The following is a 230,686-nucleotide window of genomic DNA, read 5'->3' on the forward strand; positions in this document are numbered from 1 at the left end:
TACCACCGTAATCCGTTATGAGCGATGGGGTGACGCAGTAGGGTAGTGACGCGGACGGATGGATGTCCGTCTAAGCAGTGAGGCTGGTGTGTAGGCAAATCCGCACATCGTTAAGGCTGGGCTGTGATGGGGAGCGAAAATTATAGTAGCGAAGGTCATGATCTCAGACTGCCAAGAAAAGCCTCTAGCCAGGAGAAGGTGCCCGTACCGCAAACCGACACAGGTAGGCGAGAAGAGAATTCTAAGGCGCGCGGAAGAACTCTCGTTAAGGAACTCGGCAAAATGACCCCGTAACTTCGGGAGAAGGGGTGCCTCGGTAGGGTGAATAGCCCGAGGGGGCCGCAGTGAAAAGGCCCAAGCGACTGTTTAGCAAAAACACAGGTCTGTGCGAAGCCGCAAGGCGAAGTATACGGGCTGACGCCTGCCCGGTGCTGGAAGGTTAAGGGGAGTGGTAAGCTCGCAAGAGCGAAGCTATGAACCGAAGCCCCAGTAAACGGCGGCCGTAACTATAACGGTCCTAAGGTAGCGAAATTCCTTGTCAGGTAAATTCTGACCCGCACGAATGGCGTAACGACTTGGGCGCTGTCTCAACGAGAGATCCGGTGAAATTTTAATACCTGTGAAGATGCAGGTTACCCGCGACAAGACGGAAAGACCCCATGGAGCTTTACTGCAGCTTGATATTGAATTTGGGTACGATCTGTACAGGATAGGTGGGAGCCGTCGAACTTTGAGCGCCAGCTTGAAGGGAGGCATCCTTGGGATACCACCCTGATCGTATCTAGGTTCTAACTTGGTACCGTAATCCGGTGCGAGGACAGTGTCAGGTGGGCAGTTTGACTGGGGCGGTCGCCTCCTAAAGAGTAACGGAGGCGCCCCAAGGTTCCCTCAGAATGGTTGGAAATCATTCGAAGAGTGCAAAGGCAGAAGGGAGCTTGACTGCGAGACCTACAAGTCGAGCAGGGACGAAAGTCGGGCTTAGTGATCCGGTGGTACCGCATGGAAGGGCCATCGCTCAACGGATAAAAGCTACCCTGGGGATAACAGGCTTATCTCCCCCAAGAGTCCACATCGACGGGGAGGTTTGGCACCTCGATGTCGGCTCATCGCATCCTGGGGCTGAAGTAGGTCCCAAGGGTTGGGCTGTTCGCCCATTAAAGCGGTACGCGAGCTGGGTTCAGAACGTCGTGAGACAGTTCGGTCCCTATCTGTCGTGGGCGTAGGAAATTTGAGAGGAGCTGTCCTTAGTACGAGAGGACCGGGATGGACGTACCGCTGGTGTACCAGTTGTTCCGCCAGGAGCACCGCTGGGTAGCTATGTACGGAAGGGATAAGCGCTGAAAGCATCTAAGCGTGAAGCCCCCCTCAAGATGAGATTTCCCAGTATGTAAGACCCCTTGAAGACGACGAGGTAGATAGGTTGGGGGTGGAAGTGCAGTAATGCATGGAGCTGACCAATACTAATCGGTCGAGGGCTTATCCTAAGATAAGACGCAAATGAGTTTCGGATCCAGTTTTCAGGGTGTAACCTTGAAATTGCGCTTGATATTCCAAATCACTTTGTTGAGATACAGAATAACTTGCGGAGTTTTGCTAAGTGAGTCCATTTATATGGAGAGATACCCAAGTGGCTATAAGGGGACCCTCTGCTAAGGGGTTAGACTGCGAAAGTGGTGCGAGGGTTCGAATCCCTCTCTCTCCGCCATTTAGGACAAGCTAGCGAAATATTATGTTATGGCGGTGTAGCTCAGCTGGCTAGAGCGTACGGTTCATACCCGTGAGGTCGGGGGTTCGATCCCCTCCGCCGCTACCATACATACCCAGGAGGCTTAGCTCAGCTGGGAGAGCATCTGCCTTACAAGCAGAGGGTCGGGGGTTCGATCCCCTCAGCCTCCACCATTGTGCCGGTGTAGCTCAACTGGTAGAGCAACTGACTTGTAATCAGTAGGTTGGGGGTTCAAGTCCTCTCGCCGGCACCATTTTTGAATTTTGAAAAATCCAGGGAACTGTGGTGTAGAGGCCTAACATGCCTGCCTGTCACGCAGGAGATCGCGGGTTCGAATCCCGTCAGTTCCGCCATTTTTCAATTCAATAGTTTTACCGTACTAAAGTGGGAAGGGGTATCCCTCCGCACTTTATTTTTTTGTTAATGGATATGGCTCGGTAGCTCAGTCGGTAGAGCAGAGGACTGAAAATCCTCGTGTCGGCGGTTCGATTCCGTCCCGAGCCACCTTTATATGGAGGATTAGCGAAGTGGCCAAACGCATCAGACTGTAAATCTGCTCCCTTACGGGTTCGGTGGTTCGAATCCATCATCCTCCACCAGTTTTACGAGCCATTAGCTCAGTTGGTAGAGCACCTGACTTTTAATCAGGGTGTCGAAGGTTCGAGTCCTTCATGGCTCATCAGAAGTCATCAACTATAGGTTGATGGCTTTTTTTGTATTGTTTTAAGTTATGTTTTTATATAGCTTTTTTATTTTACGGTATCGACAGGTTATAATGAGTTCATTATGTTCGCTTAGTGCTTATTCTATATTCTAAAAAAAAGTGAAGTGGTGATCGCGTGACTCTGGATACAGAATGGATTCAGCAACAGCTTCAGAATATTATTCAAGCGCCTTTTACCATAGTGCCTTGGTGCCCGGAAATGATGGCAGAGGGAGGGACAGCCGATTCAGTTATTCCGGATAGATCGTTTGTCCGTGACAACAAGTTATATTTTCCATTTCGTGCGTCGGCAGGTGAACTGGCTGCATTTGTGGTAGAGGCCAGATATTTGACGGATCGAGAACGGAAACTGGTAGAAGCGCTATTGGGGAACATGGAGCAGGTCTGGCAGAACGGTCCACAATTGTCGGATAACCCGGTTTATAGCGAGGAAGAGCGCATGAATCGTTATGGACAATGGCTTATACAGCAGGCTGCCAATCTAAACAAGGAAGAAGAGGTTCCAGATGAATTGCAGCTTCGTGATTCGCTATCAGCGTGTATGGTTCCGATTTTACTGAATGGCGAGGGAACACAGGAGGGGGCTATTACTTATACCCAGCTCCATCGATTGTTCGCGAGCTATTTTGGAGGGGATGTGCTGCTTACTCCATTGGACAAACAGTCTTGGCTGATTATGGCTAAAAAGGAGCTTTTATTAGGAGCGGACGATGAACGGGATAAAGACACTGAGTCCAGGGATGCAGATTTTACGGAATCGTTGGAGGAGGTTCTCACGGCTTTTAGCTTGGGTCTATATGAGCTTATTGCGAATGAGTGGGTGGGTGTATTCCATTTGGCGGTTTCTAAGCCTTCAATCCCTTTGCAAAGTCTTCCCCAAGAGCTGAATTTGTTATGGGAGACCATACATTTGGGCAAGATTTTTCATGTAACAGAGCACATCCACTTTTCATGGGAGCTTCATTTGGAAAGGCTGTTAAACCGCATTTCCAAGGAACAACGCGTATTATTTTTAGAGCAGGTAATGAAGTCATCTGTCATACTAGAAGACTCAGAAACGATGGCCACATTAGACATCTTTTTTCAACTGGATTGTAATGTGAGTGAGACAGCTAAGCGTCTATATGTGCATCGAAATACGTTGATTTACCGTTTGGACAAGATCAAACAGGAGACTGGATTGGACGTGCGGACGTTTAATGATGCGGTTTTAGTCAAGCTCTATCTTCTATTGTACAAAGTGACAAAAAGGAAATAGCATTTTTGTGCAGTTTGCGAATAGCCATGCTACGGGGACTAGGGTAAGATACAAGTAAGAAATGTATTCGATTTCATAACTTGATCTTAGGGAGGCAAAAGCTATGGCTGGTGTACGTTTAGAGCATATTTTCAAAAAATATCCGGGTGCAGATAAAGCTACGGTTGTTGATGTCAATTTGGACATTCAAGATAAAGAGTTTCTCGTGTTGGTTGGTCCTTCCGGTTGTGGTAAATCTACTACGCTCCGTATGATCGCTGGTCTAGAGGAAATTTCAGACGGTAAATTGTACATTGGAGATCGTGTTGTGAACGACGTGGCTCCAAAGGACCGCGATATCGCGATGGTATTCCAATCCTATGCCTTGTATCCGCATATGAATGTATATCAAAACATGGCTTTTGGTCTGAAACTCCGTAAGGTGAAGAAAGAAGAAATTGACAAACGTGTACGTGAAGCGGCTAAAATCCTTGATATTGAGCATCTGCTGGACCGCAAGCCGAAAGCGTTATCAGGTGGTCAACGCCAGCGTGTTGCCTTGGGACGTGCGATTGTGCGTGACCCGCAAGTGTTCTTGATGGATGAGCCACTGTCCAACTTGGATGCCAAGCTGCGTGGTCAGATGCGTGCGGAAATCACGAAGCTGGCTAAGCGTCTGGAAACGACTGTTATCTACGTAACCCATGACCAGGTCGAAGCCATGACGATGGGTGACCGGATTGTAGTTATGAAGGATGGTATTATCCAACAAGCTGCATCCCCAGATGAACTGTACAACCGTCCAGTGAATCTGTTCGTAGCTGGTTTTATCGGCTCTCCTACGATGAACTTTATCACAGGTAAGCTGGTTGAAAAAGAAGGTGCATTGCATTTTGCTGCGCCGGGTCTGGATCTGTTTGTACCAGAAGGTAAAGGACAGATTTTAAAAGCGAAGGGCTATATCGGGAAAGAAGTGATCTTGGGTATCCGTCCTGAGGATATTCATGAAGAGCCTGTATTCTTGGAGGCTTCTCCGAATACGATCTTTACATCCACTGTGGATGTAACGGAAAACCTCGGTCATGAAATGCTGTTGTACCTGAGCGGTGCTGGAAATGATACGATTATTGCCCGTGTAGACGGACGCTCCAATACTCGTGATGGTGTCAAAGCGAAGTTGGCTGTTGATATGAACAAGGTTCATATTTTTGATAAGGAATCGGAATTGAGTGTTCTGGTTGGCGAATAAAATTTGCCTCTGGAAGAGAGTCGCAGTTTTCCCCGAGCGGAGAACTGCGACTCTTTTTATATATCGCATACGGCTACTAGCTTCGGCATTGCATTCATTGGAAAATTCCGATACGATGGGTACAATGGACAGGTCTAGATGTAGGTTCGTTGGCAGGAGTCCTAGATGGGATCAACCCAGCTGGCGGAATGGAGCTAGCCTGGAACCATATGTTAAATCAAGTGGAGTGTGCATTGGCGCAGGATAGACTGGCGTTGGGGTGTATGGTTAATAGGGTAAAGCTACATAAATCAAGTGACGTATAGAATCTGGTTTTGCAGATGAAGGGGAGAATAAAATGGCTAAACAGGTAAAGGTATCCGAGCTTGTACAGCAGTTTCAAATGGAAGTTATTTCCGGTGAAAAAGGTCTGCGAAGACTGATCACAGTGGACGATTTAAATCGCCCAGGTCTGGAGATGGCCGGGTATTTTGAATATCATACACAAGAGCGGGTACAGCTTCTGGGAAGGTCTGAGTTGGCTTTTCTGGGAATGCTTCCTCCTGAGGAACGCCGGGATCGGATGGAGCGTCTGTGTACAGAGCTGACTCCATGCATTATCGTCACACGTGGTCTAGAGGTACCGGCTGAGTTAGTGGAGGCGAGCGCAGAGCGAGATATTCCTGTACTGCGCACTAATATGGCGACGACGATTTTATCAAGCCGCATCACAGGCTTTCTCGAAAGAAAGCTGGCTCCTACAGCAACTATTCATGGTGTACTGTGTGACGTGTATGGCGTGGGAATGCTTATCACAGGAAGTAGTGGAATTGGTAAAAGTGAAACGGCACTGGAACTGGTTAAACGTGGACATCGCTTGGTAGCAGATGACGCGGTAGAAATTCGGCAAACGTCCGATTTTCAGCTGCATGGTACAGCACCTGAGCTGATCCGTCACCTGTTGGAAATTCGTGGCGTGGGCATTATTAATGTGATGACGCTGTTTGGGGCCGGTGCAGTTCGTAATAACAAACGGATTACATTGGTTGTTCGTCTGGAGGCATGGCAGCAGGACAAGCAGTATGACCGTCTTGGTCTCGATGAGGAAACGACACGCATTATTGATACAGATGTTCCACTGGTTACGATTCCAGTTCGTCCGGGCCGAAACTTGGCTGTTATTATCGAGGTGGCGGCGATGAACTATCGTTTGAAACAAATGGGTGTTAATGCAGCCCTGCAATTTACAAACAAGCTGACTGCTACAATTTCCGAAGATATGGAAGAGATGGATTAAGGTTTGTTCGTTTGTAAGGAAGAACGAGGAGTGAGAGAAACATATGTCAACGGCAACATTACTGCTGAATCCGATCGCTTTTTCAATCGGGGCAATCAAGGTCCACTGGTATGGGCTTATTTTGGGGCTGGCGGCGCTTGTGGGTTTATATCTTGCCATCCGTGAAGGAAAAAGATTCGGTATTTCGCAGGACTTTTTTATGGATATGCTGCTTCTGGGTGTTCCCTCAGCTATTATTGGAGCGCGTATTTATTATGTAGCCTTCAAATGGGAAGACTACCGAGATAATCTATGGGATGTTTTTAAAATTTGGAATGGCGGTATTGCGATATACGGTGCCTTGATCGGGGCCATTATATGTGCGGTCATTTATTTCCGGTATAAAGGGTATAACTTCTGGCGTATCGCTGATATTTGTGCACCAGGCCTACTGATCGGTCAAGCGATTGGACGCTGGGGTAATTTTGTCAATCAGGAAGCCTACGGTGGACCGACGGAAGAGATATTTTTGCGGAATCAGCTGCATCTGCCGGATTTCATTGTGAATCAGATGAACGTTAACGGGGTGTTCCATCACCCTACATTTTTATATGAATCACTGTGGAGTATTGTAGGTGTGATTTTGCTGCTCGTCATTCGTCGTATGAAATTTGTGCGTGCAGGCGAAATGTTTGCATTTTACTTCATTTGGTACTCAATTGGCCGTTTCTTCATCGAGCGTGTACGGACGGACAGTTTGGCTTTTCAGGGACCGGATTGGCTGGCTTCCTTTGTGAATGCTTTGTGGTCTCCTATGGTATGGCTAGGGTTTGAACCAGGGCATCTGGACCCGAGTTACGGTAATGTACGGATCTCGCAATTGCTGCCTATCTTTATTGTTGTAGCTGCCGTGATTTTCATTTTGGTTCGTCGCCGGAAGGGTACATCTGTTGCTCGATATAGCGATCCGATTATCTCCAGCAAAGCGGGGATTGATCAGGTACCTGACGTGATGCCAGAGCAGGTATCCCGTCCAGGACAGGACGCGGTTCCTCCAACAGCTACGGCGGATAAGCTACCTAAGGAAGACACGGACGAGGACAAGAAGGAGCATCTATGATAAATACGATTTTGTTTGATTTAGACGGCACCATCATGGATACGAATGAGCTGATCATCAGCACATTTCTACACATTTTGAATCATCCAGATGCTGATCCGCTGACGCGGGAGCATATTATTCCTCATATGGGTGGAACGCTGGACGATCAACTCCGTACTTTTTCGGGATTAACGGATGTATCTAGGCTGGTTAAGGACTACCGTGCTTATAATCAGATTCATCATGACCAAATGGTGAAGCCATTTCCATATGTCATTGAGGTCATTCAGGAGTTGCGTGCGAGAGGGATTAAGCTGGGGGTTGTGACAACCAAAATACGACCATCCACGATACGTGTACTTAATCTGTTCAATCTGACTTCCTCAATGGACTATATTGTAACGGTAGACGATGTGGAACATCCAAAGCCACACGCTGAACCAGTGCTCAAGGCCTTGACAGGTTTGAATGCTGAAGCAAAGCATACATTGATGGTCGGAGACAGTTCTTTTGATATTTTGTCAGCTCAGGCAGCAGGTGTGAAATCGGCTGGTGTAGCTTGGTCGCTCAAGGGCGAGGAAACTCTGCGCGGATATGGGCCTGACTACATGTTGCATGATATGCGGGATTTGCTGAAGCTGGAGCTTCAAGGTGTCAATGTATCGTGAGAAGGGTGAACCGCTATCCTGTAGAAGGTCCCAATGCGTTGTGGCAGATTTATCGGACGGTGAGCCGCTGGAAAGGCATTAAGAACTTTATTTTTATACAGATTGCCCGGTATTGTCCTGTGCTTTCTCTGAAAAACGTCATTTACCGCAGAGTGCTGGGGATGAAGGTGGGGCAACATGCGGCCTTCGGCCTGATGGTGATGGTGGATGTTTTTTTTCCGGAGCATATTACGATAGGGAACAATTCGGTCATTGGATATAACACAACGATACTGGCTCACGAATACCTCATACAAGAGTATCGTATCGGTAAAGTGGTGATTGGTGATCATGTGCTGATCGGCGCCAACACAACCATTTTGCCGGGTGTCACCATCGGTGACGGAGCTATCGTAGCAGCCGGAGCGGTCGTGCATAAAGACGTGCCCGCAGGTGCATTTGTAGGTGGCAATCCGTTGCGTGATTTAAGACGCTCTGGTGTGGATGAGTAGGAAATAGCACAATAAGGAAGACCCCTTATGTATTAAGGGGTCTTCCTTATTGTTGTTTTTCTGTATAATAAGTGGGGTAATGCATGTTAATTATGTTTAAAAATTGATAACAGACATATTTGCAAAGCGATATGGGAGCGTGTTGATTTGGTCAAAAAAGAACGTATACCAGAGCTTGATGTTTACCGGGGAATATTAATTGCAGCCGTTGTTACCATTCATGCGACTTCAATGGCTTTAATTGATGCGCGCCATTCTCTATTGTTTTACCCTTTTCTATTTTTAAATATGTTTAGTAGCTTTGCGGTGCCAGTATTTATTTTTGTGAGCGGGTTTGTTTTATTTTACAATTATGTCGATAGGCCGCTTCGTGGTAAGAATATGCTTATATTCTTCCGAAAAAGACTGATGTTTATTGTGTTGCCGTACGTTTTGTTTTCTCTTGTGTATTATTTGACCTTGGTAACACGCGGGTTGATGCCGCTCAGTGATCTTCCGCTCGTGCTGTTAACGGGAAAGGCGTACACGCATTTGTATTATGTCATCATCATCATCCAATTTTATTTGGTCTTCCCACTGTTGTTGTGGGGAGTGCAGCGCTTATGTCATTGGATATCGAGTCCACGGAGAGCAGCCTGTATCATTTTGGCAGTAGGGTTAGTCATTCAATGGGGGTTTGTATTGCTGAACAAATATGTTTGGCAAGAGGAAAGAGGAAGTCTCGCGATTACGTATATCAGTTATTTTGCCTTGGGCGCAGCTGTAGCGATTGGATATGAAGGGTTTAAAAAGTGGCTTTTTCCGGTGTCAGGTACAGTAATTAGACGCGGACAGTTGATCAGTTGGTGGGGCTTGTGGGTGGCTTGGCTACTCCTGGGTATAGCATATGTACAAATATGGTTTGTAGCATATCGCGAAGCCATCTATGCAGACTCGCTGATCTATGAACTGCTCCATAATGCATATGCCCTCGTCTCAGCGCTGGTGCTGTTTCAGTTCTCGGTTTTATTATATCGTCATGCTAACGATAGGCTGCGAATGTTAATCAGCTGGCTGGGCTCATGCTCATTCGGCATTTATTTACTTCACCCGGCGTTATTGAGAGTATATCGCAAGCTGGATTTGCACGGAACGCCAGTAGAATATATCTTCTCTGTTACGGGTGGATGGTTGTTGGCGTTGTTTGGCTCATGGTTGATTGTGACGTTGTGTTTTCGATATGTACCATTTGCATGGATCGGTTTGGGCACGGTTCCGAAGTTTCCTTCCCGGAGTAAAGATGAACAAATGAATAGCTAAATATTTTGATTGATTGGACTGTTGGCTTAGGGCTGGCAGTCTTTTTTTTAGGATTCGTGTATTTTGCATTGGATAAAATATAGAAAGGGGCAGCGGCTTGGCGAATCTGTAAAAAAGGGCTGCTCCGTTCGGTTGACGTTCACAAGTAGAGCATGATAATATATCGAATATACTTTAGTTTGTTAGCACTTTACCATGATAAAGATATTGTGAAATCATGAGGTGATAGAGATGTCTAAGCCAAAAGGATTCGAAATCCCTGTAGGGGTTCGAGATTATCTTCCACGTGCAGTGTCGAAGCTGCGGGCCATTGAACTGAATGTACTCGAATGCATGGAGCGCTGGGGTTACCGCCAGATTATGACGCCTACGATGGAATACTACGATACGGTGGGAGTGGCTAGTTCTACTTCCGATCGAAAGCTGTTTAAATTACTCAATAACCGGGGAACCACGTTGGTGCTGCGATCGGATATGACCGCTCCCATTGCGCGGGTGGTATCTTCGCTGCTAAAGGAAGAGGAAGTACCACTCCGACTTTCCTACCACGCAAATGTATTTCGGGCGATTGAGGAAGAGGCAGGAAGAGAAGCGGAGTTTTTTCAGACAGGTGTGGAGCTGGTAGGTGATGATTCGCCTGAGGCTGATGCAGAAGTTGTAGCATTGGCTATTGCATCATTACAGGCGGCAGGAGTGGCCTCTTTTAAAATTGCCATGGGACATGTGGGATTTCTGAACGGCTTATTTGAGGAAATCATTCCAGGCCGTCAGGCTGAACAACAAGCGCTAAAGGAACTGTTGCTCAGTCGTGATGTAGTGGGCTACCGAACAGCGATTGAAGCTTTGGGCTTGGCTCCCGAACATCGGGATAAGCTGGAAGCTATTCTTCGGTTGCGCGGTGGAAAAGAAATTTGTGACCAGGCTACCCGTCTTAGTGTGGAGCAGCAGACGATTCGATCCATTGCACATTTGTGCGAGGTGTGGGAAGTACTGGAGGCATACGGCGTATCTGAGCATGTGTTAATCGACCTTACCATGATCGGGGATTTTTCATATTATACAGGAATGACTTTTGAGGGCTATGCGGCGGAGATTGGGTTCCCGGTATGCAACGGGGGTCGCTATGACAATCTGCTTCAGCAGTTTGGTCGATCCGTACCTGCAACGGGATTTGCATTGAAGACAAACCGGATCGTCGATGGTGTGGATGGTATCCAAATGGAGACGAAGCTTCCTGTACTTATCCGTTATGACGAACAGGGACGCCAAGAGGCGTTATCTGCAGCGGCACAGCTACGCGCAACAGGTCTTACTGTAGTAACAGGGCTCACGGGCGGACCGGAAGATCGACGTCGTGAGCAGCAGGGGCTGTACGCAGAGGTATACAGCTATACAGCCGAAGGAAGAGAGCCAGTACAAGGGGGGAACTGCCATGACAGAAACATTGAAAGTAGCCATGCCCAAGGGAAGGATTTATAAGCAGGCTTCCGAGCTGTTTCGCCAGGCGGGGGTTCCAATTCCACTGGATGTGGACGAAACGCGCAAGCTGGTCATTCCACTGCCTGAGCTAGGCATGGAATTTATTATGGCGAAGCCCGTCGATGTTCCTACGTATGTGGAGTACGGGGCGGCGGACATCGGCATTGTGGGCAAGGATGTTTTGCTGGAAGAAAACAAGGATGTGTATGAACTGCTGGATCTGGGGATTGCCCGTTGTCGGATGTCAGTGATTGCTTTACCAGATTGGCAGCCAGGTATTCGTCAGCGGGTCGCTACAAAGTATCCGAATGTGGCTTCCCAGTATTTTCGGGAGCAAGGCCAACAGGTGGAGGTTATTAAGCTGAATGGCTCCATTGAGCTGGCGCCGTTAATTGGCCTGGCAGACCGCATTGTTGATATGGTAGAGACGGGGCAGACCTTGCGGGAGAATGGATTGGTCGAGCAGATCAGCATACTGGATATTACCAGTCGTCTGATTGCGAATCGGGTCAGCTACCGGATGAAAAACAGCTCGATTCAGGCTTTGTGTGATCGATTGCATCAGGTGATTCCCAATGCGGTGGCACCCCGGGAGTAAATCAACTAAAGGAATAAGCCAAGGGTTAAAGGAGCATTCTGCAAGCTGCAAGTAAGGGGGAATGGACAAATGAAGATTGTATCAGCCCGTGATTTCAGTCTCCAACGGGAGGTGGATTACGGCACACCTGAGCAAAATGAGGCTGTGCGTACCATTATTCAGTCGGTACGCCAAGAGGGGGATGAGGCTGTCCTGCGGTATACGCAATCGTTTGATGGTGTATCACTGATCGCAGAGCAACTTCGTGTGACGGAGGAAGAATTGAAGGCGGCATATGACAAGGTAGAGCCTTCTTTTTTACAGGCGATTCGAGAAGCGGCGGATAATATCCGTGCTTTTCACATGAAGCAAAAACGTAATTCGTGGATGGATTTACAGCCAGACGGTAGCTTGCTCGGCCAAATTATCCGACCGTTGAAACGTGTAGGCGTGTATGTTCCGGGCGGTAAAGCGGCCTATCCATCCTCTGTGCTGATGAATGTCATTCCCGCTCAGGTGGCTGGTGTACCTGAGATTGTCATGGTGACACCCCCGGCGACAGGCGGCAAGGCAGGGATAGATCCATATACACTGGTAGCTGCGGCAGAGGCTGGTGTAACGGAAATATATAGGGTTGGCGGAGCGCAAGCGATTGCTTCCCTCGCTTACGGAACACATAGCATTGAACCAGTCGATAAAATTTGCGGTCCCGGTAACATTTATGTAGCGCTGGCGAAGCGCGAGGTGTACGGCGCGGTGGATATCGACAGTATAGCTGGACCAAGTGAAATTGTCGTGTTGGCTGACGACACGGCGAATGCCTCATATGTAGCGGCTGACCTGCTTTCACAGGCGGAACATGACGAGATGGCCTCAGCCATACTGGTTACGCCCTCGCAACGCTTGGCCGAAGAAGTATCAGCTGAAGTACAGCGCCAATTGGCAGAGCTACCGCGCAGAGATATTGCTGCTGCATCGGTGGAGGCATACGGGGCTATCATTGTCGTCGACACTTTGGAAGAGGGCATCCATATTGTAAACCGACTGGCACCAGAACATTTGGAAATTATGACAGAGCAGCCGATGGAGCATGTAGGTCTGATCGAAAACGCGGGAGCTATTTTCCTGGGAGCGTACAGCTCGGAGCCAGTAGGCGATTATTTTGCCGGACCTAACCACATTATTCCGACGAATGGAACGGCACGTTTTTCCTCGCCAGTGGATGTTGATGATTTTATCAAGAAGTCGAGTATGATCTATTACAGCAAAGAAGCGCTACTGCGCAATGGTGAGACGATTATGCAGCTTGCCCGCCATGAAGGACTGGAAGGTCACGCACGGGCGATACAAGTTCGATTGGACAATGAAAAGAAGGCGGTGGATGGCGATGGGGAACGAAAATAACGTAGCAGGACGTACAGGCAGCGTCAGCCGAAAGACGAACGAAACGGACATTCAGCTATCTTTTGCAGTAGACGGCACAGGGCAAGCTGAGATTGAAACGGATGTTCCTTTTCTGAATCACATGCTGGACTTGTTCACCAAGCACGGACACTTTGATCTGAATGTGCAGGCCAGAGGGGATGTGGATATCGACGATCATCATACCGTAGAGGATATTGGTATTTGTCTGGGACAGACCTTGCTGGAAGCATTGGGTGATAAAAAAGGAATTAAGCGCTATGCCAGCGTCTTTGTACCAATGGATGAGGCGCTCGCACAGGTTGTCATTGATCTGAGTAACCGACCTCATTTTGAGTATCGTGCGGAGTATCCATCACAGCAGGTAGGGAGCTTTTCGACAGAGCTGGTGCATGAATTTCTGTGGAAATTTGCGTTGGAGGCTCGCATGACGCTACACGTCATCGTTCACTACGGGCAAAATACCCACCATATGATTGAGGCGGTGTTCAAAGCGCTGGGACGTGCACTGGATGAAGCGACATCCATTGATCCACGGGTGACGGGAGTGCCTTCAACGAAGGGAGTGCTGTAGCCCATGTCCATTGCCATTGTGGATTACGGCAGAGGCAATCTGCATAGTGTGAGCAAGGCAGTTGAGCGTCTTGGCTATGAGGCTGTAGTAACGGGAGATGCCCAAGTGATTCGTTCCTCCAGCGGTGTGATTTTGCCGGGTGTAGGGGCATTCGGGGATGCTATGGAGCATTTACGTTCCAGCGGATTGGATCGGGTGATTCAGGAGGTTGCAAGCGCTGGACAACCACTGCTCGGTGTTTGTCTAGGAATGCAACTGTTGTTCACTCGTGGTGAAGAATACGGCAGTCACGAAGGGCTTAATATCTTACCAGGTGAGGTCGTTCGGTTTGCTCCTGATCTGGGGGTTAAAGTGCCGCATATGGGCTGGAATCGTCTGCGTATGACTCAGCCGAACCACCCGTTGTTACAGGGCTTGGAGGAAGGACATGTGTATTTCGTACATTCCTATCATGCGAAGCCGGAGGCCGAAAGTGACCTACTGGCGGTGACTGACTACGGTGGGCCCGTAACGGCTATCGTGGGCAGAGGCCATGTATATGGCATGCAGTTCCACCCGGAGAAAAGCGGGGAAATGGGGATGCGGTTGCTTCGACAGTTTTTGGAACTGGCGGAAGCGGAAAAGCGAGCGTAACGATTCATGTGTCTATAGTTGAGGGTACGCCAACTTTGGTCGTTGATGGATGTAAAGGCATATAGATGTTGAATAGCTCACAAGGGGGTCATACTTTGTTCACGATATACCCAGCGATTGATATTCGCGATGGCAAATGTGTACGACTGGTACAAGGAGATTATAGCCAGGAGACGATATACAACGAAAACCCAGTGGAGGTTGCCCAAGAATGGGAGCGTATGGGCGGCTCCTACATTCACTTGGTTGATTTGGACGGTGCTAAAGCAGGCCAACCGGTGAACGATGAGCTCATTGGGCGCATCGCTTCTGCGGTGCAAGTGCCTGTACAAGTGGGTGGCGGCTTGCGTACGCGTGAACATGTGGAGCGGCTGTTGTCGTTGGGAGTGAGCCGTGTGATCTTGGGTACGGCAGCGATTGAGGACCGTGCTTTTACGGAAGCGGTATTGGGTACCTACGGTGATCGGATCGCCATTGGTCTGGATGCACGGAATGGCTATGTGGCCACGCGCGGATGGCTTGAAACCTCGGAGGTTCGAGCGGACGAATTGGCTGCTGAGTTGGCCTCCAAGGGAGCGGAAACGTTCATTTTCACAGACATTTCCCGCGACGGAATGATGCAAGGCCCGAATGTCGAGGCGGTCGTAGCGCTTGCGAAAAGCAGTGGACGAACCGTGATCGCTTCCGGCGGTGTCAGTAAGATGGAAGATCTAATCACGCTGAGCACCTATGCGAAGGAGGGTGTAGGTGGTGCTATTGTGGGTAAAGCATTGTATACAGGGAGCATTGATTTGCAGGTTGCCATACAAGCTGTAGCAAAGGCATAGGGGGAGTAGGCATGCTGGCTAAACGTATTATTCCCTGCTTGGATGTAAAGGATGGCAGGGTGGTTAAGGGCGTTAATTTTGTGAACCTACGCGATGCAGGTGATCCGGTGGAATTGGCGGCGCTTTATGACCGGGAAGGGGCAGATGAAATCGTATTTCTGGATATTTCTGCTTCAGTTGAAGGGCGTGCCACCATGGAAGAAGTAGTTCGTCAGACAGCCGGGGAAATTGCCATTCCTTTCACCGTAGGTGGCGGGATATCTCATGTCGATGATATGAAACGCATTTTGCGTGCAGGGGCTGATAAAATCGGCGTAAATACGGCGGCTGTCCGTAATCCTCAGCTGATTGCGGAGGGGGCGCGCAGCTTTGGCTCACAATGTATCGTTGTTGCCATTGATGCCAAGTATAACGAGGCGTGGGGCGAGTGGGAAGTATATACCCACGGAGGCCGCACGCCATCTGGTATTCGCGCCTTGGCCTGGGCCAAGGAAGCTGAACAGTTGGGAGCCGGTGAGATTCTGCTGACCAGCATGAATGCGGACGGAACCAAGGACGGCTTTGACCTGCCGCTGACTTCTGCGGTATCGGATACCGTCGGAATTCCAGTTATTGCTTCTGGCGGAGCAGGCAAACAGGAGCATTTCTATGACGTGTTTACGGCGGGCAGAGCGGATGCTGGATTAGCAGCAACGATTTTTCACTATAAAGAAATAGGAATCCCTGACCTAAAACGGGATTTGAAGCGCAGAGGAGTGGAGATACGATGAGCAACGAATTGAACCAACAGCTATCTCTGGAGCAGATACTGGATAATGTCCGCTGGAATGAGGTGGGTCTTGTCTCGGCGATTGTGCAGGATGATGCCACCCTTCAGGTGCTTACGCTGGCCTACATGAACCGCGAGTCGCTGAAACTGTCTTTGGAGTCGGGAGAGACCTGGTTCTGGTCTCGTTCCAGACAGGAGCTGTGGCACAAGGGGGCTACTTCAGGGAATACGCAAAAAATCACTTCCATCCAGTTGGATTGTGACGGTGATGCTCTGTTGATACGTGTCATTCCGAACGGTCCTGCCTGTCATACAGGAGCAACGAGCTGCTTTTTCCGTGATATTTCCGCGCCAGGGACGGCTGTAGCACCTGTTGCAGGAAATGCAGGAGACCACACGCTGGTAAATCAAACCGATGATATTTCCAATGCTTCAGCAGACCGCTTTGAGGTACTTGCCCAGCTGGAGGCGATTATTAAGGAGCGCGAAGAGACACGTCCTGAAGGGGCCTATACGACCTATCTTTTTGATAAAGGTGTAGACAAAATCTTGAAAAAGGTTGGCGAAGAAGCATCCGAGACGATCATTGCCGCCAAAAATAAAGATAATGATGAACTGCGCCTGGAGGTTAGCGACCTGATTTATCACCTGCTGGTGCTGTTGCAGGAGCGCAAGCTACCGCTAGATCACGTGCTGGCTGAGCTGAATCGCCGTCATGAACGACCTCGTCGTGATTAGTACGATTTGTTGTAGTGTTGAAAGAGGGAGGATCGCATGAAAATTGACTATCATACGCATCACGCCCGCTGTGGGCATGCCATAGGGAGTCTGGAAGAGTATGTACAGCAGGGAATTCGGCTGGGGCTGGATCAGCTCGGCTTGTCCGATCACATGCCACTACTGCATGTAAAACCGGCTGACTATTACCCGGAAATGGCGATGCCTATGGAGGAGCTGCCCCGATACGTGGAAGAATGTTTGGAACTGAAGGAACGTTTTAAAGAGCAAATTGATATTCGTGTTGGCTTGGAAGGCGACTACATTGAGGGCTGGGAACGAGAAATCGAAGATATCATCACCGCGTATCCCTGGGATTATGTGATTGGTTCCGTCCATTTTCTAGGTGAATGGGATATCACGGACTTCCGTCAGGTACACCATTGGGAAGGCAAAAATGTGCTTGAGGTGTACCGCACGTATTATAATGCAGTTTCTAAGGCGGCAGCTACCGGTTTGTATGACATCATGGGGCATTTGGATGTCATTAAGCGCTTCGGCTATCATCCGAAGCCGGAGGAAATGGAGGAGCTGCGTGAACTGGAGCGCTCCGCACTCTCAGCCGTTGCCCGCAGCGGTCGGGCGATGGAACTGAATGCATCAGGGCTTTCGAAGCCCTGTGCTGAGATGTTCCCGAGCCGCCGCATGCTGGACGAAGCTTTTTCGCTAGGCATCCCGCTGACCGTAGGATCGGATGCCCATGATCCGGCGAAGCTGTCCGAGCACTTGGAGAAGGCACGCGCGCTTCTATATGAAGTCGGCTATCGCGAGCTTGCCGTATTTCAGCATCGCGAGCGCTCGCCGGTGCCGCTGACGCTTTAATTATTACGTTTATTGGGTCTAAGTATCATATCCAGTGGCTAGCCGAACGCTCCCTATGTATACAGGGAAAAGCGCTCGGCTATTTAGCGTATTCTTGTATATATATCTATTGTATACGAGCATATATCCGTTTTTTGGAATGAGGTAGGATCGACTGTCAAGTCGTTTTGAAGTTGTGGTATACTGAAGGGTATGAACATGTCAGTTACTTTTAAAGGAGGTGCCTTGGTTATTTATGAAAGGGAAACATCTGCGAGTATCGGAACCTAGCCCTAAGATTATTGCTTTGCGTTTCGACGCATCTTTCTTTTTTGAGAAAGCTGTGCGCTCGCTTGATCGCAATCATTATGACAAGGCATTGAAATATTTTCGCAAAGCCGTTGAATATGAACCGGATAATCCGGTGAATCATTGCAATATGGCGGGTATATTATCAGAGATGGGGGATTATGCAGGTTCGAATGAGATCCTGTCCTCTGTTCTGAGTGACGTAGACTCGTCGATGACAGAGTGTTATTTCTATATGGCGAATAATTACGCTAATATGGAGCAGTTTGAAGAAGCGGAGAAAGCATTGGTCACGTACCTGGAGGAGGACGAAGAAGGCCAGTTTCTTGATGAAGCGGAGGAAATGATGGAGCTGCTCTATTATGAGCTGGACCGTCCAACGAAGCTGAACCGCATTAAGGCCCGGCAGGGAGTAGTAGAGCATGATCAGGCTCGTGTCCTGCTGGAGGAGGGGAAATTTGCTCAGGCAGCCCAGTTGCTCAAGCAAATTTCAGAGGAACAACCGGATATGTTCGCTGCGCGAAATAATCTGGCGTTAGCGTATTACTACATGGGATTGTTCCAAAATGCTAAGGCTACCATTATTCAAGTGTTGGAGGATGAGCCGGGGAATTTACACGCATTGTGCAACTTGGCGATCTTTTATCAGCACGAGGGCGGCGGCCCGGAATTGGATCGTCTGGTGCAGACTTTGGCGGTCACTATACCGTTTCAGGAGGAGCAGGTATTCAAGCTGGCGACCACTATGGGCATTCTCGGACGCCATGAGGAGGCCTACAGACATTTCCGCAGGTTGCTTCATGGCGATGGAGAGAACAATGCGGACGCTTCTTTGTACCATTACACGGCGGTAGCTGCCAGCAATACGGGAAGATATGCGGAAGCACGGCGGTTGTGGAGTCATTTGCAAAAGCAGGATGCTTCCTCGGAAGTTCCGCGGTTTTTCCTGTCCCGACTGGAGGAACTCCAGCAGGAGGGTACACCGCTGCAAGTGCTCAGCTATCATTATCATCTCCCGTTTGAGGAGCAATTCCGCATGTGGGAGAAGTTTGGTGCTGACCAGGTGCCTGACAGCATGAAGAAGGACCCGCTAATCCGGTCATCCTTCTTCTGGGCCTTGCGCCACGGGGACCGGGCGACTCAGCTTCAGGTCATTCAGGCGTTAAGCTTGATCGGTGATGATGAGGTGCGTCAGGCACTGGAGTCCTTCGTAGAAGACCCGGACCAGGAGGATGAGCTGAAACGCCGTGCCTTGCAAGTATTGCAAGAGCTGACGGAGCAGGGTGAGCAGAAAATGTACCCGGAAACGGAACGTTCTGATCAGTTGGAGGTTGAGAACGATCCTCATACAATTGAAGGTGATGTATCTGCCTCCCCGGTTGATCCACAATGGCAGGCAGTGCTGGATAAGGTACTGACCGTTATGAGCAAGCCATCCGATCCGGTCATGCAGCACGACTTGAGATCGCTGTGGCTGGAGTATTTGGATCGGCTTGCCCCGGAAGTTCCGATGGTTCAGCATACTGAGGGATGGGCAGCGGCGCTGGAATATTTGACTGCCAAAATGCATCATCATTCAGTCACCTATCAGGAAGTAGCCGATCGCTATGGTATTTCCGTATCGACCGTAAGCCGCTATGCACGCCAGATTGACAGCGTGTGTGGTATCAAACAGAAGCTGAAGCAGCCGCTCTCCACGTTTAAAAAGCAGGTCTGAGACCTGCTCCAAACATCACTTAAAGGAGGCAACAAACGTATGTATAAATCCATAATTATTGGTACAGGTCCTGCAGGCTACACAGCGGCTATTTATTTGGCACGTGCTAACATGAATCCGCTGATCATTGAAGGGATGCAGCCCGGTGGGCAGCTTACTACAACGACCGAAATTGAAAATTTTCCGGGTTTTGAGCAAGGTATCCTCGGGCCTGAACTGATGGATAATATGCGCAAGCAGGCTGAACGTTTTGGCGCTGAATTTACTTCCGGTTGGGTAGAGGAAGTGGATTTTAGCAAACGTCCTTTTAAAGTGAAGGTAGAGGGTAAAGGCATCATTGAGGCGGAGTCGGTCATTATTGCTACAGGTGCGTCCGCCAAATATCTTGGTATTCCGGGTGAGCAGGACAATGTAGGTCGCGGAGTCAGCACTTGCGCAACTTGCGATGGCTTCTTTTTCCGCGGGAAAAAGATTGTCGTGGTTGGCGGTGGCGATTCAGCCATGGAGGAAGCGAGCTTCTTGACCCGTTTTGCTTCCAGTGTAACCTTGGTCCATCGTCGCGATGAGTTGCGGGCATCCAAAATTATGCAAGATCGCGCGCGTGAGAACGAAAAAGTACATTGGGCATTAAACCGGACTCCTCTGGAAGTTGTGACGGGAGAATCTGGTTTAAAGGGTTTGAAGGTACACAATAATGAGACCAATCAGGATGAGCTGATTGAGGTAGATGGCGTGTTCGTAGCCATCGGGCATACACCGAATACAGGTTTCCTGAACGGACAAATCCATACGGATGAACACGGCTATATTGTAGTGAAGCCAGGCACAACGGAAACGAACATCCCCGGAGTTTTTGCCTGTGGGGACGTACAGGATAATCGTTACCGTCAAGCGATTACGGCTGCGGGAACGGGCTGTATGGCGGCTATGGACTGCGAGAAATATCTCGAAGGCAGTGCTGTTCACGACTGGAGCGAAACACTGGATCAATAAAAGCGTGTCTATAGTACACAAAAAGGCTAACGGGAGAGCGAAGGAAACCTCTGTTATGCCACATCTTTTGTTCAGGAAGAGAAAGCCTGCTGCGTTTGCACGGGCTTTCTCCTTTTTATGGGTGCATAAGGTTAAAAGTTCCTCTAATCGTACACTTTTCAACAAGGAAGTGTCCTTGACCGTAACGAGGGCTTCAATTATAGTTGGAACGTAGGATTACTATTATGAAGTAGGAATTATAAGCATATATTTCATACCAGGTTTTTAAGTAAACATAAAGGTGGCTTGGAACATGTCTGAAAGTATCTATGTGGGTGTCGATTTGGGCGGTACAGCGATTAAAGTAGGCATTTGTAATGAGAACGGACAGCTTTTGCACACATACGAGGGACCAACCGAAACCGATAAAGGTGTAGATGTTGTCATTGGTAATATCGAAAAATATGTGCGGCACATTGTTGAGGAATCTCCTTATGAGTGGGATCAACTCAAGGGTGTCGGTGCAGGCGTTGCAGGTTTTACGAATGTTCGTGATGGTATTATTGTCCTCGCTCCTAATATTGGCTTTCGTGACGTACCGATCCGTGCGCTCCTAGAGAACCGGATTGGCAAGCCTGTGAAAATAGACAATGATGCGAATGTTGCTGCGCTAGGTGAGGCTTGGGCTGGTGCAGGCAAAGGCATCGAAAACTGCGTATGCTATACCCTGGGAACAGGAGTAGGTGGCGGTATTATTATAAACGGTAGAATATACCAAGGTTCTTCAGGCATGGCCGGGGAAATTGGTCATATCAGCGTCGTACCTGATCTGGAGGCAATTCAGTGTGGATGCGGCAAAATGGGTTGCTTGGAAACTGTATCTTCTGCAACAGGCATCATTCGTATGGCCAAGGATGCTGTGGAACGTGGCGACCGGACCTCTCTGGCGCTGGAGGATCAAATTGCCGCCAAGGAAGTATTTGATGCTGCTAAAGCCGGGGATGAAGTCGCACTGCGTATCGTGAACCGGGCTGCCTTTTATTTGGGGAAATCCATGGCAGCGGTTGCCGCTGTGCTTAATCCAGAGTTGTTTATTATAGGCGGCGGTGTTTCTAAAGCAGGCGACTTTTTGTTTGAAGAGATGCGTCGCGTATACTCCAAGCTGGCACCTGAACCGCTTCAAAAAGGTGTATATATCGTACCAGCGGTGTTAGGCAATGACGCGGGTGTTGTAGGGGCTGCAGGGTTGCTGCTACGCTCCTGACCACAGGTTACTGATAATACGGGTACTGGCATAGAGCGAAGAAGCAAAAGGAGAGGGAAGTCCATATGACAGATAACCTAAAAAATGCTGCGCCGTGGGCAACGCTCATTATTATTACGGGGATGTCAGGCGCAGGGAAGACCATTGCGGTTCAGAGCCTGGAAGACTTGGGCTTCTTCTGTGTTGATAATTTGCCCCCTGTACTGATTCCCAAATTTGCAGAGTTGATTGAGCAGTCTAATGGTAAAATAGGCAAGGTTGCACTCGTCATTGATTTACGCGGACGAGAATTTTTCACTGCCTTGTCGGAATCGTTGAATTATATTAAAGATCATTTTACGATTCATTGTGAAATTTTATTCTTAAATGCGAATGATGGCGTTCTCGTACAGCGGTATAAGGAAAGTCGTAGACGTCATCCGCTGGCTCCAGACGGTATGCCTTTGGATGGGATTCGGTTGGAGCGCAAGATGTTGGAAGAACTAAAAAGCTCGGCTACACAGGTTATTGACACAAGTGTGATGAAGCCTGCAACTTTAAAGGCAAGGATTATTTCACGATTTTCTCATCTGGAGAGCAGTATGCTTTCCGTGAACATTACTTCTTTTGGCTTCAAGTATGGTATTCCCATTGATGCCGATCTTATATTCGATGTGCGCTTCCTGCCTAATCCCCACTATGTGGATCAACTACGTCCCCACACTGGACAGGATAGCGATGTATATGATTATGTCATGAAATGGCCCGAGACTCAGGCATTCTTGACCAAGTTGCTGGATATGTTACACTTTTTGATTCCGCAATATCGCAAAGAAGGCAAAAGCCAGGTCATTATCGGCATTGGCTGTACTGGCGGTAAGCATCGTTCTGTTGCAATATCGGAGTATTTAGGAAAAATGCTGGGTGCCAGCGAGACAGAATCTGTTTCTGTTTCGCATCGGGATGCTGATCGGGACCGGCATTAATGAGGTGAAATCATGAAAGAGACCGGATCACAACGGGAGCGCCCACGTATAGTTGTTATGGGCGGCGGAACCGGCTTGTCCGTCATGCTGCGGGGCTTAAAGCAAAAGCCGCTAGATATTACGGCTATTGTTACAGTCGCTGACGATGGCGGAAGTTCCGGGATTTTGCGCAGTGAGCTGCAGATGCCCCCCCCAGGGGATATTCGCAATGTGCTGACTGCCTTGGCTGACGTGGAACCAGTGATGTCAGATATGCTGAAATACCGTTTCGGTGCGGGATCAGGATTGTCAGGCCATAGTCTGGGCAATCTGATTTTAGCAGCGATGACCGATATATCGGGAGATTTTGTAACGGCGGTGCGTGAGCTTAGCCGTGTATTTGCTGTCCGGGGACGTGTGCTGCCAGCAGCCGAGGAAGGCGTTGTGCTAAGCGCCGAAATGGAGGATGGCACGGTGATTACCGGAGAGTCCAAGATCCCAGAAGCGGGCGGACGAATCAAACGCGTCTTTCTTGAACCGACTCACGTGGAGCCGTTGCCTGAGGCTGTAGAGGCCATTAATGAAGCTGATGCGATTTTGATTGGCCCCGGCAGTCTATATACCAGCATATTACCGAATTTGCTTGTACCTAAACTCGCTGAAGCTGTAGTGAAATCAGACGCTATCAAAATATTTGTCTGTAACGTTATGACCCAGCCTGGTGAAACCGATGGCTATACAGTAGGAGACCATCTGCAAGCTATTTTTGAGCATGTAGGGCATCATCTCTTCGACTATGTCATTGTAAATAACGGAGAAATTCCACCCCAAGTACAGGAAATGTATGCCGAGCAGGGAGCCAAGCCAGTTCAAGTAGACATGGGCGAGCTGACCGACCGGGGATATAAAGTGGTGGCAGATACATTAGTTCTGTTCCGCACGTATTTACGGCATGATGCAGACAAATTGAGCCAGCATATTTACCAATTGGTACAAAACTGGATATTAAGAAGGAGGTGAGTCCCTTGTCCTTTGCGGCACAAACGAAAAAAGAGCTTACGATGATTGAAAGCCAGTCCTGCTGTGAGAAAGCGGAACTATCTGCGCTCATACGTATGCTCGGATCCGTACAACTGTCGAATAAAAGGGTGATATTGGACGTGTCCACAGAAAATGCCGCGATTGCAAGGCGGATTTACTCCTTGATCAAGAAGCATTTTCAACTTCATATCGAACTGCTTGTACGGAAAAAAATGCGCTTGAAAAAAAATAATGTGTACATTGTCCGTATTCCTAATGATGTGCAACAACTGCTAAAGGATCTTTATATCGTCTCAGAAGGTTTCTTGTTCACTGACGGGATTAATCGGGATATTGTTCGGAAAAACTGTTGTAAGAGAGCTTATTTACGGGGCGCCTTTATGGCAGGTGGCTCTGTCAACAATCCTGAAGGATCATCTTACCACCTTGAAATTTCTTCGATGTATGAGGAGCATTGTCAGGCACTCGTTGATCTTGCGAATGAGTTTCATCTAAATGCTCGCTGTATTGAGCGAAAAAAGGGTTTTATTCTCTACATCAAGGAAGGCGAGAAGATCATTGAGCTGCTTAGCATCATTGGGGCGCATCAAGCCTTGTTCAAATTTGAAGATGTACGCATTATGCGCGATATGCGCAATTCCGTGAATCGTATTGTCAATTGTGAAACGGCTAATTTGAACAAGACAATTGGAGCTGCTGTCCGGCAAATTGAGAATATTAAGTTGCTGGAGAGAGAAGTTGGCTTGGAGACCTTGCCGGATAAACTGCGTGAAGTGGCAGAAGTTCGGCTCGCTCATCCCGATTTGAATTTGAAAGAAGTCGGGGAAATGCTCAAAGGGGTCGTGAGTAAATCGGGTGTAAATCATCGGCTTCGCAAAATTGATGAGATGGCTGACAAAATCAGGGGCGAAAATGGCCTGATTCCGTAAAAAGAATGTTGGTGGGGCTTTTAGCCCCAGTTTTTTTAGTTTTTTTTCTAGTGTCTGTCCCGGGTTAATGTTATAATGTGATAAATAAAATGGAGTAAGTAGTGTCCAGATTTATTTGATGAGGGGGTAAGCTGACATGTCAAAACATCCGGTAGTCGTACGTTTGAAAACAGGACTGCACGCCAGACCTGCTGCGTTGTTCGTACAGGAAGCGAATAAATATTCATCTGAGATTTTTGTGGAAAAAGATGACAAAAAGGTTAATGCCAAGAGCATCATGGGTATTATGAGTCTTGCCATCAGCACAGGTACTGAAATCAATATTAGTGCTGAAGGTGCGGATGCCGAACAGGCTGTAAACGCTTTAGTAAGTCTGGTTAGTAAGGTAGAGCTGGAAAATCAATAAACAAAGAATTGCTTGTAATATAGTGTATGATCTTAGTGAAAAGCCCCTTTGGGGCTTTTTTTATATCCAGAAAAAAATCCTTCGAACACTCCTCAGCTAACTGTTTTATTGTGGATTTATTGGATATAGAGGCCGTATTAAGTTCAAACTATAAATAATGAAAATCCTCGTGGTCATGCTCTGTTTCGGAAATTTGTACGCTTGGCTGCAACCTTTTTCCGTCTTTTCCGTCTGGAAGGTACAAACATTTACTAGAAAGAGGCTGAATTCAATGAGACTTTGGACAAAAACAGTAGCCACAGCAGTTCTCACAGGTGCATTAATAGCAGGGGGAGTAGCAGGAGGATTATGGACAGGGGCAGAGCGTGCTTATGCTGCGTCAACAGCTTCGACGGTAAACGGTGTAATTAATGTGATTGGAAGCGGGGAAGTATTGGCAAAGCCCAATATTGCTTATCTCTCTATCGGTGTACAATCGGAAGGGAATACGGCAGCCGCTGCTCAAAAAGCTAATGCTACAAAATTGAACAAGGTTACACAACTGCTGAAAGAAAAGTGGAGCATCAGCGGAGATGACATTCAGACCAGCCAGTTTTATGTACAGCCTAACTACACCTATAACGAAAAAGAAGGGCAGAAGCTCAAAGGCTACACTGCCAACCATACACTTTCCGTTAAATACCGCGATTTGGATAAAATAGGTCAGTTGTTGGATGAGGCGACCAAGTCCGGAGCCAATAACGTAGATAATGTTCGTTTTTCGGTGGAAGATCCTTCGACTTATGAGGAAGAAGCCATTACTAAAGCATTGGGAAGCGCACAATCTAAAGCCAGTGCTGTAGCTAAAGCGGCCAAACGCGGATTAGGTGCTCTTGTGAATGTGACGGTAGATGGCGGAGAAGCACAAGTCTTTACACAACGTGAAAATGCCATGTCAAAATCGCTCATGGATTTAGCAGGTAGCGGGACAGACATACAATCGGGGCAAGTAACAGTGAAAGTTCAGGTGTCGGCTCAATACGAAATGAACTAATATTAGATCATCAAACGAAGCCACAAGCGGCCTGCATCATGCGCAGGCTGGCTTGCTGGCTTTTTTTGTATACCGAAACCTTTTTGTAATGAGTCTGTCATAGCTAAGGGTTATTAGGTGTACAGATTGAAATCGGGGAGTGTACAGATTGTAAACTACATACAATGGGGTATAGATATAATAAGTAAAGTGATTATTTACACATAGACAATACAGAAATAATAACAGGAGGAATACTTAATATGAATAAGCATACGAAAAAATGGGGTTCAGCACTGCTGGCAGCAGGGATTTTAGCAGGAGTTGCAGCTGTTCCCGTTTCATATATCCAGGCAGCATCGATTAAACAGCAGCAAGCGGCAACACAGCAACCAGGAATCACTATCCAATGGAATGGTAAAACGTTGCCCGCTAAAGGTGTTCAAGTGAACGGGAGTACAATGATTCCGGTGGCCGCACTGCGTGACAGCTTGGGGATTCCAGTAAGCTATGATGCGAAAGCAACGACCTATACCGTAGGTAGCGGGTACAATAAACTTTACATTATGGCTTCTTCCTCGGATGCCTACGTCAACGTCAATGGAATCAATACACGTAGTATGGATGCCAAGATCGCTGGGAAGCTATACATTCCTATGAGTCTGTTGAAAGACTATCTAGGCATAGATGCTCAATGGAACGCAGCTCAGAAGACAGTAACGCTAAGTAAAAGTCAGCTAAACCCGATCACAATTGCGTCTCAAACACTTCCAGCTTCGAGTAATGCGAAGGTATCTTACAAAGTTAAGTATCCGCAAATCAGCGGCAGCCAGCTGAATCCTGAGGCAGAGCAGGCCATTAACCATGTGCTTAAAAAGCATGCAGAGGGTATATTGGCAGCAGGCAAAAAGATGGTGGCTGAGGGAGAGGCTACAACAGAAAGACCATATGATTTCGAAAATGATTTTGCAATTGCCTATAACAAGGACGGTATTCTAAGTGTGATTATGCAGGATTACTCGTATATGGGTGGCGCACATGGAATGACGGTACGTAAAGGATATACGTTCTCGCTCGCTGATGGTAAACTGCTGCAGTTGTCTGACGTATTGAAGGCGAATCCAAATTACAAAAAGTTCCTCAATGCTGATTTGAAGAAAAAAATCGATGCGCTTCAGGCTGGTGAAGGATTCGGTAAATTTAAAGAGTTGGCGGCAGATCAGAATTTTTATGTGACGAACAGTGGAGTAACAATCGTGTTTGATTTGTATGATTATGCGCCATACGCGTATGGAATTCCGGAGTTTACCTACTCGTTCGGTCAACTGCTGCCTCAAGGCGGAAAGCCTTTTGCGGGACAGATTTAATAGTAGAAATGAGTAAGTTGGACTGTCTATACTCTAAAAAACAATAAAGCAAAAAAGCTGCCTACCGGATAATAACATCCGGAGCAGCTTTTTCATTTACCAGCTATCGAGAGGCAAATTTTTTCTCTTATACACCTTCTGGAGAGGAGCTAGTTAGCACTTTATCAATAATACCGTATTCTTTGGCATCATCAGCAGACATGAAGTAGTCACGGTCTGTATCTTTTTCAATACGTTCCAGTGGTTGGCCTGTGCGATCTGCGAGAATGCGGTTCAGTTTATCACGCATTTTCAGAATGCGGCGTGCGCGGATTTCGATATCCGTTGCCTGGCCTTGTGCACCACCCAGAGGTTGGTGAATCATAATTTCACTGTTTGGCAAAGCGAAACGTTTACCTTTGGCGCCTGCATTCAGCAAGAACGCGCCCATGGAAGCCGCCATACCTACACAAATCGTAGATACATCAGGTTTAATGTATTGCATCGTATCGAAAATGGCCATACCAGCTGTAATGGAACCGCCAGGACTGTTAATATACAAGTGAATATCTTTTTCAGGATCTTCGGCAGCCAAAAACAGCATTTGCGCAATTATAGAGTTGGCTACAACGTCATTGACGTCCGAGCCTAACAAAATAATGCGATCCTTTAACAGTCTGGAATAAATGTCATAGGCGCGTTCGCCGCGGTTACTTTGTTCTACTACCATAGGAACATAGCTCACGTCAAAAAACCTCCCTTAAATATCGTTAGTGGATTTGGTGGACATGCCGAGTACACGTCCCTTATTTATAAACTGTTACCGTATTAACCACATGATAAACAATTTCAAACAAAAAGTCAAAGAAAGTCAAACTAATGATTAAAAAAAAGAGCCCTCAGCGCTCTTATTGGTTAAAACATTATATAGAAGCATTTAAGCGTTCATTTAAAATGGCGCGCCCGCGAGGAATCGAACCTCGATCTCAGGCTCCGGAGGCCTACGTCATATCCGTTGGACCACGGGCGCATAGTTGATTCAATGCAAACAACTAACTAATTAAACAGCTAATTGGAAACAAAGATGATTATATGATATACAGCAGTGAATTGCAAGCTTTTATTAAATGCGCATATTCAGACAAATGGTTGAGAAATATAGGTTCAGATAGACTTGCATATGGAGCAAATATTGGTTAAGATATACGTGGGACTTAAAAAGTTATCCCGGGACGTTTTAAGACCAGTTAGAGACAGAACTTAGAAGTGTGCGGGAGTGGAAAGCATGCGAAAGATATTAGAAATACAGAAGCAGCTTCTGCCCGACCTCATGGATGTTTTGAAAAAAAGGTACACGATCCTGCATCAGATTATGCTGTCCGATGTTGTTGGACGCAGAACACTGGCAGCTTCACTGAACATGACCGAGCGCGTGTTGCGCGCCGAAACCGATCTTCTTAAAGCTCAGGGGCTAATTGAGATTGAGAGTGTAGGCATGAAGGTGAGCAAAGCAGGACTGGATCTGCTGGAACAGCTGGAGCCGATTGCGAATAACTTGTTCGGCCTGTCCCAATTGGAGGACCAGATTCGTCAAGCCTATGGTTTGAGGAAGGTGGTTGTCGTTCCAGGGGATTCGGATGTTTCTCCGTTAACAAAGCAGGAGCTGGGGCGCGCTGGAGCAAAAGCGTTGCTAAGTGTTATGGACGACGAGGATGTGGTCGCTGTAACAGGTGGCACGACGATTGCAGACGTGGCGGAACAACTGGCATTGCCTTCTAATGGCCCCCTTAAGGGTGGGTGGTTTGTACCGGCACGCGGGGGTTTGGGAGAAAGCATGGAAATGCAGGCCAACACAATTGCTTCCACAATGGCTCGCAAGGTCGGCGCTCAATACCGTCTGCTCCATGTACCGGATTTGCTCAGCAATCATGCTTACAACTCCTTGCTTGAAGATACGAACATTCAGGATATATTGAGCCTGATTCGCGAGAGTCGTATCATCATTCACGGGATAGGCAACGCCATAGCGATGGCACATAGACGTAAACTTGATCCCGAAACCTTTGCCCAGATCAGCAGTGAAGGGGCGGTAGCCGAATCGTTTGGTTATTATTTTAACGAAGATGGCGTCGTTGTTCACAGAATGCTGACGCTTGGACTCCGATTGGAGGACATTAGGCGTACCGATACGGTTCTAGGTGTAGCTGGAGGCAAGAACAAGGCGGCCGCTATTCATGCGGTACTGCGTTTCGGGCAAGAAGACATTCTGGTCACCGACGAAGGCGCTGCTGTTGAGATTGTAAGTCGTTATTTAAATGATTAATATAGGATTTATGAATCGTGTTGTCTTGACAGGCTTTCGGGTCTGTCTTGAATATATAAAACTAAACTAAACGAACTTTGGGAGGAACTCACTCATGACAGTTAAAGTTGGTATTAATGGTTTCGGACGTATTGGACGCCTTGCTTTCCGTCGGATTCAAAACGTGGAAGGTATTGAAGTAGTAGCAATCAATGACTTGACAGATTCCAAAATGTTGGCACATTTGTTGAAATATGATACAACACAAGGTAATTTCCAAGGACAAGTAGAAGTACATGATGGCTTCTTCAAAGTAAACGGTAAAGAAGTTAAAGTTTTGGCTAACCGCAACCCTGAAGAACTGCCTTGGGGAGACCTGGGTGTAGACATCGTTCTGGAATGCACAGGTTTCTTCACAACTAAAGAAGCTGCTGAGAAACATTTGAAAGGCGGCGCTAAAAAAGTTGTTATCTCCGCTCCAGCTACTGGCGACATGAAAACTGTCGTTTACAACGTAAACCATGAAATTCTGGATGGAACTGAAACTGTAATCTCTGGTGCTTCTTGCACAACGAACTGCCTGGCTCCTATGGCTAAAACACTGCAAGATAAATTTGGTATCGTTGAAGGTTTGATGACTACAATTCATGCTTACACTGGCGACCAAAACACTTTGGATGCTCCACATGCTAAAGGTGACTTCCGTCGTGCTCGTGCAGCAGCTGAAAACATCATTCCTAACACAACTGGTGCTGCTAAAGCAATCGGTTTGGTTATCCCTGAGTTGAAAGGTAAATTGGATGGCGCGGCTCAACGTGTTCCAGTACCTACAGGTTCCCTGACTGAGTTGGTAACAGTTCTGGAGAAAAACGTAACTGCTGAAGAAATCAACGCAGCGATGAAAGAAGCTTCCGATCCTGAAACTTATGGATACACTGAAGATCAAATCGTTTCTTCCGACATCAAAGGCCTCACTTTCGGTTCTTTGTTCGATGCAACTCAAACTAAAGTTCTGACTGTCGGCGACAAACAACTGGTGAAAACTGTAGCTTGGTATGACAACGAAATGTCCTACACTGCACAATTGATCCGCACGTTGGAATACTTCGCTAAACTGGCTAAATAATAAGAACTTTCTTATTAGCAACATCATAGAGCGGAAACAGGTTATTGTTTCCGCTCTTTATATATCAAAATGTGCCTTAAATTCCTGTTTCGTAAAATTATAAGGGTGCGGAGGAATATGGAGATGAACAAAAAGAGCGTACGTGATATAGAACTGAATGGAAAACGGGTGTTTGTTCGTGTAGATTTTAACGTTCCGGTTGAAGACGGTAAAATTACAGATGACAAGCGTATTCGTGAAACCTTGCCAACCATTAACTACCTGATTGAAAAAGGTGCAAAAGTTATTTTGGCGAGTCACTTTGGACGTCCAAAAGGTCAGGTTGTTGAATCCATGCGTCTGACTCCTGTTGGCGTACGTTTGTCTGAACTGCTGAAAAAGCCAGTAGTTAAAGTGGACGAAGCGGTAGGCGAAGCTGTTAAAGCGAAAGTGGCTGAACTGCAAAACGGCGACGTGCTGTTGCTTGAAAATGTACGTTTCTATGCAGGAGAAGAAAAGAATGATCCTGAGTTGGCGAAGCAATTTGCTGAATTGGCTGACGTTTTCGTGAATGACGCATTCGGCGCAGCACACCGTGCTCATGCTTCCACTGAAGGTATCGCTCATATTCTTCCGGCTGTTTCCGGCCTGCTGATGGAAAAAGAATTGTCTGTTATTGGTAAAGCTCTGTCGAATCCAGATCGTCCTTTTACAGCCATTATCGGCGGTTCCAAAGTAAAAGACAAAATCGACGTGATCGACAACCTGCTGAACATTGCAGATAACGTAATCATTGGTGGCGGTTTGACTTATACATTCTTCAAAGCTCAAGGTTATGAAGTGGGTCAATCTTTGCTGGATGAATCCAAACTGGACGTAGCTCTTGGATTTATCGAAAAAGCGAAGAAACTCGGCAAAAACTTCTATCTTCCGGTAGATATTGTTGTGTCTGACGATTTCAGCGCTACGGCGAACACAGACATTGTGGATATCGACGGCATTCCTGCAGCTTGGGAAGGCGTGGACATTGGACCGAAAACACGTAAAATCTATGCAGATGTAATCAAAAACTCCAAACTGGTTGTATGGAACGGACCAATGGGCGTATTTGAAATCGAGCCTTTCGCTGGTGGTACTCGTGAAGTAGCGGAAGCTTGCGCAACAACTGAAGCATACACCATCATTGGTGGCGGTGATTCTGCGGCTGCGGCTGAAAAATTCCACTTGGCTGACAAGATGGATCATATTTCCACTGGCGGCGGCGCATCTCTGGAATTTATGGAAGGCAAAGCACTTCCGGGTGTTGTTGCACTGAACGATAAATAATCAAACGCACTATGCGTGAATAAAGCTTTAGGGCACCTAATAGTTAGGAGTTGAAACCATTGAGAACACCGATTATCGCGGGTAACTGGAAGATGTTTAAAACCGTACCAGAAGCTAAAACTTTCATCGAAGAGATCAAAGGCAAAGCAGAGGTTGCAGGAGTGGAAAGCGTGATTTGCGCACCATTTACGAATCTTCCTGCTCTGGTTGAAGCAGTAAAAGGCACGTCTATTAAAATTGGCGCACAAAACCTGCACTTTGCAGAAGATGGTGCATTTACAGGTGAAATTAGCGGCGGAATGCTGAAAGATCTGGGCGTAGACTACGTTGTGATCGGACACTCCGAACGTCGTGAATATTTTAATGAAACAGACGAAACGGTGAACAAAAAGGTTCATGCGGCATTCCGTCATGACCTGACTCCAATCGTATGTGTAGGCGAAAAGCTGGAAGATCGTGAAGCTGGACAAACCAAAGAAGTTGTAAAAGTGCAAACTGTAGCAGCTTTTGCTGGTTTGGCTAAGGATCAGGCTGCACAAGTAGTTGTTGCTTATGAGCCAATCTGGGCCATCGGAACAGGCAAATCCTCCACTTCGCAGGATGCGAATGAAGTGATTTCCTATATCCGCAGTCTGATTAAAGAGCTGTATGATGAAAATACAGCAAATGCTGTACGTATTCAGTATGGTGGTAGTGTAAAACCTGAAAATGTTACTGAGTACCTGGGTCAAAGCGATATCGACGGCGCGCTCGTGGGCGGTGCCAGTCTTCAACCGGCGTCGTACATCGCGCTTGTTGAGGGGGCGAAGTAAGATGACAGCACCAAAACCGGTAGCTTTAATTATTATGGACGGGTTCGGACTGCGTGACACCGTGGAAGGCAATGCGGTTGCACAGGCCAACAAACCGAATTACGACCGGTATTTACAACAGTATCCTCATACGACGCTGACGGCTTCTGGCGAAGCAGTAGGTTTGCCGGAAGGACAAATGGGTAACTCTGAAGTGGGTCACTTGAACATCGGCGCAGGCCGTATCGTATATCAAGACTTGACTCGTATTTCGAAGTCCATCCGTGAAGGTGAATTCTACGACAATGAAACACTGGTTAAAGCAGTGCAACATGCCAAGAAGAACAACACGAAACTTCACCTGTACGGACTTCTGTCCGACGGCGGCGTGCATAGCCATATCAGCCATCTGTTCGCTATGCTGGACTTGGCGAAAAAAGAAGGCCTAACAGAAGTGTACATTCATGCTTTCATGGATGGACGCGACGTTATGCCAGACAGCGGCGTAGGCTTCATGCAGCAGCTGATCGCTAAAATTCAAGAAGTGGGCGTAGGTAAAATTGCGACTGTACAAGGACGCTATTATGCTATGGACCGCGACAAACGTTGGGAACGTGTAGAGAAATCTTACCGTGCAATCGTATACGGAGAAGGACCTCAATACACAGATCCAATGGAAGCATTGAAAGAATCGTATGAAAAATCAGTGTTCGACGAATTTGTGGAGCCAACTGTTATTGTGAAGGCTGACGGAAGTCCTGTAGGGCTGGTCGAAAGCAATGACTCTGTTATCTTCCTCAACTTCCGTCCTGACCGTGCGATTCAACTGTCTCAGGTATTTACAAACGCGGACTTCCGTGGTTTTGACCGTGGCCCGAAATGGCCTAAAGATTTGCACTTTGTTTGCCTGACGTTGTTCAGCGAAACGGTTGAGGGCTTTGTAGCTTACGAACCGAAAAATCTGGATAACACGTTTGGTGAAGTGTTGGTTCAAAACAACAAGAAGCAATTGCGTATTGCTGAGACTGAAAAATATCCGCACGTTACTTTCTTTTTCAGTGGCGGACGTGATGTGGAGCTTCCTGGCGAAACTCGTATTTTGATCAACTCGCCTAAAGTGGCTACATATGACTTGCAGCCGGAAATGAGTGCGTATGAAGTAGCGGATGCTGCTGTTAAGGAAATCGAAGCCGACAAGCATGATGCGATTATCCTGAACTTTGCCAATCCGGATATGGTTGGACACTCCGGTATGCTGGAGCCAACGATTAAGGCGGTAGAGACGACGGATGAATGTGTTGGACGTGTTGTAGATGCGGTTAAAGCCAAAGGTGGCGTGGTTATTATCATTGCCGACCATGGTAACGCGGATATGGAAATTGATGAGCAGGGACGTCCGTTCACAGCTCACACAACGAATCCGGTTCCGTTCATTTTGACTGACGAAAATATCGTTTTGCGTGAGCATGGAATATTGGCTGACGTAGCTCCAACGCTTCTGGATTTGATGCAACTTCCGCAACCTGCGGAAATGACAGGAAAATCTATGATTGCATCCCGCAAGTAAGCTTGATTTAATAAGTATAGGCTTGACCAATAAATCATGATTCACAAAGGAGATTAAGTACAAATGACTATTATTTCTGACGTGTACGCTCGCGAAGTCCTCGACTCCCGTGGTAACCCTACGGTTGAAGTTGAAGTATATCTGGAATCCGGTGCTATCGGTAGTGCTATCGTTCCTTCCGGTGCCTCCACAGGCGCTCACGAAGCTGTAGAACTTCGTGATAACGACAAATCCCGTTACCTGGGTAAAGGCGTTCTGCAAGCTGTTAAAAACGTGAACGAAATTATTGCTCCTGAAGTAATCGGCTTGGATGCTGTGAACCAAGTAGAAATCGACACGCTGATGATCAAATTGGATGGTACACATAACAAAGGTAAATTGGGTGCAAACGCAATTCTGGCAGTATCCATGGCTGTAGCTCGCGCTGCTGCTGAAGCTCTGGGCTTGCCACTGTACACTTACCTAGGCGGATTCAATGCTAAACAGTTGCCAGTACCAATGATGAACATCGTTAACGGTGGCGCTCATGCCGACAATAACGTTGACGTACAAGAGTTCATGGTTCTGCCTGTAGGCGCTCCTACATTTAAAGAAGCTCTGCGTGTAGGCGCAGAAATCTTCCACAACCTGAAATCCGTACTGAACTCCAAAGGTTTGAACACAGCTGTTGGTGATGAAGGTGGTTTTGCTCCTAACTTCAAATCTAACGAAGAAGCTCTGTCCACTATTATCGAAGCGATCGAAAAAGCTGGTTACAAACCAGGTGTTGACGTATTCCTCGGTATGGACGTTGCCTCCACTGAGTTCTTCAAAGATGGAAAATATACTTTGGAAGGCGAAGGCAAATCCTTCACTTCTGCTGAGTTCGTTGACCTGCTTGCTTCTTGGGTTGATAAATACCCAATCATCACTATTGAAGATGGTTGCTCCGAAGATGACTGGGAAGGTTGGAAATTGCTCACTGAAAAATTGGGCAACAAAATCCAATTGGTTGGTGACGACCTGTTCGTAACAAACACAGAGCGTCTGGCTAAAGGTATCGATGAAAACATCGGTAACTCCATCCTGATCAAAGTAAACCAAATCGGTACGCTGACTGAAACATTCGATGCTATCGAATTGGCTAAACGTGCAGGATACACAGCTGTTATCTCTCACCGTTCCGGTGAATCCGAAGACAGCACAATCGCTGATATCGCTGTTGCAACAAATGCAGGCCAAATTAAAACAGGTGCTCCTTCCCGTACTGACCGTATTGCGAAGTACAACCAATTGCTCCGCATTGAGGATCAACTGGGTGAACTGGCTCAATACCACGGCCTGAAATCTTTCTACAACCTGAAAAAATAATATTGCGCAAAAATGCTGATGGCGTCTCTTGACTCATGGTTTATGATCACGAAGTCTGAACGCTCAAAGCTTTTACGCATGAATAAAACAGGCCTACTCGCCACCGCGAGCAGGTCTGTTTTTTGTTATTATGGATGTGTATGAGAATTTATAACTTTGCAAAGGCTTAATGGCTGAGTGACTTGCTATAGCTGTTGTTATCTACTGGAAGCTGTGGTAGAATAAAAATAGTGTTTTGCGTTAATTTCCGGCTATTTATAACATGATATGTACATGTTTTCATAAAAGAGGCTGTGTTGTTTTGCAAAACAGATGTATAAGCTCAGGAGGTGGGATTTTTCATGGAAATCTTTTTGAAAGTGCTGCTCGTTGTGTTCTCGATTGCTGTTATTGCGGTTGTTTTACTGCAAAAGGGGAAAAGCGCAGGTTTGTCCGGTGCCATCTCTGGCGGTGCTGAGCATCTGTTCGGCAAGACAAAAGCTCGCGGTATGGATTTGATTTTACAACGCGCAACTGCTGTTTTGGGTGCGGGTTTCATGATCGTTTCTGTTTTAGTTGCATTTTTTGCAAAATAAGATAAATATGTACCTTAAGCCTTCGTTTCGCGGGAAACGGGGGCTTTTTTTAGATTTTGGACAGGCAGGGATGCCGTCGATTAAATTCGTGTATACTAGGGTATGAGTATATTAAGAGCCTTGTATCAGGAGCAAGGAACAAGGACATGCGGATTTTATTACTGAAAATTAAAGGTCACCCGAGGTGGACAATATTATGATAACAGAGCAACAACTACTCGATTTTATGCGCGAGACCGCATACAAACCCATGACTTACCAGGAGCTGGAGCAGCACTTTGATATTAAGGATGCCGAAGATTTCCGTGAATTTCTTAAGCTTTTGAATGCCTTGGAGGAAGAGGGGGAAATTCTGCTGACCCGCACAAACCGTTATGGCGTGCCGGAACGGATGGATTTGCAGCGTGGGCGTTTGCAGGCTCATGCCAAGGGATTTGCTTTTTTGATTCCAGAGGACCGGGAGCACCCGGATGTATATATTCATGCTAACGACTTAAAGAGTGCGATGAATGGAGATACGGTACTGGTAAGAGTGACGTCGAAGGGACCTGCGGGTGGCCGATTAGAAGGCGAAGTTGTGCGGATCGTGAAGCGCGCAGTACTTCAAGTAGTAGGCGTGTTTCAGAGCCACGAAGCATACGGTTTTGTTTTGCCGGATGATAAGCGCATTAACCGGGATATTTTCATTCCAAAGGATAGCTTCAACGGAGCTGTGAACGGGCAAAAGGTCGTTGTGCGCATTGTGAGCTATCCAGAAGGACGAGCTGCGGCAGAAGGCGAAGTGTTGGAGGTTTTGGGTCATAAGGATGATCCAGGCGTTGACATTTTGTCCGTTATTCGCAAGCATCAGCTTCCGGAAGCTTTTCCAGATGAAGTGACAGAGGAAGCCGAGAATGCTCCCGACGCGATTACGGAAGAAGAGATTGTACGTCAGGGGCGGCGCGATCTGCGTGATAAGATCATTGTTACCATTGATGGTGAGGATGCCAAAGACCTGGATGATGCTGTAAATGTAGAGCGCTTGCCGAACGGAAATTACCGTCTGGGCGTTCATATTGCCGACGTAGGGTATTATGTGCGTGAGAACTCCAAGCTGGATCAGGAGGCATATAACCGCGGTTGTAGCGTGTATTTGGTTGACCGTGTCATTCCTATGCTTCCACATCGACTTTCAAACGGAATATGTTCTTTGAATCCACAGGTGGATCGACTGACTTTATCCTGTGAGATGGAATTCAATGAGCATATGAAGGTTGTAAAGCATGATATTTTCACCAGTGTAATTAAAACGAAGGAACGGATGACGTACACTAACGTTCGCAAAATCCTCGAAGAGGAAGATGCTGAACTGATGGAACGGTACAAGGATCTGGTTGATGTATTCGGCACGATGAAGGAATTGGCATTGAAGCTGCGTGCTAATCGAATGCGCCGAGGTGCAGTTGATTTTGATTTTGATGAAGCCAAAGTGATTGTTGATGATGAAGGTAAAGCTGTCGATATTGTGAAGAGGGATCGTACGATAGCTGAACAAATTATTGAAGAGTTTATGTTGGCGGCCAATGAAACGGTAGCTGAACATTTCCATTGGCTCAAAGTACCTTTCTTGTACCGGATTCATGAGGACCCAGATCCAGAGAAGCTGCAAAACTTTATGGCTTTCGCAGCTAATTTTGGGCATCAGATCAAAGGTAGAGGGAATTCCATTCATCCGCGTGCACTGCAAACGTTGCTGGAAGACATTCAGGGTACGAAGGAGCAAACCGTGCTTAGCACCATGATGCTGCGTTCGATGAAGCAGGCAAAGTATGATGCGGAGTCGACAGGTCATTTTGGACTAGCAGCGGAATATTACTCTCATTTTACATCGCCGATTCGTCGTTACCCTGACTTGGTGATTCACCGTGTCATTCGTGAGGTATTGGAGAATGGCGGGGCTTTAACAGCCGAACGTCAGGAATATTTGACTGCACGTATGCCTGATATTGCGCAGCAATCTTCCGAGCGTGAGCGTGTAGCTGTGGATGCAGAGCGTGATACAGAGCAGATGAAAAAGGCTGAGTACATGCTGGATAAGGTCGGCGAGGAATTCGAGGGAATCATCAGCAGTGTAACCAGCTTCGGAATGTTCATTGAGCTCGACAATACAGTGGAGGGTCTGACGCGTCTGAGTGCGCTTACGGACGACTATTATCATTTTGACGAGCAGCATATGGCGTTGATCGGCGAACGCACCTCCAAGGTGTTCCGCATTGGAGATGAGGTTAAGGTTCGGGTCGCGCGTGTAAATATGGAAGATTACACAATTGACTTTGAACTTGTCGATATGAAGCAACGGCAACGCCGTGAACGGACTGGCGGTACAGGACAGGGCGGAGGCTTTGCGCGTGGCGAGAGCAGTGGTAAAGGCAAAGGCCGAGAAGGGCGTGACCGCAAGGGCGGCAAGGATAAGACTGGCAAAGAGGGTAAAGGCAGTCGTGATGTTACCGGGAAGCCAAAAGAGGCTGGCGCAGGTAACGGAGGCATTAGCACCGCAGGCCGTTCAGGGCGCGGCGGTGGGAACGGGGCAGGAGCTGGTTCAGCTAGCAGCTTCGGCTTTGGCAGTGGCAAGGGCGGGTATAACTCGCCAGCATCCGGGGCAAGCAAGCGACGGAAGAAGACGTCTGCCAGCGGTATTTTCATCGGCGGAGCAGCTACACCAGGAAGTGATGCCAGACCAAACGGTGAAGGCGCAGCACGACGCAAACGGAAGAATAAGGGCGGAAGTGGCGGCAATAGCACCGCTGGCTTTGTGCGGAAAAAGAAGAAGTAGGTGGCTATACTTGCTTGCTAGAAGGCAGGAGTCTTCTTTCGTGGCAGGGTATGAAACTAATCATGCGACTTAGGTATAAAGGCGGTTTCTGTCTGCAGTAACGGATAGAAGCCGCCTTGTTTTAAGTGTGATGTTAGTGTTAGTTAGAAATGTAGAAGGCTTGCCCCTTCTTGCTTTTACCATCTGAAATTTGTTACAATATATTTCTAGGTGGCTCTATGTAGCCAGATTTTGATGCCTGGATTTCAAGAGTGAATTACGTTATTCATAAGGAGTGGTATTCATGGGTAAGAAGGCAGACGGGAAAGTGCTCGCCCAGAACAAAAAAGCTTCCCATGACTATTTTATTGAGGACACCTACGAGGCGGGCATGGTATTAACGGGAACGGAAATTAAGTCTCTGCGAAATGGTCGTTCCAATATAAGTGATGCATTTGCTACGATCCGTAATGGCGAAATTCATATTCACAATATGCACATCAGTCCCTTTGAGCAAGGTAATCGTAATAATCCTACCGATCCGACGCGTACGCGTAAGCTGCTGTTGCATAAAGAGCAGATTCGCAAGCTTATCGGTCTGTCCAAACAGGAAGGTTACACGATTGTTCCGTTAAAGATTTATGTTCGCAATGGTTATGCCAAGCTTTTGCTCGGACTGGGTAGAGGTAAAAAGCAGTATGATAAACGTGATGCTGCCGCTAAACGCGATGCACAACGTGATATCCAACGTGCTTTACGTGAGAAGCAGAAAATTGCGAGATAAGTTATTGTATTATTAGTTATGGTACAAATTACGTGGAGAAGTTACTTGTTCCTCTAATGGTGCTATTTTATAAGGCTTAAATGGCTTCATTTCGTTTCGTAATGACCTGTAATATGGTATACTAACGAAGTAGTCAGTTTTAAAGCTTTTAACTTTGTTCGAGTGTTGAATCTTAGAATTCAGCTTTTGGTATTATGCATGCTTATGCTCCGGTATTTCCGGATTTATCCGTGGAGCCCTTTTATAATAAGGGGGCGTTTATGGATTCGACGGGGATAGTTCGAGCATGGGTAGCGGGTAGTGGGGACGCGTCCGCTTCATCAACGCTAAAGCCTATTAAACGGCAAACAACAAAACAACTACGCTTTCGCAGCCTAAGAAACTGTGTGCGTGCTTCTACTCTGCATCGCCCATGTGACAGGGATAGGGGCTAACAAATAGTGGGATACGCTGTCTCATCTCCGCCTGCGGTGAGCTGAAGAAGATAATCAGGCTGACCCAACGTATAGCCGGTTACGGGGCGATACTCGGGTGACATCAAAACTGTGACTACACCCGTAGAAGCTTATGTGTCGTTATCTTCGGACAGGGGTTCGACTCCCCTCGCCTCCATACGTAGTATCAGTAACGGACACCATTCGGTGTCCGTTTTTTCTCGTGGACTCGAAAAGGGAGGACCACTTCGGCTCGATGGCTTCTATTTTCTCTGCCATCGAATACGATAGATTCAGATATAAGGTGATATAGCTAGGACGACAAAATATTTTGACAGAATATTTATCGTGTGGGAATATTGGGGTATCTGATTTTGTAGTGAAGAGGTGTTGCCATTACCGACTAAGTAGTAGTAACCGTTAAATTAATTCATAACTGAGTTGCACAATCTACTAAAAGGGGTCTGAGAGAGATGTCTAACCTGTTTGAAAAATTTAGATTGATAACCATGGTACTTTTAATGTTATTTATGATGACTTCTAATAACTCAGGTTTTGTCTATGCTTCGTCCAACGAAATATCTGCATCTAATCCTTCACATCAGTTCATTAATGTTGCAGCTGACTCCCTCAGGTCATATGCAGTTAAATCAGACGGAACTGTATGGGGTTGGGGATCAGGGTTGAACGAAAGAGGCGAGTTGGTTGGTTACCCTAACTTTGTTGAAATTCCAGTGAAGATTCCAAATGTGAGTGAAATAACGAAAGTTGTTGGTGGGATGAATAGTTTTCAGCTTGCCTTGAAATCAGACGGAACTGTATGGTCCTGGGGATATAACAGCGAAGGTCAGCTAGGCGACGGAACAAATACTTACAGATCGAAACCTGTAATGATACATAATCTACATGATGTAATTTCTATATCAGCTGGAAGTCATCATTCACTGGCTTTAAAATCAGATGGAACAGTATGGACTTGGGGCTATAACGCATATGGAATTTTGGGGGATGGATCTTATGTTGATCAATATACTCCAGTTCAAGTGAAAAATTTGTCAAATGTCATTTCTATCACAGGTAGTTATGAAAAATCAAAAGCTGTCAAATCAGATGGGACTGTGTGGGAGTGGGGATACTTAGTTAATGGTTCAAATTATCAGACCACACCAACACAAATTTTAGGAATAGAAAATGTAAAAGCACTCGCTAATATTTCTACATTAGCTACACTGGCACTTAAAGCGGATGGGACTGTCTGGGTTTGGGATGACTATAGATCAACTCCTACACAAGTTGAAAATCTAGATAACATTGTAGCTATATCAAATGGAATGGCATTGAAGTCAGATGGGAAAGTTGTATTAATTAAAGAAGACATATTCACTAATCAAATTGAAGTAACTCCAGTTGAATTAACAGATGTCACTCAAATATCTAAAACATACGCCCAATACCCCGGTCATCAACTAGCAATAAAAAAAGATGGATCGGTCTGGGCTTGGGGCGGCAACGATTATGGACAGTTAGGTGATGGTACACTTGATGATAAGCTCATACCAGTTGAGGTGAATTTCCCTGGTGATGAACTTGTCCACAGTGTTACAGGTTCCGTATACGGTATTGAGGGTATGCCAGTGGAGTATGCTACCGTAACAGCTAGCACGTATAACCAATCTTGGACGGTGACTACGGATGTGTATGGGAAATACACACTATTACTTCCTTCAGAAATTTATACATTAAGCGTTTATGCAGATGGCTATGTAGATAATTCAAAATCAAATGTAAGTGTGACTTCAAGTGCGTATGATACATTTGATTTTAACTTGGTGGGGTATGGTGGATTTGTTAAATTAGTATTTAAAGATACTGATGGCAAAGCATTAATAAATCCAATGATATCTATAAAAAGAATGGATAATAGCACCGTCTACTCAGGAGTAATTTATGGGAAAGACGAATGGGTTTATCCTTTAGGTGTTGGGACATATAACGTTACAATTGGTGAAGTCACTCGTCTTGTTGATGTTGAACTAAATAAATTATACATTTTTGACCCAATGAACTCTAAAGCTGGAAGTGTAATAAAAGGTAAGGTGAGTGGAGTTGATGGCTATCCAGTGGAGCAAGCTACGGTAATTGCTAGTACGTACAATCAATTATGGACAGCTACGACCGATGTATATGGGGAATATACTCTCTCGGTTCCTTCCGGAAAATATACGTTGAATGCCTTTGCCAATGGGTATATTAAAAGTTCCAAATCAGATGTGAGTGTTACTTCTAGTGTTTATGAAACAGCTGATTTTAACCTGGTTGGCTACGGTGGATTTGTTAAATTCGTATTCAAAGATGCTGAGGGTAAACCCTTGTCAAATCCATATCTGTCCATAAGAAGAGCAGACAATACCTTTACCTACTCGGGAATCGTCTATGGAAAAGATGAGTGGATATATCCACTAAGTGTTGGAGAATATGATATCACGATTGGTGAAGTTACTCGACGCATTAATGTAAAGCTTAATGAACTATTAATACTTAATCCAGCTGACCCAAATTAAGCCGGTTACGGGGCGATACTCGGGTGACATCAAAACTGTGACTACACCCGTAGAAGCTTATGTGTCGTTATCTTCGGACAGGGGTTCGACTCCCCTCGCCTCCATTTGAGTAAGACAAGAAAGCCATCAGCCCGTGATTCTGGTTGGTGGCTTTTTATTATGGCTCTAGTAATTGAGTTGAAAGGTTTTACACAACTTGTAGCTTAAAGGTGTCTCTAAGTGATCTGGCTGCTTTTCTTTTCGAAAAAGTATTGACACGGATAGAAAAGTATTATATCTTTATATCGAGATAAATAAATTAAAGATAAAAGTGATCATAAATTTTGAATAGGGAGGTATATACATGATTACCATTTTAGAAAGAATTAATCAGCTTGCAAAAAAAGCGAAAGAAGTTGGGTTGACTGAAATTGAAAAAATGGAACAAACGGATCTTCGTAAAGAATACCTTCAAATCTTTCGGGGCTCTGTACAAAGCATTCTCTTGAATGCTACGATTTATGATCCGAATGGAGACGATGTTACGCCTGAAAAACTGAAAAAGGAACAGGCTCAAATCGCTAAACAATAAGTTTAATTTCGTCTAATATCTCTAAATTAAATATCTTAGAATAATATAATGTGGAGAGTGATTTTTATGTTGGCAAGTGGATTGTTATTGATACGTTTGGTGGTTGGATTGTTATTGGTGGGGCATGGAGCGCAGAAGCTTTTTGGGTGGTTTGGCGGCTATGGTCCAAAGGGTACGGGCGGTTGGATGGAATCGATTGGCATTAAGCCCGGGGTGTTCATGGCAGTGGCTGCTGGGTTGATGGAATTGTTGGGAGGAGCTCTATTTGCTGTAGGACTGCTCACTCCACTGGCTGCATTTTTGATTACGGCGACTATGCTCGGAGCAATTTTCAAGGTACATGGCCAAAACGGGATCTGGGCAACGGCTAATGGCTATGAATATCCGCTAGTTCTTATTGCAGTTGTAATCGGTATTGCGTTGACAGGAGCAGGTTCATATTCCATTGATGCAATACTTAGATAAAACATGATGGTTAGGTCATTAAAAGTCATCATCAACAAAAAATAAAGGTTTCTACGATTAAAGGAGGGTTTCATATGTCGCTTCAAACTACAGGTATCCATCATATTACGGCTTTTGCTGGTAATCCGCAGGCAAATGTCGATTTCTATGCAAGTATTCTTGGACTTCGGTTAGTGAAGAAAACAATCAACTTCGATGCTCCTGAGGTTTACCACTTGTACTTTGGCAACGATGCAGGGAGTCCTGGAACGATCATTACTTTTTTTCCTGCACCAGGAACTCCCAAAGGGCGAATCGGAGGTGGTCAGGTGGGCATAACCTCGTATGTGGTACCCCCAGGTTCACTTGATTTTTGGCAGCATCGTTTGCAAAGCTTTGATATTCAAGTTACGAAAACGAGCCGTTTTTCTGAACAATATCTTCAATTTGAGGATAATGAGGGCTTACGTCTTGAGCTTGTTGAACGTGAAGAGGGAGCGAATAGTACTTGGTCTTACGGTGGCATTTCAGCCGATAAAGCAATTAAGGGGTTTGGAGGTGCCGTGCTATTTAGTGTCAATCCACAGAGAACGATGGATGCATTGGAGAGCATACTCGGATTTACGAAAATCGCTGAAAACGCCGAATATGCGCGTTATCAGTCCGTAGGAGAAATCGGCAACATCGTGGATGTCCCACTCGCCAAAATAGGTCTAGGCTTTGGTGGAGCAGGCACGGTACATCACATTGCATGGCGTGCAAAAGACTTCGAACAACATGAAGAATGGAGAAGCGCAGTCCAGCATTATGGCTATCAGCCGACCACAATCATAGACCGCCAATATTTTAATGCTATATATTTCAGAGAAGCGGGTGGCATATTATTTGAAATTGCTACAGATCCACCGGGATTTGCTAACGATGAACCTGCTGAATCTATGGGGCAGAAATTAATGCTGCCAGAGTGGTATGAACCGCAGCGGGCTCAAATCGAGGCGAATCTGCATCCTATTAAAGTGAGAACATTAACGGAAAAACAAAAGTAAGTAAAAGTTGCATACGACTCTTCCATAAGATAGCTTGCCGAGTTTGGCCTGCTCTCATATGGAGGAGTCTTTTTATTTCGGGAAAAATTCATGTGTCTCGGGACCTTCCGGCCTCTTGCTATTCCACCAGCTTTTCAGACTTCACCAGCATCTCTCGTAATACGTGAGCGACTCGACTTTTCCGGTTCGCTGCTTTCCTTTTTATCAAGTGTAATGATTTTTTGTATGCATGAGTATGGCCTTGGTCGTAGAACTGTTTGGCTGCAATGTGTAGTGTTCTTCTTAATAACAGTGCTGATGAGCGTGTTAACCTAGAGCGGAATCCCCTGCGCAATACCCGCAACGTATTTTTGTAGGTCTCAAAATCCTCGGATGGAGGGATAAGGGCAAATAAATTTAACGAGGAGTCATTGAATCCGTAGGTTTCATACATGATTCTCAGATTTTCCGTATTTAACACGTTACCTCTAAGATAGGTGGGATGTTCCTGATGGTATCCGACCACTTCTTTGATGCAATAAAAAGGGATCTTCAAGCGATGCAGTCTATAGCCAAGGTCCCAGTCCTCGAGTCCATAGAGCACAAACCGTTCATTGAAACCTCCAATACGAATCAAGTGACTGCGTCTGATGGCTACACAACGGGTAACCAGCAGCATCCAGGGGGCTACGTCCGTTGAGGCAAATTGTTTCTGCGTATGAGGAGGAACCCTTGTGGGACTAACTACTTTAGACAGTGCACCCGTTTGGTGAAGGATATCTTCTGGGGTTATGATCGGAGTAATTTCGTTTGCTGCTTCATAGTCAGCATTCCATAAGTTGGACTGCGTAAGTATGTTGCGACATTGTTCTTTTTCTTCAGGAGAAAAGTCAGGGTAATAATGGGTAAAAGCATCGTCCCACGAGTGAGGAATGCCTGAAAGCACGGACTTGGGATATTTACGGTGATAACGGCTCACGATCCTAATAAATTCCGGTAATACTACAAAGTCAGCGTCGCAGAAGATGATGTATAGCCCTCTTGCACGGCGCAGTCCCAAATTTCGAACGGCAGATCGACCGCGTTGTTCCTGATGTGACACATAGATAAGAGGATAGGATGCTTTGAAGCCTTCGACCATTTCTCTCGTTCCGTCTGTAGAACCGTCATCAGCTACAATGACTTCGAATAGTTGCTTTGGATAGGTTTGTGTCTCAAATGAAGCGAGTGTGAGCAACAATTGCTGGGCTCGATTATAGGTTGGAATGATGACGCTGTAGCGGATTGCCAATGTGATCCCCCCCCACCATTCTTATTAGAAAACGTTTGAACAAGATAAATAATAACAATGTATTCAAGGATTTTAGCCTGGTCTAGTCAAACATCCCTCAAGGTTCGAAACAGGCTTGGTCTTATTACCGATATTAAGGTGAGGGGTTCTGTATTTTCTACTGTTTTGCAGGTGCGTTCCGTGGTGTTATGTATGTGTAATCATGGTATTATGCATAGAGATGTAAAGTAAAAGCGAGGGCGCTTCTCATCCGCTGAAAGCTCACTCTGCATATAGAAACAAACATGAGATGAAATGGGCAAGTTATGGTAAACTAAATAGAGTTATAGAAGACCTGAAAGAGGAGTACTATATGACACAATTTGTCTATAAGCAAATTATTGACGATCTCAAGATGAAAATCTTTGCGGGAAAGTTTGCAGATATGAGATTGCCAGATGAACGTAGTCTTAGTGAGACTTACCAGGTTAGTCGTAGTTCAATTAAACGTGCTCTGACTAAAATGGAGAGTGTCGGAATTATTTTCAAAAAACAAGGTTCCGGGACATTTATTAATCCATTATACATAAGAAATGAATCTATCTTTAACTACGAAGGCTCTAATCTAGGGGTCACTGATAATTTTCAAATGCATGGTAAAAAGCCTAAGATCAAAGTATTGAGTTTTGAGGTCATTCCGCCAACAGAAGAATTACAGCGCGATTTGTTCTTGGAGACTCATGATTTTGTTTACAAAATTGTCCGCTTACGTCTGTTTGATGATGATCCTTTTATGATTGAAACGGGCTATATTCCCATTAAAATTGTCCAGAATTTAAATCAGACCATTATCGAGGGGTCCATTTTTAATTATTTGGAGGACTCGCGGAACTTGGCCGTCACCAAATCTTTTTTATCCATTTTTGCAGAACCGTCTCAAGAGAATGATCAAAAGCTGCTACATTTAAATGAAAATGAGCCTGTAGGTATTATGGAAGGTGTGTTCTTTTTAGATAACGGTACGCCATTTGAGTTTTCTCATATGCGATTTCATTACAAATATTTAAAATTTAATACCTTTGTATCGGTTCACTAATGATAAGACTGGAGAATTCTCCGGTCTTTTTTTATAATTTTGAGAAAAGGATTGGAGCCTGCGATTGCAACGTTTATTACAAATTTTATTGGTTTATACTTCTATATATTTTAATGTAAGAGCTTTTTTACTGTCTTTTTAATTTATATTTCATAGTATGTTCAAAATTTCACAAAATTGGACCGTATCACTTGTGAAAAAGGTTGAATTTAATCGGCGCGGCGTTATGATGTACATGTAGATGAAATTTCCGGAAATAAATTACAAACAATACTACTTAGGGAGTGGACACCATGTCATTATCACCCGTGTTAGCAGATTATTCATCTAAAACATATTTAGAAAAACTTGATGCATATTGGCGTGCAACGAACTACATTTCGGTAGGTCAGCTTTATTTAAAAGATAATCCTTTGTTGAGAGAGCCTTTAAAAGATTCAGATGTGAAGGTTAAGCCTATTGGACACTGGGGCACAATTCCAGGACAAAACTTTATTTATGCACATCTAAATCGTGTTATTAATAAATATGATTTGAACATGCTTTACATTGAGGGCCCTGGTCACGGCGGTCAGGTTATGGTTTCAAATTCATATCTGGATGGAAGTTACACCGAAATCTATCCGCAAATTACGCAAGATATCCCAGGTATGAAGAAATTGTTCAAACAATTCTCTTTCCCTGGCGGTATTGCTTCACATGCTGCTCCTGAAACGCCTGGATCTATCCATGAAGGTGGAGAATTAGGCTACTCCCTTTCTCATGGTGTAGGTGCTATTCTGGATAATCCTGATCTGATTTCGGCTGTTGTTATTGGTGATGGCGAAGCTGAAACGGGTCCATTAGCCGCTTCGTGGTTCTCTAACAGATTTATCAACCCGATCACGGATGGTGCAGTGCTGCCAATCTTGCACTTGAATGGCTTTAAGATTAGTAACCCAACGATTATGTCTCGTCAATCGAAAGAAGAATTGACCTCATACTTTAAAGGTTTGGGCTGGGAGCCATTCTTTGTTGAAGGTGAAAATCCGGATCACATGCATCCAGAAATGGCGAAAGTATTGGATACGGCCATCGAGAAAATTGAAGCTATTCAAAAGAATGCGCGTGAAAATAATGATCTTACTCGTCCAGCGTGGCCGATGATTGTATTCCGTTCACCTAAAGGCTGGACGGGTCCAAAGGAATGGGACAACGTGCCGAATACAAATTCATTCCGTGCCCATCAGGTTCCAATTCCGGTTGATCAAAAAAATATGCAGCACGCACCTGCTTTGTTAGAATGGTTGAATAGCTACAGACCAGAGGAATTGTTCGACGAAAACGGTCGTTTAAACTCTGAGCTTGCTGAAATTCTGCCCACAGGCGATAAACGTATGGGAATGAACCCTGTTGCGAATGCGGGGAACCTCATTAAAGACTTGAAATTGCCGGATTTCCGTAACTATGCGCTGGATAATTCCGTACCTGGTAAAGTGATTGCGCAAGATATGTCGGTTTTAGGGAAATACGTTAAAGATGTGGTTGTCTTAAATGAACAAAATCGTAATTTCAGAATCTTCGGACCGGATGAAACAATGTCTAATCGCTTGGCTCCTGTTTTTGAAGTAACCAAACGCCAATGGATGGACCAAATTATTGAACCTAATGATGAATTTTTGTCGTCCTATGGCCGCGTAATTGACTCCCAATTATCCGAACACCAAGCTGAAGGATTGCTGGAAGGTTATGTGTTAACTGGTCGTCATGGTTTCTTTGCAAGTTACGAAGCTTTCCTGCGTGTGGTTGACTCAATGATCACCCAACACTTTAAGTGGCTGCGTAAAGCAACGGATCAAGGATGGCGTGCAGATATCCCATCATTGAATGTCGTAGCAACTTCAACGGTGTTCCAACAGGATCATAATGGGTATACACACCAAGATCCAGGTTTGTTAGGTCATTTGGCTGATAAAAAACCGGAATTTATTCGGGAGTATCTGCCAGCGGATGCCAATTCCTTGTTGGCTGTTTTCGACACTATTTTAAACGACCGTCAAAAGATCAATTTGATTGTTTCGTCCAAACACCCACGTCCACAATGGTTTAGTGCTGATGAAGCGAAAGAATTGGTGGATAAAGGGTTGAAGATCATTGACTGGGCAAGTACAGATCAAGGTGGAGAACCTGACCTTGTCATTGCTTCTGCTGGCACAGAACCAACGATTGAAAGTTTAGCTGCAATTTCTATTTTGCATGAAAAACTGCCTGAATTGAAGATTCGGTACATCAACGTGGTAGATTTGCTGAAACTGAGAAGTCAAAAGCTAGACCCGCGTGGATTATCTGACGCCGAGTTTGATCATTTTTTCACAAAGGATAAACCAGTAGTTTTCGCTTTCCATGGTTACGAAGGTCTGATCAAAGATTTGTTCTTTGATCGTCACAATCATAATTTACGTGTACATGGTTACCGTGAGAACGGCGATATTACGACACCATTTGATATGCGTGTATTGAATCAAATGGATCGTTTTGACTTAGTGAAGGAAGCTGTTCTAAACTTACCTGACGCTGGGAAGTACACAAATATTGTGGATGAAATGGATGCTACGGTTAAGAAACATCATCAATTCATTCGCGAAGAGGGTATTGACTTGCCAGAGGTAGAGAACTGGGTATGGAAAGGCTTGAAATAAAAATTAAGACGCTTCAACTTTGTGTTGGACAACCAAGCAATTCAGCATGAAGTGGATTATATGATTTGGTAGTGGTATACAAGTGCCTGACTCCTTGACTTCAAGTATGATTTCAACGGGGATCAGGCACTTTTTGATGTAGCATACAGAGAATTTAATAGGAAAGTCACGAACTGGTGGGTAATAAGTATAGGAGGAACCGAGTCATTCGCTGTATTTTTCTGAGCATTAAAGGCGTTACGGTATAAGAGAATAGTAAGGGAGGCTGTTAATATGAACCAACAAATTCCGGAGAAGGTATTGAATGATGGGACTAAAGTGCCCGTCATTGGATTTGGGACTGCTGGATTGAAGGGTGCAGACGGAGTGAGGGCGATTACCAGCGCGGTTGATGCAGGTTACCGTCTGATCGACACAGCGTTCAACTATGAAAATGAGGGGGCTGTTGGGAAAGCGGTCCAGCAGAGCTCTGTGCCCAGAGAAGAATTGTTGGTTTGCTCCAAACTACCAGGTCGCCGACATGCTTACCAAGAAGCCATTGTAACGATCGAAGAGTCATTATATAGAGGAGGTCTGGACTATTATGATCTGTACCTAATCCATTGGCCGAATCCCCAAATTGATCGATATGTTGAAGCATGGCAGGCGTTAATTGAGGCGAAGAAAAGGGGCTATATCCGTTCCATTGGGGTGTGCAATTTCTTGCCCGAGCATAATGAACGTTTAATTCGGGAAACAGGTGTCACGCCGAGCTTAAATCAAGTTGAATTGCACCCATTATTTAATCAGGAACATCAGCGTGCAAAAGATGCTGAACAGGGCATCGTGACGGAATCGTGGAGCCCCTTGGGTCGTGGTCACAGTATGCTGGAGAATGAAGAGATTGGGAAAATTGCTGCTGCTCATGGTAAAACGACTACACAAGCGATTTTACGTTGGCATATCCAACTTGGAGCAATCCCGATCCCGAAGGCCTCTTCTTTAAATCACCAAACGGAGAATTTGGATATTTTTGATTTTGAGTTGTCTCCAGAGGAAATGAACATGATTTCGGCATTTAGCAGTGAGGATGGACGGATATGGGGGCAGGACCCCAAGTCCTATGAAGAACTATAATCAAGACAATAAAATAAAAGGGTTCAAAAATCTGTAGCGGGTTTTTGGACCCTTTGCTTTTATCATAAAACGAACACACATCCGAAAGTGATCAGTGGGTCAGTATATAGAGCTATAATGAACATTTTTTACTGGATTTGATGTATGATATGGTGGAATGTAGTCCTTTCGAAGGAGGTCATCATGGGAATTTTGTCGAGGTTTAGGGATATTATGAAAATGAATGTTAACGCCTTAATGGATAAGGTGGGAGATCCGGAGAAAACCATTGACGATTATATGCGGAATTTGAACAGTGATCTAGGCAAGGTGAAAGCGGAGACGGTATCAGTATTGGCTGATGAGAGAAGGGCGAAAAGAGCACTGGATGAATGCAAAGCCGGGATCAAAAAGCTCCAGCATTATGCCAGTAAGTCTGTGGAAGCTGGTAATGAAGAGGAAGCTCGAAAGTTTCTGGAGAGAAAAGGTTTGCAAGCGGAGAAATTGGAACAATTACAAACGTCCTATGATGTAGCTTCGACAAACGCCGTAAATATGAAGATAATGCAGGAGAAGTTGGTGTCCGATATGGGGCAACTAGAAGCGCGGCACGCTGAACTTAAAGGGAAGATGGCGGTTGCCAAAGCACAGCAAACCTTGAATTCTATCGGCAACGGGAATTCTGCTTTTGAGGTTATGGAAGAGCAGGTGAACAGAGCGTATGATGAGGCGATGGCTATAGCCGAGCTTCGGGCAGGGACGAAGGACGACCTGGATGCTTTATTTGCACAATACAAGAAGAGTACGAATGCAGAAGATGAATAACAGTATCTACATGAAGAGGTGAGCAGATGCCGGTTATCGAATACAAATGCCCCAACTGCGGCAGCGGTATGGTCTTTGACAGTGAGACAGGGAGGTTATCCTGTCATAGTTGCGGAAGAGAGGACAATATCGAATCTATTCCTGATCCTCTGATAAATCGTATTTTTTCAGAAGATGAGGCTCATGAGTATCATTGTAATAACTGCGGAGCGGTGATTATGACCGAAGTGGAGACGAGTGCAACGGTGTGCAGCTTTTGTGGTTCTGCCGTGGTTCTCGGGGATCGACTGACTGGGAAGCTGGCTCCAGCGCAGGTTATTCCTTTTTCAATCAGTAAGGAAGAAGCCATAGCTGCTTTCAAAAAATGGTGCAAGAATGGCCGTCTGACGCCGAATCGGTTCATGATAGCAGACCGAATCAAGGGAATAACCGGGATGTATGTGCCTTTCTGGTTATATGAATTACATAATAAAATTGAGGTTCAAGGTGAAGGTACCCAAGTGCGAACCTATACGAGTGGAGACTACGAATATACGGAAACGAAGCATTTTGATGTATATCGGAAAATCCGTTTGAATTATGTAAAGGTTCCGATTGATGCTGCGGAGAAAATGAACGACGAGCTGATGGATAAATTGGAGCCATTTCCATACGATCAGCTAAAACCCTTTAAAATGCCATATCTAGCAGGTTATATTGCAGAGAAATACAGTTATAACGAAGAAGAGCTTTTCCCGCGAGTGAAAGAAAAAGTGAAGGAATATATTGATGCTTATATTCATTCTACGGTGTCAGAGTATACGGCCGTAAGTTATACGGAAAAGCAAATTGATACTACATTAAAACAAGCGGATTATGTTCTGCTCCCGGTATGGGTCATACACTATGACTATAATCAATTGGAGCATACGTTTGCTATGAACGGACAGACGGGCAAGGTAGTTGGTAAGCCTCCGATTAGCAAGTTCAAGGTGACGGCTTGGTTTGCAGGCATTTTCGGCATTACTCTCTTTTCATTAAGGTTAATCACTTGGTTGATGATGGGAGGAGAATTCTATTGAAAAGACATAGAGCCATTGTAGCCGTTTTGTTGTTCTTTGCTGTTTTTCTGTCGCTTCCTATGGAAATGAAGGGCGAACCAGCAACGACAGAAATGAAGCCATTGATATATGACGAAGCGGGTCTGCTCAATCAGGAAGAGTATGATGTGTTGAACACGATGGCTAATCAATACGGGGCTGAAAGAGAAACGGACATTATTATTTATACTACCCTCAATCCCGACAATATGGATGTTATGAAAATGACGCAGGATTTTTATGATGACCATGGCCCTGGGTATGACAGAGCTCATGGGAACGCGGTTATTTTAACGATGGATATGAGAAATAGAGAGGTATACTTAGCCGGATTTTATAAGGCGGAACGGTATCTGGATGATGACAGGCTTACTAAAATACGCCACGAGATTAGCCCGGATCTGACGAACGGCAACTATGGGCTGGCATTTCAAAAGTATATTCTAGGCGCGCACAAATATTTGGCGATCCGTCCAGGGGTGAACCCAGACAGTATATTTTTTAAAGGCTGGCTTCATTTGGCGATTGCACTGGGATTGGCGGCGATGATCGTGGGCAAGATGGTTTCCAATTCTGGCGGTCGGGTTACGGTAAATCGACAGACCTACGAGGATGCGAACGCTTCAGGAGTTCTGGAGCATCGAGATCAGTATCTTCACACAACGACAACGAAACGGAAGATTGAAAAGAGCAGCAGTAGCAGTAGCTCAGGCGGTGGTGGCGGAACTACCAGCGGCGGTCATTCGCATAGCGGCAGCAGAGGATCATTTTAACTGAGGATTTTGCAAAAATCCTAAACGGAAAGGATGGATACAGTATGGGATTCTTCAGAAATCAATTTGCAAATGTTGTAGAATGGGAAGAATTTAGAGATGATATGATTTTCTGGAAGTGGAGTAATTGTGAAATTAAAAAAGGAAGTAAGTTAATTATCCGCTCCGGTCAAGACGCGATTTTTGTAAATAACGGCAAAATAGAGGGTGTTTTTGAGAATGAAGGGTCATATAACATGGACTCTGACATTATTCCATTTCTATCCACCTTAAAAGGGTTTAAATTTGGTTTTAACAGTGGCATGAGGGTAGAGGTCTTATTCGTTAATACGAAGGAGTTTACTGTCAAATGGGGGACGCAGAATCCAGTGCTGATCCCGACTCCCCAGCTGCCAGGCGGGATGCCGATCCGTGCCAATGGCACATTTAATTTTAAAGTGAACGATTATGTTACGCTCATCGATAAGATTGCCGGAGTGAAGGACAGTTATCTCGTTGAGGATGTTAAAATACGCATTACTTCAGTATTGGATCAGTTATTGATGAAGTGGATCAGCAGAGAAGGAAAGGACATGTTCAATCTGCAGGCGAATGCTTCTGACATTTCAAAAGGTATTCAAGAAGATCTGGATATGCAAGTGATGGACAACGGTATGACGATTACTGGCTTTCATGTGATGAGTTTCAATTATCCTCAAGAGATTCAAGATATGATTACGAAGACAGCCTCTCATGAAATGATCGGTAATCTGCAAAAGTACCAACAAGTGACGATGACGGACGGGATTGCATCGGGTAATGTAAAAGGCGGCGGTGCTGCTTCAGATATGGCGAGTATGATGATGGGGATGAATATAGCAAATGAAATGATGAAGAATTTGAACCCGAATCCAAAGCCTTCGGCTGAGACTCAGCCTACACCTGCTGCCCCCTCTCCATCTGGAGACGGGAATAAGCCCAATTTTTGTCCGAATTGCGGTACAAAAAACGAAGGGGCTAACTTCTGTCCGAATTGTGGACAAAAACTGAACGGGTAACATAGCTACGGTCAAGCTTCTTTATAAGCATAAGGGCAGTTATCGCAGAGTATCTTCTGTGATGGCTGCCTTTTTATGTAGCTCGTTCAAGGAATTTCTTCATAAATCCGATTTATTGGATTGAAAAAGGTACTCAGGATAAGGTACTATAGCTATATAGTATGTATTTATATTAACTAATTAGTCATTACGTTAATAAACTATAGGTATAGGAGCAACGAATATGACCAAATTCCAAGATCAAATCATTGCGCGTTACAAGTTTGATGATGCAGAGAACGTCGGCAAAGATAGCTCAGGGCAAGGTAACGATGGGGTTGCTTCAGGCACAGTAACACCCACAATTTCCCATGCTACCGGTAGAGCGGCATTGACGCTTGAGGGAGGCCCCAACGGTACCTCGTATATCCAGCTTCCTTCCGATCTATTCAAAGATGTAAGCGATAACACCGGTGTGACGGTTACTGCTTGGGTCAACTTCGGCAGATTCACAGATATGTGGGAACGTGTTTTTGATTTTGGTAAAGCCCATACAGGGCCATATATGTTCATGACACGGAATCTGCGCGGAACCCTTTTCACCGAGGCGGATTTGTCCGTAGACCCGGGAAGAGGTTTTGTCAGGGATGAGTGGATGCACATAGCCTTGTCCGTAATCGGTACAGAAGGCGGCACATTAAGCAGTGCGGGTCCGGTGGTATATGTCAATGGTGAGGTGGTAGCGGACGGTTCCATCAGTCAAACTTCCAGCGGTAACTATGCCAAGCTGCGTAAATGGTTCGAAACGTTTACAGACTCGTCCAACTACAGCAACAATTTTATTGGTCGCTCTCAGCATGCGGCGGATGTAGACTTTGCCGGCTCCGTTTCAGACTTTCGAATTTATAAAGCAGGCTTGTCGGCAGATGAAGTCATTGAGGTCATGTGCGATTCGTTGACAGATGAAGAGATCGTGAAGCTTGCCAGAGATAAATATTTGTCCTTTCCGACGACGATTGTGACCAAGGACTTATCTCTGCCAACCGTTCTGATGGGTGGAAGAGTAGAAGTGACCTGGAAATCCAGCCAACCTGGTATACTCTCTGACAATGGTCAGGTGCAGGCGATTACCTCCGCACAAGGGGTTACCGTCACAGCTTTATTGACGAAGGGCCTAAGCCAGATTGAAGAAAGCTTTGAAGTATCCGTTCTTCCTGAACAGCTGCCTCCGTACACGCTGACCATTCATGGAAATAAGGAAGTGCTGGATGTCAGCGAAGTGATGTACGGCTTGTTCTATGAAGATATCAATAACGCAGCAGATGGCGGGATATATGCGGAACTCGTTCAGAATCGCTCTTTTGAATCTTTCGAGTTTGATACGTATTCCCATGCTTCCGGTGAATGCGGCTGCTCTACAGGACGGAACCGCAACCCGTTGTTCGCCTGGTCTGGTGATACGGACAAGATGACTCCACAACATAGCGGTGGATTAAATGAGTTCTTAGGTGCAAAAGACAAAGAAGTGAACTCCTATTATGTGACGGTAGCGGATGGTGCAACGATTCGGAACAAGGGCTTTTCGGATTCTAATCAGAATTGTGCCATGTCCATCCAAGAGGGTGATAAATATGAGTTTACCATCTGGGCGAAGGCCGATTCAGCGGGCACAATCACATTGCAACTGCAAGACTCGAATGAAAAGGCCATTAGTGATTCAATTACGATACAGGTGGAAGGCGGCAACACGTGGAAGAAGTACGGCATCGATTCCAGGCTTGTGCTGATAGGCTCAGCTACGGTTCTTGGACAGCTGGCGCTTACATTTGAAGGGGACATTTCGGTTGATATGGTCTCCTTATTCCCACAAGATGTATGGGGTGCAGGAGAGGAAGAGCAATCTTCATCGGCACACGCCAACTATCAGGGTAATCCTAACTACCGATTGAGAAAAGATCTGGTGAACGCGCTGGTCGGCATGCATCCGAAGTTTTTGCGTTTTCCGGGTGGTTGCATTTCCGAGGGTTCGTTTATATGGGAAAACGTATACGATTGGAAGGAATCGATTGGGGATATCGAGCTGCGCAAGGAAAACTTTAATGTATGGGGCTATATGATGACCATGGGACTTGGTTATATGGAATATTTCCAGTTGGCAGAAGACCTGAATGCAGCTCCGCTTCCGGTTATGGCCTGCGGCGTGCTCTGCCAAGCCCGCTCGGATTATGCTCATCCCGCTGGAGGCGCATTAAGAGAATACTATATTAAGAACTTTACGGATCTGATCGACTTTGCGATTAGTGTGGATTTTGAACATAATGAATGGGCTGCTATGCGTAAAAAAATGGGCCATGAAGCTCCATTCGATCTGCGTTATTTGGGTGTGGGTAACGAGAACTGGGGCACAGAGTTCTTTGCCAACTTTGAAGTGTTCAAAACGTCGATTGATGAATATATGGAGAAAAACTATCCGGGTCATGAGCTGCATATCATCTCCACAGTTGGCGCTCAAGCAGACGACGATGCATATCAGCAGGGCTGGAAGTTCTTAAGCGGTAATATGACCGGTTCGGCTAAGGTTGCTTTTGCAGATGGTAACCAGGTGACGGAAGAAACGGTAACCTGGTATGAGAAGCAAAAGGACTATATGGACACCATTGCAGACGAGCACTACTATCGTTCTAACGAATATCTGCTGAATAACGCGGACCGCTATAACTACTACTACAGAGCTTACAACGGGGACGGCAGTATTAACTGGAACGCGACATCAAAGGTTTTTGTCGGGGAGTACGCCTCAACGGATAAAAATACATTGGCAGGCGCTGTAGCAGAGGCTGCGGTGATGACGGGCTTCGAAAATAATGCCGATGTCGTTCGGTTGGCTGCCTATGCGCCGTTGTTTAACAAAGTCCTGACAGATGGAACCTACAGATGGACGCCAGACTGCATCTGGTTCGATGACGAAACGGTGTGGTTTACGCCGAACTACTATGTACAGCAAATGTATGCTAAATATTTGGGCAATAAAGTATTGAGCACTTCTTTCTCTACTTACAAACATGGCAAGCCAACGGATCTCATTCCTCAGGGTGGAATTGAAATCGCGACAGGCAATGCCGACGTTATGATTAAGCGTGTCACCGTTACCTCTAACCAGGACGGCAGTGTGCTGCTGGATCAAGATTTCGCCCAGGAATTAAATTCGGCCTGGCAGGTCATTCCTGGTTCCGTGGGCTACACAGTGGAGGAAGGCAAGGGGCTTGTGCTCAAAGCTCAGGATAGCGGTCTGAATGGTCTGTACATCTTGAACGACAGCTGGAGCAATTACAAGGTAGAGGTGATCGCCTCCCGCATTTCCGGCACGGACGGTTTTTATGTGGGTGCGGGTCTCACGGATATTTCTGCGGAGAAAAAGGACGTTGTCGAATACGCGATCGGCTATGGCGGCAAGGCTACCGGCGTGAAGGTTTACAAGCAAGGCATAGAAGGCTACACATTGGGTGACTACTCTTCCAGTACAGCCGCAGGTAACTTGAGAGCGGCCAGCTATGAAGAGTTGGCCGACAACACGGACTACACCATAACAGTGAACTATGGCGGTGAAACAGGCAGCAACCTGATTTGCTCATATACCGACGGCGTGACAAACAGTAAAGTGCTGGATTATAAGCTGGAGGCTTACAACAGAGACGTGTTCAACTCGGTAACCCAAGATGCTGAGCATGTATATGTGAAGCTGGTGAATGCCGACAGCGTGGATAAGGTAACACAGCTGAATCTACAAGATTTGAGTGTTGAGTCCAACGCTAAGCTGATTACACTAACCGGCGATTCCTCGCTTGTTCATGTACCTAACGTGAACAAGAAGAATGATGAGAAGATAGTGCCTACCGAACAGCAGATCACGCTTCATACGGATTCTGTCCTCTTAGACTTACCAGCCAACTCGGTAAATGTGCTGGTGCTGGATCTTAAACCTTTTTCCGCTTAAAAACAAAAAGGGGTGTCCCAAGCAGCCGTTTTATGGCTTTTAGGACACCCCTTTTTTCTATGAATAGAGTCGGAATGTTGAGTCAATTTCCCCTGGCAGGCATTACTGCGTGCTTCTGTTTACCAATTCACGCGGGTTGATGCCATCGTCTATCGTTAGCGGGGTAGGGGCTCCCGTAGCGATTCGCTCCCAAGGCACCATTTTAAAGTTCTGATTTAACTTTTTGTCGTTTTGAAGATTTTCGTCATCTTGTGCAACGAAGATACCATGAGGAAAATTCTTGCCTAATCCGTAGCCAAGAACATCAATACCGTCTGTGACAGACGTACCGTCAACGGTAGGGCTCGCGCTGATCGTAAAGTTGCTTATATATGCATTGTCGCCTTGTCGTTCATAGATCGCATAGCTACTGTTTCCTTGACTGGAGGCCATGAGATATCCCTTGCCATCTTTACCGTAATACAATGTAAGTCCCTCTATGTCATCGTGAAGTCTGCGCCCATCTGCAATATCCACACGTCGCAGTGGCTCGGAAGAACCGTCTGGCTCGGCACTATACTTCCAAATGGCGTGATCCTCTTCAGCGATGTAGATCGTACCATATTCATCATCAGCAACCATGCCTTCGGATTGCGTAGCCAGCTTGAACTGGCGGACAAGCTTACCTGCAATTTTGCCGCTTCCGTCATCAGTCAGCTCATATTGTTCAAATTCACCCTCTTTGCCCAATACGAGCGCGTAAAATTTATCTGTCTTGAGGCTATGGTATAGGCTGAATCCGTATACTTCTTTCATAGATGCTTTAATGGGTTTGCCAACCACGTTGGTCAGCTTTCCTGAAGCACCATCAATGGCAAAGATATCGATCGTGTTGTTGGTTCGATTGGTTGCGCCTGCGATATCGATTTTTTTGCCGCCCAAGGTGAAACCGTAACGAAGATCCACGTTGTTCATTTTTCCGACCTTCATGTTTTGCAGTTGCTTGCCTTCCAGATCATAGACTAAAATCCCGCCGCCTTTATTAGTTGCTAAAATTCTACTTTTTTCTGGATCGACCGGGTTGAGCCAGATGGCAGGGTCGTCGGCTGCGTCTTCTCCATCCTCCACAGCTTCTGTTTCGGCAGAGGGAATCACTTTATAGGTGGGAACTGCGTCCTTAGGATCTGCATATTTGTTGTTCTCTGCTTCAAGCGCTGTAAGAAGTTTTGTAGGAAGATATACATTTCCATTCATCATCTTAATTTCCTGGTCCGCTTTTCCGGTTAGTCCAGCTAGACGATATTCCTTCTCACCAACTGTAAAGGTTCCGACAATGCCATTTTTCAGTTTGACCAAAACAGACTGGTCATCACTATCCCATGTAATGGTCGCCCCCATTTTATCTGCCTGTGTTCGTAGTGGTGCATACCCGGACGGCTGAATGTTTGCCGCATGGGTCAGTTCTGGTGATATCAGAACCCCCGTTAACATGGCTAATAATGCTAGTTTAGTTGACTTCATATGTATGCCCCTTTTCTGAAGTGCAAATGATATAACCGACTCAGTATAAAGCGAGAATATCAAAAGAAAACAATGAAAATGTAAAGGGAATATAAAGATGATGTAAGCAATCAGTGAACTGGTTTCCAGTATTGCTGTCTGTAATTCTTCGGAGACATTCCGAATTTTTCTTTAAAGCATTTGGAGAAATAGCTTGCTTGGGAGAAACCCGTTTCCTCGGTAATTTGTTGGACAGACCAGTCGGTTTGTAGCAAAAGACTACGCCCTTGATCCAGTCGATAATCCATTAAATATTCAAGCGGTGTGCGCTGGAAGGCGACCTTCATACATCTAGCGAGATAGTTCTGATGTACGTGAAAATGGGTCTCCAAATCTTTATTGGTGATTGTATTTTTGTAATTCTGTTTTAGGTATATTTCGATCTGTTCCGCCAACTTAGAGGAGCTGTCTTTATTATTCTGATCATACTCCAAACTCTGAAAAACATTCACAAACGTCTGTTGGGCCTCCCAGAGTGCCAGTTTTCTAGGTTTTAAAGTAGAGGCTAGTAAATAGTCTAATTTCGAAAATAGCTCATGTGGATTCACCACTTTTTGAATTTTAGGCAAATGAATGGTCGTATGTTCTGAATGAAAATGCAGCTCGGGAATGGGAGTGCTGGGTATAATAGGATTGGACGAGGATTGTGCGCACCACATGCTATTGGTTTGAAAATGGAACCAGTAAAAGGAGGTTTGTTCTGTACATGCCTCAATGGGAAAATGATGTTTATCCGGTTCAAGAATGAGAGCGTAATTTTCAGTTACCTTCCACACTTCGTCCTCTTCACCAATGTGCAGCAATCCTTCTTTAATGATTATTACGTCAAAATAACCCAGATTATACCTATTCGGGTGCCAATCCCCTTTTTGATATGTAGTAAAATTCCCCTCAATGAAATAAGGCAGTGGAGGAACAAGGAATGATAGAAAGTCTGTTTTGCTCATGGAAGCCAGCTCCTTTGTGTGTGAAATCGTATAAGTTTTAGTTAAAGATCGCGATTTTTTTTATAAATTCAGGTTGATAAAATAAGGACTGTAGCAAGGGGAACTCAGGTTAGCTTGTACGATATTATCAATACTTTATCCTTATTTTTCAAAAAATGAAAGCGTTCTATTTACAGGAAGGGATGTTTATCCAATGAAAACGGCAAAGCCAGTTAAGCATGTCATCGTTGACGATTTATTTTGGAAAAAGTATAAGCAGGTTGTGGCGGAAGAGGTTATTCCTTATCAGTGGAAAGCATTAAATGATGAATTACCAGATACAGAACCCAGTCATGCGATTGAAAACTTTAGGATTGCAGCCGGGGAATCCAGTGGGGAGTATTATGGGACCGTTTTCCAGGATAGTGATATTGCCAAATGGCTGGAGACGGTTGCCTTTAGCTTAAGGGATCATCCGAATTCTGCGCTTGAAGAGCGGGCTGATGAAGTGATTGAATTGTTGGGAAGAGCTCAAGCTGAGGATGGGTATCTGAATACGTACTATCTGCTTAAGGAACCCAATAATCGCTGGACGAACCTAAGAGATAATCATGAGCTGTATTGTGCAGGGCATTTTATAGAAGCGGCTGTTGCTTATTACGAAACGACGGGCAAAACGAAGTTTCTTCACATTATGGAGAAATACGTAGACCTGATTCAGCAGATTTTTGGTACGGAAGAAGGGAAACGGAAAGGCTACCCTGGGCATGAAGAAATTGAGTTGGCCTTGATCAAATTATACGACGTAACTGCAAAGGATCAATATCTCAAATTAGCGCAATATTTTATTGAACAGCGGGGACAGCATCCTATTTACTTTGCAGAGGAACAAGAAAAGAGAAAACATATTCAAACAGAGCCCACCTGGAATGATGATAACAACATTAATTTTGGCTTAGGCTTCGAATACCAGCAAGCTCACCAACCTGTGAGGGAACAAAAAGAGGCAGTCGGCCATGCGGTAAGAGCGGTATATCTGTATATTGCGATGGCGGACTTGGCCGCGAAAACAGGGGATACTTCCCTGTTACAAGCCTGTGAAACGCTGTGGGATGATGTAACGAATCACAAAATGTACATCACCGCAGGGATCGGTTCTACTGTAAACGCGGAAGCGTTCACTTGCCATCACGATCTTCCTAATGACAGCATGTACTGTGAGACTTGCGCCTCTGTAGGGCTGGCCTTTTGGGCCAATCGTATGTTGCGCTTAGCGCCGAACCGGAAATATGCCGATGTGCTGGAGCGTGCGCTATACAACGGGACGATTAGTGGGATGGACCTGGACGGGAAACGATTTTTCTACGTGAATCCGTTGGAGGTTAATCCCTTTCAAAAATCCAGAAAAGATCAAGAGCATGTAAAAACAGAACGGCAAAAATGGTTTTTCTGCGCCTGCTGTCCGCCCAATTTGGCACGAATGATTGCATCGGTTGAGGACAATATGTACACCCAAACGGACGATACGTTGTATACGCATCTGTACATTGCCAGCAAGGTGAACATGACTTTATCTGGTCATGAGGTTGAAATTACACAAACTCATCATTATCCATGGGACGCGGATCTAACCTTTTCGATCCATGTAACAGAGCCAACTCCCTTTAAATGGGCACTGCGAATTCCAGGGTGGTGCAAGCAGGCAGAGGTAAAGGTGAATGGGGAAACCATATCATTAGATCGTCTGGAAAAAGGCTATATCGAGATTCAGCGTACTTGGAAGGACGGAGATGTGGTAACTCTGCATTTGGCTATGCCAGTTGAGCGCATTCGGAGCAATCCGCTGGTCTCCATGAACCAGCAGCAAATTGCTCTCCAACGCGGACCAGTCGTGTTTTGCCTGGAAGAAGTGGATAATGGAGCGAATTTGGCAGGATTAAGATTGACGAAGGATAGTCTTATTACGGAAGAGTTCAGCGGAAACCTGCTGGGTGGCATTGTAAAGCTGACCATAGAGGGACACCGGGTAAAAAATTCGAATGCATTATACAGCTCGGAGCCCCCTGAATTTGTTCCTCAACAAATTACCGCCATTCCTTACTACGCCTGGTGCAATCGGGCTAAAGGGGAAATGCGTGTATGGGTTTATGAATCATAATTCATTCGCATGGGGAGAGGAAAGATCATGAGTACGAGAATTGTGAGTACAGAACCACCGGAAAAGGCAACCAGTACCGTTCCTTTTCATCGTAAAATCAGCTATTCATTAACGGATACGGCCGGCAATCTGTTGTACTGTGTCATTTCCAGTTATCTATTATATTTTTATACAGATGTATTCGGTCTTTCTATCGGGATTGCCGGGACATTACTATTTATCACCCGTTTTATTGATGCTATTGATGCCCCGATTTGGGGCATCCTGATTGATCGAACGAAGTCAAAATACGGCCAGAGCAGACCCTATTTTCTATGGTTAGCAATCCCGTTCGCTGTGTTCATGGTCCTTACGTTTACGACGCCCAATTGGAGTGAGTCGGGCAAAATTGCATATGCCGCCATTACGTATATCATAGCCGGCATCCTGTACACAGGAATTAGTACGCCGATTACGTCTATTCTGCCTAACCTGAGCACCAATTCTAATGAACGCGTCGTCTTGAACTCCTTCCGCATGGTAGGGGGGAATGTGGGCTTCTTCATCGCCACGACGTTTACGTTACCTTTGGTTGCTTTCTTTGGACAGGGGAATGATCAAAAAGGATTTTCCTTAACGCTTGTTTTATTTGGAATCATGGCGATTATTATGTTTTTCATAGCGTTTGCCGATTTGCGAGAAAATGCAGCAGTGAAAACGAAGTCCGTTCCCATTGCTAAAAGCTTCACAGCGATCAAACGAAACTGGCCCTGGATGCTCGTTGTAGCTGCCAACTTGTGTTACTGGATCGGTTTGAATATTCGTTCAGCAACGCTCATCTTTTATCTGCAATACAATCTGGACAGTAAGGACTTAGTACCTTTAATCAATGGACTGACCTCCTTACAGTTGATCTCGATGGTTCTGATTCCGTTTTTTGCCAGAAAATTAAGTAAAAATGCGATTATGATTATCGGATTGATATTAGCTGCGCTGGGTCAAGTCGTGATTTTAATGGGAAGTACAGACTTAACTCTCATTATTATCGGCTGGATTATTGGTGCGTTAGGATCAGGCTTTGCATGTTCTATGCCGTTTGCGATGTTGTCAGATACAGTCGATTATGGGGAATGGAAAAATGGTATTCGGGCAAGTGGCTTCCTGACCTCTATTGGAAGCGCATTCTGTATTAAAGCGGGTAGCGGAATTGGCGGATTATTGCCAGCATGGATTATGGGCAGCACCGGTTACATCGCTGGGCAAGTTCAAACCCCTACGGCGTTGTCTGGCATTCAGTTCAGCTTTATCTGGCTGCCATTTATCATCTTCTTGATCGGGATCATTCCTATGTTTTTTTATAAAAAATTCGAAAAGAATGAAGCTTCTATTCAACAAGATTTGATTGCGAGAAGATCATAGCCATTCTTTTAACAAGGTTTTAATGACATATTAAGGCATTATAATACTGCTGCAAAACCTGTTCACTGAGCTGAGCAGGTTTTTCTGTTATTTTCTATTCAAATGTGAGCAAGACCATTGACAGGATTTTCTTTTGGAGCAATACTTCTATGTAGAGAAAAGTGTACAGAATCAAGAACTAGACACATCTAGCCTTGCAACTTTATACATTTTTTCGCCATGAAGGCTCTTCTGTTGAAGGGTTTTTTTCAATTTGAGAAAAAGAATGTGATGATATGAGTCAACTGAGTGTAAGGATGAGAACACATGGCTTTCTGAATAAGCATTTTTCAGGAGAGTCTATTGATTATCGACAGATGATTGCGCTGTTTATCCCGCTGCTGATTGATCAGGCTTTTATCGTGGGTCTTAATTTGGTGAACACGGCCATGATTAGCTCGTCGGGGATGGCGGCAGTCAGTGCCGTAAATATGATTGATTCTTTGAATATTTTTCTGATTAATGTGTTTGTCGCAGTGTCTACCGGGGGAACGGTTGTCGTGGCACAGTATAAGGGGAGCGGTAACGACCTCATGGTTTCTAAAGCCGCATCCGGTACCATTTCCTCCGTTTCCTTGCTGGCCTTATGTATCAGTTTGTTTATGATCGTGTTGTACAATCCGATTTTGAGTGTTCTGTTTGGTTCCGCCTCGCCTGATGTATTAGCTAACGGTAAGGTATATCTACTGGGAAGTTGTATGTCTTTTGTGGGGATTGCAATCGTTGAGGCGGTGTGTGGAGCGCTGAGGGGGATCGGGAAGACGAGGGCATCGCTGGCTCTTTCTCTCATCATGAACCTCTCGTACGTGCTCCTCAATGTGGTATTCATTAATGTATTGGATATGGGTGTGCTGGGCATGACGATTGCCGTCAATGTGTCCAGATATGCAGGAGCAGTGTGCGCGCTGATCTATTTGGTCAGGGTAGATGATGACTTGCGTGTTCAGCTTAGAGATATGCTTTACTTTAATCTGGCCATGCTTAAAAAGATTTTGTTTATCGGGCTTCCCTTTGCAGCGGAGCAGATGTTTTTTAATGGGGGGAAAATTTTAACCCAAATTTTCATTGTGAGTCTGGGAACCAATGCGTTGGCGACGAATGCCATTTGCTCATCCCTAGCTAACGTGTTCCAAATCCCTGCGAATGCTTTGGCTCTTACGATTGTAACCGTGGTCGGTCAATGCATGGGACGTCGAAATGTCGAGGATGCACGCAAGTTTACCAAATCGTTTATTTGGCTGTCGTCTTGTTCGTTTATTGTAATGGGATTAATCCTGATGCCTTTGTTTGAGCCGATGGTGGGGCTGTTTCATCCGCCTGCCGAAATCGTAGATGACATATTTGTTGTCATACTGATTAATACGTTGGCCCAGATTCCGCTCTGGTCCATTGCCTTTATCACACCCTCTGCACTAAGGGCAGCAGGTGATTCAAAATTTACGTCCCTCACCTCAATGCTGTCCATGTGGTTGTGTCGGGTGGTGCTCGGGTATATTTTGGGCATTGTGTTCAACTTGGGGATTGTTGGTGTCTGGTTGGCTATGGATATTGAATGGGGCGTGCGGGGACTCGTTTTCCTTTGGCGCTTCCGGGGCAACAAATGGGTCCAGCATCGTTTGATCGACTAAATAGGTCCACTACCATAAAATTGACTTCTGGATGAAGGCATTTTACGGTAGTGGATTTTTTTCCATTCCTATACTTCGTTCAGACTCCTTACTCTATCCTGATTCCTATATTGCCTAACTGCGCTCCCTGCTGCATACGGTGGAAGGCTTTTGCTGTGTCTTGTAGAGGAAATACGCTATCTATAATCGGATGGAGTGCATGGCGCTCCATGAACTGAAGCATAGCTGCGAATTCCTCGCCACTGCCCATAGAGGTGCCGATGATACTGATTTGAGGAAAAAATATAGACCGCAGTGGAATCTCTACTTGATCTCCTGAGCTTGCGCCAAATGTAACAATCCGACCGTTTGGCTTGAGGACATCCAAATATTTATCGAACGTAGCAGGACCGATACTGTCAAGGACCAGATCTACGGTGTCTCCGTTCATATTTTCTTTCCATCCGCTATGGCTGTCGAATGCATGATTAGCGCCATGGGCGAGGGCAGCCTGCCTCTTTGCTTCGCTGCGTGATGTGACGCTGACCCGTGCACCTGCCGCTAAAGCCATAAGCATGGCGTACGTGGCTACACCACCGCCAATACCGGGAATGAGGACGTGCTCACCCTCCTGCAATTGGCCTCTTGTGAAGAGCGCGCGGTAAGCGGTCAAAGCAGACAAAGGCAGTACCCCTGCTTCTTCCCATGAAAGGTATGCTGGTTTACTGACGGCATTTTGGACGGGGATGATAATCGATTCAGCGAATGTCCCATCCGAAGGTCCGCCCAGAATGGCTGGAACCAAGGGAACATGATACGTATTTTCCCATCCGATACAGGGATTGATCATTACATCGGTGCCTACCAGCGAGGTTGGGACGCCAGCACCCACAGCCTCGATCACACCTGCTCCATCGGATCCGAGAATGAGTGGAGCATCGTTGGCAGCTCGATCTGCCATGAGGAATAAGTCTCGATGGTTCAAGCCTGCGGCTTTGAGTTTTACCCTCACCTCATCGTTCCCTGGCTGTCTGTCCGTAACGTCTGTATACATCAGACCCTCAGGGCCGTTTTTGCTGGCATGTATCACGGCTTTCATTTTAAAACCTCCCGTGGTGCGAATTTAGATGCAATTGCATGTATATTGAATTGTACAGAGCGGCAAGCATCCGGTAAAATGAACAAAATCGAACGTGAGTATCACAAATGATCATACCAAGCAGGTGACGTATACATGGAAAGCAGTGATTTGAAAATTTTTCGGGCCGTCGCTCGCGAGGGCAGTATCACGAAGGCTGCGCAAGTTTTGAATTATGTACAGTCCAATGTGACTTCGCGGATTCAGCAGCTTGAGGCACAATTGAACGTACCGCTATTTCGCCGATCTAACCGGGGAATGACGTTAACGCCAGCAGGAGAGAATCTGCTGAAATATGCGGATACCATACTGACCTTGCTGGACGAGGCTGTAAAGTCCACTCAATATTCAGACCAGCCCGCGGGACCTTTGCGACTGGGCTCGATTGAGACGGCGGCGGTTACGCATCTGACCTCTTTATTGATGGAATATCACGCTCAATATCCTGATGTCCATCTATCGCTTATGACAGGCAGCACCCATGATCTCGTACAAAAGGTATTAAATTACGAATTAGATGGAGCGTTCGTCTATGGCCCCGTCGATGATCCGCATATAGAGCATGTTGCGGCGTTTGAAGAGGAGTTGGTGCTTATTTCGGAACCGGGAGAAAGTGATATGAGCAAGTTGCTTGCCAAGCCTATGCTGTTCTTCGATGTAGGCTGCACACATCGGGCAAGAGCGGAAAGTTTTCTGAGCGATGCAGGTGTGGATGCGTATCAGATTATGGAATTCGGAACCTTGGAAGTCATTTTGGGTGGAGTAGCCTCTGGTTTGGGAGTGTCCATGTTGCCACAATCGTCGATTGCAAAGGCAGAGGAGGCGGGAAGTATTGCTTCTCATCGTTTACCTGAGGAATATCGTAAATTAGAGGTGTGGTTTGTTCATCGGCGGGATTCGGTTTACTCCAGTGCACTGTCAGGCTTGCTCCATTGGATGAAAAAGGATGCTATACTTAACTAGGATTAAATTGACATCAGGGGTGTATCATTTGGAAGAACCTAATTTATTGAAAAATCCATCTACAGTAGCTCCGGGAGAATTTGTGAGGAATGGCGGTTATCAGCGACGAGAACCGGATAAGATGGCAGTATTATCAGAAACATACGGTGCCTCTATCTTTTTCAGAAGATGGGCGGCTTGGATGATTGACTTCATTCTTATCGTCTTTGGGTACGGAGGGCTGGTATATTTTACAACGGAAAAAGTAGCTGAAGCGGAAACCCCAAATATGGGTATGGTAGTGATGCTCTTCCTGATCGGCTCCTTCTGCTATTATCTGTTACTGGAAGGACTTACAGGCTATACGCTGGGCAAGTTTGTACTTCGTATTCAGGTTGTGAATGGAGAAGGAAGGCCGCCAGGCATGGTTAAATCCTTGATCCGCACTCTCATACATCTGGTGGATACGAATCCGCTGCTTTTCATGGGACTGCCCGCCGGTATATGTGTGCTGGTGACACCTCGGAAACAACGGATTGGAGATATGGCTGCGAATACATATGTGGTTAAGGTAAGGGATTTGGGAAAGGTGGGCAGAAAGAAAACCGGGATTATTGCAGGAGCAATCATCCTGACGACGATCATTTCAATGGTTTTTGCTGTATCTTTAATTTCTATGCTCATTACGCAAATCATGAAGCCTGAGGTATTTACCAGTAAGGATAGCCAGTTTGCGGTTACGGCTCCCTGGAATTGGTCACGAGATAATAGGATTAATGAGGATGCGGACATCGCCATTAAAAATGAATTTACCGAAAGATATCTGATTGTATTGTCTGAACCGAAAAGCGATTTTGACAGCAGTATGACTCTTCAAGAATATAAAGGAATCATTGAGGATCATTTGGTGTCAGGAATTACGGACCCTGAATTGGGGACCGCTTCAGATATGGTGGTGAACGGATATCCTGCCATTGAGTTTACCCTAAAAGGAGAAATAGATGGGAATCTGGCCATGTATAACGTGACCACGATTGAAACACCTTCGCATTATCATCAAGTGCTTGCTTGGACCTACGCTTCCCGCTATGGTCGAGCACAGCAAGAGCTGCGCAAGATTAGAGACAGTTTCCGCGAAATGAACATGCTGTGAAGTGAACATGAAGCAATGACGAGGAATCGAAGTTATAAGGAAGTAAGTGGAACAAGCAGACAGCTTATAGAAGCGTCTGCTTGTTGTTTTATAAACTTCCTTTAAAAAAACGAACATCAAAACGCAGTAGGCGGAATAGTAGATTTATATAGATAATTGATCATACAATAGAGTGTCTAATCACTCGTAATCCAGCTACTTTCGCCACTTTGCCTTGTGGATGGGCCTTGAATTGAATCGTAACTTCATTCTTGTGGTTCGTCACAGATAGAGGAAGCTCATAGACGAACGTTTCGAATTTATTCATTTCCTCAGACTCCAGCTTGCCTTCCCCTAAAATCAGGCCATCCGCAGTGATATCAAAGTCACTATGGGGACGGCTCAAGTCCTTCAAATAAGTAACCGCCAATTGGACAGGCTCATCCGGAAGCACCTTCATGACAAAAGAGAACCAGCCCCCAGGCCAGGTATCGCGATATTTGCGGTTATAGATGGACCCTAGACCTACATGCTCTCCAGTAAAGGCATGATCCCGTTCAGGCTGCATTTCGGCAGGCTGCACAACGTCCACTGTAAGTCGTTCCAGCTCTAGCTGATACGCTAACGCGGTACGATATTCTGCCTCGGTTGCTGTCCATTCGTCCTTGGAAAAGAGATCCCAATAGACGGTATATGAACGATCATACATCTGATAAAACGGACGAAGCTGCAAGTCTCCGATATAGCCTAAGTCGGTCATATGGAATGTATTAGGCTCGTTCCCGTCAGCAATCAGCTTCGTTGTCAGGGAATCGGTCGATTCGATCAGAACAGACGCAAGCAGACGTTCCTCGTTGGACTCCTGTTCAACAGGGCCAAGGTCCCCAGCCAGTACAAGCGGGCCGTACATAAAAGCAATTCGGTGTGGATTATCCGGCATTTCCTCGACTCTCACGGTCATAGGAATATCGTACTCGATCGTATCCCCATTGCTCCATTCCCGTTCCATTACAACGTAGCTGGTAGGACAGGCCTCTGTGACGTACTCTTCCCCGTTGATTTTAATCAGCATCCCTTGCTCCGCCCAGTGCGGGCATCTTAGCTTGATTGCGAAGGATTTGGGCTGCTTGCTGATAACGCGCAGCGTTCCCCGTCCATTTTGCGGAAAGAGAGTGTCTTGTTTGAGCTGTACGCCCATCTCGTCCCATGTCACAGTAGAAGGGACATATTGATTGACATAGATCGCTTCTGGCGTGTGAAAATAAATTGCAGTGCCGTACATGGAGTGACTTTCCATACCGGACCCGACACAGCATGTGAAATCCTCATATTGAGAATTAAAGGACTTGTGTCCTCCCATTTCCAGCGATACAAAATAGCACACACGTCCATCTACAGGCTGCTGTGAAGCTAGAATATGATTGAACATCGCTCGTTCATAGTAGTCGGCATAGGCTGCATAGGCGTCCCACTCGAACATATGTCTTGTTAATTTCAGCATATTGTAGGTGTTACAAGTTTCACAGGTACCTTCGCCCAAACGGTCATTCAGCTTCCCAGGTTCACCAAAATGTTCATTATAACTATTGCCGCCGATCACGTAGGAATGCTTGTGAACCACCCGATCCCAGAAAAAGCGAGATAGGTCCGCATATTGCGGTTTCCCCGTCATTTCAAATTGCCGTGCAGCGCCAATGATTTTGGGGATTTGCGTATTGGCATGTCGCCCTGCCAACGTATCTTGGCTATCTGCGAGATCATTTAACACCTCTCCGTGATAAAAGCGTTCCGCCAGACTCAAAAAGCGTTCTTCTCCCGAATGTTCCGCCAGATCCGTTAGAACCTCATTCATACCGCCAAACTCGCAATGCAGCACCTGCTGCACCTGATCATCGTCCAGTCCTTGAAGTACATCCTCCAGCCAGTTGCCGAGTTTGATTTCTATAGACAGGGCCTTGGGATGATGCGCCAGCAGATGTGCATCACGCAAGCCCGCAAAAAGTTTGTGCATGGTATATAGTGGCACCCAACCACCGTTCAGATCAAAGCCCTGGGAGCGGATATCTCCGGCTTTTACCTCCTCAAAAATCTCTTTCCCACGTGGAATGCCGGAAATGTATCCGTTTCCATGACTGTTTTGGCATATTTCCAGTTCGTCGACTACATAGTTCACGCGTTCCAACAGTCTTTCGTCGCCTGTGGAGGCAAACATCAGTGCACAGCCGGACAGGTAGTGGCCGAGTGTATGTCCGCTGATGCCACGCGCTTCCCAGCCTTCATAGTGAGCCGCTTTGGGCTCCAGTCCCGCATATTCACGAAAGCGCGATAATAAACGATCGGGTTCCAAACTCAGCAGGTAGGCCGTATTCAATTCCATCGCATGTAAAAGTGGGCCGGAATCAATTCTTACTTTATGCAAGTCAAAAGCTTTAGCTTTCAAAATCATCGCTCCTTAGCTAAGATGAAAGTGTATATTTCTCCACTACATTAGCATTGGAATCGCGGTATGTCAGTAGCTTAACCATACAATGGGTGGACAAATCCGAACATGAATCTAAAGAGGCGATAACATGACCTATCTAAAAGTAAATGTAGATGCTCCGATCCAACTGATCTCGGCAGGCGAGTTTGTTTCCGAGGTGCCTTGGAAGCATATGAGTCGCTCCATTGATAATTTTGAGCTGATCCTGGGTGTCCAAGAGACGGTATATATACGAGAGGAACGGGATGACTTTGAAGTAGGCGAGGGAGATATTCTATTGCTTTACCCCGGTCGTACGCATAAAGGATACCGGGAATCGTTGCCGGGCGTGAAATTTTATTGGTTTCATTTCGATGTTCCCATGATCCCGAATGTACTATCTAATGAGGAAATGAAGCAGGAAGCAAGTGCTTTGGATGGGCTTTTGCAGCGTCACGGTGTGATGCGTGATATCTATTTACCGCAAAGTGTACAGGCAGACAACGGAGATCGGATTCATATTATCGTCAATCAGATTTTGCATGTAGCCAACTCACATTATCTTACGTATCACAGTGCAAATTATTTGTTCACCTCGCTGCTGATCGAGATATCTGAACTGGCGCTCAGCCGCTTACTTTCCAATCCTGTCCATTCACAGGGGAATGTGAGTTTTAACAAAATTATTGAGTGGACCCGTATTCATGCCGAAGAACCATTGACCGTGACGGATTTAGCTCGAAAATTCAATTACAACAAGGATTATATCTCTCGTTTATTCAAGCAAAATACAGGCATGCGTCCCCTGGAGTTCATTCACAGTATTCGTATCAACAAAGCCAAAGAGTTGATTTCCCGTACAGATATGAGCATTAAGCAGGTTGCCGAAGAGGCAGGCTATACCGATGAGAAGTATTTTATGCGTTTGTTCAAAAGGAGAGCCCACATGACTCCTTCCCAATACCGGAATGCCTATCACAAAACATTTATGAACAATGTCTAGTGCATTTCTACTAAAAGTTGGGTGCCACCGTCCATAGGAGGCAACTGGTGCAGTATTTGGTCAATTGACGGAGTCACTTAATATGGTAATCTGAGGGAAGGGTTTAAATGGTAGCAGGCTATGTTATTACTTGATGAAAAAGGGGCGAGCGAGATGCTACAACCACCATTAAAGGATGAACTGACTCGAATACTGGAAGGGTATTCACTGGATGAAGAGTTAAAAGAAGAGATTCATCAGGAAGCTCAAGCTGCTATACAATTTCATGTGGAGCATGAGGAAAACTACGAACACATTGGAAATAGTCGGATCGCCGGCTATCCAGATCTGCCACCCACGATAGAGTGGCCTTGTAATTTAGACGGGGAATATTATACGTTTATTGCTCAAATTAATTTGAGTGAGCTGCCTTTTTCACCATTTGAGGGATTGCCTCATCAGGGCATACTATACTTTTTTCTTGGGCTGGATGAGCCCGCCTATGATATTGACCATAAAATCTTTTACTATAACGGTGACAGCAGCGCTTTGCAGAAAACATTACCGCCCGCTGGGTGCGTAGAGGTTTCGGCAGAGCAACGAGATTTCACCGCCTATGCGATTTCCTTTCAGCCGATTATTACCATTCGGTCGGAGGGTGAGCTAGGAGATATTCTTGTAGATCAGTACGAAGAGCTGTATGAGCTTGTATGTGAACAAAGTGACACGGTGTGGGGGCAGCATCAATCTTTTGCAGGGAACACCCGGCGGGATGCTTATCTACGCCGAAACGGGCTTGAGGGTCTTCTGTTTAACTGGCATAAGAGTGAGAGTCAGATTCATAAGGAAATCGAGCAAGCTACGCATAGGGGGAGTACGGATTATGCGGAGCATTTACGATCCGAAGTGCTGCCTCAGCTACAAGAATATCAAACGAATCGGGAAAAGCACGATCAGGCTTCGGAAAATTGGCATGTTCTGCTCTCGGTCTCTTCTTTGGACGAGGTTGGTATGTGCTGGTGGGACGCGGGGTATTTGGAGTTTTTTATAGATCAAAGGGACTTGAAGAACCTTGATTTCACGCGAACGTATGTCAATCTGGCTACGAGCTAGCTAAAGTTCTAGACTGGGAAAATAAAGTATTAGACGGACGTTGCTTCATTCAGCTCACGGGCAGGTTAGTTTAACTCTAGAAATAAGAAAAGGGAACAAGCGTTCTTTACATGTGTTATATATGAGTATATAATCAAAACGAACCGGAGATCTGTTTTTTTTGATAAAACAATGTAGATTCTTCTTTGGTGTAAGAATTTTATAAATAACTCAATTTTGGAGGGTCTGTATGCCATATTGTAAAGTCAAGAATGCCAATATATATTACGAGGAAATTGGTAAAGGCAAACCGATTATAATGATTCATGGTTTTACACCAGACCATCGGTTAATGAGTGGGTGCATGGAACCGATATTTGAAGGTAATTCCGATTGGCGTCGTATCTATCTTGACCTGCCTGGAATGGGACAAACAAAGGATTACGATCAAATATGTAATTCAGATGATATGCTAGAAGCAGTTATAAATTTTATTGAAACTCTTGTCCCAAACGAGGATTATCTCATAGCAGGCGAATCGTACGGTGGATATATTACAAGGGGAATAATTAATAGACATAAAGATCGTATTGGTGGAGCTGCTCTGATTTGTCCATTAATTATTCCTGAACACAAAAGAAGAATACTGCCCGAGCATTTTGTTGTTCATTGTGATCGCGAGTTTATGGGCACCTTAAGTGAAGAGCAAATAAGTGATTTTAGCGCAAATCAAGTCGTTCTCAATGAATATAATTGGAAAAGGTATTCTGAAGAGATCGTGGCAGGTTGTAAGATCGCTGACTACGGTTTTCTTAGCAAGATTCAAAGAAACTATGGGTTTTCCACCAATATAGATAAATTAGTTTTTGATAAACCAACAGTATTTACTCTTGGGCGACAAGATGCAGTCGTTGGTTACATAGATGCTTTTAGAATTTTAGATAATTATCCTAGAGCAACCTTCGCCGTTTTAGATCGAGCAGGGCATAATCTTCAGATTGAACAGGCTCTATTATTTGAGTCACTTATGCGTGAGTGGCTTGAAAGAGTAACAGAGTTTGGATTTTAGTTGTATATTAATCCATGAACTAACGGGAAACGTTGATTCAATGAAACAACGACAACCTAGGACTTTATTTTCTGCTGACAGTATGATTGGAATGATAAAATACAAAGGCCCTTCTGGCTTTCCATCAGGGAAGCAGCGGAAGGGCTTTTGTTATATATACTTGCCTATACGGGGAGTTTATTTATATCCGCTGCACGGTGAACTCGAATTCCAGCATTTGATCGGCTGTAATTTGGTATTCTTCATGTACCGGGGCTCCCCAGCTATCGTCGCCGCCTACGCCCATTTGCTTGCCAGCTACGGTGACAACGGTATAGTACACGTTGGGCAGCTCATACAGATGGTATGCACTTTCCAACTCGAACGCTGTATACGGCGAAATGTTGCATTCCACTGGTGCGGTAGCAGGTGCAGTAATGCGAATGCCCCGCTGGGAATCATCAGTAATATCGACACGGCGCACGCCTGTACGATTGCCGGATTCCTGCGGCACGACATACCCGGATACGTTATCCGCAGCTTCGTTGCGGAATACGCCTAGTCTCGCGCCAAAGGCACGGTCGATGTAATTCTCTTCCGGTCCCATCGCGTACCAGTCCAGATGGCGGTAGTCTGCCGGAACCTTGAACGAAAGGGCAAAGATCGGCAGGTTAGGCAGTCCTGAGACGCCTTCATAAGTCGATTTTACGTTCAGACTGCCATCTGCCAAGACGGTGTAGGCTACCGTTACCTGTGCGTCCGTATGAATGCTCAGCGTGTAGCGGAATGCAACAGTTACACGGTCTGTCTGCTCTTCCGTGACCTCGATGCCCACGCATTTACGTGTCAGACTTGCAGCGAACCAGCCACCGGCTTCAAAGCCCAGTGCGGTTCCCCGATCATTGTCTGTGGTCGCCCGCCAGAACAATGGAGCAGGAGGTGTAGCGATCATCTCACGTCCGGCGTAGCGAAGTGAAGTCAGGCTACCTGCTCCTTTGGAGAACATGATACTGAAATCTGCACCGTGAACGCCAATATTTACATCGCCATGCACCACTCGTAAGGCACCGACCGTAGGGAGCTGCAGCGGATTTGGATCTTCCACGATGAAAATATGCTGTCCGAAGGCCACTTCGTGTCCAGCCTCAGCCCAGAGCGTCGCTTCCTTCAAAACCAGAGCGGTGTGAATGACGTACTCACCGGGCTTCTCGTCTGTGCTTGGGAACGTCAGTGGAATATACGCTTCGGTCTGAGCCGCCACATCCACATGAATGGCATTACGTGCGATCTCTTGGCCCTCATGCAGCAGGCTGTATACAAGCTCGTAGTCCCCCGTTCCTTCGAACAGGTTTTCATTGCGAATGGTTACACCGCTGCGATCCGGGGTGAGCTTCAGATTTTGATACAGGAATTTGACCTCCTGCATCTTCGGCGAAACCTTCCGATCTGCATAGACAATTCCGTCCGTACAGAAGCCATAGTCTGTAGCACGGTCGTCAAAGTCGCCGCCGATCGCGAGGTACTCGCGTCCATAGCGATCTTTTTTCATAACAGCCTGATCAATATAATCCCAAATAAAACCGCCCTGATATAGCTCGTATTTGTTTTCCAGCTCGGTATACTTGTGCATGCCGCCTACGGAATTGCCCATCGCATGCATATATTCGCAACTGATATACGGCTTTTGTGGATTGTCGTTCAGATATTGCTCGATATCTGCGGGTTTGGCGTACATCCGGCTCTCCATATCGCTGGTATCATCGTACGTACGGTTGTGAAACACGCCTTCGTAGTGCACCAAACGGCTCGGGTCGGTGGTTCGGAAATAGTTGGCTACATTGCGCAGCACTTCACCTGCATACGACTCATTGCCGCAGGACCAGATCAGAATGGACGCGTGGTTTTTGTCCCGTTCCAGCATGGAAATGGCGCGATCCATGACGATATCTTGCCACTCAGGCAGATTGGCAGGAATATTCCACGATGGCTCGACGGCACCGAGTTTTTGCCAGGAACCGTGTGTTTCCAAGTTCATTTCATCAATTACATAGACTCCGTACTCATCGCATAGCTCATACCACAGAGTCTGGTTTGGATAATGAGAGGTGCGGACAGCGTTCATATTATTCTGCTTGAGCGTCCGAATATCCCACAGCATATCTTCACGGGAAATCGCACGTCCGGTGCGAGCGTTAAATTCATGGCGGTTCACACCTTTAAAGACGATACGTTTGCCGTTCAAATGCATGACCTTGTTGATCAGCTCAAATTTACGGAAGCCGATTTTTTGTGGAATGACTTCCACGAGCGATCCACTGGCATCATAAATTTGAATGAACAACGTGTACAAATAGGGTTTTTCCGCGCTCCACCGCTGCACTTGCTCCAAGGTTGCTGACAGTGAAGCCGTGCCATCCGTAAAGTCAGCTTTCAAAGAAGCTACAACATGACCGGTAGCATCTTTCACATCGACAGTTGCATAGGCCGTTGCCGGCTTTTCCAAGGTCAATTTCAGTTCCAGAAGGCCCTGCGTGTAGGAAGCATCCAGATCTGCCTTGGCATGCAGGTCACGTACGTGAAGCGTAGGGATGGTATAGAGGTACACATCTCTGAAAATACCGGAAAAACGCCAAAAGTCCTGATCCTCCAGCCACGCCCCCGTACTTCTTTGATAAACCTCTACCGCCAGCTTGTTTTCGCCTGCTTGCAGGAACGGTGTCAGTTCAAAATCAGATGGTGTAAAGCTGTCCTCGCTATAACCGACAAATTGTCCGTTCAACCATACATAGAAAGCCGACTCAACACCTTGGAAAGAAATGAACACAGGCTGCGCGTCGGAAGCCATATTTTCCGGTAAAACAAAGCTTTTGATATAGCTCCCGACCGGGTTGTGATCCTCCGGAATATGGGGTGGGCGAACGTCCGAATGTCCGTCCCATGGATACATCGTGTTCACGTACTGCATTTGGCCAAAGCCTTGCGTCTGAATGTGACCCGGTACCTGAATATCGCTCCAGCCGCCGTACTCAAAGCCAGGCGCATAGAACTCTACTGGACGACTGGCTGGATTCGTTGCATAGTTAAATTTCCAGCTCCCATTCAGGCTATGGCGCCAAGCCATATCAGCTTGCTGCTCCGCTTCCTGAAGCGTAGCGTAATATTTGTGATCGGAATAGGCGGGCAGCCGATGTACAGCAAATTTGGTTACGTCGGTCAGCCAGTCCAGACTAGGGGGTTGGATGGTCAAGGCGAACACTCCTTATTTTTAAAATTGAAATGAAGAACGTACACAGAAATCTGCTATTTTACCGAACCCACCATGCCCGCTACAAAGTGTTTCTGCATCAGGAAAAATACCAGTGCAGTCGGAAGTGTGGACAGGACAATGGCGATCATGATGACACCGTAATCCGGTGCATAGCTGGAGCCGAGGTTCGAGATCAACAGCGGAATCGTTTGATTTTCCGGCGTTTGCAGCACAATCAGAGGCCAGAGGTAGTTGTTCCAACTGGACATGAATGTGATGATCGCGGCAGCGGCATAGGTTGTTTTCATTGTAGGCATGTATACCCGGAAGAACAGACCCAGCTCGGACAATCCATCCATACGACCTGCCTCCAGTAGATCTTTGGGAAACATCTTGGTGCTTTGACGGAAAAAGAAGATCAGGAACGCCGTAGTTACGGTCGGAATGACGACAGAAGAGAGCGTATCAATACCGATCCACGGTATGACATTAGAAATGCTGCCGAACATCCGGTAGAGCGGGATCATGATCGCCGCAAACGGAATCATCATAGACATCAGCAGGATATTGAAGACAACGTCTTTCGCTTTACTTCTGTAAATTTCAAAGCCATAACCAGCCAATGACGCGATTAGCATAGCCAGCAGCGTAGTTGAGATGGAGACTTTTGCAGAGTTACTGAGTGCGGTAACGATGTCCACTTTTTCAAGCAAATTGTGCATGTTATCCATCAGATGGGAGCCAGGCAGCAGCTTGCCCTTGGTCACATCGACCGACAGGTTCGTGGCGCTGGATAGCATCCACAGGAACGGGAAAATCGAAACGAACGACACAAGGATCAGAAAGGCGTACGTAAATGCTCTTTTTGTTTTCATCATTTTTTCTCACCTGCCACTTTGAACTGGATAATCGACAAGATAATGATCATAATGACGATGGAATAAGATACGGTCGCCGCATAACCAAAGTCGGATGAATACTTGAAGGACAGATTGTAAATATATTGCGAAATTGAAGATGTCGCGTTCCCTGGCCCACCTTTGGTAATATTCATAATTTCATCGAAGAGTTGGAGTGTACCAATCGTTGATGTAATCGAAGTGAACAGGATAATCGGCTTAAGCAGTGGAACCGTAATGCTGAAGAACTGTCGGATCGGGGAAGCTCCGTCAATACGGGCCGCTTCGTAGATGGAACTGTCAATGTTCTGAAGACCGGACAGGTAAAAGATCATATTATAACCAGTCCAGCGCCATGTGATCGCGATAATAATCGTAACCTTGGCCCAGAAAGGATCTGTAATCCATTGGATGGGCGTGCCAATCACGTGCAGATTCAGCAATAAGGAGTTTACCAGACCGTCGGACGAGAACAGGTACTTGAAGACAACGGAATAGGCTACAAGGGATGTGATACACGGCAAGAAGATAGCGGTGCGGAAAAAGCCCTTGAATTTCAGGTTTTTATCATTCAACAATACCGAAATGAACAGAGCCAGAATGACCATCAAAGGCACCTGGAAAATTAAATAGATAAACGTATTCTTCACGGCGGTTATAAACATTTTATCGGTGAAGAGTCGCTTGTAGTTATCAATGCCGTTAAAGCTCAGATTAGACCCTGTACCTGTCTTAAAGGACAAGATAAGCGCCTGAATCATCGGATAGAAATAAAAAGCGGCGATCATGATCACTGCGATGGATATGAACAACCATCCTGTCATACCTGCTTTGAGACGTGTTGTAGTTATTTTGGGCGCGGCTGTCTTCATACCATGTCAACTCCCTGTGCAGCAATAAAACCTTGAACTCGCAAGCCCAAGGTTTTAAGTGCTTTTCGTTTTATTATTTAGCCTTGGCTAGATGGACTGTCTTATTTAAGCTGTGCTTCCGCTTGTCCTTGAGCATCTTTCAGAACTGCGTCTACATCTTTTCCGTTCAGATAGTTTTGAATTTCAACGGTCATGATATCCTCAATGGCATACGTATGCAGGCCATAATTGACTTTTGGAACTTGTTTAGTCCATTCTGCAAATTTCTTGTATACTTTGTCGCCTCCGAAGTACGGATCTTCCACGTCATAAGCTTTACCGCTGGAAGCTGCGTTCAATGAACCGACAATTCCAATTTTGCTCAGCATATCTTGATACAGATCTGTATCTGTTCCGAATGTCTCTTTCAGGAAATCAGCAGCGGTATCTTGACCGTCCGAGTTAAGGACATACCAGGAACTGCCGCCGAGGCTGGAAGCATTCACGGATTCAGGTATATTTTTCAGCTTAGGGAAAGGAACAACAGCCCATTTACCGGATTGCGAAGCTTCTGCTTTGATCGAAGGTGTAATCCAGTTACCTGTAGGTACGGAAGCAACTGCACCGCTGTTGAATGCGGCCAAGAACTGACTCCAGTCGGCATTCATTTTAACAATGTTAGCGTCGAACAAGGATTTGTACGTCAAGAGAGCTTCTTTCAGAGCTGGATTACCAGCCAGGTTTGGTGTTTTACCGTCTTCTTTCAGGTACCATGAACCTGCGGTTTGGATCATACCGCGGATCAGACCGAGGTCATTCGGATCTTGAGTCAGCATTTCTTTGCCTGTTTTTTGTTTTACAGCTTTACCAATTTCAATAAATTTGTCCCAATCAATATTGGTTAGGTCCGCTACTTTGTATCCGGCTTGTTCCAGATAGTCCGTTCTTACATACAGTCCCATAACACCGGAGTCGAATGGAACACCGTACTGCTTGCCGTTGTAGCTAGTCGGTCCAATTTTATAATCAGCAAAGTCGGATGCTTTGATCGTGCTGCTCATATCATGGAAGGAATCGGGATAGGCTTGCAGGAAGTTCTGTGCCCGATAATCCTCGATCAGAACCACGTTCGGCAATCCTTTGGTAGAACCGGAGTTAAGGCCGGCATTCATTTTTTGTACGATATCGTTTTGAGCATATTCAACAATGTTTACGGTTACATCTGGATGTTTGGCAACGTAGCGATCTTTTGCCAGCTTCAGGGCTGCGATATTAAAGTTCGGGTCCCAAGCCCAGACGGTGATTTCTTTTTTGCCTGAATCTGTGGTTGTAGCTGCTTTCTCGGAATTGCTGGAGCATGCGGATAGCAAGATCAAGCTTGCAATCAGCAGAAGGAAAGTCATTTTTTTCATTTTGTTCAACCCCTACTCTTTTTTTATATGTTGCTTGCCAGTTCTAAATCTCTTGAATGAAAGCGGTTACCTTGTTTGTAAATCTAGTGTACCATCCATACTTTGTCGGTGTTAGGAATATCTTTATACGGATTGGTCTTATTATTATGATTTATGAAAAAAGGTACCGCTTACATTTGTGTTTTATTTTGATTTAGGTATTTTTTTTAGGTTGAACTAAAGTTGTTCACTAAGCGCCACTGCGCGGCCGGATGGTGCTTCCCATCGCTGTTGCTTGTACAGCACCATTCCGCCCACTCCGTTCTTGTTCCACCTTCTTTGTTTAGTTCAGCCTATTTTTTTATGGGGTAGGTGGGGTGGGTTTTACGATCAGTGGGAGGGTCATTCTCACTTTGGTGCCCTCGCCTTTTTTACTGGAGATGGTCACGCCGTATTCTTCTCCATATAAAAGGGTAATGCGGTTGTGCACATTCTGGATGCCGATGCCTGTGAACAGTTGGCGCTTGCTCTTGGGATTCGGCAGTCCGTCTTGCGCCGTATGCCCGTCCAAATCCATACCGTCCCCATCATCGACCACCTCACAGATCAATGTATCCTCCGTTTTGGACACCAATATATAGATGTGGCCTACATTTTTTTCATTAAACGCATGGAAAAAAGAGTTTTCGATAAAAGGCTGAATGATGAGCTTGGGCACATGGTACTCCAGACAATCGGGTGATACAAAATAATTCACTTGTACCCGCTGCCCGTAGCGCACATGGTTAATGAACACATAATTTTGCATGTTGGCCATTTCCTGCTCGATGGTGATTGTTTCACTCACATTGCTGATTGTATTTTGCAGTAAGGAAATGAGCGCATTGATCGTTTCGGCGGCTGTTTCCTTGTTTCCTTTGAGTACCAGCATTTTGATCGAAGCCAGTGTATTGTACAGAAAATGCGGATTGATCTGCCGTTGTAGTGCAGCAAGCTCTGCGTTTCGTTGGCCTTTTTGCGTCTCTAAAAGCTTACGGATATAGTCATTTAGTTCATCCAACATGTAGTTGTAAGCATGACTTAATTGTCTAACCTCATAGCTGCCTGTTACCGGGATATAATTATCAAAATTTTTCTCACGTATGGTCGACATTTGCTTCACCAGTCGAGTCAGGGAACGAATTAGTCGACGGGATATCAGAAAAACGATCACCAAAGCAATCAGTACGATGGCAATGCAGATCCAGACAACGGATTTAACGTCAATAATTTGCCCAATCGCGGCTTGTCTGTCGATCATGTTCACCAGATAAAAATCAAATGAAGGGATATAGTTGGAAAGGAGGATACTCTCCTTATTCATCACATCCGCATTAATGTAGTTCAATCCCTGTTCATTGATTTTTGTGGCATAGCCTAGCAGCTCACTGGAGCGTTGTCCGATCAGGTCCTGGCGGTTGCTTGATACAATTAATCCCGACTTGTCCAAAATAAGCACATCATTGCCGTTGCTCGTGAAATTGTTGTAGAAACGGCGAAATTCAGGCTCTCGGATAGCGATGTAGATCATGCCGTACAGGGTGCCACTGGTCCGCTCCATAAATGGTTTGGAGGCGATGATATAGGGTGTTGGCTTTTGCGCGGTGGTATTCATTTGTTGCTGAAATAATTCAGTATCCAATTGATACATAAGCTGTGCCGGTCGTGCTACACTTTGGGCTGTAATCGCACTGCTTTTAAGCTCTTCCGCAGTTACAGGCCAATAGGATGAGTCAGAGTAAAAGCTCCGACCGTTCAGACCAGTTACAGCGACACCAACATCATAGGCATCGACGTTCGATTTAATTTGCTTCATTTGCTGTGCCATTCCGAAGTAAGTCCTCGCCGAGTTAATCGAGTCAGATTGACCGCCAGTCAGATAGTTCTTGACCGTTCCATTTTCCGAAGCATGGGTTACGGCATTCACGATGGAATCATTGAAGGATTCAAAGCTGGATTGAATCTGGCTGAGTACCTTGGCATTTGTAATACTGAATGTCTCCGCAAAAAGTCGTTCAGACATTCGAATCGTCACCAAAGAGGTCAGCAAGGACACCGCAGTGATGCTGACCACCATAACAATAAAGATTTTGAAGAACAGACCTTGATATTTGATCTTATGGATATATCTTTTCATATGCAATCTCTTTTCTACTGGCAGATGTGGCTTACTCCCTAATAGAGATGCTCCCGGCGGTACTGACTGGGCGAGCAACCCTTCACCTTTTTGAACACTTTGGTAAAATAGCTGGGGTCCGAATAGCCTACCGTGCTGCTAATATCCGAAATGGACATCGTCCCCGACCGTAGTAACTCCGCGGCTTTTTCAACCCGAATTTTGTTCAGATACTCGCTAAAACCTTCTGTATGATGTGCCGTAAAATAACTGGACAAGTAGGAAGGGTTAAAGTGAAAATATTGCCCAAGTGTCGTCAAATTGAGCGTTTCAGCATGATGCTCCTCAATATACTCCAGCAGTTTTTTCATGCTTGCGCTACTTCCTTGCTGTGTTTTAGCCATGATCTGTCTGTTCGCTTCCTCCAAAAAAGTCTCCAGAAGGCGCACGGCTTCATGTACATGAGGGGCATCATTAATTGTTTTGAAATAGGAATATTTCGCCGCATCCAGCTCCTTCATATCATACCCCTGATTCCCGAGCAAAATCGTAATGTTGAACACGATATTTCCGAGAAGCGATTTGAATTCAAAAGCGGTAGAGGTATAGTTACCGGACATGGCGGCTACATAGGATCTCAAATCCTGAAAGGCTGTATCAAAATGCTCACGCTTCATCTCTTCTGTAAACTGTTTTAAGTTGAACGAGCTGTTCACCTGTACAGGCTGAGGAAGTTCGTCTTCTATGAGCAGCGCTGTTCCTGGGAAATAAAAGCGGTAACTCAGCAGTTTTGGCAGTTCATCCTGATAGACGTCACTAATCTGATTGAACTCATCAAATAAATGGCTAACTGCCCAGCCTGTCTGTGGATCGACTCGCTTTGTCTCCTGAGCAACTTCCCTAACCGCAGCCATCCAGGCGTCTACTTCCCGTGGATCAAGATTGGCTAAAAACACAGCCGCATAGCCATCAGATGGCAGTTGTCGCAGTACGATGTACTCACAGGCAGAGGATACTCGATCTGTAAGCTTGGAAAATAGGTCCGAGGCAGAGATGGAGCGCCCTTTATCCTGCTGTGCCAGCTGTTCTATACCTATGAGCGCAAAACGGGCATAAGGAAATGCTTGCTTCAGCAGCTCGGCGTCATAGTCCATGCTATACCCGGAGATCAGCTTTTCGATCACATGATCTATCGTAATTTGACTATTCCCGGCATCTGCTTGATATTGAATGGATGGAATTTTGCGAGCGGTTCTCTGGAGCACTTGGAGCAACTCATCCGTGTCTAGCTTAGGCTTTAAAATATAGTCAGCAACCCCTTGCTGAAAGGTGGATCGCACGTAATTAAACTCGCCGTAACTGCTAAGTACAATGACTTCGATATCTGGATAGTTCTGTCTGACTATGCGCGTCAGCTCCTCGCCATCCATGATCGGCATTACGATATCTGTAATGACAATATGAGGGCGCAAGGTTTCAATCAGCTCCAATGCTTCTTTCCCGTTAGAAGCTTCACCTACAATTCGAAATCCATACTGTTCCCACGATAAATGGTGTTTAATTCCTTGCCGTACCAATATCTCATCATCCACAATCAAAATGTTGCATAGCTCATTCATGGCAGCACTCTCCGTAATTATACCTATTCGAGGATTTTGCAAAAATCCTGATTCAAAAAAGACCTCCATCACGTGGACGTCATATCATCTGAGGCACATATTTGATAACGCTTCCAACTTAGCTTGAATCTAAAGCATTTAACCTTTACATGCTAACATAAACCACACGGGGATTCCAAAAAAAATAGTCCGAATGGCATATAAAACACAAAAAAGGCAGCCGAGAAAACCTCGACAGCCTTAAACAACCGGGATTACCTTATACAGTACCCCAAGTCCGATCTCCTGCCAAATATTTTTCAGTCAAAATAGACAGCAGTTGAATGCCAACCTCATTGTGTCCTCCCTCAGGAAGGATCAGGTCAGCGTATTTCTTGGAAGGCTCAATAAATGCCTCATGCATCGGCTTAACCGTAGTCAGATAGTGATCGTGGATCGAATGGATGGTGCGGCCGCGTTCCTCAATATCGCGAAGAACCCGACGGAGAATACGCACATCAGGGTCCGTATCCACAAATACTTTGATGTCAAGCAGGCTGCGGAGCTTTTCGTCTGACAGTACGTGCAGACCCTCCAACATAACGATATGATTTGGCAGAAGCTCTACCGTCTCGTCCGTGGAGCGGGCATGAACCGTAAAATCATACACGGGCGCTTGTGTCGCTTGTCCTTTTTTCAGACATTGGAGATGCTCAATAAGCAATTCGTTGTCAAAGGCAAACGGATGATCATAATTGACCAAAGCACGTTCATCATAGCTCAGATGTGAATGGTCTTTATAATAGTTATCCTGAGATATGAAAGTCACTTTATTAGATCCCAGACGCTCAACGACGGCGCGTGCTACCGTCGATTTACCGGAACCTGTACCGCCGGCAATACCAATAATAAGCATGGCGTTTCACTTACCCTTCCCTAAATGTATCCCGATACAACTCAAGTATTGTAGCACAATGCACACTTTTTTTCATCACTGTTGAACTTTGTATTTCTTCCATTTCCGTATCTTGGCTCTGAATGTTTTAAACGGTGCCACCGAGTTGATGTGAATCCATCTTGCCATGGGCCAGTTTGGATTCGTACCCGTCCAATTGTGAACGCCTTGAGTGAAGAGCTCTTCGTGGCTAAGTGTGTCGATCCAATCCAGCCACTTTTGCTCAGTCAACTTGAACATATCGCGTAATTCGCGTAAAGATTGGTGGGAGTAAGTCTTGTAAAATGATTGATATAGTTCGCCTAGTCTGTTCCATTTATAATTGGGGGCGGGCATGATGACGGTTTTTCCTTCCCGTTCGTCTCTGTCCCATGTCATGACAAGATGAAGCCATCCGAGCTGGTAGGCAATCATCTCTGCGGGTGTTTTATCTACTTCAGGGATACGAATATCTTTTTGGCTCTCGTCGATCTCCTGAAACTCACCGTCAAATCGTAAATAGGAGGCATGAATGGCTTCCTTTAACTCCGATTTGGAAGCGTAGTCGTAGCTGGACATCTCATCGCTCCTTTAAATGATATGATGATACTCACCCCTTTATATGTACCATTCCCAATATGACAACTGTATGTCTTATTCAAAAATAAAAAAATATCGTTTTTTGTGATTTTATGAAACAGAATTTGGCGTGTTCACGAAACAGGATGCAAAATTAATTGAAAAATTAAGACAAAAGATAAGTAATTAGACATATTTTAATATATATTTAAATGCCTATAATTATTGGAGTATAGCGTTTGAGGGCCCTCATTGGTGTTGGGATATTATTCTCTTCATCAGTACGTTATATACCGTTGGGGCAGGTCATGTCCGATGAACGGTGCAACCTTTGCTTTAGTATTCATGAATCTAACCAAGAAGGGGATTGTTATATGAAATCGAGTTTGCTAAGAAAATGTGCAAGTGTAATGTTAAGCAGTACGTTGGTACTGTCTTTATCATTACCGTTGCTAGGTCATGCACATGCGGATGGGAATTTACAGATAAGTGATGATTTCGAACAAGGAAAAGCTCAAGGCTGGACCGCGGATTCGGGGAACTGGTCTGTGGTCAAGGATGGGAATGGCTCTACATACCAGCAATCTAGTCGAAGCGAAAGCCATTCCGTTAAGGGTAATGCCTCATGGACGAACTATAGCGTGCAAGCAGATGTATATGTAAATGATTTTAATGGCTCCAATCGAGTCTACGTTGCAGGTAGATACACAGATTCCAACAACTTCTACGCAGCATCGTTGTACAACAAGAATGACGGAGCGCTTGAGATTCGAAAAAAAGTCAAAGGCTCTATGAAGACACTGGCTACCAATAAAAAATACAAACTGGACACGAATACATGGTACAGAGTTAAGCTGGAACTATCCGGTTCGGAAATCAAAATGTATGTCAATGATCAACTGGAGCTGTCCGCAACAGACACCAGCCTCACTGCTGGAGCCATTGGTTTGGTGACCTCCAAAGCAGCTGCCGAATTCGATAATGTGATTGTATCCGGTGCTTCTTCTGAGGTAGATCCAGGAACACCGCCTGTGAATCCAACACCAGGTACAGAAAAACCGACTCCTGGAGTGGACCCTGATGTAACCTCTAAAAGTAACTATAATTTGACTGGCTTTTCGTATGGTAATACAGGTGGTGGCAACATTGCGGATACAGATGCCAACTACAAAAAAGTTTACAACGCTGTAGATCTCAACGAAGCACTGAAGAAAGGCAGCAAAGTCAAAGTGATTGAGATTATGAACGATCTTGATCTCGGTTGGAATGAAATTCCTAGTGCTGCCAAAGTAATGCCTTTTAGTGCCAACAATCCTGTACAAACACATCCTGTTCTGAAAAAGACAGGTGTGAGCAAAGTCTATATCGAAAATATGAATGGGGTTACGATTTTCTCGGCCAATGGTGCGAAAATCAAACATGCCGGCTTTGTTATCAAAAGAAGCTCCAATTTGATTTTCCGTAACCTCGAATTTGATGAACTTTGGGAGTGGGATGAAGCAACCAAAGGGAACTATGACAAGAATGACTGGGACTATATTACTGTCGAAGGTGCAAGCTCCAAGGTATGGATCGACCATTGCACATTTAACAAAGCCTATGATGGTCTGGTAGATGTGAAAAAAGGGAGTAACGGAGTTACGATTTCCTGGTCCTTGTTCAAAGGAGATGACCGCAGCTCCAACAGCTGGGTAACCCAACAAGTCAACGCGATGGAAGCAGACAAGTCTTCCTATCCTATGTACGCTTATCTGAGAAGCAATGCAGTAGGCATGAGTAAAGAAGATATCATTGATATTGCAGCAGGACAAAAGAAGGCGCATCTGATCGGTGCTACGGAAATGGCTTCCGACAATCCAGATTTGGAAGTGACGCTGCATCATAATTACTATCTGGATATTCAGGACCGTATGCCACGTTTGCGTGGTGGTAATGCTCATGCATATAACATCGTTATGGACGATGCCGGATTGGCCAGAGCCAAAAAAAGAATTACTTCTGACATGGCTAAAGCAATTGCCGCCAAGGGATACCATTTTGATGTCGTGGGTAATGGTGCAATTTCAACAGAAAACGGCGCGGTATTGCTAGAAAAGTCTTATTTAATTGATGTGTTTTCTCCAGTGCGTAATAATCAAAAAGATCCTAACAAAGCAGATTATACAGGTAAAATCAAAGCCGAAGACGTTATCTTTTCCGACAATGGTACCGTATTCAGAGGAGGCAGTGAAGCTGCGAATAGCCCGTTAGCCCCTTATCCTGCGAAGGCCAAGGGCTTCTCTTGGAATGGGTTCACAACGTTGCCATACAGCTATACTGCCGAAGACCCTGCTAACCTGGTTGCTCAATTGCAGGCCAAGGATGGAGCGGGTGCAGGCAAGCTGAACTGGTCGAGTGAAAACTGGCTCAAAACGGTGTACAATACAGCCGCTACGAAAGATGCAATAGTGGAAGAAGATTCCGAATAGGTAGGCATATAAAAAAGCAGCCAGGACAGATATGCTCTGTTTCTGGTTGCTTTTTTGGTTACCCACGTTTAGGCTGCGTTCGGTATGAGCTTAACCAATAACGACAAATGAGGATACGCCAGCAGGTACGGATCTAACGCGGAATAATACTCCATCATCTCTAAAAGTACGCAGAATATAAGGCTGGTTCGTAGGTGTGCGGACTCTGTTGAATCGGGCAGTACCAAAGCGGTCGAAGCCTGCAGCTTGGACAAAGGTTCCATCTAAACGCCGGAGTGTTGCAAAAAATCCAGACGTGTTAAAAGGTACACCATCATTGTTAGCCCAGATAACTGTAAATCTACGAAGGGTTTGTGTTGGACTCACATTGCGATATCTCGTAACAGGAACCTTTCTGCCCGTAGATTTCAGCGTTTGTGGAGGACGAATGGCCACTTCAAATCAACTCCTTTGTTGTGATGAGATAGTAAATGCACACAAAGGAGTTTTGGACCGTGCTATAAACTACTGCTTCCTAAAAATAGGTATATATTGAACTTGGGACATCATTATGCCCACTCGCGCCGTAGCGTAAAGAGGTCTTTTAACGCGTCTGTAGACAGCTCAGTAATCCAGCCTTCGGTACTGGTTATGATTTGGTCGCTAAGCTGCTGCTTGCTCTCCAGCATTTCATCAATGCGTTCCTCCAGCGTGCCCAGCGAGATAAATTTGTGCACCTGTACATCCTTCGTTTGTCCCATCCGATAGGCTCGGTCTGTGGCCTGATTTTCAACAGCCGGATTCCACCAGCGATCAAAGTGAAAGACGTGGTTGGCTGCCGTCAGATTCAGACCCACCCCCCCGGCTTTGAGCGACAAAATAAACACGGATGGCTGCTCGGCAGGGGGGAGCGTGTGAGATTGGAATTGATCAATCATTCGGTCACGCGCCGTTTTGGACGTGCTACCGTTCAGATAGAGCACAGGCTCTTGCAGCTCCTGAGCGAGTACCCGCTGGAGCATCTGCCCCATACCAATATACTGTGTAAAAATAAGGCAGCGCTCGCCCTCCTCCCGCAGTTCCTTGACCATAGCCAGAATGCGCTCTAGCTTGGATGAACGGCTAATGACCGTCTCAAGATCGGACTGACTATAACCGGAAGCCGCTGCATCCGGGAATGCCTCCTTGGTTAAGAGGGCTGGGTGGTCGCAAAGCTGCTTCAACTGGGTAAGGGCGGATAAAATGGCTCCTTTCCGTTCAATCCCTTCCAGCTTCTGCATCCGTTCCATCAACTCTTTGACAATCTGGTCATAGAGCGCGCCCTGCTCAGAGGTCAGATGAATGTAGGTTTTCATCTCATTCTTGTCAGGCAAATCAAGCTGTATAGCAGGGTCCTTCTTCTTGCGCCGCAGCATGAAGGGCTGAACCAGCTTTTGCAAATCTAATGTGCGCTGCTCGTTATGTTCCTTCTCAATAGCATTCATAAAACGATTGCTAAAGGCGCGTGAGCTGCCCAGATAACCTGGATTGATAAAATCATAAATGGACCACAGCTCGGACAATCGATTTTCAATAGGTGTCCCGGTCAACGCAATCCGATGACGTGCAGGAAAGCTGCGCACGGCTGTGGATTGCTTGGTTTGCGCATTTTTAATGTTTTGCGCTTCATCCAGGCAGACCGAATCCCAGGTCATGCTTTGTAGCAGCTCTTGATCCAGGGTTGCCGTAGCAAAGGAGGTCAGGATGACATCAGCCTGCTCTACTTCTTCACGGAACAAGTCTCCCTGCTTCCGCCTGCTTCCATAGTGCAGCATCACCTTCAATGAAGGGGCGAAGCGGCTGAGTTCCTTCTGCCAGTTGCCCAGCACCGACGTCGGGCAAATCAGCAGCGAACTGGAGCGGACACCCGTCTCAGCGGCAATTTCCTGTAAGTGCAGTAAATAAGTAATAAATTGCACCGTTTTACCAAGTCCCATGTCATCGGCCAGACAGGCCCCCAGTCCAAAACGCCGTAAAAAGGCAAGCCATGCGTACCCGTCCCTCTGATACGTCCGCAGCTCGGCTTGCAGCCCGTCCGGCACGTCCAATGCAGGCCATTCTGACTGCCGTCCGAGCTGGCTGATCAGCTTCAGCAGATGGGCATTCAGCTCGACTTCCAGCCGGAAGCGTGCCGCATCCTCCGGCTGCTCACCCGAGGCGTCGCCTTCAGGCTCGTCGGCGTTGCCGAGCAGGTGCAGCTGCAAGATGTCCTGAAAGGACAACCCCTGAGCGCTGTCGATCCCGGCCATGGCCCGGCGGATCTGCGCCAGCAGCGCGGGATCGAGCGCGATCCATTGCCCGCGAAAGCGAACCAAGCGCTCGTTGCGAGCGACCAGCTCGGCGAATTCCGACTCGCTCAGATCGGCATCGCCGATGGCAACACGCCAATCGAACTGGACAATCGAGTCCAGTCCGAACAGCGAGCTGCCCTTCGTGCGCTCTCCCGCCCCTTCGCCCGGGCGTACCTTGGCCCGCAGCTTCGGCTTCTTGCGGGTAGCTGCCTCCCACCAAGCCGGGAGCAGCACTTGCCAACCGCTTTCCAGCAGACGCTGGCTGTCGGTCGTCAGGAATTGCCACGCCGCTTCGTCGGAGAGCGGGCGATTCAGCACGTCATCGCGGCTTCCGGCACGCTGCCCGGCAGGCAAAATCGAGGTCAAGCCTTCTAGCCACCCGGCTGAGCGCTCACGGACATGTGCTGTCCAGGCATCGGGCCATGAGCCGGATGCGTACCCATCATCGGCGAGCTGTACAGACACCAGCAACGCCGGGTCTTGCTTGTCCTGCAACACAAGCTTGAGCTGCCAGGACGGCTCGTCGTCCTCCAGCTCTGGCTCCAGCAGTTGCAGAAGCGGCCGAAAGGGCGCGGTATCGGCTTTCCAGCCGATGGCGATGAGCCAGGCCCGCGCGTCTAGACCCGCCGCGGCTGGGCGGTTGGAGGCGAAGAGAATCGGATATTCTCTTCGCAAATCGGCGGCTTCCGCTTCGGTGCCGTACCAGCGTTGAAATACGGCAGACGAGAACGCCGCTATCAGCCCATCTTGTTCGTCCTTCTCCAAGTTGCCTAGCAAAGCAAGCTCTGCCGGCTGGATGTTTTCCAGTGCTTCCGCATCCCATTCCCATTGCAGCTTCCCTGCCTGGAACGCCGTGAAGCTGGGCACATAGGCTTTCGCTTCAATACAGTGAGCAAGCGAAGGGATCAGCTGAAGCCATGGGGCATGGGCCTCGTCCCAGATCCATTCGATATGCTTTAGAAGCTCGCGCTCTGCCAGAAAAGGAATCACCTGCTCCGAAGGCAGCAGGATAATATCCGTGTCTTGAACATGTTGAATCTCCAGCTCGGTGCCATAAAACGAAGCCTCATGCCAAGCAAACAAACGCTGCTTCAGAATTTGGCCGGAAATGCTATAGTTCATGGAGGAATCGCCATAGATCAGCGCGTCTCCATAGGTAGTTAATTGGATATGCACGGTAATCGTTTCGGTATATTGACTCATGATAACAATTTCCCTTTCCGCAATTCCTCCTGTAGCGCCCGCAGGCGGCTATGACGGCTGGTGAAGGTCGTAAAGAACAGCTCCCAGCGTGATTCTTGCTTCATTTTCTTGTACAGCTTGAACAGCCGCTTTAATAGCTTGACTGCTGCTTTATAGCTGGATCTGTTTTTTTCTAGCACATAGCGTTCTACCGCTTGATGGTAAAAGGGGAGTAGTAACTCAGGCGCGTTCTTTTCAATGGGCTGTAACACGCTCACTCGAAAACTCAAAGGTTCACTGCGTATGCTTAGCTGATAGTCGATCCATGACCGCCATTTCTCGTGAGCAAGCAGTGCCTCTTCATACATTCCTCCGGCAAATGGAAGCATACCCACCAGCGTGTCCCACATGTCCTGCTCCGCTTCTGGAAGGTGCTGCAAAACCACATCCCAATCATGCATATAATCCTGTAAATGGTCATCCCGATGACTGTGAAGCAGGGGACCGATATGCCGCAGTCCGTCCTTGAGGCGTGCCCAATTCTCAGCTTTACGCAACGCCTGTAAGAACAAAAGCAATTGGTTGGAAGAGATTTTTAGTGGAAAAGCTCGTTCCGCTTCCTGAAGAAGTACCCAGGCTTCATTATCCTGCGATTGGAAAATATGCATCCAGCTGCGAGCCAACATCCACGGAAGCCTTGCTAAAGTAGTGCCGAGATCCTCCTCAGCCGCCTGCAAATGCTGTAATTCCTCCGTATATATGCTGGAGTCCTGTCTTACGGGATGCACCCAGTACAGCCAAAACTGATAATACGCGTCTGAAAAATAAGTACCGTTACGCGATTCTGTCAGCATTTTTCGGCGTAAATAGGCTAAGGTTTCTGCCATACGGGCTTCTTGCATCGGTTCATCGGTCAGCTCCAGTGGACTCTCAAAATCACGCTCGATCGCTTCTTTAAGCTCATCGGCAGCAATTTGCGTGTAATACCCCATATAGGTATGAGAGGGATAGCCTGGCATGGAAGACTGAGGTACCAGCTTTTCCAGCACACGCAGATGAGCATGCAGTCCGTATAGCTGTTGCATGCCGGGTGAAAGCGGCGGCTTCACAGCATAGATCGAGGCTAAAGCGCTTTGGACAAATTGGGAGTTTTGTGTGTTTACATGGTTAAGGGCGATACACTGATCGAACAGATCATGCCACTCTGAAATGGGCATGTCCGGTATTTTACTTGCAGTTTTACTGAGGGCGTTTCTTGTTGTTTCCTTGTGATCCGGTAAAAGATTCGACCGGGAAGGAGGTGTGTTACGCGTGTCAGCTTTTGTCGCCAATCGAGTGAATCCCGCCGAATGAGCGTTCACTAAAGCATGTACAGAACGTTCCTGTTCATTCGCGTAATTCAGTAGTACGGCGATCATATGCTTGCAGTTGGCGTGGACAGGGCATGTACATCTGCTGGCAGCAAAAGCGCTCAAGTGGAGATCCACCTCGTATAGCTCGCTTCCATCCACGACAGCTGCAATATGATCGGCATCAGGCATTGCGAATTCTTTTACCTTTCCTTGCTTAAAATATTGGAAACCTCGTTTGATCGTCACATCATTAAAATGGTCAGCCACGTTTTGAATAAGCTGTTGCCACTGTATATCATCCATAAGATAGGTTGGTTTCATATGCATTAGTCTCCTAAGAGAGAATAGTTGATCTGGTATAGCTTAACTCTTCCATTATATCAGTTCATGAATATAAATTGAGTGGAGGGAGCAGTTGGAAAATTTCGAAGTATAACCGCCAAGTGCAGTAAAAAGCCCTCTTACGCTGTGGCGTAAGAAGGCTTGAGTCTCATCAGCAAGAATGGGGAGGCATTCTCTATTGTTTCCCACCCGGATTCTCTGTTCGATGGAAGACCATAGAGATAACAAGAAGCACCAAGGGTACTACTGCGCATACAGCAATTCCAAAATAACCTATTATTTTATCGAAGTTGCCTATCTCAACAAAATTTTGGGGATACATGCTCAGGCAAAATAATATAATTAACGGGAGATAACAGATATACCCGTTCCACTTTTGGGTGAGCTGGCTGATCCCCGTTACAATATAGAAATAATAGTTTGAGGCGGTCATGAAAATTTTGATCGTCCACAAAATGATAAATAATATTTCAAATCGTTCCAGGAACGCGCCGGGGAATTCAATTTGCTGTGCAAAAGAAACGACTGGCCATTGCAGTCGGGAAACTTCCTCAACTGACATACAGCCGACGACCATCGTTACCATTAAAATATACAAACCCATTGCAATCGAGTAGCCGATTGACCCAGCCTTCCATGCTTTTTGGGGGTGGGTCATCACATTAGTTAATATAAGGATGGATTCAAAACCCAATGTAGAGAAAGGTATAACTTTAAGTGATTCAAAGATCGGTCGCCATCCTTTATGGAAAACAGGGCGCAAATTATCAAGATTGAAATGGTTGACATTAAGAACGACCAACAATAAAAAAACAATAAGGGTTAAAGGGAAAAAAAGTTCGATCAATCGAACCATTGCATGGAGACCGCCCCAGGTCAAATACCCAATAAGCAGAAGAAACGGTAAGAGAATCATACTTATTGGGGTTCTCTCCAGTGCAAGACCTTTGAGGAATTCCGCCATCATTCTACATACAAAAGAGCATATCATCGTGCAATGTACAATAAATGCAATATTGATGAGCAGGCCGATGAATTTACCCGCGATCACAGGATTGAGCTCATAGAACGTCTTCCCTGGAAATCTCCGGCACAGTTTAAAATGGATAAAAACGATGCCTACCCCAAGCAGACTTGCCAGCAAAAGTCCCTGCCACACGTCGGGCGTTTGTGTCTTTTCCGCGATGGTTCTTGGCAAACTGACAATTCCCACAGCGTACACGGTCGAAGTGACTGTAAGTAAGGCTTGAAGGGTAGAGATTTTTTCCTGTTTCATGGAAGGTATGTTGGACATTACTCTTCCTCTCCTTTTGTATAAGCACCTGTTCGTTCAATCTGTACTTCAGCCTGAACATCGATTGGTATTTGACTGAATGTATTTTGCCAATTTTCCTTTACCCGATCCCAGTAAGCGGGATAGTTCACTTTTACTTTTGTGCCAAAACCGACTACATCTGCTCTCATTTCTTTCTGAAGTGTGTTTAGCGATTGGGATATGGTCTGTTTGATTTCATCTTGCGCCGCTTCTTTGGCGGTTCGGATGAATGATTCCTTCAGGAAGTCTACAGAAGTAACCGAGTTTTCGTTTAGCTTGATATCTGTTTTGATACGAACTGTGAATGAGAGATCCTGTCCATTAAGGTGGGGAATAAGTTTACTATGGGCATCCTCAACTTCAAAGACCATGTGTTGCTTCGTCTTTGGGTCCTCAACTTTAATAATGGAACCCTTCGTTTTTCCCAGCATCCAGTTGATTCCGATAACATCCTCTTCGTCCAGCCAAAAAGCAAATTTCTTCGTTTTGCCGCTGACCAGAGCTGCTCCTGAGAAGTGATTGCCGTCATTGCTTTCTAGGCATTGAATGAGGAAGTCAGCTCCTTGTGAGATATGTGTAGACATTTCCCCTAATGTTATTCTATAAGGTATTTTTGAGTTGAAATCACTATTTTTGGCCAATGCTTCAAGGTCAATGGAAGGTATCTCTTTATGTTTGCCAATCTTATTGAGCGCTTCTTTCGCATTGCCTTTTACGATCATAACAAGTGATTTTCGACTCGGTTTATAGGAGCGAGTAAACGTATCTAACAATTGGTCGATTCTTGTTTTTTGTATAGCTTGGTCACTAATCAAAATCAAGCGAATAAAACTATATAAAGGAGCACGGGATACCTGCTTGGCCTGTTCCCTGGAAGCAGACTGGATTGAATCTTTGTTAAAGGTTGTTACGTTGCTATACATATTTTTTCTGGATTTCTGCGCTATTAAGTGCTGGTAGGTAAGTTCCAGCATATCCTGCTGATCCGTATCAATGGCGACGCCTTGAATAATACTCAAGTTATCGATCTCTCTGCTATCCCAACAACCGGTGAGGAGAGCAGCACATGCGATCCATGCAGCAAAGCATTTTTGCGCCCATAGGGTTCGACGAAACAGAAAGATGTAAGAGAGCATAGGTTTACTTCCTTTTTCTGTTAGATTGTATTTCGTCCTGTGTCTTTAGCATCATAGGGCGTTTTTTGAGATATTTAAAAGGAACCCGAACCAAAGTATCTTGTTGATCTCTTAGCCGAATTGGGGCTAGGGGTGACATGTAAGGAACTCCAAAGCTTTTGATCTGGACCATGTGTACGCCTAAACAAATAAAGGCTAAAATTACTCCATACAGCCCATAAATCCCTGCGATCATCATAATGGGGAAACGAAGAAGCCGGATTCCAATACTGCCGCTGTACTGCGGGCTTGCAAAGGACGCAATGGCAGTAAGACCAACGACAATAATCAGAAAAGCACTTACGATCGCCGCCTCGACAGCGGCTTGTCCAATCACAAGACCGCCTACAATCCCGATGACTTGTCCTATGCCTTTAGGTAGCCGTAGACTTGCCTCGCGCAGTATTTCCAATGCTAACTCCATAATTAGAGCTTCCACAAAAACGGGAAAAGGAATCCCTTCCCTTGAGGCAACGATAGACATCACTAGCTCAGGTGGGATTAATCCAGGATGAAAAGAAATAAGTGCAACGTACAGCGAAGGCAGGAATGTTGCAATGAACAGAGCCGTTAAACGAAGCATGCGGAAAAATGTTCCTAAAGGAAAACGCTCGTAATAATCCTCTGGGGATTGAGCCAGCATCCAGAAGGTCATGGGAGCAATCAGGACAAAAGGAGTGCCATCAAGCATAATGACAACTCTTCCGGACATTAAAGCATTTATAGCTTTATCCGAGCGTTCAGAGGCTTGGATCTGTGGGAACGGAGACCATGAATGTTCCTCAATCCATTGCTCAATAATCCCGGTATCGGAAGCATCGTCCACATCAATCGTTTCGACTCTCCGTTTAACTTCCTGAACTAGCTCCGGATTTGCGATATCTGATATGTACAGGATCGCTAACTTCCGTGAGGATCTCCTTCCTATGGTCATTTTATCTATTTTGAAACTTAGATCTTTGATATGCCGCCTTACCATTGCCAGGTTGCTTTGCAAATCTTCAATAAAACCTTCTCTCGGTCCTCTAACCAAAGTTTCAGTGCTTGGTTCATCGACACTTCGCGACGGAAACTGGCCCGTAGACGCAAAAAAGACTTCATCGGTTCCTTCGATCAGCAGACAGGTATTTCCCGATAACACTTCGTGTACACACGTCTCAAGGTCTGTCTCTTCTTCCATATCGATCGTAAATGCTGTCTGCTGTATCAGCTCCTCCTTTATTTTCTCGGGATTAACTTGGGAGTGACTTTCACGAATTCCAGTTAAAATGAGCGGCTTGACGATTTGTTCGTTAATGATGCTCGTATCCGCAATACCAGAGAGATAGATCATAATTACATGAATTCCCGTTTGACCCACATTCATTTTCTTGAAGACGACATCAGGAAGATGACCCAGGGTCTTTTGTAGATGGTCCAATTTCGCCTCGAGTGATCTTGCCATGACTCCTCCTCCTTCAAAAGTTATGCATGTAATATGTGTAAAATGGTAATAAATATTCATGGAATGGTAATCTAATGTGTTCAACGATAGAGGAGCTGAAGACGCGAGAGACAGAGGGAGTTTTTTGGGTATATGTAAACAAAAACGAACACCAGTGGTGTCCGTTTTTGGTCATACTTATGAGGCGAGGGTACTCTATCCTAGAGATAACGCCATATAAATTCCTCCGAGTGGAGTCACTTTTTGAACTCGTAAAAATGTGCCTCCAACATGCTCAGAGAAAGCTCGGCAGTCGTGGCTACCACGATATCTGCCCCTTGCATTTGTGAAGGTGTTCCTACACCGACCGCAAACATCCCGGCGCCCTTGATCGCCTGTATGCCAGCCTGTGCGTCCTCTATACCGATACAATCGGCAGGCTGAACGCCCAGATTTGCAGCTCCAGTAAGGAAAATTTCCGGGTCAGGCTTGCCATGCCGAATGGCGGTAACATCCACCACACTGTCAAAATAGTACGCTAGCTCCAGTCGCTCCAGGATAAACGCTGCATTTTTACTTGCAGAGGCCAGAGCGATGCCGATTCGGGCTTCACGAAGTTCTGTCAGAAGCGCTTTAATGCCTGGAAGAATGTCCGAGGGAGTTACAGCTGAGATGAGCCGCTGATACTCCGTATTTTTCCGTGTGGCCAGTTCTTGCTTGCCTTCTTCTGAAAACGTATTGGACAGGTTACCGCGCGCCAGTATTTTGTCGAGCGATTCCGTACGGCTGATTCCTTTTAACTGTTCATTAAATTCCCGATCAAAAGGGATGTTTAACGCTGCCGCCAAGCTGCCCCATGCCTGAAAATGATATTCGGCGGTATCTGTGATGACTCCGTCCAGATCAAAAATGACTGCCTTCATTTGCTTTCCCCCCTGTCTACCCGATTTATGAAACGCTGTTCGTCATTAACGGCCGCCCACTGGTAATGTGCGTTGGCTGTCCATACAGCTCCAGCGTCAGCGGTTCTCCATCCAACAGGGTAATGATCACTTCATTTTCCTGTACGAGAATACTTAGCAAGCGACCGCGATAGTTGATTTTAAACGTATATTTGGTCCAGTCTTGAGGCAAGAAGGGGGAGAAGCTTAATGTTTCATTATAGGTTCTCATCCCGGCAAATCCCTGTACAATCGCCAGCCAGCTTCCCGTCATGGAAGTGATATGAAGGCCGTCTTCGGTATCGTTATTATAGTTATCCAGATCCAGACGGGCCGTCCGCTTATACATCTCGACTGCTTTTTCCTCCATTTTGAGTTCGGCGGCCAGCACGGCGTGTATAGAAGGAGACAGACTGGATTCATGAACAGTCATGGGCTCGTAAAATGCAAAATTGCGCGCTTTTTCCTCCAGTGTGAACTGGTCTCCAAAGAAATACAGCCCTTGCAGCACATCTGCCTGCTTAATGAAGCATGAACGCAGGATTTTATCCCATGACCATTTCTGGTTTAGTGGAAGGTTGCTGGGATCAAGGGCGGATACAGGCTGCAAATCCTTATCCATAAAGGTATCGTGTTGTACGAAGACTTCCCGCTCCTCATCATAGGGATAATACATGTGAGTGACGATATCCTGCCAATGTGCAAGCTCATCAGCCGTAACTGCCAGGCGCTGCGCTTTCTCAGTCGAAATTTGAGGCAAGACCGATAATGTATATTTCAAAACCCATGCAGCCAGCGTGTTGGTATACCAGTTGTTATTGACGTTATTTTCGTATTCGTTTGGCCCGGTAACCCCGTGGATCATATACTGCTGCTGACTTTTGGAAAAATGAACCCGGTCGGCCCAGAAGCGGCTAATTTCGACCAGTACATCTACGCCGTAGTCATGCAGATAGGTCAAGTCACCCGTATAGTTGGTGTAATTGTAAATGGCATAGGCAATGGCACCGTTACGATGAATTTCCTCGAAGGTAATTTCCCATTCGTTATGGCATTCCACACCCGTAAAAGTGACCATAGGGTACAGTGCACCCCGAAGTCCTTGCTGGGTCGCGTTATGCTTGGCACCCTCAAGTTGTTGGTAGCGATACAGCAGCAGATTTCGGGTTACATCCGGGTCTGCGAGCGCCAGGTACATAGGTACGGCATATGCTTCTGTGTCCCAATAGGTGGCACCGCCATATTTTTCACCTGTAAAACCCTTGGGACCAATGTTCAGACGGGCATCTTCACCGTAGTACGTAGAGAACAGCTGGAAAATGTTAAAGCGTATTCCCTGTTGGGCCTCCGTATCGCCCTCTATTTCTACATCTGCTTTGTCCCAACGTCGGGCCCAAGCTGCGACATGCTCCTGTTTAAGAGAAGTGTAGCCTTTGTTCACAGCTTCTACGGCGATGCGTTCAGCTTGTGGAATCAGTGCGTCCTTTTCCATATCCCGTGAAGTTGTAACAGCCACAAATTTTTGCAGCTGGATACTGTCGCCCGGAGCGACGCTGTATTGATAGTGGCGAGCAGCATACAAAAAGCCCTCTTCCGTCGTCTGCTGATCCTGTCCCTCGGTCACAATACCCATGGTAGCGTTTACGGTAAAGCGCGGAATACCGAAGGGATTATCTATAGTTGTTGTGGACAGGCTAATGAATTGTTCCTGAACCTCTCGGGCCTCCTCCAGCCAAAAAACCTCATCATAGTTCGTGTCTTCATTCTTCGTATTGCCGTCCAAATAGGGGACAAGCTCTATAGTTAGAGGTTGCTCACTTATATTCGTTGCTTGGTAATCAATCAGGCATAGCTCACGAGTGGTGATGCTCAGAAAACGCTCCGTAGTGATACGAACCTGATCGTTCACGGTGCAGGTGCGTCGCAGGATCCCCTGTTTCATGTCCAACTCCTGCACAAAATCGCTGATGTGTGCCGTAAATAAGTCTACTTCCTCTTGGTTTACGATCAGATTGATGCCGATGAAGTTCATGGCATTGATGACCTTACCAAAATACTCAGGATAGCCGTTTTTCCACCAGCCGACCTTTGTTTTGTCGGGGAACCATACACCGGAGATATAAGTTCCCTGATGATGATCCCCTGAATACGTTTCTTCGAAATTGCCGCGCATGCCCATATAACCGTTGCCTATGGACGTTAAGCTTTCCTGTAATCGCATGTGTGTGCTATGTAGAGCGTGTGTTGTCAGCTTCCAACTATCTACGTCAAATAATCGGTTGTAAACCATGAGTGCGTACCCCTCTCGGAAAATGAGATCGTTGTTTTAACGAGACCAATATATGAGCGAGTTCAGTATATAGTGCAACCGTTTGCCCTGTCAACGCAAAAAAACTGATTTTATGGATATCCACAAAATCAGTTCTTGTCCATTTCTTAGAGATTCATAGTACCTGGCTGGATTTGCGCTCCACGATTCGGTGGGGCACAATGATGTGTTTGGTCAGTTCCTTGGGATCCTCAATTTTTTCAATCAGGCTTTTGGCAGCCTGATAACCCAGAGTAAAGATATCAATATCCACGGATGTAAGAGGAGGATTCATCAGCTCAGCCAGCATTAGATTATTGAAGCTCACCATGGATAACTGCTCTGGCATGGACACGCCTAACTGGGCAAGCATTTTCTGTACGGCCATGGCTACAAGGTCGTCGCTAACGATCATCGCAGTAGGCGGCGGGGTAGCCTGCAATAACGCGCGCATGTCCTCCAGATTAAAGGGTTCTCTGACCACGTATTCCTTCGGTAGAGGCAAGCCAACCTCTCGTAGCGCATCTTGGTAGCCTCGGAGTCTTTCAAGATTCACGATGTGTTCCTGATCACCGCCAACATAAGCAATGCGCTGATGATTCAGCCCAGTCAAATAAGTGACCACATCCTTGGCAGCCTGGTAGTTGTCGTTGTCTACATGGGTGGTTTCGCTGACAAACTGTTGAGGCTTGCCTATTACGGTATAGGGAATTTTTTCTTTGTGAAGATACTCCACGATGCTATCCTTTTGCTTGGAGTACAGGACAATGTAGCCGTCAACGCGTCCGGTCCGGGTCATCAGCTTTACGCGGGATAGCAATTCATCATTCGTTTTGCCTGTGACAATCGACAGTGTATAGTTGTGCTCGTTCACCCATTCGCTGATCCCGCGAAGACTTTCCGGAAAGAAAGGATTTTGAAAGATCGCCACATCCGATTCAGGCATAATAATGCCTATCGACTGTGTGACTCGGTTAGCCAGACTCTGAGCTGAATAGTTGGGTTCATAGCCAAGCGCCTTCATTTCTTTACGGACACGTACCTTGGTAGCTTCGCTGATTTTGGGGCTATCTTGAATGACGCGGGATACGGTGGAAGTAGCAACATTAGCACGTTTTGCGACATCTTTGATGGTTACTGCCATCGTCTTCGTCTCCTTTTGCTATCTCAAGCAGGAAATATTATGTTCTATCATACGATATTGCTCGAAAATCAACAAATTCGCGGTTTTTTCGAGTGTTTCTATCATTATTAACCAAGATATTTACAATTAGGGTATTGCTAATAGAAAGCGATATCATTATAATAATTGTGCAACCGATTGCATAATATTTTTTGAGTACTACCCATGCTATACATACTATAAGGGATGGAGACTGAACGAGCATGAAAAAACTTCTATCATTTGATTTTTGGCAAAAGCTTGGGAAGGCACTGCTTGTGGTTGTTGCTGTTATGCCGGCGGCCGGGATTATGATTTCGCTTGGTAAAGTAGTGGCGATGTTGGCTGGCGATATTCATTTCTGGTTGACCGTCGGCGGGGTCATGGAGAATTTGGGTTGGGGTATTATCAATAACTTACACATTCTATTTGCGGTAGCGATAGGTGGTTCCTGGGCTAAGGAACGGGCGGGCGGGGCTTTTGCGGCTTTAATTGCCTTTGTTCTCATCAATATTTCAACAGGGACGATTTTGGGCGTATCATCGAAGATGTTAACCCAGGAGGGAGCAACCACCCATACACTCTTCGGTGCATCGATTCCGGTCAGTGGTTATTTCACCTCTGTCTTAGGAGCACCCGCACTCAACATGGGCGTGTTTGTCGGTATCATCTCCGGATTCGTCGGGGCGGTGGTATTTAACAAGTACTATAATTACCGCAAGCTGCCGGACGCTTTAGCCTTTTTTAACGGTAAACGTTTTGTTCCTTTTGTCGTGATTTTATGGTCTGTCATCGTAAGTTTGATCATGTCTGCCGTCTGGCCATTTGTCCAGGGGGGGATTAATCAGTTCGGCATTTGGTTGGCGACTTCGGGAGAATCGGCTCCTTTTGTAGCACCATTTGTCTATGGTACACTGGAAAGACTGCTGATTCCTTTTGGACTTCATCATATGCTGACCGTTCCTATTAACTATACTCAACTTGGAGGCGTTTACACAACGCTTACAGGTTCCGGGGCAGGAAGTGTCGTTGCCGGGCAAGACCCGCTGTGGCTGGCTTGGGCAAGTGACCTGAGTGCGCTTCGTGGTACCGATCCGACAGCCTACAATAGCTTGTTGGAAGGCGTGACGCCTGCCCGCTTCAAGGTAGGACAAATGATTGGTGGAGCAGGTATCCTTATGGGACTAGCGGTGGCTATGTATCGCCGTGTAGACAAAGACAAACGCGGCAAGTACAAGTCGATGATCTTTTCGGCAGCCGCAGCTGTCTTTTTAACAGGGGTAACGGAGCCACTGGAATTCATGTTTATGTTCGTGGCGCCTGTGCTGTATGTGGTTTATGCTATTCTTACCGGTATTGCGTTCGGAATGGCCGACATCATACATTTGCGTTTACATTCATTTGGTATGATTGAACTGCTGACCCGAATGCCGTTGTCTATAAATGCGGGGTTGGTGCAGGATATTATTAACTTCGTGCTGACTTGCGTGGTGTTTGCGGTAGCAACCTACTTTATCGCTTATTTTATGATCGGTAAATTCCAAATGGCTACGCCAGGAAGACTGGGGAACTATACGGATGAGGAGCCTCAAGGGACTTCCGAGGCAGGGAGTACGAAGACAGAGGGTGTGGCAGCTACTTCCACTCAAAACCAACTGGCTACGGATATCATCAAGACACTTGGGGGTGAGCAGAATATTGTCGAGGTGGACGCTTGCATGACCCGTCTGCGTGTGACGGTGAAGGATACAGATGCCGTTGGGGACGAAAAGACGTGGAAAGCGCTGGGTGCCTTGGGCTTGATAAAAGTAGATAATGGGGTGCAGGCGGTTTACGGACCGAAGGCTGATGTGCTTAAATCAGATATACAAGACATACTCAACAGGTGATTACTTTGAAGTTGTTAACCTTAAATGCACATGCTTGGATGGAAGAAAACCAGCACGATAAGCTAAAGCAACTGGCTGCTTTTATTGATGAACAGCAGTTTGATGTCATTGCTTTACAGGAAGTGAACCAGTCTATGGAAGAGGCTCCTTTGTCAGCGGACGATTTGGGCACTTACCATAGCGCAGATCCTGAAGTTGTCATTAAGCGTGATAACTATGCTTATGTGCTGAACGGGCTATTGTCTGATAGCTATCATTGGACGTGGGCTCCCGCGCATGTTGGTTTTGCCAAATACGACGAGGGGTTGGCGATTCTGTCGAAAACACCGATTACAGCTACGGTGAACGAATATATTTCCTCGCTACAGGATTATGACAACTACCGCTCACGTAAAATTGTCGGTATTCAAACTGAGGTGGACGGAGTGCAGGCTTGGTTTGTAAGTGGACATTTTAACTGGTGGAATGATGAAGAATCCTTCCGTGGACTCTGGGATCGTACAACAAAAGTGCTACATTCTTTTGCTCCGACTCCTGTGTTCATGATGGGTGATTTCAACAACGCGGCTGAAGTACGCGGAGAAGGATATGACTATGTACTGCAATCCGGCTGGTCGGACACCTATCCGAATGCAGCAGTACGTGATGAAGGCCACACGGTGATTAAAGCTATTGCTGGTTGGGAAAGTAATGCGGAGCCGCTCCGCATTGACTTTATCTTCTCCAATAAGGCTGCACAGGTACAATCCTCGACCGTTGTACTGAACGGAAAAACAGGACCAGTTGTATCGGATCATTTTGGGGTTGCAGTTGAGTTGGAGCTGTGATGAAAAAGGGGGCCAGTTGCTTATGCAATTGGCCTTTTTCTTATAGATTTCGACTTAAATCGAATGACATATTGGATAACTATGGCGATCAACACCAAAATCAAATTGTAGTAAAAGGGAGTGTTGATGCTAAAGCGTTCCATGAGTACACCTGCGATGATCGGAGACACAATAGCCCCCAATTCGGACAAAGATACGACGTTGCCGATAAATGTGCTTCTGTTCTCCTCAGGAATAACATCCCCTAGTTGCGAGTAAAAGGAATCCAGATAGCTGGCCCCTCCGATACCTCCGATGAACATTCCTAAGTATACGATCCACGGTTCAGTGAACCAAAGAAATAAAATGATTTCCACCATGATCAACAATAGACCGAGGATACAAAGCATCAAGCGATCCTTAAGTAGATCAGATATTTTGCCAATAAAGGGCGCTGAGATGAAGGTCGATATGCCGATAATTGTAAAAGCTAAGCTAATTTCTGCGGGGCTCCAATGGAGCTTGTAGGTTGCATATATGGAGAAGTACGTTAAAAATATAGCGAATGCACTCATTTCAAGAAAATGAACGGTGGAATAGAGCAGTAGCTGTTTCGTTAGCATGGTTTTTCTTTTCGACTCATGAAGGGGTACGTGCTGTTGCTGAGGTTTGGAGGAGAGACTGGGGAAGGTCATTCTGGAGACGGCAACGAAGGATATACATGAGAAAATAGCAACGAAATAAAACGGAATGGATAAAGAAAAATAAGAAACAATAGCTCCACTCATAAGAGGCCCTAAAATCATACCGGCACCTTCACTGCTGCTGATATATCCATTGAGCGTGCCTCGATTCTCTGCGGTGCTCATATGGTTGATCGTGACTCTTACAAAGACGGTTAGCCCTATAGCTACCAAGCCCTGAAGGAGTCTCAGTATGGATAAAATGATGAAGCTTGTTGCAATCGGAAACAGGAGCATACAAGCGATTTCGGCAATGAGTAAGCTCAACCCCAAGCGTTTTGCGCCAATCTTTTCATAAATTCGTCCTGCCAAGCCTCCACCAAGAAATCTCCCCACATAAAACAGAGAAAATAAAATGCTCATGCCGAGTACGGATATCCCGAATTGCTCTACATAAATAGCAAAGAGTGGAAGGATCATACTTCCACTCATGTTAGCAATAAGGCTGATCACGATCATACAGGCGATATTACGATTTAAATATAAGTGTCTCACCATAACCTCGAAACCTCTCTTTGATCTTGCATCATGGGAACCGTTATTCGGATTGCACTTGATTACGGATGAACGGCTTCAAGTCGAGTTAGCGGGTTCCCATATAGGCTACGCGAGCGAGTTCCTCGCGGTGCCTAAATCCCAATGCAATGATGGAGGTATGAAGCGGCGGATGGAAGGAATCTTGATTAGAGCGGTGGTGTTGCCTTTAAGCTGGAAAGCCACCTCCTGGTGGTGGCCAAGCTCCATAGATCCGGCGTAGCAGTACGATTTCACCCAAATGATATGAATTGTGGGAAGCGATATTCCGCAGCAGTCCTGCTTTCGTTTCACCTGGGAAATGAGCTAGTGAATCATCCAGTTGCGCGGTTTCGGCAATCTGCACAGCTTGATCTACGCCCTGTAAAAATTCGTTAATGAGAGCCTGCCATGCCTCTTCGCTTTGCGGTCCAGTCTCTTCGGGCCAGCTTTCCATGACATTGCCCGGAAGCTGGGGCTTCCGTCCTTCCAAATGCTCCAGCATAAATTGCTGCCAGTAGATCATATGCTTCAGCAGTTGATAAATGCTGTAAGGCATTTCTGCATTTTTCTTCCCTGCCAGCTCGACGTCAATGTCTGGTAAAGCCCGAGCTACTCGAATATGTCCACGTTCCCCGACCAGTGATTTAACCAGCGCTTGACCGAATAATTGATTGGCATCTGACATGTATGATCATCCCTTCTATGGAGAGTTTGTTCTAGCTTAGTCTCATTTAACGATTATACAATTATATTTTATGAAATGTAAATGAATGCATGATTTAAAGTAAAGGGTAGAAATGTTTTTAATAAAGTGGTTGATAATTGTTCTCAATTAAATTACAATAATATTGTTTCAGTAGAAACAATAAAAAAGGCTTTATATGTTGTTTGGTACATGCGGAAATGTTAAGGGGAGCTTTCTGTATGTATATATTGTTTCGTGAGAAACGATTAGGTGGTGGAAATAAAGATTTTAGATAGGGGTGTGAACATGGATTACGAAGTGATTGTAGTAGGCGGCGGACCTGTTGGAATGTGGTTAGCTGCTGAGTTGGCATTAGCAAACGTAAGCGTATGTGTAATTGAACGTTTAGAGGAGCCCAGTGGCCAGTCGCGTGCGCTTACGCTACATCCACGGACGCTTGAGATGTTTGATATGCGTGGATTGAAGGAGCGGTTTATGAAGCGCGGCAGACCTATACGTACGGGTCACTTTACAATGCTGAATACCCGCTTGGATTTTTCTGTGCTTGATAGTTCTTCTAATTATACGTTGTTTATTCCACAGGTGATTACAGAGCAAGTGATCGAGGAGCATGCGCTCAAGCTGGGAGTTGTCGTCCATCGTGGCATGGAAGTGGTATCTGTGCGAGAGCACGAGCAGGGCGTAGAGGTGGTGAGTGTATGCGCATCTGGACCACAAGCCAATGTATCGGTAATGAATGCTGCTTATGTCGTAGGAGCGGATGGGGCTGGGAGTATCGTGCGTAAACAAGCCGGGATTGCTTTTCCGGGCACGGATACGACTCTGACCGCTGTATTGGCGGATGTAGAGTTAGTCAATCCGCCTGAAAGTGGCGTACATTCCGAATATAGTGAACGAGGTGGAGTGATGATTGCCCCCGTGTATCCAGATATTTATCGGGTTATTTTGACTACACCACGAATGATGGAGATTCCGAAGGACGTGCCTGTGACGCTGGAAGAAGTGCAGACAGGACTGTATGATCTGCTCGGTACAGATCTTGGCGTATCCAATCCTCGCTGGTTATCTCGATTCGGGAATGCAACGCGGCAGGCGCAGACCTATCGTAAAGGGAGAATCCTGCTAGCAGGTGATGCTGCGCATATCCACTTCCCGGCAGGTGGACAGGGAATGAATGTTGGCTTGCAAGAGGCGGCAAATCTGGGATGGAAGCTGGCCGGAGTGATTCGTGGCTGGGCTCCAGACACGCTGCTGAGTAGCTATCATGACGAACGTTATCCGGTTAATACGCAGTTCTTACGGAATACCGAGGTTCAGACCCGCTTATTGGACTTTACGCCTGCTGTATTGGCACACCGCCAATTGCATGAGGAATGGTTCCGCCATCCGGAAATTAATCAATCTATGGCAGAGCAGATTAGTGCACTGGATGTATGCTATCCAGCGGCTAGCAATATACCGCAGCATCCACTGAACGGGAAACGGTTTGCTGATTTTGAATTGCATTTGCCTGACGGAATGACAACGTATGCTTACGATCTTCTTCATGAAGGCCGCTTTGTACTTCTCCATCTTGCACAGGATAATGAGGTATCGAATGAGTTTCACCATAGCTCACTTTCACATATTTCATATGTGGAGGCCGTAGCCGAGGAAGTGCCCGTGGGATGGAGAGATGTGCATACGGTTCTCATCCGTCCGGATGGGTATATCGCTTGGGCCATTTCTATGAAACAAACGGATATATTGAGTGTGATTAAGGAAGGCATTGCCACATTGGTATAAAGGGGAAAGGGTATGTTCATAACATGACCATATTGTTTCTTGTGAAACAAATGTGGGCTATAATGAAAGGAGGAGTATGCCAAAGGAGTGACTACTTGTTCGTATGGAAAAGGCGACATCGGTTCAGCATGTCTATGATTTGCTTATTAAGATGAATCATCAGTGGGAGCAGCATCAGCAAAGAGAGAGCATGACCTTTCTCGAAGAAATCCGCGAGCACTTTGATGGAATGACTTCGCTCAATATGACGGATGTACACGTTATGGATTGTATCGGGCAGCATGAGCCGATCAATGTTACAACCTTAGCGCAACGAATGGAGCTGAGCAAAGGTACCGTTTCGAAAGTCAGCACCAAGCTGCTCAAGGAAGGCTGGATTCGCAGAACCCAGCTGAACGACAACAAAAAAGAAATTTATTTTCGGCTAACCCCGTTGGGAAAAAAACTCTTTCTTGTACATGAGCGACTGCATGCTGAGGTACAGCAACAGTTATTTCAATTTTTAAATCGTTACAGCTCAGAAGAACTGAATGTCTTGAAACGTCTGCTGTCCGATGGTGTAGATCTCTTGGAAGCTATGGAGTGGCAGGGAAAGAGTCTGGATTAAAGAGATATCTAATCATCAACGATGGGCACCTGTTTTATCTCCGAGTAATAGATACATGAGGAGATGCAGGTGCGTTTTCTCTTAATGCAATAGTCGTTTTGCTTCCATATAGAGCACCTGTACGAACTTTTTCGTATTAATGCGGGCTTGGGACAGTGAAGGCTCCACATTGTTTTGTAGCTCCAGCATTTTTTTGCGGATTTCTGTAAAGTCAAAAAATTTGGATGCGTAATTTTCAAATTTAGGATGGGTATAGTCAGTCAACCCGAGCGATACTATATGGCTTAGCGTCTGGAAAATAGCGCGGCGGACACGCTGCTCCGATGCTTTAATTTCCTTACTCAGCTCTACTGCTGAGGCTGAAGCCCCTAACCGTTTGGATGCTACATTAGCAAATATATCCTTCAACGGCGGGAACAGATAGGGAGACAGATTGCCTGTTTCCTCCTCATACTGGTCCAGAAATTCCAGCATGTCCAACAAATCCATACTCCCAGCTTCGCCGATCATTCCCATCTCGGAGAGCAGAAACTGCCCGGAAGTTACGATGTTTCGGGTCGGTTCAATCGTTGCCGTTGGGTTATTCGATGTGAACATCGACAACCCTTGAAGCGTCCGCTGGATATCCGTAATCGACTGCTGCATGCGCAGACGCTCAGCCACCTTATGAATAACTGCAATAATCTCCAGTCGATTCAAAGGCTTGGCCACATAATATTCAATACCGAGCGAGTACGCCTCGCCGATCATGTTTTTGGATTCGATGCGAGAAATCATAATGATTTTGCCGCTGAATTGATCGCCGAGTGCACGCACGGTCTGAATGCCGTCACGAAGCGGCATCAGCAAGTCAATTAGCAATACATCAATCCGGTTCAGCTCCAGCAGGCCGCTATTCACATAGGAACCATCCTCCGCTTCCCCGATGACTTCCCCTAGACCTTCGTCTTCAATAATGTCTGCCAGCATAGAACGAATCCCTTGATCGTCATCCACAATATAAAAACGCATCCGGGCTATCTTCCTTTCTCCGTCAGTTTCCGTAAAGGCAATGTAATTCTAAAAGTGGTCTGTAATCTATCTGTATTCTCTTCCTCAATCTGTTGTAGTTCAATCGTTCCTTCAAGGCTCTCCGCGACCTCACGTACATAAAACAATCCCATACCGGTCGACGGTTGTCCTTCCTCATCATACTTGGTCGTATACCCTGGTGTGAAGACCATTTCCCGTTTCCGCTGAGGAATACCCGGACCGTTGTCGGTAACACTAAATGAAGCTATATCCTCTTTTCCCGGAAGACAGCGAATAGAAACGTCAATCCTTCCGTCGTCCCTCATGGCTTCAACCGCATTGGCTGTCAGGTTATTAATAAGTGTCAGAACGGTATAAACATGTAGCTTGGGCAACAAAGGATCGACATCTAGGGTAAAACGAATAGACTTGTCCAGTGATTGGGCGTACTTACTGTTCGTTCGGATGATGAGCTCCCCAAGCTCTTGAGAAGCCATGTAATGCACTCCGCTTTCGGCATCAATCAGCTTGGACAAACCAGCAAAAATCCGCTGGCTGTCTTTTTTAATCTCGTGAACCTGTCCGGAAATACGAAGTGCCTGTCTGGCGTAATGTTCTCTATCCTTTAGAGATTCATCCTGTTGCAGTTCACGGTACAGCTCGTAGCTTTCACGAGTGATTTGTTCTGCATGTGACAGCGTTTTGCCTAACTGGACCGACTCCTCATACAAGTCTGATACAAGAAGTAAAATTCGCTCCGTCTGCTGTCTTTGTGCCTCTTCATGCTGGACCGATTGATTTAACCGAATCATATTATAAAACCCAAGCACGAAGAAGCTGCGGATCATAGCCATAAAAGCTACTTTACTGATCTTAATGATGTCCCAGAAATCGCCGTCAATACTCCACCGGACGCTAAGTTCCGACACACTTGCGGCAACCTCAATCCCTACAGAGAGGATACCCACACGGAGTGCGCGGTAAGGCTCAGCATTAATGTTAAGGAGCTGGAAGAGCAGACCGTAGACCATGTAATAAAAAAAGGTAGGGCCATGCAAGATCAGCAACTCTTCGAAGAGAAGACTGGACTGAGTGTAATGATTGAGTAAGATGCGAAAGGCGACTACCGCTATCCCTGCAAGCACTCCCGATAATGCAGGCGGAATATGACGAATAGATAACAGAAAGAAAAAAAATACAGGCGTACCAAAGCTGAGACGGAATGTATTAGCGAACGGGTGAATATTCAGCTCACCTGCGAGCGGTACAAATACAAGCATGAGCAGGAAAAGGAGCGTGTTCAACTTCATTCATATTCACCTCCTGGGTATTCAGTCAGAAAGGCAATGTGAGCTAAATTCACAGGCTCGTCGTTAAAGTTTGTGAATTTATAGAAAAAAATAAATGCAGCTGTAGATAATTGTCGGTTTTTATAGATCAGATTGTAGTATAAATAACATCATTTGAATATTAAGAACAGCATACTGCAAAAATATACAAATCAGCCAGGGGGGGACACGAAGTGAAAAAGATTAATTTGACGATGCAAATCTTTATCGGTCTGGCTTTAGGTATTATTATTGGTGCCTTATTTTACGGCAATTCAGGGGTGGAAGTCTACTTAAAGCCAATCGGCGATATTTTCATCCGCTTGATCAAGATGATTGTCGTGCCTATTGTGATCTCAACGCTCATTATCGGCGTTGCCGGCGTGGGCGATATGAAAAAACTAGGTAAACTTGGCGGAAAGTCCATTCTGTACTTTGAGATTGTAACGACAGTCGCCATCCTGTTCGGACTGCTTGTTGCTAACCTGGTTCGACCTGGTGACGGCGTGGACATGTCCCACCTGGCGAAGAGTGATATCCATTCCTATGTGGAGACTGCAGAGAAGTCAGGCCATAGCTTTATAGATACGATTGTGCATATTGTTCCTACCAATGTTATTCAAGCTCTGGGCGAGGGAGATATGCTCGCTATTATATTCTTCTCCGTACTGTTTGGACTAGGGGTAGCGGCGATTGGTGACAAGGGCAAGCCTGTGCTGAATTTCTTTGAAGGCGTAGCCGACGCCATGTTCTGGGTAACCAATCAGGTCATGCGCCTGGCTCCGTTCGGAGTATTTGCACTGATTGGAACGACAGTGGCCAAGTTTGGGTTGGCTTCATTATGGCCGTTATTGAAGCTTGTTTTGTCGGTGTACGGCTCCATGGCGCTGTTCATTGTGATTGTTTTCGGAATTATCGCCAAGCTGTGCGGTACCCGTCTCTGGACCATGATTAAAATTTTGAAAAGTGAGCTGTTGCTTGCATATTCGACGGCCAGTTCGGAAAGTGTTTTGCCTAAGATCATGGAGAAGATGGAGAAGTTCGGATGTCCTAAAGGAATTACGTCCTTTGTCATTCCGATTGGGTATTCTTTTAATCTGGACGGTTCCACCCTGTATCAGGCACTGGCTGCGATTTTCATTGCCCAAATGTATGGTATTGATCTGCCAATCACGACACAGATCACGCTGGTACTAGTATTAATTATTTCTTCCAAAGGTATTGCAGGTGTGCCGGGTGCTTCCTTTGTCGTTTTGCTCGCTACGCTTGGAGCAGTGAACCTCCCGCTGGAGGGTTTGGCTTTTATCGCTGGTATTGATCGCATTCTGGATATGGCGCGTACGGTAGTTAATGTATTAGGTAACTCGCTTGCCGCTGTGGTCATGTCCAAATGGGAAGGCCAATATGATAAAGAAAAGGGCGAGGAATACGTTGCTTCAATTAAATAAGATATAACGAACTGAATAGTTGACAGAAAGAGCACTTTTGCGCAGTAATGCAAAGGTGCCCTTTCTGTTTCCAGACTTGTTAGAATTCTTCCTTTTTCGACATTTTTCGATGTTTCCTGTATGGAATTATAGGTATATGGACATGAAAAATAAGTCTTAATGCCTATGTAATTAACGATTTAATTATAATGATTCTTAATAAAATTCCGATATTAAATTATACCGTTTTATATATTGGCTTAGAAGGGAAGATCATATATGTTTCTCAAGAAAAATGAGTCTCAATCACTTGCTCCTTTAGTAGAAGAAAGCCGCAAACTTTCACAAAGAATACAGCAAAAAGATTATTCTGCTGTAATACAGGTTTCCTCAGCTTCTCCTGAGGTTCAAGAAATCGCAAACAATGTTAACCAAGCGATAGAGTCCATGAAAAATGATGCTCAACATGTTGATATCCGTTTGAAGCTTGTTACCAAGGCTATAGAGATTGGCTTATGGGACATGGAGGTCATTGCCGGTGATCCTGTCAATCCAAGTAATACGTTCACATGGTCAGAAGAATTCCGTTCTATGCTGGGGTATCAGAGCGAAAAGGACTTCCCTAATGTATTAGATAGCTGGTCATCTCGGCTGCATCCCGAAGATTATGACAGGTCTTTGGCAGAATTGTCTGATCATTTACTGGACTTTACGGGAAAGACCCCTTATGACGTACAGTATCGTTTGAGGCTGAAGCATGGAGAATATCGTTGGTTCCGGGCTACCGGAACGACGATCCGTGACCAGCAGGGAGTGCCGCTTCGGATTGCAGGCGCTCTGTTGGATGTGCACGATCAGAAGATTAAGTCTGAGGAGCTTCAGGCATTGGTTACAAGATACGATCTCATTAATCGTGTTTTGGTGGAGGCTCCTTACGATGTAAACATTATTGGAGGAGACATTGAGAATCCGGATAGTATATTTTGGTGGTCACCGCAATTCCGGGCTACGCTGGGCTTTAAGGATGAGCAAGATTTCCCAAGCAAGCTTAGCAGTTGGGCTTCAATTCTGTATCCTGAGGACGCCGAAATGGCGATTAAAGTTTTGAATGATCATTTAAATGATTATACAGGGCGCACACCTTATGAAATGGAATGTCGTTTGGTGCGTAAGAATGGTGAGCATCGCTGGTATTATTGCAGTGGAAAAACATTGCGCGATAGCAAGGGAGTGCCTATTCGGATTGCGGGTACCATTCGTGACATTACAATAGAAAAGGAAAAGCAGGCTATTGCGGATGAACTCACGCTCAAGATCCAGCATCTCTCCGATTCCATTACGGAAATGGTGAATGGTGTTAATTCGGTTAGTAACCAAGCGCAGGAGCTGGCTACGGCTCAGGAGCAATCGACAGACGCAGCGAATCAAGCCAAAGTCAGTGCAGAAGAGACACAAAACATTTCCAACTTCATTAAAGAGATTGCAAATCAAACGAATCTGCTGGGTCTGAATGCTGCCATTGAGGCATCGCGTGCGGGCGAGCAGGGGCGGGGTTTTGCGGTAGTCGCAGATGAAGTGAGAAAACTCGCTATTCACAGTGCTGATGCGACCGGAAATATCGAGACCAGTCTGGACGAAATGAAGACACTCATCGAGCGGATTTTGCACAATATCGGGAACATGTCTACGCTGACACAGACACAAGCCGCCCTAACTCAGCAAGTGAATGCATCTACGGACGAGATCAACAGCATGTCCAAAGCTTTGTTGGATTTCGCGAGAACGATGTAAGGCTTCATGTAGAAATGAGGCCGGGCCTAAGGTTCGGTCTCTTTACTGTTTTTGGAAGATGAACTATACTTTTTGAGGATCGATCTAAAAATCACCTCATAGTAACTTTATGTGGAAAAGAGGAACATACCTTGAGCTTACTTAGTTCAATATTGGTCGGAATTGTAGCTCTGGAACATGTGTACATTCTAATATTGGAAATGTTTCTGTGGACGACTCCGCGGGCGATGCGTACGTTCGGGACCTCGAAGGAGCTGGCGGAAGCAAGCAAATCCCTGGCAGCAAATCAGGGGCTGTATAACGGATTTCTGGCAGCCGGATTGGTGTGGGGCTTGTTCTATCCGGAACCTGTAATCGGGCGGCAAATCCAATTATTCTTTGTCATTTGTGTGGTAGTGGCTGCGGTATATGGTGCATTAACTGCCAACAAGTCTATTTTATTAAAGCAAGGTCTGCCTGCCATCCTGGCACTAATCAGTTTGTGGATATTCTGAAGACACTCTTAACGGGTGTCTTTTTTCTAGATTCGATCACATAATGTCTGGAATGCTAATGACAAGGGGAATAAACAGTTTTTGACCGATTGTAAATCCGACTATTCCGATTTATAATAAATTTATTACATACTAAGAGGACACGGGGGCTAGAGCGATGCGTCGTAATTTGACTGGTGTATTGGTATTCATTGTATTGATGTTGGTTGTAAGTGCATGCTCCGGCGGGAATTCTGGATCTACGTCTGAGACGAATGGGAATACACCCGGTACAGCTACCACAACAGCTGATAACGGACAGCCAAAAGACGGCGGCAGCCTGATCATTGGCGTACAAGCTGATCCGGTGGTGCTGAATCCGAACTATGCGGGTGATCGGGTAAGTCTGACGATAGACCAGGCGATATTCGCACCATTGTTTCAGGTGAACAATGGCAAAAAGACATTTTATTTAGCAGACAGTCTGACTCCTTCAGCAGACAAGCTGACTTATACACTAAAACTGAAAAAAGATCTGACTTGGCATGATGGCGAGAAGCTGACAGCTGACGATGTTGTTTTCACCATTAACAAAATTTTGGATGAGAAGCAGCACAGCTTTTTGAGAAGTAATTTTATGGTTAATGGCAAACCGGTTCAGGCGAGCAAGGTTGATGATACAACGGTGGATTTCAAACTTCCTCAGCCAGCTCCTGCTTTTGAGGCAGCACTGGTACAGGTATCCCCGATTCCGAAGCACATTTTCGAGAATGAAGCGGATATTGAGAAAAGTACAAAAAACAACTCTCCGGTTGGATCAGGTCCTTTCAAATTTAAAGAGTACAAAACCGGTGAGTACGTTACACTCGAACGGTTCGATAACTATGTTGGCGGAAAGCCGCATCTGGATTCAGTAACATACCGAATTGTTAAAGATTCAAATGCTGCGAATTTGGCCCTTCAAAATGGTGAGATTAATGTAAACTATCTCGATCCGCAAAATGTGGAGACCATTAAAGCAACAGATAAGTTTGACATTTTCCCTTACAGCGAAGGTCGCTTGGCTTATCTGATGTTTAATGAAAACAGTGATACGAAGCAGCTGAACAAAAAAGAAGTGCGTCAGGCGCTTTCTTATGCATTAAATCAGGATGAGTTGATTCAAGTTTCCTATGGCTCCAAGGATTATGCAGACACTGCAAAATCTGCTCTGACACAGGACGTACTGTATCACACGAACGACGTTGCATTTTTTAATAATGATGTGAACAAAGCAAAAGAGCTGCTGAAATCGGCTGGAGCTGAAGGACTGAAACTGCGCATTATCATTCCGGGCGGTAACAAGGTACAGGAAGCACAAGCACTCTATATCCAGCAGAAGTTAAAGGACATAGGCGTTCAGCTGGACGTGAACAGCATGGATTCATCGGCATGGTCGCAAAAGTTCGTCGATACGAATGCCAAGGACTTTGATCTGGCGATCAGCGGCTACATCATGGGGTATGACCCTGACGCATATCGTATTTTGTATAGCACCGGATCATCCTCCAACTATTCGCATTATTCGAATAAGGAAGTGGATAAACTGCTGGAAGAGGGCGCGGGTGAGTCGGATACGACTAAACGTGGAGAAATTTATAAAAAGGTACAAGAGCTGCTGGCTGAGGATGCTGTCATCTATCCGATTGCTTACACCAAGACTATTGTAGCCTTCGACAAGCAGTATGGCGGTATTGATCAGGCTGTGCTGAAGCCGGTCGTGATTTTCGAGGATTTGTCCAAAATTTATCACAAATAAGACAGGGTTTTCAAAAATAAGCTGGGCTAACCAGCTTATTTTTTTCGAAAACAGCAAGGGGAAGGGAAACGTATGAGACAACTCATCGCCAGAAGGTTGCTGCAAGTTATACCGATGCTATTTTTTGTGTCCATCGTCTGCTTCGGCTTGATCAAGCTGGCCCCAGGTGATCCGGTTCTCTCTTTTGTTACACCGAATATGCATCTGGAAGACATTGAACGAATGAGGCATAGCTTGGGGCTGGACCAGCCCGCTTACGTGCAGTACATATTATGGCTTAAAAAGAGTCTAACGGGTGATCTCGGCTACTCGCTAATTAATCACCAGCCCGTGCTGGATCAGATTCTCGACCGTCTCCCGGCTACAGCCGGGTTAATGGGCGCATCCATCATACTTGCTGTGCTGGTTGCCATCCCACTTGGTTTGACGGCTGCGGCGAATCGGAATCGCTGGATCGACAAGCTCATTAATCTGATGTCGTACATCGGGATTTCTGTTCCGCTGTTTTGGCTCGGTATTTTACTTATTTATTTGTTTGCGATTTATCTGCATTGGCTTCCGAGTACTGGGATGCGTACCATCGGTACGGACTCGGTGCTGGATGTGATCAAGCATGGGATTTTACCATGTTTTGTACTGGCCTTCGGTTTTCTGTCTGTGTATGTGAGGTACATCCGTTCCAGCACAATTACGCAGCTCAAGGAAGAGTACGTGCAGATTCAATACGCGTTCGGGTCTGGAAAAAGACTAGTTTTGTTTCGACATGTGCTCAAGCATGTGCTGCTGCCCATCATTACGCTGCTCGGAATGTCGGTTGCGGACTTGGTGGCTGGAGCCATTGTGACGGAGACGGTATTTTCCTGGCCGGGCATTGGCTCGCTGGGCATGACGGCGGTAAAAGGGATGGATTATCCTGTCATCATGGGGATTACTTTATTTTCCGCTCTGCTGCTGATCCTGGGTAATCTGCTTGCGGATATCTTGTACAGCATTGCGGACCCGAGAATTAAATCAACGAGGTGAATTCATGAATCGGAGCAAATGGCGCAACATCGGGATCGAGCTGATGACGAGCAAAATGGGCGCCGTCGCCCTCATACTATTGATTGTATTTTCGCTGGGGGCGATTTTCGCATTTTTATCGCCGCAGGACCCGAATAAGTTGAACGTGCTGGAGCGTCTCCAACCACCGGGAGCGGCACACTGGTTTGGAACGGATGATTATGGGCGGGACTATTTTACAAGAGCACTGTACGGCGGACGTGTATCATTGCTGGTAGGCTTCGCGTCCATGATTATTGCGACCAGTATCGGTGCAGTGGTAGGTATTGTGAGCGGGTATTTTGGAGGATGGATCGACAATCTGCTTATGCGGGTTTTGGAGCTGATCATGTCGATTCCGTCTTTCTTGGTTATTTTGCTGCTGAGTGTGTTTTTGAAGCCGGGCGTCGGCAATATCATTGTCATTATCGCCTTGCTCATGTGGATGAACATTGCCCGGGTGGTGCGGGCAGAGACAATGACGTTGCGTGAACGGGAGTATGTACTATACGCCAAAGCTTCGGGACAAAGTACGTTTGGTATTATTATGAAGCACATTGTACCTAATCTGATTCCGGTAATTATCGTAGGGGCGACGAACAATATCGCTTCAGCAATTATGATGGAATCGTCACTGAGCTTCCTCGGCTTTGGTGTTCAGCTGCCGAATGCTACGTGGGGCAGTATGCTGAATAATGCCCAAGGATATATTGCACAGGCCCCATATATGGCATTGTTTCCGGGATTGCTTATTTTACTGACTGTGTTGAGCTTTAATGTTTTGGGAGATGTGCTGCGTGTAGGCTTTGAACCCAAATTAGTAAAACGATGATTCATAGTTTCATAGATTCATAGTACAGGCCCATTACAAATGGCTCCAGGAGCGATAGGAAGGAGCGAAAACACGATGACAGAACATCTACTGTCCGTCGAACAGCTGGAGGTCTCGTTTTTCACTCGTGAGGGGGAGAATCAGGCAGTTCGAGGGGTTAGTTTTCATATTGATGCTGGAGAAACGGTAGGAATCGTAGGAGAATCCGGCAGCGGCAAAAGTGTGACAGCGAAAGCGATCATGTCGATGATAGCCCCGCCGGGCAAGCGGCTGAACGGCGATATCCGTTATCGGGGACAAAGTCTGACCGCTCTGACGGAAAAGCAATGGCGCAAAATACGTGGAAACCAGATTGCGATGGTCTTTCAGGACCCGATGACCTCGCTGAATCCGGTCAAAAAGGTTGGCTATCACCTGGTCGAGGTGATTCGCAGACATCGAGGACTGAGCAAGGAAGCGGCTACGCAAGCAGCTGTAGAACTGCTGCGACAAGTAGGCATTACCGAGCCGGAGCGCCGAATGAACCAATACCCGCATCAATTCAGCGGCGGGATGCGCCAGCGGGTGATGATTGCTATGGCGCTCTCGTGCAGCCCGGAGCTGCTGATTGCAGATGAGCCGACTACAGCGCTGGACGTGACGATTCAGGCGCAAATCTTGGAGCTGCTCAAGTCTTTAAAGCAGCAATCCGACATGTCGATTGCTCTAATCACCCATGATCTGGGCGTCGTCGCCCAGGTGTGCAGCCGTGTCATCGTGATGTACGGCGGCATGGTGATGGAGGAGGGACGCGTGGACGATATCTTTTATCGTCCGGGCCACCCGTATACGCAGGGCCTGCTGCGTTCTGTGCCCCAGCGTACGAACGGCTTCCGAGAGCGGCTGGTGCCGATTGAGGGCACGCCGCCGGACCTGCTGAACCCGCCATCGGGCTGTCCGTTCATGGAACGGTGCCCGCATGCGTTTGCCCGCTGTGTAGAGCGGCCGCCGATGATAGAGCTGCGCCCGGGTCAGCGAGCAGCCTGCTGGTTGAACGATCCGGAAGCAGGGCCTGCTGGAGTCTACGAGACGCCCGAAGCGGGCCATACGGAAGGGGGGAATAACGGTGAGTGAAGCAAATAATGTATTGAGTGAGCATCAGCCATTGGTAGAGGTACACCAGCTTAAGAAGCATTTTGTGACCGCAAAGGATTTGTTAGGGCGTAGCTCTGAGGTGCTCAAGGCGGTAGATGGCGTGAGCTTTCAAATCAAGCGTGGCGAGACGTTCGGACTGGTCGGTGAGTCAGGTAGTGGGAAATCAACGGTTGGACGCTGTCTGACACGGTTATACGATTATACAGAAGGTACGGTACGCTTTGACGGCCAGGATATTTCCAAGCTGAACGATAAACAGCTCAAGCCGCTGCGTCGGCGCATTCAGAGCATTTTTCAGGACCCATATTCCTCTCTTAATCCGGGTATGAACGTGCTTGACCTGATCTGTGAGCCGATGGATATTCACAGATTGCATCAGGGGAGTGAGCGTAAGGATGCCGTAGTGGCTTTACTGGAGAAGGTAGGGCTGAAGCGAGAGCATCTGTACCGCTACTCGCACGAGTTCAGCGGCGGGCAGCGCCAGCGGATTTCCATCGCTCGTGCTCTGTCCGTGAACCCCGAGTTCATCGTCTGTGACGAGCCGATTTCGGCACTCGATGTGTCCATCCAGGCGCAGGTCATTAACACGCTGGAGGATCTCCAGCAGGAGTTCGGGCTGACGTACCTGTTCATCGCCCATGACTTGTCGATGGTGCGGCATATTTCAGACCGAATCGGTGTGATGTACCATGGGCGACTGGTAGAAGTAGCTGATGCAGATGAATTGTATGAGCAGCCCGCTCATCCTTATACGCAGGCGCTGTTGTCCTCTATCCCTGTGCCTGATCCGAGAGCAGTCGGAGAGCGCGAGGGACTGGGGGGAAGCTTGGCCCAACCAGACGGTTCATTAGTATGGGACAAGGATAACAACAGTGCAACCGAGCTGAGAGAAATCAGTCCCGGCCATTATGTAGCATACCCGGTTAACCGTTAGGGTTAAGATCGGTTGTACGATGTGCATGACCCAAAGGAGGCAAAAAACGATGACTGAATCGACGAAAAGAGTACGTATTTCCCAATGGGACGCGCTCTTGCTGGAATCATTACGCTCTTTAGGCTGGTCCCAAGAGGAATTAATCCGTCGGGTGCAGCAAAATGAGCTGCCAACGGACGGACCATCCGATTTTGATTATACAGAGCTTGTCACTGGGCTGGCGTCCCAAGAGCCGGAGGTGTTTGTCAGCGCGGTAACGGATGGATATCAGATCAAGTACAATACGATCCGGGGCATTCGTTCGTGGATTGCCGTTGCGTTCGGGCGGGAGCCTGAGCTGTCCCTGGAGGAAGGAAGCGAAGCCGTTACATCCGAACTGACGAAGGCTGAGTATGATCGGCTTGGGCGGGTACTGTCATTAGGCTGGGTCATCCAGGAAGTACGTCCCGCGGAGGGCGAGACTTCAGGATTATACCGAATTGTACCTGCTTCACAGACGCATTAAATCCTGGGGATGAAGTAATATACTTTACCAGAAATTGAAACGAGCTGACGTGGAGGCCAGCTCGTTTTTTTATTGCAATTCTTCTTCATCTTTTTTATTCAGCATAACCAGACTATTGTGAATGATCCGTGTCATGCAGTAAAAGAAGGCCATTCTGGTGGTTTGCATAATAGCTCCCAACAACATGGACATCGATTCCATTTGGGAAAAATGTAAGATAAGAATCCGGTTAATAATTCCTTCACCAAACCAGACAAAATATAGCGGAACAATCATCTTTTGAATATAACGAGCTTTACGCCCCAATTCGGGGTGGAGCGCAAAGTACCTATAAATATGGGTGAATGTATTGGAGAATCCCCACAAGTTAATAAAAGGAATCATGCGAGCAATGGCTCCCACGGTACGAATCGGATAATCGGAATGTTTTTGCCGGATGGCTTTATGTACTTGAACTAGCCAGATCAGATAGGTTACAAAACACATGTAGTACAGAACAAAGCTAAAGACTGTAAATTTTTGCTCCAATTCGTATAGATGATCATAATAAAAATCATTTGCGTAAATATACACTAACGTAAAAATAAGGATAATAAATTCACCTATAGTGCCCACCGCTAGCAAGGCTTGGTGTACGCTGCCAGCTGTCTTGGATGGAAATGCTTTGGAATCTGATTCATTCAAGATGTACTTCCTCCCAGTCTAGTTGCTTCAAATACACGATAGCATCCTCCAGTGTTTCTACGGGGATAATGCGCAGCTTGAGTCCATGTTCCTTTTGGACTCGGGCAGCCTCTGCTTCGTTGCCTTCCTCCCCATACCATTCATAATCTGCCGGTACGAAAAATAGATCAACCTTTGCCGCCTCGGCTCCCAGCAGTTTTTGCTCCAGCCCACCGACCGATCCGACATCCCCGTATTCTTCCATCGTGCCAGTGCCTGCAATTTTGTGACGTCCGCGATCTGAAAAGTCGATGTTATTGGCTTCCTCATACAGTCCGATGCCTGTCATCAGACCCAAGGAATTCCCCGCAAGATCCTGCAAATGAGTCAATAGCTCCGCATAGCGAGCATCCTCCAATTTGCTAAGATTCGAGAAAGGTGTTGAATCACCACCTGTTTCGCTGTCTACACTTAATTCCGTCGCTGCATGTACAGCTTGCATAGCAGAATATTTTAGCGTGTCCGTCTCTGAAAGGTCCTTCAAATAAGAGTCCACTTCATCAGGGGCAATGGGTTCAAACTTAATCGCACCCCCGGATACATTTTCACTGGAATATACATTCCAACGCTCCAGGAGATTGTTAGCAATACCCGTTTGAACAGACGCAAAAAACACGCTTCCCTGAACGCCAAGATCTTTGACCGGATGCATTTCTCCTTGCAAAATATACTGTGCAGGCATAGGCCGTGTTCCAATAAAGGCGGCGATAGCCGGGATCAGCAGCAGCGCGAAAATGAGTATACGTTCTTTGTTAATGCCAAATATCTTTTTGAGGAGATATGGATTACGGCTTGGCACCTCATTCACAACCTTTCCAACTGTTCTCATACGGATATCATCGGTTGAAAAGATTAGAAAGGTTACATTTTTCACCATAAATGACCGATAAGAGTATAGTAGTATACATATTTTTAACGCTCTGCCAGATCACCGACGCTCTTTTTTTATGCTATATTTTATACATAAGGAAAATTAGAGAGCTGAGGTGCAGCATGACATCAATGACTATTGTCGAATCATCCGTCAAACCAGGATTAATGGCTTTTCAGGCAAGCACTGAAGATCAGGAGCAGGTTCAGGAGTTAATTTTAAAGACGGCCAGGTGGCTGCACAGCAAAGGCTCTACGCAATGGGGACGCTTATTAAAAGGAAAAGATGATCACAACCTAGGCGGCGCTATTGCACGTGGAGAAGTGATTATTTTCCGAGCATCAGAGGATCATGGCTTGGCAGGCGCAGTGATCTTGCAGCAGCAGCCCAGTGCATGGGACCGTAAGTTGTGGGGATTAGACGAAACGGATTCTGAGGGAGGAACCTCAGTATATCTGCATCGTTTGGTTGTGGATCGCGATAGCACCGGGAAGGGTCTAGGCCTTGAGCTGATGCAATGGATTGAACAAGGTATCCACTTTACAGGCAAGGATCGAATCCGTTTAGACTGTATTGCGGGCAATGACAAGCTTAGCGAGTTTTACAGACAATGCGGTTATACGTATATAGGCGAAACGAACGGCTATAATACTTTTGAAAAGATGCTAATAAAGATTTAGAAAACTGAATTATAGCTCAAGGAATACGAAAGAAGGAAGCAGGTGATCTGCATTCTTCTTTTTTTGTTGTGCAGCCTTTACTTTCCCTTGATCGCTGTCATATCAGAGTCCTCCAAAAGAGAAAATTTATATGAAAATGAAAATGGGGATATCGTGTCTCACCCTTCTACATATGATGATAGGGAAGTTTTGTAAGCGTTTTAAAATAGGAAGGCATACAACCAAGTGAAGCTACAGGAGGCGGTTAAAGTGGACGATTACATGAGCTGGATAAAGATTGGATTTTTCCTTATCGTTCTGTTTTTACTTGCAGCGGCATGCAGTACCTCTCCCAAAATAGAGAACACAGACGGGCAAAAAGTGCGGCTTACGATGCAGGTTTGGGGTAATCCTGCGGAGGTAAAGGTGTATCAGCGGGCACTCGATGCATTTGAAAAGGAAAACCCGAATATCGAGGTTAAGCTGGTGCCTGTACCGGGAGACCAATATGAGCAAAAGCTGTTGACACAGCTTCAGGGAAGTCGCGGACCGGATGTGTTTTATTCGTATGAACCGACGATTGCGCGTTTGATCGGGGCGAAGCAGGTACAGCCTTTGGGTGAGTTTTTAAAAAGTGATGCAAGTGATGTGAAGGCTGAGGATTTTCCAGAAGGATTGTGGGGACCGGCAAAGCGTGATGGGGAAATCTATGGGGTCACTCCCGACTCAAACCCGATGGTCATGTATTACAACAAAAAGGTATTCAAGGAAGCAGGCGTGAAGACGCCGCAAGAATACTATGACGAAGGCAAATGGAACTGGGATGCCTTTGAGGAGGCTACTTCCAAGCTGAAGGCAGCCGGAAAACAGGGTTATATTGCGGAAAACTGGTGGGCTCACTGGTATTCATGGGTGTGGTCGAATGGCGGTCAGATTTTTGATGAACAGGGCAAATATGTGCTGGACCACAATGAAAAGGGCAAGGAAGCCTTCAGTTTTATGTACGATATGGTGAAAAGGGGAAATGCCGTATATCTCGGATCACTTCCCAAAGGGCAAGGGGCTGACGCGATGTTCATGTCCAATCAAGTCGGTATGCTGGCGGCGGGAAGATGGCTGGAGCCCTTGTTTAATCAAAATAAAAGCCTCGACTTTGATTATATCTACTGGCCATCCAATACCGGAAAGAATGAGCCCGTTGCCATTCCGGTTGCCTATGTAGCTGTAAATAAAAATAGTCCGCATGTACAAGAGGCCATGAAGCTGGCAGCATTCTACGTCTCTGTGAAGGGGCAGGAGGCGCGGCTGGTTGAAGGTGGGAATGCCATGGGTACGCTTGCTGCCGCAGATGAGAGCATTATGAAAAAGGCGACCATTGAGCATTCAAGCTATTTGACCGAGGGACGTAACATAGGGCATGCTCATGGATCTGCTTTGGCCTATGATGCTCAGGTGCCGGGGTTGAACTCGGATATCACGGAGACCATCGACCTGATGTTCTTGGGCAAGCAGGATGCTGGGGCAACCATTGAAAAGTTGAATCAGATCATATCCAAGGCGGTCAAGTAGGCACGGGATGACCCGTGACCGGGGAGGAAGGTGACTAGATGCCGAAAAAGCATCAAGCGCTGTGGGGGCCTTATAAACAAGCAAGGAACGTCGATATTTTTAATGGTCATGAGATTACCAATCTTCCCGTGAGCAGAAATTATATTAATAACCTGCTTGAGGTATACTCAGATGATGTATTGCCGTGAATATTATGAATCATCAGAGAGGCATGCCCAAATGAATGGAGGGTGCCGCGAAACAGCTAATTTACAGCTGATTTGCGACACCCTCTTTTAGTTGTCCGGACGGAAATGTACTCGTATTTCATGCTGTTTACGTCATCAACATACTATCTACGCCAGTCCATTGAAATTTCTTCTGTACTATTTGATAATCTAGACACAACAAAAGAAACGATTGACTCATATTCAAAACTACGAAAGGAGAATGCGAGTGAAATAGACTTTTACGTTATGACGTCTTGGCAATCACTCAGGGCGAGGTGCGGCTGGCCCAAGCCCAATTGAGCAGAGCCAATTCAGCGCTACCTCATGCAGCACGTTGATGTTGTCTACCTGACAGTGTTCTAATCCGCCAAGTCGTCTATCCTCTATCGGGAAGAATGTCTTGTTTTTCGAACCCGCTTGCTCATAATTTTTCAAGGCTTGTGTCAGCGGATTTGGCTGAACCAATATCTCTTCCGCTCCGTGCATTACAAGAAGCGGACATTCTATCTGGTGGAGCACGCCCTCAAGATCATAGGCAAAACGCGGATTACCCGCAAAGTCCTCCAAGCTTTTTGCCCCCAGAATTCTCATGCCATGTGCGGCCAGACTCGGTGGCATCCATTTAAGCATTGCATCCCAATCAAAGGCGTGCGTACCGCCGTCGGAGATGACGGCAGCAATCCTGTGATCGAACGAAGCGAATCGCAAAGAGTCGTAAGCCGCAAAACTCTCACCGTGCACGATAATCTTATCGGGATCGACTTCCGGCCGCGTTAGAAGAAAGTCGATTGCTCGGGAATGGAAAGCCTCACTGTCCGCTCGTCTTCCTTTTCCCTTTTCGTACAGCGAGAGGCCGGTGCCAGGCTGGTCATAGACCAGAAAGTTATATCCACACGAAATAAAAGCGGGACCTAGCCAGAAATAGTTTTCAATGGACCACTCGTCGCCACCGTTGAGAGCAAAAAGGGTCGGCTTCGGACCTTTTATCCAGGAAGGGGAGAAGAAGTAACCATCCAGCTTGACACCTTCGTAATCGACTTGGATCTTCTCCGGTTGGACATCGAAGTACTTTCCGGCAGCTTCGAAGAGTTCATTTACTTTCTTAAATACACGGATTTTCTCGGTGTCATCATCCATCACCGCATATTCCGCAATTCTGTAGTAATTGCAGGCACGAATGTAGCAGTTTCGTGCTGTATACCAGTTTCCAGCCGTTTCGGCCTCCTTGCCGTGTCTTTCCAATGCCTGAGCCGTTATGAGCCATTCCCTGTGCCACGTATCTTTGTCATCGGGGTCAATTTTTTTGCAGGCCTCGTAGATCTCGGTGACATCCGTAGCACCGAGGCTTGCCATACCTAAAGCTTTGGTGACTTGGTATGACATCATGTAGTGATTGGGCCAACGGCTGAACTCAATTGACATTGTAACATCCTCCTTTTCCAGTTCTAGTGATTGTAGTTTTTTTACTACAAGTAATTTTTACAACACAAAGATAAAGCTTTTTTAAAAGAAAAATAAATGTTTGTAAAGAGAATATAAAAAATTATAAAACACTGAAAAAATAAAAAAGGCTGCTGCCTGGGTGTTCACACCTGGCAGTAGCCTTTAACTCCTGTAGTAAAAGAAAATGTGCACAAATAAAATCAGTGTTGTGCGGCCAAGGGAAGACTGAATCTTATCCCCAAACCGCCATATTCGGAAGGGTAGGCGCAAATTTCGCCCCTATGATGTTCAATAATGGATTTACAGCTTGCAAGCCCCAGCCCCAGTCCGCCCTTTTGGATTTGCCGCGATTTATCCACAGTGAAAAATTTGAGGAACAGAGAAGATATATCCTTTTCCGGCACTCCAATTCCATTATCCTCGATTTGAAAAAAGGCATACTGTCCTAGCGGGTATCCAGTCATATACACTTTCAGCTTATTTTTCCCTCCATATCTTACAGCATTGCTAAAGAGGTTGCCGAAAACCCGACGTATCATCGGTTCATTGACCATCAGCAATATATTTTCCGTAAATGAATGGCGGCAAGTAAGCTCGTTGTCAAGTCCTGCCAACTCATACTCATATTCAAGGGCAATGTTTTCAAATAATTTTGATGCTTTTACAGGTGTAGCTACCATAGATTCCAACTCCAGTTTTTCTTTGGTGAAGCTGGAAAAATCATTGATGAGTTCAACCATATATCCTGACTTCTTTTGAATCAAATCATAATATTCCTGCTTTTCAGTTTCTGGTAAATCCTTGTGCGTAGCCAGCAGTTCAGTAAAACCATTAATAGATGTCAAGGGTGTTTTCAAGTCGTGGGCAATTGCCGCGATCATCTCGATCTGCTCTTTGTGGGCGAGTTGAAGCCGGTGCTCCATCTTATTGAAGTGTTTATAAAGTTCTCCGATCTCGTCATTACTTCTCAGAGCTAGCGGAGGCAGTGGATGTACAATATTTACTTCTTCAAGCCTGGTATTCAGAAGCTGAATGGGTTTCTCTATGCAAAAATGAATATAGATAATCAGAATAATAAATATGAAACAGGCAATTGCAAATATGGGCAGGAGCAATGCTATATATCGCGAGTCCAGCAATGAACTGCGTATAGGGGAATATACTGCAAAGACAAGCTTCAGGTACATTCCAATCGAAAACATGAATATTATAAACATCAGCAGGAACAAAAGAGGAAGCTTTATTTTCAGTTTCATACTATTGCTCTCTTTCCGTGTATTTATATCCTATGCCCCATATTGTTTTAATAAAGTCATATTCAGGACCAAGTTTCTTACGGATATTTTTTATATGAACCGTTACGGTATTTATTTCTCCGTATTCGTCTCCCCAGACGTTTTCATATATCTGTTCACGAGTCAATACATTATTGGGGTGGCGCATGAGGATAGACAGAATCTGAAATTCCTTCGTTGATAAGTCGAGCTTCCTGCTATTCAGGAATGCTTCAAACGTCTTATCGTTCAAAATGAGCGGAGAATCCGCCTTTTCGTTACTGGGACTAAGTTCATCCCACTCTTTAAAAAGCCTGTCCACTTTTCTGAAGTGAGCCTTTATCCTGGAGACAAGCTCCTGAATACTGAAAGGTTTGGTCATGTAATCGTCTGCTCCTATTTCGAGCCCGACGATTTTATCAATGTCCTTATCACGCGCACTTAAAAACAAAATTGGAACATTATAAGAATTTCGGATACTTCTGCAGACATCAAGTCCATCCATATCAGGCATTACTATATCAAGAATGATGAAATCGATGTTATTTTCTTCCAATGCAGATAAGGCTTCTTCCCCAGAATATGCCGAAATTATTGCAAATTGCTCGTATCTTAAACTCTTTGTGATGAGTTTTACGATTTCTTCATCGTCGTCTACAACTAATATCGTTTTTAGCATATTTATACCTCCCAGCCGCTTTAAGTGGACTGAATTTATAAAACAAGAGCCGCATGATCCTCTCGCATTGAAAAAAGTAGCGTTCAAAGCGTCTCTGCGGTCGAGCTATGCACATATTCCAGCTTGAAGACCTGCATATAGCTTTTGACGTAATGTCCGGGAGTGTGTCTAATCAAAAGACGGTGTGAAAAGGCTGAAAACCATCACAAGTTTTGGTTTTCAGCCTTTTCCGATAAAGTCCATCCGAGCTACGCACTCCACGTGACTTTGATAGGACTCAAATGGGAAGATCATGAAACATGGTATACCTCAAATGGGTATTCCGCTCCAAATCCCTTACTGATTGAAATCAGTAAGGGATCATGGCTCTATAGTAACAGCTATTATCGTAATGTAAAGGGAGATGTAACGCACATTTTGGATTACACCAACCCTTCGGGTTTTAAAACTCCGAGAACCTTTGGAACAGGAGATGGCGATTTTTCGTATGGCTACTCCTTTTTGTATTTTTTTCGGTACTGTAGCGGGGTGTGCCCGGTAAGATGCTTGAATACACGACCAAAGTGAGCGATGCTGTCAAAACCCGTTTTTTCAGCAATGGAAGTCACTTTCCAGTTTGTTTCTCTCAGGTACACACGAGCCTGCTGGACCCGCACATCTTGAAGATATTCTACTAAGGTAAAACCTGTTGTCTGCTTGAAAATACGGCACAAATACGTGCTGCTAATATAAAAATGATCAGCCAGCTGATCTAGTGACAGGCTCTCGGCATAATGAGCATGCAGGTATGCGATGACTGAGTACACGCGTTGCTGCTTTTCGCTACGTTCCGGTGCAATGGTATCGGCAGTGGCCGATTGTATGCGCCGGATGCGGATAAGGAGCTGGAGTAGCAAGCTTTGGAGATATAGTTGGCGGTAGGCATGTTCTTGGTAGTATTCATCCAGCATTTGCTGGAATAGATGCTCCAGCTCGCATTGTTCTTCCGCGGAGGGGCGAAGCAGAAAGCTTTTTTCTGGCAGAAGAGGCTGGTTCTGATCGCTGGAGGGAGAGACAGTCATTGGCGAGGCTGCAAATTCTTCATCAAAGTTAATCAAAATCCGTTCATGGCTACCGCTACCCTTGTTACTTGTACGGTGAAAATCATGTTTGCTAATCCAAATCAGATCGCCCTTCTGGAGCGCGTATACCCGCTGATTAATGTAGTAGTAACGCTCTCCTGCCAGCAAATAATAGATTTCGTGCGCTTGGTGGACATGGTCGGCGGACATGCTGAATGGCACCGTCCGTAGCGCTTGCTCAATGGCAAAGCGGGGTGTAGCGATCATATCGATAGTCTCCTTTAATGAAAGAATACATAAGGATAATATATGTATATTTTTTGGGAAAAATCATAATAAAAGCGAAGATTTCGCTCTTTCTTATACTATAAAATAAAAGCAATTCATGTAAAGGGTGTGAGCCAATTGGCTAAAATCAAATATGCGCTTGTGGGTACCGGAGGAAGAGCCGAATTTTTTTACGGTGAAGTTGTTACCGTTTTCAAAGATACCTCGGAGCTGATCGCGTTCTGTGACGTCAATCAGACGAGAATGGATTATGCCAATCAGCTGTTGCAGGAGAAATACGAGTATGAGCCGATTGCGACCTATAAAGCACACGAGTTTGATCGGATGATCGCGGAGACGAAGCCGGATATCGTCATTGTCACGACCATTGACCGGGTGCATCACCGGTATATTATCCGGGCGATGGAGCTGGGCTGTGATGTCATTTCTGAGAAGCCGATGACGGTGGATGAGGACAAATGCCAAGACATTCTGGATGCCATAGACCGCACGGGACGGAAGCTGCGCGTCACCTTTAACTACCGCTATGCGCCGCATAATACGAAAATCCGCGAGATTATTATGGACGGAACGCTCGGAGAGGTGCTGTCAGTCAATTTCGAGTGGTTGCTGAATACACAGCATGGCGCAGATTATTTCCGTCGGTGGCACCGTGACAAGCGCAATAGCGGTGGTCTGCTAGTGCATAAATCGACGCATCATTTTGATCTGATGAACTTCTGGCTTGGCTCGAAACCGGAGACGGTGTATGCGATGGGAGATCTGAAATTTTACGGCCGGGAAAATGCGGAGCAGCGTGGCGTGACGGAGTTTTATCAACGGGCTTACGGCAGCAAGGCAGCGGAGAATGACCCCTTTGCGCTACACCTGGACCGTAATGAGCATCTAAAAAGTATGTATCTGGATGCTGAGCATGAGGATGGCTATGTGCGGGATCAAAGCGTATTTGGCGACAATATCAGCATAGAAGACACGCTGAGTGTCATGGTGAAGTATCAGAACAAGACGGTGATGAACTATTCACTGAATGCTTATATGCCTTGGGAGGGCTTTATCATCGTATTTAATGGCACGAAGGGACGGATGGAGGTTCGGGTATCCGAGCAATCCTATGTTAATTCCGGTGGCAGCAAGGCAGATGAGGGTGCGCTCAAAGAGAAGACTATCACCATCTATCCCCACTTTGCAGCACCTTATGAGGTCGAGGTAGAAGAAGGCGTAGGTGGTCATGGCGGAGGAGATCCAGTTATGCTGCGGGATATTTTTGATAAGCCGGCAGAAGATCGGTTTCATCGTGCGGCCTCACATATCGACGGTGCATGGTCCATTTTAACTGGCATCGCCGCCAACCGCTCTATGCGTACAGGTCAGCCAGTGAAGGTGGAGGAACTGGTGCGCTTGTAATGAGTAGTAAATTTAATACCGAAAAGACCCCTCTAACTAGATTGAACAGAGGGGTCTTATTTTGGTATTCAAATATAGAATGCACCTTACATCTTACGGCACTTTATTTTATTATTTATCAGCAGTCAGTTCCCGGGTTCCCAGTTGTTGTACAGGACGATGGTTATCGGGGAAAATGGCAGCAAACTGGTTGATTTGGTCTGCGGACAATTCAATAGGCTGCTCCAGCACTGTCCAATTTACATGTTCTGTGCATGGCGGGGTAGTCAGCGATCCGTTGTAGCGAACGGAGTGCAGGTCTTTTGGCAGCAGCGCAGCGAGATTTATTTCTTCATCCAGAGCCGCTTCTTGGGAAATATCCTTCGGCAGTTTGGACCAAATGCGGTTGAAAGCCTTGTTTTCTTTGCCACTTTGGATAAGGACCCCTAAGACAGCTGTGCTTCCGTTGTCGCTTTGATGGACAAAATGAAGCTCCATTTCAGCATTTTTACCATCAATTTGATGTTCGCTCGGGTGGTGAAAGTGAAACTGCTTTAAAGTGAATTTAGTACCGTCCAGCATGATGTTATTGCTGGCATCGGCAACATTGATTTGCACAGTGTGCCCATTATTCAAAATGGATGCTTTCGTTTTAGTGTAATGAACTTGCAGCGGTTGCTGTGTTTGCGATGCTTCCAGATGGGTATGCTCTATATTGACAGGAGATTGTTCGTGGCCGTTACCACAAGCAACAAAATCTTTTTCCAGCTCTCCCCAATGTTCCGGTCCCTGATCTCCTTCATAGGACCAGTGTGGGCCTTTCTGAACAACTGCATGAGCGTTGTTAACTGATGAGGATGAAGTGCTAGTGGTACTAGAAATGGCGGGCTGTGAATTGCATCCTGTTACCGATACAGCCAAGATAATGGCAAATATGCTGAACAGGCAACCTTTCCAGTTTTTTTTCATGTTTCTTTATCCTTCTTCCAAAATAGAATATGTGAAACTTTTTACATTGTAAATTATTGTACAAAGTTCCTACAAGGGTCCAAGGACTTAGAAAGAAGCGTTTTTGGATTAAATAGTTTTAAGTTAGATTTATATTTGTCCTTTTTGGGCAAAAATTACTATAATAATGAGTGTACATTACAAAATAATTCCATATCTATTTAAAGGAGAGATCTACATGAAAGCAGCAATTGTTACAAAAGACAAGAAAGTCAGTATAGAAGAGAGACCTTTGCGTTCCTTGAAGCATGGAGAAGCGTTAGTCCAAGTTGAATACTGCGGAGTTTGCCACACAGATTTACATGTGAAAAATGCAGATTTCGGTGATGTCACAGGCAGAGTTCTAGGGCATGAAGGTATTGGAAAAGTCATTGAATTAGGTGAAGGAGTAACCAGTCTTAAAATTGGTGATCGCGTAAGTATTGCCTGGATGTTCGAAAGCTGCGGTCATTGTGAATATTGCCTAACTGGGCGGGAAACGCTGTGTCGTGAAGTTAAAAATGCCGGATATACGGTAGACGGTGCAATGGCAGAGCAATGTATTGTCACAGCTGACTACGCGGTCAAGGTACCAGATAGTCTTGATCCTGCCGCTGCAAGTAGTGTAACTTGTGCAGGGGTTACAACATATAAAGCAGTTAAAGTAAGTGAAATCAAACCAGGCCAATGGATCGGTATCTTCGGCATTGGCGGCTTGGGTAACCTGGCGGTGCAATATGCCAAAAATGTATTCAATGCTAAAGTTGTAGCCTTTGATATCAGTGATGAAAAACTAGAACTGGCCAAACAAATTGGTGCTGACTATACCGTTAACAGTATGAAAGAAGATCCGGTCGCCCGAGCCAAGGAGTTAACAAACGGTTCTGGTCTGGATGCAACCGTAGTTACTGCTGTTGCCAAAACACCTTTCAACCAGGCCATCGACGTTGTAAAAGCTGGCGCGCGTGTTGTAGCTGTAGGTCTTCCAACCGATAAGATGGATCTGGACATTCCTCGTCTGGTTCTGGACGGCATTCAAGTTATTGGCTCCTTGGTCGGCACTCGTGAAGACCTTAAAGAAGCGTTCCAGTTCGCTGCAGAAGGTAAAGTCGTCCCTCTTGTACAAAAACGTCCGCTCGAAGACATTAATGAGATCTTCGAGGAGATGGAGCAGGGCAAAATCCAAGGACGCATGGTCATTGATTTCACAAAATAAAATAATGCCCCATTCGTAACCCTTGGAATTTGGAGAAAGAGGAAGCGCCTGCTGATGTATTGCAGGCGCTCTTTTTGGCTTTACAGCTTATTCAGAATGTTATCTTCCAAAACCGCAGATTTATCCCCATATTCTTTGATGATATGTCTTTCTCCCCAGGCACAAAGAGAATCTAAAATGCTTTTCAGACTACATCCATATTCACTAAGCTCGTACTCCACTTTGGGTGGAACCTGATTATAGCTAATCCGATTGACAATGCCGTCTTCCTCTAATTCACGAAGCTGCTGAGTCAGCATTTTTTGTGTTATGGAAGGCATCATCCGTTTTAATTCGCTTGTCCGCATCTTTCCATGTGTCAAATGACACAGAATCACGCATTTCCATTTCCCCCCGATCACCTCTAACGTCGCCTCAACAGAGATATTGTATTTTTTCTTCCCCAATGCCGATCCCTCCATGTGTATCGCTTTTCTGTTATACATACCTTAACATCCTGTTTTAATCAAAAAGGACTTTATTTAGGGTACTTTTTGGTACCTATATCACTAAAAAGTACGTACTGTTCATAATTGCTTGAATAACTCATAATAACATCTGTTGGTTGAAGATTTCTATAGATAGGAGGGAAAAACATGTCGCCAGAATCAAAAGGAAGTATATGGCCATTACTGGCTCTAGCCGTAAGCGCCTTTGCGATTGGGACAACTGAGTTCATCAGCGTGGGACTGCTTCCCCTCATTGCTGAAGACTTGCACATATCTGTAACGATGTCCGCACTAACTGTAACGCTGTATGCATTAGGAGTTACCATCGGGGCACCTGTCTTGACCTCATTAACATCAAGTGTTCCCCGTAAAACGTTGCTGCTGTGGATCATGATTATATTTATTGCAGGTAACAGCCTTGCTGCGGTCTCTAGTGGAATTGCCTTGCTGCTGATTGCACGTGTGATCTCGGCGTTCGCCCATGGGGTGTTCATGTCCATCGGTTCCACCATCGCGGCCGATCTTGTGCCGGATGATCGTCGAGCGAGTGCGATTTCCATTATGTTCTCCGGGTTGACCGTAGCCACAGTCACAGGTGTACCTTTGGGTACCTATATTGGGCAGCAATGGGGTTGGCGGGCTGCATTTATGGCGATTGTGGTCGTCGGTGTAGTGGCACTCATCGCCAATCTGATTCTGCTGCCATCTACACTGCGCAAAGGGAACAAGACTCCTTTCCGCGAGCAGGTCAAACTGGTTACCAATGGTCGCTTGCTACTTGCATTTATCATTACAGCTTTGGGGTATGGAGGCACATTTGTGGTGTTTACTTATTTATCTCCATTACTCCACGACATAACCGGATTTCAGCAAAGTACGGTAACGTTTATTCTTTTGCTGTATGGAATTGCGATTGCCATCGGGAATGTCATTGGCGGAAAAGCAGCAAACCGTAAGCCGCTTTCAGCTTTGTTTTACATGTTTCTGATTCAAGCAGTGATCCTTTTTCTCCTGTTGTTCACGGCACCTTTTAAAACGGCAGGACTGATTACGATCTTCTTTATGGGATTGCTTGCGTTTATGAACGTGCCCGGGTTACAGGTATATGTAGTCATGTTAGCCGAACGGTTTGCACCCAAAGCTGTCGATGTTGCCTCTGCTGTTAATATTGCTGCTTTCAACGCAGGGATAGCCATCGGAGCTTATGTAGGCGGAATTGTAACGGATTCACTCGGTCTCATTCATACAGCCTGGATCGGGAGCATTATGGTTTTCGTTGCGGTCCTGCTCACAGGCTGGAGTCGTATGCTCGAAAAAAGGGATACAACTACCATTACAGGTTAAAGCTTTTAAAAAATAGAGAGGAAGATACAAAATGACACAAAACTTACAAAGCACAACATTGTTAAACAACGGAGTTCGTATGCCTTGGTTTGGCATCGGGGTATTTAAAGTGGAGGAAGGTTCGGAGCTGGTCGATGCTATAAAGGCTGCTGTAAAGCATGGCTACCGCAGTATAGATACAGCTGCAATCTATGCGAATGAAAGCAGTGTAGGGCAGGCTATTCAGGAAGCCCTTCAGGAAAATAATCTGTCCAGAGAAGAACTGTTCGTCACGTCCAAAGTGTGGAATGCAGATTTAGGCTATGAAGAGACAAGAGCAGCTTATGAAGCCAGTCTGGATAAGCTGGGTCTGGAATACCTGGATCTATATCTGATTCATTGGCCAGTTCAGGGAAAGTATAAAGAAGCTTGGAGAGCGTTGGAATCCTTGTATAAAGAAGGACGGATTAAGGCAATTGGAGTCAGCAACTTCCAGATTCATCATTTGGAAGATCTCATGAAAGATGCTGAAATCAAGCCAATGATCAATCAGGTGGAGTTCCATCCACAATTAACCCAAACCGAGCTGTTGCAATTCTGTCAAAGGAACGACATTCAAATGGAAGCCTGGTCCCCGTTAATGCAAGGCCAATTGCTGGATCATCCGGTACTGCAAGACATAGCGACCAAGTACGGTAAATCGGTGGCGCAAGTGATTTTACGCTGGGATGTGCAGCAGGGAGTTGTCACCATTCCCAAGTCTACCAAGGCGCATCGGATCGTCGAAAATGCCGATATTTTTGACTTCGAACTGACGCGCGAGGATATGGATCGAATTCAGGCGTTAAATGCCGATCTTCGGGTAGGTCCAGATCCGGATAACTTTGATTTTTAAAATTACGTTCATCATGAGACGCCGTTTCCTTCTTCACTGAAGGGACGGCGTTTTTGCATGATGGGTCTGGAGCCACAGCAATCCAATCCCGCCATATGGTATTATAGGGTTATGTGAAAAGAGACGTTTTGGAAGCTTGTGAATACGAAAAATCTCCGGGGGACTTCATGAATAAGACGATTGCAGATATAGCCCAAATGGCTGGTGTATCCAAGAGCACGGTATCCCGTTTTTTGAACGGCGGGTCTGTCAGCGTGGATACGAAACGAAAAATTGAAAAAGTGGTTAAAGCCACGGGCTATGTGCCCAATGCCTTTGCCCAGAGTCTTAAGGCGAAGCGGACCAACATCATCGGCACCGTTGTGCCGCGTCTGGATTCTTTTGCGACATCTCATACGCTGATGGGGATTGATGAGGAACTGCGTTCTCAGCATTATCAGATGCTGATCTCCAATACGAGCCAGGATGTACAGCGTGAAATCGAAGCCATTTATGAGCTGGGCCGACAAAAGATTTCGGGTATCATTTTGCTGGCTGCTCAAATTACAGACGACCATCTGACCGCGATTCGTGACATCGGTATTCCAGTGTTGCTGGTGGGCCAGCAGCACGAGCAGCTTCATAGCCTTATCCATGATGACTATCGTGCAGGATATGATATTGGCACGTACGTTTTGTCTCAGGGACACCGCGAAATTGCCTACGTTGGTGTTACTGAAAAGGATGTTGCCGTCGGTGTGCAGCGCAAGGAGGGCTTTAGGCAGGCTGTACGCGATGCATTGCCTACTGAGTCTTGTACGGACGATGCGATGCAAGCAGCAGGGTATGATATCAGATACTATGAGACCGGATTTAAAATGTCCGATGCACGAATTGCTGCATCCGCTATTTTGGACAATTTCAAGCCAACGTTAATGGTGTGTGCTACGGATAATATTGCGCTGGGCGTAATCAATGCTGCTTATTCCAGAGGGATTGTCATTCCGTCGGATTTGTCGGTAACTGGCTTTGGGGGATACGATATTACGGAGGTCATTCACCCTGCGCTGACAACCGTTCAATATCCGTATATGGATGCTGGACGTGTAGCAGCGCAAAATATTATGCGGCTGGTAGAACATAAATCGGTAGAAAAAGTGACGGTCATGAATTATTCCCTTATCGAAAGAGAAAGCGTTGACAAACGCTGAACAAGTGGATTATAATTTCTTCGAAACCGGTTCCATAGTATACGGACATAAATGGAATCGGTTGCAAATCCATGGATGAGCATTTTTTTAATCGTATGGGAACCGGTTCCGAAAGAATATTTTTTTCACTAATTTGGAACCGGTTCCTGAGGCGAAGTTTTAATAAAAATGAGGTACAACTATGAAAATGACAAGAGAACAAAAGTATCGAGTGATCGAGCAGGCAGAGCCCGGTGAAATAGCCAGCTTGGAGGAGAAAGTGGAGCAATGTCACTGGCGGCAGGGGTTTCATATCCAGCCACCGACAGGTTTGCTCAATGACCCTAATGGCTTTTCGTATTACCAAGGTGAATACCACTTATTTTATCAGTGGTTTCCACTCGGAACGGATCATGGGATGAAATACTGGTATCATTTGAAATCCAGAGATTTGGCCACATGGAATAGTGCGGGTATTGGCATTGCACCTGGGGATTATTTTGATTCACATGGGGCTTACTCAGGCAGCGCACTGGAGCATGAGGGCAAATTATATATGCTGTATACGGGAAATGCACGAGATGAAGATTGGATCAGACATCCTTATCAATGCATGGCTGTTATGGACGAGAACGGTCGCATTACTAAATGGGAGCACCCCGTTATTTCCAATGTGCCAGAAGGGTATACAGACCATTTTCGTGATCCCAAGCTATGGAAAGACGGCGATAGCTTTTACTGTGTGATTGGTGCCCAAAGAACGAATTTAACAGGCTGCGCCGTCCTCTACCGATCAACCGACCTTCATTCATGGGAGTTTGAGGGAGAATTGTGCACAGGGCTGGAGTCGTTTGGCTACATGTGGGAATGTCCGGATTATTTTGAACTGAACGAAGCGGGTGTCTTGATCTTTTCTCCTCAGGGCTTGGAGCCTTCCGGGGATGAAAATCACAATATTTATCAATCGGGCTACGTAATCGGCAAGCCGTTAGATACCGGTACAAAAATACTGGAGCACGGCGCATTCCACGAGCTCGACAGAGGCTTTGACTTCTATGCGCCACAGACGATGATTGACCCGCAGGGGCGGCGTATTATGGTGGCATGGATGGGTCTGCCGGATATCGACTATCCCACAGATCCGAACGGATGGGCTCATTGTCTGACATTACCAAGGGAGCTTACGCTTCATGAGGGCAAACTCTTGCAGCGGCCAATTCCTGAGCTGACTACGCTACGCAGAAATCGTGAGGATCGGGTAGCTGACACGTTATTCTCAGAGAGCAAAACCTATGAAGGATTTACAGGTACGGCCTATGAGCTGATCTGTGAGGTAGATCTTTTAAGCGCTAAGATGTTTGGTATTGAATTCCGTGCGAGTGAGACTGAGAAAACGGTAATTAAATATGATGCCATCAGTCGCAAACTTGTATTGGATCGTTCGCAATCAGGTGAGCCTGTAGCCACTTCGTATGGTGAGATACGGCAGTGTTCATGGGATAAAGATCATATCAAACTTCATTTGTTTGTAGATACGTCTTCGGTTGAGATTTTCGTCAATGATGGGGAAGAGGTGTTCACCAGTCGTATTTTTCCGCATCCAGAGAGTGACGAAATACGCTTTTTTGCCGACAAGGGAGAGGCTCTCTTCCAGGCGGTGAAATGGGATTTTACATGAGTAGGCTAAAACATCAAGTGGATCGTTAATCATCAAACATAACGGAATCAACGAGAGGATGAACATCATGGCGGAGAACAGAGAAATAGCTAAAGAAGTGATCCAGGCAATCGGTGGGCAAGAAAATATTGCATCTTTTGCTCATTGCGCGACGCGCTTGCGGATTATGGTGCATGACAAGGAGAAAATTGATCAGAAAAAAGTTGAGGAGATCGACAAGGTCAAGGGTGCTTTCTTCAATTCCGGGCAATATCAGATTATTTTTGGTACAGGTACGGTAAATCGAATTTTCGAAGAGGTTGAAAAGCTTGGCGTGACTGGTTCATCTAAAGAAGAGGTGAAGAGTCAGGCGAAAAAGGAAGGGAACGTCTTCCAGCGCTCCATCCGTACCTTTGGTGATGTGTTTGTACCGATTATTCCTGTGCTGGTCGCTACAGGGCTGTTCATGGGGCTACGTGGCTTGCTCACTCAGCCGCAAATTCTCGCTCTACTTGGCATGACGCCACAGGACATTTCACCCAATTTTCTATTGTACACACAAGTATTAACAGATACGGCCTTTGCTTTTCTGCCAGCGTTAGTCGCATGGTCAGCCTTTAGAGTATTCGGTGGTAGTCCAGTGCTGGGTATCGTTCTCGGTCTGATGCTGGTAAATCCAGCCTTGCCCAACGCTTATAGTGTTGCGGACGGTTCAGCCCACCCGTTGACGATGTTCGGATTCATTCCTGTGGTGGGCTATCAAGGCTCGGTATTGCCAGCTTTCTTCGTGGGCTTGATCGGAGCCAAGCTGGAGCGGGCGCTGCGCAAACGGGTGCCTGAAGCGCTAGATTTGATTCTTACACCGTTTTTAACACTGTTGATCATGATCACCCTGGGATTGTTTGCAATCGGTCCAATTTTCCATTCACTCGAAGAATGGGTGCTGCACGGAACAACGTTTGTGCTGGATTTGCCTTTCGGTATTGCAGGGATTGTCATCGGTTTCTTGCATCAGATTATCGTTGTTACAGGTGTGCATCATATCTTTAATTTCTTGGAGATTCAACTGCTTGAAAAGAACGGCGCGAACGCCTTTAACGCCATCATTACCTGCGCTATGGCTGCTCAAGGTGCTGCCTGTCTGGCGGTTGGACTGAAAACGAAGAATAGCAAGCTAAAAGCGTTAGCACTTCCTTCCTCGTTGTCTGCTTTTCTGGGGATTACGGAACCGGCTATTTTCGGGGTCAACCTGAGATACATGAAGCCTTTTGTCATGGGGCTTATCGGTGGTGCGGTTGGCGGTTTTATCGCTTCACTCTTCCATTTGGCGGCTACAGGTATGGCAGTTACAGTCATTCCAGGCACGTTGCTCTACATGAACCATCAGCTTCCGCTTTACATTTTGGCGAACTTGGCTGCTATGGTTGTAGCCTTTGTCCTGACCTGGATGTTTGGCTATAACGATAAAATGCTGGAAGAGGTCAAAACAGCGGGTTCTTCAACTTAATATGATTTCGGAATAAGCACAGATTCGCATATAAATGAACTATAACGGTCGCCCTACTTTGGAGCGCTCTTGGCCCTTGTTGAAAAGGGATGCTAGAGAAGCTTCCAGGTGGGGAGACCGTTTTTTATAGACTTTATCATTACGTATCCGGATACGTAATTTGGCTTTGGCCAACAATCGGCTCATAACGCAATGGTTTCAGAGCATCTCAATGAAATGGACTTCCCACCATATTCTTCAATTGCTAATTCGAATTCACTATTGAGCGGTTTGACGCCTGAAGAATATAATGAAGTTATCAAAAATGCGAAACCCATAGAATCAATTGCTGTTGAAAAAGAGGTTTTTGCCGTTTATGGAAGATATACAGATGAAAATAGGAATTTTCAAATTAAAGCTTCAGGTATTGGAGAATATCAGGTAATGGTACTTAACCACGATTATTATGTTTTTTATGAACTCGTTATAATACTAATATTTTCTAAAATACGTAATACATCTTTTGAGAAGGGAGGTGTGTGCGTGTGAACAAGCGATTAAGAACAAGTGTTGTTGTCTTAGGTCTAACTGTTCTTATCGGAGGGGTTATAACCGTCATTCAAAGCCAAACTTTTGCTAATGAAATTAAAACTGAGGTTAAGGTAACCGGCGATTCTAAAACCAGTGTAACCAAAACTGAGACTAAGGCAACCGATGATTCTAACCAGCTCTCACCAGAGAGAAAGAAAGAACTAACTCATCTAGCTGAATCTAAACAACCCCATGTCCTGTTAACTGAGCACGGAGATTTTTATCCCGTTAAGGTTCCAAACAAGTACCAAAGTGATCAGGTTGCAAATTTGGATAATAAGGGAGAAGAAATAACTTCTAAAACAAAACAGGTCATTTTAAGAAATTTCACCTACGAAAAAAAAGAGGAAGAAAACTGATTTTCCCAGGAACGCTCAAAAAAATGAGCGTTCTTTTTTCTAGGGTGTGTACGCAAACTGTAGATCAAGAGAATATTTTGGAGAATAAGAGATATGAGACGAAGATACAAATTAACAGACCGTGAGTGGGAAGTCGTTCAGATGTTTTTGCCCCCAGTACGAAAATCACAAGGAGGTCGACCACCCAAAAACCGTCGTCAAATGTTGAATGCCGTCCTCTGGGTGCCCGTACGGGTGCTCCTTGGCGTGATTTACCCGATTATTATGGTCCTTGGTCCTCGGTCTACAGCTTTTTCTGGCGCCTACAAAAGGCCGGCATTTGGGATGAAATCCTGAAGCACGTTACCATTGAACCTGACTTTGAGCAAATGATGATTGATTCAACGATTGTCCGAGTCCATCAGCATGGGGCCGGCGCAAAAGGGGGCCAGCAAGCAAGCGATCGGACGTTCCCGAGGCGGATTAACCACGAAAATCCATGCCGTGGTGGATGCGCTGGGCAATCCGCTATGACAAGACAGCGAGCATGTTCAAGGCTTTTTTGGCGTTGATTTCGATAAGGATGTGGCTCAAATAGGTTTGCGTATAGGCTCTAATCAATCTAATTAGGTCGATATTGTGGATGATCCTGGATAACGGCCGCATTCATCATGCAGCCCAAGTGCAAGATTTCTTGAAGCAGCATCACCGATTACAATTTGTTTTTCTGCCGAAGTACTCGCCTGACCTTAACCTGATTGAAGGTTTATGGAAGTGGCTAAAGAGCGATGTCGTTCACAACGTATTTTACAAGAAGTTTTATCATATTCGAATCAATGTCGCAGCCTTCATGAAACGCGTCAATGACAAATCGTTGGAGGTCATTGATCGCTTGTGAATACGAATGTAATTCAAAAATTCAGTCTATGTAGAATTTATATAAACGATCAATTTTACAAATATCAATAAACATATTATTGTAAAAACAAAGAAATTGGAGGTGGCTTGACAATGAAAATTCTTATAGTAGGCTATTTTACACAAATTTCAAAATCAAATATTAAAAAATATTTTCCTAATGACTGGGACATTGTAATTGTGCCGCCGGGAAAAGAAATGCTGCATCATATTGGAGACTGTCAGGTAATCATACCTGAACATATCAAAGTGGATCGCGACTTACTTTCCATGGCAAAGAATTTGAAACTGGTACAGACGGGTGCAGGGTATGATAATGTAGATATTGATGCCTGCACGCAACTAGGTATTTGGGTAGCTAATGCTGCAGGAGTGAATGCGCAGGCAGTGGCCGAGCATGTAATGGCGCTGATGTTGTCTTATTATAAAAACATACCCTACCTTGATAGATTCATGAAAACCAGAACAGATGAAAAACAGTTGGATTATACAGGAAGTGAATTAAAAGATAAAACGATAGGAATTATCGGCTTTGGTGCTGTCGGTAAAAAAGTAGCTGAGTTTTGCAGGGTTTTTGATATGAATGTGCTAGTTAATGCTAGACATGCCGTTGTACAACCTGACAGCTTTGTAAAAATGACGGATTTCGATAATCTTGTAAGCGTATCAGATATAGTCACTGTACATACGTCACTGAATCCGCAAACCAAACAACTGATTGATAAAGGAGTATTCAAAAAGATGAAGAATACCGCACTTTTTATCAATACGGCTCGCGGTGGGATTGTCAATGAAAATGACTTAATAGCTGCTTTAAAAGATAAAGAAATTTCAGGAGCATGCTTGGATGTGTTTGAATCTGAACCGCTTTCAATTGACAGTGAACTAAGGGATCTGAGTAATGTCATACTTACTCCCCATACTGCTGGCATGCCAGATGGCGTCAAGTTGCATAAAAAAAGATATGATTTCTTTGTGAATAATATAAAGCATATAAAAAACGGTGAAGAACCCGAAAGCAAGCTTAATCAGGTGTTATAGTTCTGATAATTTTTCATTTTATTAAAAAAACAGTCGATCAATTGGCCGTTCTTTATACGTATCCTGGTCATACGCCCGCTTCCTCCTCCGGTCTCGTTTGCTCGGAATCCATTACCGAATCATCTGCCTGTCCCGGTGTTAACTCAAAGCAGAGCGGATTCGCCAGTGCATCAACCACGAACGCCAGAAAAAGCTGTAGGCTGAAGACCAAGGGCCATTATAATCGGGTAAATAATGCCATGAAGCACCGGTACGGGCAACCCAGAGGACGGCTTCACAGTTTGCGTACACACCCTAGCTTCAAATTCAAAATTGCTTCGTATCATCTTCCCATAATCCTATTTCTGTAGTTCTAAACGATGGAGGAACGTTCATCCAGAAATTCGGACGGTGAGCAGCCTGTTAACCGTTTGAAGATTCGATGGAAATAGGACACATCACTATATCCCACATACTCCGAAATTTCACGAATCGTTAGCCGGGACTCGGTCAGCATGTAGATGGCGGTTTTAATACGTTGCGTATGTACATGCTCGCTGATCGTTTGGCGTGTTACCTCACGCAGCAGCGTCGCGGCATAATTGGGGGTTTTACGGATGGCGTCGCCAAGCTCCTCCTTGGTTACCTTTTCCCGGTAATGGTTCTGGATATACTGTTTCATATGTTCCACATGTCGCTCTCGATCGCAAGAAATGGCGCCTTTGTCCCATTCCTGATTCATATATATCATGGCCTCGGTCAGCAGACAGTCAGCCATCATGGTGTAGTAGCTTGGGTGTTCAGTCCATTGATAGTACATCGATTTGATCCGTTCATGCAGCATGTCGTAGCATCCGGGCTTGATCAACAACGGCTTGTCAGTATTCAGGATGGGAAGTGTGCTGTTCGTACATGTTTTGCGGCAATGTATCACATACTTGGTATGAAAAAGCGTAGGAATGCTCTTGCCATAGTAATCCAGATGACTGGGTAAAAGCAGTGTTTCACCTTTACCGAGAATGAATTTGCAATCGTTCACCCAATATACACATTTGCCAAAGGTGACCAAAATGAACAGTAAGTCATCGTTGTCGCTATTTGCACTAGCCTTTTCATACCAGTCCACTCCGTTGTCCTGCCGTATATCCACCAATGTAATCACGAAACTCACTCCCCGATGTCTTCAACATTCATTATACTGTAGTACATTCATCATACTATAGTTCATAGTCTTGGTGCACGGGTACAGGTAGAATAGAGCCATATAAGTTTAATGTAGATAGAGAAGCAAAGTGGAATAGAAAACCATACAGTAAAGACATTCAGGAGGATGACATTACTATGCTTAAAACGAAAATTATTTGTACTATGGGACCTGCCTGTGACTCCATTCATTTGTTAAAAGAAATGATCCAGGCTGGTATGACTGTAGCCCGCTTGAATATGGCTCACGGTGAGCTGGAAGATCACGTTAAGCGTATCGAAAATGTGCGTCAGGCTGCGAAGGAAATGAATACCTTTATCCCTGTCATGATGGATATTAAAGGACCGGAAATACGGATTGGCAAGCTGAGAGAGGCATCTTGTCTGCTGAAGCCAGGTAGCCAGCTCATTCTGACCACAGAAGAGATTCTAGGGGACGAGCATCGTATTTCAGTGAATTACCCAGATATGCCGAAGGACATCAAACCAGGTGACCGCATTCTCATTGACGACGGTTTGGTTGATCTGACTGTAACCTCCATCGAAGGTACGGAAATGATTTGTAATATTGTAAGCGGCGGTATTTTGAAGCCGAGAAAAGGTGTAAACCTGCCAGGGATTCATACAACCCTTCCAGGCGTGACGGAGCGAGATGTGAGGCACATCCAATTTGGGGTGGAGCAGCGCGTTGAGCTTATTGCGGCTTCTTTTGTGCGTAAAGGCGACGATATCCGTGAAATCCGTGAGATTTTGAAGGGACATCATGCTGAGCATGTACAAATTTATTCCAAAATTGAAAATGCTGAAGGCATGGAAAACCTGGATGATATTATCGAAGCTTCCGATGGCATTATGGTAGCCCGTGGCGATCTGGGCGTCGAGGTGCCGATTCAAGATGTGCCTGTGATGCAAAAAGAAATGATCGACAAGTGTAATCTGGTCGGCAAGCCCGTTATCGTAGCTACCCACATGCTGGAATCCATGCAGGTGAACCCGCGTCCGACGAGAGCTGAAGTTAGTGACGTGTTTAATGCCGTTATGCAAGGAGCCGATGTTGTTATGCTGTCGGGCGAATCTGCTGCAGGTAAATATCCTGTCGAGTCTGTACGGACCATGGCTGCGGTAGCTGCCAGTGCAGAATCACAATTGGATTATCAGGAGCAGTTCGATAAGCGCAGAGCACGTCAGAGCACCAACATTACCGAAGTGATTAGTCAGGGTGCGGTAAGTTCGTCTCTGGAGCTGGATGCCAAAGCGATTATTACCTCGACTGCCAGTGGATTCACGGCACGTATGGTATCCAAATATCGTCCGAAGGCGCCTATTATTGCGGTTACTCCGAATAATACGGTATTCGCTAAAATTTGCCTGTTATCCGGTGTGTTCCCGATCAAAGGGGATAAAGTAGCTACAACGGATGAAATGTTCGAATCCTCCATCCGTAACGCTCTGAATGCAGGATATATCCATAAAGGTGACACTGTAGTCCTGTCGGCGGGTGTTCCAGTCGCTGAGGCGGGCACCACTAACTTGATCCGAGTATACCAAGTGTAATTTACAACAAAATATAGACAGCAAAAAGGCGCCATCCCGTCGGGGGAGCGCCTTTTTGACATGAATTAATAAGCACCTCTGAGGGTGTCATGAACTACGGCGTTTAGCTGGCCACGTACGTCACTGACTTACAGCCCGAACACACTTTTAGCAACGACTTGTGTCAATTCTGCTTTATGGGCTTGATATTGCTCAGGCGTAATGCTCTTATTAGCCAGTCGTTGATCCAACTGCTCCGTTAACTGAGCTACTTGTAAATCAACGACAGCCTGTGCATCCTGATTATTGGTGTGTGCAATATCTGCCAAGGTTTGACCGTTATACAACGCTTCATATAATTGCTCATCCGAGGATGCGCCCAATGTTTTCAACAGTTCATCATCCTTGGAAGCTTCATTATCCTGTACCTGAGGGGCTCTCTCTGGAGCCAGTGTAGCAGCATTAGCCCGACTTCCCCAAGTAGAAGATTGCCCAATAGACAACGCCAGCAACAGTGTACAGATGACCAACATTCGTTTTCGATTCATAAGTGTAAAATCTCCTTTGTGTTTCATTCAATTTCTGACAGAGTGGAGCCTTATATGGATATCCAACGGGAGTAATGTTTATGCCTTTAGCCGATCCGGCTTATGTAGTTACCAGATTCTAATATACATCATACACACCCAATCTTAGTGCCAGCTTAATACTCGTTTAAAATAAACTAAAAGAGGAGAATGTAAACAGGTAAAGCTAAAAAAATTCATGGATGTGAATAATGGAAGTAATTTACCCTTTGGATTCTGCCGGATATGAAAAAAACCTCCTTCACAAAAGTGAAAGAGGTTTTAGACATCTACAACCATTACAATTTAGGGTTTTTTCCATACTTATTGTCGCTAGGCTGACTGTCTTGGCAGAAGAATACAATCAAAATAATTGACCCTACGAGAGGGATCAGACTGATTAGAATCCACCATCCGCTTCTACCTGTGTCATGCAGTCTACGGGCCATAACGGCCAAGGATGGCAACAGGACAGCAAGAGAATAAATCAAAGTCAATACCGGTGATAAGCCTACAAGACTATCGATCAGGCTGACTACAAAGCTGGCAATTACGCTAAATAGAACAAACATCCAATATTCGGTACGTCTTGCTCTACCTTGGAATCCTACATAGTTTTTTAATCCGTTTAAATACCATTGCATATATTTTCACCTCCTCATAAAATGTAAATATTTGTATTATAATCATCATAAAACAGTTGTTTTTAAATATATCGGCAGGTAACATATAGAATTTTACTTGTCAAATTATAACTTTAAACTAGGAATTAAAGCAATACATTTATTATAATTAATAATACAGTGAATAATTTATAAAAATATAAAATTACATATTGAATTTTCCATATCCATTGAATAATATAGAGGTACGGTTAACCGTCAGGTTTGAATAGGCCTTCTTAACAGAAGGTGCTTTTATTTTTCAAATCTATTGAAAGCGCTTTAAATTGGACAGGAGGGATAAGTAACTTTAAATTCGAGGGGAAAGAAGTTAATACAAACATAATCCTGACCGCTTTCCCAAAATTGTTTTATGTTATCAGGGATGTTCAAAACGAGAGGAGATTAATTTATGAAGCATTTATTTGTTCGTAAAGTAACGGCAGCTTCACTCGCAGGTGCGCTGTTGTTGCCTGCTTCTTTGGTAGGCGCCGAGCAAACACTCAATTTAGATACAGTTGAGGCTCAAAGTGTGGGTCAAACTTCCCTTCAGGCTCAAGATATGGGGAACCTTTCAATCCAAAGTAAAAAGGCCGTTTCCTTCAAGGAGACTTCCGTACATGATCCATCCATCCTGAAAGTGAAAGACACATTTTACATTTTTGGCTCCCATCTTGCGGCTGCCAAGTCCAAAGACCTCATGAATTGGGATACGATTGCTACAGGAGTGGCAAATGGTAATGCATTAATTCCCAACGTTAAAGAAGAATTAAAGGAAGCACTGGATTGGGCGCAGACAGACACGCTGTGGGCAGCTGATGTCATTCAACTGGCAGATGGCAAGTTCTATATGTATTATAACGCTTGTAAAGGTGATTCCCCGCGTTCAGCAATGGGCCTAGCAGTTGCTGATAAAATTGAAGGGCCGTATAAGAATAAAGGGATTTTTCTAAAATCCGGTATGTGGGACCAACCGAGTGAGGATGGGGCGATCTATGACGCAACCAAGCATCCGAACGCCGTGGACCCGGACACCTTTTACGATAAGAACGGCAAGCTGTGGATGGTATATGGCTCCTACTCAGGAGGCATCTTCATTATGCAGATGGATGAAAAAACAGGGAAGCCGCTCCCAGGTCAAGGCTACGGGAAAAAGCTGACAGGCGGCAACCATGCTCGTATGGAAGGGCCGTACATACAATACAGTCCGCAAACGGACTACTATTACTTGTTCCTATCGTATGGTGGATTGTCAGCGGATGGCGGATACAACCTGCGGGTGGCTCGGTCCAAAACACCGGATGGTCCTTTCTACGATGCTGAAGGCAACGATATGATCAAGGTCAAGGCGAATCCGGACAAACCACTTTTTGATGACGCTTCCATTGAACCATACGGTGTCAAACTGATAGGTAATTACCTGATTCCAAGAGAAATTGGTGATCCGGGTACAGGACTGGGTGCAGGCTATGTGTCGCCCGGACACAACTCGGCTTATTATGATCCCAAGACGAAAAAGCATTTTGTCATTTTTCATTCACGTTTCCCTGGGAGAGGCGAACAGTTTGAAGTGCGGGTACATGAAATGTTCATGAACGCTGACGGTTGGCCTGTGGTTGCTCCTTATCGTTATTCGGGAGATGAGGATTCACTGAAAAGGCTGTCAGAAAAGGATGTCCTCGGTCAATACTCGTATGTAAATCATGGAAAGGAAATTTCGGCAAATATTAAGCAAGCTGTTATCGTCAATCTGGATCGCGGTGGCAAACTGTCTGGTGGAGTGAACGGTACATGGAAGTTGGGGGCAGACAATCAGTTGGAAATTACAGCAGAGGGCACGAAGTACAAAGGTGTATTCCTGCGGCACCGTGATCCAGACACAGGTGCCAAGACGCTTGCTTTTACCGCGTTGTCCTCCAAGGGTGTTGCGGTATGGGGTTCGCTAAAGCCTGACCTGAAGGCCAGCAAGATTGTAACTGCTGTGCAGAAGGACCTTAGTCTGGGCGATACGAGCAATGTTCTTTATAATCTGACGCTACCTACTCAAGCAGCACAAGATACCACTATTTCATGGGAGTCCACCCACCCGGAGAATATTTCTGTGACAGGTGATGTATACCGTCCAGAAGCCGGTTCTCAGCCTGTAAAAGTTACATTGACGGCGACCATTAAAAAGGACAAAGCCACCGCTAAGAAAAGCTTTACAGCCATTGTTCCCGGGCAGGCCCAAGGTCCTCAGCTCGCACGCTATTCGTGGAATGAAGATCAAGGAACTACGGTTGTCGACAGCACATACAATCAATTTGATGGTAAGACCTATGGTGGTGCTGCATGGGATAAAGACGGGAAGCTTGGCGGTGCGCTTGTCCTAAACGGTAAGGATGGTTACGTGCAACTACCAAATACAGTAACAGATGCGAAGGATTTTACCTTTTCCGCTTGGGTGAACTGGAAGGGCGGTGCAGCTTGGCAACGGATTTTTGACTTCGGCAACGGCCAAGCCCGGCATATGTTTCTTACCCCTTCCCAAGGTAGCGGTGTACTCCAGTTTACAATCCATGAAGGTACGGATCAAAGCTTGCTTTCCAAATCATCATTACCGCTAAACCAGTGGACACATGTAGCGGTTACACTGGAAGGGAATACAGGGAAATTGTATGTAAATGGTGAGGAAGTAGCTGTTAATGACGGTATTACCTTTAATCCCAATGAGTTGCTGACGAGCGAGGCTTATCTCGGCAAAAGCCGCTTTGCCGCCGATGCTTACTTCAATGGCAGCCTGGATGAAGTTCAATTGTATAACAAAGCGCTGACAGCAGAGGAAATTAAAGCACTGGCAGAATTGTAGTTCAAAATAAGCAAATAAACGCAGGAGATGGGCTTTTATTAAGAAGTTCGTCTCCTGCGCAATGTTTTGTATATTTATTTCTTGATTGCTGGTATAATAGGTAGCAACTGCGGATATAATGTTTTAAGTAGGCGTTAATGACTCGCTCCCACCGAATGAACACAGCTTTGAAGCAGCAATAGAGAACATAAGCACTCTGCATAAATTAAATTCACCAGTGCTTGCGTTTTCAATACACTTATGGTAATATGAGTATATTGAGATTGTGACCTGAGATTCGCATATTGTAGAGGGCTATTGTTTTAGGTTGAAATAACCTTGTGCAATATGTGAATTTTTATTTGTAAAAAATAAAGGTCATATAAATACATTTTGGAGGTAATTCCATGCAAACAGGTACAGTTAAATGGTTTAACGCAGAAAAAGGTTTCGGTTTCATCGAGGTTGAAGGTGGAAGCGACGTATTCGTACATTTCTCCGCAATCCAAGGCGAAGGTTTCAAATCTTTGGACGAAGGCCAACGCGTAGAATTCAACGTAGTTGAAGGAAACCGTGGACCACAAGCTGAGAACGTTGTAAAACTGTAATTTTAAATTACAGCCTACTTCAGATGCCCCGAACATAGCGTTTGGGGCATTTGTTTTTATCTGTTCATAAGACCGTTTTTGAACTGATTACATCTTATCGCTTTATAAATCATGAAGAAAGAGGGATGTTTATGTACAATTCACGGAAAAAGCCAATGGATGAGATTCCTGAGGAAATTACAACTGTCTGGAATTGCGCCAGCGATACATGTAACGGCTGGATGCGAGATAACTTCGCTTTTTCTGTCGAGCCGACATGCCCCATTTGCGGTTCTGCCATGGTGAAGGGCGAGAAAAAGCTGGCTGTTTTAAATAATACGAGCTTCAACCATACCAAACAATCCTAAGCGGATAAATGTTTGTAGTGAAAGATGCCCCATAGCCATTAACGGCGCTGAGGCGTCTTTTTTGTTTTTTATAAATATAAATTATACATAAGGATGAACAGGTTTTCAATTATGTGCGGAGGATGGGGCTAGTATGCTCAGTAGGATAGAGTTAAATTCGGGTAGCGCTTCGTAAAACACACCGTGGCCGCTTCGTTCGAAAGGAATAAGTCTTGATCCGGCAATTCCTTTTTGAGTTTGGACAGCCAGGGGGAAAGGACAGACCCGATCCAGCTTGCCGTGTAGAATCCAGGTGGGCACGTGTATACATGGCAAATCAGGGCGCAAATCAGAGTCACGTAGTGAGTACAAAGTACAAGCCATGCTATGAACTGTTGCCGCAAAGCCCTGGTCACGTAACCAGTCGCGTAAGCTCTGGCTGACGGGATTAGCAAACAACATTTCGCCAAAAGAAGTTACCAGTTGTGGACGATCTGTATAGGCTTGTTTGATGAGTTTATCTACCTCTGTGACAGGAGTACCATAAGGAAAGTCGCTGGTTGGGGTGAATCGAGGCGTAGCTGCTCCGATCAGGATCAACTGATTGACACCAAATCCCCGGTGTCTGCTCATGTAGCGTGTAACCACAGCTCCCCCCATGGAAAACCCGATCAGCCGTACCTGATTTAACTGAAGTGCCTGCATCACAGCCAGCAGATCGTCTGCCAATCGATCATAATTGTATCCATGCCATGGTCGATCAGACTTGCCGAACCCCCTAAGGTCGATCTGAATACAGCGATACCCGTAAGCAGGCAGCAAGGCGGCCTGGTATTCGTACATTCGGTGATCCAGCGGCCAGCCGTGCACCATCAGAACAGGGATGCCTTCTCCAATATCCTCGACATACAGCTTCACGCCGCGTTCCACCTCAATATAATATCCCATCGTGTTCACCCCTTTAGAAATCACGGAATTTCGTTCTCTCTCACATATATGTAGCCAGGGCTTAGCTCATTCGAGAAAGGGATGGGACTGTCACGATATAAGCATATAGTATGTTAAAAAATGTATGTCATCCTGTATAGGGATAGGATATAATTATGGAATGAAACAGCATCGGGAGAGTGGAACAATGACACCATCAAAAACATTAAAATGGATTACAGGCGGATTGGAGCTATTTTTAGCTATTCCCGTTTTAGGCGGGCTACTCGTCGTAAATTCCGCGTATACTATATTGTTCTTTATGCTGATTTTCCACATTGTTACGTTGGTACTATCGGTGACGAATAGAGAGTCTTATTATGGATCTATTTTAGGGATCGTGACCTCGGTTATTGGATGGATTCCGATTGTGGGCTGGTTGATGCATTTGCTCTCAGGCATATTTTTGATGATTACCGCAGCTCAGCAGCCGCGTGATCAGTATCGTAATCGCAATCCTTATGATGATTATCGCTACTAGGGTAAGTGATTGATACGAAGATGAAAGATCCTGTTGAACAGGGTCTTTTTTTATTTATGAAATCTCCCCATGATAATGGTGTTGTAGTATTTGCCATCTGAAAGAACCTTATCGTTTTTTAATAACCCTTCGATTTCAAAACCATGTTTTTTATAAAGCTCAATGGCTTTATCATTCGTTTCTAAAACTTGTAGAGTCATTTTCTTGATGCCATTGGATTCAGCCCAGGAAATAGATTTTTTTAAAAGATTCGTCCCGATCCCGTAACTCCAAAAATCCTTTAGTACACATACGCCGAATTCAACTTTATGAGAGAATCTGCTCAGAACATGGCCCTCACATCTTGAAAATCCGACGATTTTATCATGAACTACTGCAACTAAAAATAGGTTTCTGTTATTCTCTGTATCCGTTTCGATGAGCTGTTCAAAACCGGATGTACTTATAAATGCTTCTCCCTTCTCTCTGTCTAAATTTTCAGTCTCTCCATCAATCAGCAAACGGATTTCAGACAAATTCTTCGCATCTTGAATCATGGCAGATCTGACCGTATAGCGCATTCCTTGCACATCAAATTCCTGTTGATTTATTTTCATTACATTCTCCTTTTTATGGATTAGAGTGAAAAATGAATTCTGGATCATGTTAGTCTACCATATTATCTTATTTACATGATAAATAAGCCTGTCTCCTTCTGTTGTATCGCAGCAGGGGACAGGCTTATTGTCGTCTCTATCCGTACAGGGAAGCCGGACGGAGATTTATTATACATGAGTGGATGTACCCAAACGGGAGCTGTAGCTATTTCTGCTTAGTAGAGGCTTTAGCTGTATTGGTTTTAGCAGGAGCCTTGGCATCTCCTTGAGCAGGAGTTTTACCTGCATCCGCTTTACCGCCATCTACTGGTGGCTTGGATGGTTTCACGCCATTCACCATATCTGTCATCATTTGTTTTAGATTAGAAACGCGTTGGTTATATTCGGTTGCTGTAATTTTACCGTTTTGTTTTTCCGTAGCCAGTTTCGCTTTCATATCCGAAACCATCACATCAATAACAGAATTTACACTTACGCCTTGTGCTTTGGCGATTGTAGCAAGGGATTTACCTGCTTTCAGCTGTGTATCCAATTGACTGGAGGATAATTTTAATAATTTCAGGAGAGCTTTGTTCTCAGCATAGTTTCCTCCTGCGATTTTAGGGCCGTTAGCATCGCCTGGGTTACCCTTAGGTGCCTGTGCTTTGTCTGCAAGGGGAGCCTTCTCAGGTGTAGTGGAAGCAGCATGAGCTGCGCTTGTGGAGTACAGTGCTCCGCCTCCTAAAAATGCTAACGCCATCGTTCCAGCTAAAATTGCTTTTTTGGTGCTCTTCATCTTCATTTTCCACCTTTCAGTAATGGGGTGTTTGGTACGTGGTACATCATAAGGGATCAACTTGAATGCTATCTGAGTGTAAGCTGAGCATTTACTGAATGAATTTGGAGAGCGTGACTAACTGACATTTTGGCTAATAGAGTACTTGTATTATGTGTATTAAGTGATATAATACACTACAGGCACGAAAGATTCAGCCGATTAGGGGGAAACACCCATGGAAGAACAACGGGTTGGCTCGTTCCGATTTTTAATTGATTTTAGCCAGCCATTATATGAACAAATATTAAATCAAGTACGAAGCTCCATTGCTAAAGGGGAGATCGAAATGGGAAGCAAAATGCCGTCTGTTCGTGATCTGGCGCAGGAATTACGCATGAATCCGAATACCGTGATGCGAGCGTATCAGGAGCTGGAGCGGGACGGATTGACTGAGAAACGGCGTGGTCTAGGCACTTATGTTACGTCATCCAGTGAGCGGATTGCTAGCTTTCGGGAACAACTGGCTATGACGTATATAGATCAGTTTCTCGGACAAATGAGCAGCCTGGGACTATCCTGGGGAGATGTTCAGCAGTATATACGAAGCAAACAGGACGGAAATGAGAAGGAAGGAGGCGATAAAGCATGACGGAGTCTGTTGTGGTTGCGAATCATCTGGTGAAGCAATATGGCAGTAAAAAAGCGTTGGATCAATTGGATGTTGTCATTCCGGCAGGACGCATAGTAGGCGTGCTTGGACCCAATGGCTGTGGGAAGTCCAGCTTCTTTCGAGCGATCACTGGATTGATTCAGCCAGATGGGGGCGAGCTTCAGGTGTTGGGCCGACAGCCTGGTTGGGAAACCAACCGGGATATATCCTATCTTCCTGACCGGGCACGCTGGTACCCCAATCATACAGTTCAGCAGACGCTGGAATGGGGGAAGTCCTTTTTGCCTGGCTTCAATATAAAAGATGCCTATAAACTTGCTGATCATATGGACGTGGAGTTGGAGCTGAAAATGGCCGGGTTGAGTCGCGGGCAGGAGGCGCGTGTGCTACTGATTTTATGTCTGGCACGTGAGGTTCCACTCATGATTCTGGATGAACCGTTCGCAGGTATTGATGTCCTCTCCAGAGAGGCGATTGTGGCCGGGATTATTGATTATTTGGAGGGTCGGCAGCAATCTATACTCATTAGCACGCATGATATTCAGGAAGTGGAAGGCTTGTTTGACTACACGGTCATGATGGGCCGCGGACGGATCCTATGGTCTGGTGATTCGGATGATCTGCGTGCAGAGCATGGCTCGCTGAATCAGGTGTTCCGCAATTTGTACAAAAAGGAGTGGAAGGCGTGAATTCATCAGGGCTGTTCAAAGATTTAATACGCCATGAATTTCGAAATAAAGGAAGCTGGAGAAAACAGAGCCGCAATCGACTACCGAGATCGTGGAGACTTGTGTATTTCTCACTATTTCTCATTGCGGCGTTCGCTATTTCCTTGTACTTCGCGCTTCACAACCAACTGGAATTGACAAGGCTGTGGTATGTGACCCTGGGCTTGCCGTACATGATCATTTTCATGGGTGTGGGAAGTTTGAGACGAGAATGGGAAAATGACACCTACGGATGGTGGCTGACCCTTCCCTATCCGCGCATGTGGCTGATTAGCGCCAAATGGATTGCGGCAATTCTACAAACCATTGTCGTGATATTGTTCCTGTTTGTGGTGGGTTCTCTGTACGCATTGTTCATCTCATCAACGATACAGCCTTATACGCTCGCGGATGCAGCGTCCTTTATTATAGCTGGATTGAACTGGTTTGTGCTGATTATCGCTTTCACACCTTTTGTTATTGCGCTGGGCCTTCTGACTGCCAGTACCAAATACAGTACCTTGCGGCCGCTTAGCCCGATACTGTGGATTCTTTTGATGGGTGGCGGGAGTGTCTTTTATTGGTCGGGCGATCATGGGCTTTATGAGCAGTTTGATCATGCTCAGACAGGACAGTGGTTTTCTTTTACCTGGCATTTCCCGGTTGCGGTGTTGATCAGTTGGATTGCTGCGTATATATTAATCCGCTTGAACGCTTATTTGTTGGACAAAAAGCTGTCGATTTAGACTAGCGTATCCATATGATCTATGAGGAAGGAGTTACACCATGACGACGATATTCATATATGCATTGGTAGCTGTTCTGGTGGGCCTGATGATCTGGTTAAGAACCAAGAGACGAAGGGGGCCGATAAAGGGAAACGGAACCCGGATTCTCCTCCCCTTGTTTATCGCATTCCCGCTTATGATGATGTCTGTGTACCAATTAATGCATATTCCCGGTCAAACGTACGCGCCCCCCGCCTTTTGGGAACTGCTGGCTGCCGGGCTATTAGGGGCTCTGTTTGGCTATGTTATCTTGCTGCATACAGCGTATGAAAGACGGGATGACGGTCTTATTTATCCCAAGCCGAACCCATATTTTAAATATATTATTATCGCTATTATCTTGATTCGCGTCGTTTTGACCCAGTATCTCAGTAGTTTGGGTACGACCGAAATTAGCATGCTGGCGATTACGATGGCACTGGTGTATATCTCAATCTGGCGGATCGGGAGCTTTATCAAGTTTCGGAGGACGTTATCCGTATAACAATAGCAATGGGGTTAACACAGCGGCTTACTATTCAAAAAGCGTTCATTCGCTTGGCGATAGGAGCCGCTTTTTTTGAGTTTTGGCATTAGCAAGTTATCACACATTGTTATTGCTCCCCATATCCTTTATTCTAAGGCTTGTGGCTTGCATTGTAGCAGTACAATTATAAATTTTTGAAAGGAGGGTTATTGAGGTTTCAAAAGATTTAAATGGGGTTTAAAGTTAGATAGGCGGGGAAAAGTTGCTTCTTGCGATTAGGTGTAACTATATTAGTTACATAAAGGGAAAATGTTTTCCACATTTTATTTTACATGTTGAGAGGGGTTCACATTCATGAAAAAACATACGGTTACTGCCGCACTCGCTGGTTTGCTCGTGCTATCTTCTGCTGTACCGGCCTTGGCGGCCGAAGCAAAACCCGCTACAGGTATCCAGGTTTGGGTAGATGGCAAGAAAGAGGCTTACAAGATTGCTCCTATCGTGGAAAATCAGCAGGTTTTGATTCCTTTGAGACAATTGGCTTCCAGTTTGGGGATTCCACTGGATTCCAAGCATATTACGTTCAATACGGCGCGTCAAAGCACAACCATTCGTTATGATCAGGCGACGGTTGTACTGGTGTCGGGCAGCCCGGAAGCGCAAATCAACGGGATTAAGGTACCGCTGTCCACCTCACCCATCTTGACTAAACAAGGGGTAACCTATGTACCGGTCGATGTCATCAAAGAAGCATGGGGCAAGCAAGTGATTTGGGACCCGACCAGCAAAACGGTGCAAATCGGGGTGAGTAATAAGGATAAGGTTATAGAGATTCTGAAAAGCTTTGAAACCGGAAATACGAAAGCGGCCGAGACTTGGATCAGCAAGGATCAGTACATTCAGCACAATCTGAGCTTTGCTAGCGGGAGAGATGCCTTGCTGCAAGGGATTAGCCAATTGAAGGGAGCCAATGTACAGGTTGAAATCCAACGTGTTATTCAGGATGGCAATTATGTAGCGGTTCATTATAAAAAGTCCATTGCAGGGAAAACGAGCATTGTGTTTGATATTTTCCGCTTCGATAGCAACGGTAAAATTGTCGAGCATTGGGACAACATACAGGACTCGGCTCCAGCCAATCCAAGCGGACATACCATGATTGACGGAACAACACAGATCACGGATCTCAACCAAACTGAGACGAACAAAACACTGATCCGCAAGTTTGTGGATGATGTCCTGGTTGGCAAAAATCGTGCTGCATTGGAAAGCTACTATAACGGTGACCATTACATTCAGCATAATCCTCTTTTTGGTGACGGTGTATCCAATTTGAAACAAGCATTTTCCGCAGCGGGAAGCCAGGGTTCTCCCTTTGGATATGATCAGGTTCACATGGTCATTGGAGAAGGCAACTTTGTGCTGGTTGTGAGTGAATTGACATCGTCTAAGGGAACTTCAGCCGCTGTCTATGATCTGTTCCGGGTAGAGAACGGCAAGGTAGCGGAACATTGGGACGTAGTTCAGGAGGTTCCAGCTAAAACAGAGTGGAAAAATACAAACGGCAAGTTTTAAGAAAGTGCATTTGTGGTATGGCGTGATTGGCATGCTTTCCTAATCGTCCTCTTCCTGTTAAAATGATGCAAACTTATAACAGGAGGTTGGACGATGGAAGGCTTGAAGCAACGTGTGGGCTGCCTGCATGCACATCACTCGAACATAGCCTATGTGGAACGAGCTTTTGCTTCTTATGAGGTGGAGCTGATACATTTTGTGGACCCTGGGCTTATGCGCCGGATCTCGTCAGACCCGCATTTTTCTGCGGACGATGCCAGTCGCAAGGTAGAAGAGCAACTGAGATGGATTGCTCAAAGCGACATAGACGTTATTTTGATAACGTGCACGAATTATATTGTTTTGGCAGAAAAGGCTCAATTGCCCCTGTCTACACCAGTAATTGCGCTGGATGAGCCCTTTTTTCATGAGATATGCGATGGTTTGCTGCCACGGACCTTGGTATTCACGAATCCGGCTACTGTAGAGGGAACGATGAAGCGTCTTTATCATACGGCTGCTCTGTTAGGCAAACCAGATATCTCTTATTGGATAGAGGTCAAGGTGGTGGAGGACGCTTTTGAATTGATTATGCAGGGACGTGAAGACGAGTATAAGGAACTGCTGGTTCGTTCGCTGTATGAGCTAAGGGAGGCTGATCCAAGCAGAGGGCTGGCTGTAGCACAGTTGTCTATGGTTGATGCTGCGTTACAAGTGGAGCTGGAGACGGGGCAAACGGTTGGTAATCCCTTACGGTCGTTGTCGAATTCAATTGAGGACTTGTTAGGTTAAAAAGTATAACCAAAAGAACTTCCAACCCGTGTACTGGGACTGTGGAAGTTCTTTTTTTGGAGGTCGGCGAGCAGGTTACTTGTGCGTTGCTCATCACAGATTCTGTTGATCTTGGGTGATGAATACTGCGCCTGCTGATTCTCTTTGGACAAGCGTAACGTATAAACGTTCATGCTCCACGTCTTCCCCGGCAATGATTTTGAGAACTTGTTCGGCAGCTACAGCGCCCCATTTACGTTTGGAGTAGTCAATCGTTGTCAGACGGGGCTGAATATATTGCGCCAGCTCGATATTATCAAAGCCGACGATATGAATATCCTTGCCAATCGTCAGCTCTGACTGAGCCATTCGATTGTAAAAGCCCACTGCCATTTCATCATTGAGGCAAAATACGGCTACAGGTTCCAAACCCGGGCCAACTTGTTGCTGCAAAATGATTTCCGCCGCCTGTTCGCCGCCCGATTTCTCAAAATCGCCGTAAATTTCAATCATTTCAGCGACGCCGCTACGCTCAATGGTCTGCTTGACCGCCTGCATCCGTTGCCATGAATCGTAAGAACCTTCTGGTCCGGTAACCACATAAAGCTTACGGTGTCCCAATTCCAATAGATGTTCTATGGCGAGAGCGGCGCCTGCTTTGTTATCCAGCAGCACCTGGTTAATGTTAGGATGATTCAGTTCACGGTCCAACACGACAACTTTATGTCCTCGCTCGGCGTAGTTCAGTAGCTCCTGACTTTCAAACGTCTGATCCAGCACAATGGCGCCGTCAATCATGCGTTCCGGCAGCATTCGGTGAGACTGCTTACCGCTACATACGATGAGATCATAGCCCTTGCGGTTCAAAATTTCCTTGATGCCGTACAGTAAATCTCCATAAACGTCTCCACGAAAATCAGTTAGGAAAACGCCAATAATTTTGGTCTGCCTTTTCTTGAGATTACGTGCGGCGGCATTGGGCACATAGTTAAGCTCTTTGGCAATGGCTAAAATACGTGCGCAAGTTTCTTCTGTTACCTTATCGCTACCATTCAAGGCATATGAAACGGTAGATATGGAAACGCCCGCCTGTTTGGCGATATCTTTAATGCTGACCACATCGTCACCTCCTTGTCGTCCGTCTTATCATTGCTATTGTATATTCATTATTAACCACATATCTATTCCAAATGTCGTAGTCCTACACCTAAGCAGCAAAGGGCGATCCCGCAAGATCGCCATCCCTTTGTTGCCTATACCAGATTAGCATCAAAAACTCTTTATAAAATAATCTCCAGACGATGTACACCATCATGCTCTGCTAACGTCTGCTCGAAAACCTCGCGTTTGATGCGTAAGGCACCGGAGCGGTAGCGATTATCGCCGGCTGGCTCGCTTTCCAGTGGTGTTCCATTCAATACTACACGGCCCTGCTCACCGCCAGTATGCTCTTGCAACATACGGTAGACGAAGGTGATCGGTTTCCCTGCAAAGGAAAACTTAAATTCCAATCCGTCGAGATGATCCGGCAGCACAGGGTCCAGGATCAGGTCTTCGCCTGACTGACGAACACCAAGGACATTCGATATCAGCTGATTCATATAGATTCCCGGACCGCTGGAATAGATTCTCCAACCGCCTTTGACGGGTACAGCTCCTTCACGCAGTTCACCAAACCGTTCCTGTGCTTCATAGCGGGAATTAAATTTACCGTCCGAGCTACTGAAATAGGCGTTGCTTTGGCGCCATTCGGCATTCGGTACGGACGCACGGATGCCGACCGGATTGATGAGCTTCAAGCTATGCCAAGCGTCATCCTTGCGTCCCAACTTGGCCATCGCTTCCGCAAAGCGGATATGGGCATGCACATATTGCAGCCCGACTTCACGTCCAAAGTTGGCCGCTTGCTCTGCGCGCTTGAAGTGCGAGCTCACACCGCCATCATACTGTGCAGGACGGTTCATCAGACGCACACCATCCGGGCAGAGGAACTGCTCACGGATGAGTTGCTCATGAGCCAATGCTTGCTCAGGCGTGAGCAGCTGGCTGATCATGCTGCGCGTCATCGGCAGCAAGCGGTAATGGATTCCCGTCTCAGTGTCAGACGGATGGAGCATCAGCTTAGGTTGACCGGGCTCTTCCATATACACGAAGCCCGGAATAATTCCGCTCTCCAGCATGTAGCGGTTGAAGTCTTTACGGATGCCATTGGCCATCTGATGTAGATCTTGTGCAATCTTGTCGGCTTCGCTTACTACACCCGCGGGGGCCTGCTCCAAAGCTGCAGCAAAGTTACTAATAACTTGGTAGGTGAGTGCAACCGTCCAGCTGCTCGCCATGTATTGCTTCAGCTGTGCATTGGCTGGCTGGAGGGTATCGTCCCAATCGCCGTCGCCATAGGCCGACAAATACGTATCATGCAGGAAATTATCTCGAATGTATTCGATTTCCTTCAGGACATGTTCCATGAGAGTCGCGGTCTGCTTGGTATAATCGAAAGTATGTCGATGGGTGTAAGGTACATTTTCTTCCAGAATACTGTAATCACGGGTAGCGGTCAAATAATCGCCCAGTACCTTGAGCGGCCAGACGATAATATCCCCATGGCTTTCTTCTTGCTGCACGTGAGTATAGTTGTCAAACATAAACCATTGCGGCCAGTTTCCGCTGTCCTCGTACTGATGGCTGAAGACAGTCAGCAGAATGGAACGAACCTCATCGAACTTTTGCACAGCTGAGAAATATTCCACAGGCCCCTGACACACATCGCGTGTTCCCCAGGCTGCACCGCCGTATTGCTCCAGACCGTGAGGTACAGAATAGTGAACGAGCATATTATGGGTGTACCACCAAGCCACTGCGTTCACACGGAACAGCTCGCTTGTTTCATGTTGACCCAGCGATAGATGGAAACCGTTCATAAGCTCGGCAAAATATGCCCGATAGTGCTCGCGCTCATCTTCAAAGGAAGCGTGACGCTCTTTGTGTGCTGATTCTTGCCCGGCTGAAAGTCCATTCAGCCAACCCTGCACGGTGCAGGTCCATTCGCTGCTGTCACCCAGCTCTAGCACAACCAGAGATGCATCAGGGGAAGCATTACCCTGTAGCAGTGCGTGAGCGTCGCTCACATGCTGTAATGGAGCGCCTTCTATGTGCATTCGGTACAGCAGGTCGGGATAGGCTTCGGCACTTAGGGAAGCAGAGTCTGCCCGGAAGAGTAAGGCGTCGCCTTCACGTTCCATATGAAACGGAAGCTCATATTCGTTCACATGCATAGACATTTGCTGAGTGATGAGGAACGGATAGGTTTTGCCACTTGCCGCACGCATGTGAAGCCGTACTTCTGGGCTATCGGCATTCGTATAGTTTGTAATAATGAATGTATCGTCAGCCGTTTTGTAGTACCAGCGCACATAATTAAAGCCAATCTCGAACAGGGAAGGCATCGTGAGCAGGCGGTATTTCCCTTGGATTCCGACATAAATGCGCTGACCGGATGTCTTGGGAATATTGAGCGCATTACGCGCGTTGGTAATCATTTTGTTGAAATTCGTATTGCCGATTACGAGCTGGGAATTGAACACTCCGTACATATAGGAGGTGGTTGTAATGGTTTCTTCCTTACCTCCTGAGTAATGCCCGCCCATTAAAATGTGCCCGTGGGGACGCTCTACACGAAGCTCTTTGGATTTGAGTACAACATGCTCATAGCTGTCCGTGAAAAAGGAAAGGAGTTTATTGCCATCCCATTCTTCTTCCTGCCGTTTGGGGAAAAGTTGATTCACTTCGGCATCGGTGAAGTCCAGCGTACGCAGCGGCTCACCGATGGTTTGAGCTGGAGCCACACGCCCTGCCTGAAGATCGCTTGCCGCGTGTGTCGGTATGCTGGTCTCAGAGGCGTCTGCTAGAACGGCAGTTACTTCGTCGCGTGCCTTTGTCACCAGTTCCTGATACTCCAGCTTTGTCACTGCGGCTGGATGATTGGGCTGGAAAAGACCGTAAAAAGTAAAGCGAGCTTCCCCGGCAAGTTCCACTCGCTCGGACTGCAATGCGGTATAGGCGAATTCGTATTGGCATACTTCATTGGCGAGCGAGTCGCGACGGAGTGCTTCCGGCTCATTCGTTTCCTTGTACGATAGTCCAAAGAACTGAAAACCGTCAGTCGAGTAACCAACAGTGCGGGTTAACGAGCCTTGTTGAATGTATGGGAATGTCTGACTTTGAGGCTGGTTTTGACGTGAGCAAACAGTATAGCCTCTTTGTTCATTATGGTAGACGGTGTGGTCAATATATTGAGACAAATAAGCTTCATTACTGCGTACAGCAGCGGTATCGGCAATGCCGATATCCTGACCGTACACGACATCTGCTTCCACGTCATCGCCCTGTAGGGTTACATCCCAGAACCATACTCCCAGGCGGCTTAGCGTGAAGGTCACCTGATAGCCTACACCAGCGGTGAAACCTTCCCAAATAATCTGCTGATCTGTTTGTCGGATGACTCCCGGTGAGCGAACTCCAAGCAGGGGAGTGATACTTACACCGGATGGACGGTACAATCTCAAGTACAGATTGTTCAGGGAACCATCGACTGAATTGGTCAACAGCTGGTTGATCATCGTTGAGCCATGGGCGATCTTATACACATCACCGCTGCTCAAGAAGGTAAAAGACAGGTCGCCGGCCCGCAGCAAAATATTTTGATCCAGACTTGTATTCATCAAAGGGAACGCCTCACTTTCTTGTTTATTTCACTAACCGAAAACGGCTTTCGCTGGTATCTCGGCTGTTAGGTCCTGTAAAGACGGCAAATTCACCGCTGTCACTGCTGAAGCTCAAATCTGCATGATGATAGCGCAGCTGAGGCTCGGTCAATGCAAATTCCACTTCCCGGCTTTCGCCTGGGGCAAGAAGGACTTTGCAGAAATCTTTCAGTTCTTTCATTGGGCGAACCGTATCACCGCTGATATCACGAACATAGAACTGGACGGTTTCTTCGACTGGACGTGTTCCTGTGTTCGTTACCTGCACTTTCACGGTCAGTTCCTGACCAGGTATAAGGGTATCGCCGGAAAGCTGTACGCTATCATAAGCGACATCGGTATAACTCAGTCCATAGCCAAACGGGAATAAAGGTTCGTTCGGTACGTCTAGATATTGAGACACATAACGTTCTTTTGTATTCGGATCTAACTGCGGGCGTCCTGTATTAAAATGATTGTAGTACACGGGCACCTGTCCGACCGATTGCGGGAATGACATGGTCAGGCGACCCGTAGGTTCGGCATCACCGTACAACAAGTCGGCAATCGCCGCGCCGCCTTCGCCACCAGGGAACCAGGCTTCCAGTACAGCGTCTGCTTCTTCAATAACACCGTGCAGATCCAACGGACGACCATTAAATAATACGGCTACCATAGGCTTGTTCAGCGTCTTCAGGCGCTTCACCAGTTCCAACTGGGCTTGTGGCAGGCGAATATTGGAACGGCTGCCTGCTTCACCACTCATATCCGAGCGCTCTCCAAGCGCCAACACGATAACCTCTGCTTGGCTGGCAACTTGCAGAGCTTCTGCATATTGCTCCTCAGTTATATCGTCGATAGAGCAACCTGTCGCAACCGTGAGCAGCGAGGAGGATATTTTCGATTGGAACCCGTCAACAACGCGAATAGCTTCCTCTTGCGAACCGCTCCACGACCAAGAGCCCAAGATATCACCACTCTCTGCAAAAGGCCCGATCAACGCAATATGTTGATTGCGATTCAATGGAAGAACGGAATCATTTTTGAGCAACACGCAAGATTTAATAGCTAATTCTTTGGCAACCGTACGGTGAGCTTCACAGAACACAACTTCACGTTCACGCTCAGGGTCTGCGCCGCGTAGCGGATTTTCGAACAAGCCCAGCTTTTGCTTGAGCTTCAATATACGCATTACTGCTTCATCAATGAGCGCTTCATCCAGCTGTCCGCTGCGAACCAGTTCAGGCAGATGCCCGTTATAGCAGGAGGTCATCATTTCAATATCTACGCCAGCCAGCAGTGCTTTCTTCGCTGCCTCGCGCTCATCCTCGGCGATGCCGTGAGGGATAAGCTCCTTGATGGCGGCCCAATCCGAGATGAGTACACCATCAAAGCCCCATTCATCACGAAGCAAATCACGCATCAGGCGCTTATTGCCCGTTGCGGCTACGCCTTCTACGGTATTGAAGGACGTCATCACCATTTCGCAGCCTTCATCTAAGGCAGCTTTGTAGGAGGGGAGATAATACTCTCGCAGCTGCCATGCGGATACATCTACAGTGTTGTAATCCCGTCCGCCTTCACCAGCTCCATATGCGGCAAAATGCTTCACGCATGCGGCCACCCGGTCGGTATCGTTCGTCAGATCTTTACCCTGAAATCCGCGCACAAACGCACGGGCAAATTGACTGTTGAGATGAGGGTCTTCCCCAGTAGATTCCATCACACGGCCCCAGCGCGGGTCACGCACCAGATCGACCATAGGGGCGAATGTGACGTGAACACCGGATACAGCCGCCTCGCGGGCAGCAATGGTAGCGCTCTCTTCTGCCAGCCGCATATCCCATGAGCAACCAATAGCCAGCGGTATAGGGAAAATCGTTTTGAAGCCATGTACAATATCTGCCATAATTAAAAGCGGAATACCCAGACGGTTTTTACTCAAATGAGCCTGCTGAACACGAATTGCTTCCTTGGCCCCTGCGATGCCAAGCACGGAACCGACGTTATGGACATTTTTCTCTGTGATGCCAAGAGAAGCCATAGGGCCGGTAATTTGACTATCTGTTCCCGCTTCTTCAAAGAAGGCACCTACAAGCTGTAGCAGTTGATCAACTTTTTCTTCAAGCGTCATGCTTTCTAAATAGGAATTCAGGTGTTGTTCCATCATAATCCTCCATAAGCTGTATTGTTGGTGGACAGCTCTCTTTTTCAGATTCATGAGATTTTTTGGATAAAGATGATTCAAAAAAGTGCTAAAAAGGCTAATAGCTAGTATAGAAGCATAATGTTCTGTCGTATTATTAATCGAAACGTTTCTATTATTGAACTCAGTTGGATTATATACGCTTTCAAATACAGAGTCAAATCCAATTCAGGGTCTTTTCATAGGTTAAATAACGTAATAAAGATGATATATATGAAAAAAAGTTGGTATTCTGAACAAATAAAAAATAATATTCCTATTGAATACGGTTTCAATTTGTTCTATAATGACTATCGAAACGTTTCTATTGAAGGGTATGGTCCTTGTGCTTTGAACATAAGTGTTATAGCGGTATGCTTTAATCGCTAGGTATTTACATGCATCAGGATTTTACAAAATTCGATTCTTGTCGTTTCAAAGTGCAATATATGGACGAATTAAACCATTTCGTTCTATATAATGTTCATTGGAAGTTGCTTATTGAATTTTTGCAAAGTCCTCGTATTTGAATCCGTTATCATATTGCATGATCGGTAAACCGGTCATCTCGGGAGGAATTCGTATGATGAAAAGAACGTTAGGGATCATTTTGGCAAGTACCTTATTACTGGGGGGCGCGCTGGTGGGCTGCTCGTCCAAGGATGATTCGTCTGGCAAAGATGCGAGTGGCAAGACGACCATCACCTTATGGGGTATGGGAGCGGAAGGAAAGCTGCTGCCTGAAATTGTGAAAGGTTTTGAAAAGGAAAATCCGGATATTCATGTTGAGGTACAGGCGTTGCCTTGGGATAACGCTCACGATAAGCTGCTGACAGCAGTTGCTTCAAAATCCGGTCCGGACGTGGTTCAGTTAGGTACATCATGGGTTCCAGAACTTGCGTCTGCGGGTGCATTGACGGATATTACCCCTTATATCAGCAAGTATCCTGAGCTGGAATCGAAGAATTTCTTCGAGGGTGCTGTAGGTACGACAAAATTTGAAGGAAAACCGGTCGGTGTGCCTTGGTACACTGAAACGAGAGTTTTGTTCTACCGTTCTGACCTGCTGAAACAAGTCGGATATAATGAAGCACCTAAAACGTGGGAAGAGCTTTCCGATGCTGCCCAAAAGCTGGCGGCTCGGGGCAAAGGCAAATATGGTATCTCCTTTAGTGCAAAGGAGCAGTCTATGGGCTTTATGTTTGCTCTCCAGAACGGTTCCAAACTGGTTGACGAGCAGGGCAATCCGCTGTTCAACCAACCACCGTTTGTAGATGCTGTGAAGTATGTAAATACCTTTTTCCAAAATGGCTCTAACGCAGTGGATATTGGAATTGACTCCGTTCAAGGTTTGCAAGGCGAGGGGATCGTTCCAATGTTTATCAGCGGCCCTTTCATGATTAAAGAAATCAAGAGCAAGGCACCAGAACTGGAAGGTAAGTGGAATATAGCGGAGCTTCCTGGAAAAGTAAACAACCTGTCCGTTTTGGGTGGTGCCAACCTTTCAATTATGAAATTCAGCAAGCATCCAGAGGAGTCAGCCAAATTCCTGGCTTACATGAGCAAACCAGAAACGCAGCTGAAATGGATGGATCTGTCCAGTAACTTGCCTGCGACTACTAAATCGTGGGAAGATGCCAAACTGAAGAGTGATCCGATGCTTCGGACGATTCGCAAACAGCTAGATCATTCCGCAGCATTGCCGCAACTGGCTGCATGGGAAGAGGTTTCTCAACAATTTATCAAGAGCTTCGAGCGTATTTACCGCGGTCATGCCGATGTACAAAAGGAAATGGATGACTTTAATCAGCAGGCTGCAAGTATTATGAAAAAATAATGATCCATATCCGCCATTGTCAAAGGGAGTGAAGGCATGAAAGGAAGCTCGCAGAAGCTTGCGCCATACTTGTTTATCGGTCCCTCCATCATCCTGTTAACGCTGTTTTCGCTGTTGCCGATACTACTGGCGCTCGTGATCAGCTTCACGGATATGGATCTGTCCGGACTCGTTAATTATGATAGTATTCGCTTTATAGGTCTCGAAAATTATACAAACGTACTATTGGACCCTTCCTTTATAAAGTCCCTTGGTAATACCCTGTTCTTCGTCATCATAGGTGTTCCGTTGGTGCTGATATTTTCGCTTAGCATCGCGATTCTGATTAACATGGGTAAATCACGTGCTTTCAAAGTATTCCGCGTCGTGTTCTATCTACCGTCCGTAACGAATGTAGTTGCGGTCGCGGTCGTTTGGAGCTACTTGTATAATCCGACGCTTGGATTATTCAACTATGTACTTGGTTTGATGAATTTAGGTCCCGTCCCATGGTTGACCGATCCAACAGTTGCGAAAGTTTCGTTAATTGTGTTAGCAGTTTGGCGGGGCATCGGCTTAAACATGATTATCTTTATTGCGGCTATTAAAGGGATTCCGGGTTCTTATTATGAAGCGGCTCAGCTTGACGGTGCCAATACATGGCAGCAAATTCGTTATATTACGCTTCCGCAGCTTCGTTACGCTATTTTCTTCGTGTCCATCACAACGATGATCGGCTGGCTGCAATTTTTCGAGGAACCGTTTGTCATGACCAAAGGGAAACCGCTCGATGGCACACTGACGGCATCCCTGTTCATTTACAATAACGGCTTCCAATTTAGTAAATTCGGGTATGCCGCGGCGGGATCGTTCATTCTGTTCTTCGCAATCATTGCGGTGACGCTGATTCAGTTCCGTTTGCAAAATAAAGCGGAGTCCTGATAGAGAGAGGTGATGAACGTGAAAACAGCTGTTCAGCAAGCCCGCGCCAATACGCGCAGTGGTGAAAAAACATTTCAATGGTTCGTGGCGACTCTCCTGACCGTGGGAGGTCTGTTGATGGTGCTGCCTTTTGCGTGGATGATTTTATCCTCCTTTAAGACTGAGGGCGAGGTAACCCAAATTCCCCCGACCATCTGGCCGCAGCATTTTACACTGGATAATTTTAAATTACTATTCGATAGCATGGCTTTTGGAACCTATCTGACGAATACGCTGATCATTGTTTTAGCTTCTTTCTTCGGATTATTCCTGAATGCCATGGCGGGTTATGGCTTTGCCAAATTCCAATTTAAAGGCAAAGGGTTTCTGTTCTATCTGGTACTAGCAACGATGATGATTCCAGGTCAAGTGACGATGATTCCCGTCTATTTGATTCTGAACCAGATGGGATTGACCAATTCCATGCTGGGGATTGTCCTGCCTGGATTGGTAGGCGCGTTCGCGATCTTCCTGTTCCGGCAGTTCATGTCCGATATCCCGGAAGAACTGCTGGAGGCGACACGTCTGGATGGAGCAGGGGAATTCCGCACTTTTCTACAAATTGTGCTGCCCATTTCGACGCCAATTATCGCAGTACAGGCCATCCTGACCTTCATCGGCGGATGGAACAGCTTCTTGTGGCCACTCATTATTGCGAACGATGAGAAGCTGTACACCTTGTCCGTCGGACTGTCACTGCTTAAGGGACAGAACGAAAGCCAATTTGCCCTGCAAATGGCAGGTTCGACCTTCATGGTCGTTCCGATCATGATTATCTTCATTGTTTTCCAAAAGTATATTATTGAGAACTATACGATTTCGGGGATTAAGTAATCGTGTAGTGTGAATACAATTCATAGTCACAAGAACGGACAGCGGAGCTTCCCTTTGGGAGAGGGGCTCCGCTTTTTTGCTTTCATGGATAAATTTATATATGAGTTAGGCAATATTGATGGGACAATGTACGAAGTTTTCTTTTCAGTCTATAGATTCGAGTCGTTGTAGCCGTAACCGAAATATTATATTTGACAGCAAGGAAGGGCACAGCCAGTTGTCGACAAAAGTAGTCTTCATAGAGCGTATATTCATTGTTGGAAAGCTGCATTAGTATATTAACGATAACCGTATCCACATCTCCCAATCTACGATTTTCCCACTCCTCCTCTACCGAATTTGAATAACTACAGATCTTCTCACATTCAAGCGTAGTTTCATGCTTTTTTTGTGTATAGTAGCACCTAAATGATTTATATATAAGATTTTTAGCCGTGAGGTACAGCCAACCTTTTACATTGGGGTGTTGTTTGAGCTTGACCAGTTGCTGTCTTGCCGCTACAAAAGTATCTTGTGTACATTCTTCTGCCATAAATGTAAAGCAAGACTGATTCTTGACTAAATGCATACAGAAACGGTATACCTCGCTCAGATAAAGTTCACAAATTTTTCTGTAAAAGCATCTGGAACTACCTCTGCACTGATCCTCTTTGCAACAGTCGATAACCATCGTGGTCGGCATTTGTTCAAGCCCCCTTTGGACGGATAAAAAAATAAGTGATTTTTGTATGTGCCAATCATATACATTAATTCCAATTTTCAAGAATGACATAAATCATATTTAATCTCGTAAATATGGAATTACTAGAACAGTTAAAAGATGTTTTAAGGTGATTTTGATTCTGATACGGAATTAGTTAATAGGGGGAGAAGGTACATCTGATGAAAGGGGGAAAAGGATGAAAGAATCCATAGTATATAAACGTCTGGTGGCAACATTTAGGCCTTATCTGAAGACGGTCACTATCATTTTGATATGTCTCATCCTATCAGCGGGCTTGAATATATTATTGCCTTTAACAAGCAAGGTTATTGTGGATCAAGGTCTTCTGAAAGGGAATATGCAGGCTGTAATCCTGTACACTTCTGCTGCGTTTTTAATCGTTTGCTTGGACAAGCTGCTGAATGTGTGTAAAGAAACCTTTCGGGCAGGTTTAAGCGCACAGGTTACCTTTTCTTTATTTGAAAAAGCGTATTTACATCTGACAAGAGTACGAATGAGCTATTTTAACCGAACTAATGAAGCGGAGTTGCTGAACCAAATTGGCACGGATGTAGGCAATGTATCAAGGATCACAGATAGTGGAGTATTTTTTGTAATTATGCAGGCGTTCAGCATGATTGGTGGTTTATGTGGTTTGCTGCTCATTAACTGGAAAATGACTGTAATCGTGCTGCTTTTTTTACCCATCAAATATGTTGTGGTGAAGTACTTTGTGAAGCGTAGAAAAAAACTGGTAGGGGATTTTATTGAAGGCAGTAGTGATTTTGCCCAGTGGTTTGGGGAATCTGTCGGGGGCATGAAGGAGCAGCGAATGTTTGGTCTTATTCCACATAAGCATCAGCAGTTCTCAACCAAGCAGCGTCGAATTGTAGATTCAGAACGGAAATTGTCACTTCTGGACGCCTGGAATATCGCTTCGGAATCTATTTTAATTCAGCTTCTAATGATGCTTGTGTACGTTGTGGGAGCTAATCTTATCTTTCGTTTACAGCTCACTGTAGGGGGGATTTTTGCCTTTGTTTCTTACAGTGCTTATGTTACCACTCCTGTTTTCGCTATTTTAAACATTGGCTACATGCTGGCTGAAGTCGTTCCCTCCGCCATTCGATATTATCAGTTCTTGGACTGGGCAGAGGAAGAGACATCTAATTCAGTCACCCCAGCGTCTATACTAACTGAGCCGCCATTCGAAGATCACATTGCATTTCATCATGTTTCTTTTTCTTATACCAAGGATGAACCCGTCCTATCCGACGTGAACTTTAGGATTGCCCGAGGGGAAAAGGTAGCTATCATTGGAGCAAATGGGGCAGGGAAGTCTACGCTGCTGGATTTGATGATGAGATTCAGCCAGCCTGATCAGGGGATAATCACCTATGACGGCATTGACATCCAAAGCTATGAAATAGATGAGTATCGAAGTCAAATAGCTTTGGTCAGTCAGCAGGTGTATTTATTTGATACTACTATTTTTGGCAACATCCGCATAGGCACAGAAGTCACTAATGATGCAATAGAGGCTATTATCGCGGAGATTGGCCTGGAAGAATTGGTTCAGAACTCGGCAGATGACTTCCTCATAGGCTCGAACGGCTCCAGATTGTCGGGTGGGCAAAGACAGAAAATTGCTATGGCCCGGGCATTGATCAGGGAAGCGTCATTGTTTATTCTCGACGAGGTGACCTCCAATCTGGACACAGAAGCTAGGCTAAATGTTCAGCGATTGTTGAAGACCCGATTGCGTGACAAGACCGTAATCATCGTTACACATCGCAGCGAGATATTAGCGCATGTCGATAGAGTTATTTTGTTGGAGAACGGCGAACCAGCCCAAATAGGATCACACTCCCATTTTATGACCTGTCATGCGGAATACAGAGGATGGGTATTAGAGAAAGAAGAGGTCCCCATAAAATGATGAAAAAAACAAACGCATTCATAGTGTGATTTAACACCATGTACGGAATTAGTATAGGTGAACACCTTTTTAAATCATATCATGAATGGGAGGAGTAGTTTAACATGCGTAAGCTTGTGAAAAGAAGCGCGAATGTAGGCGACACGATTGAGGCATTTGGCTGTGGTTGTTCCTGTTACTGTCCTTGCTCCTGTTATTGCGCAGGCAGTCTGACTCGAAGCTCCAATACATCGCGAGAAAGTGACGGTTCTTATCGCAGAGATAATGGAACTGGAATTGGTAATTATTAAGCTTATACCTGTATGGAGGAGCCTGGACATTCCAGGCTTCTGTCCACATCAAAACAGAGTAGGTGTGAATCATGAACATGTGCCAACCCTTTATATACACATTTCAAACGAGACTCCACCATTATGTATATGATGTAAATACTAATTTAATTTTGCGGATTAAAGAGGAGGCTTATCATTTTCTGAATTCGCATTCCAGCTTCAACCTGGATCAGATGGAGGCTACACCGGAATTGCAGCAGTATATCCGTGACTTGTTGGATAACGGATTTTTATCTTCACAGCGTCCGCAGATTATGAATCATCCCAAGACAAAGCACCTGGAGCATATGCTTCAGCATCAGCTGAAAACCCTCACCTTACAGGTAACTCAAAATTGTAATCTTAGATGCTCTTACTGCGTTTATTCAGGAGGATATGACAATCGAGGTCATACGAATCTGATGATGGATTTTGAGACAGCGCGCAAGTGTATTGATTTTGTCATTGATAGATCAGTAGACAGTGACCGTCTGGATTTCGGTTTTTATGGGGGAGAGCCGCTCATTAATTTCCCGTTGGTCAAGAAATGTGTCGAATATATCAAGGAGCAGGTGGCGTATAGAGATGTAGGTTTTCATTTGACGACCAACGGTACGCTACTTAATGACGATATTTTGGACTTTCTGGATGAGCATCGTTTTGTACTTACGATCAGTCTGGATGGAGATCAAGAGAATCATGATAGAAATAGACGATTTGCTGTTAACGGACGAGGCTCCTTTGATACCATTATTGCCAATGTAGATAAAATTAAGAGAAATTACCCGGACCTCTTTGAATGGATTAATTTTAATGTAGTGCTGGATACCCGTAATGATTTTGGTTGTATCAATGATTTTTATACGAATTATGAAACCTTCGAAAGTCTGTACAGTGTAAGGTCCTCCTACATTAACGATGCTTATGTGAAGGATGAAATTTTGTACAGGAATGAATTTATTGAGCAGAGGGGCTATGAGGTAGTTAAAATGATGCTTTCCAAATTTGGGAGAGTAGATGAAAGCCATGTCTCGAAGCTGATTAAGGACTATTATATTCAGATATATTTCCGAATGTTTCATTATAGAAAGCCTTCTGCGGGGATGCCGATAGAGGCGCATCATGGCGGACCCTGTGTGCCTGGTGTACAGCGATTGTTTGCGGATGTGCATGGAAATCTGTATCCATGTGAACGGGTCAGTGAGCAGTCGGAAGTGGTGCAGATTGGAACGGTGGACACGGGCTTTGAAGTGGATAAAATCAACCGGATTTTGAATGTAGGGACAATCACGGAGGATGCATGTAAAAACTGTTGGAATTTCCGCTTTTGTACGTTGTGTGTTGCTGTAGCAGATGATTTGCATACCTTGTCCAAGGAAAAGAAGCTGAGTCATTGTTCGGTAGTCAAAAACGATATTCGGCACACCCTACTTGATTATTGCATGATGAATGAGCTGGGCTATGATTTCTCCGAGGATACGATTCTCGATTTTGAAAAAGCATGAGGGGTGTCTCCATGACCAATAAATTAATCATTTTTCCGTTTGATTATGAAACGATAGCCCTAGTTAGGAACTTGAATCTATTAGGAAGTTATGAGGAAGTTGTCCTTATTTCTTTTCAAGGGTCGGGGATGATCGGGAAAGATGCCTGTGTAACGGACAAGGGGGAAGTGACAGGCTTCATCGTGAAGCCAGAGTCTTGTTTGGAGCAAGAAATGGAGCGTTGTGATGCTATATTACTGGTGAAATCCAATTTCAAGCTGGATGTAGCTGAGGTGTATCTTCCCGTGATCAAGAAGGCTGGACAACTTGGCAAAAAAGTCATGTGTAATTTCACTTTGCCAGACTCATGTATGGAATTCATCGAACCCTGTGAGGAGCATGAGGACAAGCTGATTTTAAAAAATACATTTGATGTACGCACGAAAGATATTTTACCGCCTGACCCGGGCTCTGTTATTCATGATTTTTTTACACCGGTTCTATTTGTATTAGGGTTGAACGAGCGAACGCATAAGCTTAATTTACAGTTTAACCTTCGGCAGAAGCTTGAAGCACAAGGATATCGGGTGTCACAAATCACATCTAATGGATGCGGGGAGCTGATTGGTGCACATTCTTTTCCACAGTTTATGTTTGAGAGCGGTATGACGGAAACCCAGAAGATTATCATGTTTAATCGGTATTTGAAAAAAATAGAGCAGAGCGAAAAGCCTGATCTAATACTCGTGGGCATTCCAGGTGGGATTGTTCCTTTTAACAATACGTTCACGAATTATTTTGGAGTAACCTCTTTTTTGGTATCCCGTGCTGTCAGACCGGATGGACTGATCTGTTGTCTTCACTATGATGAATACAATATAAAATATTTGGAGCATGTGAAACAGTACATGGAAAACCGCTTTTCCTCTTCCTTATTGGGATACGCCATATGTAACAATGTATTCGACAGTTACTCTTCTTCCACGGTCAATATGCAATATGCATCTGTTGATCATCGTTTCGTGGAAGAGAAAAAACAGGAATTTTCCAATTATTCCGTGCCCGTACTCCATCTGTCCAACGATGAAGATATGAATAGGCTGACGGAGAATATTTTACATTATTTTTCGGTTGATCATCATGTAGTTCAGTTGTAATGGAGGGAAGAACATGAACTTTACTCAGGATGTAACGGGAACAGGAATGACACTGGAAAATATATTTTGGAAGCTTTTTAAAATAAAAGCGGGCGAGATCAATAAAGAGGCTACATTACTGGGGCCTGATATGGGGTTGTTCCCCAGGGATCTGGTATATCTATTATTTGAAGTGGAAAAAAGTTTTGCTATCCTAATTCCGGAAGAGCGTATAGTGGGAGGGGGGTTGCTTACATATAACAGCTTGTATGAGACGATAAAGGGCTGCTTAACAGTGGAAAAGGAATGAAGGATTTGTGAAAATGATGATAAAACATACAAAAACATACAAAAATATCCGATATACCTCTAGAATCACTTATTTCAGGATTTTGCAAAATTCGATTTCAGTCGCTTACTCGATTTTTGAAAAAATCCTCATTTAGAAGAGAATTGGAGGTTTTAGGATGAATGTATCATTTACATCATCTCACCAATCGCCGTTCCGCACCGCAGATAACAACCGACTTGAACTACGGCATCCCTTTTCCGCTCAGGCTGAAAAGAAGGGTATAGGCAAGCCACAAAACAAGGTTATTCAACAATTGACAGAACAAAAGCAAAATTTGATGGAGAGGCGTTCGGACTATTTAAGTAATGCGCTCAAGCGTGGTCTCGGTCCAGAAGCTGTAAAAGCTGAAATGGAAGAGATAGATAAACAGATTCAGCAAATTGACGAGAACATTCAAAAGCAGTCACTGGAAGAGCAAAAAAAGGCTTTAGGCATGGATGAGGAGAGTAAAAAAGAAGCTCAAAAAGGTAGAAAGGAAGAATATACGCCTAAGACTGCTGAGGAGCAGCAGCAAAGATTGGTCACCTATACAATGCATAGTGTTGTATCTGCAAACAATGAGTTGAAGAGTGCCAAAATAGCCAAAACGGCACAAATCACATTGGGAAGCGAGGCTAAGGGGTGGGAAAACGCTAACCCTGCAAAATCAGCGTCTTTGCGTGAAAAGGCAGAAGGACTTAATGGAAAGATCATGGAAATCGCTGCGAATATTAATGAGCGTATCAGTGAAGCAGTGAATAACGAACCGATGATTACAGATCGGGTTGAACCTAAGGAAGAGCAGGAGGCAAATCCAGAGGCAGGCAGGGTGTGGACTGAACAAGAGCTCAATGCTTATCTGGACTCGGCCAAAGACGGGGCGAAGACTGCAGGCACGAAGGTGAATATTGCAGTCTGATCCAGCTATTATGTACATGGTTTGCTAAATTAGGAGGGTGCTTTCAGACGAACGCTATCGTTCGCAGAGGCACCCTCCGCTTACTCTAATAGAACGGAACAGAGCCGTGAGATTCATTCCACAATCCGAAGAGACAGGGGGAGAAAACATGAATGGCAAGATTCATGTAGCCATTATTGACGACGGGGTTAATGCTGGCTTTTTAAACACCCAATTATTATATAACGTCGAAATAGCTCATGGAGACGTAGAAGATGGACGTACCTTAAATCACGGTACGCTATGTGCAGCTATTGTACAAACGTATTTTCCAGATGCGATCATTAGCAGTGTAAAAATAATGAACCATAGAAAAGGAAATGCAACTCAGCTTTGTGCTGCGCTGGATTGGTGTGTAAAACATGGTGTACAGGTAGCAAATATCAGCCTGGGGAGTATAAATTATCGAGATCGAAGCATGCTGCGGGAGGCTGTAAATGATGCAGCTATGGCGGGATTAATTATAGTATGTGCTGCACAAAACGGAGGACTTCTTACTTATCCGGCCTCCTTTGCCAATGTGATTGGTGTGCGCTGCGATCATAGCGGTATTCTCACAGCAGGACAATATACATATGATGCTGAGTTAGCATTCTCAAGCGGTATCGATTTTATCGCTTTTGCCAAGCATGAACTAGTAGGTGCAGCTGGAGAGGCTGTACAATGTCCCAACAGCAATAGCTATGCCACTCCATTGATTACAGCACACATATGTAAAGTTTTGCAGCAGTCCAAAGCTGTTCCTTCCATAGAACAGCTAAAACATATGTTACATAAGTATAGCTATCTTCCGATACAGGATACTAAATTACCCGTAATGCGTTACGGACATCCGGATTGGATACGGCGCGCCTATGTGTTTATAGAGGAGTGTGCAATTAGTTCGAAAGCACCCTATTATTTTCAGACCCAATGTGAAGCTCAACCCTCTGGCGACAAAGTTGCCGCGATCATCGAACAAGCCATCCTGCGGGAGCGAGAACAACAGGATACAGCGCTCGAAGGTGGACAACGGGTATGCGACCTGACAGATACGATTGTCTTGCTAGGGGAAATGGAGCCAGTGAGCTTGCAGGAAGTGGAACAATTGGCTTCACGGTATGGAAAACATGTCGTCTATATCTCTAAAAATCAACGACACACCCCATCACTGAATTTTTCATCTTGCTATTTGCGCTGGTGGCAGCAAGAGGAGGGGCTCTTTATGGCGCAGGAGGAGGCTAGCTCAATAGAGGATTCACGCATTCCGCATATTTGTATTTATTATGATAAGGGCATTGACATTATTTATTTTTTGCATGAGTTGAGAGGGGCCTTTGCCCGGGATGAATACCAAAGCTGGATCGCGGTGGACCAGTCCGCGGCAGTGTTGCATGATATGGAGTATACGCTCCCTTTGGATGCAAGCAATGGATTACAGGAACTGTTATATAATGCGGGTAAAATGGCATATAACGCTTATACGGATATTGCTATTTTGTGTGTAAAGGCTGCGAATACTGAGGATTGCACCAAAGAACGAGTTTTATTAGGCGTAGATATTGAGCTTTCTTTGCTGGTGAAAGTGGAAACTGAAGGTATTTACATATCTATACGGACAGAGCAGGGATATTTGAAAGAATGGGTCCTCTCAGACTTAAACGCGGGCGATATAGGTGGTATTTATACATATTTAGAACAACTGTTGGTAGACTGATATTCACTATTTAAAACAGACTGCAAGATACGGCAGTAGCACTATTTTGAACGCACCTATAATCCGTTATTATTATTATTTGGCAAAGTGGTTATTCACTCAATAAGTTTGTTTATAAAACAAAATATTTAGAAATACGTAACCAATTGCTTATCGTTTATTATAAATGTTAATGAATATATTAAGTATTTAATGATAATATTGACTATAATAAATAGGGTGTGTTATATTAAAACCGTAAATAAAACGGCTTCTTAATCTTGGTGGTAGAAAGGATTTTATTTTCGCATTCAGAGAGGATGGTTTAGGTGGCAGCAGCTGTAAAAGCAAAGATGATTGTAGACAAATCTTTTCGTATTGCTGAAGTCGATAAACGCATTTATGGCTCTTTTGTAGAGCATCTCGGGCGTGCCGTATATGGCGGTATTTACGAGCCTACTCATTCAACTAGTGATGAAAGCGGTTTCCGTAATGATGTTAAAGAGTTGGTAAAACAGCTTGATGTTCCTATTATACGCTATCCGGGCGGTAACTTTGTATCCGGTTACAATTGGGAGGACGGTGTCGGCCCTGTCGCGTCCAGACCTAGACAGTTGGAGCTGGCGTGGAGAACGGTCGAGCCAAATGAAGTAGGCACGAATGAATTTTTCAAATGGGCCAAGGATGTAGGTTCCGAAGTCATGATGGCGGTTAATCTGGGTACACGCGGAATTGATGCTGCGCGTAATCTGGTCGAATATTGCAACCACACAGGCGGCTCCTATTGGAGTGATCTACGTCGTAGTCACGGGGTTGAGCAACCACATAAGATTAAAACCTGGTGTCTTGGTAACGAGATGGATGGCCCATGGCAGATTGGTCACAAGACAGCAGAGGAATATGGCCGTCTGGCTGTTGAATCTGCAAAAGCTATGAAGCTGATTGATCCTGACATTGAGCTTGTATCCTGTGGAAGCTCCAGTTCCACGATGCCAACGTTCCCGGAATGGGAAGCAACCACACTGGATCATACCTATGAGGTAGCCGACTATATTTCCTTGCACCAATACTACGGCAATCATGACAATGATACGGCTAATTATCTGGCACGCTCTATGGATATGGATCATTTTATCCATACGGTCATTTCGACTTGTGACTATATCAAAGCAAAGAAACGCAGCAAGAAAAAAATGATGCTCAGCTTTGACGAATGGAACGTATGGTACCACTCCAATGATGCGGACAAAAAAATTGATCCGTGGTCTGTGGCACCACCGCAGCTTGAGGATATCTATAACTTTGAGGATGCATTGTTGGTAGGCAGCATGTTGATTACGTTCCTGCGCCACGCGGATCGTGTGAAAATGGCTTGTCTCGCCCAACTGGTCAACGTTATTGCGCCAATCATGACCGAGAATAGTGGAAAGGCGTGGAAACAAACGATCTTCTATCCGTATCTGCATGCCTCCCGTTATGGTCGTGGGATATCGCTGATGCCTGTCGTGGATTCGGAAAAATACGACTCCAAGGACTTCACAGACATCCCTTATCTGGACAGCGCTGTAGTTTATGATGAAGAGGGAGACGCGCTGACTGTCTTTGCAGTGAACCGTCATTTGTCTGAATCGCTGGAGCTGACAGTAGATGTACGCAGTTTTGAAGGCTACCGCATTGTCGAGCATACTGTATTGGAGCATGATGATCTTAAAGCGACCAACAGTCCAGCCGGTGAAAAAGTTACGCCTCACAACGGCGGTAACGCCAAGCTTGATGACGGAATTGTAAAAGCTCATTTGGGCAAAGCATCGTGGAACGTTATCCGTCTCGCTAAGTCTCATTAATTCTCTTCTGTAAAAGGGTACAGCTTCGACTGTACCTAAATAAGCTCGCATTCTCTCTTGTAAGAGTACTACAAGAGCGGCAATGCGAGCTTTTTGCGTAAAATGAGCCATTTGTCCCTCCATAGATATAGGGTTCTGAGAGAAGGGTGGATTTTAAATAAATATTATGTTTATTACTAAATTTAACTAGACAAAGATGATCCTTATTCACTAAGTGATCGTACTCCGTACATTTTTGTGAAGTTAATTAGACCCAGTGCCAGACTTCCCGGGTGAAAAAAGGCCCTGTTATATCGTTATCAACGTACTGATACCTGAAATGCAGGGTGTGCAATCCGACTTAAATCCACGTTATACTTTAAAAGACAGTCTATTTAAACCAGATGATGGCAGTAGCATTTCGAGAAAGGAATGATCTCTATGAGTCAAACAGACCAATATCGTTTTCAAGTGAACTTGGGCGGTATGATTGATATTTTGGCCAATCATTTATATAGCAGTCCACGAGTGTTTATACGTGAGGTTCTGCAAAATGCAACAGATGCGATCACGGCTCGCAAGGAGCTGCGGAAGGTTGCTGCTGAAAGTAAAGTATTGAAAGAAGACAAGACCCTTGAAGCTACAGCTTCTGAGAGTAACAACTATGAAGGCAAAGTCATCGTAGAGTTATCTGGTGCCGGGGAGCAACAGGTATTGATGATTCAGGATAACGGCATTGGGTTGTCAGAAGAAGACATTCACCGTTTTTTATCGATTATCGGTCAGTCTTCCAAGAAGGGAGCCGATTTGCTGGCTTCTGAGACTTCGTTTATCGGACGATTTGGGATTGGGTTGCTATCCTGCTTTATGGTGAGCGATGAAATTGTGGTGCTGACCCGCTCGGTGAAGGAAGGCGTCTCCATGGAATGGAGAGGGAAGCCGGATGGGACGTATACGATTCGTCGATTGGAGACCGAACTGCCTGTAGGAACGCAAATTTATTTGCGCTGCAAGCCGGGAAGTGAGTTTTATTATGAGCCGGCGCATGTAGAGGAGTCTTTATTCTATTATGGTGCGTTGCTGCCGTATCCGGTCATGCTGTCTGTAGACGGGGAGACCAAGCGCGTCAATCTTCCATCGACGAGCTGGATGCAGGACCCAGAACAATTACGGAGCCGCCGTAGTGAGGTGCTAGATTTAGGCTATCGCCTGATGGGCGAGCGCTTCAGTGATTTTATACCGTTGCGGACGGCATCGGGCAGAACAGGCGGGATTGCATTCATTTTGCCTCGTAGTGTTAATCTGAACAGCAAGCGGCTGCACCGGGTGTACTTGAAGCATATGTTGGTGTCCGATAAGGCGGAAAATGTATTGCCAGAATGGGCATTCTTCATTAAAAGCCTGATTTGGACAGATGAATTGCAACCAACGGCATCACGTGAATATTTTTATGAAAATGAGCAGCTTGATGCGGTTCGTTCTGAATTGGGGACCTGTATTCGGGAAGAACTGCTACGCATGGCGGAATATGAACCAGACCGTTTGCAACACTGGATTCGTTTGCACGAGCTGTCCATGAAGGCGCTCGCGGTCGAGGATGATGAATTTCTGCGGATTATGCATCGCTGGTTTTCCTTCGAAAGTACATTTGGGCGGCGTGAACTGAGTGAACTGATCCGAGAGGCGGGCGGACGTCCGTTGCATTACACATCGACAGTAGATGAGTATCGTCAGATTACGCATGTGGCGGCGGCGCAATCCATGTTGGTGATCAATGGCGGCTATATTTATGATTCAGACATTTTGGAAAAGCTGCATTGGATTGACCCTAACCTGCAAACAGAGCGTCTTAGCCCTGAGGAAGTATCTCTATCATTTACCGGGCTAACACAGGAAGAGCGCGAGAATTATTACGGTGTACTACGTGTCATGGATGCTGCTTTGCAGCCAATGCGTTGTCGCGCTGAGTTGAAGCGTTTTGAGCCTGCGAGTTTGCCAGTATTGTATACCATTTCTCAGGATGCACTGACCTTGCGCTCCATGGAAAACACGGTTGAGGAGACAACCTCACTTTTTTCCAATGTGCTTGATAGTCTGAAAGCAGGAGTCCAGCAAAATTCGGGCTACTCCACTTTATACTTTAATCTGAACAACCCGGTGGTGGCCCGAATTCTTGAAGCTACCGATACGCAGATGGTTACGGCTGCTACAGAAATGATGTATGTGAATGCGCTTATGATGGGGCACTACCCGATGAACCGCAGTGAATTGGGACTGATGAATCGCAGTGTACTGCATTTTATCAATTGGGGATTAGGGAACGGACAGAATACGTAATTGCGTAATTAAGGGAGGATTCAAATGGAAGAGACAATATATGAATTGATGGAGCAGGCGCAGGATATGCCCGGAGGGGCGGCAAAGCTGGCGATTCTGGAAGAGGCTGTTCGCTTGGCAGACACTTCCGGATTGAAGGAACTCGCTTATGAAATTCGGGGAGAGATTGTAGACTGCGCTATTTTTAACGGATATCCATTGAAGTCGCTGATTGCTTTTTCGTGGCAGTTGGGCCAATTTGATCAAAATCCAGAGGAATACGACGCAGATGAGCTGTTGTGGAATTACAAATGGATACTTGGGAAGGTGTGCAGCTTTTCCAATATATCGAAGACTCAAATAGAAGATCTGGCGGAGGATATGCGCAGACGTTATGCCGAATACGGGTATAATGAGCGTCCATATTACTATTATAAGTTCCGCATCGCGATGGACATGGGAAATCTGGAAGAAGCACGGCGATATCTGGATACCTTCCGCTTGATCGAACGGGACAGTATGAGTGATTGTGAAGCCTGCGAGCAGAGCCAAATGGTGCGGTTCTACTACTTGGCCGGAGAGGATGAGCAGGCGCTTGCCGTGGCAAAACCGATTTTGTCGGGTCGTATGAGATGTGCAGAAGTGCCGCATGTGACGCTCTCGCAGGTGCTATTGCCGCTTTATCGTCAAGGCGAGGTTGATCAGGCAAAGGAGCAGCATCGTAAAGGCTATCGCCTAGTCCGGGATGACCGTGACTTTCTGAAAACGATAGCAGAGCATATCGAATATTTGACGATTGCTGATCCGGTTCAAGGGATCGAAGTGGTAGAGCGTCATCTACATATGGCGCTAGACTATGAGAGCGGGCTGGAGCAGATGTATTTTTACGCGACGATGGTGAGTCTGCTGCAAAAGTTGGATACTTCGGGAGAAAAACGGTTGATCCGGTTGCCGGCTTCCTTGGAATGGGGGAAAGAGGAGCGCACATTGACGGAAATCATTGCGTATTTTAGGCCACTGGCAGAGTCGGCGGCGGCTGATTTTGATCGACGGAACGGGAATACGTTTTATTCCGAGTGGATCGGGAAAATTGTTCAAACGGCATAGAAGAAGTGTAGCTGTGACGAATATTTTATACTGCCCAAACAATGAGCAGGTATAATGTTCCTGTGAAATGACAGGAGGGGTTATGTTGTGACTGTAACCGAAAAGGTGATTAATTTCGCGCACCGCGGAGCTTCAGGTGTATGTCCTGAAAATACGATGGCGGCATTCCGCCACGCCTTGGAACTGGGAGCAACAGGTATAGAGACGGATGTGCAGCGTACCCAAGATGGGCATCTGGTGCTGATTCACGATGAGTCGCTGGAGCGTACGACAGGTTGCTCACTGGATGTAAGGGATATTACGCTGGAAGAATTAAATAAATTGGATGCGGGCGGCTGGTTTGGTGAGAAATTTCGAGGTGAGCGGGTCCCGATGCTGGATGAGCTACTGGAACTAGCCCAATCCTCCTCGAATACAATTATTAATTTAGAGTTGAAAAACAGCATTTATCTCTATCCGGGTATGGAGGAAGAGGTCATTGCTGCCGTGAAGCGTTTTGGATTAGAACAGCAGGTAATCATATCCAGCTTTAATCACGAATCGCTGGCGCTCTGTGCGCAGCTTGCTCCTGAAATCAAGACGGGGGCGCTGTATATCGAAATTATGGTCCGCCCATCCGAGTATGCCACCCAATTCGGGGTTACCGCACTTCATGCCTACAAACAAGTGGTTACACCAGAAGCTGTATCAGAGGCTTTGGCATTAGGCGTCGTCTACCACCCATGGACGGTGAATGAGCCAGAAGAAATGAAGCGACTGCTGGAGGCCGGGGTGAACGGCATCATCACGGACTATCCTGATCGGTTGGCGCACTTATTGGCTGTCCGCTCTTCCTAGGTTGAAGACACAGTGGAACTGCAACTAAGGTTTGCAGGGATATGAGCGTGGCTATTTATTGAAGAAAAAGACTCTCCTGTACGCACTCGTTTTTACGAGGTGAGGGAGAGTCTTTTTTGCCCTAATCCGAAGAGCGCGTCATCCACGATGACCTTGATTTCTTTCTACTTGATGCCGAGCCGCATACGATAGCTGAACAGGATGTCTAGTGTTCTGCCCTGAAAATGATTCTCTACCTGCTTCACGAAGTGGGCTATATCTTCGTCAAGCGCTCGATTGCCAAGTTTGAAAAGACTTTGAATACCCCCTTGGCTGAGAGCGAGCCCTGTATAACGAGCTGCGTCACACTGCTCACGGTTGTGGAAAACAATCTCCCGGGTATATCGGAATTGTCCGCTGCGGTGCAGATTAGCTAAATGCCGATCCTTGCTCCATTTATGAGCTTGCTGCTCTACTGGGGCTTCCTGTTCCAAAAGGGTATCCGCTTTGGTGATAAGCTCTGTATAAGCTTGCTCTATCTGCCATTGCAGCACCGGAGGCCAGTCACAGTCAAAGGCTGCGAACACGCCGCCCTGAGCCAAGACCCTGCCCGCTTCCTGAAGCGTGCTCTCGGGGTCCATCCAGTGAAAGGATTGAGAGCAGGTGATGACGTCTACAGTTCCGTCCTCAAAGGGCAGGTTGTTGGAGAACCCGCTTTTGAAGGAAATGGTTCCTGCCTTTGTCGTTCCTGCTGTCTCCAGCTTGTGCTGCGCTTTTCCTCTCATGTCCGAGTTAGGCTCGATACCGACGACTTGCCGAGCGGCGTTTTCCCATATGAAAGTTGAAAGTCCTGTACCGCAGCCAATATCGGCAACGAGCTCTACGTTTCGCTCCAGATAGCGGCTGACGATTTCCACGACGAGTGACGGTGCTTCCGGGCGGTGCTGATCGTAGTCGTCGGCAAAACCGCTAAAACGATCTACGTTGCTTTGCAGATTTCCCTCAGGTATTATAGGTCCTCTTCCTCCTTAGTTTCGACCGGGCGGCCGAGCAGATTCAAATGCTGCTGTACTCCTACATTGTACAGGTTTACATGTTCATCCATCTACTCTCGTGATTTCACAGCACCCGTCGGATTTCGGAGGGGAAATTCCCTATTTTATCATTGAAGCAAGCGCCCACTCGCGCATCATGGAGTCAAGCATTGGACGCAAATCTTCGCGTTGCATACCCATGTGGAGCACGGCTTCCAGATATCCAGCTTTATCTCCAATATCATAACGTGTGCCTTCCAGTTCCAATGCGAGCAGTTGGTTCTGCAATGCTACCTGATGGAGTGCGTCTGTCAATTGATATTCACCGCCTGCCCCAGTGGACAGGTTTTCCAATATAGAGAAAATGGAAGGCTCCAATACATACCGACCAATGACTGCCTGCCGCGAAGGGGCATCTGCCGGAGAAGGTTTTTCAACAAGCCCGCCGACTTCGTGGATGAGACCGTTCTGGTGAGTAGAGTCAATAATGCCGTATTTACTCACATCTTGTTCTTCCACCGTGCGCACGCCGACCACTTGCTTGCCAGTCGCCTCGTAGACATCCATCATTTGACGGATCGCCGGGGTGGAGGAATTCATAATATCATCGCCCAGCAACACGGCAAAGGGTTCATCGCCGATGAACTGACGAGCGCAGCTTACCGCGTGTCCCAAGCCGAGAGGTTCTTTTTGACGGATATAGTGAATGACTGCTTTACCCCCGATGCTTTGAACTTCACGCAGAAGATCGTATTTACCTTTGCTCTCCAGTACCTGCTCCAACTCCACAGACTTGTCAAAATGATCCTCGATGGCTTTTTTATTACGCCCCGTTACGATAATGATGCTCTCAATTCCGGACTTGATAGCTTCTTCTACGATATATTGAATAGCCGGCTTGTCTACGATGGGAAGCATCTCTTTCGGTAAAGCTTTCGTAGCTGGTAGAAAACGGGTTCCTAATCCGGCGGCTGGAATAACAGCTTTTGTAATTTTTCTCATAGAAACTCACTTTCCTTTCGGGATGGGGAACCAAATACCCAGTATCGGCTCCCCATATAATTGATGATCATTCCGGCTGCGGTGGCGATCAGCTTGTCTAAAGCAAGTGGCAACTCGGTTCCCGTGTGGAGCACTTGCAGTAATAGGGAGGTTATCCCTAATACGACCAGGTTGATGACGATAAATTTGGGTAATTGACGCTTGTTTGTGTCGTTTGATAGTTGTTTGTTGAATGTCCATTTGCTGTTCAAAATATAACTGTTGGCTGTGCCGCAGCTGTACGAAATGATCTGCGCTACAATGACCGGCACTCCGCCCCAAGCTAGCAGCATAAAAATAATATAATCTACGCCTGTATTCACCAGACCTACAATGCCAAATCGAATCATAGGAAGCAGCTGGGCCATGCGACTTTTCATAGTTTAGGCTCCATGACCGGATTTGGGTCCGGTATATACCGCACTGTTGCCGCGCACTGTGCGTCCTGCCGAAATCAGGCTTTCACGGGTTCCTTGCATGTACAGGGACTCGCGTGGTTCAGGGGCCTTCATAGCATGTGTCGGACCGTTTTCATATTGTCCACCCAGATGCTCACGGACAATGTATAGCGGACGTGCTTTGGTTTCATCATAAATCCGTCCAACATATTCACCCATAATACCGAGAATGATGAGGATCACCCCGTCGAAAATCAGGCTGATGCTAATCATAGAAGACCAGCCCTTCATCACATAGGAGTCGGTGAAAAAGTTGAGAAACAGTACGTACATCAGATACAGGAAGCCAGACATGGAGAGAAGTGCACCGATATACCCTGCCAGCTTGAGCGGCTTAATCGAAAAGGATGTGATCCCGTCCAGACTGAGCTTGATCATTCGTTTCAACGGATACTTGGTTTCGCCTGCGAGCCGCTCGTCGCGCTCATATTCTACAGCAGTTTGTTTGAATCCGATCCAGCTGACCAGTCCACGAACGAATCGGTTATTTTCTGGCAGCCGTTTCAATTCTTCTATGACCTTGCGATCCATTAGGCGGAAGTCCCCGGTGTCGACCGGGATATTAATATCCGTTGATGCTTTAAGTACACGGTAGAAGAGGCTGGCAGACCATTTCTTGAAGCGAGTTTCTCCATTGCGTTTGAGCCTTTTGGCGTAAACCACTTCATAGCCTTCCTTCCACTTGTTAGCCATCTCAACAATCAGTTCCGGCGGGTCCTGGAGGTCGGCGTCAATGACGACGACCGCCTCCCCCACCGCATAATCCATCCCGGCGGTAATCGCTAGCTGATGACCAAAGTTGCGAGAGAAATCAATCAATACAATCGTGTCATCTCTGAGACTGAATTCCTTGATCAATTGGACGCTGCGGTCCGAACTTCCATCATTGACGAAGATCAGCTCGTAGGGCTCACCCATTGAGCCCATGACTTGTTTCAGCCTCCGGTAGGTTTCCGTAATAACGGCTTCCTCGTTGTACATCGGAATAACTATGGAATAACGGATGGGTTCACTCATTCGTAGTTCCTCCTCATTTATAATGTGATTTCGTATAAAGTACCGCTTCCGCCACGTTCGTCTCCGCCAGGGCCACCTTGACCATCCTGGGCGTTCGCATTGCTGTTCGTGGTGTCGCTTCCGCTCTCGGTGGCTTTAACGTCTGTACTTGTTTCGTCTGTTGTTGTTTTCCATTCATCTGTAGGGATCAACTTGCCGTGTTCTTTGATCCATGTAGTGACTTCAGAGTTACCGCCGTCCGGTCCGCCGCCTCCACCAGAAATCATGAAGTACTTCACTTGGCCGCTTTCGACCAGTGCCTTAATTTTATCGACGGTATAGACTGGATCGGAAGATACAAAACCGTTCATAATAATTACTTTTTGTCCGGCCTCGACCAGGTAAGGAGCAGCCGTTGAATAATTACTTGCTGCGAAAAGGTAGGTTTCACCTGTGTTATTTTTTTGCAAATAGCTCAACGTTTTTTGATCTAAGCTTTGGCTACCGTTGGGTCCCCCCATTCCTCTGGAACGGGTAGAAGATTTTTGCTCCGTGTCTGTACTTGTTTGTGTGCTTGAAGTATTTCCATCAGGACTGGAATTCTCTGCATTATTGGTCTGGTTATTCGTTTGAGTTCCTTCGGCTTGTTGTCCATTGGCGCTCTGACCTCTATTGCGATCATTGCCACCTGGCATTCCGCCACCACCACCGCCGCCAAATTGAGTGGGTCCGGCTTGTGGAATCATGCTGTTCCCTCCGTAGATGATCGGTGTCAATGCCCAATATGCAGGACCGATAAACATAGCGAGTACACTTGCAATGATGGCGAACCTTGTGAACTTCTCAGATTTCATTCGTGCCACTACCTGCAGCACCGTGCCGATGATCCCTAAGATCAATACCGTGATGGACCAGCCGCTGCCAATGGTATCGTTGTAATTTTGCAAAACAAACCAGCTAAATACCGAGGTTGCCAATACTGCTGCGGGTAACAGCCAGGAGAGCCAGTTGGAACGCTCACGATACTGCTTCCACAATTCTACGAATCCTGCTCCAAAGAGCGCTGCAATTGGTGGCGCGAGCATAATCAGGTAATAATGATGAAAGAATCCTGCTACGCTGAAAAATGCAGCTACGGGAATCAACCAGGTCAGCCAGAAGATGACCTCTTTGTGTTTTTGTGTGATATTACGACGTCGAATGCTTGCAAGCAGGCCGATGGAAGCAATTAATGCAAATGGAAGCAGCCAGCTGGCTTGACCTGACAGGGAGGATTGGAACAACCGTAAAGGTCCTTTTTCGCCAGTACCGAACATGCCGCCACCAGAATTCCCTCCCGGTCCACCGCCTGGACCGCCCTGGCCACCTTGCCCGTCTCCAGGACCACCTTGTCCGTTGCCGCCAAATCCACCCGGTGGCATTTGACCACCTGCACCCATGTTGTTGGCACCTGAGTCATCTGTAGAAGTAGTGCTGTCCAATGATGTGGTCGTCTGAGCCTGATCCGTGTTTGTGTTGCTGCTATTCGTTGCAGCGTTATTGTTCCGATCCGTACGTTCTCCGCCACGATTGCCACCTGTACCCTGATCTCCTGTCAGACGGGACAGGCCGTTATAACCAAAGGCCAAATTCAGCACAGAGTTCGTACCGCTACTCCCCATATAAGGGCGTTCATCTGCCGGAGTAGAGTCCACTACGACTGCCCAAGAGAGTGATACGATCAGGAGGACAACTGCTGATCCTACCAGTGTTGCTGCTTTTCGCTTCCAGTTAAACTTGGAAGCCAGCAGATAGAACAGACCCAGTGCGGGAACGATCATATAGGCTTGTAACATTTTTTCGTTAAAGGCGATGCCTACGACTGCGAAAGCAGCAAGGATCAGCCCGGTTTTGCTATTTCTAAGGCCTCTGAACAATAGCCATGTTGCGAGCAACAGTGTGAAAACCAACATAGCGTCGATGTTATTCGTACGGCTAACCGCTACGGCTATCGGTGTCGTTGCCATGGCGAAGGCGGCCAAACGTGCGGCCATCGTACCGAAGCTCGGTTTGACGAGCAAGTAAACGAGCAAGACCGATCCGACTTGAGCCAGCGCCTGTGGCAAGATAACGCTCCATCCGTGAAGCCCGAATATATAGGCGCTCAGTGTCTGAATCCAGAACACCACAGGGGGTTTGTCTACCGTTACCGATCCGGCAGAATCAAGTGAGGCGAAAAAGAAGTTGTGAAAGCTTTGTAGCATGCTTGCTACGGCCGTCGTGTAGTAGGTGTTTACATATTTGTCTTGCCAGATGTTGTATCCGTTCAAAAATGCGGATATCAGCATAATGATGATCAGGGGGATGTCCGCCCTGGTCTTAAACCATTTCTTAATCATGTTCATTCCACTCCCTGTGAAAGTTTCTTTGTATTTATTCCGATCTTGGCCCGGTGAACTACCGGCTTGCTATTATCATGCCAGACGTACCTTAATGCGTTCTGAGCGCTCCCTGAACGTTAGCTGAAAGCTGAGCAGGGGTGCTTTTTTTGCGACAGGATTCAGGTATATTAGATACAGGTGAAAATGAATCGACTTTTATATGAGAAAAATGCAGCAACATGAAAGGGAAGATGAATAATGAATCCAATACACGGAGTTAAAATTATGCTGGCAGATGATGAGCCTCATATTTTGCAATTTTTAGAGCTTGGACTGATTAATGAAGGATATGAAGTCAGAACCGCCGAGAACGGGAGTCAAGCGCTCGATTTGGCAAAAGAGTTTCGCCCGCATGTAGCGGTGCTGGATGTGATGATGCCGGAAATGAACGGTTTTGAGGTGTGCCAAAGTCTCAAGGAGACGGAGGATAACATCGCGGTCATTATGCTGACTGCCAAGGATGATGTCGACGATCGGGTAAAGGGATTAAAACTCGGCGCGGATGATTATGTTGTAAAACCCTTCAGTTTTAATGAGCTGCTGGCTCGCATTGAAGCGCGCTTGCGCAATCAGTTCCCCGATCTGCTGGGAGAAGTGGTTCACGGCCCCTTTCAAGTGGATGATCGACGGAAGGAAATCCGTTATCAGAGTCAGGTGCTGGAACTGTCGCCTACCGAATATGAACTATTGAAGTTTTTGGTGTTGAATCACGGGATTGTGTTAAGTAAAAGTCGTATTCTGGACCGGGTATGGGGGTACGATTTTGGAGGCGAGGATAATATTGTTGAGGTGTACATTCGCTCCTTGCGTGAAAAACTCAAAGACAAGGAGCACCGGGTCATTCGTACGCTGCGCGGTGTGGGATACCGGGTGGATCTGCTATGAAGGCGGGCGGGAAAAGTCGGAGAAAATATGCACTCCGTTCTCTCCGATCCCAGCTTTTGGCCAGAACGTTACTCATTTTGGCTTTGTTGCTTGTATTGATTGGTTTTCTACAATATTTTCTGATGAAAGATTTTCTGTATCGCAGTCGGGCAGAAGCCATGAATACACAGCTGAATTCAATTCCTGCCGATTTATTGATTAAGGATTCGCAGGAAAAGAGCGGGGCTGGGGTAACCGTTCCTCAAGATGAGTCCAATCGAAGGAGTAATCGACCGGGACCGTTTCTGTTTTGGCCGGATATGTCGCTTGCTTCTATAGGTATAGACGGCACCTTCCAGAGCTTGTCCAATGAAAATGGACTTAAACCGCCGCGTCTCACCACTCAGCAGTATCAAGCAATGCAGCAGAGTAAGCGCATGCGTCACGGCTATCAATTAATCACGGATGCCCAGGGGAAAGAGCAACTGGTTGTATTCCGTCCGCTTGGTCCACCTGACCGTTCTTCCGGTTTACTTCAAATGGGCGTATCCACGACTTCTATGCAAGAGCAGTTGATTAACCAGCTCCGCACCTTTATTTTATTGTCTCTGATTGCACTTGCGATTGGGTTGGCGCTTATGCTTCCGGTGCTGCGCCGCACGTTGGTACCCCTTTCCAGGATGGTTGAGGCAGTCAAACGTATTGATGCCGGCAATCTGGCCGAGCGCTTTGATGCAGAGCAGGGGCAGTATGAGGTGGATCGTTTGGCGGTTTCATTTAACGGAATGCTGGAACGGCTGGAGCATTCTTTTGCAGCCGAACGGGAATTGCAGATGCAGATGAGACGATTTATTGCGGACGCCTCCCATGAACTGCGCACCCCGCTCACGTCTATTCACGGCTTCTTGGAAGTGTTGCTTCGTGGGGCTGCATCCAATCCGAAGCAGCTCCAATCAGCATTAGAAAGTATGTATGGTGAATCCAAGCGGATGAATAAGCTTGTCTCTGACTTGCTATTGTTGGCTAAGCTGGATCGAACACCGGAGTTAAAGCTGGAAGACATACCCCTAGATGCGTTGCTGCTGGAAATGAAACCGCAGCTTCTTATGCTAGCAGGTACACGTAAGGTGGTTTTTGATATGACGGCAGGTATACGGGTATTGGCAGAAGGGGATAAAATCAAGCAGGTCGTGCTCAACCTGTTTCACAATGCGGTTCAGCATACCGATATGGAAAGAGGTGTAATCCAGGTAAACCTGTCTGCAGGTAAGAAGTTGGTGGATATCCAAATTCGTGATAACGGGCCAGGCATGAGTAAAGAACAGCTGGAGCGGATATTTGAGCGTTTTTATCGTGGAGATGAATCGCGTACACGTAGCTCAGGCGGGGCAGGTCTTGGTCTGGCCATTACACAGTCTATCGTGGAAGCACACGGCGGGAGCATTACGGCCGAAAGTATCCCGGGAACGGGAAGTGTATTCAAAGTAACGCTACCTTTAGTGGGAACAGTATAGTATTGCAGATTATGGCGTAACATAAAAATAGCCTCCCGAACCGCAGCTTTGGTTATAACACGGCTCGGGGGGCTTTTTAATTGTTAGTTAATCAGCGAAGCTTTTTGTAAGAGCACATGCAGCACCTTGGCAGATGCCTCACGGGTTGTAGGTGCATTCGGCTGGAAGTAGGAGGAGCCTTTAATCGCTTCCCCGTTGATGATGCCTGCTGCACTTACTTTTTCAATACTGTCCTTGGCGTAGCCTGCAAAGGATGAAGCATCATGGTACGGTGTGCGTGCAGGACCATCGGCTGCTGCTTTGATTTGAAGCAGATCTACAGCTTTACCCAGCACGACAGCAATTTCTTGACGACTGATATTAGCATTCGGATCGAACTTGTCGCTGCTGCGGCCCGTAATCAATCCAGCTTCATAAGCGGCTGCCACATCGCCGGAGTACCAGCTACCTGCCGGGATATCACTGAATGGTCCAGCAGTACCTGGTGTCAGGCCGAGTGCTCGGGTTACCAGGGCTGCAAATTCTGCACGTGTCACGTTTTTCTTCGGTGAGAAAGTCGTGTCGGTCGTGCCGTTAATCAGCAACTTGTTTGCCAGCGATTGAATTTCGGATTGGGCATACGACGATGAGATATCTTCAAAGCTAACGGGACGTGTCGCCGCTGCATACGTCGAGAAGCCCGGACGGCTTACCTTGACGACGGTAGATCCATCAGCCTGCTTGGTGAAGACGGATGGAACGGGATAAACATTTCCGTTTGCCGTATAGAGTACACCGGCTGTATTAGAATCAATTTGACCAGGTACGGTAAAGGATCTGCTAATAAACTGTCCTGGAGCAACTTTGAGCGATTGACTCTTGCCACCAGTGACAATGTTAGCTTCAAACCCTACCGGGGTGCCGATCACATTGGAGCCTTTCAACTTGCCTGTAAATGTACCGCTCGCCTCTGCCTGGCTGCTGATGATCACTTCAATGCCTGCACCAGCAGGAACATTTTTCAGAGCGGATACTGGCAAAGCCAGAGAGGAGCCTGTATTGCTTACAATCAAGCTGCTTCCTGCTGCAGCCTTGCCCAGCGTTACCAGTTGTGTGGAAGTGAGCGATGCTTTCGTCGTTTGGCCTGCTTGGCTAGTAGCCGACAGTACAATAGCTGTCGGGCTGGAACCTGCTGCTGTCACGGCAGCCTGCAAATCTGCATCGGTTACTGTCAGCGACTGTACATTATTGTTCATTGCAACGGCTGTAGTGACAGTTTTAACAGCCTGTCCTTGCTTCACTACGCTTTGAAGTGAAGGAGCAGATGTAGGAACAGGGGGGGATGTGTTCGTTGCAGCAGAAGGTGTAGTATTGCTTCTGCCGCCACCTCCACCACCTCCGCCTCCACCACTACCGCTGGATGCGGCGCTATTATCCACACGAATAGCTTTAGTGGCGGTGAACAGTTTAGGGCCATCGGTATTGCGTTTAACTTCGCCCTTTTCATTCAGTTCAGGAGAACTGACTTCCAGCTTGTACACGCCATCTTTCAAGTGTTGAATAACGGGTTGACCATTAGCATCCAGCACAGGCTTGCCATTGTCATCTAATTCCACGTAACTTCCGTCAATACCCTTAAAGGAATATACGCCTTGTTTGAGGCGAGCGTTAGCTCCTTGTTCTTTGGAAGTCGTTATTCCATCAATCAGACCGATCAATTTATCATCTACGCCGTATACATAAAGCGCGATCTGGTTGGTTTTATCTGTGGTCAGGCGGAAAGCCAAATCTGTTGAGCGCTGAGCACCTGTCCGACTTGGGTAAATAATCGGGTTGGTAACACTCAGGTCCTGTAAGCCAAAGCCTGTCGTTGGATTTTCTTTGCCCACATGAACGACGAACGGCAAATGTAGTGTTGGCAGTCCGGCGCTTTTCAGAATAACTTCCCCTTCATATACACCTGTGGCTGCACCCGAATTTGGTTGCACAGACAGGAAGAACGGTTGCGATTTACCCGGTTCTGCCGAAATTGCTCCATTCGCGCCAACACCTTGCAACTGAACGGCAATGTTGCTCACGTCAGGTGTAGCAATCGGCTTAGTTGGATCAGAGGTTACATTATCATGTAACACGGTGCTGGCTTCATATTGCACAGTGTTAGCCGACAAGTTTTTGAGTTGAAGCTGAATCTGCTTCGCATCACTACCAGGTCGTAACACCCCGAAGCTGGCGGAAGGATTGTAATTCACAACCTCCTGCCGATTAAAGTTTTTGTCGAGAATCGTAATCTTTTCGACGGTTTCCAGCAGGGCTGGCGTCTGAATCGCATTAGCGATGTTTACAAGGCCTGCACCTTGGGAATACACATCATATTGGATTTTATCCTCATCAAAGAGTGTAACCGAAGTGTTTGCCAGAGCAGCGCGGATATCAAACGGTGTCCAGTTCGGATGTTGCTGCTTCAGCAACACGGCAAGTCCAGCCACATGCGGAGATGCCATACTCGTTCCGTTGCTGCGTTTGTAAGCTTGCTCATAGGATGCATCCGGATAGAACTTGGCGAAGGCAGGGTAGGTTGACATGATGCTAACCCCTGGTGCGCTCACGTCCGGCTTGATGCTCAGCAGTTCATCGCCATTGGGTCCGCGGGAGCTAAATCCGGCCATGGTATTACCAGGATTGTCAGTACGATGATACTCTTCTCCAAAAGCAATAAAGAATTTTTGTTTGTGGTTTTGGCTTTCAATGATTTGTCTTGCCAGTGCTCTACCTTCTTTTCCTGTCATGTCAAAGGTAGGGATATAATCTACATTGTCTCCTTGATTCGAATTAATGTAACCATCGTAACCAGGGATAGCTTCACTCAGATTGGCTCGTGTGCTGTCGCCAGATTTCGCTTGACCATTAAAAATAATAATAGCCTTTGCACCATTTTGTTGTGCGTTTGCGATCTTGTCTACGAAGCCCAAGACGCCACGCGATACGATCACAACCTTATCTTTTACATCTTTAGAAGTGAAATCATCTGGATATCCCAAATTGGCATAAACCAATTCCAATGGTTCTGTCCCCATAATAGAAGAAAAATCCTCATGAAAAGTTTGCCAAGCCATCATATTAAAATTGTAATAGGTATCTGATGTAACTGTTAAAGGCTTTTCATCATTACCATAGGTTACAAGATTGACGGATGCTTTATTTGAATAGCTATGGCTCGGGGAAGTGGCTGCACCGACGGAAATCGCCAGCTGGGATGTTGCGGGAGAACCCATGGAATAAAAGTAGGGTCCTTGTTGGGCCGCATTACCATTCGCTATGACCGCGACTACGCCGGAAAGTACAGCATTATTAATAGCAATGGAATCCGGGGAGTTCGGGTCCTTTTCAGAATCCGAGCCCAGCGACAGGTTAATGACGTTCATACCATCTTTGACAGCACGTTCAATACCATCAATGACCTGTGCGGAGGAACCGGAGGAGCGACCCGTCTTGGTATTGCGTCCAAGCACTTTATACACGTATAAGTCCGATTTATAGGCAATACCCTTTTGCACAATATCCGAGGATTTATTGGTGGCTTTACCAGCAATTGTGCCAGAGACGTGAGTACCATGTGTCGTTCCGCTAAAACCTGTGCCGAATGGATCATTCTCCTTTTCGAGGAACGGTTCCTCGTAAGGGTCGTTGTCCTGTTCAAAAGAGTCATATCCGCCTTTGTAGGCTTCTTTCAAGTCCGGATGCTCATAATCGATACCGGTATCAATAACCCCGACCTTGATTCCCGCGCCATTCAATCCTTTGGCCCAGGCTTCAGGAACACCAATCTGGTCCAGCGGTGCGTTATCATAAGTGGCTTCACTGGCTGTAAGTGTTGGCGGGTCCTGTACGGGGATGGAATAATACGTTTTGTTTTCATGAATGGATTTTACGCCTGGCAGTTTAGCCAGTTCTGGAATCTTATTGGCTGGCAGTGTGACCTCCAAGCCGTTAAGCACCGTGTTGTACTGGTAATTCACCTGAAGAGAAATACCATGCTCAGCGGCTTGGTCTACGAACGTAGTTTGCTCAGTGGCAATCGCGGATTCCGCTTTTTGCTCAGATTGAGCTGTAAAAGCTTGGACGCCTGAACGTGCTGCATATTTGTCCACGGCTAAGGGCTCACCATCAAGCTGTACGATGACTCTGACCTGACGGGAAGAATCTGTGCTGAGCTCTGGCGAAATGAAGGCCGGAGCCGCCTCAATAGTCAATGCTTGCTGAGCTTCCAGAAATGAGTTGATTTGCAGATCTGCGCTAGCAGCAGAACTGACAGACGGCAGAGACAAGCTTACCGTCAAGGCAAGAGCGAGTGATACGACAGGTATTTTTTGCAAAATGATCGGCTTTTTCAAAGATTTCCCTCTTTTCAATCAAAATATGATATCTCTACATACTAGGATTTGAAGCCACTGCCGTTATTCTCACGCCTCCCTTAATATCTAAAATAATAGAATTGACCACTGGTGACTAACTTGCCAGTTTTGAGGCATATCTTACCATATTGGTGGGATATATTACTATATGTTTTTTATATTTTTAGAAAAAATAAGGTTAACATTACATGTAGATTCCATGGAAATGTTATGAATTTACTAGATTATTTTTGAAAACAATCGAAGAGGAATGGGAGAATGCGAGATTTAATGATATAATCTGCATTGGAATTGTTGAGGTTTCACAATCATGTAAAATGCCTAAGGCAAAGGAGTCGATTATGTTGGCAAAAACATTGATTTTCGGGCATAAAAATCCGGATACGGATACCATTTGCTCAGCTATTGCTTATGCAGACTTAAAAACCAAACTGGGCGCGGACGTAGAGCCGGTTCGTCTGGGCGAGGTGAACGGGGAAACGCAGTATGCACTGGATTATTTCAAAGTGAGCGCGCCACGTCTGGTTGAGCAGGTTGCTGCTGAAACGGACAACGTCATTCTGGTCGATCATAATGAACGCCAGCAAAGCGCCGCTGATATTGACAAGGTACGTGTAACTGAAGTCATCGACCATCACCGGATCGCTAACTTTGAAACAAGCCAGCCGTTATACTTCCGCGCTGAGCCAGTGGGTTGCACAGCCACCATTTTGAACAAGCTCTACAAGGAAAATGGTGTAGCAATTCCGAAAGATATCGCAGGTCTAATGTTGTCCGCGATTATTTCCGATTCTCTGTTGTTTAAATCCCCAACCTGCACGGATCAAGACGTAGCTGCTGCTCGTGAACTGGCTGAAATTGCTGGTGTGGATGCAGATCGTTACGGATTTGACTTGCTTAAAGCGGGAGCTGACTTGAGTGGTCATACCATTGAACAGTTAGTAAGTCTGGATGCCAAAGAATTTCAGATGAATGGTCGCAAAGTGGAAATTGCTCAAGTGAACGCAGTAGACGTAAACGATGTGTTGTCCCGTCAAGCTGATCTGGAAGCTGCATTGGCCCAAACCATTGAAGCTAAAAATCTTGATCTGTTCTTGTTCGTCGTAACAGACATTGTGAACAGTGATTCCATTGGTATTGCGCTGGGAAGCCAAGCCCAGGCAGTTGAAAAAGCCTATAATGTTCAGTTGGACGACAATAAGGCTGTTCTGAAAGGCGTCGTATCGCGCAAATCGCAAATTGTACCTGTATTGACTGACGCTTTTAACAGTTTGTAATGATAAATAATAAGCCTCCTGAACCCGACTGCATAATGGCAGTGGCAGCAGGAGGCTTATTTTTATTTCTTCAGTTCTGCCAGACGTTCCGATGCGGAACTCAAATGCCAATTTCAACTTCAGCGCTGCCCATCATGAAACCGCTACCATGAAAAATGAAGAATACAGGGAGTGGATGATCCTTTCTTTCCGATGTACTTTGGGAGAATACGAAGGTTTGAAATCGGACGCAGCACCCATTCTGCCAGCAGATATGCGGGCAAGTTTGACGAACAGTTTTTGCCTCAGTCTTCGCACCATTTTTCTCTCTTCTCTCTGGAGTCGGTTAGACGCGAACCTTTGACATCTTCAAACGCAGAACGTACGCGTGACAAATAGGTTTGGAACTGACAGATTTCCGACTCACTAAAGTCTGACATCAGACGTGAAGCCAGCCCTACGAAAAAGGGATCCATCTGTTGAATTTTACTTTTTCCTTTATCGTTCAGGGACACGAACACTCCCCGCTTGTCATTGGGATCGTCATATTTATTAATGAATCCCTCTTGTTCGAGAGAAATAACCATGGAACTGATTGCTGCCCGGCTTACACCCATCTTTTCAGCCAAAGCAGAAGGAGAAGACATTTCATCTCTTTGTGCTGAAAGTACACAAAGCGCGATATATTGCCCGTAGGAGAGACCAAATTCACGTGAACGCTTCTCCATGTTTTTACGTATTTCATAAGTTATGGAAAATAAATCTACCAAAACACCAATTGGTTTATTGCCACCTGGAAAGAGATTATAGGCCAGTTGACGAATTTCGGAGTCCAAAAAAAAGAACATGCGATCCACCTCGATGTAGTTAATTAGTTAACTGTAATTTAATTAACCACTGGTTGCAATGATTTATACAAACTTTGTTCCGCATTTTTTGAAAATATATCTGTAAAACGTCACATCCAGGGGCCGATACACTGATCGAGGTCCTGATTCACAAAGGCTTGTATGGAGGGCTGACGCAGGGTACGTCCTTCTTGCCACCGCCACTCACTATATTGAACCTTGGCGGTATACATGGGTTGCACCCAAAACGCATCTTGATGCCGATCCGGTTTATTGCTAAAGGGTCGTTCCGATATGGTATGTGGTAGCAGGCGCTCGGTAAGCTGACGCCAATCTTCCCGAGTCAGCTTGCCCGTACCCACATGCCCGATATAGCGCAGCATTCCTTGTTTATCATATTGGCCCAGCAACACAGCGTTGATAATGCCTCCGTTCAGGGTATAGCCACCGATAACGGCAATGATATCGCCATAATTTTTGACCTTGAGCCATCGTCCGTCCTTTCCGCCCAATGTGTACGGACTATCCAGCTTTTTACACACAATACCTTCCATTCCTTGGCTGCACATAACCTGAAATAGAGCTTGTCCATCAGGATGAGCGGGAGCCAGTTGAATCCGTTCATTCGGTATGATGATCTGATGCAGCAGTTCAAGCCTTTCCTGTAACGGTTTAAGATGAACCCACTCCCCGTTCAGATAAATAATATCAAACAACATGTAAGTAGCAGGCACAGCTTCATAGGCTGACTGAATTCGATCCGTCCGACGAATCAGATCCCGTCGCATAATTTCATGGAACGATGGTTTACCGTCGGCACCGAGTGCGATCATTTCCCCGTCCAATATGACCGAATCAGCCTTGCAGTAGGAGGGGAAGAGAGCAAGCTCCGGGTATAAAAGCGTTCGTTCGTGCTGTTTGCGGTTGAACAGGCGTGTGCTGCCCTGGTTGTGATACGTCAAAATTCTCGTACCGTCCCATTTTATTTCGTAACGCCAAAGGCCTGTTGCATCTACAGGTACTTTTTCGCTCAGTTCCGGTTCAAACGGGATGACGGGTTTTATTTCTGTACGCAACGCAGCACCTCCCTTGCCTTTATATGAATAAATATAGTGTCGACGATAGATCTTATTTTATGTATCAGGATTTTGCAAAATTTGATTCCAGTCGCTCCGAAGTGCAAGATATAGACGAACTAAACCATTTCGATCTATATCTTGTTCATTGGAAGTCGCTTATGGGATTTTTGCAAAATCCTCGTATGTGATGTTTCTCTGATCCCTAAATAGGGGAATGATAAGAATATCTAGCGTCGGCATGAAGTGATTGCATTAATTCGTTAGCATGAGTTTTACGGGATTTTCTTCAGTCAGAAAGGGGATTGGTCTCATGAGACAAATTCGCGAGGAGGACCATGCAGTAGTCATGGTGGATGATGGACAGGTAGTTGCAGAAGTAGGTTATAAATCCGTAGATGACCACTCATTGGTCATTGACCATACATTTGTATCCGAGCAGTTACGGGGTCAAAAAATTGGCAAGGAGCTCATCGACAGAGTGGTTGAGATGGCAAGAAATCAGCATAAAAAGGTTATCCCTGCTTGCTCGTACGCACTTGCTCTGTTCAAGCGCCATAAAGAATACAGTGACGTGTGGCAGCAATGAATATGGATCATCAAGGCTGCTTAACTGCATAACCGACACAACACCGGAGCGGGTAATCAGACTCTTCCGGTGTTTTTTTGTGTGCATAAAGCTTTTAAAAAGAATGCATTCTACCGTTGATATAGGGAAACAAAGGGCTATCCTCAAATGTTGAAGCACATTTCTTGCCGGATGGCTGTGAAATTGTTCATACTGTTGTCACTTCACAGGCTAACTATGAGTTCTATATAATATATTATGGTTATGACCGCAAAAATAATGAAAACCTGAATTTAAACGAAGGAGACGCTCATGATGAATAAAGCGAGTGAGGACAAGCAGTACGTTCCAACGAGCAATCGTAATTTTACAACCTTGATTATCACCGTTTCCATTATAGCCAACGTGATTATTTTGCTGCTATTCTTTTCGCCGATCGGATACCAGGGGAGTGTCAGTTTTGATCTCACTATTTTCCCAAGGTTGAATGCGATTTTTAACAGCTTCACGTTTATTTTCCTGGTGGCTGCATTGGTTGCTATTTTCAAGAAGAACATCAAGGTGCATAAAACCTTTATTCTGCTGGCCTTTGCCAGTACCGTTTTATTTTTATTTTCCTACCTGACCTTTCACTACATTTCGCCGGAAACTGCAAAATATGGCGGTGTGGGTATCCTTCGTCCGATTTACTTTACATTGTTGATTTCGCATAGCATACTGGCTGCGATTATTGTACCGCTGGCACTGTTCACGGTTGTATGGGGATGGACGATGCAGGTAGCAAAACATCGTAAGATTGCGCGCTGGACGATGCCAATTTGGCTATATGTGAGTTTGACCGGGGTATTGGTGTACGTTTTCATGGCCCCATACTATTAATAGATGTGAACCCTTTGATGGGTTGATTTAGGGAAATGGCGTCTCTGCTGAGGAGGCGTCTTTTTTGTATCCAATAAAAGAAAAATTATTCCTTCTAAATTTATTTTATTAAAAAAACGTTCCTTCTATAACGGTATTTCTGCTATAATTTGCCTTAATCAACTAAGAACAAGGGGGTCACCATGTGACAAAGAAAGCGAAAGGCAGGTTACGGTTGCTTGTATCTATGCTGGCGCTGGTTGTACTGCTGAGCAGCTGCGGTGGTGGAGGATCAAAGTCGGAAAAGGTTGACGGAGGGAAAGTAACACTGCAATTTTGGACCATTGCACTACAACCTACATTTACCCCGTATTTCAATCGGGTGATTGCCGATTATGAGCAGAAGAACCCCAATGTCAAAATTGACTGGAAGGATTACCCTTATGACGCAGTAACCAACAAGCTGTTGACAAGTATCGCTAGCAACAGCAGTCCGGATGTAGTTAATCTCAATACAGAATTTGCTAGCCAAATGGGCTCCAAGGGTGCGGTTGTTGATATGAACGAGCATTTGTCGCCCGAGGAAAAGGCTGCTTATTTCGAGGGTATTTATAATTCCACAGTCATTAACGGTAAAGCTTATGCGCTACCCTGGTATACCGGTACAGAAGTGCTTTACATGAATACAAAGCTGGTCAAAGCCGCCGGATTGGACCCTGCTCATCCGCCCAAAACCCGGGAGGAATTGTCTGAATGGGGCCGTCAGATCAATAGAAAAATTGGCAAGGCAGGCTATGCTCAGCAGCTTGTATCCAAGCTTTTCGCTGTGGACGGCATTCCTATTCTAAATAAAGAAAAGACAGCGGCGGCGTTCAATACACCAGAAGCAGTCACCATGATTGATAATCTAAAAAAACAGATGGAAGATGGCGTTGTACTCAAGGAAGACGCTGACTTCTCACAACAAGTGAAATATTATGCCGGCGAGCAGGTTGCTTTCGAGCTGGCAGGCCCCACGTTCATCAATTTTATCAAAACGGCAGCGCCAGACGTTTATAAGAACACAATTGCTGTCCCTGTCCCAACTGGCAAAGCCGATGTGCGGCTCTCCAACTCTATGGACTTGGTCGTACCTGCTAAGTCTGTACATGTGGACGAAGCAGTGAAATTTGCTGTTTTCTTGACAAACGCAGAGAGTCAAACTGCTTTTTCTAAAGCGGCGAATACACTACCTTCCACGAAAGACTCCATTAAGGATCCATATTTTACTCAGTCTGACAAATCATTAGAAGCACAAGCCAAGGTAGTATCCGCGCAAAGTTTGGATAAGGCGACAGATTATATGGTTGGTGTGCCCAATGCCAAAGATGTGAATAGTGCCATCGCGCGAGCCTTGCAAAATATTTTATTGAACGGAAGAGATACGAAGGAGACGCTAACTGCTCTGGAGCAGGAAGTAAACGATATTTTAAAGCAATAGGTTTGACAGGGGGGAGTGAATACTCCCCTGTTCATTTATCGAAATCAGGTGGTGATGCAGCATGATCAAATGGTTGAGGTCGGAGTCTTTTACGGCCTGGGCTTTTATGACGCCGGGACTGTTATTGCTTGCCGTCTTTGTATTTTGGCCTATTATTTACAGCATTCCGCTGGCATTGACAGACTACTCTGTCATATCAGATACCCATTTTGTCGGTTTGAATAATTTTGAAGCGGCGTTTAAGGACCGTAACTTTCTTATTTCGATTTGGAACTCATTGTTGTACGTGCTCATTGTCCCCTTTCTCCAAATTTTCTCCATCCTGATGGCCGTGCTTGTGAACAGCCGTATTCCGGGAATCAAAATATTCCGCACGACCTACTACATCCCTGTTGTGACTTCAATGGTAGCTGTAGCCTTAATTTGGAGCTGGCTGTTGGGCAATAACAGCGTAGTGAACTACTTGCTCATACAGATCGGCCTGATTAGCAAAGACATACACTGGTTATCGGACAGCAACTTGGCCTTGTATGTACTGATGTTCATCACAATGTGGAAGGGACTCGGGTATTATATGATGCTCTATCTGGCTGGATTACAAAACATTCCTCAAGATCTGTACGAAGCCGCTAGAGTCGACGGTGCAAGCCGATGGCGTCTGATTGTTCATATTACTCTTCCACTGCTAAGACCTTACGTTCTGTTCTGTACCCTTATATCACTCATGTCAGCTATCCGCGTATTTGATGAAGTATATGTACTAACCAAGGGTGGACCGGGAACGGCCACGTTGACATCGAGCTTGTATATTTTTCAAAAGGGGATGGAGCAGTTTAATTTTGGGTATGCTTCAGCGCTTGGCTTAATTGTCGGTGCAATGATTGCCGTACTTAGTATTATCGTATTCCGATTCAATAGGAAAGGTGGTGTCAATCCCTATTGATGAATCTAAAGGATGACAAATTGCTATGCTCATCTCTTCCTAAAAAGGAAAGTAGCCGCAGCATGCGCAGTCTCGCCCGAATGCTGAGAATGACGGTCATCTACATGCTTCTAGTGCTACTCGCCCTCTTTTTAATGGGACCGTTCCTCTGGCTGCTCAGCGTATCCCTCATGCCAGGCCGTAACATTTTTTCAACGCCGCCCGCTATTTTTCCGACCTTTATTAATTTCGACAACTATGTTCAGGTGTGGCAGTTCATGAATTTCCCGAAATATATGCTGAATACGGTCATCATTACGGTGTTGGGCGTTGTGCTCAATGTGGTACTCGCCAGTCTGACAGGATATCCCTTGGCTGTGTTTCGTTTTAAGGGTAAAAATCTGGTGTTTACGCTGCTGATTGCCACGATGATTATTCCTTCCTACACCGCATTTATTGTGCATTATCTGACCATTCAAGGGCTTCATCTGGGCAATACATATTTGGGTGTAGTGTTGCCTGGGGCAGTCTCCGTGTTCAACATTTTTCTGATGCGACAGACGTTTATTCATATTCCCACCGATGTACGTGATTCCGGTAAAATGGACGGCGCTTCGGAGTTTCGAATTTGGTGGCAGCTGGTGCTTCCGCTGGTCAAGCCAGCGCTTGCTGTAATTTCTCTGTTGGAGGCGATGTCGTTCTGGAACAGCTTTCTGTGGCCTATCGTTATTTTGAACGATACGGAGCTATATCCGCTAGCAGCTGCGCTCACGTATCTCAACGGTCAATTTGCCTATAACTTCGGCTGGATTGCTGCCGGCACAATGATTTCGGTACTGCCGATCATTATATTGTTCCTGTTTACACAGCGCTACTATATGGAAGGTTTGGCGGGAGCGGTAAAAGGATAGCCAGTAGTCACGGCTACGAAGAGCCTGTGAATGGAAGGAGACGATTGCGATGGAACTGTCCGAAGGAACGGGGCCTTATTCGAGTGTAGGGCTAGCACCGCAGGAGATTCAATATTATTTTCGTGATGTGTATGACAGCGGGGAAAGGCTGGTTATCTCCGAACCGCGACTGATCTGTGAACTGTCCTCTCGCTTTGCAATGAATCAGGAGTATGAAGGTGTGCTGGACCCTGAGGGACCGATCAAGCTTATTGTACCTCCAGGACCGGGTGTACCGACTGAAACACGGGGAAGCGTACAGTTGGTGCTCGAATATGACGGAACGCTTGCTGCAGACGGATATCGGTTGGACATTCAGAAGGACGGGCGAATTGAAGTCCATGCTTCCAATAAAAGAGGGCTCAAATACGGCATGGATGCCCTGCATCTCCTGCTTCAAGTGGAACAGGAGCGATGTACTCTGCCGGTGATGTCTATTCGGGATGAGCCTTCCTTCCCGGTCAGAGGAATTATTGAGGGCTTCTATGGGAAACCGTGGAGTTTCGCGGATCGGCTGGATGCCGTCCGTTTTATGGCTACGCATCGGATGAACACATTCATGTATGCCCCCAAGGATGATCCATATCATCGTGAGCTATGGAGAGAGCCGTACCCTGAGGATACGTTTGCCCAGATTTGCGAATTAAAGGAAGCCTGCGAACGGCATGAGGTTGATTTCCATTATTGTATCAGCCCAGGGAACGACCTGAGCTTTGGCAATGATGAAGACTTCCTTAAATTGACTGAAAAGCTGGCGGCCGTGATTGCGATTGGCGTACGTCATTTTTCTGTGTTAATGGATGACATTGACTACGTACTCAAAGGGGGAAATCGACATTTGCTGGGCCGCTCGGGTCACGCTCATGTCTTTTTGACGAACAAGGTGCATGCATGGCTAGCTGAACGACTGCCTGAATTTACGCTGACGGTCTGTCCTTCGGAATATTGGTCATATTGGGATACCGAATACAAAAAGGACTTCCGTGAGCGGCTGCATCCGGAGATTAAGGTGTTCTGGACCGGGTACTTTGTTTTTGCTCCACAGATTAGTCGCGAGCACGCCGCTGATAATCATGTATTCTTCGGGCATGAGCTGTGGCTGTGGGATAACATCCCGGTGAATGATTGTGACCATGATCGGTTATTCCTTGATCCGCTGCGCGGACGATATTCCGGGCTACCAGACTGTGGACATACCGGTATGGTGGCCAACCCGATGAATCAGTGGGAATGCTCCAAAGTGACGCTCATTACGATGTCCCACTATATGTGGAACAGTGAACGGTATATGCCTGAGCGATCTTGGGAATGGGCTGCGCAGGAGTTAGTGGGAGAGCGTGCGGATGAATTGATGTTTTTTTGTCGTCAAAACAGGAACAGCCGACTAGGCGGCAACGCGTATGAGGACGTGGACCTTGCTTTGCAAATGCGCGATATCCCTGCGCTGGATATGTACTTTGAGCGGCTGCTTCAGGCCGTGAGCGTCCTACGGAGCGTGCCTGCCGGTGATCCAGCAGCAGGATTCGTGTCCCAGGCCGCACCGTGGCTGGAACGCGCCGAGCTGGATGCGAGCCTGTGGCAGGTGCTGCGTCAAGCTGCACTCAGCAGCGAGCGACAGGACGATGCACAGTCGGGGGAGAGCGGCACGCCGAGGGAAGCTGTTGACGAGCAAGAGCCGTCACCTCTGACAGACGAAATCGTAGGAGAACTGCGAAGCGGTATCACTGCTTGCTTAGAAGCGGAGGCTCGGCTGGGTAGCAATCCGGCGATCCGTGCTGCTGCGCAGTGGGGTTATGTCGATCAGGACGAACAAGGAAAATATCGGCTGATTTTGTGAGTATTTGCGCTGGATTAAGCAACCAAGGCAGCATAGCTGCCCTGAAAATAATCATTTGCCGTTAGGATAACGGTAATTTTCAGGAGAGGTGGAACGTATGGTAAAGCCCAAAACCCGATTACTTTTTATACCGCTGGATGAGCGGCCCTGTAATTATCAATTTCCTTATTTACTGGCACAGGGCACAGACTTGGAGATGGAGCGGCCCCCATTAGAATGGATGGGACAAAAGAAAACCCCTGGCGATACGATCAGACTATGGGCATGGCTCGAAGAACGCGCAGCGGCGGCTGATGGAGCCATTGTTGCGATGGATACGTTGCTGTACGGAGGAATCGTACCTTCTCGACTACACAGTATGTCGAGCGAGCAGGTCAAAGATAGAGTGAATCGGCTTCGCAGGCTAAAACAGCTATATCCGCAACTGACCCTGTATGCATTTCAACTGATTATGCGCTGTCCGCAATATTCTTTGGCTGATGAAGAACCGGATTACTATGCCGATTGGGGTCGTGAGATATTCAGAAAGGGCTTCATTGAGCATCGTCAGGAGCTGGGGATTGCTACCGCAGAAGAGTTACTCGAATTAGCTGATATCAACGAGCGTCTGCCAATGGAAATATTGGATGATTACCTAGGGCGTCGCCATGTGAATTTGGAGGCCAATGAAGTTGCGCTGGATCTCGTAGCAGAAGGTATCATTGATTTTATGATCATCCCACAGGATGATTCGGCTCCCTACGGCTATACCGCCAAGGATCAGCAGCGGCTAAGAAGTCGTATTTCTGAGCTTGGGCTGGATTTGAATGTATACATGTACCCGGGGGCAGATGAAGTGGGTTGTACGTTGCTGGCTCGTTGGGTTAACAAGATGAATAATGTAGTCCCACTGGTGTATCCCCGATTGTCTGCTTTGCAGGGGGCATTCGTAGTACCGCTTTTTGAAGATCGCTATTTTTACGAAACCTTAAAATATCAGATTATGGCGGCAGGTGGGCTGATCGCTTCCTCAGCAACGGAGGCTGATTTGATTTTGTTGGCTAACACACCTGGTGACACGATGGCAGAGGCTTCATCCCAGCAGCGTGCAATGACCGGATATGATGTGCATCGGAATGTAATAGAGCTGGTTGAGTACGGTTCTTATATGCTGCAATATGCAGGTCAAAATGTTGCAGTTGCTGATGTGGGCTACGCCAACGGCGCAGATCTCAAGCTACTTAGACTATTGAAGCAAAAAGGACTGCTTTTTAAGCTGGCGGGTTATGCAGGCTGGAATACCAGTTCTAACACGCTGGGCACCGTCATTGCCCAGTCCATGCTGTATACCCACTATGGCTCTACGGAGGAACATTTGGATTTTCTGTCGCTGCGCTACGCCGAGGATGCCTGTTATTGCGCTGTGGTACGTACGGCTATGAATAACGGAATTGTGGAGCAGATGGGTTTTACCAAGTTTATGCTCGATGGACCGAGAGGCTCGGTAGCTGCGGTTATTCGCGGACGGCTGGAGCAGGCGCTCAATGAATATGTGAACGGGCCGGAAGGCCGCGTGGAAATTATAGATTGCTACATGCCGTGGAACCGCACCTTTGAAGTCGCATTAACCGTACGGCATCATGCTGAGAAGAGAGGGTGATTCCTATGGGAATGGAAGGTGTATTATCCAAAGTTCAGCACGGACTGATCGTGTCCTGTCAGGCGCTACCAGGCGAACCGTTACATGGAGCAGATTCTATGGTCAAAATGGCGCTTGCCGCACAGCAGGGTGGAGCTGTGGCGATACGCGCCAATGGCGCATCGGATGTACGTGCGATTAAACAGGCAATTTCTCTACCAGTGATTGGCTTGGTTAAGCGGGATTATGATGATTCTGATATTTACATTACGCCTACCCTTCGTGAAATGGAGGAACTGGTGGAGGCAGGCGCGGATATCATTGCGCTGGATGCCACATTACGACCGCGCCCAGCGGGATGCAAGCTGAAGAGGCTCATAGATTATGCCCATGAGCAGGGAGTCACTTCCATGGCAGATATATCGACACTGGAGGAGGCACTTCATGCGGCCTCCCTTGGCGCAGACTGCGTATCCACCACGTTATCCGGGTATACGCCGTACTCTGCTCAGATTGAGGGTCCTGATCTGGAGCTGGTTCGGAGAGCGTCGGAACTGGTTCCCGTTCCTTTAATTGCAGAGGGCAAAATCTATGATCCTGCGCAGGTTGAGGAAGCATTCCGAATGGGAGCACATGCAGTGGTTGTAGGCTCGGCGATTACCAGACCCCAATTGATTACGCAGCGGTTTGCCGATGCCGCAAGGAAGGCAGTGAAATGCATCTATGGAGATGAACGACCGAATTAAAACGTATTATCCTTCATTAACGAAATCGGAGCAGAAAGTTGCCTTGTGCGTACTGGAGCATCCCGCAGACATCATATATTTCTCTGTGACGGAGCTGGCGGATTTTGCAGGTACAGGCGAAACGACCGTCATGCGCTTTTGTCGGAAGATTGGTTTCAGAGGTTATCAGGATTTCCGACTGTCCCTAGCGCAAAACCAGACTTATCGTAAAACTGATATGGGCGAGGAGAACATCGACCCAGATGACGAACAAGATATTACGCGCACGGTGTATCACAACATGCTCGATATTTTGCACTCCAGTATGGGGCTGCTGGACCATTCAGAGCTTGGTCGTGCGATTGCGTGTCTCGATCAAGCGGGCTATGTTCAATTTTTCGGCGTAGGTGCTTCGGGGATTTCCGCGCAGGATGCTAAAAACCGTTTCTTACGCATCGGGCGTCGCGCCGAGGCTGTGGCAGACGGACATATTCAGTCGATGATGGCGGTGTCCATGAACCCGGGTGATGTGGCTATCGGCATTAGTGTATCAGGAAGTACGCTGGATACGAACGATATGCTGTATAAAGCCAAGCAAAACGGTGCAACTGTTATCGCAATTACAAATTATGCGAAATCACCCATTACCTCCATTGCAGATATCGTGTTGCTAACAGCGGGCAAAGAAGCGCCGATAGAAGGTGGTTCAATCGGTGCTAAAATCTCACAACTATTCGTGATTGACCTCATCTGCGAAGGGCTTGCTCGCAAGCACACGAGTCACACCAAACAGATGAAGGAAAAAACAGCGAGGGCCGTTATTGAACGAAGCTATTGAGATTTTTCAGTTGTGAATTGAAAACTGTGCGTTTCGACAGGTTCAATGACTTGTGTTTGTGGTGCTTATGAATGGCTATTTCATGTATTGCTATTAATAGAAGGTTTGTACAAAGAGCTAGTAAGCTTTTATGTAGGGTAACAAGGAGGTTGGTGTGGTGGCAGCTGCTGTGAACAGAGTCATTGGAATCGACATTGGGGGCACATCGGTGAAGGCCGCCATAGTGGCACGGGACGGATCGGTGCTTGATGAAATCCGGCTGGATACGGACGCTTCCCGGGGACGTGAATGGGTATTGTCGCAGGTGTCAGAATCTGTGCTCGGACTGTTGCGTTCTTTTGGAGATACCAGCCTCGGTGCCCATATAGATGTAGGCGCTCTTGGCATTGCTACTGCTGGCAGAGTAAATGTGGAGAGCGGCGAAGTTGTGTATGCCACAGATAACCTACCTGGCTGGCAAGGTACATCCTTAGTAACATGGGCTAGGGAAAAACTGGCTTTACGAGCGGTTGCTGATAATGATGCGAACGCCGCTTTACTTGGAGAAGCGTGGCAGGGAGCGGGGAAGGGCAAGCGACGCTTGGTGATGCTCACGTTGGGAACAGGTGTCGGAGGTGCATATATGGAAAATGGCCTCTTGTGCAGAGGGGCTCATTGGAGCGGCGGTGATTGGGGGCACAGTATTCTATTCCCCGGAGGACACCCCTGTAATTGCGGAAGAAAAGGGTGCGCCGAGCAATATGTATCGGGGAGCGCCCTCTTACGTCGAGGTAGGGAACACGTCGGTAAATTGTACCGCTCGGGGAACGAGATTGTGAAAGAAGCCGCTCACGGTAACCAGGAAGCAATCCAGGTGCTGGATGATTACACCGCAGATTTAGCTGTACTTCTAGCTAACATCTCAGTGACTCTTGATCCTGAGGGGATCATTGTAGGCGGAGGAGTATCGGACACGGGAGAGGTCTGGTGGCCCATGCTGGAAAAGCATCTGCACCCATTTGGAGTTCAAACGGAAGTAAGTCGGGCATTGTTGGGCAATCGCGCTGGAATTATCGGTGCTGCACGGCTTGCCTTCGAAATGACCGAGTCCTAGTACAAGAATGAAAGGGGAACGAACCATGACGCAAAAACGGCTTGATACCGACATTGTTGTGATTGGCGGAGGTCTGGGGGGGACATCGGCAGCTCTTGCGGCGGCGAAGGCTGGCATGAGAGTCATCGTGACAGAGGAGACGGACTGGTTAGGGGGGCAGTTAACTTCACAGGCGGTTCCCCCAGATGAGCATCGATGGATCGAACAATTTGGTTGCACAGCAACATACCGTGAGTTCCGTAATCGTGTACGTGACTATTACCGTCAGAACTATCCGTTAACCGAAGAAGCTCGAAATAATCCCATTCTCAACCCTGGGAACGGTTGGGTAAGCCGTCTGGCCCATGAACCACGGGTAGCTCTGCGGGTGCTTGAAGATATGCTCGCTCCCTATTTGAATACGGGGCGCGTTCATGTATACTATCACACCGTGCCTATTGCCGTTCAGACGGATGGGGACTGTATTACTTCTGTAACTGTCCGTACCTCGAATAGCGCTGATTATAAGTGTGGATTTAGAGTGCTGCACGGAGCGTTTTATCTGGATGCGACAGAGTGTGGTGATCTCCTTCCAATGGCAGGAGTGGAGCATACGAGTGGAGCGGAGTCGCGGGCTGCTACGGGTGAGCCTCATGCACTGGAGTGTGCTAACCCTTTTGATATGCAATCTATCACACATGTGGCTGCCGTAGACTATATTCCCCAGGAAAGCTTCATTATAGAGCGGCCGCAACAATATGATTTCTGGAGAAATTATATTCCTTCCTTTTCCCGTTTTCCGATTTTGAGCTGGTTTGCTACTGACGCGGATGATACCAGTAAACTAAAACAGTTCACATTGTTTCCTAACGATCAGGGCATTGTATCCTTATGGGATTATCGTCGTATTGTAGATCCCTCGATATGGAGCAAACCGCTAAATGATGGTGAGGTAACTCTTTTAAACTGGGCGCAAAATGATTATTACCTTGGGCCATTGATCGGTGTCACTGCTCAGGAGCAGGCAAAACATCGAGAAGGAGCGCGTGAGTTGACTCGTTCATTAATATATTGGCTTCAAACCGAAGCGCCCCGGTTAGATGGAGGGTTCGGCTATCCGGGAATTCGACTACGGGGTGATGTTCTCGGCACATCTGACGGTCTGGCTAAAACGGCTTATATTCGCGAGTCACGCCGAATTCAGGCCAAGTATATGATATCTGAGTTTGATGTAAGTCGTGAGCTTCGGGGAGAAGAGGGACCCAAGCGATATATAGATAGTGTAGGTGTAGGTAGCTATCATTTGGATCTTCATCCAACTACGGTATCTCAGCGAACATTCTACATCCCTAACTATCCTTATGAAATTCCATTGGGCTCACTTATTCCGGTGAGGGTGCGCAATTTACTTCCTGCCTGCAAAAATATAGGGATGACCCAAATAGCCAATGGCTGCTATCGATTGCATCCTACAGAATGGAATATAGGAGAATCATCAGGAAGTCTAGCGGCTTACTGTGTCTCCAACGAAGTATATCCCATTGAAGTGAGCCGATCAGCAGAGCATCTTGGATGTTTTCAAAATGTTCTTCTTCGCCAAGGTGTGGAACTGCACTGGCCTGCAGAGGTATTTGAGCCAGAGGAAGTCATCAGCTAATGAAGGGGCAACTAGCCCCTCGACTGATTTTAAATGAGCTGAAAGATGAGTGGATTTATTCTAAAATAAAAAAAACAAAAAAAAGTGCTTGCTAAGTTGCTGGGGTTTATGATATATTATTTGAGCTGACAACAAAACAGCAGTTTCAAAAGCGAAAAGCTTGGGTGAAATGATTTTTAAAAAAAAAGAAAAAAATAGCCCTTGCATTTTTGAAACGAACATGATATGATCTTATAGCTGCTGAAAAACGCAGCGAAAGAAAAATGTTTGATCTTTGAAAACTGAACAACGAGTGAGTAAAACGATTTTGTTCGCAAAATCAAACAAGAGATATTTTATCTCGTCAGTTTCAACATGAGCTTATCGCTCTTTCTATAAACCAGCTTCGGTTGGTCTTTAATGGAGAGTTTGATCCTGGCTCAGGACGAACGCTGGCGGCGTGCCTAATACATGCAAGTCGAGCGGGGTTAGTTAGAAGCTTGCTTCTAACTAACCTAGCGGCGGACGGGTGAGTAACACGTAGGCAACCTGCCCACAAGACAGGGATAACTACCGGAAACGGTAGCTAATACCCGATACATCCTTTTCCTGCATGGGCGAAGGAGGAAAGACGGAGCAATCTGTCACTTGTGGATGGGCCTGCGGCGCATTAGCTAGTTGGTGGGGTAAAGGCCTACCAAGGCGACGATGCGTAGCCGACCTGAGAGGGTGATCGGCCACACTGGGACTGAGACACGGCCCAGACTCCTACGGGAGGCAGCAGTAGGGAATCTTCCGCAATGGGCGAAAGCCTGACGGAGCAACGCCGCGTGAGTGATGAAGGTTTTCGGATCGTAAAGCTCTGTTGCCAGGGAAGAACGTCTTGTAGAGTAACTGCTACAAGAGTGACGGTACCTGAGAAGAAAGCCCCGGCTAACTACGTGCCAGCAGCCGCGGTAATACGTAGGGGGCAAGCGTTGTCCGGAATTATTGGGCGTAAAGCGCGCGCAGGCGGCTCTTTAAGTCTGGTGTTTAATCCCGAGGCTCAACTTCGGGTCGCACTGGAAACTGGGGAGCTTGAGTGCAGAAGAGGAGAGTGGAATTCCACGTGTAGCGGTGAAATGCGTAGAGATGTGGAGGAACACCAGTGGCGAAGGCGACTCTCTGGGCTGTAACTGACGCTGAGGCGCGAAAGCGTGGGGAGCAAACAGGATTAGATACCCTGGTAGTCCACGCCGTAAACGATGAATGCTAGGTGTTAGGGGTTTCGATACCCTTGGTGCCGAAGTTAACACATTAAGCATTCCGCCTGGGGAGTACGGTCGCAAGACTGAAACTCAAAGGAATTGACGGGGACCCGCACAAGCAGTGGAGTATGTGGTTTAATTCGAAGCAACGCGAAGAACCTTACCAGGTCTTGACATCCCTCTGACCGGTCTAGAGATAGACCTTTCCTTCGGGACAGAGGAGACAGGTGGTGCATGGTTGTCGTCAGCTCGTGTCGTGAGATGTTGGGTTAAGTCCCGCAACGAGCGCAACCCTTATGCTTAGTTGCCAGCAGGTCAAGCTGGGCACTCTAAGCAGACTGCCGGTGACAAACCGGAGGAAGGTGGGGATGACGTCAAATCATCATGCCCCTTATGACCTGGGCTACACACGTACTACAATGGCCGGTACAACGGGAAGCGAAGCCGCGAGGTGGAGCCAATCCTAGAAAAGCCGGTCTCAGTTCGGATTGTAGGCTGCAACTCGCCTACATGAAGTCGGAATTGCTAGTAATCGCGGATCAGCATGCCGCGGTGAATACGTTCCCGGGTCTTGTACACACCGCCCGTCACACCACGAGAGTTTACAACACCCGAAGTCGGTGGGGTAACCCGCAAGGGAGCCAGCCGCCGAAGGTGGGGTAGATGATTGGGGTGAAGTCGTAACAAGGTAGCCGTATCGGAAGGTGCGGCTGGATCACCTCCTTTCTATGGAGAATCGTTTCCTGCAACGGAAACATTCAAATATGAAGCATTAGCTTCAAAACTCAGGTTTAGGCCTGTTACTCACTCGTTGCTCAGTTTTGAGAGCTCAAACTCTCAACATACTGCATGAATATCATCTACTCGGTTGAGTTAGACCGATATTCACACAGGCTACAGTTTCATCGAAACTGTATTGCACCTTGAAAACTGGATACCGAAACGAAATTGCGTTTTAGAATATTCCTTTAAGCTGATCTTGTGTAAACAAGTGAAATAAAGGTAGCTGCCTTGAATTTCATTCACACGTAAGTGTTGAACCGAAATTCAAAGCAAATCGTATTTACGATGTAAATACTAGGTTAAGCTACAAAGAGCACACGGAGGATGCCTAGGCGCCAGGAGCCGACGAAGGACGTGGCGAACAACGATAAAGCCTCGGGGAGCTGTAAGCAAGCTTTGATCCGGGGATGTCCGAATGGGGAAACCCGGCTGTCTTCATCGACAGTCACTTTCTGCTGAATACATAGGCAGAATAGAGGCAGACCAGGGGAACTGAAACATCTAAGTACCCTGAGGAAGAGAAAACAATAGTGATTCCGTCAGTAGCGGCGAGCGAACGCGGATTAGCCCAAACCAAGGAGCTTGCTCCTTGGGGTTGTGGGACGTCTCACATGGAGTTACAAAGGAACCGGTTAGATGAAGAGGTCTGGAAAGGCCCGCCAGAGAAGGTAAAAGCCCTGTAGTTCAAAACTTGTTCTCTCCGAGACGGATCCCGAGTAGTGCGGGGCACGTGAAACCCCGTATGAATCCGGCAGGACCATCTGCCAAGGCTAAATACTCCCTGGCGACCGATAGTGAAGCAGTACCGTGAGGGAAAGGTGAAAAGCACCCCGGAAGGGGAGTGAAATAGATCCTGAAACCGTGTGCTTACAAGAAGTCAGAGCCCGATCTATGGGTGATGGCGTGCCTTTTGTAGAATGAACCGGCGAGTTACGTTCCCGTGCAAGGTTAAGGTGAAGAGCTGAAGCCGCAGCGAAAGCGAGTCTGAATAGGGCGATCTTTAGTACGTGGACGTAGACCCGAAACCGGGTGATCTACCCCTGTCCAGGGTGAAGGTGCGGTAACACGCACTGGAGGCCCGAACCCACGCATGTTGAAAAATGCGGGGATGAGGTGGGGGTAGCGGAGAAATTCCAATCGAACCCGGAGATAGCTGGTTCTCCCCGAAATAGCTTTAGGGCTAGCCTCGGAAAGAAGAATCGTGGAGGTAGAGCACTGATTGGGTGCGGGGCCCGCAAGGGTTACCAAGCTCAGTCAAACTCCGAATGCCATAGATTTAGTTCCGGGAGTCAGACAGTGAGTGCTAAGATCCATTGTCGAAAGGGAAACAGCCCAGACCATCAGCTAAGGTCCCCAAGTGTGTGTTAAGTGGGAAAGGATGTGGAGTTGCACAGACAACCAGGATGTTGGCTTAGAAGCAGCCACCATTGAAAGAGTGCGTAATAGCTCACTGGTCGAGTGACTCTGCGCCGAAAATGTAACGGGGCTAAACACACCACCGAAGCTATGGCTTGATGCTTGCATCAGGGGTAGGGGAGCGTTGAATGCGGGTTGAAGGTGTACCGTAAGGAGCGCTGGACTGCATTCAAGTGAGAATGCCGGTATGAGTAACGAAAAGATCTGTGAGAATCAGATCCGCCGAAAGCCTAAGGGTTCCTGAGGAAGGTTCGTCCGCTCAGGGTAAGTCGGGACCTAAGGCGAGGCCGATAGGCGTAGTCGAAGGACAACAGGTCGAAATTCCTGTACCACCGTAATCCGTTATGAGCGATGGGGTGACGCAGTAGGGTAGTGACGCGGACGGATGGATGTCCGTCTAAGCAGTGAGGCTGGTGTGTAGGCAAATCCGCACATCGTTAAGGCTGGGCTGTGATGGGGAGCGAAAATTGTAGTAGCGAAGGTCATGATCTCAGACTGCCAAGAAAAGCCTCTAGCCAGGAGAAGGTGCCCGTACCGCAAACCGACACAGGTAGGCGAGAAGAGAATTCTAAGGCGCGCGGAAGAACTCTCGTTAAGGAACTCGGCAAAATGACCCCGTAACTTCGGGAGAAGGGGTGCCTCGGTAGGGTGAATAGCCCGAGGGGGCCGCAGTGAAAAGGCCCAAGCGACTGTTTAGCAAAAACACAGGTCTGTGCGAAGCCGCAAGGCGAAGTATACGGGCTGACGCCTGCCCGGTGCTGGAAGGTTAAGGGGAGTGGTAAGCTCGCAAGAGCGAAGCTATGAACCGAAGCCCCAGTAAACGGCGGCCGTAACTATAACGGTCCTAAGGTAGCGAAATTCCTTGTCAGGTAAATTCTGACCCGCACGAATGGCGTAACGACTTGGGCGCTGTCTCAACGAGAGATCCGGTGAAATTTTAATACCTGTGAAGATGCAGGTTACCCGCGACAAGACGGAAAGACCCCATGGAGCTTTACTGCAGCTTGATATTGAATTTGGGTACGATCTGTACAGGATAGGTGGGAGCCGTCGAACTTTGAGCGCCAGCTTGAAGGGAGGCATCCTTGGGATACCACCCTGATCGTATCTAGGTTCTAACTTGGTACCGTAAACCGGTGCGAGGACAGTGTCAGGTGGGCAGTTTGACTGGGGCGGTCGCCTCCTAAAGAGTAACGGAGGCGCCCCAAGGTTCCCTCAGAATGGTTGGAAATCATTCGAAGAGTGCAAAGGCAGAAGGGAGCTTGACTGCGAGACCTACAAGTCGAGCAGGGACGAAAGTCGGGCTTAGTGATCCGGTGGTACCGCATGGAAGGGCCATCGCTCAACGGATAAAAGCTACCCTGGGGATAACAGGCTTATCTCCCCCAAGAGTCCACATCGACGGGGAGGTTTGGCACCTCGATGTCGGCTCATCGCATCCTGGGGCTGAAGTAGGTCCCAAGGGTTGGGCTGTTCGCCCATTAAAGCGGTACGCGAGCTGGGTTCAGAACGTCGTGAGACAGTTCGGTCCCTATCTGTCGTGGGCGTAGGAAATTTGAGAGGAGCTGTCCTTAGTACGAGAGGACCGGGATGGACGTACCGCTGGTGTACCAGTTGTTCCGCCAGGAGCACCGCTGGGTAGCTATGTACGGAAGGGATAAGCGCTGAAAGCATCTAAGCGTGAAGCCCCCCTCAAGATGAGATTTCCCAGTATGTAAGACCCCTTGAAGACGACGAGGTAGATAGGTTGGGGGTGGAAGTGCAGTAATGCATGGAGCTGACCAATACTAATCGGTCGAGGGCTTATCCTAAAGATAAAGCGCAATGAGTTTCGGATCCAGTTTTCAGGGTGTAACCTTGAAGGTATGTACAAGTGACATACGACAAGCGCATGGCTATTCATTCACACAATAAGTGATGAACCGAATAACCTTACGGAAGAATTTGCGTAGCAAATTCATGTTTGGTGGCGATAGCGGAGGGGTTCCACACGTACCCATCCCGAACACGACCGTTAAGCCCTCCAGCGCCGATGGTACTTGGACCGCAGGGTCCTGGGAGAGTAGGACGTCGCCAAGCGATATCCTTTAGAGGATGATAAATTTTTACATGTTAGGGCCTTTAGCTCAGCTGGTTAGAGCGCACCCCTGATAAGGGTGAGGTCGGTGGTTCGAGTCCACTAAGGCCCACCACTTCTAGAATAACAAAAAGATTGGGGCCATAGCTCAGCTGGGAGAGCGCCTGCCTTGCACGCAGGAGGTCAGCGGTTCGATCCCGCTTGGCTCCACCAATATTCCCTGATAGCTCAGTTGGTAGAGCACTCGACTGTTAATCGAGTTGTCACAGGTTCGAGTCCTGTTCGGGGAGCCATATTTTGAATATTTCTGACTTTTATATATTAAGGTGGCGGCGTAGCTCAGCTGGCTAGAGCGTACGGTTCATACCCGTGAGGTCGGGGGTTCGATCCCCTCTGCCGCTACTCGGAGAGATACCCAAGTGGCTATAAGGGGACCCTCTGCTAAGGGGTTAGACTGCGAAAGTGGTGCGAGGGTTCGAATCCCTCTCTCTCCGCCATAAATTTATTGAGACCAGAACTTATTTTGCAAGGCCCGTTGGTCAAGGGGTTAAGACACCTCCCTTTCACGGAGGTAACAGGGGTTCGAATCCCCTACGGGTCATAATATGGAGGCTTAGCTCAGCTGGGAGAGCATCTGCCTTACAAGCAGAGGGTCGGGGGTTCGATCCCCTCAGCCTCCACCATAAGAAAAATTGAGAAATGCTTTTTAATGTCGCGGGGTGGAGCAGTTCGGTAGCTCGTCGGGCTCATAACCCGAAGGTCGTAGGTTCAAATCCTGCCCCCGCAATTAATTTCCTATTGGAAATGCCTCTGGAACTGTGGTGTAGAGGCCTAACATGCCTGCCTGTCACGCAGGAGATCGCGGGTTCGAATCCCGTCAGTTCCGCCATTTTAGCTTCATATATAATTGGCATATATAGTGCGGATTATATGATGTAGTAATAAAATTTAATATGGCTCGGTAGCTCAGTCGGTAGAGCAGAGGACTGAAAATCCTCGTGTCGGCGGTTCGATTCCGTCCCGAGCCACCTTTCAAGTGGGAAATGAGTAATGTGCCGGTGTAGCTCAACTGGTAGAGCAACTGACTTGTAATCAGTAGGTTGGGGGTTCAAGTCCTCTCGCCGGCACCATTTTGGAGGATTAGCGAAGTGGCCAAACGCATCAGACTGTAAATCTGCTCCCTTACGGGTTCGGTGGTTCGAATCCATCATCCTCCACCAGTCTTTTCATAATCATATGGCGGTCGTGGCGAAGTGGTTAACGCACCGGACTGTGACTCCGGCATTCGTGGGTTCAAGCCCCATCGGCCGCCCTTTATTCTTAATTTATTGGGGATTAGCCAAGCGGTAAGGCAACGGACTTTGACTCCGTCATGCATAGGTTCAAATCCTATATCCCCAGCCATTAAGAGCCATTAGCTCAGTTGGTAGAGCACCTGACTTTTAATCAGGGTGTCGAAGGTTCGAGTCCTTCATGGCTCACCATTTATAATTATTTTGCGGTCGTGGCGGAATTGGCAGACGCGCACGGTTCAGGTCCGTGTGGGCTAACCCCCCGTGGAGGTTCGAGTCCTCTCGACCGCACCATATTTTGCGGACGTGGCTCAGCGGTAGAGCATCGCCTTGCCAAGGCGAGGGTCGCGGGTTCGATTCCCGTCGTCCGCTCCATTATCCATACGGCGCCATAGCCAAGTGGTAAGGCAAAGCTCTGCAAAAGCTTCATCCCCAGTTCAAATCTGGGTGGCGCCTTGACTACTCATTATGGAATTTAATATGCGCCCTTAGCTCAGCTGGATAGAGCGTTTGACTACGAATCAAAAGGCCGGGAGTTCGAATCTCTCAGGGCGCGCCATTTCTTAAAAAAATGTATAATGTCGGGATGTAGCTCAGCTTGGTAGAGCACCTGGTTTGGGACCAGGGGGTCGCATGTTCAAATCGTGTCATCCCGATACTGTTTTGCGGGTGTAGTTCAATGGTAGAACTCCAGCCTTCCAAGCTGGTAGCGTGGGTTCGATTCCCATCACCCGCTTTTTGCTATAGCGGATTCTTGTTGCCTCAGTGGTGACACCTTATAAATAAAGAGAGCCTGTCTGGGGACAGAGCTCTCTCTTTTTTTGTATTTATCCTCATGTAATCCACAATGTGTTGATTATCCATAATCTTCGGTATCGGTGTATATCGTTCTGATCATGCAACTGGTATACACCGATAACCGATCTAGTGGACAGTTTTTACACGGGAATGGTCAGCTGGATGGAGGTTCCCTCGTCTGGAGCAGAGGTTATGCTCATAAATCCCCCTACCCCTCTAGCTCGTTCTTCCATACTGAACAATCCAACTCCCTCTCCTTGGGACTTTCCAGAGAATCCAATGCCTTTATCCCGAATGGTCACTTGTATCATTTCATTTTGATCCTCAACGTCGACATATGCCTCTGCTACATCTGCGTATTTGGCTACATTCGTTAATGCCTCTTGTACAATCCGATAAATTGCAATTTCCTTGCGAATATCAACCCGTTTACGTAGATTGCATTGAAAATGCACCTCAATCCCGTAATGAGAACAGAAGTTTTCAATATAGGTTCTTATGGCTGGGACGACACCCAGATCATCCAGAACTGAGGGACGAAGTTCCCACGCTAGACCACGAACATCTTTGATGATGTCGGTCACCTGCGAACGGAGATTCTCCAGAGTAGCACTAGGTTGTTCGGCAAGTTGGCTATCCAATTGGATAATAAGTGAAAATAAGCTTTGCCCTATCCCATCATGCAGCTCTCTTGAAAAGCGTTTACGTTCTTCTTCCTGTATTTGCATGACTTGTGTCATCATAGACTGAAGTTCAGCTTCTACTCTCTTCAGTTTAGTGACCTCATTGCGGATCGCTAAGTACTGATAGGGTTTACCTTCCTCGTCCATAAACGGAACGATCGTAGTATTCACCCAGTAGTAGCTGTTATCTTTAGCACGATTACGTATTTCTCCTTGCCATACCTCACCTGAACGGATCGTAGTCCACAGGTTTTTCATGAAGGCGGGGGTATGATAGCCTGAATTAATGAGACGATGATCCTGACCGATCAGCTCTTCACGACTGTATTGCGAAATCTCACAGAACTTGTCGTTTACGTACTGAATAATACCTCGATGATCGGTCAAAGCAACGATGGAAGACGTATCTAGAGCAAATTTCAGATTGGATAATTGGTGGAGTGAGTTACGCAGCGCATGAAGAAAAGGGGATTCTGGTATATAAATTTCCAGATCATTCAGCAGTTTATCGGTTGATTCACCAAAGGCATGCTGCAGTAAAGGGTTAGAAGGTTCATTCATAATGGAGCAGCCCCTTTTTTAGTGCAAATTTGACTAGCTCAGGTCGTGTTTTCAAGTTAAGCTTCTCCATAAGATTGCTTTTATGGGACTCTACGGTTTTGACACTAATCACCAGATGCTCGGCAATTTCCTTGTTGGCATAACCTTTGGCTACCCAGGATAGAATCTCTTTCTCCCGCTCAGACAAGGATTCATAGGGTCCGGCTATGCCTTCCTGTTTGATTTTGTCCAGATATTCACTCATCAGTCGTTTGGTTGCATTCGGGTACAAATAGGCACTACCTTCGGCCACAGACTGGATGGCAGCGAGTAACTCCTCGTGAGGTGCGCTTTTTAAAATATATCCGGATGCTCCAGCTTGAATGGCTCGGAACAGATATTCTTCATCGTCATGCATCGTTAAAATAAGGACTTCTGTATCGGGCAGCTGTTTTTTTAATTCAGTGGTTGCTGTGAGACCATCTTTTCCAGGTGGCATGCTAAAATCCATGAGCACAACATGAGGTTGTAGCTCCACTGCCTTGCGGATTGCCTCATCCCCGTCTGCTGCATCTCCTACTACCTTAATACCGTTTTTGCCGTCCAATAGGGCCATGAGGCCAGAACGTACGACAACGTGATCATCCACTACTAGTATACGAATCAATTTGTCATCCCCTCGAACGGTAAAAAACCGTACGTTTTGTCATAATCATAGCAAATTTTAGGGATTTCAATCAACAAAGATAGTTAGGGACAGCTATATCAAGTATCTGATGAGGATCATTATCTATAGAAACATTGTTGAGCTATGGAGTGAGAGGGTAAGCACATAGTTGGCTAAGGCGTTGAGCTACTTGAGTAGCCTCGGCTATATCAGACTCTGTGAACATCCTCACATCACGATTACCAAGAAGCAGCACACCGTTGGGCAGATCCCCTGTGCTGGAAAAGGGAATGGCAACAGCAGAGTGAAGCTGCTCGGCCAGCATTAGTGCACATTCCTGACGCAGACGTATACTACCTGATAGCAAAGCACTTACAGTTACGGTACGTCCCAAGCGAACAGCCATACCGGCAATACCATGGCCAATCTTAAAAGAAATAAGGCGATAGCGATTGCTTCGGCTACCAGAGGCGTAATACCAATGCAACTTACCACCTGACTTAGACATAAATGCAAGGGCAGTGAGATCACCATAAATAGTATCTCTCAACTGGTTCAGTTCTTTTCGCATTTCATCCGTTATTTGTAGCATAGAAGACACATCCTTTTTCATAACCAAACTATATCTCTAGTTCATTGTAGTTTCGACAGTTGCAAAAGTAGATCGGGGAACCCCCTGATCTATAGGCGCAGGAAACACTGACTTTTCATCTGGTCGGATAAGGAGTAGGGAAATGGTCGATAAATGGGGCGTTAGCTTACTTCAGAAGTGATATTTATCACAGCAAATCAGGGAGTAGGAAGGTATAAAATCAGGTGTTCTCCCGATAACAACCCAGGCGTTAAAACATTATGATATAGATATCAGGTAAACACGAGGAGGACGCTAACATGCAAGCCACTTGTATGGAACGGTTTGGGGACGAAGCGGAACGCACGGGAATTCAGATTTATTTGACAGATGAGCATTTTGATCTGCTAAAAGATATTATGTCCTGGAAGAAGGTAAAGGCAGGCGTTATGCTTTTCCGAGAGGGCGATGATGCAGAGCAGCTTTATTATATACATTCAGGTCATGTCAAACTTCGTAAATCGACAGAAGATGGTAAAGAACTGATTCTGACCATTCAGCATCAAGGCGACTTAATTGGGGAATTTAGCGGGATAGATGGAGAAGAGTATAGTTGCACTGCGGAAACAGCTGATGTGTGTGAGTTAGGCGTCGTGCTTGTTAAGGATCTGGAGTCGCTCTTGTCCAAAAATGGGGAAATGGCACTTCAGTTCATCCAGTGGATGGCGATGAAGCAACGCATTATGCAATCGCGTTTTCGGGACTTACTGTTGTATGGTAAAACTGGAGCGTTAGCGTCTACATTGATCCGTGCTAGCAATACATGTGGCGTGGCTGTGAAGGATGGCATTTTACTAAATATGAAGCTAAGTCACTCCGAATTAGGTGAGATGATTGGAGCGACGCGCGAGAGTGTGAACCGGATGCTGAGCGCGCTGAAAGAGCAGGGAACCCTAGATACAAGGGATGGAAAGATTGTCATTCACGATCTCAAGGTATTACGTGGCATGTGCTGCTGTCCTTCGTACGGCCAATGTGCCCATGAAATTTGTCGCCTCTAATATATGAATACCATTAGGCGGGGTCCAAGAGACTTCGCCTTGCCGCAGGTCTTATAGCAATCTAGCACATGGGGTACGAACAACATAGATTACCAAATAACTAATTAACGTCGTATAGCGGCTAATTAGCAATAAAGTATATATATTAAATGGAACTGAATGCATGACATTTTATGCACCAACCGTTTTGAAGTAACAGTGGAGCTAATTCTAATAATGGTTGAATAAAAGGAGGAAGAAATCCCATATTTAAAAAAAAGGATATTTTTACAAGTTGCTTTCTCTGGCCGAAAATGATATATTATTTGAGCTGACAACAAAACAGCAGTTTCAAAAGCGAAAAACTTGGGTGAAATGATCTTTTTTTTAAAAAAAAAGCCCTTGCATTTTTGAAACGAACATGATATGATCTTATAGCTGCTGAAAAACGCAGCGAAAGAGAAATGTTTGATCTTTGAAAACTGAACAACGAGTGAGTAAAACGATTTTGTTCGCAAAATCAAACAAGAGATATTTTATCTCGTCAGTTTCAAAATGAGCTTATCGCTCTTTCTATAAACCAGCTTCGGTTGGTCTTTAATGGAGAGTTTGATCCTGGCTCAGGACGAACGCTGGCGGCGTGCCTAATACATGCAAGTCGAGCGGGGTTAGTTAGAAGCTTGCTTCTAACTAACCTAGCGGCGGACGGGTGAGTAACACGTAGGCAACCTGCCCACAAGACAGGGATAACTACCGGAAACGGTAGCTAATACCCGATACATCCTTTTCCTGCATGGGCGAAGGAGGAAAGACGGAGCAATCTGTCACTTGTGGATGGGCCTGCGGCGCATTAGCTAGTTGGTGGGGTAAAGGCCTACCAAGGCGACGATGCGTAGCCGACCTGAGAGGGTGATCGGCCACACTGGGACTGAGACACGGCCCAGACTCCTACGGGAGGCAGCAGTAGGGAATCTTCCGCAATGGGCGAAAGCCTGACGGAGCAACGCCGCGTGAGTGATGAAGGTTTTCGGATCGTAAAGCTCTGTTGCCAGGGAAGAACGTCTTGTAGAGTAACTGCTACAAGAGTGACGGTACCTGAGAAGAAAGCCCCGGCTAACTACGTGCCAGCAGCCGCGGTAATACGTAGGGGGCAAGCGTTGTCCGGAATTATTGGGCGTAAAGCGCGCGCAGGCGGCTCTTTAAGTCTGGTGTTTAATCCCGAGGCTCAACTTCGGGTCGCACTGGAAACTGGGGAGCTTGAGTGCAGAAGAGGAGAGTGGAATTCCACGTGTAGCGGTGAAATGCGTAGAGATGTGGAGGAACACCAGTGGCGAAGGCGACTCTCTGGGCTGTAACTGACGCTGAGGCGCGAAAGCGTGGGGAGCAAACAGGATTAGATACCCTGGTAGTCCACGCCGTAAACGATGAATGCTAGGTGTTAGGGGTTTCGATACCCTTGGTGCCGAAGTTAACACATTAAGCATTCCGCCTGGGGAGTACGGTCGCAAGACTGAAACTCAAAGGAATTGACGGGGACCCGCACAAGCAGTGGAGTATGTGGTTTAATTCGAAGCAACGCGAAGAACCTTACCAGGTCTTGACATCCCTCTGACCGGTCTAGAGATAGACCTTTCCTTCGGGACAGAGGAGACAGGTGGTGCATGGTTGTCGTCAGCTCGTGTCGTGAGATGTTGGGTTAAGTCCCGCAACGAGCGCAACCCTTATGCTTAGTTGCCAGCAGGTCAAGCTGGGCACTCTAAGCAGACTGCCGGTGACAAACCGGAGGAAGGTGGGGATGACGTCAAATCATCATGCCCCTTATGACCTGGGCTACACACGTACTACAATGGCCGGTACAACGGGAAGCGAAGCCGCGAGGTGGAGCCAATCCTAGAAAAGCCGGTCTCAGTTCGGATTGTAGGCTGCAACTCGCCTACATGAAGTCGGAATTGCTAGTAATCGCGGATCAGCATGCCGCGGTGAATACGTTCCCGGGTCTTGTACACACCGCCCGTCACACCACGAGAGTTTACAACACCCGAAGTCGGTGGGGTAACCCGCAAGGGAGCCAGCCGCCGAAGGTGGGGTAGATGATTGGGGTGAAGTCGTAACAAGGTAGCCGTATCGGAAGGTGCGGCTGGATCACCTCCTTTCTATGGAGAATCGTTTCCTGCGATGGAAACATTCAAATTAGCAGGTATAACGTACCTGCGACCGGATATTCAATTCGGTTCATCACATTCGTGTGAATGAAATGAATATCCTGAACTTACTCACTCGTTGCTCAGTTTTGAGAGCTCAAACTCTCAAGCTTCGACGAATACTTCATTCACACGTTCGTGTGGAACCGAAATATTCATCGGGTTTCGCTTCGATGAAGCGAATTGCACCTTGAAAACTGGATACCGAAACGAAATTGCGTTTTAGAATATTCCTTTAAGCTGATCTTGTGTAAACAAGTGAAATAAAGGTAGCTGCCTTGAATTTCATTCACACGTAAGTGTTGAACCGAAATTCAAAGCAAATCGTATTTACGATGTAAATACTAGGTTAAGCTACAAAGAGCACACGGAGGATGCCTAGGCGCCAGGAGCCGACGAAGGACGTGGCGAACAACGATAAGGCCTCGGGGAGCTGTAAGCAAGCTTTGATCCGGGGATGTCCGAATGGGGAAACCCGGCTGTCTTCATCGACAGTCACTTTCTGCTGAATACATAGGCAGAATAGAGGCAGACCAGGGGAACTGAAACATCTAAGTACCCTGAGGAAGAGAAAACAATAGTGATTCCGTCAGTAGCGGCGAGCGAACGCGGATTAGCCCAAACCAAGGAGCTTGCTCCTTGGGGTTGTGGGACGTCTCACATGGAGTTACAAAGGAACCGGTTAGATGAAGAGGTCTGGAAAGGCCCGCCAGAGAAGGTAAAAGCCCTGTAGTTCAAAACTTGTTCTCTCCGAGACGGATCCCGAGTAGTGCGGGGCACGTGAAACCCCGTATGAATCCGGCAGGACCATCTGCCAAGGCTAAATACTCCCTGGCGACCGATAGTGAAGCAGTACCGTGAGGGAAAGGTGAAAAGCACCCCGGAAGGGGAGTGAAATAGATCCTGAAACCGTGTGCTTACAAGAAGTCAGAGCCCGATCTATGGGTGATGGCGTGCCTTTTGTAGAATGAACCGGCGAGTTACGTTCCCGTGCAAGGTTAAGGTGAAGAGCTGAAGCCGCAGCGAAAGCGAGTCTGAATAGGGCGATCTTTAGTACGTGGACGTAGACCCGAAACCGGGTGATCTACCCCTGTCCAGGGTGAAGGTGCGGTAACACGCACTGGAGGCCCGAACCCACGCATGTTGAAAAATGCGGGGATGAGGTGGGGGTAGCGGAGAAATTCCAATCGAACCCGGAGATAGCTGGTTCTCCCCGAAATAGCTTTAGGGCTAGCCTCGGAAAGAAGAATCGTGGAGGTAGAGCACTGATTGGGTGCGGGGCCCGCAAGGGTTACCAAGCTCAGTCAAACTCCGAATGCCATAGATTTAGTTCCGGGAGTCAGACAGTGAGTGCTAAGATCCATTGTCGAAAGGGAAACAGCCCAGACCATCAGCTAAGGTCCCCAAGTGTGTGTTAAGTGGGAAAGGATGTGGAGTTGCACAGACAACCAGGATGTTGGCTTAGAAGCAGCCACCATTGAAAGAGTGCGTAATAGCTCACTGGTCGAGTGACTCTGCGCCGAAAATGTAACGGGGCTAAACACACCACCGAAGCTATGGCTTGATGCTTGCATCAGGGGTAGGGGAGCGTTGAATGCGGGTTGAAGGTGTACCGTAAGGAGCGCTGGACTGCATTCAAGTGAGAATGCCGGTATGAGTAACGAAAAGATCTGTGAGAATCAGATCCGCCGAAAGCCTAAGGGTTCCTGAGGAAGGTTCGTCCGCTCAGGGTAAGTCGGGACCTAAGGCGAGGCCGATAGGCGTAGTCGAAGGACAACAGGTCGAAATTCCTGTACCACCGTAATCCGTTATGAGCGATGGGGTGACGCAGTAGGGTAGTGACGCGGACGGATGGATGTCCGTCTAAGCAGTGAGGCTGGTGTGTAGGCAAATCCGCACATCGTTAAGGCTGGGCTGTGATGGGGAGCGAAAATTATAGTAGCGAAGGTCATGATCTCAGACTGCCAAGAAAAGCCTCTAGCCAGGAGAAGGTGCCCGTACCGCAAACCGACACAGGTAGGCGAGAAGAGAATTCTAAGGCGCGCGGAAGAACTCTCGTTAAGGAACTCGGCAAAATGACCCCGTAACTTCGGGAGAAGGGGTGCCTCGGTAGGGTGAATAGCCCGAGGGGGCCGCAGTGAAAAGGCCCAAGCGACTGTTTAGCAAAAACACAGGTCTGTGCGAAGCCGCAAGGCGAAGTATACGGGCTGACGCCTGCCCGGTGCTGGAAGGTTAAGGGGAGTGGTAAGCCTTCGGGCGAAGCTATGAACCGAAGCCCCAGTAAACGGCGGCCGTAACTATAACGGTCCTAAGGTAGCGAAATTCCTTGTCAGGTAAATTCTGACCCGCACGAATGGCGTAACGACTTGGGCGCTGTCTCAACGAGAGATCCGGTGAAATTTTAATACCTGTGAAGATGCAGGTTACCCGCGACAAGACGGAAAGACCCCATGGAGCTTTACTGCAGCTTGATATTGAATTTGGGTACGATCTGTACAGGATAGGTGGGAGCCGTCGAACTTTGAGCGCCAGCTTGAAGGGAGGCATCCTTGGGATACCACCCTGATCGTATCTAGGTTCTAACTTGGTACCGTAAACCGGTGCGAGGACAGTGTCAGGTGGGCAGTTTGACTGGGGCGGTCGCCTCCTAAAGAGTAACGGAGGCGCCCCAAGGTTCCCTCAGAATGGTTGGAAATCATTCGAAGAGTGCAAAGGCAGAAGGGAGCTTGACTGCGAGACCTACAAGTCGAGCAGGGACGAAAGTCGGGCTTAGTGATCCGGTGGTACCGCATGGAAGGGCCATCGCTCAACGGATAAAAGCTACCCTGGGGATAACAGGCTTATCTCCCCCAAGAGTCCACATCGACGGGGAGGTTTGGCACCTCGATGTCGGCTCATCGCATCCTGGGGCTGAAGTAGGTCCCAAGGGTTGGGCTGTTCGCCCATTAAAGCGGTACGCGAGCTGGGTTCAGAACGTCGTGAGACAGTTCGGTCCCTATCTGTCGTGGGCGTAGGAAATTTGAGAGGAGCTGTCCTTAGTACGAGAGGACCGGGATGGACGTACCGCTGGTGTACCAGTTGTTCCGCCAGGAGCACCGCTGGGTAGCTATGTACGGAAGGGATAAGCGCTGAAAGCATCTAAGCGTGAAGCCCCCCTCAAGATGAGATTTCCCAGTATGTAAGACCCCTTGAAGACGACGAGGTAGATAGGTTGGGGGTGGAAGTGCAGTAATGCATGGAGCTGACCAATACTAATCGGTCGAGGGCTTATCCTAAAGATAAAGCGCAATGAGTTTCGGATCCAGTTTTCAGGGTGTAACCTTGAAGGTATGTACAAGTGACATACGACAAGCGCATGGCTATTCATTCACACAATAAGTGATGAACCGAATAACCTTACGGAAGAATTTGCGTAGCAAATTCATGTTTGGTGGCGATAGCGGAGGGGTTCCACACGTACCCATCCCGAACACGACCGTTAAGCCCTCCAGCGCCGATGGTACTTGGACCGCAGGGTCCTGGGAGAGTAGGACGTCGCCAAGCACGATAAAAGAGAGCACAGCCCGTTAAGGCTGTGCTCTTTTTCCTATAACCGATTTATTTATCATTCACCTGAAAGATCACCATTATGGATTCGGTCAA

General features: G+C 46.3%; 178 protein-coding genes, 30 tRNA genes, 7 rRNA genes, 1 other RNA gene and 2 pseudogenes (1 of these 218 running past the window's edge). 161 read left to right on the top strand and 57 right to left on the bottom strand.

Translation table 11 applies throughout. From position 1 onward, the window contains the following. The 34 genes from MKY98_RS00775 to MKY98_RS00940 form a co-directional block, all read left to right on the top strand. Positions 1-1,484: ribosomal RNA gene (locus MKY98_RS00775) — 23S ribosomal RNA — on the top strand (it extends 1,446 nt beyond the left edge of the window). A gap of 129 nt (positions 1,485-1,613) precedes the next feature. After that, positions 1,614-1,705, top strand: a tRNA-Ser gene (locus MKY98_RS00780). Between the two features lie 31 nt (positions 1,706-1,736). Beyond that, a tRNA-Met gene (locus MKY98_RS00785) sits at positions 1,737-1,813 on the top strand. Positions 1,814-1,823: 10 nt separating this feature from the next. Further along, positions 1,824-1,899 (top strand) — tRNA-Val (locus MKY98_RS00790). A 4-nt stretch (positions 1,900-1,903) separates the two neighbouring features. Next, positions 1,904-1,979: transfer RNA gene (locus tag MKY98_RS00795), tRNA-Thr, on the top strand. 23 nt (positions 1,980-2,002) lie between these two features. Beyond that, positions 2,003-2,079: transfer RNA gene (locus MKY98_RS00800), tRNA-Asp, on the top strand. 78 nt (positions 2,080-2,157) lie between these two features. After that, positions 2,158-2,230 (top strand) — tRNA-Phe (locus tag MKY98_RS00805). Positions 2,231-2,239: 9 nt separating this feature from the next. Next, positions 2,240-2,325: transfer RNA gene (locus MKY98_RS00810), tRNA-Tyr, on the top strand. 7 nt (positions 2,326-2,332) lie between these two features. Then, a tRNA-Lys gene (locus tag MKY98_RS00815) sits at positions 2,333-2,405 on the top strand. Between the two features lie 160 nt (positions 2,406-2,565). Then, on the top strand, positions 2,566-3,708 hold the full coding sequence (locus tag MKY98_RS00820; RefSeq protein ID WP_029519023.1) for a PucR family transcriptional regulator: 1,143 nt from the start codon (positions 2,566-2,568) through the stop codon (positions 3,706-3,708). A gap of 103 nt (positions 3,709-3,811) precedes the next feature. Further along, complete coding sequence (locus MKY98_RS00825; protein ID WP_029519022.1) at positions 3,812-4,936, top strand: ABC transporter ATP-binding protein; 1,125 nt, start codon at positions 3,812-3,814, stop codon at positions 4,934-4,936. Between the two features lie 337 nt (positions 4,937-5,273). Further along, complete coding sequence (gene hprK, locus MKY98_RS00830; protein ID WP_029519020.1) at positions 5,274-6,212, top strand: HPr(Ser) kinase/phosphatase; 939 nt, start codon at positions 5,274-5,276, stop codon at positions 6,210-6,212. Positions 6,213-6,255: 43 nt separating this feature from the next. Next, positions 6,256-7,311 (top strand): prolipoprotein diacylglyceryl transferase, encoded by a 1,056-nt coding sequence (gene lgt / locus MKY98_RS00835; protein ID WP_029519019.1) that lies wholly within the window; start codon positions 6,256-6,258, stop codon positions 7,309-7,311. Beyond that, complete coding sequence (gene ppaX, locus MKY98_RS00840) at positions 7,308-7,961, top strand: pyrophosphatase PpaX (protein ID WP_029519017.1); 654 nt, start codon at positions 7,308-7,310, stop codon at positions 7,959-7,961. Before lgt ends, ppaX begins: the two co-directional genes overlap by 4 nt. Continuing rightward, positions 7,958-8,452, top strand: coding sequence for an acyltransferase (locus MKY98_RS00845; RefSeq protein WP_029519016.1), 495 nt, complete (start codon positions 7,958-7,960; stop codon positions 8,450-8,452). The genes ppaX and MKY98_RS00845 overlap by 4 nt, the downstream gene beginning before the upstream one ends. A 147-nt stretch (positions 8,453-8,599) precedes the next feature. Beyond that, positions 8,600-9,751: an acyltransferase gene (locus MKY98_RS00850; RefSeq protein WP_069012131.1), complete on the top strand. Its 1,152-nt coding sequence runs from the start codon at positions 8,600-8,602 to the stop codon at positions 9,749-9,751. A gap of 231 nt (positions 9,752-9,982) precedes the next feature. After that, positions 9,983-11,230, top strand: coding sequence for an ATP phosphoribosyltransferase regulatory subunit (locus tag MKY98_RS00855; RefSeq protein WP_069012130.1), 1,248 nt, complete (start codon positions 9,983-9,985; stop codon positions 11,228-11,230). Beyond that, positions 11,184-11,828 (top strand): ATP phosphoribosyltransferase, encoded by a 645-nt coding sequence (gene hisG / locus MKY98_RS00860; protein WP_029519011.1) that lies wholly within the window; start codon positions 11,184-11,186, stop codon positions 11,826-11,828. The genes MKY98_RS00855 and hisG overlap by 47 nt, the downstream gene beginning before the upstream one ends. A 69-nt stretch (positions 11,829-11,897) precedes the next feature. After that, positions 11,898-13,211: a histidinol dehydrogenase gene (hisD, locus tag MKY98_RS00865; RefSeq protein WP_069012128.1), complete on the top strand. Its 1,314-nt coding sequence runs from the start codon at positions 11,898-11,900 to the stop codon at positions 13,209-13,211. Further along, complete coding sequence (hisB, locus tag MKY98_RS00870; protein ID WP_029519009.1) at positions 13,195-13,803, top strand: imidazoleglycerol-phosphate dehydratase HisB; 609 nt, start codon at positions 13,195-13,197, stop codon at positions 13,801-13,803. Before hisD ends, hisB begins: the two co-directional genes overlap by 17 nt. A 3-nt stretch (positions 13,804-13,806) precedes the next feature. Further along, positions 13,807-14,436: an imidazole glycerol phosphate synthase subunit HisH gene (hisH, locus tag MKY98_RS00875; RefSeq protein WP_029519007.1), complete on the top strand. Its 630-nt coding sequence runs from the start codon at positions 13,807-13,809 to the stop codon at positions 14,434-14,436. A gap of 95 nt (positions 14,437-14,531) precedes the next feature. Then, on the top strand, positions 14,532-15,263 hold the full coding sequence (gene hisA, locus MKY98_RS00880; RefSeq protein ID WP_029519006.1) for a 1-(5-phosphoribosyl)-5-[(5-phosphoribosylamino)methylideneamino]imidazole-4-carboxamide isomerase: 732 nt from the start codon (positions 14,532-14,534) through the stop codon (positions 15,261-15,263). Positions 15,264-15,274: 11 nt separating this feature from the next. Continuing rightward, positions 15,275-16,033 carry an imidazole glycerol phosphate synthase subunit HisF gene (hisF, locus tag MKY98_RS00885; protein ID WP_039274196.1) on the top strand — a complete coding sequence of 253 codons (759 nt, stop codon included), beginning with the start codon at positions 15,275-15,277 and terminating at the stop codon, positions 16,031-16,033. After that, on the top strand, positions 16,030-16,770 hold the full coding sequence (gene hisIE / locus MKY98_RS00890; protein ID WP_069012126.1) for a bifunctional phosphoribosyl-AMP cyclohydrolase/phosphoribosyl-ATP diphosphatase HisIE: 741 nt from the start codon (positions 16,030-16,032) through the stop codon (positions 16,768-16,770). The genes hisF and hisIE overlap by 4 nt, the downstream gene beginning before the upstream one ends. A 36-nt stretch (positions 16,771-16,806) precedes the next feature. After that, a complete protein-coding gene (gene hisJ / locus MKY98_RS00895) occupies positions 16,807-17,631 on the top strand; it encodes a histidinol-phosphatase HisJ (RefSeq protein WP_069012124.1) in 825 nt (274 codons plus the stop codon). Between the two features lie 235 nt (positions 17,632-17,866). Continuing rightward, a complete protein-coding gene (locus MKY98_RS00900; RefSeq protein ID WP_029518999.1) occupies positions 17,867-19,636 on the top strand; it encodes a tetratricopeptide repeat protein in 1,770 nt (589 codons plus the stop codon). 39 nt (positions 19,637-19,675) lie between these two features. Further along, on the top strand, positions 19,676-20,629 hold the full coding sequence (trxB, locus tag MKY98_RS00905; RefSeq protein WP_029518998.1) for a thioredoxin-disulfide reductase: 954 nt from the start codon (positions 19,676-19,678) through the stop codon (positions 20,627-20,629). A 292-nt stretch (positions 20,630-20,921) separates the two neighbouring features. Further along, positions 20,922-21,872 carry an ROK family glucokinase gene (locus MKY98_RS00910; protein ID WP_069012123.1) on the top strand — a complete coding sequence of 317 codons (951 nt, stop codon included), beginning with the start codon at positions 20,922-20,924 and terminating at the stop codon, positions 21,870-21,872. Between the two features lie 65 nt (positions 21,873-21,937). After that, positions 21,938-22,837, top strand: a complete 900-nt coding sequence (gene rapZ / locus MKY98_RS00915) for an RNase adapter RapZ (RefSeq protein WP_013308254.1) — start codon at positions 21,938-21,940, stop codon at positions 22,835-22,837. A gap of 12 nt (positions 22,838-22,849) precedes the next feature. After that, on the top strand, positions 22,850-23,836 hold the full coding sequence (locus tag MKY98_RS00920; protein ID WP_023986485.1) for a gluconeogenesis factor YvcK family protein: 987 nt from the start codon (positions 22,850-22,852) through the stop codon (positions 23,834-23,836). Between the two features lie 5 nt (positions 23,837-23,841). Further along, the gene (whiA, locus tag MKY98_RS00925; protein ID WP_029518996.1) at positions 23,842-24,786 is read left to right on the top strand and encodes a DNA-binding protein WhiA; all 945 of its coding nucleotides are present in this window, start codon (positions 23,842-23,844) and stop codon (positions 24,784-24,786) included. 136 nt (positions 24,787-24,922) lie between these two features. Next, positions 24,923-25,192: an HPr family phosphocarrier protein gene (locus MKY98_RS00930; RefSeq protein ID WP_013308257.1), complete on the top strand. Its 270-nt coding sequence runs from the start codon at positions 24,923-24,925 to the stop codon at positions 25,190-25,192. Between the two features lie 271 nt (positions 25,193-25,463). Next, complete coding sequence (locus MKY98_RS00935; protein ID WP_069012121.1) at positions 25,464-26,225, top strand: SIMPL domain-containing protein; 762 nt, start codon at positions 25,464-25,466, stop codon at positions 26,223-26,225. A 242-nt stretch (positions 26,226-26,467) separates the two neighbouring features. Next, positions 26,468-27,571 carry a PdaC/SigV domain-containing protein gene (locus MKY98_RS00940; RefSeq protein WP_341010605.1) on the top strand — a complete coding sequence of 368 codons (1,104 nt, stop codon included), beginning with the start codon at positions 26,468-26,470 and terminating at the stop codon, positions 27,569-27,571. A gap of 127 nt (positions 27,572-27,698) precedes the next feature. Here MKY98_RS00940 and clpP read toward each other — a convergent pair whose 3' ends face one another. Both clpP and MKY98_RS00950 read right to left on the bottom strand, forming a co-directional pair. After that, complete coding sequence (gene clpP, locus MKY98_RS00945; protein WP_013368815.1) at positions 27,699-28,295, bottom strand: ATP-dependent Clp endopeptidase proteolytic subunit ClpP; 597 nt, start codon at positions 28,293-28,295, stop codon at positions 27,699-27,701. A gap of 210 nt (positions 28,296-28,505) precedes the next feature. Beyond that, positions 28,506-28,580: transfer RNA gene (locus MKY98_RS00950), tRNA-Arg, on the bottom strand. Positions 28,581-28,835: 255 nt separating this feature from the next. Here MKY98_RS00950 and MKY98_RS00955 point away from each other — a divergent pair. From MKY98_RS00955 to MKY98_RS01020, 14 genes are all read left to right on the top strand, one after another. After that, on the top strand, positions 28,836-29,873 hold the full coding sequence (locus MKY98_RS00955) for a sugar-binding transcriptional regulator (RefSeq protein ID WP_029518990.1): 1,038 nt from the start codon (positions 28,836-28,838) through the stop codon (positions 29,871-29,873). A 94-nt stretch (positions 29,874-29,967) separates the two neighbouring features. After that, entirely contained in the window at positions 29,968-30,978 is a 1,011-nt protein-coding gene (gap, locus tag MKY98_RS00960) for a type I glyceraldehyde-3-phosphate dehydrogenase (RefSeq protein ID WP_023986488.1), read from the top strand. A gap of 123 nt (positions 30,979-31,101) precedes the next feature. Then, entirely contained in the window at positions 31,102-32,283 is a 1,182-nt protein-coding gene (locus tag MKY98_RS00965) for a phosphoglycerate kinase (RefSeq protein ID WP_029518988.1), read from the top strand. 59 nt (positions 32,284-32,342) lie between these two features. After that, positions 32,343-33,095, top strand: a complete 753-nt coding sequence (tpiA, locus tag MKY98_RS00970; RefSeq protein ID WP_023986490.1) for a triose-phosphate isomerase — start codon at positions 32,343-32,345, stop codon at positions 33,093-33,095. Position 33,096: 1 nt separating this feature from the next. Beyond that, positions 33,097-34,641 carry a 2,3-bisphosphoglycerate-independent phosphoglycerate mutase gene (gpmI, locus tag MKY98_RS00975; RefSeq protein ID WP_013308265.1) on the top strand — a complete coding sequence of 515 codons (1,545 nt, stop codon included), beginning with the start codon at positions 33,097-33,099 and terminating at the stop codon, positions 34,639-34,641. Between the two features lie 63 nt (positions 34,642-34,704). Continuing rightward, positions 34,705-35,991, top strand: coding sequence for a phosphopyruvate hydratase (gene eno / locus MKY98_RS00980; protein ID WP_013308266.1), 1,287 nt, complete (start codon positions 34,705-34,707; stop codon positions 35,989-35,991). 341 nt (positions 35,992-36,332) lie between these two features. Next, entirely contained in the window at positions 36,333-36,566 is a 234-nt protein-coding gene (secG, locus tag MKY98_RS00985) for a preprotein translocase subunit SecG (protein WP_013308268.1), read from the top strand. Positions 36,567-36,762: 196 nt separating this feature from the next. After that, positions 36,763-39,378: a ribonuclease R gene (gene rnr / locus MKY98_RS00990; protein ID WP_208332765.1), complete on the top strand. Its 2,616-nt coding sequence runs from the start codon at positions 36,763-36,765 to the stop codon at positions 39,376-39,378. A gap of 283 nt (positions 39,379-39,661) precedes the next feature. Next, positions 39,662-40,141, top strand: a complete 480-nt coding sequence (gene smpB, locus MKY98_RS00995) for an SsrA-binding protein SmpB (RefSeq protein WP_013308270.1) — start codon at positions 39,662-39,664, stop codon at positions 40,139-40,141. A gap of 250 nt (positions 40,142-40,391) precedes the next feature. Then, positions 40,392-40,756: a transfer-messenger RNA gene (gene ssrA, locus MKY98_RS01000) on the top strand. Between the two features lie 292 nt (positions 40,757-41,048). Next, entirely contained in the window at positions 41,049-43,136 is a 2,088-nt protein-coding gene (locus MKY98_RS01005) for a carboxypeptidase regulatory-like domain-containing protein (protein ID WP_208332763.1), read from the top strand. A gap of 343 nt (positions 43,137-43,479) precedes the next feature. Continuing rightward, on the top strand, positions 43,480-43,707 hold the full coding sequence (locus tag MKY98_RS01010; protein WP_069010180.1) for a DUF896 domain-containing protein: 228 nt from the start codon (positions 43,480-43,482) through the stop codon (positions 43,705-43,707). 66 nt (positions 43,708-43,773) lie between these two features. Next, a complete protein-coding gene (locus MKY98_RS01015; protein WP_069010179.1) occupies positions 43,774-44,172 on the top strand; it encodes a DoxX family protein in 399 nt (132 codons plus the stop codon). Positions 44,173-44,246: 74 nt separating this feature from the next. Continuing rightward, positions 44,247-45,197, top strand: a complete 951-nt coding sequence (locus tag MKY98_RS01020) for a ring-cleaving dioxygenase (RefSeq protein ID WP_069010178.1) — start codon at positions 44,247-44,249, stop codon at positions 45,195-45,197. 118 nt (positions 45,198-45,315) lie between these two features. Here the strand turns inward: MKY98_RS01020 and MKY98_RS01025 are convergent, their stop codons facing one another. Beyond that, complete coding sequence (locus tag MKY98_RS01025) at positions 45,316-46,467, bottom strand: glycosyltransferase family 2 protein (RefSeq protein ID WP_069010177.1); 1,152 nt, start codon at positions 46,465-46,467, stop codon at positions 45,316-45,318. Positions 46,468-46,819: 352 nt separating this feature from the next. Here MKY98_RS01025 and MKY98_RS01030 point away from each other — a divergent pair, with 352 nt between their 5' ends. From MKY98_RS01030 to MKY98_RS01065, 8 genes are all read left to right on the top strand, one after another. Then, entirely contained in the window at positions 46,820-47,542 is a 723-nt protein-coding gene (locus MKY98_RS01030; RefSeq protein ID WP_043882022.1) for a GntR family transcriptional regulator, read from the top strand. Between the two features lie 293 nt (positions 47,543-47,835). Further along, the gene (locus MKY98_RS01035; protein WP_069010176.1) at positions 47,836-50,220 is read left to right on the top strand and encodes a phosphoketolase family protein; all 2,385 of its coding nucleotides are present in this window, start codon (positions 47,836-47,838) and stop codon (positions 50,218-50,220) included. Between the two features lie 273 nt (positions 50,221-50,493). Next, positions 50,494-51,336 (top strand): aldo/keto reductase, encoded by an 843-nt coding sequence (locus MKY98_RS01040; protein ID WP_069010175.1) that lies wholly within the window; start codon positions 50,494-50,496, stop codon positions 51,334-51,336. 183 nt (positions 51,337-51,519) lie between these two features. Continuing rightward, on the top strand, positions 51,520-52,140 hold the full coding sequence (locus tag MKY98_RS01045) for a PspA/IM30 family protein (protein ID WP_069010174.1): 621 nt from the start codon (positions 51,520-51,522) through the stop codon (positions 52,138-52,140). A 26-nt stretch (positions 52,141-52,166) separates the two neighbouring features. Beyond that, on the top strand, positions 52,167-53,201 hold the full coding sequence (locus tag MKY98_RS01050) for a TFIIB-type zinc ribbon-containing protein (protein ID WP_069010173.1): 1,035 nt from the start codon (positions 52,167-52,169) through the stop codon (positions 53,199-53,201). Beyond that, entirely contained in the window at positions 53,198-53,992 is a 795-nt protein-coding gene (locus MKY98_RS01055) for a TPM domain-containing protein (protein ID WP_069010172.1), read from the top strand. Before MKY98_RS01050 ends, MKY98_RS01055 begins: the two co-directional genes overlap by 4 nt. Before the next feature lie 44 nt (positions 53,993-54,036). Then, entirely contained in the window at positions 54,037-55,029 is a 993-nt protein-coding gene (locus MKY98_RS01060; RefSeq protein WP_069010171.1) for an SPFH domain-containing protein, read from the top strand. Between the two features lie 223 nt (positions 55,030-55,252). Continuing rightward, positions 55,253-59,002, top strand: a complete 3,750-nt coding sequence (locus tag MKY98_RS01065) for an alpha-L-arabinofuranosidase C-terminal domain-containing protein (protein WP_069010170.1) — start codon at positions 55,253-55,255, stop codon at positions 59,000-59,002. Between the two features lie 102 nt (positions 59,003-59,104). On the opposite strand, the gene MKY98_RS01070 is transcribed toward MKY98_RS01065, so the two are convergent. Both MKY98_RS01070 and MKY98_RS01075 read right to left on the bottom strand, forming a co-directional pair. Continuing rightward, the gene (locus MKY98_RS01070; protein ID WP_069010169.1) at positions 59,105-60,502 is read right to left on the bottom strand and encodes a phytase; all 1,398 of its coding nucleotides are present in this window, start codon (positions 60,500-60,502) and stop codon (positions 59,105-59,107) included. A 110-nt stretch (positions 60,503-60,612) separates the two neighbouring features. After that, complete coding sequence (locus MKY98_RS01075; RefSeq protein ID WP_069010168.1) at positions 60,613-61,488, bottom strand: helix-turn-helix transcriptional regulator; 876 nt, start codon at positions 61,486-61,488, stop codon at positions 60,613-60,615. Positions 61,489-61,681: 193 nt separating this feature from the next. Here MKY98_RS01075 and MKY98_RS01080 point away from each other — a divergent pair, with 193 nt between their 5' ends. From MKY98_RS01080 to MKY98_RS01090, 3 genes are all read left to right on the top strand, one after another. Then, positions 61,682-63,625, top strand: coding sequence for a glycoside hydrolase family 127 protein (locus tag MKY98_RS01080; protein ID WP_069010167.1), 1,944 nt, complete (start codon positions 61,682-61,684; stop codon positions 63,623-63,625). A gap of 27 nt (positions 63,626-63,652) precedes the next feature. Next, positions 63,653-65,023 (top strand): MFS transporter, encoded by a 1,371-nt coding sequence (locus MKY98_RS01085; RefSeq protein ID WP_029516920.1) that lies wholly within the window; start codon positions 63,653-63,655, stop codon positions 65,021-65,023. 275 nt (positions 65,024-65,298) lie between these two features. Continuing rightward, positions 65,299-66,690 (top strand): MATE family efflux transporter, encoded by a 1,392-nt coding sequence (locus tag MKY98_RS01090; RefSeq protein ID WP_069010166.1) that lies wholly within the window; start codon positions 65,299-65,301, stop codon positions 66,688-66,690. A gap of 88 nt (positions 66,691-66,778) precedes the next feature. On the opposite strand, the gene MKY98_RS01095 is transcribed toward MKY98_RS01090, so the two are convergent. Further along, positions 66,779-67,768, bottom strand: a complete 990-nt coding sequence (locus MKY98_RS01095; protein WP_069010165.1) for a zinc-binding dehydrogenase — start codon at positions 67,766-67,768, stop codon at positions 66,779-66,781. 135 nt (positions 67,769-67,903) lie between these two features. Here MKY98_RS01095 and MKY98_RS01100 point away from each other — a divergent pair, with 135 nt between their 5' ends. After that, positions 67,904-68,770 carry a LysR family transcriptional regulator gene (locus tag MKY98_RS01100; protein WP_049816966.1) on the top strand — a complete coding sequence of 289 codons (867 nt, stop codon included), beginning with the start codon at positions 67,904-67,906 and terminating at the stop codon, positions 68,768-68,770. Then, entirely contained in the window at positions 68,754-69,902 is a 1,149-nt protein-coding gene (locus tag MKY98_RS01105; protein WP_069010164.1) for an RDD family protein, read from the top strand. The genes MKY98_RS01100 and MKY98_RS01105 overlap by 17 nt, the downstream gene beginning before the upstream one ends. Positions 69,903-70,062: 160 nt before the next feature. Here MKY98_RS01105 and MKY98_RS01110 read toward each other — a convergent pair whose 3' ends face one another. After that, positions 70,063-72,321: a glycoside hydrolase family 127 protein gene (locus MKY98_RS01110; protein ID WP_081317509.1), complete on the bottom strand. Its 2,259-nt coding sequence runs from the start codon at positions 72,319-72,321 to the stop codon at positions 70,063-70,065. A 130-nt stretch (positions 72,322-72,451) separates the two neighbouring features. Between MKY98_RS01110 and MKY98_RS01115 the strand changes: the two genes are divergently transcribed. The 3 genes from MKY98_RS01115 (at position 72,452) to MKY98_RS01125 (ending at position 75,485) form a co-directional block, all read left to right on the top strand. After that, a complete protein-coding gene (locus tag MKY98_RS01115; RefSeq protein WP_069010162.1) occupies positions 72,452-73,345 on the top strand; it encodes an AraC family transcriptional regulator in 894 nt (297 codons plus the stop codon). A 153-nt stretch (positions 73,346-73,498) separates the two neighbouring features. Next, on the top strand, positions 73,499-74,437 hold the full coding sequence (locus MKY98_RS01120; RefSeq protein WP_069010161.1) for a YwqG family protein: 939 nt from the start codon (positions 73,499-73,501) through the stop codon (positions 74,435-74,437). A 229-nt stretch (positions 74,438-74,666) separates the two neighbouring features. After that, on the top strand, positions 74,667-75,485 hold the full coding sequence (locus MKY98_RS01125) for an alpha/beta fold hydrolase (protein ID WP_069010160.1): 819 nt from the start codon (positions 74,667-74,669) through the stop codon (positions 75,483-75,485). Positions 75,486-75,666: 181 nt separating this feature from the next. Here the strand turns inward: MKY98_RS01125 and MKY98_RS01130 are convergent, their stop codons facing one another. The 8 genes from MKY98_RS01130 to MKY98_RS01165 form a co-directional block, all read right to left on the bottom strand. Further along, positions 75,667-78,711, bottom strand: a complete 3,045-nt coding sequence (locus MKY98_RS01130; RefSeq protein WP_069010159.1) for a glycoside hydrolase family 2 TIM barrel-domain containing protein — start codon at positions 78,709-78,711, stop codon at positions 75,667-75,669. Positions 78,712-78,764: 53 nt separating this feature from the next. Beyond that, entirely contained in the window at positions 78,765-79,589 is an 825-nt protein-coding gene (locus tag MKY98_RS01135) for a carbohydrate ABC transporter permease (protein WP_013308300.1), read from the bottom strand. Next, positions 79,586-80,482, bottom strand: a complete 897-nt coding sequence (locus MKY98_RS01140) for a carbohydrate ABC transporter permease (protein WP_013308301.1) — start codon at positions 80,480-80,482, stop codon at positions 79,586-79,588. The genes MKY98_RS01135 and MKY98_RS01140 overlap by 4 nt, the downstream gene beginning before the upstream one ends. Before the next feature lie 101 nt (positions 80,483-80,583). Continuing rightward, a complete protein-coding gene (locus MKY98_RS01145; protein WP_069010158.1) occupies positions 80,584-81,873 on the bottom strand; it encodes an ABC transporter substrate-binding protein in 1,290 nt (429 codons plus the stop codon). A 340-nt stretch (positions 81,874-82,213) separates the two neighbouring features. Next, positions 82,214-84,028, bottom strand: a complete 1,815-nt coding sequence (locus MKY98_RS01150; protein ID WP_069010157.1) for a cache domain-containing sensor histidine kinase — start codon at positions 84,026-84,028, stop codon at positions 82,214-82,216. Between the two features lie 38 nt (positions 84,029-84,066). Further along, the gene (locus MKY98_RS01155; protein ID WP_069010156.1) at positions 84,067-85,626 is read right to left on the bottom strand and encodes a response regulator transcription factor; all 1,560 of its coding nucleotides are present in this window, start codon (positions 85,624-85,626) and stop codon (positions 84,067-84,069) included. Positions 85,627-85,885: 259 nt separating this feature from the next. Then, positions 85,886-86,521 (bottom strand): uridine kinase, encoded by a 636-nt coding sequence (gene udk / locus MKY98_RS01160; RefSeq protein ID WP_013308305.1) that lies wholly within the window; start codon positions 86,519-86,521, stop codon positions 85,886-85,888. A 75-nt stretch (positions 86,522-86,596) separates the two neighbouring features. Beyond that, positions 86,597-87,118: a ClbS/DfsB family four-helix bundle protein gene (locus MKY98_RS01165; protein ID WP_029516908.1), complete on the bottom strand. Its 522-nt coding sequence runs from the start codon at positions 87,116-87,118 to the stop codon at positions 86,597-86,599. 374 nt (positions 87,119-87,492) lie between these two features. On the opposite strand from MKY98_RS01165, the gene MKY98_RS01170 reads away from it, so the two are divergent. Further along, positions 87,493-89,586 carry a pectate lyase family protein gene (locus MKY98_RS01170; protein ID WP_069010155.1) on the top strand — a complete coding sequence of 698 codons (2,094 nt, stop codon included), beginning with the start codon at positions 87,493-87,495 and terminating at the stop codon, positions 89,584-89,586. Positions 89,587-89,676: 90 nt separating this feature from the next. On the opposite strand, the gene MKY98_RS01175 is transcribed toward MKY98_RS01170, so the two are convergent. The 9 genes from MKY98_RS01175 to MKY98_RS01220 all read right to left on the bottom strand — a co-directional run bounded on the left by MKY98_RS01175 (position 89,677) and on the right by MKY98_RS01220 (position 103,077). Continuing rightward, positions 89,677-90,021, bottom strand: coding sequence for a hypothetical protein (locus MKY98_RS01175; protein WP_016820169.1), 345 nt, complete (start codon positions 90,019-90,021; stop codon positions 89,677-89,679). Between the two features lie 113 nt (positions 90,022-90,134). Further along, positions 90,135-93,098 carry a DEAD/DEAH box helicase gene (locus MKY98_RS01180; protein ID WP_069010154.1) on the bottom strand — a complete coding sequence of 988 codons (2,964 nt, stop codon included), beginning with the start codon at positions 93,096-93,098 and terminating at the stop codon, positions 90,135-90,137. Then, positions 93,095-94,750: an SWIM zinc finger family protein gene (locus tag MKY98_RS01190; RefSeq protein WP_069010153.1), complete on the bottom strand. Its 1,656-nt coding sequence runs from the start codon at positions 94,748-94,750 to the stop codon at positions 93,095-93,097. Before MKY98_RS01190 ends, MKY98_RS01180 begins: the two co-directional genes overlap by 4 nt. Before the next feature lie 196 nt (positions 94,751-94,946). Beyond that, positions 94,947-96,065: a GerAB/ArcD/ProY family transporter gene (locus MKY98_RS01195; protein WP_069010152.1), complete on the bottom strand. Its 1,119-nt coding sequence runs from the start codon at positions 96,063-96,065 to the stop codon at positions 94,947-94,949. Further along, positions 96,065-97,222, bottom strand: a complete 1,158-nt coding sequence (locus tag MKY98_RS01200; RefSeq protein WP_069010151.1) for a Ger(x)C family spore germination protein — start codon at positions 97,220-97,222, stop codon at positions 96,065-96,067. The genes MKY98_RS01195 and MKY98_RS01200 overlap by 1 nt, the downstream gene beginning before the upstream one ends. Positions 97,223-97,226: 4 nt before the next feature. Beyond that, entirely contained in the window at positions 97,227-98,705 is a 1,479-nt protein-coding gene (locus MKY98_RS01205) for a spore germination protein (protein ID WP_029516902.1), read from the bottom strand. Positions 98,706-98,941: 236 nt separating this feature from the next. Further along, positions 98,942-99,607 (bottom strand): beta-phosphoglucomutase, encoded by a 666-nt coding sequence (gene pgmB / locus MKY98_RS01210; RefSeq protein ID WP_029516901.1) that lies wholly within the window; start codon positions 99,605-99,607, stop codon positions 98,942-98,944. Positions 99,608-99,632: 25 nt separating this feature from the next. After that, complete coding sequence (locus tag MKY98_RS01215; RefSeq protein WP_029516900.1) at positions 99,633-101,915, bottom strand: glycoside hydrolase family 65 protein; 2,283 nt, start codon at positions 101,913-101,915, stop codon at positions 99,633-99,635. A 154-nt stretch (positions 101,916-102,069) separates the two neighbouring features. Continuing rightward, positions 102,070-103,077 (bottom strand): LacI family DNA-binding transcriptional regulator, encoded by a 1,008-nt coding sequence (locus MKY98_RS01220; RefSeq protein WP_069010150.1) that lies wholly within the window; start codon positions 103,075-103,077, stop codon positions 102,070-102,072. A gap of 242 nt (positions 103,078-103,319) precedes the next feature. On the opposite strand from MKY98_RS01220, the gene MKY98_RS01225 reads away from it, so the two are divergent. Beyond that, positions 103,320-104,984 carry a PTS transporter subunit IIBC gene (locus MKY98_RS01225; protein ID WP_069010149.1) on the top strand — a complete coding sequence of 555 codons (1,665 nt, stop codon included), beginning with the start codon at positions 103,320-103,322 and terminating at the stop codon, positions 104,982-104,984. 5 nt (positions 104,985-104,989) lie between these two features. After that, the gene (locus MKY98_RS01230) at positions 104,990-105,811 is read left to right on the top strand and encodes an endonuclease/exonuclease/phosphatase family protein (protein WP_069010148.1); all 822 of its coding nucleotides are present in this window, start codon (positions 104,990-104,992) and stop codon (positions 105,809-105,811) included. A 20-nt stretch (positions 105,812-105,831) separates the two neighbouring features. Here MKY98_RS01230 and MKY98_RS01235 read toward each other — a convergent pair whose 3' ends face one another. Together MKY98_RS01235 and MKY98_RS01240 are read right to left on the bottom strand one after the other, a co-directional pair. Continuing rightward, positions 105,832-107,031, bottom strand: a complete 1,200-nt coding sequence (locus tag MKY98_RS01235; protein ID WP_069010147.1) for an MFS transporter — start codon at positions 107,029-107,031, stop codon at positions 105,832-105,834. A 205-nt stretch (positions 107,032-107,236) separates the two neighbouring features. Further along, positions 107,237-107,734, bottom strand: coding sequence for a DinB family protein (locus MKY98_RS01240; protein ID WP_039274097.1), 498 nt, complete (start codon positions 107,732-107,734; stop codon positions 107,237-107,239). 306 nt (positions 107,735-108,040) lie between these two features. Between MKY98_RS01240 and MKY98_RS01245 the strand changes: the two genes are divergently transcribed. After that, positions 108,041-109,540 (top strand): monooxygenase, encoded by a 1,500-nt coding sequence (locus tag MKY98_RS01245; protein ID WP_069010146.1) that lies wholly within the window; start codon positions 108,041-108,043, stop codon positions 109,538-109,540. A 103-nt stretch (positions 109,541-109,643) separates the two neighbouring features. Further along, positions 109,644-110,147: a MarR family transcriptional regulator gene (locus MKY98_RS01250; RefSeq protein WP_049816963.1), complete on the top strand. Its 504-nt coding sequence runs from the start codon at positions 109,644-109,646 to the stop codon at positions 110,145-110,147. 81 nt (positions 110,148-110,228) lie between these two features. On the opposite strand, the gene MKY98_RS01255 is transcribed toward MKY98_RS01250, so the two are convergent. Then, positions 110,229-111,158: a response regulator gene (locus MKY98_RS01255; RefSeq protein ID WP_013308322.1), complete on the bottom strand. Its 930-nt coding sequence runs from the start codon at positions 111,156-111,158 to the stop codon at positions 110,229-110,231. Positions 111,159-111,163: 5 nt separating this feature from the next. Then, on the bottom strand, positions 111,164-112,468 hold the full coding sequence (locus MKY98_RS01260; RefSeq protein ID WP_029516894.1) for a sensor histidine kinase: 1,305 nt from the start codon (positions 112,466-112,468) through the stop codon (positions 111,164-111,166). Between the two features lie 212 nt (positions 112,469-112,680). On the opposite strand from MKY98_RS01260, the gene MKY98_RS01265 reads away from it, so the two are divergent. The 9 genes from MKY98_RS01265 to MKY98_RS01305 all read left to right on the top strand — a co-directional run bounded on the left by MKY98_RS01265 (position 112,681) and on the right by MKY98_RS01305 (position 122,421). After that, on the top strand, positions 112,681-113,934 hold the full coding sequence (locus tag MKY98_RS01265; protein ID WP_069010145.1) for a cation:dicarboxylate symporter family transporter: 1,254 nt from the start codon (positions 112,681-112,683) through the stop codon (positions 113,932-113,934). A 258-nt stretch (positions 113,935-114,192) separates the two neighbouring features. After that, entirely contained in the window at positions 114,193-115,704 is a 1,512-nt protein-coding gene (locus MKY98_RS01270; protein WP_069010144.1) for a methyl-accepting chemotaxis protein, read from the top strand. 131 nt (positions 115,705-115,835) lie between these two features. After that, positions 115,836-116,198 carry a DUF1304 domain-containing protein gene (locus tag MKY98_RS01275; protein WP_029516891.1) on the top strand — a complete coding sequence of 121 codons (363 nt, stop codon included), beginning with the start codon at positions 115,836-115,838 and terminating at the stop codon, positions 116,196-116,198. Positions 116,199-116,355: 157 nt separating this feature from the next. Beyond that, positions 116,356-117,975, top strand: coding sequence for an ABC transporter substrate-binding protein (locus tag MKY98_RS01280; RefSeq protein ID WP_069010143.1), 1,620 nt, complete (start codon positions 116,356-116,358; stop codon positions 117,973-117,975). A gap of 72 nt (positions 117,976-118,047) precedes the next feature. Further along, positions 118,048-118,998, top strand: coding sequence for an ABC transporter permease (locus MKY98_RS01285; protein WP_029516889.1), 951 nt, complete (start codon positions 118,048-118,050; stop codon positions 118,996-118,998). A gap of 4 nt (positions 118,999-119,002) precedes the next feature. Next, positions 119,003-119,848, top strand: a complete 846-nt coding sequence (locus MKY98_RS01290) for an ABC transporter permease (RefSeq protein ID WP_013308329.1) — start codon at positions 119,003-119,005, stop codon at positions 119,846-119,848. Positions 119,849-119,923: 75 nt separating this feature from the next. After that, positions 119,924-120,961, top strand: a complete 1,038-nt coding sequence (locus tag MKY98_RS01295) for an ABC transporter ATP-binding protein (protein ID WP_069010142.1) — start codon at positions 119,924-119,926, stop codon at positions 120,959-120,961. Further along, positions 120,954-121,916: an ABC transporter ATP-binding protein gene (locus MKY98_RS01300; RefSeq protein WP_069010141.1), complete on the top strand. Its 963-nt coding sequence runs from the start codon at positions 120,954-120,956 to the stop codon at positions 121,914-121,916. The genes MKY98_RS01295 and MKY98_RS01300 overlap by 8 nt, the downstream gene beginning before the upstream one ends. Before the next feature lie 49 nt (positions 121,917-121,965). Continuing rightward, the gene (locus tag MKY98_RS01305; protein ID WP_069010140.1) at positions 121,966-122,421 is read left to right on the top strand and encodes a hypothetical protein; all 456 of its coding nucleotides are present in this window, start codon (positions 121,966-121,968) and stop codon (positions 122,419-122,421) included. A 69-nt stretch (positions 122,422-122,490) separates the two neighbouring features. On the opposite strand, the gene MKY98_RS01310 is transcribed toward MKY98_RS01305, so the two are convergent. Together MKY98_RS01310 and MKY98_RS01315 are read right to left on the bottom strand one after the other, a co-directional pair. Beyond that, complete coding sequence (locus MKY98_RS01310) at positions 122,491-123,105, bottom strand: hypothetical protein (protein ID WP_069010139.1); 615 nt, start codon at positions 123,103-123,105, stop codon at positions 122,491-122,493. Next, on the bottom strand, positions 123,098-123,973 hold the full coding sequence (locus tag MKY98_RS01315) for a S16 family serine protease (RefSeq protein ID WP_245231682.1): 876 nt from the start codon (positions 123,971-123,973) through the stop codon (positions 123,098-123,100). Before MKY98_RS01315 ends, MKY98_RS01310 begins: the two co-directional genes overlap by 8 nt. Before the next feature lie 164 nt (positions 123,974-124,137). Between MKY98_RS01315 and MKY98_RS01320 the strand changes: the two genes are divergently transcribed. The 3 genes from MKY98_RS01320 to MKY98_RS01330 all read left to right on the top strand — a co-directional run bounded on the left by MKY98_RS01320 (position 124,138) and on the right by MKY98_RS01330 (position 126,431). After that, positions 124,138-124,695 (top strand): GNAT family N-acetyltransferase, encoded by a 558-nt coding sequence (locus MKY98_RS01320; protein ID WP_029516882.1) that lies wholly within the window; start codon positions 124,138-124,140, stop codon positions 124,693-124,695. Positions 124,696-124,944: 249 nt separating this feature from the next. Beyond that, a complete protein-coding gene (locus MKY98_RS01325) occupies positions 124,945-126,243 on the top strand; it encodes an ABC transporter substrate-binding protein (protein WP_069010136.1) in 1,299 nt (432 codons plus the stop codon). A 38-nt stretch (positions 126,244-126,281) separates the two neighbouring features. Continuing rightward, complete coding sequence (locus tag MKY98_RS01330; protein ID WP_165149244.1) at positions 126,282-126,431, top strand: hypothetical protein; 150 nt, start codon at positions 126,282-126,284, stop codon at positions 126,429-126,431. 282 nt (positions 126,432-126,713) lie between these two features. Here MKY98_RS01330 and MKY98_RS01335 read toward each other — a convergent pair whose 3' ends face one another. The 4 genes from MKY98_RS01335 to MKY98_RS01350 form a co-directional block, all read right to left on the bottom strand. Then, complete coding sequence (locus MKY98_RS01335) at positions 126,714-127,874, bottom strand: alpha/beta hydrolase family protein (protein ID WP_029516880.1); 1,161 nt, start codon at positions 127,872-127,874, stop codon at positions 126,714-126,716. A gap of 221 nt (positions 127,875-128,095) precedes the next feature. After that, positions 128,096-129,151, bottom strand: a complete 1,056-nt coding sequence (locus MKY98_RS01340) for a HAMP domain-containing sensor histidine kinase (protein WP_029516879.1) — start codon at positions 129,149-129,151, stop codon at positions 128,096-128,098. Between the two features lies 1 nt (position 129,152). Then, positions 129,153-129,848, bottom strand: a complete 696-nt coding sequence (locus tag MKY98_RS01345) for a response regulator transcription factor (protein ID WP_029516878.1) — start codon at positions 129,846-129,848, stop codon at positions 129,153-129,155. 491 nt (positions 129,849-130,339) lie between these two features. After that, positions 130,340-131,176 (bottom strand): helix-turn-helix transcriptional regulator, encoded by an 837-nt coding sequence (locus MKY98_RS01350; RefSeq protein ID WP_029516877.1) that lies wholly within the window; start codon positions 131,174-131,176, stop codon positions 130,340-130,342. 138 nt (positions 131,177-131,314) lie between these two features. On the opposite strand from MKY98_RS01350, the gene MKY98_RS01355 reads away from it, so the two are divergent. Further along, complete coding sequence (locus tag MKY98_RS01355) at positions 131,315-132,601, top strand: Gfo/Idh/MocA family protein (RefSeq protein ID WP_069010135.1); 1,287 nt, start codon at positions 131,315-131,317, stop codon at positions 132,599-132,601. A gap of 111 nt (positions 132,602-132,712) precedes the next feature. Here the strand turns inward: MKY98_RS01355 and MKY98_RS01360 are convergent, their stop codons facing one another. Then, complete coding sequence (locus tag MKY98_RS01360) at positions 132,713-133,549, bottom strand: carbonic anhydrase (RefSeq protein WP_069010134.1); 837 nt, start codon at positions 133,547-133,549, stop codon at positions 132,713-132,715. Positions 133,550-133,766: 217 nt separating this feature from the next. Here MKY98_RS01360 and adhP point away from each other — a divergent pair, with 217 nt between their 5' ends. Continuing rightward, complete coding sequence (gene adhP / locus MKY98_RS01365) at positions 133,767-134,783, top strand: alcohol dehydrogenase AdhP (protein ID WP_069010132.1); 1,017 nt, start codon at positions 133,767-133,769, stop codon at positions 134,781-134,783. An 80-nt stretch (positions 134,784-134,863) separates the two neighbouring features. Here adhP and MKY98_RS01370 read toward each other — a convergent pair whose 3' ends face one another. After that, positions 134,864-135,229, bottom strand: coding sequence for a winged helix-turn-helix transcriptional regulator (locus MKY98_RS01370; protein ID WP_013368959.1), 366 nt, complete (start codon positions 135,227-135,229; stop codon positions 134,864-134,866). Between the two features lie 189 nt (positions 135,230-135,418). Here MKY98_RS01370 and MKY98_RS01375 point away from each other — a divergent pair, with 189 nt between their 5' ends. The 11 genes and pseudogenes from MKY98_RS01375 to MKY98_RS01420 all read left to right on the top strand — a co-directional run bounded on the left by MKY98_RS01375 (position 135,419) and on the right by MKY98_RS01420 (position 144,689). Continuing rightward, on the top strand, positions 135,419-136,615 hold the full coding sequence (locus MKY98_RS01375) for an MFS transporter (protein ID WP_029516873.1): 1,197 nt from the start codon (positions 135,419-135,421) through the stop codon (positions 136,613-136,615). Positions 136,616-136,646: 31 nt separating this feature from the next. Next, on the top strand, positions 136,647-137,489 hold the full coding sequence (locus tag MKY98_RS01380; protein WP_029516872.1) for an aldo/keto reductase: 843 nt from the start codon (positions 136,647-136,649) through the stop codon (positions 137,487-137,489). A gap of 167 nt (positions 137,490-137,656) precedes the next feature. Continuing rightward, positions 137,657-138,679, top strand: coding sequence for a LacI family DNA-binding transcriptional regulator (locus MKY98_RS01385; RefSeq protein WP_029516871.1), 1,023 nt, complete (start codon positions 137,657-137,659; stop codon positions 138,677-138,679). Between the two features lie 181 nt (positions 138,680-138,860). Then, positions 138,861-140,336 carry a glycoside hydrolase family 32 protein gene (locus MKY98_RS01390; RefSeq protein ID WP_069010130.1) on the top strand — a complete coding sequence of 492 codons (1,476 nt, stop codon included), beginning with the start codon at positions 138,861-138,863 and terminating at the stop codon, positions 140,334-140,336. A gap of 67 nt (positions 140,337-140,403) precedes the next feature. Next, a complete protein-coding gene (locus MKY98_RS01395) occupies positions 140,404-141,822 on the top strand; it encodes a sucrose-specific PTS transporter subunit IIBC (protein WP_029516869.1) in 1,419 nt (472 codons plus the stop codon). A gap of 192 nt (positions 141,823-142,014) precedes the next feature. Continuing rightward, entirely contained in the window at positions 142,015-142,350 is a 336-nt protein-coding gene (locus tag MKY98_RS01400) for a hypothetical protein (RefSeq protein ID WP_141695415.1), read from the top strand. Next, positions 142,347-142,751 (top strand): hypothetical protein, encoded by a 405-nt coding sequence (locus MKY98_RS01405; protein WP_069010127.1) that lies wholly within the window; start codon positions 142,347-142,349, stop codon positions 142,749-142,751. Before MKY98_RS01400 ends, MKY98_RS01405 begins: the two co-directional genes overlap by 4 nt. Before the next feature lie 93 nt (positions 142,752-142,844). Then, positions 142,845-143,071, top strand: a pseudogene (locus tag MKY98_RS27005) (transposase); the annotation flags it as partial. A 55-nt stretch (positions 143,072-143,126) separates the two neighbouring features. After that, positions 143,127-143,264 carry a hypothetical protein gene (locus MKY98_RS27010; RefSeq protein ID WP_209018523.1) on the top strand — a complete coding sequence of 46 codons (138 nt, stop codon included), beginning with the start codon at positions 143,127-143,129 and terminating at the stop codon, positions 143,262-143,264. A 109-nt stretch (positions 143,265-143,373) separates the two neighbouring features. Further along, a pseudogene (locus tag MKY98_RS01415) lies at positions 143,374-143,628 on the top strand (transposase); the annotation flags it as partial. 113 nt (positions 143,629-143,741) lie between these two features. Beyond that, the gene (locus tag MKY98_RS01420) at positions 143,742-144,689 is read left to right on the top strand and encodes an NAD(P)-dependent oxidoreductase (protein WP_069010125.1); all 948 of its coding nucleotides are present in this window, start codon (positions 143,742-143,744) and stop codon (positions 144,687-144,689) included. A gap of 352 nt (positions 144,690-145,041) precedes the next feature. On the opposite strand, the gene MKY98_RS01425 is transcribed toward MKY98_RS01420, so the two are convergent. Continuing rightward, complete coding sequence (locus MKY98_RS01425) at positions 145,042-145,830, bottom strand: helix-turn-helix domain-containing protein (protein WP_029516864.1); 789 nt, start codon at positions 145,828-145,830, stop codon at positions 145,042-145,044. Between the two features lie 179 nt (positions 145,831-146,009). Here MKY98_RS01425 and pyk point away from each other — a divergent pair, with 179 nt between their 5' ends. Beyond that, on the top strand, positions 146,010-147,425 hold the full coding sequence (pyk, locus tag MKY98_RS01430) for a pyruvate kinase (protein ID WP_029516863.1): 1,416 nt from the start codon (positions 146,010-146,012) through the stop codon (positions 147,423-147,425). A 128-nt stretch (positions 147,426-147,553) separates the two neighbouring features. Here pyk and MKY98_RS01435 read toward each other — a convergent pair whose 3' ends face one another. Both MKY98_RS01435 and MKY98_RS01440 read right to left on the bottom strand, forming a co-directional pair. Next, complete coding sequence (locus tag MKY98_RS01435; RefSeq protein WP_029516862.1) at positions 147,554-147,952, bottom strand: hypothetical protein; 399 nt, start codon at positions 147,950-147,952, stop codon at positions 147,554-147,556. 317 nt (positions 147,953-148,269) lie between these two features. Continuing rightward, on the bottom strand, positions 148,270-148,614 hold the full coding sequence (locus tag MKY98_RS01440; protein ID WP_069010123.1) for a DUF805 domain-containing protein: 345 nt from the start codon (positions 148,612-148,614) through the stop codon (positions 148,270-148,272). Positions 148,615-149,044: 430 nt separating this feature from the next. Between MKY98_RS01440 and MKY98_RS01445 the strand changes: the two genes are divergently transcribed. From MKY98_RS01445 to MKY98_RS01455, 3 genes are all read left to right on the top strand, one after another. Beyond that, positions 149,045-151,480 carry a LamG-like jellyroll fold domain-containing protein gene (locus MKY98_RS01445; RefSeq protein WP_069010121.1) on the top strand — a complete coding sequence of 812 codons (2,436 nt, stop codon included), beginning with the start codon at positions 149,045-149,047 and terminating at the stop codon, positions 151,478-151,480. A 386-nt stretch (positions 151,481-151,866) separates the two neighbouring features. After that, the gene (locus MKY98_RS01450) at positions 151,867-152,067 is read left to right on the top strand and encodes a cold-shock protein (protein ID WP_007428290.1); all 201 of its coding nucleotides are present in this window, start codon (positions 151,867-151,869) and stop codon (positions 152,065-152,067) included. Between the two features lie 131 nt (positions 152,068-152,198). Then, positions 152,199-152,414 (top strand): cold-shock protein, encoded by a 216-nt coding sequence (locus MKY98_RS01455; RefSeq protein WP_013308357.1) that lies wholly within the window; start codon positions 152,199-152,201, stop codon positions 152,412-152,414. Between the two features lie 105 nt (positions 152,415-152,519). On the opposite strand, the gene MKY98_RS01460 is transcribed toward MKY98_RS01455, so the two are convergent. Beyond that, positions 152,520-153,341: an alpha/beta fold hydrolase gene (locus MKY98_RS01460; protein WP_029516859.1), complete on the bottom strand. Its 822-nt coding sequence runs from the start codon at positions 153,339-153,341 to the stop codon at positions 152,520-152,522. Positions 153,342-153,528: 187 nt separating this feature from the next. Here MKY98_RS01460 and MKY98_RS01465 point away from each other — a divergent pair, with 187 nt between their 5' ends. Next, on the top strand, positions 153,529-153,861 hold the full coding sequence (locus MKY98_RS01465) for a hypothetical protein (RefSeq protein ID WP_029516858.1): 333 nt from the start codon (positions 153,529-153,531) through the stop codon (positions 153,859-153,861). A gap of 50 nt (positions 153,862-153,911) precedes the next feature. On the opposite strand, the gene MKY98_RS01470 is transcribed toward MKY98_RS01465, so the two are convergent. Both MKY98_RS01470 and MKY98_RS01475 read right to left on the bottom strand, forming a co-directional pair. Further along, positions 153,912-154,457: a GNAT family N-acetyltransferase gene (locus tag MKY98_RS01470; protein WP_039274247.1), complete on the bottom strand. Its 546-nt coding sequence runs from the start codon at positions 154,455-154,457 to the stop codon at positions 153,912-153,914. 205 nt (positions 154,458-154,662) lie between these two features. Continuing rightward, positions 154,663-155,232: a hypothetical protein gene (locus MKY98_RS01475; RefSeq protein WP_069010118.1), complete on the bottom strand. Its 570-nt coding sequence runs from the start codon at positions 155,230-155,232 to the stop codon at positions 154,663-154,665. 217 nt (positions 155,233-155,449) lie between these two features. Between MKY98_RS01475 and MKY98_RS01480 the strand changes: the two genes are divergently transcribed. The 6 genes from MKY98_RS01480 to MKY98_RS01505 all read left to right on the top strand — a co-directional run bounded on the left by MKY98_RS01480 (position 155,450) and on the right by MKY98_RS01505 (position 160,191). After that, entirely contained in the window at positions 155,450-155,863 is a 414-nt protein-coding gene (locus tag MKY98_RS01480; protein WP_029516855.1) for a GntR family transcriptional regulator, read from the top strand. Beyond that, positions 155,860-156,573, top strand: a complete 714-nt coding sequence (locus MKY98_RS01485; RefSeq protein WP_069010117.1) for an ABC transporter ATP-binding protein — start codon at positions 155,860-155,862, stop codon at positions 156,571-156,573. Before MKY98_RS01480 ends, MKY98_RS01485 begins: the two co-directional genes overlap by 4 nt. After that, on the top strand, positions 156,570-157,337 hold the full coding sequence (locus tag MKY98_RS01490; protein ID WP_069010115.1) for an ABC-2 transporter permease: 768 nt from the start codon (positions 156,570-156,572) through the stop codon (positions 157,335-157,337). Before MKY98_RS01485 ends, MKY98_RS01490 begins: the two co-directional genes overlap by 4 nt. A gap of 40 nt (positions 157,338-157,377) precedes the next feature. Next, positions 157,378-157,863 carry a CcdC protein domain-containing protein gene (locus MKY98_RS01495; RefSeq protein ID WP_069010113.1) on the top strand — a complete coding sequence of 162 codons (486 nt, stop codon included), beginning with the start codon at positions 157,378-157,380 and terminating at the stop codon, positions 157,861-157,863. Between the two features lie 336 nt (positions 157,864-158,199). After that, positions 158,200-159,420, top strand: a complete 1,221-nt coding sequence (locus MKY98_RS01500; protein WP_069010111.1) for a stalk domain-containing protein — start codon at positions 158,200-158,202, stop codon at positions 159,418-159,420. Between the two features lie 93 nt (positions 159,421-159,513). Further along, positions 159,514-160,191, top strand: a complete 678-nt coding sequence (locus MKY98_RS01505) for a hypothetical protein (RefSeq protein WP_069010110.1) — start codon at positions 159,514-159,516, stop codon at positions 160,189-160,191. A 93-nt stretch (positions 160,192-160,284) separates the two neighbouring features. Here the strand turns inward: MKY98_RS01505 and MKY98_RS01510 are convergent, their stop codons facing one another. The 3 genes from MKY98_RS01510 to MKY98_RS01520 all read right to left on the bottom strand — a co-directional run bounded on the left by MKY98_RS01510 (position 160,285) and on the right by MKY98_RS01520 (position 167,079). After that, a complete protein-coding gene (locus tag MKY98_RS01510; RefSeq protein WP_029516849.1) occupies positions 160,285-161,289 on the bottom strand; it encodes a LacI family DNA-binding transcriptional regulator in 1,005 nt (334 codons plus the stop codon). Positions 161,290-161,450: 161 nt separating this feature from the next. Continuing rightward, positions 161,451-164,891, bottom strand: a complete 3,441-nt coding sequence (locus MKY98_RS01515) for a GH36-type glycosyl hydrolase domain-containing protein (protein ID WP_069010108.1) — start codon at positions 164,889-164,891, stop codon at positions 161,451-161,453. A 25-nt stretch (positions 164,892-164,916) separates the two neighbouring features. Then, the gene (locus MKY98_RS01520; protein ID WP_081317505.1) at positions 164,917-167,079 is read right to left on the bottom strand and encodes a glycoside hydrolase family 3 N-terminal domain-containing protein; all 2,163 of its coding nucleotides are present in this window, start codon (positions 167,077-167,079) and stop codon (positions 164,917-164,919) included. A 601-nt stretch (positions 167,080-167,680) separates the two neighbouring features. On the opposite strand from MKY98_RS01520, the gene MKY98_RS01525 reads away from it, so the two are divergent. From MKY98_RS01525 to MKY98_RS01535, 3 genes are read left to right on the top strand one after another with little or no spacing between them, the layout of a single operon-like run. Further along, a complete protein-coding gene (locus MKY98_RS01525; protein ID WP_029516846.1) occupies positions 167,681-168,934 on the top strand; it encodes a sugar ABC transporter substrate-binding protein in 1,254 nt (417 codons plus the stop codon). A gap of 36 nt (positions 168,935-168,970) precedes the next feature. After that, positions 168,971-169,855 (top strand): carbohydrate ABC transporter permease, encoded by an 885-nt coding sequence (locus MKY98_RS01530; protein ID WP_013308374.1) that lies wholly within the window; start codon positions 168,971-168,973, stop codon positions 169,853-169,855. Positions 169,856-169,867: 12 nt separating this feature from the next. Further along, entirely contained in the window at positions 169,868-170,728 is an 861-nt protein-coding gene (locus tag MKY98_RS01535) for a carbohydrate ABC transporter permease (protein ID WP_370682672.1), read from the top strand. A gap of 94 nt (positions 170,729-170,822) precedes the next feature. Here MKY98_RS01535 and MKY98_RS01540 read toward each other — a convergent pair whose 3' ends face one another. Further along, positions 170,823-171,500: an RNA polymerase sigma factor gene (locus MKY98_RS01540; RefSeq protein WP_318628192.1), complete on the bottom strand. Its 678-nt coding sequence runs from the start codon at positions 171,498-171,500 to the stop codon at positions 170,823-170,825. Positions 171,501-171,627: 127 nt separating this feature from the next. On the opposite strand from MKY98_RS01540, the gene MKY98_RS01545 reads away from it, so the two are divergent. From MKY98_RS01545 to MKY98_RS01595, 11 genes are all read left to right on the top strand, one after another. Beyond that, positions 171,628-173,370, top strand: coding sequence for an ABC transporter ATP-binding protein (locus MKY98_RS01545; protein WP_069010104.1), 1,743 nt, complete (start codon positions 171,628-171,630; stop codon positions 173,368-173,370). A 104-nt stretch (positions 173,371-173,474) separates the two neighbouring features. Next, a complete protein-coding gene (locus MKY98_RS01550) occupies positions 173,475-173,660 on the top strand; it encodes a CLI_3235 family bacteriocin precursor (protein ID WP_080710748.1) in 186 nt (61 codons plus the stop codon). A gap of 71 nt (positions 173,661-173,731) precedes the next feature. Continuing rightward, positions 173,732-175,186 carry a Cys-rich peptide radical SAM maturase CcpM gene (ccpM, locus tag MKY98_RS01555; RefSeq protein WP_245231681.1) on the top strand — a complete coding sequence of 485 codons (1,455 nt, stop codon included), beginning with the start codon at positions 173,732-173,734 and terminating at the stop codon, positions 175,184-175,186. 11 nt (positions 175,187-175,197) lie between these two features. After that, on the top strand, positions 175,198-176,322 hold the full coding sequence (locus tag MKY98_RS01560) for a TIGR04066 family peptide maturation system protein (protein ID WP_069010102.1): 1,125 nt from the start codon (positions 175,198-175,200) through the stop codon (positions 176,320-176,322). Positions 176,323-176,335: 13 nt separating this feature from the next. Beyond that, positions 176,336-176,611 carry a peptide maturation system acyl carrier-related protein gene (locus MKY98_RS01565; protein ID WP_069010100.1) on the top strand — a complete coding sequence of 92 codons (276 nt, stop codon included), beginning with the start codon at positions 176,336-176,338 and terminating at the stop codon, positions 176,609-176,611. A gap of 157 nt (positions 176,612-176,768) precedes the next feature. Then, entirely contained in the window at positions 176,769-177,551 is a 783-nt protein-coding gene (locus tag MKY98_RS01570; protein ID WP_069010098.1) for a muscle M-line assembly protein unc-89 Uncoordinated protein 89, read from the top strand. A 148-nt stretch (positions 177,552-177,699) separates the two neighbouring features. Further along, a complete protein-coding gene (locus tag MKY98_RS01575) occupies positions 177,700-179,286 on the top strand; it encodes a S8 family serine peptidase (RefSeq protein WP_069010096.1) in 1,587 nt (528 codons plus the stop codon). Positions 179,287-179,594: 308 nt separating this feature from the next. Continuing rightward, a complete protein-coding gene (gene arfA, locus MKY98_RS01580; RefSeq protein WP_029516837.1) occupies positions 179,595-181,109 on the top strand; it encodes an arabinosylfuranosidase ArfA in 1,515 nt (504 codons plus the stop codon). A 420-nt stretch (positions 181,110-181,529) separates the two neighbouring features. Next, positions 181,530-183,425, top strand: a complete 1,896-nt coding sequence (locus tag MKY98_RS01585) for an HSP90 family protein (protein ID WP_069010094.1) — start codon at positions 181,530-181,532, stop codon at positions 183,423-183,425. 24 nt (positions 183,426-183,449) lie between these two features. Further along, positions 183,450-184,511 carry a hypothetical protein gene (locus tag MKY98_RS01590; protein WP_029516835.1) on the top strand — a complete coding sequence of 354 codons (1,062 nt, stop codon included), beginning with the start codon at positions 183,450-183,452 and terminating at the stop codon, positions 184,509-184,511. Between the two features lie 87 nt (positions 184,512-184,598). Further along, positions 184,599-185,348: a glycerophosphodiester phosphodiesterase gene (locus MKY98_RS01595; RefSeq protein WP_069010092.1), complete on the top strand. Its 750-nt coding sequence runs from the start codon at positions 184,599-184,601 to the stop codon at positions 185,346-185,348. Between the two features lie 164 nt (positions 185,349-185,512). Here the strand turns inward: MKY98_RS01595 and MKY98_RS01600 are convergent, their stop codons facing one another. The 5 genes from MKY98_RS01600 to MKY98_RS01620 all read right to left on the bottom strand — a co-directional run bounded on the left by MKY98_RS01600 (position 185,513) and on the right by MKY98_RS01620 (position 191,234). Continuing rightward, positions 185,513-186,340: a class I SAM-dependent methyltransferase gene (locus MKY98_RS01600; protein ID WP_069010090.1), complete on the bottom strand. Its 828-nt coding sequence runs from the start codon at positions 186,338-186,340 to the stop codon at positions 185,513-185,515. Between the two features lie 141 nt (positions 186,341-186,481). Then, positions 186,482-187,363 carry a UTP--glucose-1-phosphate uridylyltransferase GalU gene (gene galU, locus MKY98_RS01605; RefSeq protein WP_023986636.1) on the bottom strand — a complete coding sequence of 294 codons (882 nt, stop codon included), beginning with the start codon at positions 187,361-187,363 and terminating at the stop codon, positions 186,482-186,484. Continuing rightward, positions 187,360-187,782 (bottom strand): GtrA family protein, encoded by a 423-nt coding sequence (locus tag MKY98_RS01610; RefSeq protein ID WP_069010088.1) that lies wholly within the window; start codon positions 187,780-187,782, stop codon positions 187,360-187,362. Before MKY98_RS01610 ends, galU begins: the two co-directional genes overlap by 4 nt. Positions 187,783-187,785: 3 nt before the next feature. Then, positions 187,786-188,877 carry a glycosyltransferase family 2 protein gene (locus MKY98_RS01615; RefSeq protein WP_069010087.1) on the bottom strand — a complete coding sequence of 364 codons (1,092 nt, stop codon included), beginning with the start codon at positions 188,875-188,877 and terminating at the stop codon, positions 187,786-187,788. A gap of 17 nt (positions 188,878-188,894) precedes the next feature. Continuing rightward, positions 188,895-191,234, bottom strand: coding sequence for a glycosyltransferase family 39 protein (locus MKY98_RS01620; RefSeq protein ID WP_081317504.1), 2,340 nt, complete (start codon positions 191,232-191,234; stop codon positions 188,895-188,897). Positions 191,235-191,474: 240 nt separating this feature from the next. Here MKY98_RS01620 and MKY98_RS01625 point away from each other — a divergent pair, with 240 nt between their 5' ends. Both MKY98_RS01625 and MKY98_RS01630 read left to right on the top strand, forming a co-directional pair. Continuing rightward, positions 191,475-192,161 (top strand): response regulator transcription factor, encoded by a 687-nt coding sequence (locus MKY98_RS01625; RefSeq protein WP_029516829.1) that lies wholly within the window; start codon positions 191,475-191,477, stop codon positions 192,159-192,161. Further along, positions 192,158-193,654 carry a sensor histidine kinase gene (locus MKY98_RS01630; protein WP_029516828.1) on the top strand — a complete coding sequence of 499 codons (1,497 nt, stop codon included), beginning with the start codon at positions 192,158-192,160 and terminating at the stop codon, positions 193,652-193,654. Before MKY98_RS01625 ends, MKY98_RS01630 begins: the two co-directional genes overlap by 4 nt. A gap of 83 nt (positions 193,655-193,737) precedes the next feature. Here the strand turns inward: MKY98_RS01630 and MKY98_RS01635 are convergent, their stop codons facing one another. After that, positions 193,738-198,024 (bottom strand): S8 family serine peptidase, encoded by a 4,287-nt coding sequence (locus MKY98_RS01635; RefSeq protein ID WP_069010083.1) that lies wholly within the window; start codon positions 198,022-198,024, stop codon positions 193,738-193,740. Between the two features lie 362 nt (positions 198,025-198,386). Here MKY98_RS01635 and MKY98_RS01640 point away from each other — a divergent pair, with 362 nt between their 5' ends. Next, the gene (locus MKY98_RS01640) at positions 198,387-199,322 is read left to right on the top strand and encodes a manganese-dependent inorganic pyrophosphatase (RefSeq protein WP_274386410.1); all 936 of its coding nucleotides are present in this window, start codon (positions 198,387-198,389) and stop codon (positions 199,320-199,322) included. Positions 199,323-199,606: 284 nt separating this feature from the next. Here MKY98_RS01640 and MKY98_RS01645 read toward each other — a convergent pair whose 3' ends face one another. Together MKY98_RS01645 and MKY98_RS01650 are read right to left on the bottom strand one after the other, a co-directional pair. Further along, entirely contained in the window at positions 199,607-200,149 is a 543-nt protein-coding gene (locus MKY98_RS01645; protein WP_029516824.1) for a MarR family winged helix-turn-helix transcriptional regulator, read from the bottom strand. A 110-nt stretch (positions 200,150-200,259) separates the two neighbouring features. Beyond that, the gene (locus tag MKY98_RS01650) at positions 200,260-201,225 is read right to left on the bottom strand and encodes an ATP-dependent DNA ligase (RefSeq protein WP_029516823.1); all 966 of its coding nucleotides are present in this window, start codon (positions 201,223-201,225) and stop codon (positions 200,260-200,262) included. 313 nt (positions 201,226-201,538) lie between these two features. On the opposite strand from MKY98_RS01650, the gene MKY98_RS01655 reads away from it, so the two are divergent. The 35 genes from MKY98_RS01655 (at position 201,539) to MKY98_RS01825 (ending at position 221,280) form a co-directional block, all read left to right on the top strand. After that, positions 201,539-201,814, top strand: coding sequence for a GNAT family N-acetyltransferase (locus MKY98_RS01655; protein WP_029516822.1), 276 nt, complete (start codon positions 201,539-201,541; stop codon positions 201,812-201,814). A 291-nt stretch (positions 201,815-202,105) separates the two neighbouring features. After that, positions 202,106-202,672, top strand: coding sequence for a DUF420 domain-containing protein (locus MKY98_RS01660; protein ID WP_416145688.1), 567 nt, complete (start codon positions 202,106-202,108; stop codon positions 202,670-202,672). A gap of 184 nt (positions 202,673-202,856) precedes the next feature. After that, a complete protein-coding gene (locus tag MKY98_RS01665) occupies positions 202,857-204,131 on the top strand; it encodes an ABC transporter substrate-binding protein (RefSeq protein ID WP_029516820.1) in 1,275 nt (424 codons plus the stop codon). 61 nt (positions 204,132-204,192) lie between these two features. After that, entirely contained in the window at positions 204,193-205,074 is an 882-nt protein-coding gene (locus tag MKY98_RS01670) for a carbohydrate ABC transporter permease (RefSeq protein WP_029516819.1), read from the top strand. Next, positions 205,074-205,964: a carbohydrate ABC transporter permease gene (locus MKY98_RS01675; protein ID WP_029516818.1), complete on the top strand. Its 891-nt coding sequence runs from the start codon at positions 205,074-205,076 to the stop codon at positions 205,962-205,964. The genes MKY98_RS01670 and MKY98_RS01675 overlap by 1 nt, the downstream gene beginning before the upstream one ends. Before the next feature lie 49 nt (positions 205,965-206,013). Next, positions 206,014-207,840 carry a protein O-GlcNAcase gene (locus tag MKY98_RS01680; RefSeq protein WP_069012567.1) on the top strand — a complete coding sequence of 609 codons (1,827 nt, stop codon included), beginning with the start codon at positions 206,014-206,016 and terminating at the stop codon, positions 207,838-207,840. A 97-nt stretch (positions 207,841-207,937) separates the two neighbouring features. Continuing rightward, on the top strand, positions 207,938-209,479 hold the full coding sequence (locus MKY98_RS01685; RefSeq protein WP_069012568.1) for a DUF4127 family protein: 1,542 nt from the start codon (positions 207,938-207,940) through the stop codon (positions 209,477-209,479). Between the two features lie 5 nt (positions 209,480-209,484). Beyond that, on the top strand, positions 209,485-210,204 hold the full coding sequence (locus MKY98_RS01690) for an N-acetylmannosamine-6-phosphate 2-epimerase (RefSeq protein WP_029516815.1): 720 nt from the start codon (positions 209,485-209,487) through the stop codon (positions 210,202-210,204). After that, positions 210,182-211,021 (top strand): MurR/RpiR family transcriptional regulator, encoded by an 840-nt coding sequence (locus tag MKY98_RS01695; RefSeq protein ID WP_029516814.1) that lies wholly within the window; start codon positions 210,182-210,184, stop codon positions 211,019-211,021. Before MKY98_RS01690 ends, MKY98_RS01695 begins: the two co-directional genes overlap by 23 nt. Before the next feature lie 157 nt (positions 211,022-211,178). Then, positions 211,179-212,114 carry an ROK family protein gene (locus tag MKY98_RS01700; protein ID WP_141695528.1) on the top strand — a complete coding sequence of 312 codons (936 nt, stop codon included), beginning with the start codon at positions 211,179-211,181 and terminating at the stop codon, positions 212,112-212,114. 25 nt (positions 212,115-212,139) lie between these two features. Further along, the gene (locus tag MKY98_RS01705) at positions 212,140-213,750 is read left to right on the top strand and encodes an FAD-dependent oxidoreductase (protein ID WP_029516812.1); all 1,611 of its coding nucleotides are present in this window, start codon (positions 212,140-212,142) and stop codon (positions 213,748-213,750) included. Positions 213,751-214,146: 396 nt separating this feature from the next. After that, positions 214,147-215,702: ribosomal RNA gene (locus MKY98_RS01710) — 16S ribosomal RNA — on the top strand. A 354-nt stretch (positions 215,703-216,056) separates the two neighbouring features. After that, positions 216,057-218,986, top strand: a 23S ribosomal RNA gene (locus tag MKY98_RS01715). Positions 218,987-219,137: 151 nt separating this feature from the next. Beyond that, positions 219,138-219,254: ribosomal RNA gene (rrf, locus tag MKY98_RS01720) — 5S ribosomal RNA — on the top strand. Together the 16S, 23S and 5S rRNA genes with 21 tRNA genes alongside form the textbook arrangement of a ribosomal RNA operon. Positions 219,255-219,290: 36 nt before the next feature. Beyond that, a tRNA-Ile gene (locus MKY98_RS01725) sits at positions 219,291-219,367 on the top strand. 22 nt (positions 219,368-219,389) lie between these two features. Next, positions 219,390-219,465, top strand: a tRNA-Ala gene (locus tag MKY98_RS01730). A 4-nt stretch (positions 219,466-219,469) separates the two neighbouring features. After that, positions 219,470-219,545 (top strand) — tRNA-Asn (locus MKY98_RS01735). A gap of 35 nt (positions 219,546-219,580) precedes the next feature. Further along, positions 219,581-219,654, top strand: a tRNA-Met gene (locus tag MKY98_RS01740). Between the two features lie 3 nt (positions 219,655-219,657). After that, positions 219,658-219,749: transfer RNA gene (locus MKY98_RS01745), tRNA-Ser, on the top strand. Positions 219,750-219,781: 32 nt separating this feature from the next. Further along, positions 219,782-219,853, top strand: a tRNA-Glu gene (locus MKY98_RS01750). 6 nt (positions 219,854-219,859) lie between these two features. Further along, positions 219,860-219,935 (top strand) — tRNA-Val (locus tag MKY98_RS01755). Positions 219,936-219,965: 30 nt separating this feature from the next. Then, positions 219,966-220,039 (top strand) — tRNA-Met (locus MKY98_RS01760). Positions 220,040-220,064: 25 nt separating this feature from the next. Beyond that, positions 220,065-220,141 (top strand) — tRNA-Asp (locus MKY98_RS01765). Between the two features lie 66 nt (positions 220,142-220,207). After that, a tRNA-Phe gene (locus tag MKY98_RS01770) sits at positions 220,208-220,280 on the top strand. A gap of 26 nt (positions 220,281-220,306) precedes the next feature. Beyond that, positions 220,307-220,382 (top strand) — tRNA-Thr (locus tag MKY98_RS01775). 4 nt (positions 220,383-220,386) lie between these two features. Next, a tRNA-Tyr gene (locus MKY98_RS01780) sits at positions 220,387-220,472 on the top strand. Positions 220,473-220,491: 19 nt separating this feature from the next. Further along, a tRNA-His gene (locus MKY98_RS01785) sits at positions 220,492-220,564 on the top strand. Between the two features lie 17 nt (positions 220,565-220,581). After that, a tRNA-Gln gene (locus MKY98_RS01790) sits at positions 220,582-220,656 on the top strand. 4 nt (positions 220,657-220,660) lie between these two features. Beyond that, positions 220,661-220,736, top strand: a tRNA-Lys gene (locus tag MKY98_RS01795). Between the two features lie 14 nt (positions 220,737-220,750). After that, a tRNA-Leu gene (locus tag MKY98_RS01800) sits at positions 220,751-220,838 on the top strand. Between the two features lie 6 nt (positions 220,839-220,844). Continuing rightward, a tRNA-Gly gene (locus MKY98_RS01805) sits at positions 220,845-220,919 on the top strand. A 10-nt stretch (positions 220,920-220,929) separates the two neighbouring features. Further along, positions 220,930-221,000 (top strand) — tRNA-Cys (locus MKY98_RS01810). A 26-nt stretch (positions 221,001-221,026) separates the two neighbouring features. After that, a tRNA-Arg gene (locus tag MKY98_RS01815) sits at positions 221,027-221,103 on the top strand. Between the two features lie 23 nt (positions 221,104-221,126). Further along, a tRNA-Pro gene (locus tag MKY98_RS01820) sits at positions 221,127-221,200 on the top strand. A 9-nt stretch (positions 221,201-221,209) separates the two neighbouring features. Beyond that, positions 221,210-221,280 (top strand) — tRNA-Gly (locus MKY98_RS01825). Between the two features lie 202 nt (positions 221,281-221,482). On the opposite strand, the gene MKY98_RS01830 is transcribed toward MKY98_RS01825, so the two are convergent. The 3 genes from MKY98_RS01830 to MKY98_RS01840 all read right to left on the bottom strand — a co-directional run bounded on the left by MKY98_RS01830 (position 221,483) and on the right by MKY98_RS01840 (position 223,824). Next, positions 221,483-222,586 carry a PAS domain-containing sensor histidine kinase gene (locus tag MKY98_RS01830; RefSeq protein ID WP_029516027.1) on the bottom strand — a complete coding sequence of 368 codons (1,104 nt, stop codon included), beginning with the start codon at positions 222,584-222,586 and terminating at the stop codon, positions 221,483-221,485. Next, complete coding sequence (locus MKY98_RS01835) at positions 222,579-223,232, bottom strand: response regulator (RefSeq protein ID WP_029516026.1); 654 nt, start codon at positions 223,230-223,232, stop codon at positions 222,579-222,581. Before MKY98_RS01835 ends, MKY98_RS01830 begins: the two co-directional genes overlap by 8 nt. Before the next feature lie 142 nt (positions 223,233-223,374). Beyond that, on the bottom strand, positions 223,375-223,824 hold the full coding sequence (locus MKY98_RS01840) for a GAF domain-containing protein (protein WP_029516025.1): 450 nt from the start codon (positions 223,822-223,824) through the stop codon (positions 223,375-223,377). 299 nt (positions 223,825-224,123) lie between these two features. Here MKY98_RS01840 and MKY98_RS01845 point away from each other — a divergent pair, with 299 nt between their 5' ends. The 4 genes from MKY98_RS01845 (at position 224,124) to rrf (MKY98_RS01860) (ending at position 230,587) form a co-directional block, all read left to right on the top strand. Then, positions 224,124-224,864 (top strand): Crp/Fnr family transcriptional regulator, encoded by a 741-nt coding sequence (locus MKY98_RS01845; protein ID WP_029516024.1) that lies wholly within the window; start codon positions 224,124-224,126, stop codon positions 224,862-224,864. 576 nt (positions 224,865-225,440) lie between these two features. After that, positions 225,441-226,996, top strand: a 16S ribosomal RNA gene (locus MKY98_RS01850). Between the two features lie 395 nt (positions 226,997-227,391). After that, positions 227,392-230,319, top strand: a 23S ribosomal RNA gene (locus MKY98_RS01855). Between the two features lie 151 nt (positions 230,320-230,470). Beyond that, a 5S ribosomal RNA gene (rrf, locus tag MKY98_RS01860) occupies positions 230,471-230,587 on the top strand. The last annotated feature ends 99 nt before the right edge of the window (positions 230,588-230,686 follow it).

The sequence above is a fragment of the Paenibacillus sp. FSL M8-0228 genome (assembly GCF_038007385.1).
GTDB lineage: Bacteria > Bacillota > Bacilli > Paenibacillales > Paenibacillaceae > Paenibacillus > Paenibacillus polymyxa_D.

Bases quoted from the DNA above. Each gene is read 5' to 3' on its own strand.
- MKY98_RS01465 (WP_029516858.1), top strand. From the start codon at position 153,529: ATGACACCATCAAAAACATTAAAATGGATTACAGGCGGATTGGAGCTA.
- rnr (WP_208332765.1), top strand. From the start codon at position 36,763: ATGATAACAGAGCAACAACTACTCGATTTTATGCGCGAGACCGCATAC.
- MKY98_RS01010 (WP_069010180.1), top strand. From the start codon at position 43,480: ATGATTACCATTTTAGAAAGAATTAATCAGCTTGCAAAAAAAGCGAAA.
- MKY98_RS01350 (WP_029516877.1), bottom strand. From the start codon at position 131,176: ATGATCGCTACACCCCGCTTTGCCATTGAGCAAGCGCTACGGACGGTG.
- MKY98_RS01845 (WP_029516024.1), top strand. From the start codon at position 224,124: ATGCAAGCCACTTGTATGGAACGGTTTGGGGACGAAGCGGAACGCACG.
- MKY98_RS01190 (WP_069010153.1), bottom strand. From the start codon at position 94,750: ATGAAACCAACCTATCTTATGGATGATATACAGTGGCAACAGCTTATT.
- hisB (WP_029519009.1), top strand. From the start codon at position 13,195: ATGGGGAACGAAAATAACGTAGCAGGACGTACAGGCAGCGTCAGCCGA.
- MKY98_RS01380 (WP_029516872.1), top strand. From the start codon at position 136,647: ATGACACAAAACTTACAAAGCACAACATTGTTAAACAACGGAGTTCGT.
- MKY98_RS01695 (WP_029516814.1), top strand. From the start codon at position 210,182: ATGGAGATGAACGACCGAATTAAAACGTATTATCCTTCATTAACGAAA.
- MKY98_RS01375 (WP_029516873.1), top strand. From the start codon at position 135,419: ATGTCGCCAGAATCAAAAGGAAGTATATGGCCATTACTGGCTCTAGCC.
- MKY98_RS01505 (WP_069010110.1), top strand. From the start codon at position 159,514: ATGGAAGGCTTGAAGCAACGTGTGGGCTGCCTGCATGCACATCACTCG.
- MKY98_RS01215 (WP_029516900.1), bottom strand. From the start codon at position 101,915: ATGGTTTACAACCGATTATTTGACGTAGATAGTTGGAAGCTGACAACA.
- MKY98_RS01690 (WP_029516815.1), top strand. From the start codon at position 209,485: ATGGGAATGGAAGGTGTATTATCCAAAGTTCAGCACGGACTGATCGTG.
- MKY98_RS01460 (WP_029516859.1), bottom strand. From the start codon at position 153,341: ATGGGATATTATATTGAGGTGGAACGCGGCGTGAAGCTGTATGTCGAG.
- MKY98_RS01065 (WP_069010170.1), top strand. From the start codon at position 55,253: ATGACCAAATTCCAAGATCAAATCATTGCGCGTTACAAGTTTGATGAT.
- rapZ (WP_013308254.1), top strand. From the start codon at position 21,938: ATGACAGATAACCTAAAAAATGCTGCGCCGTGGGCAACGCTCATTATT.
- MKY98_RS01435 (WP_029516862.1), bottom strand. From the start codon at position 147,952: ATGAATCGAAAACGAATGTTGGTCATCTGTACACTGTTGCTGGCGTTG.
- MKY98_RS00965 (WP_029518988.1), top strand. From the start codon at position 31,102: ATGAACAAAAAGAGCGTACGTGATATAGAACTGAATGGAAAACGGGTG.
- trxB (WP_029518998.1), top strand. From the start codon at position 19,676: ATGTATAAATCCATAATTATTGGTACAGGTCCTGCAGGCTACACAGCG.
- MKY98_RS01045 (WP_069010174.1), top strand. From the start codon at position 51,520: ATGGGAATTTTGTCGAGGTTTAGGGATATTATGAAAATGAATGTTAAC.
- MKY98_RS00900 (WP_029518999.1), top strand. From the start codon at position 17,867: ATGAAAGGGAAACATCTGCGAGTATCGGAACCTAGCCCTAAGATTATT.
- MKY98_RS01840 (WP_029516025.1), bottom strand. From the start codon at position 223,824: ATGCTACAAATAACGGATGAAATGCGAAAAGAACTGAACCAGTTGAGA.
- MKY98_RS01270 (WP_069010144.1), top strand. From the start codon at position 114,193: ATGTTTCTCAAGAAAAATGAGTCTCAATCACTTGCTCCTTTAGTAGAA.
- MKY98_RS01640 (WP_274386410.1), top strand. From the start codon at position 198,387: ATGTTGGCAAAAACATTGATTTTCGGGCATAAAAATCCGGATACGGAT.
- MKY98_RS01315 (WP_245231682.1), bottom strand. From the start codon at position 123,973: ATGAGAACAGTTGGAAAGGTTGTGAATGAGGTGCCAAGCCGTAATCCA.
- MKY98_RS01195 (WP_069010152.1), bottom strand. From the start codon at position 96,065: ATGTCCAACATACCTTCCATGAAACAGGAAAAAATCTCTACCCTTCAA.
- MKY98_RS01545 (WP_069010104.1), top strand. From the start codon at position 171,628: ATGAAAGAATCCATAGTATATAAACGTCTGGTGGCAACATTTAGGCCT.
- MKY98_RS01830 (WP_029516027.1), bottom strand. From the start codon at position 222,586: ATGAATGAACCTTCTAACCCTTTACTGCAGCATGCCTTTGGTGAATCA.
- ppaX (WP_029519017.1), top strand. From the start codon at position 7,308: ATGATAAATACGATTTTGTTTGATTTAGACGGCACCATCATGGATACG.
- MKY98_RS01480 (WP_029516855.1), top strand. From the start codon at position 155,450: ATGGAAGAACAACGGGTTGGCTCGTTCCGATTTTTAATTGATTTTAGC.
- MKY98_RS01105 (WP_069010164.1), top strand. From the start codon at position 68,754: ATGCTATACTTAACTAGGATTAAATTGACATCAGGGGTGTATCATTTG.
- MKY98_RS00825 (WP_029519022.1), top strand. From the start codon at position 3,812: ATGGCTGGTGTACGTTTAGAGCATATTTTCAAAAAATATCCGGGTGCA.
- MKY98_RS01200 (WP_069010151.1), bottom strand. From the start codon at position 97,222: ATGCTCTCTTACATCTTTCTGTTTCGTCGAACCCTATGGGCGCAAAAA.
- MKY98_RS01500 (WP_069010111.1), top strand. From the start codon at position 158,200: ATGAAAAAACATACGGTTACTGCCGCACTCGCTGGTTTGCTCGTGCTA.
- MKY98_RS01680 (WP_069012567.1), top strand. From the start codon at position 206,014: ATGGAACTGTCCGAAGGAACGGGGCCTTATTCGAGTGTAGGGCTAGCA.
- adhP (WP_069010132.1), top strand. From the start codon at position 133,767: ATGAAAGCAGCAATTGTTACAAAAGACAAGAAAGTCAGTATAGAAGAG.
- MKY98_RS01035 (WP_069010176.1), top strand. From the start codon at position 47,836: ATGTCATTATCACCCGTGTTAGCAGATTATTCATCTAAAACATATTTA.
- MKY98_RS01620 (WP_081317504.1), bottom strand. From the start codon at position 191,234: ATGATTAAGAAATGGTTTAAGACCAGGGCGGACATCCCCCTGATCATC.
- MKY98_RS01170 (WP_069010155.1), top strand. From the start codon at position 87,493: ATGAAATCGAGTTTGCTAAGAAAATGTGCAAGTGTAATGTTAAGCAGT.
- gap (WP_023986488.1), top strand. From the start codon at position 29,968: ATGACAGTTAAAGTTGGTATTAATGGTTTCGGACGTATTGGACGCCTT.
- MKY98_RS00930 (WP_013308257.1), top strand. From the start codon at position 24,923: ATGTCAAAACATCCGGTAGTCGTACGTTTGAAAACAGGACTGCACGCC.
- MKY98_RS01660 (WP_416145688.1), top strand. From the start codon at position 202,106: ATGATGAATAAAGCGAGTGAGGACAAGCAGTACGTTCCAACGAGCAAT.
- MKY98_RS01070 (WP_069010169.1), bottom strand. From the start codon at position 60,502: ATGAAGTCAACTAAACTAGCATTATTAGCCATGTTAACGGGGGTTCTG.
- MKY98_RS01525 (WP_029516846.1), top strand. From the start codon at position 167,681: ATGATGAAAAGAACGTTAGGGATCATTTTGGCAAGTACCTTATTACTG.
- MKY98_RS01590 (WP_029516835.1), top strand. From the start codon at position 183,450: ATGGAAGAGACAATATATGAATTGATGGAGCAGGCGCAGGATATGCCC.
- MKY98_RS01520 (WP_081317505.1), bottom strand. From the start codon at position 167,079: ATGGAACAACACCTGAATTCCTATTTAGAAAGCATGACGCTTGAAGAA.
- MKY98_RS01295 (WP_069010142.1), top strand. From the start codon at position 119,924: ATGACAGAACATCTACTGTCCGTCGAACAGCTGGAGGTCTCGTTTTTC.
- MKY98_RS01495 (WP_069010113.1), top strand. From the start codon at position 157,378: ATGACGACGATATTCATATATGCATTGGTAGCTGTTCTGGTGGGCCTG.
- MKY98_RS01015 (WP_069010179.1), top strand. From the start codon at position 43,774: ATGTTGGCAAGTGGATTGTTATTGATACGTTTGGTGGTTGGATTGTTA.
- MKY98_RS01285 (WP_029516889.1), top strand. From the start codon at position 118,048: ATGAGACAACTCATCGCCAGAAGGTTGCTGCAAGTTATACCGATGCTA.
- MKY98_RS01245 (WP_069010146.1), top strand. From the start codon at position 108,041: ATGGATTACGAAGTGATTGTAGTAGGCGGCGGACCTGTTGGAATGTGG.
- MKY98_RS01095 (WP_069010165.1), bottom strand. From the start codon at position 67,768: ATGAAAGCCGTGATACATGCCAGCAAAAACGGCCCTGAGGGTCTGATG.
- MKY98_RS01255 (WP_013308322.1), bottom strand. From the start codon at position 111,158: ATGCGTTTTTATATTGTGGATGACGATCAAGGGATTCGTTCTATGCTG.
- MKY98_RS01360 (WP_069010134.1), bottom strand. From the start codon at position 133,549: ATGAAAAAAAACTGGAAAGGTTGCCTGTTCAGCATATTTGCCATTATC.
- MKY98_RS01450 (WP_007428290.1), top strand. From the start codon at position 151,867: ATGCAAACAGGTACAGTTAAATGGTTTAACGCAGAAAAAGGTTTCGGT.
- MKY98_RS01565 (WP_069010100.1), top strand. From the start codon at position 176,336: ATGAACTTTACTCAGGATGTAACGGGAACAGGAATGACACTGGAAAAT.
- MKY98_RS01340 (WP_029516879.1), bottom strand. From the start codon at position 129,151: ATGAAACTGAAAATAAAGCTTCCTCTTTTGTTCCTGCTGATGTTTATA.
- MKY98_RS01515 (WP_069010108.1), bottom strand. From the start codon at position 164,891: ATGAATACAAGTCTGGATCAAAATATTTTGCTGCGGGCCGGCGACCTG.
- MKY98_RS01570 (WP_069010098.1), top strand. From the start codon at position 176,769: ATGAATGTATCATTTACATCATCTCACCAATCGCCGTTCCGCACCGCA.
- MKY98_RS01180 (WP_069010154.1), bottom strand. From the start codon at position 93,098: ATGAGTCAATATACCGAAACGATTACCGTGCATATCCAATTAACTACC.
- MKY98_RS01135 (WP_013308300.1), bottom strand. From the start codon at position 79,589: ATGATGAAAACAAAAAGAGCATTTACGTACGCCTTTCTGATCCTTGTG.
- hisF (WP_039274196.1), top strand. From the start codon at position 15,275: ATGCTGGCTAAACGTATTATTCCCTGCTTGGATGTAAAGGATGGCAGG.
- galU (WP_023986636.1), bottom strand. From the start codon at position 187,363: ATGAGAAAAATTACAAAAGCTGTTATTCCAGCCGCCGGATTAGGAACC.
- MKY98_RS01040 (WP_069010175.1), top strand. From the start codon at position 50,494: ATGAACCAACAAATTCCGGAGAAGGTATTGAATGATGGGACTAAAGTG.
- hisD (WP_069012128.1), top strand. From the start codon at position 11,898: ATGAAGATTGTATCAGCCCGTGATTTCAGTCTCCAACGGGAGGTGGAT.
- MKY98_RS01205 (WP_029516902.1), bottom strand. From the start codon at position 98,705: ATGGCAAGATCACTCGAGGCGAAATTGGACCATCTACAAAAGACCCTG.
- MKY98_RS01320 (WP_029516882.1), top strand. From the start codon at position 124,138: ATGACATCAATGACTATTGTCGAATCATCCGTCAAACCAGGATTAATG.
- MKY98_RS01645 (WP_029516824.1), bottom strand. From the start codon at position 200,149: ATGTTCTTTTTTTTGGACTCCGAAATTCGTCAACTGGCCTATAATCTC.
- MKY98_RS01030 (WP_043882022.1), top strand. From the start codon at position 46,820: ATGACACAATTTGTCTATAAGCAAATTATTGACGATCTCAAGATGAAA.
- MKY98_RS01290 (WP_013308329.1), top strand. From the start codon at position 119,003: ATGAATCGGAGCAAATGGCGCAACATCGGGATCGAGCTGATGACGAGC.
- MKY98_RS01235 (WP_069010147.1), bottom strand. From the start codon at position 107,031: ATGGTGAGACACTTATATTTAAATCGTAATATCGCCTGTATGATCGTG.
- MKY98_RS01250 (WP_049816963.1), top strand. From the start codon at position 109,644: ATGGAAAAGGCGACATCGGTTCAGCATGTCTATGATTTGCTTATTAAG.
- MKY98_RS01150 (WP_069010157.1), bottom strand. From the start codon at position 84,028: ATGAAAAGATATATCCATAAGATCAAATATCAAGGTCTGTTCTTCAAA.
- MKY98_RS01090 (WP_069010166.1), top strand. From the start codon at position 65,299: ATGAGTCAACTGAGTGTAAGGATGAGAACACATGGCTTTCTGAATAAG.
- hisH (WP_029519007.1), top strand. From the start codon at position 13,807: ATGTCCATTGCCATTGTGGATTACGGCAGAGGCAATCTGCATAGTGTG.
- secG (WP_013308268.1), top strand. From the start codon at position 36,333: ATGGAAATCTTTTTGAAAGTGCTGCTCGTTGTGTTCTCGATTGCTGTT.
- MKY98_RS01610 (WP_069010088.1), bottom strand. From the start codon at position 187,782: ATGAAAAGTCGCATGGCCCAGCTGCTTCCTATGATTCGATTTGGCATT.
- MKY98_RS01100 (WP_049816966.1), top strand. From the start codon at position 67,904: ATGGAAAGCAGTGATTTGAAAATTTTTCGGGCCGTCGCTCGCGAGGGC.
- MKY98_RS01615 (WP_069010087.1), bottom strand. From the start codon at position 188,877: ATGAGTGAACCCATCCGTTATTCCATAGTTATTCCGATGTACAACGAG.
- udk (WP_013308305.1), bottom strand. From the start codon at position 86,521: ATGCTTATTATTGGTATTGCCGGCGGTACAGGTTCCGGTAAATCGACG.
- MKY98_RS01470 (WP_039274247.1), bottom strand. From the start codon at position 154,457: ATGAAAATAAATCAACAGGAATTTGATGTGCAAGGAATGCGCTATACG.
- MKY98_RS01420 (WP_069010125.1), top strand. From the start codon at position 143,742: ATGAAAATTCTTATAGTAGGCTATTTTACACAAATTTCAAAATCAAAT.
- smpB (WP_013308270.1), top strand. From the start codon at position 39,662: ATGGGTAAGAAGGCAGACGGGAAAGTGCTCGCCCAGAACAAAAAAGCT.
- MKY98_RS01560 (WP_069010102.1), top strand. From the start codon at position 175,198: ATGACCAATAAATTAATCATTTTTCCGTTTGATTATGAAACGATAGCC.
- MKY98_RS01165 (WP_029516908.1), bottom strand. From the start codon at position 87,118: ATGTCCAGCTACGACTACGCTTCCAAATCGGAGTTAAAGGAAGCCATT.
- MKY98_RS01020 (WP_069010178.1), top strand. From the start codon at position 44,247: ATGTCGCTTCAAACTACAGGTATCCATCATATTACGGCTTTTGCTGGT.
- MKY98_RS01075 (WP_069010168.1), bottom strand. From the start codon at position 61,488: ATGAGCAAAACAGACTTTCTATCATTCCTTGTTCCTCCACTGCCTTAT.
- MKY98_RS01400 (WP_141695415.1), top strand. From the start codon at position 142,015: ATGGTTTCAGAGCATCTCAATGAAATGGACTTCCCACCATATTCTTCA.
- MKY98_RS01485 (WP_069010117.1), top strand. From the start codon at position 155,860: ATGACGGAGTCTGTTGTGGTTGCGAATCATCTGGTGAAGCAATATGGC.
- lgt (WP_029519019.1), top strand. From the start codon at position 6,256: ATGTCAACGGCAACATTACTGCTGAATCCGATCGCTTTTTCAATCGGG.
- MKY98_RS01060 (WP_069010171.1), top strand. From the start codon at position 54,037: ATGGGATTCTTCAGAAATCAATTTGCAAATGTTGTAGAATGGGAAGAA.
- MKY98_RS01385 (WP_029516871.1), top strand. From the start codon at position 137,657: ATGAATAAGACGATTGCAGATATAGCCCAAATGGCTGGTGTATCCAAG.
- MKY98_RS01115 (WP_069010162.1), top strand. From the start codon at position 72,452: ATGACCTATCTAAAAGTAAATGTAGATGCTCCGATCCAACTGATCTCG.
- MKY98_RS01630 (WP_029516828.1), top strand. From the start codon at position 192,158: ATGAAGGCGGGCGGGAAAAGTCGGAGAAAATATGCACTCCGTTCTCTC.
- eno (WP_013308266.1), top strand. From the start codon at position 34,705: ATGACTATTATTTCTGACGTGTACGCTCGCGAAGTCCTCGACTCCCGT.
- MKY98_RS01440 (WP_069010123.1), bottom strand. From the start codon at position 148,614: ATGCAATGGTATTTAAACGGATTAAAAAACTATGTAGGATTCCAAGGT.
- MKY98_RS01390 (WP_069010130.1), top strand. From the start codon at position 138,861: ATGAAAATGACAAGAGAACAAAAGTATCGAGTGATCGAGCAGGCAGAG.
- MKY98_RS01140 (WP_013308301.1), bottom strand. From the start codon at position 80,482: ATGAAGACAGCCGCGCCCAAAATAACTACAACACGTCTCAAAGCAGGT.
- hisG (WP_029519011.1), top strand. From the start codon at position 11,184: ATGACAGAAACATTGAAAGTAGCCATGCCCAAGGGAAGGATTTATAAG.
- MKY98_RS01475 (WP_069010118.1), bottom strand. From the start codon at position 155,232: ATGAAGAGCACCAAAAAAGCAATTTTAGCTGGAACGATGGCGTTAGCA.
- ccpM (WP_245231681.1), top strand. From the start codon at position 173,732: ATGAACATGTGCCAACCCTTTATATACACATTTCAAACGAGACTCCAC.
- MKY98_RS00955 (WP_029518990.1), top strand. From the start codon at position 28,836: ATGCGAAAGATATTAGAAATACAGAAGCAGCTTCTGCCCGACCTCATG.
- MKY98_RS01005 (WP_208332763.1), top strand. From the start codon at position 41,049: ATGTCTAACCTGTTTGAAAAATTTAGATTGATAACCATGGTACTTTTA.
- MKY98_RS01445 (WP_069010121.1), top strand. From the start codon at position 149,045: ATGAAGCATTTATTTGTTCGTAAAGTAACGGCAGCTTCACTCGCAGGT.
- MKY98_RS01575 (WP_069010096.1), top strand. From the start codon at position 177,700: ATGAATGGCAAGATTCATGTAGCCATTATTGACGACGGGGTTAATGCT.
- hisJ (WP_069012124.1), top strand. From the start codon at position 16,807: ATGAAAATTGACTATCATACGCATCACGCCCGCTGTGGGCATGCCATA.
- MKY98_RS01675 (WP_029516818.1), top strand. From the start codon at position 205,074: ATGAATCTAAAGGATGACAAATTGCTATGCTCATCTCTTCCTAAAAAG.
- MKY98_RS01540 (WP_318628192.1), bottom strand. From the start codon at position 171,500: ATGTCATTCTTGAAAATTGGAATTAATGTATATGATTGGCACATACAA.
- MKY98_RS01125 (WP_069010160.1), top strand. From the start codon at position 74,667: ATGCCATATTGTAAAGTCAAGAATGCCAATATATATTACGAGGAAATT.
- MKY98_RS00935 (WP_069012121.1), top strand. From the start codon at position 25,464: ATGAGACTTTGGACAAAAACAGTAGCCACAGCAGTTCTCACAGGTGCA.
- MKY98_RS00940 (WP_341010605.1), top strand. From the start codon at position 26,468: ATGAATAAGCATACGAAAAAATGGGGTTCAGCACTGCTGGCAGCAGGG.
- MKY98_RS00920 (WP_023986485.1), top strand. From the start codon at position 22,850: ATGAAAGAGACCGGATCACAACGGGAGCGCCCACGTATAGTTGTTATG.
- pgmB (WP_029516901.1), bottom strand. From the start codon at position 99,607: ATGAAGGCAGTCATTTTTGATCTGGACGGAGTCATCACAGATACCGCC.
- pyk (WP_029516863.1), top strand. From the start codon at position 146,010: ATGCTTAAAACGAAAATTATTTGTACTATGGGACCTGCCTGTGACTCC.
- MKY98_RS01280 (WP_069010143.1), top strand. From the start codon at position 116,356: ATGCGTCGTAATTTGACTGGTGTATTGGTATTCATTGTATTGATGTTG.
- MKY98_RS01085 (WP_029516920.1), top strand. From the start codon at position 63,653: ATGAGTACGAGAATTGTGAGTACAGAACCACCGGAAAAGGCAACCAGT.
- MKY98_RS01335 (WP_029516880.1), bottom strand. From the start codon at position 127,874: ATGTCAATTGAGTTCAGCCGTTGGCCCAATCACTACATGATGTCATAC.
- gpmI (WP_013308265.1), top strand. From the start codon at position 33,097: ATGACAGCACCAAAACCGGTAGCTTTAATTATTATGGACGGGTTCGGA.
- MKY98_RS01120 (WP_069010161.1), top strand. From the start codon at position 73,499: ATGCTACAACCACCATTAAAGGATGAACTGACTCGAATACTGGAAGGG.
- MKY98_RS01345 (WP_029516878.1), bottom strand. From the start codon at position 129,848: ATGCTAAAAACGATATTAGTTGTAGACGACGATGAAGAAATCGTAAAA.
- MKY98_RS01655 (WP_029516822.1), top strand. From the start codon at position 201,539: ATGAGACAAATTCGCGAGGAGGACCATGCAGTAGTCATGGTGGATGAT.
- MKY98_RS01305 (WP_069010140.1), top strand. From the start codon at position 121,966: ATGACTGAATCGACGAAAAGAGTACGTATTTCCCAATGGGACGCGCTC.
- MKY98_RS01240 (WP_039274097.1), bottom strand. From the start codon at position 107,734: ATGTCAGATGCCAATCAATTATTCGGTCAAGCGCTGGTTAAATCACTG.
- MKY98_RS01670 (WP_029516819.1), top strand. From the start codon at position 204,193: ATGATCAAATGGTTGAGGTCGGAGTCTTTTACGGCCTGGGCTTTTATG.
- MKY98_RS01585 (WP_069010094.1), top strand. From the start codon at position 181,530: ATGAGTCAAACAGACCAATATCGTTTTCAAGTGAACTTGGGCGGTATG.
- MKY98_RS01260 (WP_029516894.1), bottom strand. From the start codon at position 112,468: ATGAAGTTGAACACGCTCCTTTTCCTGCTCATGCTTGTATTTGTACCG.
- MKY98_RS01705 (WP_029516812.1), top strand. From the start codon at position 212,140: ATGACGCAAAAACGGCTTGATACCGACATTGTTGTGATTGGCGGAGGT.
- MKY98_RS01550 (WP_080710748.1), top strand. From the start codon at position 173,475: ATGCGTAAGCTTGTGAAAAGAAGCGCGAATGTAGGCGACACGATTGAG.
- MKY98_RS01080 (WP_069010167.1), top strand. From the start codon at position 61,682: ATGAAAACGGCAAAGCCAGTTAAGCATGTCATCGTTGACGATTTATTT.
- MKY98_RS01455 (WP_013308357.1), top strand. From the start codon at position 152,199: ATGTACAATTCACGGAAAAAGCCAATGGATGAGATTCCTGAGGAAATT.
- MKY98_RS01050 (WP_069010173.1), top strand. From the start codon at position 52,167: ATGCCGGTTATCGAATACAAATGCCCCAACTGCGGCAGCGGTATGGTC.
- MKY98_RS00910 (WP_069012123.1), top strand. From the start codon at position 20,922: ATGTCTGAAAGTATCTATGTGGGTGTCGATTTGGGCGGTACAGCGATT.
- MKY98_RS01535 (WP_370682672.1), top strand. From the start codon at position 169,868: ATGAACGTGAAAACAGCTGTTCAGCAAGCCCGCGCCAATACGCGCAGT.
- MKY98_RS01220 (WP_069010150.1), bottom strand. From the start codon at position 103,077: ATGGCAGTAACCATCAAAGATGTCGCAAAACGTGCTAATGTTGCTACT.
- MKY98_RS01625 (WP_029516829.1), top strand. From the start codon at position 191,475: ATGAATCCAATACACGGAGTTAAAATTATGCTGGCAGATGATGAGCCT.
- MKY98_RS01330 (WP_165149244.1), top strand. From the start codon at position 126,282: ATGCCGAAAAAGCATCAAGCGCTGTGGGGGCCTTATAAACAAGCAAGG.
- MKY98_RS01145 (WP_069010158.1), bottom strand. From the start codon at position 81,873: ATGAAAAAAATGACTTTCCTTCTGCTGATTGCAAGCTTGATCTTGCTA.
- MKY98_RS01155 (WP_069010156.1), bottom strand. From the start codon at position 85,626: ATGAATGAGCTATGCAACATTTTGATTGTGGATGATGAGATATTGGTA.
- MKY98_RS01530 (WP_013308374.1), top strand. From the start codon at position 168,971: ATGAAAGGAAGCTCGCAGAAGCTTGCGCCATACTTGTTTATCGGTCCC.
- MKY98_RS01395 (WP_029516869.1), top strand. From the start codon at position 140,404: ATGGCGGAGAACAGAGAAATAGCTAAAGAAGTGATCCAGGCAATCGGT.
- hprK (WP_029519020.1), top strand. From the start codon at position 5,274: ATGGCTAAACAGGTAAAGGTATCCGAGCTTGTACAGCAGTTTCAAATG.
- MKY98_RS01225 (WP_069010149.1), top strand. From the start codon at position 103,320: ATGAAAAAACTTCTATCATTTGATTTTTGGCAAAAGCTTGGGAAGGCA.
- MKY98_RS00855 (WP_069012130.1), top strand. From the start codon at position 9,983: ATGTCTAAGCCAAAAGGATTCGAAATCCCTGTAGGGGTTCGAGATTAT.
- hisIE (WP_069012126.1), top strand. From the start codon at position 16,030: ATGAGCAACGAATTGAACCAACAGCTATCTCTGGAGCAGATACTGGAT.
- MKY98_RS01685 (WP_069012568.1), top strand. From the start codon at position 207,938: ATGGTAAAGCCCAAAACCCGATTACTTTTTATACCGCTGGATGAGCGG.